At 70.4% G+C, this 223,818-nt stretch carries 228 protein-coding genes, 2 tRNA genes, 2 pseudogenes and 1 riboswitch (2 of these 233 cut by a window edge); of the genes and pseudogenes, 61 read left to right on the top strand and 171 right to left on the bottom strand.

Annotation, left to right across the window (positions count from 1 at the left end; all coding sequences use genetic code 11):
* Positions 1–245: the start of a TetR/AcrR family transcriptional regulator gene (locus tag P5G59_RS10345; RefSeq protein WP_301218611.1), read on the bottom strand. The gene continues 334 nt to the left of window position 1, outside the view; only the first 245 of its 579 coding nucleotides appear in the window; its start codon is at positions 243–245; its stop codon lies off the left edge, out of view.
* Positions 246–317: 72 nt separating this feature from the next.
* Between P5G59_RS10345 and paaA the strand changes: the two genes are divergently transcribed.
* From paaA to P5G59_RS10315, 6 genes are read left to right on the top strand one after another with little or no spacing between them, the layout of a single operon-like run.
* A complete protein-coding gene (gene paaA / locus P5G59_RS10340) occupies positions 318–1,301 on the top strand; it encodes a 1,2-phenylacetyl-CoA epoxidase subunit PaaA (protein WP_301218609.1) in 984 nt (327 codons plus the stop codon).
* Positions 1,298–1,600: a 1,2-phenylacetyl-CoA epoxidase subunit PaaB gene (gene paaB, locus P5G59_RS10335; RefSeq protein ID WP_301218607.1), complete on the top strand. Its 303-nt coding sequence runs from the start codon at positions 1,298–1,300 to the stop codon at positions 1,598–1,600. The genes paaA and paaB overlap by 4 nt, the downstream gene beginning before the upstream one ends.
* Positions 1,597–2,415 carry a 1,2-phenylacetyl-CoA epoxidase subunit PaaC gene (paaC, locus tag P5G59_RS10330; RefSeq protein ID WP_435871255.1) on the top strand — a complete coding sequence of 273 codons (819 nt, stop codon included), beginning with the start codon at positions 1,597–1,599 and terminating at the stop codon, positions 2,413–2,415. The genes paaB and paaC overlap by 4 nt, the downstream gene beginning before the upstream one ends.
* Complete coding sequence (gene paaD, locus P5G59_RS10325) at positions 2,409–2,891, top strand: 1,2-phenylacetyl-CoA epoxidase subunit PaaD (protein ID WP_301218605.1); 483 nt, start codon at positions 2,409–2,411, stop codon at positions 2,889–2,891. Before paaC ends, paaD begins: the two co-directional genes overlap by 7 nt.
* Positions 2,892–2,893: 2 nt before the next feature.
* Entirely contained in the window at positions 2,894–3,982 is a 1,089-nt protein-coding gene (paaE, locus tag P5G59_RS10320; RefSeq protein WP_301218603.1) for a 1,2-phenylacetyl-CoA epoxidase subunit PaaE, read from the top strand.
* A gap of 14 nt (positions 3,983–3,996) precedes the next feature.
* Entirely contained in the window at positions 3,997–4,767 is a 771-nt protein-coding gene (locus P5G59_RS10315) for an enoyl-CoA hydratase/isomerase family protein (RefSeq protein WP_301218601.1), read from the top strand.
* On the opposite strand, the gene P5G59_RS10310 is transcribed toward P5G59_RS10315, so the two are convergent.
* The 6 genes from P5G59_RS10310 to P5G59_RS10285 form a co-directional block, all read right to left on the bottom strand.
* On the bottom strand, positions 4,754–5,005 hold the full coding sequence (locus P5G59_RS10310; protein ID WP_301218599.1) for a hypothetical protein: 252 nt from the start codon (positions 5,003–5,005) through the stop codon (positions 4,754–4,756). The two genes, P5G59_RS10315 and P5G59_RS10310, sit on opposite strands and share 14 nt — an antisense overlap.
* A gap of 612 nt (positions 5,006–5,617) precedes the next feature.
* Positions 5,618–6,058 (bottom strand): hypothetical protein, encoded by a 441-nt coding sequence (locus P5G59_RS10305; RefSeq protein ID WP_301218597.1) that lies wholly within the window; start codon positions 6,056–6,058, stop codon positions 5,618–5,620.
* A complete protein-coding gene (locus P5G59_RS10300; protein ID WP_301218595.1) occupies positions 6,055–12,351 on the bottom strand; it encodes an RHS repeat-associated core domain-containing protein in 6,297 nt (2,098 codons plus the stop codon). The genes P5G59_RS10305 and P5G59_RS10300 overlap by 4 nt, the downstream gene beginning before the upstream one ends.
* On the bottom strand, positions 12,351–12,956 hold the full coding sequence (locus tag P5G59_RS10295) for a hypothetical protein (RefSeq protein WP_301218593.1): 606 nt from the start codon (positions 12,954–12,956) through the stop codon (positions 12,351–12,353). The genes P5G59_RS10300 and P5G59_RS10295 overlap by 1 nt, the downstream gene beginning before the upstream one ends.
* A 135-nt stretch (positions 12,957–13,091) precedes the next feature.
* Positions 13,092–14,429 (bottom strand): maltokinase N-terminal cap-like domain-containing protein, encoded by a 1,338-nt coding sequence (locus P5G59_RS10290; protein ID WP_301218591.1) that lies wholly within the window; start codon positions 14,427–14,429, stop codon positions 13,092–13,094.
* Between the two features lie 59 nt (positions 14,430–14,488).
* On the bottom strand, positions 14,489–15,841 hold the full coding sequence (locus P5G59_RS10285) for a M23 family metallopeptidase (RefSeq protein WP_301218589.1): 1,353 nt from the start codon (positions 15,839–15,841) through the stop codon (positions 14,489–14,491).
* 186 nt (positions 15,842–16,027) lie between these two features.
* On the opposite strand from P5G59_RS10285, the gene lepB reads away from it, so the two are divergent.
* On the top strand, positions 16,028–16,762 hold the full coding sequence (lepB, locus tag P5G59_RS10280) for a signal peptidase I (protein WP_301218587.1): 735 nt from the start codon (positions 16,028–16,030) through the stop codon (positions 16,760–16,762).
* 19 nt (positions 16,763–16,781) lie between these two features.
* On the opposite strand, the gene P5G59_RS10275 is transcribed toward lepB, so the two are convergent.
* A complete protein-coding gene (locus tag P5G59_RS10275) occupies positions 16,782–17,729 on the bottom strand; it encodes a siderophore-interacting protein (protein WP_301218585.1) in 948 nt (315 codons plus the stop codon).
* Positions 17,730–17,914: 185 nt separating this feature from the next.
* On the opposite strand from P5G59_RS10275, the gene P5G59_RS10270 reads away from it, so the two are divergent.
* From P5G59_RS10270 to P5G59_RS10255, 4 genes are all read left to right on the top strand, one after another.
* Positions 17,915–18,259 (top strand): YciI family protein, encoded by a 345-nt coding sequence (locus tag P5G59_RS10270; protein WP_301218583.1) that lies wholly within the window; start codon positions 17,915–17,917, stop codon positions 18,257–18,259.
* Positions 18,256–19,785 (top strand): carboxylesterase/lipase family protein, encoded by a 1,530-nt coding sequence (locus P5G59_RS10265; RefSeq protein ID WP_301218581.1) that lies wholly within the window; start codon positions 18,256–18,258, stop codon positions 19,783–19,785. The genes P5G59_RS10270 and P5G59_RS10265 overlap by 4 nt, the downstream gene beginning before the upstream one ends.
* Positions 19,786–19,804: 19 nt before the next feature.
* Positions 19,805–20,170, top strand: a complete 366-nt coding sequence (locus tag P5G59_RS10260) for a PLDc N-terminal domain-containing protein (protein WP_301218579.1) — start codon at positions 19,805–19,807, stop codon at positions 20,168–20,170.
* A gap of 108 nt (positions 20,171–20,278) precedes the next feature.
* Positions 20,279–20,719, top strand: coding sequence for a hypothetical protein (locus P5G59_RS10255; protein ID WP_301218577.1), 441 nt, complete (start codon positions 20,279–20,281; stop codon positions 20,717–20,719).
* A gap of 13 nt (positions 20,720–20,732) precedes the next feature.
* Here the strand turns inward: P5G59_RS10255 and P5G59_RS10250 are convergent, their stop codons facing one another.
* From P5G59_RS10250 to P5G59_RS10240, 3 genes are all read right to left on the bottom strand, one after another.
* A complete protein-coding gene (locus P5G59_RS10250; RefSeq protein WP_301218575.1) occupies positions 20,733–21,008 on the bottom strand; it encodes a hypothetical protein in 276 nt (91 codons plus the stop codon).
* A gap of 63 nt (positions 21,009–21,071) precedes the next feature.
* A tRNA-Thr gene (locus tag P5G59_RS10245) sits at positions 21,072–21,144 on the bottom strand.
* 66 nt (positions 21,145–21,210) lie between these two features.
* A complete protein-coding gene (locus P5G59_RS10240; protein ID WP_301218573.1) occupies positions 21,211–22,125 on the bottom strand; it encodes a DsbA family protein in 915 nt (304 codons plus the stop codon).
* A 308-nt stretch (positions 22,126–22,433) separates the two neighbouring features.
* Here P5G59_RS10240 and P5G59_RS10235 point away from each other — a divergent pair, with 308 nt between their 5' ends.
* The 4 genes from P5G59_RS10235 (at position 22,434) to P5G59_RS10220 (ending at position 25,645) form a co-directional block, all read left to right on the top strand.
* The gene (locus tag P5G59_RS10235; RefSeq protein WP_301218571.1) at positions 22,434–23,528 is read left to right on the top strand and encodes an ABC transporter ATP-binding protein; all 1,095 of its coding nucleotides are present in this window, start codon (positions 22,434–22,436) and stop codon (positions 23,526–23,528) included.
* Positions 23,529–23,632: 104 nt separating this feature from the next.
* Positions 23,633–24,934, top strand: a complete 1,302-nt coding sequence (locus tag P5G59_RS10230; RefSeq protein WP_301218569.1) for a DUF4032 domain-containing protein — start codon at positions 23,633–23,635, stop codon at positions 24,932–24,934.
* A 76-nt stretch (positions 24,935–25,010) separates the two neighbouring features.
* Complete coding sequence (locus tag P5G59_RS10225; protein ID WP_301218567.1) at positions 25,011–25,496, top strand: DUF6325 family protein; 486 nt, start codon at positions 25,011–25,013, stop codon at positions 25,494–25,496.
* Positions 25,493–25,645, top strand: a complete 153-nt coding sequence (locus P5G59_RS10220; protein WP_301218565.1) for a hypothetical protein — start codon at positions 25,493–25,495, stop codon at positions 25,643–25,645. The genes P5G59_RS10225 and P5G59_RS10220 overlap by 4 nt, the downstream gene beginning before the upstream one ends.
* A gap of 56 nt (positions 25,646–25,701) precedes the next feature.
* Here P5G59_RS10220 and rlmB read toward each other — a convergent pair whose 3' ends face one another.
* The 5 genes from rlmB to P5G59_RS10195 all read right to left on the bottom strand — a co-directional run bounded on the left by rlmB (position 25,702) and on the right by P5G59_RS10195 (position 30,452).
* On the bottom strand, positions 25,702–26,718 hold the full coding sequence (rlmB, locus tag P5G59_RS10215) for a 23S rRNA (guanosine(2251)-2'-O)-methyltransferase RlmB (protein ID WP_301218562.1): 1,017 nt from the start codon (positions 26,716–26,718) through the stop codon (positions 25,702–25,704).
* The gene (cysS, locus tag P5G59_RS10210) at positions 26,715–28,148 is read right to left on the bottom strand and encodes a cysteine--tRNA ligase (RefSeq protein WP_301218560.1); all 1,434 of its coding nucleotides are present in this window, start codon (positions 28,146–28,148) and stop codon (positions 26,715–26,717) included. Before cysS ends, rlmB begins: the two co-directional genes overlap by 4 nt.
* Positions 28,149–28,184: 36 nt before the next feature.
* Positions 28,185–28,565, bottom strand: coding sequence for a nuclear transport factor 2 family protein (locus P5G59_RS10205; RefSeq protein WP_301218558.1), 381 nt, complete (start codon positions 28,563–28,565; stop codon positions 28,185–28,187).
* An 87-nt stretch (positions 28,566–28,652) separates the two neighbouring features.
* The gene (gene ispD / locus P5G59_RS10200; protein WP_301218556.1) at positions 28,653–29,810 is read right to left on the bottom strand and encodes a 2-C-methyl-D-erythritol 4-phosphate cytidylyltransferase; all 1,158 of its coding nucleotides are present in this window, start codon (positions 29,808–29,810) and stop codon (positions 28,653–28,655) included.
* Positions 29,811–29,969: 159 nt separating this feature from the next.
* Positions 29,970–30,452, bottom strand: a complete 483-nt coding sequence (locus P5G59_RS10195; protein ID WP_055914438.1) for a CarD family transcriptional regulator — start codon at positions 30,450–30,452, stop codon at positions 29,970–29,972.
* A gap of 138 nt (positions 30,453–30,590) precedes the next feature.
* Here P5G59_RS10195 and P5G59_RS10190 point away from each other — a divergent pair, with 138 nt between their 5' ends.
* The gene (locus P5G59_RS10190) at positions 30,591–31,097 is read left to right on the top strand and encodes a hypothetical protein (protein ID WP_301218551.1); all 507 of its coding nucleotides are present in this window, start codon (positions 30,591–30,593) and stop codon (positions 31,095–31,097) included.
* A 70-nt stretch (positions 31,098–31,167) separates the two neighbouring features.
* Here P5G59_RS10190 and P5G59_RS10185 read toward each other — a convergent pair whose 3' ends face one another.
* Together P5G59_RS10185 and P5G59_RS10180 are read right to left on the bottom strand one after the other, a co-directional pair.
* The gene (locus tag P5G59_RS10185) at positions 31,168–31,851 is read right to left on the bottom strand and encodes a response regulator transcription factor (protein WP_115695305.1); all 684 of its coding nucleotides are present in this window, start codon (positions 31,849–31,851) and stop codon (positions 31,168–31,170) included.
* On the bottom strand, positions 31,848–32,999 hold the full coding sequence (locus P5G59_RS10180; protein WP_301218548.1) for a sensor histidine kinase: 1,152 nt from the start codon (positions 32,997–32,999) through the stop codon (positions 31,848–31,850). The genes P5G59_RS10185 and P5G59_RS10180 overlap by 4 nt, the downstream gene beginning before the upstream one ends.
* Before the next feature lie 193 nt (positions 33,000–33,192).
* Between P5G59_RS10180 and phoU the strand changes: the two genes are divergently transcribed.
* Positions 33,193–33,849 (top strand): phosphate signaling complex protein PhoU, encoded by a 657-nt coding sequence (gene phoU / locus P5G59_RS10175; RefSeq protein WP_175337833.1) that lies wholly within the window; start codon positions 33,193–33,195, stop codon positions 33,847–33,849.
* A gap of 97 nt (positions 33,850–33,946) precedes the next feature.
* Here phoU and P5G59_RS10170 read toward each other — a convergent pair whose 3' ends face one another.
* A complete protein-coding gene (locus tag P5G59_RS10170) occupies positions 33,947–34,366 on the bottom strand; it encodes a 2'-5' RNA ligase family protein (RefSeq protein WP_301218545.1) in 420 nt (139 codons plus the stop codon).
* A gap of 53 nt (positions 34,367–34,419) precedes the next feature.
* Positions 34,420–35,169: a phosphoglyceromutase gene (locus tag P5G59_RS10165; RefSeq protein ID WP_301218543.1), complete on the bottom strand. Its 750-nt coding sequence runs from the start codon at positions 35,167–35,169 to the stop codon at positions 34,420–34,422.
* A gap of 67 nt (positions 35,170–35,236) precedes the next feature.
* Here P5G59_RS10165 and P5G59_RS10160 point away from each other — a divergent pair, with 67 nt between their 5' ends.
* Positions 35,237–36,079, top strand: coding sequence for a class I SAM-dependent methyltransferase (locus P5G59_RS10160; protein WP_301218541.1), 843 nt, complete (start codon positions 35,237–35,239; stop codon positions 36,077–36,079).
* On the opposite strand, the gene P5G59_RS10155 is transcribed toward P5G59_RS10160, so the two are convergent.
* The 6 genes from P5G59_RS10155 to P5G59_RS10130 form a co-directional block, all read right to left on the bottom strand.
* Positions 36,055–38,112 (bottom strand): iron ABC transporter permease, encoded by a 2,058-nt coding sequence (locus P5G59_RS10155; protein ID WP_301218539.1) that lies wholly within the window; start codon positions 38,110–38,112, stop codon positions 36,055–36,057. The two genes, P5G59_RS10160 and P5G59_RS10155, sit on opposite strands and share 25 nt — an antisense overlap.
* Positions 38,109–39,089 (bottom strand): ABC transporter substrate-binding protein, encoded by a 981-nt coding sequence (locus P5G59_RS10150; protein ID WP_301218537.1) that lies wholly within the window; start codon positions 39,087–39,089, stop codon positions 38,109–38,111. The genes P5G59_RS10155 and P5G59_RS10150 overlap by 4 nt, the downstream gene beginning before the upstream one ends.
* Positions 39,086–39,928, bottom strand: coding sequence for an ABC transporter ATP-binding protein (locus P5G59_RS10145; protein ID WP_301218535.1), 843 nt, complete (start codon positions 39,926–39,928; stop codon positions 39,086–39,088). Before P5G59_RS10145 ends, P5G59_RS10150 begins: the two co-directional genes overlap by 4 nt.
* Positions 39,929–40,012: 84 nt before the next feature.
* Positions 40,013–41,134, bottom strand: a complete 1,122-nt coding sequence (ygfZ, locus tag P5G59_RS10140) for a CAF17-like 4Fe-4S cluster assembly/insertion protein YgfZ (RefSeq protein ID WP_301218534.1) — start codon at positions 41,132–41,134, stop codon at positions 40,013–40,015.
* An 8-nt stretch (positions 41,135–41,142) separates the two neighbouring features.
* Positions 41,143–41,739, bottom strand: coding sequence for a heme-binding beta-barrel domain-containing protein (locus tag P5G59_RS10135; RefSeq protein ID WP_301218532.1), 597 nt, complete (start codon positions 41,737–41,739; stop codon positions 41,143–41,145).
* 166 nt (positions 41,740–41,905) lie between these two features.
* Entirely contained in the window at positions 41,906–42,256 is a 351-nt protein-coding gene (locus P5G59_RS10130) for a hypothetical protein (RefSeq protein WP_301218530.1), read from the bottom strand.
* A 107-nt stretch (positions 42,257–42,363) separates the two neighbouring features.
* Between P5G59_RS10130 and P5G59_RS10125 the strand changes: the two genes are divergently transcribed.
* From P5G59_RS10125 to pstB, 7 genes are all read left to right on the top strand, one after another.
* Entirely contained in the window at positions 42,364–43,116 is a 753-nt protein-coding gene (locus P5G59_RS10125) for a response regulator transcription factor (protein ID WP_435871254.1), read from the top strand.
* Positions 43,117–43,212: 96 nt separating this feature from the next.
* Positions 43,213–45,423, top strand: coding sequence for an RNA degradosome polyphosphate kinase (locus tag P5G59_RS10120; RefSeq protein WP_301218529.1), 2,211 nt, complete (start codon positions 43,213–43,215; stop codon positions 45,421–45,423).
* Positions 45,420–46,355 (top strand): NUDIX hydrolase, encoded by a 936-nt coding sequence (locus tag P5G59_RS10115; RefSeq protein ID WP_301218527.1) that lies wholly within the window; start codon positions 45,420–45,422, stop codon positions 46,353–46,355. Before P5G59_RS10120 ends, P5G59_RS10115 begins: the two co-directional genes overlap by 4 nt.
* Before the next feature lie 140 nt (positions 46,356–46,495).
* On the top strand, positions 46,496–47,590 hold the full coding sequence (gene pstS / locus P5G59_RS10110) for a phosphate ABC transporter substrate-binding protein PstS (RefSeq protein WP_301218525.1): 1,095 nt from the start codon (positions 46,496–46,498) through the stop codon (positions 47,588–47,590).
* Positions 47,591–47,692: 102 nt separating this feature from the next.
* The gene (pstC, locus tag P5G59_RS10105) at positions 47,693–48,640 is read left to right on the top strand and encodes a phosphate ABC transporter permease subunit PstC (RefSeq protein ID WP_301218524.1); all 948 of its coding nucleotides are present in this window, start codon (positions 47,693–47,695) and stop codon (positions 48,638–48,640) included.
* Entirely contained in the window at positions 48,640–49,731 is a 1,092-nt protein-coding gene (pstA, locus tag P5G59_RS10100; RefSeq protein WP_301218523.1) for a phosphate ABC transporter permease PstA, read from the top strand. The genes pstC and pstA overlap by 1 nt, the downstream gene beginning before the upstream one ends.
* Positions 49,732–49,777: 46 nt before the next feature.
* A complete protein-coding gene (pstB, locus tag P5G59_RS10095; RefSeq protein WP_175337813.1) occupies positions 49,778–50,557 on the top strand; it encodes a phosphate ABC transporter ATP-binding protein PstB in 780 nt (259 codons plus the stop codon).
* A gap of 85 nt (positions 50,558–50,642) precedes the next feature.
* Here the strand turns inward: pstB and P5G59_RS10090 are convergent, their stop codons facing one another.
* From P5G59_RS10090 to P5G59_RS10080, 3 genes are all read right to left on the bottom strand, one after another.
* Complete coding sequence (locus P5G59_RS10090; protein ID WP_301218520.1) at positions 50,643–51,404, bottom strand: anti-sigma factor; 762 nt, start codon at positions 51,402–51,404, stop codon at positions 50,643–50,645.
* Complete coding sequence (gene sigK / locus P5G59_RS10085) at positions 51,401–51,961, bottom strand: ECF RNA polymerase sigma factor SigK (protein WP_301218518.1); 561 nt, start codon at positions 51,959–51,961, stop codon at positions 51,401–51,403. Before sigK ends, P5G59_RS10090 begins: the two co-directional genes overlap by 4 nt.
* Positions 51,962–52,162: 201 nt before the next feature.
* Positions 52,163–52,792 carry a DNA-directed RNA polymerase subunit beta gene (locus P5G59_RS10080; RefSeq protein WP_301218516.1) on the bottom strand — a complete coding sequence of 210 codons (630 nt, stop codon included), beginning with the start codon at positions 52,790–52,792 and terminating at the stop codon, positions 52,163–52,165.
* Positions 52,793–52,865: 73 nt separating this feature from the next.
* On the opposite strand from P5G59_RS10080, the gene P5G59_RS10075 reads away from it, so the two are divergent.
* The 3 genes and pseudogenes from P5G59_RS10075 to P5G59_RS10065 all read left to right on the top strand — a co-directional run.
* A tRNA-Lys gene (locus P5G59_RS10075) sits at positions 52,866–52,938 on the top strand.
* Positions 52,939–53,003: 65 nt separating this feature from the next.
* A complete protein-coding gene (locus P5G59_RS10070; protein WP_301218514.1) occupies positions 53,004–53,252 on the top strand; it encodes a type II toxin-antitoxin system Phd/YefM family antitoxin in 249 nt (82 codons plus the stop codon).
* A gap of 43 nt (positions 53,253–53,295) precedes the next feature.
* Positions 53,296–53,511, top strand: a pseudogene (locus tag P5G59_RS10065) (Txe/YoeB family addiction module toxin); the annotation flags it as partial.
* Positions 53,512–53,664: 153 nt separating this feature from the next.
* On the opposite strand, the gene P5G59_RS10060 reads toward P5G59_RS10065, so the two are convergent.
* From P5G59_RS10060 to P5G59_RS10050, 3 genes are all read right to left on the bottom strand, one after another.
* Positions 53,665–54,798: an acyltransferase family protein gene (locus P5G59_RS10060; protein ID WP_301218512.1), complete on the bottom strand. Its 1,134-nt coding sequence runs from the start codon at positions 54,796–54,798 to the stop codon at positions 53,665–53,667.
* Positions 54,799–54,895: 97 nt separating this feature from the next.
* Positions 54,896–55,801, bottom strand: coding sequence for a DUF6578 domain-containing protein (locus P5G59_RS10055; RefSeq protein ID WP_301218510.1), 906 nt, complete (start codon positions 55,799–55,801; stop codon positions 54,896–54,898).
* Positions 55,802–55,834: 33 nt separating this feature from the next.
* On the bottom strand, positions 55,835–57,112 hold the full coding sequence (locus P5G59_RS10050) for a chloride channel protein (protein WP_301218508.1): 1,278 nt from the start codon (positions 57,110–57,112) through the stop codon (positions 55,835–55,837).
* 88 nt (positions 57,113–57,200) lie between these two features.
* Here P5G59_RS10050 and P5G59_RS10045 point away from each other — a divergent pair, with 88 nt between their 5' ends.
* Positions 57,201–57,749, top strand: coding sequence for a transporter (locus P5G59_RS10045; protein ID WP_301218506.1), 549 nt, complete (start codon positions 57,201–57,203; stop codon positions 57,747–57,749).
* A 34-nt stretch (positions 57,750–57,783) separates the two neighbouring features.
* Here P5G59_RS10045 and P5G59_RS10040 read toward each other — a convergent pair whose 3' ends face one another.
* Complete coding sequence (locus tag P5G59_RS10040; protein ID WP_301218504.1) at positions 57,784–58,401, bottom strand: DUF4232 domain-containing protein; 618 nt, start codon at positions 58,399–58,401, stop codon at positions 57,784–57,786.
* 140 nt (positions 58,402–58,541) lie between these two features.
* Here P5G59_RS10040 and P5G59_RS10035 point away from each other — a divergent pair, with 140 nt between their 5' ends.
* Positions 58,542–59,636 (top strand): calcium:cation antiporter, encoded by a 1,095-nt coding sequence (locus P5G59_RS10035; protein WP_301218502.1) that lies wholly within the window; start codon positions 58,542–58,544, stop codon positions 59,634–59,636.
* Between the two features lie 18 nt (positions 59,637–59,654).
* On the opposite strand, the gene P5G59_RS10030 is transcribed toward P5G59_RS10035, so the two are convergent.
* On the bottom strand, positions 59,655–60,230 hold the full coding sequence (locus P5G59_RS10030) for a TetR/AcrR family transcriptional regulator (protein WP_301218500.1): 576 nt from the start codon (positions 60,228–60,230) through the stop codon (positions 59,655–59,657).
* 102 nt (positions 60,231–60,332) lie between these two features.
* Here P5G59_RS10030 and P5G59_RS10025 point away from each other — a divergent pair, with 102 nt between their 5' ends.
* Complete coding sequence (locus P5G59_RS10025) at positions 60,333–61,037, top strand: SDR family oxidoreductase (RefSeq protein ID WP_301218498.1); 705 nt, start codon at positions 60,333–60,335, stop codon at positions 61,035–61,037.
* On the opposite strand, the gene P5G59_RS10020 is transcribed toward P5G59_RS10025, so the two are convergent.
* Positions 61,016–61,951, bottom strand: coding sequence for an aldose 1-epimerase family protein (locus tag P5G59_RS10020; protein ID WP_301218496.1), 936 nt, complete (start codon positions 61,949–61,951; stop codon positions 61,016–61,018). The genes P5G59_RS10025 and P5G59_RS10020 overlap by 22 nt on opposite strands.
* A 16-nt stretch (positions 61,952–61,967) precedes the next feature.
* Entirely contained in the window at positions 61,968–62,753 is a 786-nt protein-coding gene (locus P5G59_RS10015) for a DeoR/GlpR family DNA-binding transcription regulator (protein ID WP_301218494.1), read from the bottom strand.
* Between the two features lie 81 nt (positions 62,754–62,834).
* Here P5G59_RS10015 and galT point away from each other — a divergent pair, with 81 nt between their 5' ends.
* The 3 genes from galT to P5G59_RS10000 are packed head-to-tail and all read left to right on the top strand — an operon-like array spanning position 62,835 to position 66,047.
* Complete coding sequence (gene galT / locus P5G59_RS10010) at positions 62,835–64,037, top strand: galactose-1-phosphate uridylyltransferase (RefSeq protein ID WP_301218492.1); 1,203 nt, start codon at positions 62,835–62,837, stop codon at positions 64,035–64,037.
* Positions 64,034–65,194, top strand: a complete 1,161-nt coding sequence (galK, locus tag P5G59_RS10005; RefSeq protein WP_301218490.1) for a galactokinase — start codon at positions 64,034–64,036, stop codon at positions 65,192–65,194. Before galT ends, galK begins: the two co-directional genes overlap by 4 nt.
* Positions 65,195–65,249: 55 nt before the next feature.
* On the top strand, positions 65,250–66,047 hold the full coding sequence (locus tag P5G59_RS10000; RefSeq protein WP_301218823.1) for an MBL fold metallo-hydrolase: 798 nt from the start codon (positions 65,250–65,252) through the stop codon (positions 66,045–66,047).
* Here P5G59_RS10000 and P5G59_RS09995 read toward each other — a convergent pair.
* The 4 genes from P5G59_RS09995 to glyA form a co-directional block, all read right to left on the bottom strand.
* Positions 66,044–66,385, bottom strand: coding sequence for a hypothetical protein (locus tag P5G59_RS09995; protein WP_301218488.1), 342 nt, complete (start codon positions 66,383–66,385; stop codon positions 66,044–66,046). The two genes, P5G59_RS10000 and P5G59_RS09995, sit on opposite strands and share 4 nt — an antisense overlap.
* Positions 66,386–66,449: 64 nt before the next feature.
* Positions 66,450–66,962, bottom strand: a complete 513-nt coding sequence (locus tag P5G59_RS09990) for a YbaK/EbsC family protein (RefSeq protein ID WP_301218486.1) — start codon at positions 66,960–66,962, stop codon at positions 66,450–66,452.
* Positions 66,959–67,840 carry a bifunctional methylenetetrahydrofolate dehydrogenase/methenyltetrahydrofolate cyclohydrolase gene (locus P5G59_RS09985; protein ID WP_301218484.1) on the bottom strand — a complete coding sequence of 294 codons (882 nt, stop codon included), beginning with the start codon at positions 67,838–67,840 and terminating at the stop codon, positions 66,959–66,961. Before P5G59_RS09985 ends, P5G59_RS09990 begins: the two co-directional genes overlap by 4 nt.
* An 84-nt stretch (positions 67,841–67,924) precedes the next feature.
* Positions 67,925–69,280: a serine hydroxymethyltransferase gene (gene glyA, locus P5G59_RS09980; protein WP_435871253.1), complete on the bottom strand. Its 1,356-nt coding sequence runs from the start codon at positions 69,278–69,280 to the stop codon at positions 67,925–67,927.
* Positions 69,281–69,283: 3 nt separating this feature from the next.
* Positions 69,284–69,382, bottom strand: a riboswitch (ZMP/ZTP riboswitch).
* 132 nt (positions 69,383–69,514) lie between these two features.
* Here glyA and P5G59_RS09975 point away from each other — a divergent pair.
* Positions 69,515–71,038 carry a family 20 glycosylhydrolase gene (locus P5G59_RS09975; protein WP_301218480.1) on the top strand — a complete coding sequence of 508 codons (1,524 nt, stop codon included), beginning with the start codon at positions 69,515–69,517 and terminating at the stop codon, positions 71,036–71,038.
* A gap of 16 nt (positions 71,039–71,054) precedes the next feature.
* Here the strand turns inward: P5G59_RS09975 and P5G59_RS09970 are convergent, their stop codons facing one another.
* From P5G59_RS09970 to P5G59_RS09945, 6 genes and pseudogenes are all read right to left on the bottom strand, one after another.
* Positions 71,055–72,296, bottom strand: a complete 1,242-nt coding sequence (locus P5G59_RS09970) for a glycosyltransferase family protein (RefSeq protein ID WP_301218478.1) — start codon at positions 72,294–72,296, stop codon at positions 71,055–71,057.
* 90 nt (positions 72,297–72,386) lie between these two features.
* Positions 72,387–73,598, bottom strand: a complete 1,212-nt coding sequence (locus P5G59_RS09965; protein WP_301218476.1) for an MFS transporter — start codon at positions 73,596–73,598, stop codon at positions 72,387–72,389.
* A gap of 139 nt (positions 73,599–73,737) precedes the next feature.
* On the bottom strand, positions 73,738–74,289 hold the full coding sequence (locus P5G59_RS09960; protein ID WP_301218474.1) for a cysteine hydrolase family protein: 552 nt from the start codon (positions 74,287–74,289) through the stop codon (positions 73,738–73,740).
* Complete coding sequence (locus P5G59_RS09955) at positions 74,286–75,752, bottom strand: purine-cytosine permease family protein (RefSeq protein WP_301218821.1); 1,467 nt, start codon at positions 75,750–75,752, stop codon at positions 74,286–74,288. The genes P5G59_RS09960 and P5G59_RS09955 overlap by 4 nt, the downstream gene beginning before the upstream one ends.
* Before the next feature lie 99 nt (positions 75,753–75,851).
* A pseudogene (locus tag P5G59_RS09950) lies at positions 75,852–76,217 on the bottom strand (PIN domain-containing protein); the annotation flags it as partial.
* Entirely contained in the window at positions 76,214–76,429 is a 216-nt protein-coding gene (locus P5G59_RS09945) for a hypothetical protein (RefSeq protein ID WP_301218472.1), read from the bottom strand. The pseudogene P5G59_RS09950 and the gene P5G59_RS09945, both read right to left, overlap by 4 nt.
* Positions 76,430–76,507: 78 nt before the next feature.
* On the opposite strand from P5G59_RS09945, the gene purU reads away from it, so the two are divergent.
* Genes purU through nagA form a run of 3 tightly spaced genes read left to right on the top strand, consistent with a single transcriptional unit; the run spans position 76,508 to position 78,911 of the window.
* Entirely contained in the window at positions 76,508–77,371 is an 864-nt protein-coding gene (gene purU, locus P5G59_RS09940; RefSeq protein WP_301218470.1) for a formyltetrahydrofolate deformylase, read from the top strand.
* A 23-nt stretch (positions 77,372–77,394) separates the two neighbouring features.
* A complete protein-coding gene (locus tag P5G59_RS09935) occupies positions 77,395–77,757 on the top strand; it encodes a YrdB family protein (RefSeq protein ID WP_301218468.1) in 363 nt (120 codons plus the stop codon).
* A complete protein-coding gene (gene nagA / locus P5G59_RS09930) occupies positions 77,754–78,911 on the top strand; it encodes an N-acetylglucosamine-6-phosphate deacetylase (protein ID WP_301218466.1) in 1,158 nt (385 codons plus the stop codon). The genes P5G59_RS09935 and nagA overlap by 4 nt, the downstream gene beginning before the upstream one ends.
* An 8-nt stretch (positions 78,912–78,919) precedes the next feature.
* Here nagA and nagB read toward each other — a convergent pair whose 3' ends face one another.
* The 12 genes from nagB to P5G59_RS09870 all read right to left on the bottom strand — a co-directional run bounded on the left by nagB (position 78,920) and on the right by P5G59_RS09870 (position 92,213).
* Positions 78,920–79,705 (bottom strand): glucosamine-6-phosphate deaminase, encoded by a 786-nt coding sequence (gene nagB / locus P5G59_RS09925; protein ID WP_301218464.1) that lies wholly within the window; start codon positions 79,703–79,705, stop codon positions 78,920–78,922.
* Positions 79,705–80,601 carry an ROK family protein gene (locus tag P5G59_RS09920; protein ID WP_301218462.1) on the bottom strand — a complete coding sequence of 299 codons (897 nt, stop codon included), beginning with the start codon at positions 80,599–80,601 and terminating at the stop codon, positions 79,705–79,707. The genes nagB and P5G59_RS09920 overlap by 1 nt, the downstream gene beginning before the upstream one ends.
* Positions 80,598–82,157, bottom strand: coding sequence for a beta-N-acetylhexosaminidase (gene nagZ / locus P5G59_RS09915; RefSeq protein WP_301218460.1), 1,560 nt, complete (start codon positions 82,155–82,157; stop codon positions 80,598–80,600). The genes P5G59_RS09920 and nagZ overlap by 4 nt, the downstream gene beginning before the upstream one ends.
* A complete protein-coding gene (locus tag P5G59_RS09910) occupies positions 82,154–83,047 on the bottom strand; it encodes a carbohydrate ABC transporter permease (protein WP_301218458.1) in 894 nt (297 codons plus the stop codon). The genes nagZ and P5G59_RS09910 overlap by 4 nt, the downstream gene beginning before the upstream one ends.
* Positions 83,044–84,000 (bottom strand): carbohydrate ABC transporter permease, encoded by a 957-nt coding sequence (locus tag P5G59_RS09905; protein WP_301218456.1) that lies wholly within the window; start codon positions 83,998–84,000, stop codon positions 83,044–83,046. The genes P5G59_RS09910 and P5G59_RS09905 overlap by 4 nt, the downstream gene beginning before the upstream one ends.
* A 94-nt stretch (positions 84,001–84,094) precedes the next feature.
* A complete protein-coding gene (locus tag P5G59_RS09900; protein WP_301218454.1) occupies positions 84,095–85,441 on the bottom strand; it encodes an extracellular solute-binding protein in 1,347 nt (448 codons plus the stop codon).
* Between the two features lie 83 nt (positions 85,442–85,524).
* Positions 85,525–86,709 (bottom strand): ROK family transcriptional regulator, encoded by a 1,185-nt coding sequence (locus tag P5G59_RS09895; protein WP_301218452.1) that lies wholly within the window; start codon positions 86,707–86,709, stop codon positions 85,525–85,527.
* A gap of 145 nt (positions 86,710–86,854) precedes the next feature.
* Complete coding sequence (locus tag P5G59_RS09890; RefSeq protein ID WP_301218450.1) at positions 86,855–88,048, bottom strand: ADP-dependent glucokinase/phosphofructokinase; 1,194 nt, start codon at positions 88,046–88,048, stop codon at positions 86,855–86,857.
* Positions 88,048–88,965, bottom strand: coding sequence for a ketose-bisphosphate aldolase (locus P5G59_RS09885; RefSeq protein ID WP_301218449.1), 918 nt, complete (start codon positions 88,963–88,965; stop codon positions 88,048–88,050). Before P5G59_RS09885 ends, P5G59_RS09890 begins: the two co-directional genes overlap by 1 nt.
* A 29-nt stretch (positions 88,966–88,994) precedes the next feature.
* The gene (locus P5G59_RS09880) at positions 88,995–89,873 is read right to left on the bottom strand and encodes a carbohydrate ABC transporter permease (RefSeq protein WP_301218448.1); all 879 of its coding nucleotides are present in this window, start codon (positions 89,871–89,873) and stop codon (positions 88,995–88,997) included.
* Complete coding sequence (locus P5G59_RS09875) at positions 89,870–90,832, bottom strand: carbohydrate ABC transporter permease (RefSeq protein WP_301218446.1); 963 nt, start codon at positions 90,830–90,832, stop codon at positions 89,870–89,872. Before P5G59_RS09875 ends, P5G59_RS09880 begins: the two co-directional genes overlap by 4 nt.
* A gap of 82 nt (positions 90,833–90,914) precedes the next feature.
* A complete protein-coding gene (locus P5G59_RS09870) occupies positions 90,915–92,213 on the bottom strand; it encodes an ABC transporter substrate-binding protein (RefSeq protein WP_301218444.1) in 1,299 nt (432 codons plus the stop codon).
* Between the two features lie 189 nt (positions 92,214–92,402).
* Here P5G59_RS09870 and P5G59_RS09865 point away from each other — a divergent pair, with 189 nt between their 5' ends.
* Both P5G59_RS09865 and P5G59_RS09860 read left to right on the top strand, forming a co-directional pair.
* Positions 92,403–93,236, top strand: coding sequence for a DeoR/GlpR family DNA-binding transcription regulator (locus P5G59_RS09865; RefSeq protein ID WP_301218442.1), 834 nt, complete (start codon positions 92,403–92,405; stop codon positions 93,234–93,236).
* A gap of 25 nt (positions 93,237–93,261) precedes the next feature.
* Entirely contained in the window at positions 93,262–94,050 is a 789-nt protein-coding gene (locus P5G59_RS09860) for an SDR family NAD(P)-dependent oxidoreductase (protein WP_301218440.1), read from the top strand.
* Positions 94,051–94,127: 77 nt separating this feature from the next.
* Here P5G59_RS09860 and P5G59_RS09855 read toward each other — a convergent pair whose 3' ends face one another.
* Positions 94,128–95,342, bottom strand: coding sequence for an NADP-dependent isocitrate dehydrogenase (locus tag P5G59_RS09855; protein ID WP_301218438.1), 1,215 nt, complete (start codon positions 95,340–95,342; stop codon positions 94,128–94,130).
* A gap of 146 nt (positions 95,343–95,488) precedes the next feature.
* Between P5G59_RS09855 and P5G59_RS09850 the strand changes: the two genes are divergently transcribed.
* From P5G59_RS09850 to P5G59_RS09840, 3 genes are all read left to right on the top strand, one after another.
* Positions 95,489–95,941, top strand: coding sequence for a GNAT family N-acetyltransferase (locus P5G59_RS09850; RefSeq protein WP_301218436.1), 453 nt, complete (start codon positions 95,489–95,491; stop codon positions 95,939–95,941).
* On the top strand, positions 95,925–96,311 hold the full coding sequence (locus P5G59_RS09845; protein ID WP_435871252.1) for an MGMT family protein: 387 nt from the start codon (positions 95,925–95,927) through the stop codon (positions 96,309–96,311). The genes P5G59_RS09850 and P5G59_RS09845 overlap by 17 nt, the downstream gene beginning before the upstream one ends.
* A 63-nt stretch (positions 96,312–96,374) precedes the next feature.
* Positions 96,375–96,797 (top strand): hypothetical protein, encoded by a 423-nt coding sequence (locus P5G59_RS09840; RefSeq protein ID WP_301218434.1) that lies wholly within the window; start codon positions 96,375–96,377, stop codon positions 96,795–96,797.
* Positions 96,798–96,888: 91 nt separating this feature from the next.
* Here P5G59_RS09840 and P5G59_RS09835 read toward each other — a convergent pair whose 3' ends face one another.
* From P5G59_RS09835 to P5G59_RS09825, 3 genes are read right to left on the bottom strand one after another with little or no spacing between them, the layout of a single operon-like run.
* A complete protein-coding gene (locus P5G59_RS09835) occupies positions 96,889–98,670 on the bottom strand; it encodes a sensor histidine kinase (protein WP_301218432.1) in 1,782 nt (593 codons plus the stop codon).
* 4 nt (positions 98,671–98,674) lie between these two features.
* The gene (locus P5G59_RS09830) at positions 98,675–99,358 is read right to left on the bottom strand and encodes a response regulator transcription factor (protein ID WP_301218430.1); all 684 of its coding nucleotides are present in this window, start codon (positions 99,356–99,358) and stop codon (positions 98,675–98,677) included.
* Positions 99,359–99,362: 4 nt separating this feature from the next.
* The gene (locus tag P5G59_RS09825; protein ID WP_301218428.1) at positions 99,363–99,710 is read right to left on the bottom strand and encodes a response regulator; all 348 of its coding nucleotides are present in this window, start codon (positions 99,708–99,710) and stop codon (positions 99,363–99,365) included.
* Positions 99,711–99,887: 177 nt separating this feature from the next.
* Here P5G59_RS09825 and P5G59_RS09820 point away from each other — a divergent pair, with 177 nt between their 5' ends.
* On the top strand, positions 99,888–100,841 hold the full coding sequence (locus tag P5G59_RS09820) for a type III PLP-dependent enzyme domain-containing protein (RefSeq protein ID WP_301218426.1): 954 nt from the start codon (positions 99,888–99,890) through the stop codon (positions 100,839–100,841).
* Positions 100,842–100,928: 87 nt separating this feature from the next.
* Here P5G59_RS09820 and P5G59_RS09815 read toward each other — a convergent pair whose 3' ends face one another.
* The 10 genes from P5G59_RS09815 to sucC all read right to left on the bottom strand — a co-directional run bounded on the left by P5G59_RS09815 (position 100,929) and on the right by sucC (position 114,525).
* Complete coding sequence (locus P5G59_RS09815; protein ID WP_301218424.1) at positions 100,929–102,743, bottom strand: ABC transporter ATP-binding protein; 1,815 nt, start codon at positions 102,741–102,743, stop codon at positions 100,929–100,931.
* Positions 102,740–104,572 carry an ABC transporter ATP-binding protein gene (locus tag P5G59_RS09810; RefSeq protein WP_301218422.1) on the bottom strand — a complete coding sequence of 611 codons (1,833 nt, stop codon included), beginning with the start codon at positions 104,570–104,572 and terminating at the stop codon, positions 102,740–102,742. The genes P5G59_RS09815 and P5G59_RS09810 overlap by 4 nt, the downstream gene beginning before the upstream one ends.
* 411 nt (positions 104,573–104,983) lie before the next feature.
* On the bottom strand, positions 104,984–106,183 hold the full coding sequence (gene ddaH, locus P5G59_RS09805; RefSeq protein WP_301218420.1) for a dimethylargininase: 1,200 nt from the start codon (positions 106,181–106,183) through the stop codon (positions 104,984–104,986).
* A gap of 24 nt (positions 106,184–106,207) precedes the next feature.
* Positions 106,208–107,263: a Glu/Leu/Phe/Val dehydrogenase family protein gene (locus P5G59_RS09800; RefSeq protein WP_301218418.1), complete on the bottom strand. Its 1,056-nt coding sequence runs from the start codon at positions 107,261–107,263 to the stop codon at positions 106,208–106,210.
* A gap of 101 nt (positions 107,264–107,364) precedes the next feature.
* Positions 107,365–108,945: a bifunctional phosphoribosylaminoimidazolecarboxamide formyltransferase/IMP cyclohydrolase gene (gene purH / locus P5G59_RS09795; protein WP_301218416.1), complete on the bottom strand. Its 1,581-nt coding sequence runs from the start codon at positions 108,943–108,945 to the stop codon at positions 107,365–107,367.
* A complete protein-coding gene (gene purN / locus P5G59_RS09790; RefSeq protein ID WP_301218414.1) occupies positions 108,942–109,535 on the bottom strand; it encodes a phosphoribosylglycinamide formyltransferase in 594 nt (197 codons plus the stop codon). Before purN ends, purH begins: the two co-directional genes overlap by 4 nt.
* A 32-nt stretch (positions 109,536–109,567) precedes the next feature.
* Positions 109,568–110,878 carry a cell division protein PerM gene (locus tag P5G59_RS09785; protein ID WP_301218412.1) on the bottom strand — a complete coding sequence of 437 codons (1,311 nt, stop codon included), beginning with the start codon at positions 110,876–110,878 and terminating at the stop codon, positions 109,568–109,570.
* Positions 110,879–110,933: 55 nt separating this feature from the next.
* The gene (locus tag P5G59_RS09780; RefSeq protein ID WP_301218410.1) at positions 110,934–112,319 is read right to left on the bottom strand and encodes a hypothetical protein; all 1,386 of its coding nucleotides are present in this window, start codon (positions 112,317–112,319) and stop codon (positions 110,934–110,936) included.
* A gap of 137 nt (positions 112,320–112,456) precedes the next feature.
* On the bottom strand, positions 112,457–113,344 hold the full coding sequence (gene sucD / locus P5G59_RS09775) for a succinate--CoA ligase subunit alpha (protein WP_301218409.1): 888 nt from the start codon (positions 113,342–113,344) through the stop codon (positions 112,457–112,459).
* 17 nt (positions 113,345–113,361) lie between these two features.
* Positions 113,362–114,525, bottom strand: coding sequence for an ADP-forming succinate--CoA ligase subunit beta (gene sucC / locus P5G59_RS09770; RefSeq protein WP_301218407.1), 1,164 nt, complete (start codon positions 114,523–114,525; stop codon positions 113,362–113,364).
* 232 nt (positions 114,526–114,757) lie between these two features.
* On the opposite strand from sucC, the gene P5G59_RS09765 reads away from it, so the two are divergent.
* Both P5G59_RS09765 and P5G59_RS09760 read left to right on the top strand, forming a co-directional pair.
* On the top strand, positions 114,758–116,383 hold the full coding sequence (locus P5G59_RS09765) for a hypothetical protein (protein WP_301218406.1): 1,626 nt from the start codon (positions 114,758–114,760) through the stop codon (positions 116,381–116,383).
* Between the two features lie 57 nt (positions 116,384–116,440).
* Entirely contained in the window at positions 116,441–117,280 is an 840-nt protein-coding gene (locus P5G59_RS09760; RefSeq protein WP_301218404.1) for an oxygenase MpaB family protein, read from the top strand.
* Here the strand turns inward: P5G59_RS09760 and P5G59_RS09755 are convergent.
* From P5G59_RS09755 to P5G59_RS09745, 3 genes are read right to left on the bottom strand one after another with little or no spacing between them, the layout of a single operon-like run.
* Complete coding sequence (locus P5G59_RS09755; RefSeq protein WP_301218402.1) at positions 117,277–118,323, bottom strand: FUSC family protein; 1,047 nt, start codon at positions 118,321–118,323, stop codon at positions 117,277–117,279. The two genes, P5G59_RS09760 and P5G59_RS09755, sit on opposite strands and share 4 nt — an antisense overlap.
* Entirely contained in the window at positions 118,320–120,854 is a 2,535-nt protein-coding gene (locus P5G59_RS09750) for an ATP-dependent helicase (protein ID WP_301218400.1), read from the bottom strand. The genes P5G59_RS09755 and P5G59_RS09750 overlap by 4 nt, the downstream gene beginning before the upstream one ends.
* Before the next feature lie 58 nt (positions 120,855–120,912).
* Positions 120,913–121,980 carry a glycerophosphodiester phosphodiesterase family protein gene (locus P5G59_RS09745; RefSeq protein WP_301218398.1) on the bottom strand — a complete coding sequence of 356 codons (1,068 nt, stop codon included), beginning with the start codon at positions 121,978–121,980 and terminating at the stop codon, positions 120,913–120,915.
* Positions 121,981–122,041: 61 nt separating this feature from the next.
* Between P5G59_RS09745 and P5G59_RS09740 the strand changes: the two genes are divergently transcribed.
* Together P5G59_RS09740 and P5G59_RS09735 are read left to right on the top strand one after the other, a co-directional pair.
* Complete coding sequence (locus P5G59_RS09740; protein ID WP_301218396.1) at positions 122,042–122,593, top strand: hypothetical protein; 552 nt, start codon at positions 122,042–122,044, stop codon at positions 122,591–122,593.
* Positions 122,594–122,630: 37 nt separating this feature from the next.
* A complete protein-coding gene (locus P5G59_RS09735; protein WP_301218394.1) occupies positions 122,631–123,422 on the top strand; it encodes a Bax inhibitor-1/YccA family protein in 792 nt (263 codons plus the stop codon).
* A 71-nt stretch (positions 123,423–123,493) separates the two neighbouring features.
* Here P5G59_RS09735 and guaA read toward each other — a convergent pair whose 3' ends face one another.
* From guaA to P5G59_RS09700, 7 genes are all read right to left on the bottom strand, one after another.
* Positions 123,494–125,080 (bottom strand): glutamine-hydrolyzing GMP synthase, encoded by a 1,587-nt coding sequence (gene guaA / locus P5G59_RS09730; RefSeq protein ID WP_175337861.1) that lies wholly within the window; start codon positions 125,078–125,080, stop codon positions 123,494–123,496.
* A gap of 37 nt (positions 125,081–125,117) precedes the next feature.
* Positions 125,118–125,567 carry a DUF3817 domain-containing protein gene (locus tag P5G59_RS09725; RefSeq protein WP_301218392.1) on the bottom strand — a complete coding sequence of 150 codons (450 nt, stop codon included), beginning with the start codon at positions 125,565–125,567 and terminating at the stop codon, positions 125,118–125,120.
* A gap of 4 nt (positions 125,568–125,571) precedes the next feature.
* Entirely contained in the window at positions 125,572–126,369 is a 798-nt protein-coding gene (locus P5G59_RS09720; RefSeq protein WP_301218390.1) for an SURF1 family protein, read from the bottom strand.
* Positions 126,370–126,425: 56 nt separating this feature from the next.
* The gene (locus P5G59_RS09715) at positions 126,426–127,793 is read right to left on the bottom strand and encodes a cation:proton antiporter (RefSeq protein ID WP_301218389.1); all 1,368 of its coding nucleotides are present in this window, start codon (positions 127,791–127,793) and stop codon (positions 126,426–126,428) included.
* 7 nt (positions 127,794–127,800) lie between these two features.
* Positions 127,801–128,331 carry a cation:proton antiporter regulatory subunit gene (locus tag P5G59_RS09710; RefSeq protein ID WP_301218388.1) on the bottom strand — a complete coding sequence of 177 codons (531 nt, stop codon included), beginning with the start codon at positions 128,329–128,331 and terminating at the stop codon, positions 127,801–127,803.
* Positions 128,332–128,498: 167 nt separating this feature from the next.
* Positions 128,499–130,313, bottom strand: a complete 1,815-nt coding sequence (locus P5G59_RS09705; RefSeq protein WP_435871251.1) for a glycerol-3-phosphate dehydrogenase/oxidase — start codon at positions 130,311–130,313, stop codon at positions 128,499–128,501.
* A 41-nt stretch (positions 130,314–130,354) separates the two neighbouring features.
* Positions 130,355–131,473: a GuaB3 family IMP dehydrogenase-related protein gene (locus P5G59_RS09700; protein WP_301218815.1), complete on the bottom strand. Its 1,119-nt coding sequence runs from the start codon at positions 131,471–131,473 to the stop codon at positions 130,355–130,357.
* A 46-nt stretch (positions 131,474–131,519) separates the two neighbouring features.
* On the opposite strand from P5G59_RS09700, the gene P5G59_RS09695 reads away from it, so the two are divergent.
* The gene (locus P5G59_RS09695) at positions 131,520–132,677 is read left to right on the top strand and encodes a MalY/PatB family protein (RefSeq protein ID WP_301218386.1); all 1,158 of its coding nucleotides are present in this window, start codon (positions 131,520–131,522) and stop codon (positions 132,675–132,677) included.
* Between the two features lie 75 nt (positions 132,678–132,752).
* Here the strand turns inward: P5G59_RS09695 and P5G59_RS09690 are convergent, their stop codons facing one another.
* From P5G59_RS09690 to groES, 4 genes are all read right to left on the bottom strand, one after another.
* A complete protein-coding gene (locus P5G59_RS09690) occupies positions 132,753–134,441 on the bottom strand; it encodes an ABC-F family ATP-binding cassette domain-containing protein (RefSeq protein ID WP_301218384.1) in 1,689 nt (562 codons plus the stop codon).
* Positions 134,442–134,538: 97 nt separating this feature from the next.
* Positions 134,539–136,041, bottom strand: coding sequence for an IMP dehydrogenase (guaB, locus tag P5G59_RS09685; RefSeq protein ID WP_175337743.1), 1,503 nt, complete (start codon positions 136,039–136,041; stop codon positions 134,539–134,541).
* An 83-nt stretch (positions 136,042–136,124) separates the two neighbouring features.
* Positions 136,125–137,069 carry an EamA family transporter RarD gene (gene rarD / locus P5G59_RS09680; protein WP_301218382.1) on the bottom strand — a complete coding sequence of 315 codons (945 nt, stop codon included), beginning with the start codon at positions 137,067–137,069 and terminating at the stop codon, positions 136,125–136,127.
* 105 nt (positions 137,070–137,174) lie between these two features.
* Positions 137,175–137,471: a co-chaperone GroES gene (groES, locus tag P5G59_RS09675; RefSeq protein WP_018191921.1), complete on the bottom strand. Its 297-nt coding sequence runs from the start codon at positions 137,469–137,471 to the stop codon at positions 137,175–137,177.
* Positions 137,472–137,596: 125 nt separating this feature from the next.
* Here groES and P5G59_RS09670 point away from each other — a divergent pair, with 125 nt between their 5' ends.
* Positions 137,597–138,784, top strand: coding sequence for a class I SAM-dependent methyltransferase (locus P5G59_RS09670; protein WP_301218379.1), 1,188 nt, complete (start codon positions 137,597–137,599; stop codon positions 138,782–138,784).
* Positions 138,785–138,802: 18 nt separating this feature from the next.
* On the opposite strand, the gene P5G59_RS09665 is transcribed toward P5G59_RS09670, so the two are convergent.
* From P5G59_RS09665 to glmS, 8 genes are all read right to left on the bottom strand, one after another.
* Entirely contained in the window at positions 138,803–139,420 is a 618-nt protein-coding gene (locus P5G59_RS09665; protein ID WP_301218377.1) for a DUF4190 domain-containing protein, read from the bottom strand.
* Between the two features lie 122 nt (positions 139,421–139,542).
* On the bottom strand, positions 139,543–140,628 hold the full coding sequence (gene tsaD / locus P5G59_RS09660) for a tRNA (adenosine(37)-N6)-threonylcarbamoyltransferase complex transferase subunit TsaD (RefSeq protein ID WP_301218375.1): 1,086 nt from the start codon (positions 140,626–140,628) through the stop codon (positions 139,543–139,545).
* Entirely contained in the window at positions 140,625–141,059 is a 435-nt protein-coding gene (gene rimI, locus P5G59_RS09655) for a ribosomal protein S18-alanine N-acetyltransferase (protein WP_301218813.1), read from the bottom strand. Before rimI ends, tsaD begins: the two co-directional genes overlap by 4 nt.
* A 47-nt stretch (positions 141,060–141,106) precedes the next feature.
* Complete coding sequence (tsaB, locus tag P5G59_RS09650; RefSeq protein ID WP_301218373.1) at positions 141,107–141,727, bottom strand: tRNA (adenosine(37)-N6)-threonylcarbamoyltransferase complex dimerization subunit type 1 TsaB; 621 nt, start codon at positions 141,725–141,727, stop codon at positions 141,107–141,109.
* Positions 141,728–141,736: 9 nt separating this feature from the next.
* Positions 141,737–142,231: a tRNA (adenosine(37)-N6)-threonylcarbamoyltransferase complex ATPase subunit type 1 TsaE gene (gene tsaE / locus P5G59_RS09645; protein ID WP_301218811.1), complete on the bottom strand. Its 495-nt coding sequence runs from the start codon at positions 142,229–142,231 to the stop codon at positions 141,737–141,739.
* 29 nt (positions 142,232–142,260) lie between these two features.
* Positions 142,261–143,382, bottom strand: a complete 1,122-nt coding sequence (alr, locus tag P5G59_RS09640) for an alanine racemase (protein WP_301218371.1) — start codon at positions 143,380–143,382, stop codon at positions 142,261–142,263.
* The gene (locus P5G59_RS09635; RefSeq protein WP_301218369.1) at positions 143,379–143,735 is read right to left on the bottom strand and encodes a holo-ACP synthase; all 357 of its coding nucleotides are present in this window, start codon (positions 143,733–143,735) and stop codon (positions 143,379–143,381) included. The genes alr and P5G59_RS09635 overlap by 4 nt, the downstream gene beginning before the upstream one ends.
* A gap of 4 nt (positions 143,736–143,739) precedes the next feature.
* Positions 143,740–145,590, bottom strand: coding sequence for a glutamine--fructose-6-phosphate transaminase (isomerizing) (gene glmS / locus P5G59_RS09630; protein WP_301218367.1), 1,851 nt, complete (start codon positions 145,588–145,590; stop codon positions 143,740–143,742).
* 66 nt (positions 145,591–145,656) lie between these two features.
* Here glmS and coaA point away from each other — a divergent pair, with 66 nt between their 5' ends.
* The 3 genes from coaA (at position 145,657) to P5G59_RS09615 (ending at position 147,374) form a co-directional block, all read left to right on the top strand.
* On the top strand, positions 145,657–146,595 hold the full coding sequence (coaA, locus tag P5G59_RS09625) for a type I pantothenate kinase (protein ID WP_301218365.1): 939 nt from the start codon (positions 145,657–145,659) through the stop codon (positions 146,593–146,595).
* 79 nt (positions 146,596–146,674) lie between these two features.
* Complete coding sequence (locus P5G59_RS09620; RefSeq protein ID WP_301218363.1) at positions 146,675–146,980, top strand: helix-turn-helix domain-containing protein; 306 nt, start codon at positions 146,675–146,677, stop codon at positions 146,978–146,980.
* A gap of 85 nt (positions 146,981–147,065) precedes the next feature.
* Entirely contained in the window at positions 147,066–147,374 is a 309-nt protein-coding gene (locus tag P5G59_RS09615; RefSeq protein WP_301218361.1) for a helix-turn-helix domain-containing protein, read from the top strand.
* A 97-nt stretch (positions 147,375–147,471) separates the two neighbouring features.
* On the opposite strand, the gene glmM is transcribed toward P5G59_RS09615, so the two are convergent.
* The 4 genes from glmM to P5G59_RS09595 form a co-directional block, all read right to left on the bottom strand.
* On the bottom strand, positions 147,472–148,833 hold the full coding sequence (glmM, locus tag P5G59_RS09610) for a phosphoglucosamine mutase (protein ID WP_301218359.1): 1,362 nt from the start codon (positions 148,831–148,833) through the stop codon (positions 147,472–147,474).
* Positions 148,834–148,860: 27 nt separating this feature from the next.
* The gene (gene rpsI / locus P5G59_RS09605; protein WP_301218357.1) at positions 148,861–149,358 is read right to left on the bottom strand and encodes a 30S ribosomal protein S9; all 498 of its coding nucleotides are present in this window, start codon (positions 149,356–149,358) and stop codon (positions 148,861–148,863) included.
* A gap of 47 nt (positions 149,359–149,405) precedes the next feature.
* Positions 149,406–149,852, bottom strand: coding sequence for a 50S ribosomal protein L13 (rplM, locus tag P5G59_RS09600; protein WP_301218355.1), 447 nt, complete (start codon positions 149,850–149,852; stop codon positions 149,406–149,408).
* Between the two features lie 199 nt (positions 149,853–150,051).
* Positions 150,052–150,999 carry an SDR family oxidoreductase gene (locus tag P5G59_RS09595; protein WP_301218354.1) on the bottom strand — a complete coding sequence of 316 codons (948 nt, stop codon included), beginning with the start codon at positions 150,997–150,999 and terminating at the stop codon, positions 150,052–150,054.
* A gap of 107 nt (positions 151,000–151,106) precedes the next feature.
* On the opposite strand from P5G59_RS09595, the gene P5G59_RS09590 reads away from it, so the two are divergent.
* Positions 151,107–151,946: a helix-turn-helix transcriptional regulator gene (locus P5G59_RS09590; protein WP_301218352.1), complete on the top strand. Its 840-nt coding sequence runs from the start codon at positions 151,107–151,109 to the stop codon at positions 151,944–151,946.
* A gap of 8 nt (positions 151,947–151,954) precedes the next feature.
* On the opposite strand, the gene truA is transcribed toward P5G59_RS09590, so the two are convergent.
* The 32 genes from truA to P5G59_RS09430 form a co-directional block, all read right to left on the bottom strand.
* The gene (truA, locus tag P5G59_RS09585) at positions 151,955–152,863 is read right to left on the bottom strand and encodes a tRNA pseudouridine(38-40) synthase TruA (protein WP_301218350.1); all 909 of its coding nucleotides are present in this window, start codon (positions 152,861–152,863) and stop codon (positions 151,955–151,957) included.
* Complete coding sequence (locus tag P5G59_RS09580) at positions 152,853–153,887, bottom strand: GNAT family N-acetyltransferase (protein ID WP_301218349.1); 1,035 nt, start codon at positions 153,885–153,887, stop codon at positions 152,853–152,855. The genes truA and P5G59_RS09580 overlap by 11 nt, the downstream gene beginning before the upstream one ends.
* An 85-nt stretch (positions 153,888–153,972) precedes the next feature.
* The gene (rplQ, locus tag P5G59_RS09575) at positions 153,973–154,542 is read right to left on the bottom strand and encodes a 50S ribosomal protein L17 (protein WP_301218347.1); all 570 of its coding nucleotides are present in this window, start codon (positions 154,540–154,542) and stop codon (positions 153,973–153,975) included.
* A 54-nt stretch (positions 154,543–154,596) separates the two neighbouring features.
* Positions 154,597–155,595, bottom strand: coding sequence for a DNA-directed RNA polymerase subunit alpha (locus P5G59_RS09570; RefSeq protein WP_018191943.1), 999 nt, complete (start codon positions 155,593–155,595; stop codon positions 154,597–154,599).
* A gap of 119 nt (positions 155,596–155,714) precedes the next feature.
* Entirely contained in the window at positions 155,715–156,113 is a 399-nt protein-coding gene (gene rpsK, locus P5G59_RS09565; protein ID WP_018191944.1) for a 30S ribosomal protein S11, read from the bottom strand.
* A gap of 30 nt (positions 156,114–156,143) precedes the next feature.
* The gene (rpsM, locus tag P5G59_RS09560) at positions 156,144–156,518 is read right to left on the bottom strand and encodes a 30S ribosomal protein S13 (protein WP_055914002.1); all 375 of its coding nucleotides are present in this window, start codon (positions 156,516–156,518) and stop codon (positions 156,144–156,146) included.
* A gap of 137 nt (positions 156,519–156,655) precedes the next feature.
* The gene (gene rpmJ, locus P5G59_RS09555) at positions 156,656–156,769 is read right to left on the bottom strand and encodes a 50S ribosomal protein L36 (protein WP_018191946.1); all 114 of its coding nucleotides are present in this window, start codon (positions 156,767–156,769) and stop codon (positions 156,656–156,658) included.
* An 80-nt stretch (positions 156,770–156,849) separates the two neighbouring features.
* Entirely contained in the window at positions 156,850–157,071 is a 222-nt protein-coding gene (gene infA / locus P5G59_RS09550; RefSeq protein WP_011186713.1) for a translation initiation factor IF-1, read from the bottom strand.
* A 176-nt stretch (positions 157,072–157,247) separates the two neighbouring features.
* Positions 157,248–158,078: a type I methionyl aminopeptidase gene (gene map / locus P5G59_RS09545; RefSeq protein ID WP_301218343.1), complete on the bottom strand. Its 831-nt coding sequence runs from the start codon at positions 158,076–158,078 to the stop codon at positions 157,248–157,250.
* A gap of 16 nt (positions 158,079–158,094) precedes the next feature.
* On the bottom strand, positions 158,095–158,709 hold the full coding sequence (locus P5G59_RS09540; RefSeq protein WP_301218341.1) for an adenylate kinase: 615 nt from the start codon (positions 158,707–158,709) through the stop codon (positions 158,095–158,097).
* Positions 158,706–160,028: a preprotein translocase subunit SecY gene (gene secY, locus P5G59_RS09535; protein WP_064109768.1), complete on the bottom strand. Its 1,323-nt coding sequence runs from the start codon at positions 160,026–160,028 to the stop codon at positions 158,706–158,708. The genes P5G59_RS09540 and secY overlap by 4 nt, the downstream gene beginning before the upstream one ends.
* A gap of 76 nt (positions 160,029–160,104) precedes the next feature.
* Positions 160,105–160,797 carry a 50S ribosomal protein L15 gene (gene rplO, locus P5G59_RS09530; RefSeq protein WP_301218338.1) on the bottom strand — a complete coding sequence of 231 codons (693 nt, stop codon included), beginning with the start codon at positions 160,795–160,797 and terminating at the stop codon, positions 160,105–160,107.
* Complete coding sequence (gene rpmD / locus P5G59_RS09525) at positions 160,797–160,982, bottom strand: 50S ribosomal protein L30 (protein WP_018191951.1); 186 nt, start codon at positions 160,980–160,982, stop codon at positions 160,797–160,799. Before rpmD ends, rplO begins: the two co-directional genes overlap by 1 nt.
* Entirely contained in the window at positions 160,982–161,704 is a 723-nt protein-coding gene (gene rpsE / locus P5G59_RS09520; RefSeq protein ID WP_301218336.1) for a 30S ribosomal protein S5, read from the bottom strand. Before rpsE ends, rpmD begins: the two co-directional genes overlap by 1 nt.
* Positions 161,701–162,072, bottom strand: coding sequence for a 50S ribosomal protein L18 (gene rplR, locus P5G59_RS09515; protein ID WP_175337718.1), 372 nt, complete (start codon positions 162,070–162,072; stop codon positions 161,701–161,703). Before rplR ends, rpsE begins: the two co-directional genes overlap by 4 nt.
* A gap of 2 nt (positions 162,073–162,074) precedes the next feature.
* Entirely contained in the window at positions 162,075–162,611 is a 537-nt protein-coding gene (gene rplF, locus P5G59_RS09510) for a 50S ribosomal protein L6 (RefSeq protein ID WP_301218334.1), read from the bottom strand.
* A gap of 6 nt (positions 162,612–162,617) precedes the next feature.
* Positions 162,618–163,016, bottom strand: a complete 399-nt coding sequence (rpsH, locus tag P5G59_RS09505; RefSeq protein ID WP_175337716.1) for a 30S ribosomal protein S8 — start codon at positions 163,014–163,016, stop codon at positions 162,618–162,620.
* 103 nt (positions 163,017–163,119) lie between these two features.
* Complete coding sequence (gene rplE, locus P5G59_RS09500; RefSeq protein ID WP_301218332.1) at positions 163,120–163,707, bottom strand: 50S ribosomal protein L5; 588 nt, start codon at positions 163,705–163,707, stop codon at positions 163,120–163,122.
* Positions 163,707–164,066, bottom strand: a complete 360-nt coding sequence (gene rplX / locus P5G59_RS09495; protein ID WP_115697813.1) for a 50S ribosomal protein L24 — start codon at positions 164,064–164,066, stop codon at positions 163,707–163,709. The genes rplE and rplX overlap by 1 nt, the downstream gene beginning before the upstream one ends.
* A gap of 3 nt (positions 164,067–164,069) precedes the next feature.
* A complete protein-coding gene (rplN, locus tag P5G59_RS09490) occupies positions 164,070–164,438 on the bottom strand; it encodes a 50S ribosomal protein L14 (protein WP_018191958.1) in 369 nt (122 codons plus the stop codon).
* A complete protein-coding gene (gene rpsQ / locus P5G59_RS09485; RefSeq protein ID WP_064109777.1) occupies positions 164,435–164,740 on the bottom strand; it encodes a 30S ribosomal protein S17 in 306 nt (101 codons plus the stop codon). The genes rplN and rpsQ overlap by 4 nt, the downstream gene beginning before the upstream one ends.
* The gene (gene rpmC, locus P5G59_RS09480; protein ID WP_064109778.1) at positions 164,740–165,066 is read right to left on the bottom strand and encodes a 50S ribosomal protein L29; all 327 of its coding nucleotides are present in this window, start codon (positions 165,064–165,066) and stop codon (positions 164,740–164,742) included. Before rpmC ends, rpsQ begins: the two co-directional genes overlap by 1 nt.
* A complete protein-coding gene (gene rplP / locus P5G59_RS09475; protein WP_018191961.1) occupies positions 165,066–165,485 on the bottom strand; it encodes a 50S ribosomal protein L16 in 420 nt (139 codons plus the stop codon). Before rplP ends, rpmC begins: the two co-directional genes overlap by 1 nt.
* Positions 165,486–165,487: 2 nt before the next feature.
* Positions 165,488–166,255, bottom strand: coding sequence for a 30S ribosomal protein S3 (gene rpsC / locus P5G59_RS09470; protein WP_301218328.1), 768 nt, complete (start codon positions 166,253–166,255; stop codon positions 165,488–165,490).
* Complete coding sequence (rplV, locus tag P5G59_RS09465; protein WP_175337712.1) at positions 166,255–166,647, bottom strand: 50S ribosomal protein L22; 393 nt, start codon at positions 166,645–166,647, stop codon at positions 166,255–166,257. Before rplV ends, rpsC begins: the two co-directional genes overlap by 1 nt.
* A gap of 25 nt (positions 166,648–166,672) precedes the next feature.
* Positions 166,673–166,954, bottom strand: a complete 282-nt coding sequence (gene rpsS / locus P5G59_RS09460) for a 30S ribosomal protein S19 (protein WP_018191964.1) — start codon at positions 166,952–166,954, stop codon at positions 166,673–166,675.
* A 12-nt stretch (positions 166,955–166,966) separates the two neighbouring features.
* Positions 166,967–167,806 carry a 50S ribosomal protein L2 gene (gene rplB / locus P5G59_RS09455; protein WP_175337711.1) on the bottom strand — a complete coding sequence of 280 codons (840 nt, stop codon included), beginning with the start codon at positions 167,804–167,806 and terminating at the stop codon, positions 166,967–166,969.
* A 24-nt stretch (positions 167,807–167,830) separates the two neighbouring features.
* Entirely contained in the window at positions 167,831–168,130 is a 300-nt protein-coding gene (gene rplW / locus P5G59_RS09450) for a 50S ribosomal protein L23 (protein ID WP_175337710.1), read from the bottom strand.
* Entirely contained in the window at positions 168,130–168,780 is a 651-nt protein-coding gene (gene rplD, locus P5G59_RS09445) for a 50S ribosomal protein L4 (protein ID WP_301218324.1), read from the bottom strand. Before rplD ends, rplW begins: the two co-directional genes overlap by 1 nt.
* A 4-nt stretch (positions 168,781–168,784) precedes the next feature.
* Positions 168,785–169,444: a 50S ribosomal protein L3 gene (rplC, locus tag P5G59_RS09440; RefSeq protein WP_175337708.1), complete on the bottom strand. Its 660-nt coding sequence runs from the start codon at positions 169,442–169,444 to the stop codon at positions 168,785–168,787.
* Positions 169,445–169,458: 14 nt separating this feature from the next.
* Positions 169,459–169,767 carry a 30S ribosomal protein S10 gene (gene rpsJ, locus P5G59_RS09435; RefSeq protein ID WP_018191969.1) on the bottom strand — a complete coding sequence of 103 codons (309 nt, stop codon included), beginning with the start codon at positions 169,765–169,767 and terminating at the stop codon, positions 169,459–169,461.
* A gap of 406 nt (positions 169,768–170,173) precedes the next feature.
* The gene (locus P5G59_RS09430) at positions 170,174–171,148 is read right to left on the bottom strand and encodes a hypothetical protein (protein WP_301218322.1); all 975 of its coding nucleotides are present in this window, start codon (positions 171,146–171,148) and stop codon (positions 170,174–170,176) included.
* Between the two features lie 251 nt (positions 171,149–171,399).
* On the opposite strand from P5G59_RS09430, the gene P5G59_RS09425 reads away from it, so the two are divergent.
* Complete coding sequence (locus P5G59_RS09425) at positions 171,400–171,570, top strand: hypothetical protein (RefSeq protein WP_301218320.1); 171 nt, start codon at positions 171,400–171,402, stop codon at positions 171,568–171,570.
* 295 nt (positions 171,571–171,865) lie between these two features.
* Here P5G59_RS09425 and tuf read toward each other — a convergent pair whose 3' ends face one another.
* The 11 genes from tuf to P5G59_RS09370 form a co-directional block, all read right to left on the bottom strand.
* Positions 171,866–173,059 (bottom strand): elongation factor Tu, encoded by a 1,194-nt coding sequence (gene tuf, locus P5G59_RS09420; protein ID WP_301218318.1) that lies wholly within the window; start codon positions 173,057–173,059, stop codon positions 171,866–171,868.
* Between the two features lie 114 nt (positions 173,060–173,173).
* Positions 173,174–175,288, bottom strand: a complete 2,115-nt coding sequence (gene fusA / locus P5G59_RS09415; protein ID WP_301218316.1) for an elongation factor G — start codon at positions 175,286–175,288, stop codon at positions 173,174–173,176.
* An 83-nt stretch (positions 175,289–175,371) separates the two neighbouring features.
* Positions 175,372–175,842, bottom strand: coding sequence for a 30S ribosomal protein S7 (gene rpsG, locus P5G59_RS09410; protein WP_175337703.1), 471 nt, complete (start codon positions 175,840–175,842; stop codon positions 175,372–175,374).
* Positions 175,842–176,216, bottom strand: a complete 375-nt coding sequence (gene rpsL / locus P5G59_RS09405) for a 30S ribosomal protein S12 (RefSeq protein WP_011186743.1) — start codon at positions 176,214–176,216, stop codon at positions 175,842–175,844. Before rpsL ends, rpsG begins: the two co-directional genes overlap by 1 nt.
* A gap of 335 nt (positions 176,217–176,551) precedes the next feature.
* Complete coding sequence (locus tag P5G59_RS09400; RefSeq protein ID WP_301218313.1) at positions 176,552–177,601, bottom strand: hypothetical protein; 1,050 nt, start codon at positions 177,599–177,601, stop codon at positions 176,552–176,554.
* 99 nt (positions 177,602–177,700) lie between these two features.
* Positions 177,701–177,997 carry a WXG100 family type VII secretion target gene (locus P5G59_RS09395; protein ID WP_301218311.1) on the bottom strand — a complete coding sequence of 99 codons (297 nt, stop codon included), beginning with the start codon at positions 177,995–177,997 and terminating at the stop codon, positions 177,701–177,703.
* A gap of 136 nt (positions 177,998–178,133) precedes the next feature.
* Entirely contained in the window at positions 178,134–179,033 is a 900-nt protein-coding gene (locus P5G59_RS09390) for a hypothetical protein (protein WP_301218309.1), read from the bottom strand.
* Positions 179,030–179,623, bottom strand: coding sequence for a hypothetical protein (locus P5G59_RS09385; protein ID WP_301218308.1), 594 nt, complete (start codon positions 179,621–179,623; stop codon positions 179,030–179,032). Before P5G59_RS09385 ends, P5G59_RS09390 begins: the two co-directional genes overlap by 4 nt.
* Positions 179,620–180,279 (bottom strand): hypothetical protein, encoded by a 660-nt coding sequence (locus tag P5G59_RS09380; RefSeq protein ID WP_301218306.1) that lies wholly within the window; start codon positions 180,277–180,279, stop codon positions 179,620–179,622. Before P5G59_RS09380 ends, P5G59_RS09385 begins: the two co-directional genes overlap by 4 nt.
* Before the next feature lie 39 nt (positions 180,280–180,318).
* Complete coding sequence (locus P5G59_RS09375) at positions 180,319–181,728, bottom strand: putative T7SS-secreted protein (protein ID WP_301218304.1); 1,410 nt, start codon at positions 181,726–181,728, stop codon at positions 180,319–180,321.
* Between the two features lie 14 nt (positions 181,729–181,742).
* Positions 181,743–182,072, bottom strand: coding sequence for a hypothetical protein (locus P5G59_RS09370; protein ID WP_301218302.1), 330 nt, complete (start codon positions 182,070–182,072; stop codon positions 181,743–181,745).
* A 112-nt stretch (positions 182,073–182,184) separates the two neighbouring features.
* Here P5G59_RS09370 and P5G59_RS09365 point away from each other — a divergent pair, with 112 nt between their 5' ends.
* Positions 182,185–186,699 (top strand): type VII secretion EssC family protein, encoded by a 4,515-nt coding sequence (locus P5G59_RS09365; RefSeq protein WP_301218300.1) that lies wholly within the window; start codon positions 182,185–182,187, stop codon positions 186,697–186,699.
* A 67-nt stretch (positions 186,700–186,766) separates the two neighbouring features.
* Here P5G59_RS09365 and P5G59_RS09360 read toward each other — a convergent pair whose 3' ends face one another.
* From P5G59_RS09360 to P5G59_RS09265, 20 genes are all read right to left on the bottom strand, one after another.
* Positions 186,767–187,261: a DUF6121 family protein gene (locus P5G59_RS09360; RefSeq protein WP_301218298.1), complete on the bottom strand. Its 495-nt coding sequence runs from the start codon at positions 187,259–187,261 to the stop codon at positions 186,767–186,769.
* Positions 187,262–187,276: 15 nt separating this feature from the next.
* Positions 187,277–188,443, bottom strand: coding sequence for a hypothetical protein (locus P5G59_RS09355; RefSeq protein WP_301218296.1), 1,167 nt, complete (start codon positions 188,441–188,443; stop codon positions 187,277–187,279).
* A gap of 90 nt (positions 188,444–188,533) precedes the next feature.
* On the bottom strand, positions 188,534–189,241 hold the full coding sequence (locus tag P5G59_RS09350; protein WP_301218294.1) for a hypothetical protein: 708 nt from the start codon (positions 189,239–189,241) through the stop codon (positions 188,534–188,536).
* 1 nt (position 189,242) lies between these two features.
* On the bottom strand, positions 189,243–189,974 hold the full coding sequence (locus P5G59_RS09345) for a hypothetical protein (RefSeq protein ID WP_301218292.1): 732 nt from the start codon (positions 189,972–189,974) through the stop codon (positions 189,243–189,245).
* The gene (pilM, locus tag P5G59_RS09340) at positions 189,971–191,017 is read right to left on the bottom strand and encodes a type IV pilus assembly protein PilM (protein WP_301218290.1); all 1,047 of its coding nucleotides are present in this window, start codon (positions 191,015–191,017) and stop codon (positions 189,971–189,973) included. The genes P5G59_RS09345 and pilM overlap by 4 nt, the downstream gene beginning before the upstream one ends.
* A gap of 19 nt (positions 191,018–191,036) precedes the next feature.
* Positions 191,037–191,870: a prepilin peptidase gene (locus P5G59_RS09335; RefSeq protein ID WP_301218288.1), complete on the bottom strand. Its 834-nt coding sequence runs from the start codon at positions 191,868–191,870 to the stop codon at positions 191,037–191,039.
* A complete protein-coding gene (locus P5G59_RS09330; RefSeq protein ID WP_301218287.1) occupies positions 191,867–193,567 on the bottom strand; it encodes a hypothetical protein in 1,701 nt (566 codons plus the stop codon). The genes P5G59_RS09335 and P5G59_RS09330 overlap by 4 nt, the downstream gene beginning before the upstream one ends.
* A 56-nt stretch (positions 193,568–193,623) precedes the next feature.
* Positions 193,624–194,301: a PulJ/GspJ family protein gene (locus tag P5G59_RS09325; protein WP_301218285.1), complete on the bottom strand. Its 678-nt coding sequence runs from the start codon at positions 194,299–194,301 to the stop codon at positions 193,624–193,626.
* Positions 194,298–195,659, bottom strand: coding sequence for a type IV pilus modification PilV family protein (locus P5G59_RS09320; RefSeq protein WP_301218283.1), 1,362 nt, complete (start codon positions 195,657–195,659; stop codon positions 194,298–194,300). The genes P5G59_RS09325 and P5G59_RS09320 overlap by 4 nt, the downstream gene beginning before the upstream one ends.
* A 103-nt stretch (positions 195,660–195,762) precedes the next feature.
* Positions 195,763–196,194, bottom strand: a complete 432-nt coding sequence (locus P5G59_RS09315; protein ID WP_301218281.1) for a type IV pilin protein — start codon at positions 196,192–196,194, stop codon at positions 195,763–195,765.
* Positions 196,195–196,374: 180 nt separating this feature from the next.
* The gene (locus P5G59_RS09310; protein WP_301218279.1) at positions 196,375–197,601 is read right to left on the bottom strand and encodes a type II secretion system F family protein; all 1,227 of its coding nucleotides are present in this window, start codon (positions 197,599–197,601) and stop codon (positions 196,375–196,377) included.
* On the bottom strand, positions 197,601–199,211 hold the full coding sequence (locus P5G59_RS09305) for a PilT/PilU family type 4a pilus ATPase (protein ID WP_301218277.1): 1,611 nt from the start codon (positions 199,209–199,211) through the stop codon (positions 197,601–197,603). Before P5G59_RS09305 ends, P5G59_RS09310 begins: the two co-directional genes overlap by 1 nt.
* Positions 199,212–199,219: 8 nt before the next feature.
* Positions 199,220–200,878, bottom strand: a complete 1,659-nt coding sequence (locus tag P5G59_RS09300; protein ID WP_301218275.1) for a GspE/PulE family protein — start codon at positions 200,876–200,878, stop codon at positions 199,220–199,222.
* A 250-nt stretch (positions 200,879–201,128) separates the two neighbouring features.
* Positions 201,129–201,353 carry a hypothetical protein gene (locus tag P5G59_RS09295; RefSeq protein WP_301218273.1) on the bottom strand — a complete coding sequence of 75 codons (225 nt, stop codon included), beginning with the start codon at positions 201,351–201,353 and terminating at the stop codon, positions 201,129–201,131.
* A 98-nt stretch (positions 201,354–201,451) separates the two neighbouring features.
* Complete coding sequence (locus P5G59_RS09290; RefSeq protein ID WP_301218809.1) at positions 201,452–205,327, bottom strand: DNA-directed RNA polymerase subunit beta'; 3,876 nt, start codon at positions 205,325–205,327, stop codon at positions 201,452–201,454.
* Between the two features lie 49 nt (positions 205,328–205,376).
* Positions 205,377–208,874: a DNA-directed RNA polymerase subunit beta gene (gene rpoB / locus P5G59_RS09285; RefSeq protein WP_301218270.1), complete on the bottom strand. Its 3,498-nt coding sequence runs from the start codon at positions 208,872–208,874 to the stop codon at positions 205,377–205,379.
* 299 nt (positions 208,875–209,173) lie between these two features.
* On the bottom strand, positions 209,174–210,235 hold the full coding sequence (locus tag P5G59_RS09280; protein ID WP_301218267.1) for an SDR family oxidoreductase: 1,062 nt from the start codon (positions 210,233–210,235) through the stop codon (positions 209,174–209,176).
* A gap of 136 nt (positions 210,236–210,371) precedes the next feature.
* Positions 210,372–211,031, bottom strand: coding sequence for a response regulator transcription factor (locus tag P5G59_RS09275; RefSeq protein ID WP_301218265.1), 660 nt, complete (start codon positions 211,029–211,031; stop codon positions 210,372–210,374).
* The gene (locus P5G59_RS09270; RefSeq protein WP_301218262.1) at positions 211,028–212,170 is read right to left on the bottom strand and encodes a sensor histidine kinase; all 1,143 of its coding nucleotides are present in this window, start codon (positions 212,168–212,170) and stop codon (positions 211,028–211,030) included. Before P5G59_RS09270 ends, P5G59_RS09275 begins: the two co-directional genes overlap by 4 nt.
* Positions 212,171–212,177: 7 nt before the next feature.
* Positions 212,178–212,696 carry a hypothetical protein gene (locus P5G59_RS09265; protein ID WP_301218259.1) on the bottom strand — a complete coding sequence of 173 codons (519 nt, stop codon included), beginning with the start codon at positions 212,694–212,696 and terminating at the stop codon, positions 212,178–212,180.
* 103 nt (positions 212,697–212,799) lie between these two features.
* Here P5G59_RS09265 and P5G59_RS09260 point away from each other — a divergent pair, with 103 nt between their 5' ends.
* Positions 212,800–213,696: a spermidine synthase gene (locus P5G59_RS09260; protein WP_435871250.1), complete on the top strand. Its 897-nt coding sequence runs from the start codon at positions 212,800–212,802 to the stop codon at positions 213,694–213,696.
* Positions 213,697–213,715: 19 nt separating this feature from the next.
* Here the strand turns inward: P5G59_RS09260 and P5G59_RS09255 are convergent, their stop codons facing one another.
* Genes P5G59_RS09255 through P5G59_RS09240 form a run of 4 tightly spaced genes read right to left on the bottom strand, consistent with a single transcriptional unit; the run spans position 213,716 to position 216,655 of the window.
* Positions 213,716–214,618 (bottom strand): 5-oxoprolinase subunit C family protein, encoded by a 903-nt coding sequence (locus tag P5G59_RS09255; RefSeq protein ID WP_301218257.1) that lies wholly within the window; start codon positions 214,616–214,618, stop codon positions 213,716–213,718.
* Entirely contained in the window at positions 214,615–215,235 is a 621-nt protein-coding gene (gene pxpB, locus P5G59_RS09250; RefSeq protein ID WP_301218254.1) for a 5-oxoprolinase subunit PxpB, read from the bottom strand. The genes P5G59_RS09255 and pxpB overlap by 4 nt, the downstream gene beginning before the upstream one ends.
* The gene (locus P5G59_RS09245) at positions 215,232–215,993 is read right to left on the bottom strand and encodes a LamB/YcsF family protein (RefSeq protein ID WP_301218252.1); all 762 of its coding nucleotides are present in this window, start codon (positions 215,991–215,993) and stop codon (positions 215,232–215,234) included. Before P5G59_RS09245 ends, pxpB begins: the two co-directional genes overlap by 4 nt.
* Before the next feature lie 47 nt (positions 215,994–216,040).
* On the bottom strand, positions 216,041–216,655 hold the full coding sequence (locus tag P5G59_RS09240; protein WP_301218249.1) for a CGNR zinc finger domain-containing protein: 615 nt from the start codon (positions 216,653–216,655) through the stop codon (positions 216,041–216,043).
* Positions 216,656–216,765: 110 nt separating this feature from the next.
* Between P5G59_RS09240 and P5G59_RS09235 the strand changes: the two genes are divergently transcribed.
* Complete coding sequence (locus P5G59_RS09235) at positions 216,766–217,374, top strand: GNAT family N-acetyltransferase (RefSeq protein WP_301218247.1); 609 nt, start codon at positions 216,766–216,768, stop codon at positions 217,372–217,374.
* A gap of 23 nt (positions 217,375–217,397) precedes the next feature.
* On the opposite strand, the gene P5G59_RS09230 is transcribed toward P5G59_RS09235, so the two are convergent.
* The 6 genes from P5G59_RS09230 to P5G59_RS09205 all read right to left on the bottom strand — a co-directional run bounded on the left by P5G59_RS09230 (position 217,398) and on the right by P5G59_RS09205 (position 221,183).
* Positions 217,398–217,895 (bottom strand): SprT-like domain-containing protein, encoded by a 498-nt coding sequence (locus P5G59_RS09230; RefSeq protein WP_301218244.1) that lies wholly within the window; start codon positions 217,893–217,895, stop codon positions 217,398–217,400.
* Between the two features lie 48 nt (positions 217,896–217,943).
* Positions 217,944–218,474 carry a hypothetical protein gene (locus tag P5G59_RS09225; RefSeq protein ID WP_301218242.1) on the bottom strand — a complete coding sequence of 177 codons (531 nt, stop codon included), beginning with the start codon at positions 218,472–218,474 and terminating at the stop codon, positions 217,944–217,946.
* Between the two features lie 83 nt (positions 218,475–218,557).
* Positions 218,558–219,724 carry a PQQ-dependent sugar dehydrogenase gene (locus tag P5G59_RS09220; RefSeq protein WP_301218239.1) on the bottom strand — a complete coding sequence of 389 codons (1,167 nt, stop codon included), beginning with the start codon at positions 219,722–219,724 and terminating at the stop codon, positions 218,558–218,560.
* A 16-nt stretch (positions 219,725–219,740) separates the two neighbouring features.
* A complete protein-coding gene (locus P5G59_RS09215; RefSeq protein ID WP_115698470.1) occupies positions 219,741–220,043 on the bottom strand; it encodes a DUF427 domain-containing protein in 303 nt (100 codons plus the stop codon).
* Positions 220,044–220,086: 43 nt separating this feature from the next.
* Entirely contained in the window at positions 220,087–220,689 is a 603-nt protein-coding gene (locus P5G59_RS09210) for a 2-phosphosulfolactate phosphatase (RefSeq protein ID WP_301218235.1), read from the bottom strand.
* Complete coding sequence (locus P5G59_RS09205) at positions 220,686–221,183, bottom strand: EVE domain-containing protein (RefSeq protein ID WP_301218232.1); 498 nt, start codon at positions 221,181–221,183, stop codon at positions 220,686–220,688. Before P5G59_RS09205 ends, P5G59_RS09210 begins: the two co-directional genes overlap by 4 nt.
* A 101-nt stretch (positions 221,184–221,284) precedes the next feature.
* Between P5G59_RS09205 and P5G59_RS09200 the strand changes: the two genes are divergently transcribed.
* The 3 genes in view from P5G59_RS09200 to P5G59_RS09190 are tightly spaced (at most 50 nt apart) and all read left to right on the top strand, a layout consistent with a single transcriptional unit that may run on beyond the window.
* Positions 221,285–222,562 carry an RNA polymerase sigma factor gene (locus P5G59_RS09200; RefSeq protein ID WP_301218229.1) on the top strand — a complete coding sequence of 426 codons (1,278 nt, stop codon included), beginning with the start codon at positions 221,285–221,287 and terminating at the stop codon, positions 222,560–222,562.
* Between the two features lie 50 nt (positions 222,563–222,612).
* Entirely contained in the window at positions 222,613–223,173 is a 561-nt protein-coding gene (locus P5G59_RS09195; RefSeq protein WP_301218225.1) for a hypothetical protein, read from the top strand.
* Positions 223,170–223,818: the 5' portion of a DUF1684 domain-containing protein gene (locus tag P5G59_RS09190; protein ID WP_301218222.1), read on the top strand. 35 nt of this gene lie beyond the right edge of the window; the window shows 649 of its 684 coding nt (coding positions 1–649); it begins with the start codon at positions 223,170–223,172; its stop codon lies off the right edge, out of view. Before P5G59_RS09195 ends, P5G59_RS09190 begins: the two co-directional genes overlap by 4 nt.

Raw genomic sequence — 223,818 nt, 5'->3', positions numbered from 1 at the left:
GCCTCCGTCTCCGGAGCCCGCAGCACGCCCTCCAGGCCGTCGAGCGCCTCGTCGAGCGCGAGGCCGAGCAATTCGTCCTTCGACGAGACGTGGTGGTAGATCGCCGACTTCGACAGCCCCAGCCGGTCGGCGAGCATCCCGATCGAGGTCGCGTCGTACCCGTGCTCGTTGAACGCCGCCACCGCGACCTCGAGGATGCCGCGCTGGTCGTAGCCGGGGCGGCCTCGGCGCAGGACGTCGGTCATGCGCCCAGTCTGGCACGGCGGCCCCGATCCGGCATATACTGACCGAACGATCAGTAAGTAAAGGGGAGGTCGATGGAGACCACCACCGAGGCAGGTGCCGAGGCGAACACCGAAGCGGCCCGGTTCGACGAGCTCATCGCCGCCGACGACCGCATCGAGCCGCGCGACTGGATGCCGGACGACTACCGGCGCACGCTCATCCGGCAGATGTCGCAGCACGCCCACTCCGAGATCATCGGCATGCAGCCGGAGGCCAACTGGATATCACGCGCTCCGAGCCTGAAGCGCAAGGCCATCCTGATGGCCAAGGTGCAGGACGAGGCCGGCCACGGCCTCTACCTCTACTCGGCGACCGAGACCCTGGGCGTCACGCGCGACGAGCTGACCGAGCAGCTGCTCGCCGGCAAGGCCAAGTACTCGTCGATCTTCAACTACCCGACCCTCAGCTGGGCCGACATCGGCGCCATCGGCTGGCTCGTCGACGGCGCCGCGATCTGCAACCAGGTGCCGCTGTGCCGCTGCTCGTACGCCCCGTACGGCCGGGCGATGGTGCGCATCTGCAAGGAGGAGTCGTTCCACCAGCGGCAGGGGTTCGAGATCCTGCTGACGCTCATGCGCGGGACGCCCGAGCAGCAGAGGATGGCTCAGGATGCGGTCGACCGCTGGTACTGGCCGTCGCTGATGATGTTCGGCCCGCCCGACGCCGACTCCCCCAACTCGGCGCGCTCGATGGGGTGGAAGATCAAGCGCTTCTCGAACGACGAGCTGCGGCAGCGCTTCGTCGCCATGCTGGTGCCGCAGGCGGAGGCGCTCGGCGTCACCCTCCCCGACCCCGACCTGCGCTGGAACGAGCAACGGCAGGCGTACGACCTCGGCCCGATCGACTGGAGCGAGCTGCAGGAGGTCATCGCCGGCCGCGGCCCGTGCAACGCGCAGCGGCTGCAACGCCGGCGCGAGGCCCACGAGGACGGCGCGTGGGTGCGGGAGGCCGCGGCCGCGTACGCCGCGAAGCAAGCGGCCTCACGGGCGGCGGCGACCGCGGAGGCCGTCGCATGAGCGCCGAGCCGACGGCCGCACAGCCGTGGCCGCTCTGGGAGGTCTTCGTGCGCGCCTCGCGGGGCCTCAGCCACGTCCATGTCGGCTCACTGCACGCCCCGGACGAGGAGCTGGCCGTCCGCAACGCGCGCGACCTGTACACCCGCCGCGGCGAGGGCGTCTCGATCTGGGTGGTGCGCTCCGACGCGATCACCGCGAGCGACCCCGACGCCAAGGACGCCTTCTTCACCTCCCCGGAGGGCAAGAACTTCCGCCACGCCACCTACTACACCGCCGCCGAGGGGGTCAAGCACCTGTGACCGACACCGAGCACGGCCACGTCGAGCTGAGCGCCGTGACGCTGTCCGACGAGTTCGTCAGCGCCGACGCCCCGGCCTCTTCCGCGGTCGCCGAGTACGCTCTGTGGCTCGGCGACGACTCCCTCGTCCTAGCCCAGCGCCTCGGCGGCTGGATCACGCGCGCGCCCGAACTGGAGGAGGACGTCGCCCTCGCCAACATCGCGCTTGACCTGCTCGGCCACGCCCGCAGTCTTCTCCGGTACGCGGGCTCGGCCGACGGCCGCAGCGAGGACGACCTCGCCTACTGGCGAGACGAGGGCGACTTCCGTTCCGCGCACCTGTTCGAGCAGCCGAACGGCGACTTCGCGCACACGATCGTGCGCCAGTTCGCCACCGCGCACTACCTGTACGCGCTGTACGACCGGTTGCGCGCCTCCACCGACCCCGTGCTCGCCGGGGTGGCCGCGAAGGCGGTCAAGGAGGTCGACTACCACCGCGACCACGCCGACCAGTGGATGCTGCGCCTCGCCCTCGGCACCGACGAGTCCCGTCGCCGCCTGCTGCGTGCGATGGACGACCTGTGGCCGTACGTCGACGAACTGTTCGCCGACGAGCCGGTGCTGGAGGAGCTGGACGGCGTCGCCGTCCGCCCCTCCACCCTCCGCGCCGCGTTCGACGCCGACACCGCGCCGGTGCTGGCGGAGGCCGGGCTGGAGCCGCCGCAGGCGTTCCACGCCGCGGGCGGCGGGCGGCGCGGCCGGCACTCGGAGCACCTGGCGCCGCTGCTCGCCGAGCTGCAGGTGCTGGCGCGTCAGCATCCGGGGGCGACATGGTGACGCATCACGCCGACGCCGCCCGCGCCTGGTCGGCCGCCGCTGCGGTGGTCGACCCGGAGGTGCCGGTGCTGAGCATCGACGACCTGGGGGTGCTGCGCGAGGTGACCGTCACGGACGACGGTGTGGAGGTCGTCATCACCCCCACCTACTCCGGCTGCCCGGCCATGGACGCCATCCGGGAGGATGTCGTGCGCGCGCTCGCCGCCGCCGGTTTCGGCGACGTGCGCGTGCGGCTGGAGCTCTCCCCCGCCTGGACCACGGACTGGATCAGCGCGAAGGGCCGCACCGCGCTGAAGGAGTTCGGCATCGCCCCGCCGTCCGCCACAGGTCCCGTCAGCCTCCGCCTGTCGGTGAAGTGCCCGCACTGCGGCTCGCTCGACACCCGCGAGGTCGCCCACTTCGGGTCGACCTCGTGCAAGGCGCTGTTCGTCTGCCGCGGCTGCGGCGAGCCGTTCGACCACTTCAAGGCGATCTGAGGATGGCGCGCGCCCGCTTCCACTCCCTCGCCGTCGCCGACGTGCGGCCGCTCACCGCTGCGAGCGTCGAGGTCACCTTCGCCGTGCCGGACGAGCTGCGCGGCGAGTACGACTACCTGCCCGGCCAGCATGTCGCCCTCCGCGCTCACGTCGGCGGGCGGGAGCTGCGGCGCAGCTACTCGCTGTGCCGTCCGCCGTCGGCCGGGCGTCTGAGCGTCGCGATCAAGCGCGAACTGGGCGGTGCGTTCTCCACCTGGGCGACGAGCGAGCTGCGCCCGGGCGACGAGATCGACGTGATGAGCCCGCAAGGGACCTTCACCATCGACCCGGCCCGCACCGCCGGCCGGCACATCGTCGGCATCGCCGCCGGTTCCGGGATCACCCCCTTGATGGCGCTCGCGGGCAGCGTGCTCTCCGGCTCGCCGGACTCCCGCTTCACCCTCGTCTACACCAACCGCACCGCGATCGACGTCATGTTCCTGGAGGAGCTGGCCGACCTCAAGGACCGCTACCCGGCGCGCCTCGCGCTGCACCACGTGCTCTCCCGCGAGCAGCGGTCGGCGCCGCTGCTGTCGGGCCGCATCGACGAGGACCGGCTGCGGCGGATGCTGGACGCGCTGGTGCCGCCGTCGTCGGTCGACGAGTGGTTCCTGTGCGGGCCCTTCGAGCTGGTACAGCTGTGCCGCGACGTGCTGGAGGAGTACGGCGTGCCGCGGGACCGCATCCACTTCGAACTGTTCACCACCGGCGACCCTGTGGAGCCGCGCGGCGACATCGGCAGACCTGTGGTCGTGCACGACGGCGAGCGCACCGCCGAGATCGAGTTCACGCTCGACGGGATGACGTCGAGTGTGAGCACGCCGGTCGACGCCAACGAGTCGGTGCTGAACGCGGCCCTCCGGGTGCGGCCGGACGTCCCCTTCGCCTGCACCGGCGGCGTCTGCGGCACCTGCCGCGCCCGCCTGGTCTCGGGCGACGTGCGCATGACGGAGAACTACGCGCTGGAGCCGGAGGAGCTCGAGCGCGGCTACGTGCTCACCTGCCAGTCCCATCCCCTCACCGACCGCGTCGTCGTCGACTACGACGTCTGAATTGGAGGCCACGCGTGATCGACCTGGACATCGCCGACGACATCGCCCACGTGACCCTGAACGCGCCGTCGAAGCTGAACGCGCTCGGCCCGGACGACCTCCGCGCCCTCGCCACCGCCTACGACGACGCCGCCGCCGCGAACGTGCGCGCCCTCGTCCTGCGCGGCGAGGGCCGCGCCTTCTGCGCCGGCCGTGACATCGCGGGCGTCGACCCGACCACCGACGACGTCAGCGGCTACCTCGACCGCCTGGTCGCGCCGCTGCTGCACCGGATCGCGGACTTCCCCGCCCCCACCTTCGCCGCCGCTCAGGGCGCGTGCCTCGGTGTAGGCCTCGGCCTCCTGGTCGCGACGGACGTCGTCTACGTCGCCGACGACGCCAAGGTGGGCTCCCCGTTCGCGGCGCTCGGCGCCACCCTCGACTCGGGCGGGCACTGGCTCCTGGTCTCCCGGCTCGGCCCCCACCGCGCGCTCGACCTCATCTACTCGGGCACGCTCATCTCCGGCGCCGAGGCGGTCGCCGGCGGCCTCTTCTCCCGTTCCCTCCCGGCCGACGAGCTGGACGCGGCCGTGGACGCCGCCGCCCGCGCCGCCGCGACCGGCGCCACCCAGGCGTTCCTGGCGAGCAAGCGCATCATCGACGCCCTCCGCGACGGCCCCCTCGACCTGTGGGGCTCCGTGGCCGCCGAGAACGCCGCCCAGGCGCAGCTGCGCGACACGGCGGACTATCGGGAAGGGTTTGCGGCGTTCCAGGAGAAGCGGAAGCCGCGGTTCACGGGGCGGTGAGGGTGGCGAAGGTCAGGAGCACGACCGTGACCGCCGGCACAACGACGCATGCAGCGATGACGTAGAACGGGCCATGACCGCGGCGGCCCACGACGTGTGCCCCGGACTCCTCCAGCGCCCGCCGCCATGCGGGAATGATCGCCTGTGCGCGCTGCGAAGTACCCGTCCGCAGCTGCGCTTCGCGGAGCACCAGGAGCTGTCGCGGCGTCGGCTGCGGGGTCGTCCAGTTGCTGTACACCGTGAGACGGTAGCGAGCCGGCTCGCCCGCGATCCTGATCTCCAGGTCACCCGGCGGCGTGATGCGAGCAGTGACCGCCGAAACCGGCGAACGGAACACCGTACCGCTGTCGCCACGAAGCTCGAGAACCCCGCCCTCGAGTATGAGGATGCAACTCATCCACCCAGCACCGTTGAGAGCGCTCCTGTTCCAGAGGATCGTGGAGGCGAGGTCAGCGGTCGTCATGCGGAGCCAGCAGCTGCGGCGATGAGCAGGGCGTAGGCGTCGGCGGCCGCCTTCTGGTCCCACCGGTATTCGTCAACGCAGCATGGACAATGGCCACGACGACCACAAGCGCTAGCGGCACTGTGATGGCCAAGATCACCAAAGGCATACTGTCCGCGTAAGGAGGGGTCGTTTCACTCACCATGCTCACCTAACCGCTGGCCAGTTGCCGCCAGCACTCTTCCAACCGCCGAGGCCGCCGATGACTGCACCGAACGGGTCAATTGCGTCGCGGACGATCGGTCTCAGCACCGTGCCCCGGTTTGTGGTTTGTCAGCGGACGCATTCAGACCGAGCGATCGTGGGCACTCATTGCGACTCGGAGGATAAGGCCTGAGCAATGCCCCATTACCGCTGCTTCCTGGCGCCGCGTCCTGACCGCTGCTCGTAAGCTCGAACGGCGGCCATCGCAGCTTTCCACTGCGCCTGGGTCAAGGCTGGCTGGCCTGCACGCCGCATGATCGCTCCCGTTGGCGAATGACGTCGCTCAACCTCGTAGTGTCCCTGGGCCATCGTCGTGTAGCCCGCGCTTAGTTCCTTCTTCTCCTTGGCCTTCATCATCCAGGTCGAGAACGCGAGTGCCGCGAGGCCACCAACGAAGAGACCCATGAAACTCAAGGTGGTGGGATCGAGCACTCCCGTGTCGCGAACCAGGGCAAGCGCACAAGTCAGCGACCCGACCGTTCCTACGATCCAGACGACTCCGCCGACGATGGCAACCTCCGCCCATTTGTTGGCACTCGGGCCGGGCAACAAGTCGTGCTGCTCGATTTCGTCATATGCGTTCACTTGAAACCATCCAATTGCGCAATCCCAAATCCGTCTCCTGCGATCCCCAGGGCACCAAACCCCTGAGACAGCGCGTCTGAGATCCACGCCTCGACTTTCCCTCTTAGCGCAGCGCCCAACAGCTTCCCTGCACCGGGAATGACAGTACCTACGATGCCGACGATGCAACTCCCGACCTTCTTTCCGCCTACAACGCAGTTGTAAATTGTGCTGGCTGCACCAGCCACTAGGGCGATGGGAGCGAGCCACTGAAGGCCCGGGATGAGGGAAGCCAATCCAGCGGCCGCGCCGATCCAACCCAACAAGTCGAAGAACTTGCCCACATTTGCAGCCTGTTGCTTCAGGACCTCGACCGACTCGCACTTCCCGTTCGTATAGGCGTTGCTTTGCCAAAGTGTGCCTGGCTTGCATCCGTGGCTGTCCGTGACGTCGCTCTTGCTGTTCGGCCCAGTCGCCTTCGGCCTTTCTGGCGATCCGGGACCTCTCGACGGCTGTGGGCTCGGCGGTAGGTATTGCGATGAGCACGGTGGGCGGGGGTCGCTGATGCACATGTTGGTGGGACCCGTCCCAGCAATCGGCAACGGCGAGCCTCCGCACTTCTGACGCAGCGGTTCGCACTTCGGCAGCGGCGGTGGCAGCTTCAGTCGCTGCTGCTTCGCCTTGAAGCCGAGTTCGTCGAACGACGTCGCCGGGTCGTTCTCGACGTACGCGTAGCGGTGCAGCGACTGGGGCTGGGTCAGGAGGCCGCGCCACGGGTCCGCACTCGTCCACACGGCCGCTGCCGGGTCGTAGGTGCGGGCGTAGTAGTGGTTGAGGCCCTCGGTCGGGTCGGTCGACTCGCCGGTGAAGTTCTCGGGTGCCGACCAGGCGCCCGTCTCGAAACGCTGGGCGCCCCAGTCCTCGTAGGAGGACAACTGCGTGATCGAACCGCCGGCCGCGCCGGCGACCGTCGAGCCGAGGCGGTCGAGCAGGTCCCAGGTGGCGGTGCCGTCCTGGGTGACATGCTCGGCCAGGCTGCCCAGCGCGTCCCGGATCAGCGTGGTCGTGCCGGTGGACCGCGCGGACTGCTGGGCGGGCTGGAGGCCGTCGAAGACGGTACGGGTGGTCGAAGTCCCGTACCGGGACTGGTCGGTCACGGACGTGTTCCGGCCCAGGCCGTCGTAGCCGTACGAGGTCGTCCGGCCCTCACGCGCGACCTCCGTTGTCTGACCCGCCGGGTTGTACGCGAACCGCGTCGACACACCCGCCACCGTCTGATTCACCCGGTTGCCCGCGGCGTCGTACGAATACGATGCGGTGCCAGCGCTCACGCCACGACCACGACCGCTGGTCTCCGACCCGGTCAGCTGGTTGGCGTCGTTGAACGACGCACGCTGCGAGAAGTCGCCGTCCTTCGCGCCCGACCGGGACCAGCTCGTCCGGTTCCCGGCGGCGTCATAGCCGTAAGTGTTCTTTTCCCCCGCCGTGGTCTTCGATGACGCAAGGCGGCCCAGCGGGTCGTAGGCGTAGTCCGTCGTCGATGTCGTGACGGAGGTGGCGGGAGCAGGGGTCGTCGGCAGCGCGGACGAACCCAGCTTGTCCGGCGTGGACGCGATCCTCCGGGTCGCGGAGGTGACGTTGCCGTCGGCGTCGTACGCGTAGCGGTACGAGAGCACGCCTCCATCCGGGACGGGGTTGCCCTCGGCCGGGAGGGTGCGGACTTTCACGTACTCCGCCGCCTTCTCGCACAGCGGGGCTGCGGTCGTAGATGCCGCACGAGCCCCCAGGTAGCCGGAGACTCCGGTGCATGCCGTGGCTGCGGCGGAGCCCTTCGCATACGGCGCCGGCGTCGGTGTCGCCACAGGGACGGCAGGAGCGGACGGCTGCGGGGTCGTGTGCGTGATCGCCGTGACGCGGTCCGCGGCGTCGTAGGCGTACGCCGAGCCGACGCCCGTCGAGCGGTCCAGGCGGGTGAGGTTGCCGACGGCATCCCACGCGTAGGCCAGGTCGCCCCACGGCGACGACTGCGAGGTCGCCCGGCCGGCGCGGTCGTAGGTGTACGACAGCTTCTTACCGGTCGGGAGGGTGACACTCGCCGTCTGTCCCGCCTTGTCGTACGCCGTCTTCAGCCGACCGCCCTGCTGGTCGAGCTGGACGGTGATCCGGCCGTCGGCGTCGTACTGGAACCCGGTCACCCCGCCCGGGTCGGTGACGGCGATGAGGTTCTGCTCGCTGTCGTACTCGAAGGTCGCGATCGCGCCTGCGGCATCCTGCCGGACCAGGTCGCCGCGCTTGTCGTACCGGAAGCTCGTCGTCGCACCCGTGCCCGTGACGACGGACGACTCCCGGCCGGCGGCCGTGTAGGTCCTGCGACTGGTGTTGCCGACCGGGTTCGTCTCGCTCGTGGTGCGGCCGGCAGCGTCCACGGTGTAGCGGGTGGTGTGCCCGTTCGGGTCCGAGACCGTCAGCAGGTTGCCATCGGGGTCGTACGCGTAACGGGTCGAGACGTTGACGGCGGGACCCGGCTTCGCGCCCTTCTTGTACCCTTCGACGACCTGCGTCAGCTGACCCGCAGGGTCGTACTCGTACCGGGTGATGCTCCCGCCCGGAGCGGTGAGAGAGGTCTGCCTGCCGCCTACGTCATACCCGTAGGCGGTCGTCGCTCCCGTCGGGTCGGTCAGGCCGGTCTGGCGGCCGGCCGGGTCGTAGGCGTAACGCGTGGTGTGGCCGTTCGCATCCGTCACGGAGGTGCGGCGTCCGGCGCCGTCGTAGCCGTAGGAGGTCGTGTTCCCGGCCGCGTCCGTGACCGAGGCGACCTGATCGGTCGGCGTGTACGCGATCGTGGTGGAGCGGCCGAGCGGGTCGGTCGTCGCGACGACGTTTCCGACGGAGTCGTACGAGTAGGAGGTGGTCGACCCGGTCGGGGTCGTCGACGAGCGCAGCCGGCCGGCGGCGTCGTACGCGTACACCGTGGCGTCGCCCTTACGGTCGGTGACCGTGACGACGTTCCCGTCGGCGTCGTAGGCGTAGTCGGTGTGCTTTCCCGCGCCGTCGGTCACCCGGGTGACGCGGTCCATCACGTCGTAGGCGAAGCGGGTGGTCACGCCGTCCGCGTCCGTCACCGCCACCGGGCGACCGACTCCGTCGTACGCGTACCGGGTGACGGCGCCGGTCGGGTCCGTCTGCGACAGCAGGTTGCCGGACGCGTTGTAGGCGTACCTGGTGGATGCGCCGGTCGGCGACGTGACACGTGTCACGTTGCCGACGCCGTCGTACTCGCGCTTCCAGTTGCCGCCGTTCGGGTCGGTCACCTCCGTCACACGGTCCTGGCCGTCGGTGCGGTAATTCGTCGTGTCGCCGAGCGGGTTCTTCGCGCCGATGAGTGAGTCCTCACCGTCGTACGTGTAGGCGGTGACGCCGCCGACCGGATTTGTCGTCTGCGTCAGGTGGAAGAGTGCGTCCCATACGAATGCGCTCCGCCCGCCGGCAGGGTCGGTCACCGACGAGACGTGGTCGTTCGGCTCGTAGCCGTAGACCGTGACTCCGCCCGCCGGGTCGGTCACGGCGGTGACCCGATCGCCGCTGTCCCAGGAGTATCCGGTCGTGCGGCCGTTCGCATCGGTGACGGACGTGATCCGTCCCGCGGCATCGTAGGCGTACCGGGTCACGGCACCGGTCGCGTCGGTGACGGTCGTGATGTTGCCCGCAGCATCGTGCCCGTAGGTGGTGGTCGCACCCGACGGCTGGACGGACGCGACCAGGTTCCCGGCGGCGTCGTAGCGGCGCGTAAGTGCAGTCCCGTCGGGCTGATGCACCGTGGTCAGACGGCCGGCGGCATCGTAGTCGTATGCCCAGGTGCGGGCCGCGCCCTTCGCCCCGCCCGCGTCCGTCTTCGTCGCGAGCCGCCCGGTCGGTGTGTAGGTGTACTTGATCACCTGGCCGGAGGGCGTGGTCTCGCTCAGGATGTTGCCGGAACTGTCGTAGGCGTACCGCGTGGTGTGTGCGTTCTCGTCGGTCGAGGTCGTGACGTTGTTCTGGCCGTCGAACGCGAACGACGCCGTCGTGCCGTCGGGATGCTGCACCTTCGTGACCCGGAACGCCGAGTCGTAGAAGTACACGCTCTTCCGGCCGAGTGTGTCGGTGTAAGTGGTCTGACCGGCCTTCGAATAGTCGAGGGTGCGGAGCTTGCCGGCCGCGTCCCACTGCTTCACGATGCGCCCCGCGCCGTCGTACTCGTTCCTCAGGTACAGCGTTCCGGTCGCATCCGTCGCGGTGAGCAGCTGGTGGGACCCGTCGTAGGCGAACCGATGCGTGCGCCCGTCGGGCAGCGTGATGGTGCGCAGGTCGCCCGCGGCGTCGTACTCGAGGCTCCAGCGATCGCCGCCAGGCCGGGTGAACCCGGTCACGCGCCCCTCGGCGTCCGATTGCACCTGGATGACCTGGCCACCGGGCACGGTGATGGACGTGAGCGGGACGAACTGCTGCACGTCGGGATCCGCCGGGCCGTAGCTCAGCGCGGTCGTGCTGCCGTTCTCATCCGTGTGCGAGATGAGCTCGCCGATGCCCTCGATGTCGCCTGCGTCGAAGACCCAGGACTCCCCGGAGACATCCGTCAGCAGGAGCCGGCCGCCGGGCTGCTCGGTCAGCGTCTGGTGCAGGCCGGGCTCTGTGCGGTAGCCGCCGGCGCCGTCCGGGTTGAAGACGAAGCTGGCGCCGTCGCCGCGTACGACCATGACGCCTCCGTCGTCGAAGCGTTGCGCGCGGGCGCCGAGCCCGAACGACCAGCCGGCGCCCACGCGGGAGAGCCGGCCGTCCTGCGAGTTGTAGAACAGCGTCAGGTCGGTGGTCGAGCCGCCGAGACCGGGAAGGGAGAAGAGCTTCTCCTGCTCCACCAGGTTGCCGGTGGAGAACGAGAACGGCTCCCCGCCGTAGGTCAGGTAGTTCTGCAGGCCGAGCAGACGCCAGCGGGCGATGTCGGCGGCCGACGGCGGAGCGGGCCAGCCGCCGGTCACGGGATCCGTGCAGTCGAAGCCCTGCGTCTCGAGCCAGGTGCCGAGGCCGACCAGAACGCCGTTGGCGATGTGCTGGAAGCCTGCCGGGTCGTCGATGATCGCCCGATCGAGGTTGTTGTCGAGGAAGAGCGCCTCGAGGTGGGTCAGGGCGCCGGGAACCCCGTCGAACTCGCTGCCCGGGAAGGTGCCGTTGTTGCCCAGGTTCCTGGCCGGCCGTGTCGTGTACGTGGGCAGGTTGCCGACGAGAGCGTTCGACAGCGCGTCGTCGGCGCCCCCGCCGCGCGAGTAGACCTGCGAGCCGCCGAGCGACGCATCCCCACCGCCCCACGACTCGCCGTCGAGCGTGTTGAACGCGAGCCCGACCGTCGCCACGGGGTTGAAGCTCGCCGCGATCCCAGCGCGTGTCGTGCGACTGACGAACGGGACGGCCGGGTCCTCACGGGTGAGTTGCACCGAAGCCCGGCAGTCTTGCTGCAGGATCCCGCGGACGAGCTGTGCGAGTCGGATGTTGTAGCCGAGCTCCGATACCGGCGGGGCCGGAGTCGTGACGCGACCGTCGTCGTTGTCGGGGTCGAGGACCACGACCGGTCCGGGAGGCGGGACGAACTTCGTGCCGATCACCACGAACTGCGACAGGTGCGTCGACTCGCCCTTCACCAGCCCGGTCTTCGTGTCGTAGTAGGACGGCAGCTGCACCCAGGGGTCCCCCGCCCCTTCGCGCGTGTAGATGCGGAGCGTCGCGAGCTCGACGTCGGCGGCCTTCACCGCCTTCGAGTCGGGCTTCAGCGCGAGGGCGAGCCCGGGTACGACATCCGACACGACGGGCCCCTTGCCGCCCCCGCCGCGGGTGTCGACGCGCTTCGCCGGGAACGAGGTGCGCTCCTTGCCCGCGCCGTCCACGGCGGTGATCTCGACGGGATCGGAGACCGGGACGCCGCCGCCCGGCTGCTCAGCCCGCGCGGAGACCTCGGCCGTCCTGGGCGCTTCGCCCACGGTGACGGTCAGCTGGTCGTCGACGGTGTGCCCCGAGAAGGTCGCGGTCACGCCGAGGCTCTCGGCCGCGACCTTCGACGTCGCGCCAGGGCGGACGGTGCCCTCGGTCACCGGCGGAGGGGCGGTCGTCTCCTCCTTCTCGCGCACCTCGCGGTCCGCCGCGGCGGCACGCACCTCGGCGAGGGTCGCGGCGGACGTGCGGCGCGCGATCTCCCACGGCGCCGCCTCGGCGGGTGTCACCGTGCCCGTCGCGACGAGGGCTCCCAGCGCGAGGGAGGTGACCGCCGACCGCGTCCATGACCGGCGCATCAGGCGGCGGCGCCGGCGTCGAGGGCGGCGGAGAACAGGCGCCGCTTGCGCGCGAGCGCCATGCCGGTGACGATGAGGGCCCCCGCGACGGCGGCGATCACGCCGATCGCGATGCTCGCGCCGGTCTTGGCCAGATCGCCACGACCCAGGACGCACGCCGCCAGCTGGATCGCGTCCGAGACGCCGTCGGCGTCGTAGTCCTCGTGCCCGGTGGCGCACGACACGGTGCCGCAGATGACGACGGAGGCCCACTTCGGCACGCCGTTCTCGTTGGCGTCGGCGTTGCCGGTCCAACATGTGGCCGAACCGCACACGATCTGCCGGGCGTAGTCCGGGATCGCGTCTCCGACGGAGTCGCGAGTCGGGGACGCGCACGTCACGGAGCCGCAGGCGACGACCTCCACCCAGTCCGGGATTCCGTCCCGGTCGCGGTCCTCACGGCCCGTCGCACAGGTCGCCGAACCGCAGACGACCCGCTCGACCGTGTCCGGCACGGTGTCGCCGTCGGCGTCGCAGGAGGAGACGTCGGCAGACGAACTGCACACCGGCGCCGGTGCCGCGGCCGCCGCCGACACGGGCGCGACGGCGGCGAGCAGTGCGAGCACGACGGCTGCCGCGCATACGGCCGCCCGCGCGAGGACACCGCGGGCTCGAGGGAGGAGACGAGTCACACCCTCTTAGACGGTGGGCCTCGCAGGACTATGACGCGGCCGGACGTCGCCGCCAGGCCTCCGACAGGGTCAGCGCACGCGCGTCGCGAGCAGCCGCTGCACCGCCGAGAGCGGGATCGGGATCCACGCGGGACGGTGGCGCGCCTCGTACGCGATCTCGTACACCGCCTTGTCGAGCTCGAACGCGTCGAGCAACAGGTGGAAGTCGTCCACCTCGGAACCCGCGACCGAGGCGTAGCCGTCGAGGTACGCCTTCCTGGCGTCCGCGGCCCAGCCGGTCGCGTCGATGGGCGTCTCGCGCCGGGCCAGCGACCCCGCGACATAATCGAACGAGCGCAGCATGCCCGCCACATCCCGCATCGTCGCGTCCGGCAGGGAGCGCTCGGCGAGCGGGCGCAGCGGCTCCCCCTCGAAGTCGATGAACTGCCAGCCGCGCTCGGGAGCGTAGAGCACCTGGCCGAGGTGCAGGTCGCCGTGGATGCGTTGCAGCACGGGCAGCGGCGCGGCCGCCGCCTCCTCGTACACCGCGGCAATGCCGGCGCGCAGCTGCTCCACCTCCGGAACCTCGGTCGTGGTGACGGTCAGCCGGCGGAACATGCCGTCGAGGGCGAGGGCCACGTCCTCCGCCGTCGCCGGCGTGGTCGGGAGCACGCGGGCCATCAGGCGGTGCAGCTCCGCGGTGCCCGCACCGAGGTCGAAGGCGCGCTCGGTGAAGTCCTCGCCCTGTTCGGCGGCGCTGACGGCCAGCTCCCAGCCGTCCTCCGCACCGGGCACGAAGTCCTGCATCAGGGCGAGCTCGCCCGCCGCCGAGCCGCCGTCGGGCGTCGGCCAGCGGCCGGTCAGCCAGCCGAGCAGTGAGGGCGTGCGGCGCGAGCCTCCGGAGGTGAGGGCCGCGAGGGTGGAGACGTCGGGGTTCTCGCCGTTCTGCACGACACGGAACACCTTGATGAGTGCGCGCCGGCCGTCCTCCAGCTCGCCCACGATGGAGGTGTTGGACTGCTCCCCCGTCAGTCTGCGCGACGACCGCACGGCGATCGGCCGGGAGAGCGTGTGCCCCTGCGCATGAGCGTCCCTGCCGTCTGCGCGCTGCGCGCCGGTCATCAGACGGACGAGGGAGGCGACATAGGCCTCCTCGGTCGGCCCGTCGTAGAGGAATCTCCCTCCGGCCTCCCCGATCAGCGCCGCCTCGTCGCCGTCGCGGGCCGGACGCGCGACGACCGGGACCTGGTACACGCGCGGGGTGCGCGGTGCGTCGTCGCAGAAGAAGTGGGTGACGATGCGGACGTCGGCGTCCGCCGGTTCGGCCTCGAACGAGGCGAGCAGGCGCAGGCGGGGCTCGACGTTCTTCGTCGAGTACCAGCGCTGTCGCCGCATCCACGTGCCGACCAGCTCGGTGAGTTCCGTCATGCCTGAACCGTACGCCCGCTCCCGCGTTTGCGCGCCGGGGTCGCGGGCAATGCGGAGGTTCAGCGGGTGCCGACGACGACCCCGCGCGCCGCGAGGAACGGCTGCGGGTCGATCTGCAGTCCGTTGACGCGCACCTCGAAGTGGAGGTGGCAGCCCGTCGAGAGACCGGTGGACCCGACCTGCGCGATGGGCTGGCCCGCCGCGACCTGCTGGCCCACCGTGACGCCGATGCCGCCGTCGCGGATGTGGCCGTACGCGGTCTCGACCCCGCCGCCGTGGTCGATCAGGATGAAGTTGCCGTACCCGCTGAACGGCCCGGCGCGGACGACGGTGCCCGCCGCGGCGGCGTAGATGGTCGTGCCGCAGGCTGCGCCGATGTCGTCGCCGGGATGGAACGGGTCGGTGCCGAGCGGACGGGACGGTCGCGGCCCGAACACGTCGGTCAGCGGTCCGTGCACCGGGAGCGCCCAGCCGTCGGCGACCAGTGCCGGGTTCGAGGTGAGCACCTGCCACCCCGATCCCGCCTGCATCACCGAGGGCGCCGCGGCGAGCGCCGCCGACGCCGCGTCCACCCGGGACTGGGCGGCGGTGACGGCCTGGAGACTGCTCTCGACGTCGACGGCCGAGGCCGCGTCCACGGCGGCCTGCGCCTGCCCGGCGAGCGTCTCCGCGGTCTTCTTCGCTTGCGCGGCCTCCCGGATCGCCGCGTCGCGGTCGCGCGACAGCGCCGACAGCCGGTCGGCCGCCCCGAGCTTGGTCAGCAGGTCGCCCGGGCCCTGCAGCGCCGCGGTGATCGGGTCCTGGGTGAGCAGCCGGGTGCCGGAGGTGCGGATCAGGGCGGTGACGAACGCCGCCGCCTCGGCCGACCGCTTCTGCGCGGCCTCCGCCTGCTTGGTCAGCGCGTCCGCCGAGGCCTGGGCCCTGTCGTGCTCGCGCTGGGCGTCCTCGGAGGCGGTGGTGGCGTCGGCGAGCTGCTGCTGCGCCGCCGCGAGCTCGCTCGCCAGCTGCACCGTCTGCTCCAGCTCGGCCGGGTCGAGGGTCTGGAACACCGGCAGCTCGGGCGCCGAGAGGGTGATCTGGTCGCTCGGCGACGCGGCCGCGGGGTCGGGCGCGGGCTGCGATGGAGAGGGGGCGGGAGTCGAGGTCCCGGTCGGAGTCGGCGTTGGAGTCGGTGTCGGCGTGGGAGTCGGAGTGGGCGTCGGATCCGGCGTCGGTGTCGGGGTCGGGGTCGGGGTCGGATCCGGCGTCGGCGTCGGATCCTCGGACGGCGTCGGCTCGGGCGTGGGCGTCGCCGTCCCCTCCGTCGGCGCGGGCGTCGCACACACCGCCGGGCACTCGTCGGCGGTCGCGGCCTGCGGCGCCGCCAACAGCGTCCCCGCGACCAGGAGCAGCGCGGCCCACGCAGGACCCATCCGGCGCGGTCCCGCGGATCGCGTCGCAAGCCGGTGTCGCCTGAGCCTGGTCCCCATGATGCTGCCGCGCCCGCGGAACCTGCCGCGAACCCGTAGTGAGATGTTCTCACCAGGCCGGGCGGACAACAAGACACCCGAACGAGGTTGGATGCGGCTCACAGCCTCGGCACGTTACGGTGATTGACTGTGACCGACAGCACTGCCACCACGCGCCCGCGACGATCCGCCCGGCGCGCCTCCAGCTGGAAGACCCTGCTGCGGGATGTGGTGGTCATCTTTGTCGTCGCCGTCCTGGTGTCGTTCCTGATCAAGACGTTCGTGGCGCGCTCGTTCTACATCCCTTCGGGGTCGATGGAGAACACGCTCCAGATCAACGACCGGATCATCGTGAACGAGCTCCAGCCGAAGGTGTTCGGACTGCAGCGCGGCGATGTCGTCGTGTTCAAGGATCCGGGCGGCTGGCTGCCCCCCGCGCCCCCGCCGACGGGCAACGCCGTGCAGCAGGGCGTCGGCGCGGTGCTCGACTTCGTCGGCCTCGGCGCCTCGGACTCCGACCAGCACCTGGTGAAGCGGCTCATCGGCCTTCCCGGCGACCACATCAGCTGCTGCAACGCGCTCGGTCAGATGAGCGTCAACGGCGTCCCGCTGAAGGAGCCGTACGTGCTGCTGCCCGCCGGCGTGGAGGCCGTCTCCGAGAAGTCGTTCGACGTCACCGTCCCGGCCGGCAAGGTCTGGGTGATGGGCGACAACCGCTACAACTCGGCCGACTCCCGCTACCACATGGACGACCCGGGCAAGGGGTTCGTGCCTCTCTCCGACGTGGTCGGCAAGGCGTTCGTGATCAGCTGGCCGGTCAGCCACTGGTCCTGGCTCGACGACTACCCGGACGTGTTCCGCGGCGTCGAGCGCGAGGACAAGTAGGCCAGGCCGAGCAGCCGGTTCAGTTCTCGGATCGGCCGCGGCGCCAGTAGCCCATGAAGGCGACGCGCGAGCGGTCGATCCCGTGCTCGCGCACGAGCATCCGGCGCAGCGTCTTCACCGCCGCCGACTCCCCCGCGATCCACGCGTAGAGGCCGGTGCCGGCGGTCTCCGGCGTCTCCCAGAGGACGTCGCGGTCGATGTCCACATCGTCGAGCCGCTGCGCGCCGGGCGCGGCCGCTGCGGCGACGATGCGCTCGTTCGCGGCCAGCCAGCGGCGCACGGCCGGGTCGAGGGCCGCGCCGGTCGCCGCATCCCCTCGGTGCAGCCAGGTGACCGTCGCGTGAGCGGGCGCCGCGAGCTCGATCACGTCCTCCGGATGCCGCACCTCGATGAAGGCGTGCGCCCGGCGGTCCGTGGGGAGCGACTCCAGGATGGACGCGATGGCCGGCGCGGCCGTCTCGTCGCCCGCGAGGAGGAGCTCCCGCGCGTCGCCCGGACGCCAGTCGATGCCGACGCCGCGGTGCTCGCTGCGGGCGTCCGGACCGATCACCACGAGCTCGTCGCCGGCTTCGGCCGCGAGCAGCCAGCGCGCCGCGGGGCCGCCGTCGGCGTGGACGACGAAGTCGATGTCGAGGCGGCAGCCGACCGGGTCGATCGCCCGCACGGTGTACGTGCGGAAGGGGTTGCGCCTGTGCTCGGGCAGCTCGCGCCAGCGCGTGTACCAGTCGCCGGCGAAGTGGGCCTCCTCGTCGTCGACGCCGAGGTCGGAGAAGCTGCCGTCCGGGAGTGGGAAGACGAGCTTGATGCGCTGGTCCAGGCACTCCGTGCCGAAGTGCTCGAAGTCGTCGCAGTGGAAGGTGACGCGCGTGAAGAGCGGGCTCAGCCTCCTGACCTCGGCCACGACCGCGCGATACGGCCGGTAGGCGGGCCGTGGGCGGTCGGTGAGGGCGGGGGCGAGGATGGTCACGGCGGCCTTTCGGACGGGGTGAATAAGTAAGGTAAGGCTACACTAACTCGCTCACGGCGGACCTGTCGAGGAGCGGAGCCTCGACTCGGACGCTGGGCCATCGATCCTCCTCGGGCCAGAATGTCGAACGGGGGCTGATCCGTTCGACGTCCGGATGACACGTTCACGATCGAGAGGACAGAACGATGAAGTACATGATGTTCGTCGTCACCGCCACCGAGCGGGACGCCGAGTCCGACGAGTCCGACGTCGACCTGTGGGTCGACGAGCTGGACGCCTCGGGCAAGCGCGTCATCGGCGAGGTGCTGCAGCCGCCGAGCGAGGCGCGCGTGGTGCGCGTCCGCGACGGAAAGGTCTACGTCACCGACGGGCCGTTCGCCGAGACGAAGGAGTGGATCTGCGGCTTCGACATCCTGGAGGTGGACGACCTCGACGAGGCGATCGAGATCGCCTCCCGGCACCCGATGGCGCGCAACGGCCAGCTGGAGCTGCGGCCGTTCATGCAGTGGGAGGAGACCGAGCAGGCGTGAGCGAGCGGCCGGTCGTCGTCACGGCCGCGGGCGCGGTCCGCGGCCGCGACGACGGCCGTGTCGCCGCCTGGCGCGGCATCCGCTACGCCGAGCCGCCGACCGGCCGGTTGCGGTGGCGCGCGCCCGTGCCTGCCGCGCCCTGGACGGGCACCGCCGACGCCGGCGACTTCGCGCCGGCGGCTCCGCAGCGTCCGAACCCGTCCGTCCCGCTCGCCGGCGGCGACGAGGCCCGGATGGATGAGGACTGCCTGTTCCTCAACGTCGTCCGCCCCTCCGCTCCCCCACCCGTCGGCGGGTTGCGCCCGGTGATGGTCTGGCTGCACGGCGGCGCCTACGCGGTCGGGGCGACCAGCCAACTGGTCTACCGCGGAGACGCGCTCGTGGTGCGGGGCGACGTCGTCGTCGTGACGGTCGGCTACCGGCTCGGCGCCCTCGGCTTCCTCGATCTGCGCGCCGCGGGCGTCGACGACGCGGAGACCAACGTGGCGCTGCGGGATGTACTGCTCGCGCTGCGCTGGGTGCGCGACAACATCCGGGCGTTCGGCGGCGACCCGCACGCGGTGACCGTGTTCGGCCAGAGCGCGGGCGCCGGACTCGTCACGGCTCTCCTCGCGAGCCCTGCGGCCGCCGGGCTGTTCCAGCGCGCGATCGCGCAGAGTCCCCCGGCCGGCTCGATGTACGGCCCGGAGCGCTCCGCGACGGTCGCCCGGCGGTTCACCGAGCACCTCGGCGCACTGCCGGGCGGTGGCGACCCGCGGCAGGCGCCGGTGGAGTCGATCGTGGCCGCGGGCGCGGCGGTGTACACCGAGATCCCGCGCGAGCACCCCGGCAGGCTGGCGTTCGCGCCGACGGTGGGCGACGACCTGCTGCCGGAGGCGCCGCTGCGCGTCCTCAGCGACGGCCGCGGCCTCCCCGTTCCCCTCGTCGTCGGGACCAATCGCGACGAGGCGACCCTGTTCCGCCTGATGCGGTCGCCTCTGCTCCCGATCCGGCGGCCCGCGCTGCAGCGGATGTTCGCCGCGATGCAGGAGGAGCGCGAGCGCGGGCTGCGCCTCCCGCCGCCCAGCCGGGTGCTCGCCGCGTACCCACGGACGCGGCTCTCGCTCGGCGTCCGCGTGGCGACGGACATCGCGTTCCGGATGCCGGCGCTCTGGGTCGCCGCCGGGCACGCCGCGATCGCGCCGACCTACCTGTACCGCTTCGACTTCGCACCCCCGCTGCTCCGACTGAGCGGCATCGGCGCGGCGCACGCCACCGACCTGCCCTACGTCTGGGGCGAGTTCGGCGGCCTCCCCCACGACCCGTCGTTCCTGCTGGGCGGCCGCTCCGATGCCGACGCGGTGTCGGACCGGATGCTCACGCGCTGGGCGTCGTTCGCCCGCTCCGGCACCCCCGGCGACGGCTGGCCCCCCTACGACACGGAGAGCAGGAGGAGCCTCGTCGTGGCCCGCGAGGACCGCGTCGCCTCCGACCTCGACGCCGCCCTGCGGGCCGGCTGGGGCGACGAGGTGCTCGCCTTCGGGTGAGCGCCCTAGACTCTGCGGCATGGTCACCGCGTCCGTGCTGCTGCTCGCGGTGTACGTGTACACGATCGTGGACGTGTCCCTCCGCGACCGCTCCCGCGTGCGCCGCCTGCCGAAGCCGGCCTGGCTGCTCGTCGTGATCCTGCTGCCGCTGATCGGAAGCGCCCTCTGGTTCGCCCTGGGCCGCGGGCGCGGCGCCGCACCCGCGGCGCCCGTCGCCTCGGTGCCCCCGGCGAGCGCGACCCAGGCTGCACCGGCGACGGAGACGCAGGCCCAGCTCGACGCCCTGGAGCGCGAGATCGAGGAGGCCGGCCGCGCCGAGCGCATCCGCCGCCTCGAGCAGGAGCTGGAGCGCCGTCGCGGCTCCGGCGAGACCGCGCAGCCCTGAGCGCCAGAAACCGGGGTGGATTCCCCTGTCTACCGCGTCATGCCGGGCGTCGATGGCTCGTCCCTAGAGGTAGAACCACCCAGCAGAGCCGACCGACGGGGGAGCGAGATGAACGAGGAAACAACGACCCATCACGACGCGCAGCGGGAGCAGCGCACCAGGGAGTCGTGGCTGCACCTGCGCGGGGCGATCGCAGAGGAGTACATCGGCAAACTCCCCGAACTGATGAGCATCGGCGAGTTCGCCCGGTTCAGCGGCATGACCATCGCGCAGGTGCGGCACGCGACGAACACCGGCGAGCTGGTCGTCTCGCTGCGGCAGGGCCGCCGGGGCATCGCGCCGGTCGACAACCTGCCGTTCCTGCTGCGCGAGCGTCTGCTGCGACTGCCCACCCCGCAGACACGGGGGCGGCGCAACCGGTCCCGCTCCCTGCCGGTGAGCCAGGCGGCGTACGAGCGGGTGTGGGATGAGGCCGTGCGTCACGCCACCAGCCCCCGCGAGGCGCTCGACCGGCTCCTGCTCGCGCCGGCCGTCGCGACGGCCGACTGAGGCGGCCCACCGCTCAGCCGGAGCGCCTGGCGCGATCCTGCACCCAGGCCCAGACGCCACCGGCGAGCAGGGCGCAGGCGACGATCGCCGTCGCGACGCCGGCGAGCACGACGGGTACGGCACCCAACGGCCCCAGGTAGACCCGGATCAGTCCGACGGCGCAGACGACGACGCACAGGGCGCCGACGATACTCGCGCCGATCGCTGCCGCGGTGTCGGCCTCCAGACGGCCGGGACGCTCCGGGGCGTCGAGGAGGAGGGGGTGGGAGGAGTCGCTGTGGTGGGTCACATCCACAGAGACGCCACGTGCGCATAGAACATGACGCACAGGACATGACGCGGCGAGCACGGGAGCCGGCTGCGGGACTCGAACCCGCGACCGCTCGCTTACAAGGCGAGTGCTCTACCAACTGAGCTAAGCCGGCGACGGCGGTCACCCGCCGCCACCATCCTAGAGGCTGCCGGGGCCGACCGGCCCCAGCGGCCAGCGCCTACGGCGTCGCCGAGGGGGTGGGCGTCGGCGTGGCCGTCGAGCTGTACTGGTCGCCCTGCGCCTGCAGCACGAACGCCTTGAAGTCGTCGGCGCTCGTCAGCGAGCCGGTGTACGGCTTGCCGTTCACCAGCACCAGCAGCGCGTTGGTCATCTTCTTGACGTCCGAATTCGGGATGGGGCCGCTCAGCGCCCGGTCGGACGCGGTCGTCACCCACGACTTGAAGCGTCCGTCGTCGATGCACGCGTCGATGTCGTTCGTCCGGGACGCCCCGGAGGCCTCCGCACGCTTCTTCAGCACGTCGTCGCTGAGGCCAGGGCCACCCTCGGCCGGCTGCTTCTCGAACAGCGACGCGTTGAACTTCCAGAAGGCGTTCGGGTCGTAGTTCGCGACGCAGGCCGCGGCGTTCGCGGCACGCAGGGAGTACTTTGTGCCGGCGGAGTGGCTGGTGTAGATCGCGACGGGATGCATCTCCACCGTGACCGCGCCGTTCTTCACCAGCGGCTCCAGCTGCTTGAGGTTGGTGCGCTGGAAGTCGCCGCACAGCTTGCACAGGTAGTCCGCGTAGATGCGGATGTCGACGGTGCTGCCGGAGGGGTCCGGCGTGCTGGTGACGGGCGCGGCGTCGGCTTTGAGCGCCGTGGTCGTCTTCACCTTGAGGCCCGAGCCGACGAGGACGCCGTCGCTCGCCATGTTCTTGGGGCCGGGAACGGTCGGCCGGATCGCTCCGACAAGGACGACGGCGACGATCGCGAGCACGGCGATCACGGCGACCGTGATGCCTCCGCCGATCAGGGCCCGGCGCCTGCGCTCCTTCCGCTGGTGCGAGGTGCGGAGCTGTCGCGCTTTCTCCCGCGCGGCAGCGCGGACGTCGCCCGGTCGGCTGTCGTCGGGCTGGGGGGTCTCTTGGCTCATGTCTTCCGGATACTGCTCTCGGGGGTCGGACGGCCGCGCGGGGGACGCGGCGCGTGGGGCGCGCATCCGACGCCACACAACCGGGACAGCGTAGAACGGCAGTCTGGGAATGAACCAGACGGTGGCTGGACGCACGGTACAGCAGGCGGAACAGCCCGCCCGACCGTGCGTGGGTCCCGCGGTCGAGAGCATGTCCGCCGATGCCATATTATGGCCACGTGGCATCGACGCCATCGGACGTCGACCACGTTCATCCATTCACAACGGATCGTCCGGCACGTACCTGCCGGTGAAGGAGAAAAGACAAAATGGCGACAGTCACCTACGACAAGGCGACCCGGCTCTACCCGGGCTCCACCCGCCCCGCCGTGGACGCACTGGACCTCGAGATCGCAGACGGCGAGTTCCTCGTCCTCGTCGGCCCCTCGGGTTGCGGTAAGTCCACCTCGCTCCGCATGCTCGCGGGCCTCGAAGAGGTCAACGACGGCAACATCTTCATCGGCGAGCGCAACGTCACCGACGTCCCGCCGAAGGACCGCGACATCGCGATGGTGTTCCAGAACTACGCGCTGTACCCGCACATGACCGTCGCCGAGAACATGGGCTTCGCGCTCAAGATCGCGGGCGTCGGCAAGGAGGAGCGCGCACAGCGCGTCCTCGAGGCCGCCAAGCTGCTCGACCTGGAGCCGTACCTCGGCCGCAAGCCGAAGGCGCTCTCCGGTGGTCAGCGTCAGCGCGTCGCCATGGGCCGCGCGATCGTCCGCTCCCCCCAGGTGTTCCTCATGGACGAGCCGCTGTCGAACCTCGACGCCAAGCTCCGCGTCCAGACCCGCACGCAGATCGCGTCCCTGACCCGCCGCCTCGGCGTCACCACGGTGTACGTGACCCACGACCAGACCGAGGCGCTGACCATGGGCGACCGCATCGCGGTGCTCAAGGACGGCGTGCTGCAGCAGGTCGGCACCCCGCGCGACCTGTACGCGCAGCCGAACAACGTGTTCGTCGCCGGCTTCATCGGCAGCCCGGCCATGAACCTGTTCACGGCCGACGTCACCGACGGCGGCATCAAGTTCGGTTCGGCCGTCGTGCCGGTCGAGCGCGACACCCTCGCCGGCGCCGGCCAGTCGGTCACCATCGGTGTCCGCCCGGAGGACGTCGTCGTCTCGAACACCGAGGGCAGCGGCCTGAAGGTCACGGTCGACCTCGTCGAGGAGCTCGGCGCCGACGGCTACCTGTACGGCCACTCCGAGGTCGAGGGCAAGCGCACCGACATCGTCGGCCGCGTCGACGGCCGCGTCCACCCGAACGCGGGCGACACGGTCTACATCACGCCGAAGCCGGGCCACGTGCACGTCTTCAACGCGGAGTCGGGCGAGCGCCTCGGCGGCGCCGTCGTCGACTAAGGTCCGAAGAGCGATTCCTCACTCTGCCGCAGTCCGGAACCCGGGCTGCGGCAGAGTGCTTTCACGCAGCGGCCACCGCTGCACCACCGACCGTTAGGACCATCGTGGCCGGATCCGTCAACATCACCGCAGCGACCGTCGACCCGGCGCTCCTCGACCTCCCCTGGAACATCCCGCTGGAGGAGTGGTCGAACGAGCACATCGCCCTGCTGCCCAAGGGCATCAGCCGGCACCTGGTGCGTTTCGCGAACCTCTCGGGCTACGTCATCGCCATCAAGGAGACGACGGCCGAGATGGCGCAGCGCGAGTATGACATGCTGCGCACCCTGCAGCGCCTCGACGTGCCCTGCGTCGACCCGGTCGCGGTCATCAAGAACCGCACGGACGACGACGGGACCCCGCTCAATGCGGCGCTGGTGACGCGGCACCTCAAGTTCTCCCTCCCCTACCGCGCGCTGTTCTCGCAGACGCTGCGGCCCGACACCGCGACGCGTCTGGTGGACGCGCTGGCGGTGCTGCTGGTCCGCCTCCACATCGTCGGCTTCTTCTGGGGCGACGTGTCGCTCTCGAACACGCTGTTCCGCCGTGACGCCGGCGCGTTCGCCGCCTACCTGGTGGATGCGGAGACCGGCCAGCTGTACGAGGGCGGCCTCTCGAACGGCCAGCGCGAGAACGACCTCGAGATCGCCCGCGTGAACATCGCCGGCGAGCTGATGGACCTGGAGGCCGGCGGCCGCGCGGACGAGGAGCTCGACCCCATCCGCGTCTCCGACGGCATCGTCGCCGCCTACCGCTCGCTCTGGAAGGAGCTGACCGGCAGCGAGTCGTTCTCGTCGTCGGAGCGCTGGCGCATCAGCGAACGCGTCGAGCGGCTCAACGAGCTCGGCTTCGACATCGAGGAGCTGGCGATCAAGACCTCGGAGGAGGGCACGAAGGTGCGCATCCAGCCGAAGGTCGTGGATGCCGGCCACCATCAGCGCCGCCTGCTGCGCCTCACCGGCCTCGACACCGGCGAGAACCAGGCGCGCCGCCTGCTCAACGACCTCGACTCCTACGCCGCCACGCTCGGCAAGGAGGGTCTCGACGAAGAGGCGATGGCTCACGAGTGGCTGATGCGCGTGTTCGAGCCCGTCATCCGCTCCATCCCGGCCGATCTGAAGGGCAAGCTGGAGCCGGCCGAGGTGTTCCACCAGCTGCTGGAGCACCGCTGGTTCATGTCGCAGAAGGAGGGACGGGATGTGCCCCTCGCCGAGGCGCTGACCTCCTACATCAACGACATCCTGCGCCACCGCCGCGACGAGGCCACGGTCATCGCGCCGCCCACCGAGACCATCAGCATCCCGGTGCTGGGCGGCGCGGCACCCGACGACGAGGACGAGGACGACGACTGGCGGTCGAAGGTCTGACGAGCCCTTTTTGCTGTCTGCCGCGGGCGGTGTCCACGATGCGACACTGTGCGCACCAGGAGCAGAGAGGATCGCCATGACCGACGACGAAATACAGACGCTTGGGCCGATCGACTACGTCATCATCGAGTTCCCACCCGGGGAGCAGAACTTCTCCGGTGAGGTGATCGACGAGATCCGGGCGCTGGTCGACGCGGGCACCATCCGCGTGGTCGACGCCATCGTGATCGCCAAGGACGAGAACGGCGACATCGACGCGGTGGAGCTCTCCGAGCTCGACAGCGACGACGACACGCTGGGAAGCCTCGTGGAGGACGTCGCCGACTTCCTCGCCGAGGCCGACATCGCGGCGCTGGCCGAGGCGATGGAGCCGGGCAGTGTCGCGGGCGCCCTCGTGTACGAGAACGTGTGGGCCGCACCGTTCGCGGTCGCGGCGCGCAAGGCGGGCGGTCGGCTGGTCGCCGACGGCCGCATCCACAGCCAGGACATCGCGGCCGCCCTGGAGGCGGACGCCGAGGCCGACGGCGAGGCCGAGAGCGAGAAGCAGGAGGTCTCCGAATGAGAGTCGCACGTGTGGGCCTCGCGCCCGTCGTCCGGGCCCCCGTCGCCAAGGCGGCCGTCGTCACGCGTGCCGTGACGCCCGGGCCCGCTCCGGTCGCCAAGACCGCCGTGGTCGCCGCTGCCGTCACGCCGCGGCGCCGCCGCATCTGACCCGAGGTGCACGTCGTGGTCGATATCGCGGCTCGATGGCCACCACGACGTGCACCTCAGCGGGTGCCGGCCTCGGCGCGGAGCTTGGCGATCTCGTAGAGGGTGACGCTCGCGGCGATGCCGGCGTTCAGCGACTCTGTCGCGGCCTCGATCGGGATGCTGACGATCGCGTCGCAGGTCTCCGTCACGAGGCGGGAGAGGCCCTTGCCCTCGCTCCCGACCACGATGACGACGGGACGGTCGGCGAACGACAGCCCGGGAAGGCTGACGTCCCCTCCCCCGTCGAGACCGAGCACGAACACGCCCGCCTTCTTGAAGTCCTTCAGCGTCTGGGTGAGGTTCGCCGCCATCGCGACGGGCGTGCGCGCCGCCGCACCCGCTGAGGTCTTCCACGCCGCCGCCGTCATGCCGACCGAGCGGCGCTGCGGCACGATCACACCCTGACCGCCGAACGCCGCGGTGGAGCGGATGATCGCTCCGAGGTTGCGCGGGTCGGTGATGCCGTCGAGCGCGACGAACAGCGGGGTCTGCCCGCGGCGGACGGTGCGGTCGAGCAGCTCGCCGGGGTGCGCGTACTCGTACGGCGGCACCTTGAGCGCGACGCCCTGGTGCACCGCGTCGCGGCCGGCGAGGCGGTCGAGCTCCGGGCGCATGACCTCGAGGATCGGGATGGCACGGCCGGTCGCGATCGAGAGGATCTCCTTCATCCGGTCGTCGAACTCCACCCGGGCCGCCACGTACAGCGTCGAGGCGGGGATGTCGGCCCGCAGCGCCTCCAGCACCGAGTTGCGACCGGTGACGATCTCGCTCTCGTCCCCGCTCTTGGCGCGACGCGAGGCGCCGGACGCGCCGCGCGGGGCCGCATCCCGCCCGCCCCGCTGGCCGGCCTTCTCGGCCGCGCGCTCGCGGAGCGCCTTGGCCTTGTGCGCCTTGTGGTACTCGCGGTCCTCCGCCTTCGGGGTCGGGCCCCTGCCCTCCAGCGCCTTGCGGCCGTGGCCGCCGGTGCCCACCTGGGGGCCCTTCTTGCTCTTCCGGACGGCTCCGGCGCGGGGCTTCCCACCCGAGTTCTTCATGATCCGATGCTCCAATGCGACCCCGTCGGGGTGTCTTCGATGGTGATTCCTGCCGCCGCCAGCTCGTCGCGGATGCGATCGGCCGCGGCGAAGTCGCGGTCGGCCCTCGCCTGCTGCCGGTCGGCGAGCAGGGTGCCGATCAGCTCGCCGAGGGCCGACTCGGCCGCGGTGGACCCGCTCGTGCGCCACTGCGGCGACAGCGGGTTGATGCCGAGCACCTCCGTCATGGCGAGGACGTGCCCGCGGGCGGTGGCGGCCGCCTCCAAGTCTTCCGCATCCAGCGCCGCGTTGCCTGAACGCACGGTGTCGTGCAGCACGGCGAGCGCCTGCGGGACGGCGAGGTCGTCGTCCATGGCCTCGGCGAACGCCTCCGGCACGACCTCGACGCCGTGCCCGGCGAACCGGGTGCCGGAGAGCCGGCGCTCCACGCGCTCGAAGAAGCCGGCGATGCGGTCGAGCGCCGCCTCCGCCTCGCTCAGCGAGCCGTCGTGGAAGTCGATGGTGGAGCGGTAGTGCGCCGAGCCGAGGTAGTAGCGGACCACCAGCGGACGCGCGGCGCCGAGCAGGTCGGCGGCGTAGATCGAGTTGCCGAGCGACTTGCTCATCTTCTGGCCGTTGACGTGCACCAGGCCGTTGTGCACCCAGTAGTTCGCGAACGCATCGCCCGCGGCGGTCGACTGGGCCAGCTCGTTCTCGTGGTGCGGGAACCGCAGGTCGAGGCCGCCGCCGTGGATGTCGAACTGCGGTCCGAGGTAGCGCCGCGACATCGCGGAGCACTCGATGTGCCATCCCGGTCGCCCGTCACCCCACGGAGAGGGGAACGCTGCCGACGCGGGCTCGTCGTCCTTGCGGCCCTTCCACAGGGCGAAGTCGCGCGGGTCGCGCTTGGCGCGCGGGTCGGCGTCGGCCGCGGCCTCCATGTTGTCGATGCTCTGCCGGGTGAGCTCGCCGTAGGCCGGCCAGCTCTTCACGTCGAAGTACACGTCGCCGGAGCCGTCGGTCGCGGCGTACGCGTGACCAGCGTCGATGAGGCGCTGGATGATCTCCTGCATCTGCGGGATGCTGGCGGTCGCCCGCGGCTCGTACGTCGGCGGCTGCACACCGAGGGCGCGGTAGGCGTCGGTGAACTCCAGCTCGAAGCGGTACGCGAGCGCCCACCACTCCTCGCTGCCGCCCTCCGCCTGGGCCGCCGCCGCGTTGACGAGGATCTTGTCGTCGATGTCGGTCACGTTGCGGACGAGCGTGACATCGTAGCCGCGGTACGTCATCCACCGGCGCAGCTGGTCGTACACGAGGGCGGAGCGGAGGTGCCCGATGTGCGGCGACGACTGCACGGTCGGACCGCACACGTACATGCCGACCTCGCCGTCGCGCAGCGGGACGAAGTCGCGCAGCGCCGCCGCCCGGGTGTCGTAGAGCCGAAGAGTCACGGCACAAGCCTACGGGTCGTGGGCGGCTCGCCGCGGCTACTGCTTCGCGCGCTCGGCCAGCTCGGCGTTGACGGGCGCGAACGCCGCCCGGTCGAGCAGCAGCTCGATCTGCGTGATGCGGCCGTCGACGACCGTCAGCAGCTCGACGCAGCGCACCGCGCCGGCGGAGGTGTCGGTGACGAAGTCGTAGACGACGCAGGCACGGTCGCCCGCGGTGAACACCTCGCGCAGCTCGTTGCGCACGAGCGCCGGCATGAGCCGCTTCAGGGCCGTCAGCCAGGCCTCCTTGTCGCTCGTGCTCCCGGCGAACTCGGCCCGCACCTGGTCGTCGAGCAGCTTCTCGAGCGCCTCGGGATCGTGGGCGCCGACCGCCTGGATGTACGCCTTCGCGACCGTCTCGGTGTCCGTTGCCGCCATCTCCGGAGCTCCTGTTCCGCGTCGCCGTGACGCCCGAAGCCACCCTAGGCCTGCGCGGGACGGACGGCTACGGCCTGCGGGATCCGGTCACGCGAGCAGCAGCGCCGTCGCGTTCGCGGTGACGCCCTCGCCGCGGCCGGTGAATCCGAGCCCGTCGGTCGTGGTCGCGCCGAGCGAGACCGGGGCGCCGAGGATGGTCGACAGCCGCTCCTCCGCCTCCCGCCTGCGCGGCCCGAGCTTCGGGCGGTTGCCGATCACCTGCACCGCGACGTTGCCGATCCGGAAGCCGGCCTCCTCGATGCGTCGCCGCGCCTCCGCGAGGAACACCTCGCCGTGCGCGCCGGCGAAACGCGGATCGCCCGTCCCGAACACCCCGCCGATGTCGCCGAGCCCTGCGGCCGAGAGCAGCGCGTCGACGATCGCGTGGGCGACCGCGTCGCCGTCGCTGTGTCCGGCGAGACCCGGCTCGCCCGGCCAGTGCAGACCGGCCAGCCAGAGCTCGGCGGACGGTTCGACGGCATGCGTGTCGCTGCCCACGCCGATGCGCGGCGCACCGGTGCCGGAGAGCAGCTCCTCGGCCCGGCGCAGGTCCCACGGCGTCGTCACCTTGAAGGCGTGCGCGTCGCCGGGGACCACGTCCACCCGGAAGCCGGCGGCGGCGACGAGGCCGGCGTCGTCGGTCTCGTCGCTCTGCGCGAGCGCGTAGGCGGTGAGCAGCTGCTCGCGGGGGAACGCCTGCGGGGTCTGCACGGCGGCCAGCGCGGACCGGTCGACGGTGTCGTGCACCTCGCCGTCGTCGCCGACCCGCTTCACGGTGTCGCTGACCGGGAGCCCGGGGACCACGCCGTAGCCGCGCTCCCGCACCGCGTCCACGACGGCGTCGAACAAGGCCGAGGGCGCGAGGGCGCGGGCGGCGTCGTGCACGAGGACCACATCCACGTGCGGGTCGACGACGGCGAGGCCTTCGGCGACCGAGAGCTGCCGGGTGGCGCCGCCCTCGACCACGGTGGCCGGGCGGCCCAGGGACCGCTCGGCGAGCCAGGCAGCGTCGTCGACGCGGTCGGCCGGGGCGACGACGATCGCGTCGGCGGTGTGGCGCATGCCGCGCACGGCATGCAGCGACCGCTCCAGCAGGGTCCGGCCCTGCAGGGTCACGAACGCCTTGGGCTGCCCGGCGCCGAGGCGCGTGCCGCTCCCCGCCGCGACCACGACGACGGCGATCCGGGGTGTGCTGCTGCTCTCCACCCGACCACCGTACCGGCACCCCGCGCCGCGAGTGCTGCGTTTCGGAACGTCTGCGCCCGCGCGCCGCGCCGCAGACGTTCCGAAAGGGCGCAGTCGCCGGGAACGACGACGGCCCCGCCGCTCGGAGAGCGACGGGGCCGTGAGTCGGGGTGGAGCAGCCTAGGAGGCGAGCACCTCGTCGAGGAGGCTGGACGCCTGCTCGTCGTCGGTCTTCTCGGCCAGGGCCAGCTCGGAGATGAGGATCTGCCGCGCCTTGGCGAGCATGCGCTTCTCGCCGGCGGAGAGGCCGCGGTCCTGGTCACGGCGCCACAGGTCGCGGACGACCTCGGACACCTTGATGACGTCGCCGGAGGCCAGCTTCTCCAGGTTGGCCTTGTAGCGACGCGACCAGTTGGTGGGCTCCTCGGTGAAGGGGGCTCGCAGCACCTCGAAAACGCGGTCGAGACCCTCCTTGCCGATGACGTCGCGCACACCGACCAGATCGACGTTCTCGGCGGGGACCTCGATGGTCAGGTCGCCCTGCGTCACGTTGAGCTTGAGGTACAGCTTCTCTTCACCCTTGATGATTCTCTTCTTGACTTCGGTGATCGTTGCGGCACCGTGGTGCGGATAGACGACGGTCTCGCCAACCTCGAAAAGCATAGATTTGTTGTCCCTTCAGCAATGAATAGGATACCACACGAGGCACATGCTAAGGTTCGCCCTCACGCCTCCCAGGCCCCCGGAACCGCCCCCGCGATGGGCTAGAGTTGCAGGGAGAAACCACCTGGAGGGTCATCAGTGAAAGCTCGAGTCGCGACGACCGTCGCCCTCGCCCTGGCCGTCGCGTTCAGCACCGCGGGATGCGGTCTCATCGCCCCGCAGGCGACCACCAAGCATTACGACGCGAGCGACGGCGTCAGCGGCAGCGTCGGCACGGTTGACGTCCGCAACGCGCTCATCGTCACCGACGCGAAGGACGGCACCGTCGGCAACCTCGTGGTCACCCTGGTGAACACCGGCTCCACGAGCCAGCGCGTCGCCATCACGGCAGGCGACAAGGGCTCGAGCGCCGCGGAGGTGACCGTCAAGCCAGGCCAGGTGAAGCAGCTCGGCCAGGACCCGGAGACCGGCGGCCCGAGCAACGTGCTCATCCCGGAATTCACCGCCAAGCCCGGCAGCCTCTTCCCGGTCTACTTCCAGTACGGCGACCAGACCGGGGTCAACCTCAAGGTCCCCGTGCTCGACGGTGGCCTGCCCGAGTACTCCAGCCTCGTGCCGCCGACGATCCTGCCGGCCGCCGGCTGAGCCGGCCCCACACGAGACGAAGCCGCCCGGCGCATCGCGCACCGGGCGGCTTCGTCGTGCAGGGACGTGCTCAGGCGTTGAAGCGGTAGCCGAGCCCGCGCACCGTCACGAGCATCCGCGGCTCCGACGGGCTCTCCTCGATGCGGGAGCGGATGCGCTTGATGTGCACGTCGAGCGTCTTGGTGTCGCCGAAGTAGTCGCTCCCCCACACCCGGTCGATCAGCTGGCCGCGGGTCAGCACGCGTCCGGCGTTCCGCAGCAGCAGCTCGAGCAGCTCGAATTCCTTCAGCGGCATGGAGATCTCCTCGCCGTTGACGGCGACGGTGTGACGGTCCACATCCATGCGCACGGTGCCGGCCTCCAGCACGCCGTCGTCCACGTGCTCGTCCTCCTCGACCCGGCGGCGCAGGACGGCGCGGATGCGGGCGAGCAGCTCGCGCGAGGAGTACGGCTTCGTCACGTAGTCGTCGGCGCCGAGCTCCAGCCCGACCACGATGTCCACCTCCGAGTCCTTCGCGGTCAGCATGATGATCGGGACGGTGGAGCGCGTGCGGATCTCCCGGCACACCTCGGTTCCCGGGATGCCCGGGAGCATCAGGTCGAGGAGGATCAGGTCGGCGCCGTCGCGGTCGAACGCGGCGAGGGCGGTCGGGCCGTCCTCCGCCACCTCGACCTCGTAGCCCTCGCGCTTGAGCAGGTAGGCGAGCGGCTCGCTGAGCGCGGCCTCATCCTCGACGAGCAGGATGGATGTCACGGATTGTCTCCTATCGGGGGTCGGACGGTGGAGGCCTCGGGCAGCCGGATGGTGAAGGTGGAGCCGCGGCCGGGCTGCGACCAGACGCGCACGTCACCGCCGTGGTTCTGGACGGCGTGCTTGACGATCGAGAGGCCGAGGCCGGTGCCGCCGGTGTTGCGCGAGCGGGCCTGGTCGACGCGGAAGAAGCGCTCGAACACGCGGTCGAGGTCCTCCTCCGGGATGCCCTCGCCCTGGTCGGTCACCGCGATCTCGACCACCCCGTCGGCGTTGCGCACGCCGATCCCGATGCGGGAGTCGTCCGGCGAGTACTGGATGGCGTTCGAGATGAGGTTGTGCACCGCGGTCACGAGCAGCGCTTCGTTGCCGAGCACCTGCGCCTGCTTGTCGCCGCGCATCGCGATCTCGATGTTGCGGGTCTCGGCCGCGACGCGGTTCTGGTCGACGGCCGCCTTGACCACCTTGCTGGCGGACAGCGGGACGGCGTCGCCCAGCGCATCCGTCGCCTGCAGCCGGCTCAGCTCGATGATGTCCTGCGTGATACGGGCGAGGCGCTGCGCCTCCTCCGAGAGCCGCAGGGCGAAGCGCCGCACCTGCTCCGGGTCGTCGGAGGCGCCGTCCAGCGCCTCCGCGAGCAGGCTCACTGCGCCGATCGGGGTCTTCAGCTCGTGGCTGATGTTGGCGACGAAGTCGCGCCGCACCGCCTCCAGCCGGAACGACTCGGTGCGGTCCTCCGCGAGCAGCAGGATGTAGCGCGAGCCGAGCCTCGCCACCCGCACGCTCAGGTGGATGCCGGCGTCGCCGAACGGTCCGCGCGAGAGCTCGCACTCCTCGGTGACCGACTCCCCCGTGCGGCGGACCCGGTCGACCAGGTCGACGAGGTGCGGGTGCACGAGCGCGCCGTTCCACACCAGCCCGATCGCGTGAGCGCCCGGCGAGGCCTTGATGACGTTGTTCGACGGGTCGAGCACCACGCCCGCCGACTCCAGGGCGTCGAGCACCTGGTCGACCCCGTCCGGCACCGCCGGATTCACCACCTGCGCGGCGTTGTCGCCCCGGCGTGCGGCGATGTGCAGGATCCACACGAAACCGGCGCCGACGGCGAGCCCCAGGCCCAGCGACAGCAGCACCAACCAGGTGGAGTCCATAGGGCCAAGCGTAGGTGATGCGAAAGTGAACGCAGCGACGCATCCGGCGTCCTGCCGCGTGTTTTCGCGGGTACGTTAGACAGTGTTCAGCCGGGCGGCACCGTTTGTTAACCTGCCGCGGCGAACATGCTAGACGGGACCAGAAGGCCCCGACATCCCGCGTGCCCGCGCACGCCAGGAAGGACCACACCCCATGCGCGAAGTCTTCCAGCAGGAGCTGGCGGAAGTTCAGGACCGCCTCGTCGAGATCGCCGAGCTGGTCGTCGTGTCCATCAGGAATGCGACGGCCGCGTTCAACGAGTCGGATGTGACGCTCGCGGAGGACGTCATCGCCAACGACCACCGCATCGACGAGCTGACGGTGCTGCTGGACGAGCTGTCCATCCAGATCCTCGCCCGCCAGCAGCCGGTCGCCCGCGACCTCCGCATCGTCGTCAGCGCGCTGCGCATCAGCGCCTCGCTCGAGCGCATGGGCGACATGGCCGAGCACATCGCACAGCTGGCGCGCTACCGCTTCCCGGACAAGGTGGTCCCGAAGAGCCTGCGCTCGACGTTCTCCGAGATGGGCCGCCTGGACGTGCAGATCGCCGAGAAGCTCGCCGAGCTGCTCCGGACGCAGGACATCCGCCTCGCCGACGAGATCCGCAACGACGACGACGACATCGACGAGCTGCACATCAGCGTGTTCGACAAGGTGCTCGGCGAGACGTGGAAGGGTCAGGCCGTGGACACGGTGGACGCGACCCTCGCCTCCCGCTACCACGAGCGCTTCGCGGACCACGCGGTCTCGATCGCCAAGAAGGTGCAGTACCTCGCGACCGGCGACTGGGCCCCCGAGCTCGCCTCCTGAGCCCAACTCCGAGCCCCAAGCCAAGAGCTCCTGAGTTTTTCGAGCAATCCGAGCGGATTTGCTCGAAAAACTCAGGAGCTCTTTGCTTGGGTCGGGGTCAGGGATGGAGGGGGACGCGGGCGGCGACGCGGCGGAGGCCCCCGGGGGCGCGAGCGACGACGGAGAGCTCGGTGAGGACCGCGCGCTCGCCGGGGTGCAACCGGCCCGTGCGCTGATCGGTGGCGTGCGCCCGGTAGCCCTCGCGCAGGTGATGGGCATCGCGGAGGGTCGCGCCCGCGGCCTCCAGCGCGTCGACCGCCGCAGTGTGCAACGCCAGGAGCGGCGTCGACGGCCGGAGGACCGTGACCGGGACGGTGCGGTGCGCGCCGAACCGCTCCCGCGCACCGCCCGCCACCGGGATGGGTGCGACGCGCGGCAGCAGCGCAGCCACCGCGTCCGCGTCCAGCTCCGTCTCGAAGGGCGGCACGATCGTGACGTGCAGCGGCCAGTCGGCGGCCGGGAACGTGGCCGGAAACACGTCGTCGCCGCGTCCCGTGAGGAACGCGACGACGACGAAGGTGCTGGTCGTGGCTACTTCTTGCCCTGTGCGGCGACCGCGGCGGCGCCGGCGGCGGCGGCCTCGGGGTCGAGGTAGTACGACGGCTCGAGCGGCGTGAAGTCCTCGCCGAGCTTGTACACCAGCGGGATGCCGGTCGGGATGTTGAGGCCGGCGATGTCGTCGTCGGAGATGCCGTCGAGGTGCTTCACCAGGGCGCGCAGCGAGTTGCCGTGGGCGGTGACGAGCACCGTCTTGCCTGCGGAGAGGTCGCGCGTGATGTCGGACTCCCAGTAGGGCAGCATCCGGGCGATGACGTCCTTCAGGCACTCGGTGCGCGGCAGGTCGTCGCCGAGGCCGGCGTAGCGGGGGTCGCCGACCTGCGAGAACTCGCTGTCGTCGGCGAGCGGCGGCGGCGGCACGTCGAACGAGCGGCGCCACAGCTGGAACTGCTCCGGACCGTACTTCTCCAGCGTCTCCGCCTTGTCGAGGCCCTGCAGCGCGCCGTAGTGGCGCTCGTTGAGCCGCCAGGAGCGCTGCACCGGGATCCACAGCCGGTCGGCCACGTCGAGCGCGTAGTTCGCGGTCTGGATGGCACGGGTCAGCACCGAGGTGTGCAGCACGTCGGGCGTGAGCCCGGAGTCGCGGAGCAGCTCGCCCGCACGCTTGGCCTCGGCGACGCCGGTCTCGCTGAGACGCACGTCGACCCAGCCGGTGAACAGGTTCTTCTCGTTCCACTCGCTGCTGCCGTGGCGCAGGAGGATCAGGGTGTAGGGAGCGGCCATACCCCCAATCTATCGTGTCGGCGCCCGCCGCCACGTCCGGGCCCGAGGGCGCTGGCAGGATGGACGCATGGCTTCCGGCGCCGTCGGCACGGTCACCCGTGGCACGACGAACACCAACCGGCTGCGCCGCGTCGACCGGTGGATCGCGGCCCAGCCGGTGCTGCGGCGCACCTCGGACCCCGTGGTCGTCGACCTCGGCTACGGCGCGAGCGGGGTGACGGCGCTCGAACTGCAGCAGCGCCTGGCGAAGGTGCGACCGGATGTCGAGGTCGTCGGCCTGGAGATCGAGCCGGCGCGCGTGCGGACGGCCGACGAGCAGCTCGCCGCGGTCCGGGAGGGCCGCACCGGCTTCGACCCGCGGGCCCGCATCCGATTCGCCCTCGGCGGCTTCGAGGTGCCGCTGCCCGGCGGCCGAGGCGCCGCCGTCATCCGGGCGTTCAACGTGCTGCGGCAGTACCGCGAGGCTGAGGTGCCGGACGCGTGGGCGCGGATGCGCTCGCGCCTGCAGCCCGGCGGCCTGCTCGTCGAGGGCACCTGCGACGAGATCGGCCGGATCTCCAGCTGGGTCGCGCTCGGGCCGGAGGGTCCGCGCACGCTGACGGTGTCGCTGCGGCTGCGCGACCTCGACGCGCCGTCGGTCGTCGCCGAGCGGCTGCCCAAGGCGCTCATCCACCGCAACGTCCCCGGCGAGCGCGTGCACGCCTTCCTGTCCGAGCTCGACCGGCTGTGGCGCATCCACTCTCCCCTCGCCGCCTACGGCCCGACCCAGCGCTGGATCGCCGTCGCCCAAGGCATGCGCGACGGCGGCTGGCCCGTCGTCGGCGGCCGCTCCCGCTGGCGCCTCGGCGAGCTCACCGTCGCGTGGCCCGCCGTCGCCCCGGCCGATCAGGACTCGGCGCGGGAGCGGTAGAGGAGCCAGAGGAAGTAGGGGGCGCCGATCACGGCGGTCACGAGGCCCACCGGGATCTGGGCCGGGGCGATGATCGTCCGTCCGACGGTGTCGGCGACGCTCACCAGGATGGCGCCGAGCAGCGCGGCGACGGGCAGCACGCGGGCGTTCCGCTGCCCGACGAGCGAACGAGCGGCATGCGGCGCGACAAGGCCGACGAAGCCGATCACACCGACCGCCGCGACGGCGGCCGCCGTCAGGGCCACCGCGATCGTCAGCAGCCCGAGCCGGGTGCGGCCGAGGGGGACGCCCAGCAGGCGCGGGGTGTCCGGATCGAGGCCGACGAGGTCGAGCCGGCGAGTGGATGCCGCCAGCAGCGGAACCGACACCGCGAGCGCGACCAGGACGGGCAGCACCTGCGGGAACGTGCGCCCGTAGGTCGACCCGGACAGCCAGACGAGCGCCTTCGCCGCGTTGTAGGGGTCGGTCAGCACGATCAGCAGGCTGGTGAGCGCCGTCGTGCCCGACCAGACGCCGATGCCGATCAGCAGCAGCCGGTTCTGCTCCAGCCCGCGCCGGGCGGCGAGGCCGAACACCAGCGCGGCCGCGGCGGCGGCCCCCGCGAGCGCCGCCCCGCCGATCGCCCAGAACGATGCCAGCGGCACCGCCGTGATGACCGCGATCGCGCCGACGCCCGCTCCCCCGACGACGCCGAGGATGCCCGGCTCGGCCAGCGGATTGCGGGAGACGGCCTGCACGATGGCGCCGGCGAGAGCGAGCGCCGCCCCGGCGAGGAGTGCAGCGGCGACCCGCGGCAAGCGGGTGTCGAGCACGTACGTCACCACCCGTCCGGCGCGGCCCGCGATCCCGTTGGCGACGTCGCCCAGCAGCAGGCGCGCATCCCCCAGCAGGACCGCGGCGACCACCGCTCCGACGAGCGCCGCACAGCATACGACGAGCGCGAGGACGAAGGCGCGCCGGCTCCGCAGCCGGACGAACGCGGTCGTCGCCGTGTTCGAGGAGGTGTCCCGGGACCGGTACGCCAGCCAGACCAGCACGATGGCGCCGAACACCGTGGTGACGACTCCGGTCGGAACAGACACCCCCGCCTGCGCGCCGAACACCGCGCGCAGCAGCACGTCGGCCGTCAGCACGACGAGCACCCCGGCGACGGCGGATGCAGGCAGGAACGCGCGGTGGCGGCCGAGCCCGGGTACCCGTGGGACGAGGAGCCGCACGATCGCCGGCGCGCACAGCCCGACGAACGCGATCGGGCCGGCGATCGTGACGGCGACGGCGGAGAGAAGGACCGCGAGCACGACGACGACAGCCCGCGTGGTGCGCGGGTCGACGCCGACCGCGGCCGCTCCGTCGTCGCCGAGCCCGAGGATGTCGAGCCGGCGTCCCATGACCAGCAGCCCGGCGAACGCGACGGCGGCCAGCGGCAGCAACTGCACGACCCCGCCCATCCCGGTCTGCGCGAGCGAACCGTTGCCCCAGGCGAACAGGCCGGTCGTCTCCTGCGAGTAGAACAGGAGCAGCATCCCGCTGACGCCGCTGAGCGCCAGGGTGAGGGCGGAGCCCGCCAGCACCAGCCGCACCGGGCCCGCGCCGCCGCGGGACAGACCGAGCACGACGACGGCCGCCGCGAGGCCGCCCACGAAAGCGGTCGCGCCTGCGGGAAGCACCGGGAGGGCGACGCCGAACGCGGCGACGGCGACGACGGCCAGGTACGCGCCGGCATTGACGGCGAGCGTGTCCGGCGAGGCGAGCGGATTGCGCGAGACGGACTGCAGGGCGGCGCCGGCCGCCCCCAGCGCGGCGCCCACGACGAGGCCCGCGACGAGCCGGGGCAGCCGGGAGGCCGCGAGGACGGCGTCGGCCTGGCTCGCGCCGGAGCCGGTGACCGCCCGCCACAGGGCGTCGGGGCCGAATGCCGCGGTGCCCTGACCGAGGTGCACGATGCTCAGCGCCGCCACCGCCACCAGGGCGGCGGCGGCGAGCAGCGCGAGCCGCCGGGCCCCGACGCGGTCGAGCGCGACCGCCGCCGTCACCTGGTCAGGGCGTCGACGAGCGCATCGACGTACTGGGACATGGAGGCCGGACCGCCGAACATCCAGATGCCGTCGGGCAGACGGTGCACCTGCCCCGCCGTGACGAACGGGAGAGAGGCCCACACCGCGTTGTCCTTCAGCCCGTCCCGGAACGGGTCGCCTCCTTCCGTGTCATTGGCGACGTAGACGAACCGCACGTCGCCCAAGGCGGTCAGCCCCTCCACGTCGGTCGCGGCGAGCCCGTACGCCTCGTCGCCCTTGAGGGACCACGGGTCGGTCAGCCCGAGGGCGGCGTTCACGTCGGAGATGAGAGAACCCTTCACGTAGGGCCGGATGGACACGCTGTTCCCCTGCAGCCAGCCGTCGGCGAAGGCGACCTTCGCACCGGCGAGACCGGCGTCCGCCAGCCTGCGCTTGCCGTCGGCGAGGGTGGTCTCCCAAGCGGCGAGCTCTGTCTTCGCGCGGCTCTGCGTCCCCGTCGCCTTCGCGATCAGGTTCACGTTGTCGGCGACGAGCTTCAGCTGCCCGGAGGTGTCGGCCGAGCGGACCACGACGACCGGCGCGACGCGCTCCAGCTGGTCGATGGCGGAGTCGGAGAGGTCGGTCGTGGCCACCACCAGGTCCGGCTTGAGGGCGGCGACGGTGTCGACGCTGGGCTCACCGCGTGTGCCGATGTCCTTGACGCCCTTCGGCAGCTTCTCGGCGGTGTCCCACGCGGAGTAGCCCTTCACGTCCGCGACGCCGACCGGGGTAACGCCCAGGGTGAGCAGCATCTCCACGACGTTCCACTCCGTCCCGATGACCTTCTTGGCGGGTCCGTCGAGCCGGACCGTCTCGCCGCGCGCATCCGTGACGGTGAGGGAGCCGGCTCCCGGCGTCTCGCCGCTCGCGGCCTCCGTCGTGCCGCAGCCGGTGAGAGCGAGCAGCGCGGCAGCGGCCAGGGCGGCCACGGGAAGGTGTCGTCGTCGGAGGTTCATCGGGTCCTTTCGGTTCGGAGGTGGTGGGCGCCGACGGCCCGCGTGCGCGGGACGCCGGAGGCCGGGTCGGTCTCGACATCGATGCGGATGCCGTAGACGTCGGAGAGGAGCTCGGGGTCGTACACCTCGGCGGCGGTACCGGAGGCGACGACCCGGCCGTCCTGCAGCAGCACGACGCGGTCGGAGACGGCGGCGGCCTGGTCGAGGTCGTGCAGCACGAGACCGACCGTGACGCCGTGCAGGTCGGCGAGCTCCCGCACCAGGTCGAGGATCTCGACCTGGTAGCGCAGGTCGAGGTACGTGGTCGGCTCGTCGAGCAGCAGCACGTCGGTCTGCTGCGCCAGGCAGCAGGCGAGCCAGACGCGCTGCAGCTGCCCGCCGGACAGGGCTTCGACGCCGCGGTCGGCGAACGCGGTGACCCCGGTGAGCTCCAGCGCGCGGTCCACGGCGGCCCGGCCGTCGGGGTCGGCGGAGCGGAAGCCGCGGCGATGCGGGTGCCGGCCGAACCCGACGACGTCACGGACGCGCAGGCCCGCCGGAGTCGGACGATTCTGGGCGAGCAGGGTCACGCGCCGGGCGAAGTCTCGGCGCGAGAGAGCGAGGGCGTCGACGGTGTCAGCCTCGCCCACGTCGTCGCCGGCGGGGAGCAGCACACGGCCTGTGCGGGCGTGCTTCAGCCGAGCGACGGCGCGCAGGAGCGTCGACTTGCCGCTGCCGTTCGGCCCGATGAGGGCCGTCACGCGGCCGGCAGCGAGGACGAGATCGGCGCCGTGGACCACATCCGTCCCGTCATAGGCGATGGTCACGTCGGTGGCGGAGAGGCCGGCGGTCGCAGTCACGGAAGTTAGGTTAGCTTAACCTAACTCCGAGTCACAACGGCGTGCCAAAAAACAGCGGCCCAGCGGGAAGGCGGGGCTACAGGACTACTGGCGCGGGGTGCGCGTCACGGCGCCGAGGCGCGGGAGCCGCGGCACGTGCGCCTCCGCCCCGGCCTCCGGCGGCACCACGATCTCCTGCGCGGCGGCGACGGGCGTGCCGTCGGCATCCACCGTCAGGGTCGCGCCGGCATCGGCGGAGCGCTTCACCACGGCGAGCGCAATCGGCCCGAGCTCGTAGTGGAGCGCGGAGGACGTCACCGAGCCGACCTCGGCCCCGTCGAGCGAGACGACCGCGCCAGGCGCAGGATGCACACCCTCCGACCCGTCGAGGTGCAGCATCACCAGGCGGCGCGGAGGGTGGCCGAGGTTGTGCACCTTCGCCACCGTCTCCTGGCCGCGGTAGCAGCCCTTGCTGAGGTGCACGGCCGTGCGCAGCCAGTCGAGCTCGTGCGGGATCGTGCGCTCGTCGACCTCGGTGGCGAACCGCGGACGCCAGGCCGCGATGCGCAGGGCATCGGCCGCCAGGGTGCCCGCCGCGGAGAGCTCGCCGGTGCGCACGCGCGCGACGAGCGACGGCAGGGCGTCGCGCGGGATGAGGCGCTCGCTCCACGTCCACCCGGCGCCGGGGTGCTCGCCGCGGGCGTACTGGTGGCCGCCGGGGGCCACCGCGCGCCACGGGTCGTGCCAGATGAGCGGCACGCCGTTCGGGGCCGCGATCGGCAGCGGCGGGTCGCCCAGCGTGCCGATGGTGGCGAGATCGGCGGTGCGGTCGGCCAGCTCGACGCGCAGCATGAACCGCATCGAGTCGAGCCAGGCGAGCAGTCCGGCGGCCTCGGGCCGGTCCACCAGCAGCCACAGCGTCTCGCCGTCGTCGAGGAGGCGGACGGCGTGCTCGACGCGCCCGGTCACATCCAGCAGCAGGGTCTCGGACGACTCCCCCGGCCGCAAGCCGGTCAACGCCTGGCTGGTCAGCGAGTTCAGCCAGCTGAGCCGGTCGGGGCCCTGGATGGTGAGCACGGCACGGTCGGAGAGGTCGACGATGGCGCCGCCCTCGGCGAGCGCTCGCTGCTCGGCGAGCGGGCCGCCGTAGTGGGCCGGGACGCCTGCGTCGGTCGTGTCGACCGCGCCGGGCAGGTCGAGGAACGGAGAGGGGGACGCGTCGCTCACGGCAGCCTTCAGTCGACCTTGGCGAGACGGGCGGAGGCGTGCGTGCGCAGCTCCTGCCCGAGGGCGGCGATGTCCCACGCCCAGAGCAGGTGGCCTTCCACCAGCCCGTAGAGCCGGGTCGCGGCCGTGTACTCCTTGGCCCCGGCCGTGCGCAGCACCGCGTCGGTCGCGAGATCGATGCGCGGGCCGGCGACCTGGCCGAGGTAGAGCTCGCTCACTCCGTCGGGATGGATGATCGAGACGTCGATGTCGAAGGCGCCGTTCGAGTTGCGCAGAGCCTCGACCGACTGCGCGGTGGAGAACGGCCGCGCGCCGATGCCCGGCAGCATCGCGGGGCCGGCGTCACCCTCCACGAGCTTGCGGTGCAGGCGCCAGTACCCCGTCTCCGCGGCGAGGGGCGTGTTCTCCTCGTCGAGGATCCACGAGGTGGACGAGTAGTTGAGGTACCCGAGGCCGTCGTGGCTGAAGCTGATGCGCTGGCCGAACTCCCGCTGCGTGTGCTCCTCCTCGACGGCGTAGTCGAGCACACCGGTACCCTCCCACACCCCGATCAGCCAGGAGAGGGGGACCAGCTCGGCCGGAAGGTCGGTGGGGATCTCGATCATGGGAGCGGGACGCTCAGCGCTGACCGCGGAAGAGGTTGTAGACCACGACCCCGGAGACGCCGAGGATCGCGAGCGTAGCCAGGCCGAGAAGGCCGATGAAGAAGAGTTCGAGAGCGACCAGCATGCGTCCAGTCTAACCGGCCGCCGCCGACATCGGCCGGTGGTGTCAGCGGAGTCCTGCGACGAGGGCGAGGACGGCGCCGATCGCGCCCAGGATGACGAAGCTGCCGGTGAGGGTCGCCGCCAGCCGCGTGACGAAGCCGTCCTTCTGCTGAGTGGCGAGCTGAGAGACGAAGCCGAGCAGCGCGCAGACCGCCAGGGCGAGCGAGAGCCAGGAGGCGTACGCCGCAGGACGCGAGAGCGAGCCGATCAGCACGCCGAGCACGAGCGCGACGACCCAGACCGAGCCGATGCTCAGCGCCGTCGCCCACCGCGGAAGCGGCGGCTGGACGGCGCCGGCCGCTGCGGCAGGGCCGAGCGCGTGCGGTGCGGGGGTGTCCGGGATGTCGTCGCTCACGCTCCCATTGTGCCCCGCGCGGGGCCCGCCCCTACTGCCGGAGCCCGCGGAAAGGGGTGTCGCGCATTTCCGGTAGCATTGCGGCACAGACGGATGAGGAGGAATGGGTGGCGCAACTTCTGATCCTCACGTCTGCGTCGAACGCCTCCGGGCAGGCCTCCAGCGGCACAGCAGCACCGGGATCCGCCGCCTCCGTGAGCGACGCGGAGGTGCTGCCGTCCCTCGCGCTGCTCAGCCACCGGGTGCGCCATATCCCCGCCGAGCCTGCGGCGCTCGTGAACGCACCGAGCTGCGACCTGATCTTCGTGGACGCGCGGCGCGACCTGGCGAGCGCCAAGTCGCTGTGCAAGATCCTCACCACGACGGGCGTCACCGTCCCGCTCGTGCTGGTGCTCACCGAGGGCGGCCTGACCGCCGTGAGCGCCGACTGGGGCGTCAGCGACGTCGTGCTCGACAACGCGGGTCCGGCCGAGGTGGATGCGCGCATCCGCCTGGCGATCGGCCGGCAGACCCAGGAGCACGCGCAGAGCAAGATCCAGGCCTCCGGCATCACGATCGACGAGGCCAGCTACTCGGCGAAGGCGCACGGGCGTCAGCTCGACCTCACCTTCAAGGAGTTCGAGCTGCTCCGCTTCTTCGCGACGCATCCCTCTCGCGTCTTCACCCGCGAGCAGCTGCTGAGCGAGGTGTGGGGCTACGACTACTTCGGCGGCACGCGCACGGTCGACGTGCACGTGCGGCGGCTGCGCGCCAAGCTGGGCGACCTGGAGTCACTCATCGGCACCGTGCGGAACGTCGGCTACCGCTTCAACGTCTACGAGGACGACAACGACCGGCTGCCGACATCGGTCCGCCCCTGACCCGGACGAGCACGCCGCTCTCTCCACAGCCAGGCGTTTATCCACCGTTTACGTGCGGCCGTCCCTGGCGCGCGTCTGCGGTGACATGATGGGGGGATGGACGAGCGCACGACCCTCGAGAACGGCCTTCTTGACTCCGGGCTGGGCGGGAGCCTGGGCAGTGACTTCGACGACGACTTCGCTCCCTTCATCTACGAGCCCGACCCGACGCTGCCGGAGGACCGCTACCTCGACCGCGAGCTGAGCTGGCTGGCGTTCAACCAGCGGGTGCTCGAGCTTGCGGAGGACCCGCTGCTCCCAGTGCTGGAGCGCGCCAACTTCCTCGCCATCTTCGCGAGCAACCTCGACGAGTTCTTCATGGTGCGCGTCGCAGGGCTGAAGCGCCGCATCGCCACCGGCCTCGCGGTTCCGACCAACGTCGGCCGCGCGCCGCAGGAGGTGCTGGCCGACATCTCGGAGAAGGCCCACGAGCTGCAGCTGCGCCACGCCCGCGCCTACCACGACCTGGTGCAGCCGGCCCTGGCGGAGGCCGGCATCACGGTGGCGACGTGGGACGACCTCGACGAGGCCGACAAGGCGCAGATGCGCGAGGTGTTCTCGCAGCAGATCTTCCCGGTGCTGATGCCGCTCGCGGTCGACCCGGCGCACCCGTTCCCTTACATCTCCGGGCTCTCGCTCAACCTCTCGGTGCGGGTGCGCAACTCCCGCTCGGGCAAGGAGCAGTTCGCCCGCCTCAAGGTGCCGCAGATGCTCCCCCGCTTCGTGCGCATCGACCAGCGCGAGGGCCTCGGCCAGGTGCGCTTCATCATGCTCGAAGACCTCATCGCCAACCACCTGGGCGACCTCTTCCCCGGCATGGAGATCCTCGACCACCACGTCTTCCGCGTCACCCGCAACGAAGACGTCGAGATCGACGAGGACGAGACGGAGAACCTCATCCAGGCGCTGGAGCGCGAGCTGCTGCGCCGCCGGTTCGGTCCGCCGATCCGCCTCGAGGTCACCGACGACATGGATGCGGTCACGCTCGGCCTCCTGGTCCGCGAGCTCGACGTGACCGAGCAGGAGGTCTATCGGCTGCCCGCGCCGCTCGACCTCGGCGGCCTGTTCGATCTGGCGAAGATCGACCGTCCCGACCTCCACTACCCGAACCACGTGCCGACCACGCCGGCGCAGCTCATGCCGAGCGAGCCGAACGCCAAGCCCGACATCTTCGCGGCGATCGCGCGGCAAGACGTCCTGGTGCACCACCCCTACGAGTCCTTCGCCACCAGCGTCCAGGCGTTCCTGGAGCAGGCCGCGGCCGACCCGCACGTGCTCGCCATCAAGCAGACCCTGTACCGCACCTCCGGCGACAGCCCGATCGTCGAGGCTCTGATCGACGCGGCGGAGGCCGGCAAGCAGGTGCTGGCGCTCGTCGAGATCAAGGCGCGCTTCGACGAGCAGAACAACATCTCCTGGGCACGCAAGCTCGAGAAGGCGGGCGTGCACGTGGTCTACGGCCTCGTCGGCCTCAAGACCCACTGCAAGCTGGCGCTCGTCATCCGCGAGGAGAAGGGCGTGCTGAAGAGCTACAGCCACATCGGAACGGGCAACTACAACCCGAAGACCTCGCGCATCTACGAAGACCTCGGGCTCTTCACCGACGACGACCAGGTGGGCAAGGACCTCACCCGCCTGTTCAACGAGCTCTCGGGCTACGCGATCGAGAAGAAGTTCAAGCGGCTGCTCGTCGCCCCGCTCCACCTGCGCAAGGGGCTGCTCAAGCGCATCGACACCGAGCGGGCCAACGCCGAGGCCGGGCGGCCGTCGGGCATCCGGATCAAGCTCAACTCCATCGTCGACGAGGCGATCATCGACGCCCTCTACCGCGCCAGCCAGGCCGGCGTCCCCGTCGACCTGTGGGTGCGCGGCATCTGCGGCGTGGTCCCCGGGCGCGAGGGGCTGTCCGAGAACATCCGGGTGCGCTCCGTGCTCGGCCGCTACCTCGAGCACTCGCGCGTCTTCTCGTTCGTCAACGGCGGGGAGCCGCAGGTCTACATCGGCAGCGCCGACATGATGCACCGCAACCTCGACCGTCGCGTCGAGGCGCTGGTGCGCCTCAGCGACCCGGACCACGTGCGCGAGCTGGAAGACCTGTTCGACCTCGCCTTCGACGAGCGCACCGCCACGTGGAAGCTCGACCAGGACGGCGTCTGGACGCGGCACCACCTCGACGAGAACGGCAAGCCCCTGGTCGACCTGCAGAGCAAGCTCATCCAGCAGTACAGCCACCGTCCGCGCAGCTCCCGCACGGGAACGAGGCGGTGAGCCCGGCCATCTACGCCGCGGGCGCCCTCTGCTGGCGGGTCGTGGACGACCGCATCGTCGTGCTCGTGGTGCACCGCACCAAGTACGGCGACGTGACGATCCCCAAAGGCAAGGTCGATCCGGGCGAGACGCTCCCGCAGACCGCCGTCCGCGAGATCCAGGAGGAGACCGGGCTCGCCATCGGGCTCGGCGTCCCGCTTGGCGTGTCCACGTACGCGCTCGGAAGTGGACGGGACAAGATCGTGCACTTCTGGGCGGCCGAGGTCTCCGACAAGGCGATCGAGCGCTCCACCTTCGTGCCGAATACTGAGATCGCCGCGATCGAGTGGGTCACCATCAAGAAGGCACGCGGTTACCTCACGTACGAGCGCGACGTCGAGATCCTCGACGCGTTCGACGCGCTCGTGCACCAGGGCATCACCTCCACCTTCGCCCTCATCGCCCTCCGGCACGGCAAGGCAGCGCCCCGCGACGGCTGGGACGGCTCCGATGCCGCCCGGCCGCTCACCGAGCGCGGGGTGCGGCAGGCGGCCGCCGACGTCCCGACGCTGCAGGCCTGGCGCCCCAAGCGCATCGTCACGAGCGACGCCGTCCGCTGCGTCACCACGGTCGCACCGCTCGCCGCCAGCACCGGCATCAAGCCCAGCCGCGATCACGGGATCAGCCAGGACGCCTACGAGGAGGGCGCGGGCGAGGTCCGCCGCGTCGTCGGCAAGCGCATCCGCTCCCGCAAGACCGCGGTGCTGTGCAGCCACGGCCCGGTCCTTCCGGAGATCATGCGCGAGATCGCGCTCGCCACCGGCACCATGCCGGGCGGCTACCTCAACGACGCCGCCGACCTCGACACCGGCGGCTTCTCGGTCGTGCACCTCTCCGCCACCAACCCCGCCTCCGGAATCGTGTCGATCGAGACGTACGCTCCAGCGGTTTAGCGCCCTTCGAGCACAAGAGAACACCCCGCGTTAACCTTCCGTTTACCGCTGCGGGGGACTCTGGACAGACATCGGGAATAGCGTCACGCACGGGTCGCACCGGCCCCGTCCTGTTGTTACTGATCCCCGAAGGGACAACTGTGAATCTCAAGCGCATCGGCGCTCCTGTGGCTCTGCTCGCCGCGGCCGCCATCTCTCTCACCGCCTGCGCGGCGAACGAGGGCAGCACCCCGTCGACCACGACGGCTGCTGCGACGAACTTCTCCGGCACGCTGAACGGCATCGGCTCGTCCGCCCAGGGCGCGGCGCAGACCGTCTGGGCCGCCGGCTTCCAGCAGGCCAACCCGAAGGCCACCGTCAACTACGACCCGCAGGGTTCGGGCGCCGGCCGCAAGAGCTTCATCTCGGGCGCGGCGGACTTCGCCGGCTCCGACGCCGCCCTCAAGACGGAGGAGCTCGCCAGCACGTTCGCGGGCTGCGCCGCGAACAGCAAGGGCATCGACCTCCCGGTCTACATCTCCCCGATCGCCATCGCGTACAACGTGGACGGCGTGAAGGACCTCAAGCTCGACGCCGCGACCATCGCGGGCATCTTCTCGGGCAAGATCACCACCTGGGACGACGCCAAGATCAAGGACCAGAACTCGGGCGCCTCGCTCCCGTCGGCTCCGATCACGGTCGTGCACCGCTCCGACGACTCGGGCACCACGCAGAACTTCACCGAGTACCTCGCGGCCAACGCCCCCGATGTCTGGACCGCTCCGGCCTCCCAGACCTTCCCGTTCCAGGTCGGCGACGCCGCGAAGGGCACCTCGGGTGTCGCGGACGCCACCAAGAACGCGAAGAACTCGATCACCTACATCGACGAGTCCGGCTCGGCGGGCCTCAGCATCGCCCAGCTGAAGGTCGGCACCAACTACGAGAAGATCAGCGCCGACGGTGCGGCCGCCGTGGTCGCGGCCTCCCCGATCGCCAGCGGTCGCGAGACGAACGACCTCGCCATCCAGATCGACCGCAAGGACACCACCAAGGGCGCCTGGCCGCTCGTGCTGGTCTCCTACGTGATCGCGTGCCAGGAGTACAAGGACGCCGCCAAGGCGGACCTGGTCAAGGGCTACGTGAACTACATCATCTCCAGCGACGCCCAGAAGGCCGCCGCGGAGCAGGCCGGCTCGGCCCCGCTGTCGAGCGACCTCGCCGACAAGGTCTCGAAGGCCGTCAGCAGCATCAAGTAACACCGGACCGCTCGGCCTGGGCTGCACACGCAGTCCGGGCCGAGCGGCGCTCCCGCCCTCAGCCGCCCACCGGGCGGCACACCCGATGAGAGAAAGCAAGGAATGACCGCCGGAACCGCAGGAGCCATCAGGCCGAGAGCGAAGGTCCGCCTCGGCGACCGGGTCTTCTCCACCAGCACCGTCGTCGCGGGGTCGCTCATCCTCGCCACCCTCGCCGCCGTCGCCCTCTTCCTCGTCCTGCAGAGCATCCCCGCGCTGTTCGCCAAGGCCGGCGAGCTGCCGAACAACGCCACCAACTTCTGGTCGTGGGTCTGGCCGCTCGTCTTCGGCACCATCTGGGCCGCCGTCATCGCGCTGCTCATCGCGACCCCGCTCTCCATCGGCATCGCGCTCTTCATCTCGCACTATGCGCCCCGCCGGGTCGCGCAGGTGCTGGGCTACATCATCGACCTGCTCGCGGCCGTCCCCTCCGTCGTCTTCGGCCTCTGGGGCATCGCGACGCTGTCCTCGTTCGTGCAGCCGTTCTACGTCTGGCTGGGCGACAACCTCGGCTGGATCCCGCTCTTCGCGCCGCCGGTCTCCGGCACCGGACGCACCATCCTCACCGCCGGCCTCGTGCTCGCCGTCATGGTCATCCCGATCATGACCGCCATCTGCCGCGAGATCTTCCTGCAGACCCCGCGCCTGCACGAGGAGGCGGCCCTCGCCCTCGGCGCGACGCGCTGGGAGATGGTCAAGATGGCCGTGCTCCCCTTCGCCCGCAGCGGCATCGTGTCGGCGATGATGCTCGGCCTCGGCCGCGCGCTGGGCGAGACGCTCGCCATCGCCATGGTGCTCTCCCCCGCGCTGATCGTGAAGTTCGCGCTCCTGCAGGCCCAGAGCCCGAACACCATCGCGGCGAACATCGCGCTGCAGTTCCCCGAGGCGACCGGCATCGGCGTCAACGCCCTCATCGCATCCGGCCTGGTGCTGTTCGTGGTGACGCTGCTGATCAACATGCTCGCCCGCTACATCGTCAGCCGCCGCAAGGCCTTCTCTGGAGCGAACTGATGGCCACCACGACCGCCACCGCCCCGCGTCCGCTCACCAACTCCTACACCGCGGGCAAGCTGCCCGGCTGGGCTCCCTGGACGATGCTCGTCGTCTCCTGGCTCGTCATCGGCGCCGTGTTCGCGATGCTCGCGGCGAGCGGCGCGACCAAGGGCTTCAACATCGTCGGAGCGATCTTCTTCGGCACCGTGCTGTTCGACATCGCCATCTACGTCACCTCGCTGCTGATCGAGGGCTCGCGCAAGGCGATCGACCGGCTCGTCACCTCGCTCGTCGCCACCGCGTTCATCATCGCGCTGCTCCCGCTGATCTCCCTCGGCTGGACCGTCGTCACGCAGGGCCTCGCCCGCTTCGACATCGCGTTCTTCTCCGAGTCGATGCGCAACGTCATCGGCGACGGCGGCGGCGCGCTGCACGCCATCGTCGGTACCCTCGAGATCACCCTGATGGCGGCCGTCATCTCGGTTCCGATCGGGCTGCTCACCTCGATCTACCTGGTCGAGTACGGGCGCGGGATGCTCGCGCGCGGCATCACCTTCTTCGTGGATGTCATGACCGGCATCCCCTCGATCGTCGCGGGCCTGTTCGCCTACGCGCTGTTCGCGCTGTTCTTCGGCCCCGGCATCCGCAACGGCTTCATGGGAGCCGTCGCACTGTCGGTGCTGATGATCCCGGTCGTCGTCCGCTCCAGCGAGGAGATCCTCCGCATCGTGCCGAACGAGCTGCGCGAGGCGTCGCTCGCGCTGGGAGTGCCGAAGTGGCTGACGGTGCTGAAGGTCGTGCTGCCGACCTCGATCGCGGGTCTCGTCACCGGCGTCATGCTGGCGATCGCGCGCGTGATCGGCGAGACGGCCCCGCTGCTGATCGTCGCCGGCTTCACCACCAGCATGAACTACGACCTCTTCAACGACCGGATGATGGCCCTCCCGGTGTTCGTGTACACCCAGTACACGCAGGCGGCCGGTCTGCACGCGCAGGCCTCCATCGACCGCGCCTGGACCGGCGCGCTCGCCCTCATCATCATCGTGATGCTGCTCAACCTCATCGGCCGCATCATCGCCAAGGCCTTCGCCCCCAAGTACGGCCGCTGAGCCCGCACCCGAACCCACAAGGCCAAATCTTCTAAGGAGTCATGGCGTGTCAAAGCGCATCGAAGTCAACGACCTCAACGTCTACTACGGCAGCTTCCGCGCCGTGGAGGGCGTGTCGCTCACCATCGAGCCCCGCACCGTCACCGCCTTCATCGGCCCGTCGGGATGCGGCAAGTCGACGTTCCTCCGCACGCTGAACCGCATGCACGAGGTCATCCCCGGCGCCTACGTCGAGGGCGAGGTGCTCATCGACGGCAACAACCTGTACGGCGCCGGCGTCGACCCGGTGCTCGTCCGCCGCCAGGTGGGCATGGTGTTCCAGCGGCCGAACCCGTTCCCGACCATGAGCATCCGCGACAACGTGCTCGCCGGCGTGAAGCTCAACAACCGCCGGATGTCGAAGAGCGACGCCGACGACCTCGTCGAGAAGTCGCTGCAGGGCGCCAACCTGTGGAACGAGGTCAAGGACCGCCTGAACCTCCCCGGCTCCGGCCTCTCCGGCGGCCAGCAGCAGCGTCTGTGCATCGCGCGCGCCATCGCCGTCTCCCCCGACGTGCTGCTGATGGACGAGCCGTGCTCGGCGCTCGACCCGATCTCGACCCTCGCCATCGAGGACCTGATCGAGGAGCTGAAGAACGACTACACGATCGTGATCGTGACCCACAACATGCAGCAGGCGAGCCGTGTCTCGGACCGCACCGCGTTCTTCAACATCGCGGGCACCGGCAAGCCGGGCAAGCTGATCGAGTACAACGACACGAACATGATCTTCTCGAACCCGACCGTGCAGGCCACCGAGGACTACGTCTCCGGCCGCTTCGGCTGATCCCCCGCCGTCTCTTCCGCGAAGAATCCCACGAAACGATGCGTTTCGTGGGATTCTTCGCGGAAGCGGTGGAAGGTCGGCGCCGTCAGGAGGAGATGGCGACGATCGGGTCGGTCGTGGGGCGGTCAGAGCCGCCGGACGGCTCCACCGTGACGCCGACGGTGTCGCCCGCGGCCATGTCGCCGGTGAGGACGCGCCAGGTCGACCCGGAGCCCGAGGGGTTCATCGTGCCGGCCGGGATGGCCTTGCCGTCGCGGATGTACCAGAGCTCGTAGGTCTTGTCGTTCGGCAGCGGCGGGAGCTGGTCGGCGACGAGCGCGGACCGGCCGAGCTTCCCCGACCAGACCAGGGTCGCGGTCCCGCCGCCCGTGACCTCCGCCGTCGCTCGCTGGACGTCCGGTGCCGCGTTGATCTCGGCGAGGGCCGAGGCCTGCTGCGACTGGTAAGAGTTGCTGCCGGAGAGCGTGGAGCCGACGAAGGCGCCGCCGACGAAGAGCAGCACGGCGGCTGCGGCCGCGCCGAGGATCAGGCCTGGACGCTGGAACCAGCGACGACGCGCCGTGCGCTCGGCGGGCGTGAGGGCAGGCGCCTGGGTCGGCGCCGGGACGGATTCCGGTGCCGGGGCCGGTGTCTCGTCGGCCGACTGCGCAGGCAGCTGCGGGATGTCCGCGAGGCGTGCGAACAGCGCCGCCTTCAGCTCCGGCCGTGGCTGCACCGGCTCAGCCGCGAGCGCGAGTTCGGCAGCGACATCCTCGAAGGAGCGCGCCTCCGCCTCGTTCTCCGCGCCGAGGCGGTACCCGAGGCGCTCGGGGTCGTCCCCGCGTCGGCGGTCGTTCTCGTCGGTCATGTCGTCACCCCCAGTTCTTCTCGCAGCCGTATCATCGCATCGCGCAGCCGTGTCTTCGCTGTGCCGAGCGGGATGCCCAGCTGTGCGGCGACCTCCGATTGGCTGAGTCCGCCGTAGTAGGCGAGGGTGATGGCCTGGCGCTGCGGCTCGGTCAGCGTCCGCATCGCCACCTCCACCCTCTCGTGCTCCACACGCACCTCCACCGTCTCAGCGACCTGGTCGTACGCGGTGGGCAGGTCGCGCATCCCGATCACGGCGTCCCTGTCGCGGGACGCCTGGGATGCGCGGATGCGGTCCACCGCACGACGGTGGGCCATCGTCAGGATCCACGTCTGCGCTCGACCCTTATTCGGATCGAACCGCGCAGCGGATTGCCACGCTTCCAGGAAGACCTCCTGGGCGACCTCCTCCGACTGCGCGGCGTCGACGAGCAGCCGACGGATGAGGCCGAGGACCCGGGATGCGGTCGCGTCGTAGAAGAGCGAGAACGCCTGCTGGTCGCCCTGGGCCGTGCGCACGAGCAGGGCGTCGAGTTCGGCCGCCGGGGCGTCTTCCACGTCGTCTCCGCTCTCGACAGAAAAAGTGCCGGGCCGCAGAACGCCTCTCGGCGCGAGGCCGCTCGAAGCGGCTAGTTTTGGAGCCCGGGGTTACTGCGGCCCGGCGACATCCAGTGTACAGGAGCCGTTCCGCCGGCGTGTCGGCGTGGCGTTCGCGGCCCGAGAACGGCGGGTGCCCGGCGAGGGTTGATCTCCCAGGGTTCAGTCGAGCGAGTCGGCCCGCCACAGCCGGGCGCACGCCGTCAGTTCCTCCGCCGTGCGCGTGAACCGCAGCGCACGGGTGGTGAGCTCGCTCGCCCGCTCCGGGTCGAGCACGTCCCGGTCGTCCGCGATCGATGCGGCGCCTGCCGCGGTGACCCGGCAGAACGCGGCGGCGCGGTCGAGCGCGACGGCGAAGTCCCCCTCGAACAGCCCGCGCAGGATGCGGTCGGCCAGCTCGGTGATCTCCGCCGGCCCCGCCGGCGTCGGCGCCCCGGCGACGACCGCGTCGATGGACGGCAGCACCTCGGTGCCCCGCTGGTACAGGTAGGCGGTGCCCTCGGCGTCCTGGCGGATCAGCAGCCGCAGCAGGTAGATGCGCCAGAGCGCACCGGGCAGGCTCTTCGCCGTGGACCGCGACCACAGCTCGGCGATCGCGTCGATGCCGTTGGCGTCGGTGAACGCGACGAGCCGGTCGACGACCTCGGGCTCGGGGTTGTCGCGCACCCGCGCGAGCAGGGCGCGGGCGGTCTCGTGCGCGACCCGGCTGATCTGCGCCGGGTCCTCCCCGCCCATGAACGCCTCGAACATCCCGCTCGTGAAGAAGGTGGGCTTGTGGAACCGATCCGACATCCCTCCATTCTGCCCCCGCCCGCCAGGAGCACCGGCCGCCGGGCGGAATGAATCCACGCTAGATTGGTGGGACGGGCCTCTAGCTCAGTCGGTAGAGCATCGGACTTTTAATCCGCGGGTCGTGGGTTCGAGCCCCACGGGGCCCACCGAGTGACGGACGCGCGCGGCAACGCCACGAGTGGTACGAGATCTTGCACCACTTGGAGGGATCATGGCCATCACGGCAAGCGAAGCTCGCAGCGACCTGTTCGGCCTCATCGAACGCGTGAATCTCGACCGGACCGAGGTCGAGATCACGTCCAAGCGCGGCTCGGCCGTACTGATGTCGAAGGACGAGTACGACTCGCTGGTCGAGACGACCTACCTCCTGCGCTCCCCCAAGAACGCACGACGCCTCATCGACGCGATCGAGAGCGCCCGCTCCGGAGACATCGCCGAGCACGACCTGACCAGTGACTGACCGCAAGCTCGCCTGGACCGCCGGCGGCTAGGAGGACTACCTCTACTGGCAAGGCCACGACGGGCGAACGCTCAAGCGGATCAACCTTCTGATCGAGGACATCCTGCGGGATGATCCGTTCGACGGCGTCGGGAAACCGGAACCGCTGAAACACGCTCTGGCCGGCGCCTGGTCACGTCGCATCGACGAAGCGAACCGGCTCGTGTACTTGGTGGACGACGCCTACGTGATCGTCCTTCAGGCTCGGTATCACTACTGATCCGGCAGTCGGCCCGGGCGTAACGGGGAACGGAGTCGATTCGAATCTCCGTCTGGGCCGCCTCCCGTCGGAGATTCGGGCGCTATGCGTTCGAATCCCCGACCCAGGCCGGTCGCCGAGCACGGCGGAGCACGGTCGCCGCGCGGGGCCGCCTCAGGCGGACTGGACCTCCGGCGAGGGCCGGCCGGCCGCCAGGGCGGCGCGGGCGTCGAGGCGGGCGTGCGCCCAGGCGCGGATGGGGCGCTCGACGAAGCGCCAGGACAGCAGTGCCAGGGCGGTCGTGATGAGGAAGGCCAGGCCCACGCGGACGATCTGCGGCCCGGCGAGCGCGGGGATCATCCCGAGCACGGGGTAATGCCACAGGTAGAACCCGTACGACAGGTTGCGGCCCGGCCAGCTGAGCCAGCGGACGGAGAGGCCGCGGGTGAGCGGCGAGGCGGGGTTGGTCGCCAGACCGCAGATCACAACCGCCGCCAGGAGGCCGGTCACGACGAAGCCGAAGCGGTGGTGGTAGGCGAGCCCGGCCGGGTCCAGGGTGCGGTACGGATAGAACAGGGCGATCCAGGCGAGGGCGGCCAGCGCCGGCCACATCAGGAAGCGGCTGATCCGCTGGAACCAGCGGGCGAGGGACGGCCAGCCGACGAGCACCAGGGCGAGCGCGCAGCCGAACAGCAACTGATCGGCACGCGTGTCGAGGCCGTTGGTCACGCGATTGGCGCCGAGGCCGCCGTGCCAGAGCAGGATGCGCATCCCGAGCGGGACCAGTGACAGCGCGGCCGTCACGACCGCGGCGGAGCGGAGGCTGAGCCAGCGCAGCAGGACGACGAGCAGGATCGGCCAGACGAGGTAGAACTGCTCCTCCACGCCGAGGGTCCAGGTGTGCCCGATGGGGCTGGCGGTGAGCCCGTCGATCGGGGTCGCGGCGCGCACGATGTTCTCCACGTAGGTCGCGCCCCAGAGCGCGTCCCAGGCGCCGTTCCGGTACAGCAGGTCGTGGCGGAAGATCGCGATGACAGCGACCGCCGCGCACATCGCCAGGAGCGCAGGCCAGAGTCGCGCGAGCCGGAGCAGGTAGAAGCGACCGAACCGGATGCGCCGGGTCGCCGTCCACTCGCGCAGCAGCAGGAGGGTGATCACGAAGCCGCTCAGGACGAAGAAGACGTCGACGCCGACCTCGCCGCCGAGCATCCTGTCTTGGTAGGCGTGGAAGACGAAGACCGCGATGACGGCGAAGACCCGGAGCCCGTCGAGCGCGAAGAGACGCGTGGACAGGATGGGAGAATTCACGTGGTGCAGAATATCGGACTTCGTAGACTTTTCAGTCCACCATCGGCCCGTCGTCTCGCGTGAGGCGTGTGGCATAAACGCCAGGGTATATAAACCCTTAGGAAAAGTCGACCGCCGACGTCGCGCCCATCCACGGCGGATACGGCTCCGCCGACCGAGCCCGGGTCAGGCGGTCGTGCGCCGAGACGGTCATCATCGAGAAGCCGAACTGAGGCGTCGGCGTGACGTCGGACGAGGTGGACAGGGTCCGGCCGTCGCGCAGCGTCGCACGAGCCACCAGACGGCCGCCCTCGAGGCGTTCGGCGAATCGGCCGTGCTCCGCCGCGTCGACGAGGTCGCGCACCGTCTCGACGCCCGCCGCGTCCCAGGAGAGACGCCAGACCGCTCGTTCGAGTTCGACGGAGATCGTGTCGCAGTGGGCGTTCCAGCGCACCGTCACCGCGCCAGGACGGCGCGGTGCGATGGTCGCTGAGGCGTCGCCGCGTCCGCGCAGGATTTCGACACTGTCCGCGTACCGGGCCTCGACCTCGTCGATCACCGCGGTGAGCGGCGGCGGCGCGCTGGAAGCCGGCGTCGCCTCCTCGGCGACGGGAGAGTCGACGCGGCGTTCCGGGCGCTCGGGGAGCGCCGCAGTCGCGGGGATGCGCAGCCGCACCCGGTAGTCGGCACCCGAATAGCCCTCCGGCAGGTCGTCGACGGGGACCGCATCCACCTCACGCTCGACGGTGTCGCCGGGGTCGCTCGTGCGGTGGTGCGCGCCGGGCACGGGGACCAGGCGCGAGTGCACCGCGACGATGCGCTCGACCCGTCCTCGGACGTCGACCAGAGGCAGGTCGGAGACGTTGTGGCGCTCGTCGGCGAACTGAGGTGCATCCGGTCGGGCCGGGTCCGCGGGCAGTCCGGTGAGCGAGAAGCCGATGTCGTCTCCCACGGCGAACGGCACGCCGCAGCAGGCGTAGTCCATCCCCGAGACGAGCACCTCGATCGTGCGCGTCGCGTCCATCCCGACACCGTAGCGAATGCCGGACGGCCCCGCCTACGCCACCCCCGTGACGCGGGCGCGCTCGAGCACGTAGCCGACAGCGACGGCGCCGGCGATGCACAGCATGATCGGCACGAGCAGGTCGGGCCCCTGGCCGGTGAACTCCACCGTCAGCAGGAGGGCGGTCAGCGGCGCGCGCATGGTGACCGCCAGGAACGCCGCCGCCCCGATCAGGGCGAAGGCCGGAAGCGGGGCGCCGGGCCACAGGTGACTCCACACCGCGCCGCCGGCGAGACCAAGGCCGGCACCGATCGCGAGGGAGGGCGTCAGGGTTCCGCCGGCCGCGCCCGCGCCGATGGTCCCGATCGTGGCCGCGGCCTTGACCAGCGTCGTGAGCAGGATGACGATCAGCGGGAGCGCCGCGGCGAACGCCAGCTGGCCGAGCGCCCGCCCGTTGCCGAGGATCGCCGGAAGCCACAGCGAGGCGACCCCCACGGCGACGAACGTCAGCGGCATCACGATGAGGATGCCCCACGACTTCGGGCGGTGGTCCTGGGCGAACCGCGCCCCGCGCACGAAACCCACGGCTGCGAGCCCGATCAGCGGGCCGGCGAGCAGCGACCAGACGACGACGGTCGGCGACAGGTGCAGCTCGGGGAGCTGGTAGAGCGGGTTCGCCGGCACGACCGCCCGCGCCACCAGCGCCGCGATGGCCGAGGTCGCGAACGCCGGGAGGACGGTGGCGAAGCTCACCTCCGCCAGCAGGATCTCGACCGCGAAGACCGCACCGCCGAACGGGACGTTGTAGACCGCCGCGAGTCCGGCGCCCGCACCGCAGGCGACCAGGATGCGGCGCTCGCGTGCGGTCACACCGGCGCGCTCGGCGAGCCAGCCCGCCCACAGCGCACCGACCTCGCGCGGGGCGACCTCGCGTCCGATCGACGCCCCGAGCCCGACGATGATCACCTGCAGCCCCGCGTTGAAGAGGGTCACGACGCCGGGCATCCGGCGCCCGCCGACCGCCTGCTCCACCGAGACGACCGCGTGCGACGGCGAGCGCGCGCCCCAGCGCCGGAGGGCCCACCAGCCGACGCCGCCGATGACGCCGGCGACGGCGAGCGCGACCACCCGGTTCACCGGAGGCGCGTCGAGGAGGCCCTCGTAGAAGTCGCCCTCCGAGTACCCGAAGGCGAGGTGCTGGATGGCGTGCAGCCCCAGGTACACGAGCCCTCCGCCGACGCCCGCGCCGACGCCGACGAGGGCCGTCACGACGATCAGCCGAACGAGCCAGCCCGGCGTGGATCGCCCGGGCGCGGAGGGGATCGATGGCACGGGTCCAGCGTACTGGCGCGCCGACGGCCGGTCGCCGACGACGGAATCCGGCAACGAACAGTTCACCCTCGGGCGGTAGCGTGCTGTCGTGGCGACGATTCTGGAGAAGCCGCCGGCGTCGGGGCGGGGCACGCGGCAGGCCGGGGATGCGCCTCCGGTCGTCGCGCCGGGAGGCGTGCGGCGGGCGGGGGCGCCCGCACTGCGGTCCGGTGCGCTGGCGCTCGCGGCCGGGATCGTGGCCGCAACGCTCGTGCTCTCCGTCGCCCTGCAGTCCGAGTTCCCGCTCTTCGCGGAGGCCTCCGCCGCGCGGGGGCGCGACTGCACGGTGGTCGCGAGCGCCCGGCATGCGCTGGACGCGGCGCTCGACGCGCGGCTGCCGCTCCGGCCTGCCGACCGGGACGCGGCACGAGCGGTGCTGTCGGCGATCGCCGCGTTCGATGCGCGCACCTCCGACCTCGCGACCGACTCCGTCGCCGACGGACTGGCGGACGTGCGCGGGTCGCTCTCCGAGCTGGCCGGGCGGGTCCAGGCGGCGTCGATTCCCGGCTCCCAGCAGGCCGCCGCGGACGGCGTGGAGGCCGCACTCGGCTCCGTGCGCCACGCCTGGCGTGGCACCATCGCGCGCGTCTGCTCCTGATCGCTCAGGTGCCCGCGGTCGGACGGCCGACGGGTCAGCCGGCGACCAGCGCCCCGACGGTCAGCAGGGAGACGGTGTCGGAGGTGCAGGCGGTGACGTTCGCGTCCTTCACGAACAGCGACTCAGTCGACCCGGGCGGGTAGACCCGGAACCCGTCGGCCGGCTTCGGCTTGCAGGTGGCCTCGTCGTAGTTGAGGGCCTGCGTGATCTTCAGGGGCGCAACGGCGGTGCCGCCGGGCTGCAGCACCACGGTGGGATGCGGCGTGCTGCGGTCGAAGGTCGCGGCGGCCCCGAGCTGCGTTCCGTTGCCGTCACCGACGAAGGACACGCCCGGCCAGCCCTGCAGGGAGCACTCGGTCGAACCGTTGTTGGTCAGCACCAGTGTCACCTCCACGCTGCCCGCCGCACCTCCGCCGCCCTGGCCGATGCTGCCGGTGAGCTTGCCGGTGTCGCACTGGCCCTCGATGGGCACCGCGGTGGAGGTCGAGGTGGGGCGCGGAGTCGTGGTGGCGGTGCTCGACGACGACGATGAGCCGGTCGGCGTCCCGGTGTCCTGCCCGGAGTTCGGGGTGGCGCAGGCGGTGACGACGAGCGCGACGGCGAGGGCGACGGCGGCGGCCGAGGCCGCGCGGAGGGTCTGCTTCCCGGTCATGGGGCCATCCCATCACGCCGGGCCGCGGACGCCGCGCGGACCCGCCGGGGTGCGCCGCCTTCGGGAGGTCCTGGCTGCGGGTTCTCCACAGCCCGGCGGATCCCCGCCGCTCGGCAGGGGGCGCCTGGCAGGATGGATGCATGAAAGCGCTCGGCTCCTGGCTCGCACGATGGTGGACGGTCGTGGTGCCGCTGGTCGGCGTCGTGGTCCTGGTGGCGTTCTGGGCGGTGGAGCTGAACACGGTGGCCGTCGTGGTGATCGCCGTCGTACTGGCCGGAACGGTGCTCGCCGCCGTGCAGCACGCCGAGGTGGTCGCCCACCGGGTCGGCGAGCCCTTCGGTTCGCTGGTCCTCGCGGTCGCCGTGACCGTGATCGAGGTCGCCCTGATCGTCACGCTGATGACCACGGGGAAGGATTCGCCCGAGCTCGCGCGCGACACCGTCTTCTCCGCCGTCATGATCACCATGAACGGCATCGTCGGGCTGTCGCTGCTGCTGAGCGCCTCCCGCCGCGAGTCGACCGCGTTCAACGCCCAGGGCAGCGGCGCGGCGCTCGCGACCGTCACCGCCCTGGCGACGCTCACCCTGGTGCTGCCGAGCTTCACGAGCACGCCGGGGCCCGTGTTCTCGGGCCCGCAGCTCGTGTTCGCGGCCGTCGCGTCCCTCGCCCTCTACGGGATGTTCGTCTTCACACAGACCGTCGCGCATCGCGACTTCTTCCTGCCCGTCGGCAGCAAAGGGCAGCCCCTGACGGAGGACGACCACGCGGCCGCGCCGTCGAACCGCACAGCGCTGATCAGCCTCGGGCTGCTGTTCGTCTCCCTCGTCGCCGTCGTCGGCCTGGCGAAGCTGGAGTCCACGCCGATCGAGCGGGCCGTGACCGGCATCGGTTTGCCGCAGTCCTTCGTCGGCGTGGTGATCGCCTTGCTGGTGCTCCTCCCCGAGGGCATCGCGGCGGCGAAGGCGGCGAACCGCAACCGCACTCAGACGAGCCTGAACCTCGCGCTCGGCTCCGCCATGGCCAGCATCGGCCTGACCATCCCGGCGATCGCCGTCGCCTCGATCTGGCTTCCTGGCGCACTGCACCTCGGTCTCGGCGCCAGTCAGATCGTGCTGCTCATCCTCACCGTGCTGGTCAGCATCCTGACGATCGTGCAGGGACGCGCGGTGCGGCTGCAGGGCGGCATCCATCTGGTCCTGTTCGCGGCGTTCATCTTCCTGTCGATCTCGCCGTAGGCGGATCCCCGACGAAGGTCAGCGCGGCCGCACCGCGGCGTCGAACAGCTGCGCGGCGGCGTCGAGGGCCGCGTCGGGCGTGCCGCCGCGCATGGCCGCGCTGGCGGAGGCGCCGTCGAAGAGCAGGGTCAGCTGCACGGCCAGCAGCTGCGGGTCGCCCGCGCCCGCGGCCACGGCCTGGCGCTCGAAGTACTCCGTCAGCCGGTCCTTGTAGCGCCGTGCCACGACCGCGGCGGGATGCTCCCGATCGCGCAGCTCGGTGGCCACGTTGACGAACGGGCAGCCGTAGAAGTCGCTCACCCGCGCCGCCTCGTGCAGGGCCTCGAACACGTGCAGCGTCCGCTCCCGCGGTGTGCCCTCGTCGTCGGGTGCGAAGTAGCCCGCGACCACCCCTGGGCCGTACTCCTGCAGCATCGTCGCGACGATCGCGTCCTTGCCGTCGAAGTGCTGATAGATCGACCGCTTCGAGACGCCCGCCTCCTGGGCCAGGCGGTCCACGCCGACCGCGTTGACGCCCTCGCGCACGAACAGGCGCGCGGCCGCATCCAGCACCCGCTCGCGCGGCTTCGGCTTGGCTCCCGCTGTCGTCGTCACGGATTCAGTCTACGGACAGGCTTGCGAAAAGTAAACCGATCTGTGTACATTGTCCCGGTACTCGATACACAGATCGGTTTACTTTTCCGGAAGGACTCCCCCATGACCGACATCACCGGACGCGTCGCCCTCGTCACCGGCGCCAACCGCGGCCTCGGCGCCGCCTTCGTCGCCGAGCTCCTCGAGCGCGGAGCCGCCAAGGTCTACGCCGCCGCGCGCCGCCCAGAGACGATCGCCACGGACGACCCGCGCGTGGTCCCGCTCGCGCTCGACGTGACCGACCCGAAGAGCATCGCCGCTGCCGCGGAGGCGGCCCCCGACGTCACCATCCTCGTGAACAACGCGGGGATCGCGGCGAACCAGTCGCTGGTCACCGGCGACCTGGACGAGGTCCGGCGCGAGCTCGACACCAACTACTGGGGACCTGTCCTCCTCACGCGTGCCTTCGCCCCGGCGATCGAGGCGAACGGCGGCGGCGCGATCGTCACCATGCACTCGGCCCTCAGCTGGCTGGCGACCGGCTCGTACAGCGCGTCGAAGGCCGCGATGTGGTCCGCGAGCAACTCGACCCGCGTGGAGCTGGCGCCCCGCGGCATCCAGGTCGTCGGCGTCCACGTCGGCTACGTCGACACCGACATGGCCGCGGACGTCACGGCGGACAAGGTGCCGCCGCAGCAGGTCGTCGCCGAGGCGCTCGACGCCGTGCAGGCCGGCGACGCCGAGGCGATCGTCGGCGACGTCGCGCGCCACGTGAAGTCGCGGCTGCACGAGGACGTCCGCGTGCTCTACCCCCAGCTGGCCAGGTAGGCCTCGCCGCCGAACCCCTCCGGCCGGATGCCCCAGCTCACGGTCCAGGTCTCGCCCGGCTCCAGCCAGCGCAGACCCGTTCCGGAGTTGAGGGCGTTCGCCGGAGCGGTCATCGGCTGGATCGCGAGGGCGACTCCCCCGGGTTTCGTCGCGAAGGACCGGTGCGTGAACACCTGAACGTAGCGGAAGGCGTCGTCGCCCCACAGCACGACCCGGCGCCCGTCGTCGGCAGCGAGCACGTGCTCCACCGGCCCGTCCGGCAGGTCGGCGAACCCGGTGTCGAGGTCGAGGTCGCTGACGCGACGGCCGGCCGAGAGGTCGAAGTCGGTCCCCTCGACCGGCAGCTGGGCGACGACGTTGCTGCGAGCGTCCACCTCGAAGCGCGAGCGCGCCGCGACCGTGACCGTGAGCTGCTCCGGCGTCACGTCGGCGATCCGGAGGTACGGATGCGCACCGACCGCGACCGGCGCCGGCCGGTCGCCCGCGTTGACGATCGCGTGGGTGACCTGGAGGCCGTCGGTGTGCAGCTCGTGCGTCACGGACGTCTCGAGCAGGAACGGATACCCCGGCTCCGGGAAGATCGTGGCGGACTGCGTCACGGTCGAGTCGGTGCGGTCGACCAGCTCGTACGGGCGGCGGCGGAGCAGGCCGTGGATGGCGTTCCGTTTGGCCGGCTCGGTCAGGTCGAGCTGACGCGGCTCCCCGTCGAGCTCCCAGCGGCCGTCGGCGACCCTGTTCGGCCACGGCACCAGCACGATCCCGCACGCCGACGGCGGCTGCTCGTGGACCCCGTACGGCTCGGTGAGGTCCGACTCGGCGAAGCGGAGCGACCGGATGCCGGCGCCCACCTGCGTGATCGTGGCGCTCAGGTCGCCGAAGTCGAGCTCGTACTGTTCGCCGGTCGCTGGTCGCATGCCACCAGGGTAGGCCTCAGGCGACGACGACAGGGAGACCCGCATCCCGCAACGCCTCGACGTCCTCCGGCGCAGCCGATATCCCCGTGACGAGCTCGGCGACCTCGCCGAGGGCGGCGATGCGGCCCAGGTGCGTGCGGCCGAGCTTGCTGCCGTCGGCCACCACGACCGCGCGCTCGGCGGAGCCCACCATCACGCGTTTGAGGTCCGCCTCTGGCAGGTTCACGTTGGTGATGCCGCCCGTCGGGTGGACGCCGGTGCAGCCGATGAAGGCCAGGTCGGCGTGGACGCGCTCCAGCAGCACGGCCGCGAGCGGCTCGACCAGCGAGTGCTGCAGGGGGCGGAGTGTGCCGCCGGTGACGACGACGTCGAAGCGCGGGATGGCGCGCTCCAGTTCGAGCGCGATGGTGAGCCCGTTGGTGATCACCGTCACCTGCTCCAGGTCCTCCCGCTCGACGAGCGCCCGCGCGATCGCCGTGGTCGTGGTGCCGACATCCAGGAGGACGCTGCTCCCGGAGGCGACCATGGCCGCCGCGGCCTGACCGATGCGGCGCTTCTCGTCCGCGGACGACTCCAGGGCCTCCTCGAAGCTGGCCTCGCGCATCCCGGCGGTCCTGAGCACCGCCCCGCCGTGGACACGCCGGATGCTCTGCTCGCGGTCGAGCGCGTCGAGGTCGCTGCGCACGGTGACGTCGGAGACCTGGAACGCCTCGCTGAGATCGGAGACGCGAGCGAAGCCGGCACGGCCGATCAGCTCCAGCATCCGCTCGCGGCGGAGCGCGGCGGGCAGCGGTTCGCTCATCCGCCCATGGTGGAACGCTTGCGGATTCTTGTCAATACGAAAGCATCCGCGTATCCTTCCTTTCGGAAACGAAAGGAACGCATGGCCGCGATCACGAAGCGTCCCACCCGTCTCTCCGACGGCCGGGAGCTCATCTACTACGACGACGCCGACACGGCCCTGTCGCCGGCGCGCAAGCCGGACGGCCGGGAGCCGGCCCCTCGTCCCGCGACCGCCACCATGCGGCAGGACCCGCTCACCGGCGAGTGGGTCTCGATCGCCGCAGCGCGGCAGAACCGCGTCATGCTCCCCCCGGCCGAGCTCGACCCACTCGCCCCCGCGACGCCGACCAACCCGTCGGAGATCCCCGACCTGTACGACGTCGCCGTCTTCGAGAACAAGTCGCCGTCGTTCGGTCCGCTGCTCGAGGACGGCAACGCACCCGAGGGCATCGAGGACCTCGCGCAGGTCGGCCTGGAACGCACCCGCGCCTCCGTCGGCCGCTGCGAGGTCGTCTGCTTCAGCCCGGCCACCGCCGGCGCGTTCGGGAGCCTCACACCGTCCCGCGCCCGGACGGTCATCGAGGCGTGGGCCGACCGGACCGCCGCGCTCTCCGCGCTTCCGGGCGTGCGCCAGGTCTTCCCGTTCGAGAACCGCGGCGAGGCGATCGGCGTCACGCTGCACCACCCGCACGGCCAGATCTACGCCTACCCGTACATCACCCCGCGCACCTCCGCCCTCATCCGCTCGCTCGACTCCTACGGGCCGACGCTGTTCGCCGACATCCTGGAGCGCGAGCGGGCGTCCGAGCGCGTGGTGCTCGCGGGCGAGCACTGGACCGCGTTCGTGCCGTTCGCCGCGCGCTGGCCGATCGAGATCCACGTGCTCCCCCACCGCCATGTCGCCGATCTGACCGAGACGAGCGCCGCCGAGCGCGACGAGCTCGCGACGCTGTACCTGCGCGTGCTCCGCGGGGTGGACGCGCTCTACGACTCCCCCACGCCGTACATCGCCGCGTGGCACCAGGCGCCGGTCGGCGTGCGTCGGGACGAGATCCGGCTCATGCTGCAGCTGACCTCGCCCCGCCGCGGCGCGGATAAGCTGAAGTTCCTGGCCGGCTCCGAGGCCGCCATGGGCGCCTGGGTGGGCGACATCCCGCCGGAGCGGGCCGCCGCCGCCCTGCGCGACGCCGTCGCGAAGGCGGACCGCGAGAATCCGGTCGGCGAGCTGCCCGTCTCCGTCACGGGGCTCGTGACCGAGCCCGTCGCCCCCGCATCCACGACCGACCGAGAGGCTGACCGATGACCGACCTGCGCACGGGTGTCCGCGACGACTTCGCCGAGGTGTTCGGCCGCGAGCCCGACGGTGTGTGGTCGGCTCCCGGCCGCGTCAACCTGATCGGCGAGCACACCGACTACAACCTCGGCTTCGTGCTTCCCTTCGCGATCAACCGCCGGACGGTCGCGGCCGTCGGAGCGCGAGACGACCGCATGCTGCGCGTCGGGAGCACGTTCGCCGACGAGCTGGTGGAGGTGTCCCTCGACGAGCTCCGCCCGGAGGTGCTGAGCGGCTGGTCGGCCTACCCGCTCGGCGTCGCCTGGGCTCTCGGCGAGTTCGGGGCCGACCTGCAGGCTGTGCCCGGGGTCGACATCCTGCTCGACTCCAACGTGCCGGTCGGCGCCGGGCTCTCGTCGTCCGCCGCGATCGAGAGCGCCGTGCTGGTGGCGCTCGACGAGCTCTGGCGGCTCGGCTTCGACCGCCGCACGCTCGCGCGGGTGGGGCAGCGCGCCGAGAACGTCGCCGTCGGCGCCCCGACCGGGATCATGGACCAGTCCGCCTCGCTCCTCGGCCGGCGCGACGCGGCCGTCTTCCTGGACTGCCGCTCGCTTGAGTCGCAGATCGTGCCGCTCGGCCTCGAGGAGGCCGGGCTCGAGATCCTCATCATCGACACCGGCGTCACGCACGCCCACGCGACCGGCGGGTACGCCGACCGGCGCGCCTCCTGCGAGGAGGGCGCTCGTGTGCTCGGCGTCGAGGCACTGCGGGACGTGTCGGTCGCCGACCTGGACCGCGCGCGCGAGGTGCTCGACGACGTGACGTTCCGTCGCGTCCGCCACATCGTCACCGAGGACCAGCGCGTGCTCGACACCGTGCGCACCCTGCGCGAGCAAGGCCCGCGGGCGATCGGCGAGCTGCTCGACGCCTCCCACGTCTCGATGCGGGACGACTTCGAGATCTCGGTGCCGGAACTCGACCTCGCCGTCGAGACCGCGCAGGCGAACGGTGCCATCGGCGCGCGCATGACCGGCGGCGGCTTCGGCGGCTCGGCCATCGCGCTGGTCCCGTCGGACGCGGTCAGCCGGGTGCAGGTCGCCCTGGACGGCGCCTTCGCCGAGCACGCCTTCGCCGCCCCCGACGTGTTCACCGTCGCGGCCTCCGAGGGCGCCCGCCGCGAGAGCTGACGCCGAGGTGTTGTTCACCTGGGGTTCACCGGGGGTTGGCAGAGTGGGGCCTGTGATGGGGGATGCTGCGCCGGAGGTGACCTGGCTGGACGCGGACACGGTCCAGGTGCGCCAGCCGAAGCTCTCGCACTGGGAGGCGCCCTTCCTGTTCCTGCTCTTCGGCCGCGAGCGCGCGCTGCTCATCGACACCGGTGCGACCACCGACGAGTCCGTCTTCCCGCTCCGCGCGACCGTCGAGGGGCTCATCGCCGAGTGGCTGCGCCGCAATCCCGTCGTGTTCGTCCGGCCCTATCCGCTCGTGGTCGCGCACTCGCACGCGCACCGCGACCACATCGCCGGCGACGCGCTGCTGCGGGACCGGCCGGGCACCACGGTCGTCGGGACCAGCCCCGCCGAAGTGATCGGCTTCTTCGGCTTCCGCTCGTGGCCGGACGACACGGTCGCGTTCGACCTCGGCCGCCGCGTCGTCGACGTCATCGGCGGCCCGGGCCACGAGCCCTCCGCCGTCGTGTTCTTCGACCGCCGCACCGGCATCCTGTTCACCGGCGACACGGTGCTCCCGGCGCGGCTGTACGTGCGCGACCTTCCGCAGTACCGGGCGACGATCGAGCGGCTGATCCGGTTCCGTGACGACCCGACGGCTCCCGTGCGGGAGCTACGCGGCGCGCACGTCGAGATGTCCTCCGCGCCAGGCGTCGACTACCCCGCGGGCACGGTCGAGCAGCCGGACGAGGCGCCCCTGCCGCTGCGGCCGGGCATCCTGGACCGCGTGCTCGCGGCGCTCGGCGAGCTGCGCGGCGAGCCGGGCGAGCGCGTCGTGCGCAAGCGGTTCGTGGTGGTGTTCGAGGGCTAAGGGCTGCGCGGCCGACCGCCGAGGAGGGTCAGCGTGAGTCCGCCGACGATCGCCGCGTACGTCGCGGCTGACAGGGCGAAGTCGCCGTTGTCGCTCCTCACGGTCCCCCGGCCGTCGGCTCGGCGCCAGTCGCAGACGCTGCCGAGCGGCCAGAAGCTCCGCTGTTCGCGGACCACCGCCGGGGTCTCCGAGACCACGGCGCCGGGAGGTGCAGTGCCGAAGCGGGAGCACGGGTTCTTCCATGCCGCACCCAGCTGCATCACGCCGGCGTACAGTCCGAATCCGACCAAGAGAACGCCGACGGTGACGGCGAGCGTACGGCGGGTGGACGACCTCATGCGTCGACGGTAACGGCGAGCACCGTCCTGGATCGTCCGCCTCCGGTCGGACGCGGCTCCGTCGTCAGGCCGACGCCGGCCCCGGCTCCACCGGCCCCGGCTCCACCGGCCCGGGCTCGCCGCCGGTGAGGCGGACCAGCTCGTCGAACGTGGTCGGGAACACCGTGTGCGCGTGGCCCGCCGCGGCCCAGACCTCCGGGTAGCCGGCGAGCGCCACATCCACCACGGTCCGCAGCGGCGCCGGGTGGCCGACGGGTGCGACGCCGCCGATCGTCTGGCCGGTCGCCGCCTTCACGGTGTCGGCGTCGGCGCGGCGGATGCGGCCACCGAGCCGCTCGCCGAGGAACTGCGTGTCGACGCGGTGCGCGCCGGAGGTCATCACGAGCAGCGGGTCCCCGTCGATGGTGAAGACGAGGGAGTTGGCGATCGCGCCGACCTCCACGCCCAGCTCCGCGGCGGCTGCGACGGCGGTCGGCGTCGCGGTCTCGAACCACCGCACCCGCGGCTCCACCCCGGCCGCGAGCAGCGCCGCCTCGACGCGCTCGACGGCCGGATGCGTGCGCTCGGCGTCGGTCACGCCAGCTCCCGCTCCGCGGACTCGACGACATTCTGCAGCAGGAGCGCGCGGGTCATCGGCCCGACGCCGCCCGGGTTGGGCGACACCCAGGAGGCGACCTCGGCCACATCCGGAGCCACGTCGCCCGCGACGACGCTCTTGCCGGTCACCGGGTCCTCCACGCGGCTGACGCCGACGTCGAGCACGATCGCGCCCGGCTTGACGTTCGCGGCAGTGACGAGGCCCGCGACGCCCGCCGCCGCGACGATGATGTCTGCGCGGCGAAGGTGGGCGTCGAGGTCGCGGGTGCCGGTGTGGGTGAGGGTGACGGTCGCGTTGAGCTCGCGGCGGGTGAGCAGCGAGCCGATCGGGCGGCCGACGGTGACGCCGCGGCCGACGACCACGACGTCCTTGCCGCGGATGTCGATGTCGTGGCGCAGCATCAGCTCGATGACTCCGCGCGGGGTGCACGGGAGCGGGGAGGTGATCGGGCGGTTCACGTTCAGCACCAGGCGGCCGAGGTTCGTGGGGTGGAGGCCGTCGGCGTCCTTCGCCGGGTCGACCAGCTCCAGGATCGCATCGGTGTCGAGGTGCCCGGGGAGCGGGAGCTGCACGATGAAGCCGGTGCAGTCCGGGTCGGCGTTGAGCTCCTCGACGACGGCCTCGAGCTCGGCCTGCGAGATGTCGGCGGGCAGGTCGCGGCGGATGGATGCGATGCCCACCTCTGCGCAGTCGCGGTGCTTGCCCGCGACGTACCACTGCGAGCCCGGGTCATCCCCGACGAGGATGGTGCCGAGCCCGGGGACGACGCCCTTCTCTCGCAGGGCGCTGACGCGCTCCTTCAGCTCCGCCTTGATCTCGGCGGCGGTCGCCTTCCCGTCCAGAATCCGTGCCGTCACGCTTTGCCTTTCATCCATTCCTCGCTTAATCCGCGTTTCAGGCACGAAACAGCGGAATAAGCGAGCAAGCGATTGTGGGGTGGGTCAGATCGAGGAGGGGAGCTCGACCGGGAAGCCCTCCTGGCCGGACGGGGTCAGGCCGGGGTAGAGCGGGAAGGCCGCGGTCAGAGCGTCGACGCGCGCGCGGAGGGCACGGGTGTCGGCGCCGGGGCGCAGCGCGAGGGCGATGATATCGGCCACCTCGGTGAACTCGGTGTCGCCGAAGCCGCGGGTCGCGAGCGCCGGCGTGCCGATGCGGAGGCCGGAGGTCACCATCGGCGGGCGCGGGTCGAAGGGCACCGCATTGCGGTTCACGGTGATGCCGACCTCGTGCAGCACGTCCTCCGCCTGCTGGCCGTCGAGCTCCGAGGTGCGCAGGTCGGCGAGCACCAGGTGCACGTCGGTGCCTCCGGTGAGCACGTCGACGCCTGCGGCGCGGGAGTCCTCGGCGGTCAGGCGCTCGGCCAGGAGCTGCGCGCCGCGGATGGTGCGCTGCTGGCGGTCCTTGAACTCCTCCGTCGCGGCGAGCTTGAACGCGGTCGCCTTGGCCGCGATCACGTGCATGAGCGGTCCGCCCTGCTGGCCGGGGAAGACGTTGGAGTTGAGCTTCTTGGCGAGCTCCGTGTCGCGGCTGACGATGAAGCCGGAACGCGGGCCGCCGATGGTCTTGTGCACCGTGGAGCTGACGACGTCGGCGAACGGCACGGGCGACGGGTGGAGACCGGCGGCGACGAGGCCGGCGAAGTGCGCCATGTCGACCCAGAGCTTGGCGCCCACCTCGTCCGCGATCTCGCGGAAGGCGGCGAAGTCGAGCTGGCGCGGGTAGGCGGACCAGCCGGCGATGATGACCTGCGGCTTGTGCTCCAGCGCCTTGTCGCGCACGACGTTCATGTCGACGAGGAAGGTCTCCGGGTCGACGCCGTACGACACGGCGTTGTAGAGCTTGCCGGAGAAGTTGAGCTTCATCCCGTGGGTGAGGTGGCCGCCGTGGGCGAGCTCCAGGCCCAGGATGGTGTCGCCCGGCGTCGCGATCGCCGACAGCACTGCGGCGTTGGCCGAGGCGCCGGAGTGCGGCTGGACGTTGGCGTACTCGGCGCCGAACAGGGCCTTCGCCCGGTCGATCGCCAGCTGCTCCGCGATGTCGACGTACTCGCAGCCGCCGTAGTAGCGGCGGCCCGGGTAGCCCTCGGCGTACTTGTTGGTGAGCACCGAGCCGACCGCTTCGAGCACCGCGCGCGGCACGAAGTTCTCGGAGGCGATCATCTCGAGGTAGTCGCGCTGGCGACCGAGCTCGAGCTGCAGCACCTCGGCGATCTCCGGGTCGACCTCGGAGAGCGGGGCGGTGAAGGTGGAGGGCAACGTGTCGGTCAAAACCGGCTCCTTCGGACAGGGGTGGACCATCTGCGTATCGACCCAGGCGCGCGGCCGAATCCACCCGTGTTCAAGGAGGTTGCGTGTCGCTCCCCGATGGTGACCATCTGAGCGCCAGTTGCGACCTGGCCAGCATAGCAAAGCGGGCCGGGGGCGGAACCCTTGCCCATAAGTAAAGGCTCCTGCAATACTCGCTGTGGCCGACCCTCGTGGGGCGGGCGACGTCGGCCCCCAGTCCCCGACGTGCAAGGAGCCAGCGTGGTCGTGCCCCGCCCTGTCCGCATGGACCAGCTGGATGCCGCCCCCTTCACCCTCTCCCCCGCCGCCCGCATCAGCGTGGCCGGGCCTGGCGCCCACGACGTCGCCGTTCTGCTGCGCGCAGAACTCGCGACGGATTGCGGCCGCGAGCCCGAGATCGTGGACGAGCCTCCGGCATTCGGCGACATCGCCATCGTGATCGCGCCGGGCGAGGGGCCGCACGCGGACGGCTCCGACAGCGAGGAGGGCTACACGCTCGAGGTCGCCGCAGAGGGCGTGCGCATCGGCGCGGCCACCCCGGCCGGCGCGTTCTGGGGTGTGCAGACTCTCCGGCAGCTGCTGCCCGCGGCCGGCGGCGACGCGCTCGCGATCGACGCGGTGAGCGTCCACGATCATCCCCGCTTCCGATACCGCGGGGCGATGCTGGATGTGGCCCGCCACTTCTTCACGCCCGCCGAGGTCGAACGGTTCATCGATGCGATCGTGCTGCTCAAGGTCAACCATCTCCACCTGCACCTGACCGACGACCAGGGCTGGCGCATCCAGATCGAGTCGTGGCCCGACCTGACCCGCATCGGCGGCTCCACCGGCAGCGACGGCAGCCGCGGCGGCTTCTACACGCAGCGCGAGTTCCGCGACCTCGTCGCATATGCCGCGGCCCGGCACGTGACGATCGTGCCGGAGATCGACATGCCCGGGCACACCAACGCCGCGCTCGCGTCGTATCCCGAGCTCACGGCGGACGGCGTCGCGCCGGAGCTCTACACCGGCCGGGAGGTCGGTTTCAGCAGCCTCCTGTCGCGCGACGAGACGACGCGACGGTTCGTTCGCGACGTCGTGCGCGAGGTCGCCGCGCTCACCCCCGGGCCCTTCCTGCATCTGGGCGGCGACGAGGCGCTCAGCACCGCGCCCGGTGACTTCGCCGAGTTCGTTCAGGATGCCGCCGCCGTCATCGCCGCGAACGGCAAGACCCCGGTCGGCTGGCACGAGGTGGGGAAGGTCGAGGGACTTCCCGCGGGGACCGTCGGCCAGTACTGGGACTTCACGACTCCCCGCGACCGCGCGGCCGACCTCGCTCTCGCCTTCGTCCGCAACGGCGGGTCCGTCATCCTGTCGCCCTCGGACGTCGCCTACCTCGACATCGTGTACGAGGACGGCGACCCGATCGGCCAGGACTGGGCCGGCGGTCCGACCACGCTCCGCGACTCCTACGTCTGGGACCCGGCGCGCATCGTGCCCGGGCTCGGCGACGCGCACATCCTCGGCGTCGAGGCGCCGCTGTGGACTGAGACCGTCCCGACCATCGACGACGTCGAGGAGATGGTGTTCCCGCGTCTCGCGGCCGTCGCCGAGATCGGGTGGTCGCCCGCCTCGGCCGACACCGAGCCGGTCGAGGCCGCGCGCGACCTGGAGGAGTTCGCCGAGCGGCTGGCCGCGCTGGCCGAACACTGGGACGCTGCAGGGACGGGCTACCGTCGCGTGCCGGAGGTGCCGTGGCGGCAGCTGGCCACGGAGCCCGGCGCCGGCTGAGCGGACACCGCGCAGGTCACGGGTACCCGATGAACCAGAGCAGCACGAGCGCGACCGGCTGCAGCGCGATGCAGGTCAGCAGCGCGGCCTTCCGCGCCTTCCGGTGGCGCGTCAGCCCGCGGGCGCCGGCCAGCGGCGCGAGCGGCAGCAGCAGCCGGAACGTGCTCTGCTGCGGGAGGAACACCGCGAACAGGTAGAGCCCGTAGCTCGCCGCGTACGCGATCACCTCGGTGCCGAGGGCGCGCACGGAGGGCCGGGTCAGGATCCAGGTGTAGCCGGCGACGATCCCGATCACGATCAGCGCGCCGAGGATGCTCAGGTACCGCCAACTGAGCAGGAACCACGGGGTCAGCGGGACGAACGCGACGTTGCCGATGAAGCCGGTCCACCACGACAGCTCGGTGCTGACGTACGCGTCGCCCGTACCGGTGACGACCGCGGCGATGATCGGCCACGCCATCCCGGCGACCGCCATCAGAGCCCCGGTGACGAGCATGGTGAGCTGCTCGCGGGGCCGGAACGTCTCAGCGCCGCGGCGGGCTCTCACGAAACGCACGACGAGGACGATGGCGAGAGCCAGCGGCAGCGCGAGCGCGCCGGGCCGCGTGAACGCCGCGGCCACCCCGAACGGCAGCATCACCCAGTAGCGGCGGTGGATCATGGCGAGCAGTGCGGCGAACATCAGGAAGAAGAACAGCGTCTCGGCGTACGCGATCTGCAGCACGAAGGACAGCGGGCTGAAGCAGAAGAACGCCGTCGCCCAGAACGCGCTCGACACTCCCGCGCGGGCCGCCACGAGGCGGAACAGCACGACGCTCGCCGCCGCCCCGAACACGATCGCCACGGTGAAGCCGGCCGGATAGAAGCCGAGACCGGTGACGAACATCAGCCCGCGCACGATCAGCGGGAACAGCGGGAGGAACGCCCACGGGTTCTGCTGCACCGAGCCGTCGCTGTCGAGCGGGAGCGAGGTCGGGTAGCCCTGCTCGACGATCTGGCTGTAGTAGGAGCCGTCCCACGAGCCGGAGAACGTGAAGAACGTCGGGTTCATCCGGGGACTGGCGAACTCCCAGTGCCCGACCGTGGCGGCGATGAACAGCGCGAGCATCAGCGCCGTCGTCAGCAGCCGCGAGACGGCATAGAGGACCAGGACGGCCGCCCACCACGGGACCTCGCGGCCGGCGAAGCGCAGCCGGCGCGGAACTCCCAGCGGTTCGGGGGCGACCGGTCGCCTGGTGCTCGTCGTGCCCGCTGTCATCGTCCCATCCGGTTCGGCCGTCCGCTGTACGCCTCTTGGATGGTACCCGTCGGGACGGGTCCGCGGGCACGGGTTGACGCGGCGCCGGGATCAGGGACGGCGCTCCATGCGGCCCACGATCGCGACGAGCACGACCGACACGAGCAGCAGCCCGACGTAGCACCACGGCAGCACCATGAGCCCGCCCGCGTCGAAGATGAGCGAGCCGACCAGTGCGCCGCCGCCGATCCCGATGTTGAACGAGGTCGTGTACAGCGCGCTCGCGGTGTCGCGGAACGCCGGCGACGAGGTGTGCAGGAGACGCGTCTGCAGCAGCGGCGGGAGCGCGCCGAAGGCCAGGCCCCAGAGCAGGAACGCGACCAGGGCGGCGACCGGCTGCGCGGCGACCAGGGCGAGCACCGCGACGGACAGCCCGGTGACCAGCAGCGTCACGATCAGCCCCAGCTGCGGACGCGGACCGAGCACGGACCCCGCGAGCAGCAGGCCGCCCGCTCCGGCGATGCCGTAGACGAAGAGCAGGGCTCCGACGTTCCCCGCGGGCACGCCCATCGGCCCGGTGAGGAAGGGCACGACGAACGTGTAGAAGGCATAGTGGCCGACCATCGTCACGGCCGCGATCCCGCACACCATGACGACCGCGGGGATGCTGCGGTCGCGCACCCGAGGCGCCGAGCGGTCCCGGCGGCGGGGCGACGCGCCGTCCGCATCCCGCTGCACAGCGGGGAGGAACCGCCAGATGACCAGCGCGCCCACGACCATCAGACCGGCCAGCAGCCCGAACGACAGCCGCCAGCCGAAGACGTGCCCCGCGAAGGTGCCGAGCGGCACGCCGAGCACGAAGGCGAGCGTCCCGCCGCCCAGCGTGATCGACACCGCGCGGCCGATCTGCTCCTTCGGCACCAGGTGCCCGGCGTAGGCGCCGACGATCGACCAGAACATGCCATGCGCGACTCCTCCGAGGATGCGCGAGCCGACGACGAACTCGTAGCTCGGCGCGATCGCGGTGAGCCCGTTCGAGACGGCGAGCACCACCAGGATGCCGATCAGCAGCCCGTGCCGCGGCCAGCGCCGGGTGAGCGCGGTGAGAGGCGTGCTCGTCACCACGACCGTGAACGCGAACACGGTCACCAGCAGGCCGATCTGCGCCTCGCTCACCCCGAGGGAGGCACTCATGTCGGGCAGGAGCCCGGTCGGGATCATCTCGCTGGTCACCGAGAGGAAGGTGGCGGCGGCGAGGGCGATCAGCCCCGTCCAGGGGAATTTCGGCGCGACGCGCGCCGGGGTCGTCGAAGTGGCAGTCATACCGGATCTGTCCAACGGATGGCGTTCCCCGGCCATTCCGCGCGGTGCGCGTCCCGGAGTCGCCGGGGGGAATGGCGGGTCGACTACGCGCCGATGTGCGCGCCCAGGGCCGTGCGGGAACCGCCGACCACTCCCGATTCTACCGGAGGCCGTCAAGCACGGCGGCGGTGTCCGTGATCTCGATCAAGGGGGCGTACAGGGCCATCGCATCCAGGGCACGCCGGTGGTCGTCGTCGCTCAGGCCGGCGCAGGCGTCCGCGGCCACCCGGATGTGCACGCCCGCGTCGGCGGCGCCGAGGGCCGTGCTGAGCACGCAGCAGTCGGTGGAGACACCGGCGAGCACCACCTCCGCCGAGCCGCGCAGCGCCTCCCGCAGCGACGGGCCCCACTTGCCGAAGGTCGGCTCGGTGACGACCGCGTGGCCCGTGTCGCGGAACGCGAGCACCAGGTCGTAGATCGGGTCGTCCGCGGGGACGAGCGCGAACGGCCACTGCTCGTAGTACGGCACCCAGGCGCCTTCCGGACGCTCGGGCGCGCTGAAGCGCGTGAAGACGACGCGGTCGCCGAACGCGGGCACGAGGCCCGCGATGGCCGCCTCCGCCTCGGCGAACCGCGGCGTGAACCACGCGCTCGCCGGATCGCCGAACACCTGCTGCATGTCGACGACCACGAGGGTCGCGTCGTCGGTCACCGCTGCTCCTGGCGTCGCACGGCGTTCCGCGAGAAGAGCAGGGTGCCGAGGTAGCCGATCACGAGGGCGACGAGCACGCCGAGGTTGGCGAACGCCCAGTCCCCCTGCTTGCCGCCGATCGGACCGAGAAGGTAACCCTGCCAGCTCAGCCAGTCGGCGTAGGTGTTCGTCACCAGGCCCCAGCCGATCGCCGTGCCGATGACGATGAGCGCGATCGGCAGCCAGCGCACGGACCCGTAGCGCCCGTTCCTGTCGTACAGCTCGGCCTCCGCGTAGTCGCGCTTGCGCAGCTGGATGTCGGCCACGAAGATGCCGCACCACGCCGCGATCGGCACGCCCAGGGTGATGAGGAAGCCCTGGAACGGCCCGATGAAGTCGGTGGCGAAGAGCACGACGTAGATGGCGCCGGCGGTCATGATGACGCCGTCGATGCCTGCCGCGACGTACCGCGGCACGCGAACGCCCACGCTCAGCAGCGCCAGCCCGGAGGAGTAGATGTCGAGCACCGCGCCGCCGACGAGGCCGAGCACGGCGACGATCACGAACGGCACCAGGAACCAGGTCGGGAGCAGCGTGGCGAGCGCGCCGATCGGGTCCGCCCCGATCGCCTGACTCAGCTTCGTGGACGACCCGGCGAGCAGGATGCCGAAGATCAGAAGGATGACGGGCGCGAGGGAGGAGCCGAACGTCGTCCACCCCACCACCGCTCCGCTGCGGGAGGAGCGCGGAAGGTAGCGGGAGTAGTCCGCCGCCGCGTTCACCCAGCCGAGCCCGAAACCGGTGAGCATGAAGACGAACCCGCCGATCACGTGAGGCGTGTCGCCGGCGGGGAGCGCGGCGACCGCACCGAGGTCGATGTGGTTCAGCACGAGCAGGATGTAGAGGACCGTGAGCACGCCGGTCACGATCGTGATCACCATCTGCATGCGCATGATCAGGTGGAAGCCGACCACCCCGCCGACGATGACGAGAGCCACGACGACGATGAGCGCCACCAGCTTGGTGACGATGCCGCCCTCCCAGCCGAGCTGCTGGAACACCGTCGCGGTGGCGAGCGCCGCGAGGGAGACGAGCACCGTCTCCCAGCCGACCGTCAGGAGCCAGGACAGGAACGACGGGACGCGGTTGCCCTCGACTCCGAACACGGCCCGGCTGAGCACCATCGTCGGGGCCGAGCCGCGCTTGCCCGCGAGCGCGATGACCCCGCACAGCAGGAAGGAGGCGACGATGCCGACCACGCCGATGATGGTCGCCTGCCAGAACGAGATGCCGAAGCCGAGCAGGAACGAGCCGTAGCTGAGCCCGAACACCGACACGTTCGCGCCGAACCATGGCCAGAACAGGTCGCGCGGCCGTCCCTTCCGCTCGCTCTCGTGGATGGTGTTGAGCCCGTTGAGCTCGACGTTGAAGGCGGACGCCGCGCCGGTCCGGGCGTCGGGCGTGTCCTCGCCGGTGGTGGTCATGCACCGATCGTGGTGCACGCTGCGGCGATCGTCAACATCCGACGCGCCTAAGGCCGCCCAGGGGTTCAGGACCCGGATGCCCGTTCCTGCGAAGTCCTTGTCGCGAGTGGCGACCGCATCGGCCTCTGCAGCAATCGCCGTGGCGGCGATCATCGCATCGGCCAGCGCGATCGGGCGTCCTGCCGCCGCCCGGAGCGATCGGATCGTCGCACACTCCGCGGCGGCGACGGGACCGAATGAGAGCGTGCGCGCGTGGAAGTACCCCAGAATCTCGAGGATGACCTCGGCCTTGCGCTCCGACGGGTGGCCGTCCTGCATGCGATTGGCTCCGGTAAGCATCTCCATCACGGTGACCGCCGAGATTCGCAGCTCGTTCTCGCCGACAGAGGCCATCCAGGAAAGCACTCGCGGGTTCGGTTCGGGTTTGGCGAATTCCGATAGGACGTTCGTGTCAAGAAGGATCATTCGTCCATCGCTTCCACCCGGTTTCGGATGAACTCCACGAAGCCCAGCTTCTTGTAGTTCGGCCGCGGGTCGACGGGCTCCCCGACGGCCACCCGTCCGGCGATGTATTCGAGCTCCTCGCCGACCGTCCGGCTCTCGCCACGTGCCATGGTCTCGATGGTCTCGTAGATGTCCACGTCCAGATCGACGACGACGGAAATCTGCTTCATCATGAATGCCCCCTGAATGCAGACATATTTTGGATATCAATCGATCCTAACAGCCCCTACGGATACCGCTACCCTGATCTGGTGACCGACTCGTCCCCCTCCAACCACTGGGTGCTCACCTTCAGCTGCGCCGACCGCCCGGGCATCGTGCACGCCGTCAGCGGGTCGATCGTGGCGGCCCGCGGCAACATCACCGAGAGCCAGCAGTTCGCGAGCACCGACACCGGGCGCTTCTTCATGCGCCTGCAGGTCGAGTCGGAGGCCAGCCGGGGCGAGTTCGAGGAGGCCCTCGCCCCCGTCGTCGAACGGTTCGGGATGACGCACCGCGTCGACAACGTCGGCCGCCCGCTGCGCACCCTCGTGCTGGTCTCGAAGGCGGCGCACTGCCTCAACGACCTGCTGTTCCGGCAGCGCGCCGGCCAGCTGCCGGTCGAGATCCCGCTGGTGCTCTCCAACCACGACACCCTGAGCGATCTCGCCGGGTTCTACGGCGTCCCGTTCGAGTCGCACCCGGTGAGCGACGCAGAGGAGAAGGCGGCCTTCGAGCAGCGCATCCTGGAGGCGGTCGAGGAGCACGACATCGAGCTGGTCGTGCTCGCCCGTTACATGCAGATCCTGTCGCCCGAGCTGTGCGAGAAGCTCGCGGGGCGCGCGATCAACATCCATCACTCGTTCCTGCCCGGCTTCAAGGGCGCGAACCCCTACCGCCAGGCCCACGCCCGCGGCGTGAAGCTGATCGGCGCGACGGCCCATTTCGTCACGAGCGACCTCGACGAGGGGCCCATCATCGAGCAGAACGTGGTGCGCGTGGACCACACCAACACCGTGCAGGAGCTCGTGGCGATCGGCCAGGACGAGGAGAGCCGCACCCTGACGCAGGCGGTGAAGTGGTTCGCCGAGGACCGCGTCCTGCTCGACGGCGCCAGGACGATCATCTTCCGGTAACGGCGGCCCCGTAAACTGGAGCGGTGACTTCTGCGCCCGATCAGCATCCCGCCGTCAAGGTGGGCGTCAACGACGTGCTCCGGTTCGTGCTCGAACTGTTCGCCATCGTCTCGCTCGGCCTCTGGGGCTTCCTGGCGTGGCCGCTGCCCTGGAACATCCTGGTCGGCATCGGCGCTCCCGCGATCGCGATCCTGCTCTGGGCGCTGTTCCGCTCGCCGAAGGCGGTGCTGCACGTCGACGCGTTCGTGAAGGCGATCGTCGAGATCGTCGTCATGGGGTCCGCGGCCTTCGCCTGGTGGGACCTCGGCCAGCCGGTCGTCGCGATCGCGTTCGCGGTGGTCGCCACGGTCAGCGGCGTCCTCAACGGACGGCGCGAGTTCGCATGAGCGGCCTCGTCGTCCACAGCGCCCGCAAGCTCGATGCCGACGGCCGCTCCGATGACTTCTGGCTGGTGGCCGACGGCGCGCACATCACGACCACCGGGACGGGCACGGGATGGCGCACGCACGCAGGCGCGGCCGACGTCACCGTGATCGACGGCCAGGGCCGCTGGCTCACCCCCGGCTTCATCGACCTGCACTGCCACGGCGGCGGCGGTCACCCCTACGACGACGGCGTGGAAGAGATGCGCGCCGCCCTCGCCACCCACCGCGCTCACGGCACCACCCGGTCGCTCGTCTCGCACGTCGCGAATCCGCTGGCCTCCCTGCGGGAGAGCCTCGGGATCGTCGCCGAGCTGACCGCGACCGACCCCCTGGTGCTGGGTTCCCACCTCGAGGGTCCCTTCCTGGCGCCGGAACGCCGGGGCGCGCACGACGCGCGCTTCCTGCGCGACCCGGAGCCGGAGGCGGTCGAAGAGCTGCTCGGTGCCGCGCGCGGCACGCTCCGCACCGCCACCATCGCCCCGGAACTGCCGAACGCGCTGGAGGCGATCGGCGTACTGATCGAGGCCGGCGTCGTCGTCGGCGTCGGGCACACCACCGCCGACTACGCGCAGACCGCTCGCGCGTTCGAGGTGGGCGCACGGCTGCTGACGCACGCTTTCAACGCCATGCCGGGCATCCACCACCGCGCCCCCGGGCCGGTGATGGCGGCCATCGAGAACCCCGAGGTGACCCTGGAGCTCATCCTCGACGGACTGCACGTGCACCCGTCGGTCGCCGCTCTCCTGTTCCGCGAGGCGCCGGGCCGCGTCGCGCTGGTGACCGACGCGATGGCCGCGGCGGGAGCGACCGACGGCGACTACCGGCTGGGCGGCCTCAACGTGACCGTGCACGACGGACTGGCCGTGCTCTCCGGAACCGACACGATCGCCGGCTCCACCCTGACCCAGGATGCGGCCCTCCGCAACGCCGTCACCCTCGCCGGCGTCGACCCGGTCGCCGCGGTGACCGCCCTGACCCGAACCCCGGCGCGGGTGCTCGGCGAGGACCACCGCCTCGGCCGGCTGCACGCCGGCTACCTGGCCGACGCCGTGCTGCTCGACCACGACTGGCGCGTCCGCACGGTCGTCGCCGACGGCGCCGTCCTCGCCGGCTGACCCGGCCGTCAGAGGGTCTGCCAGGCGGGCTTGTTGGCGTAGGCGTAGCGGTAGTAGTCGAGGTTGCGCAGCCGTGAGGCGGCGGCCTCGTCCACCAGCACGGTCACGTGCGGGTGGAGCTGGACAGCCGAACCGGGGTTGGAGGCCGACACCGGCCCCTCCACCGCACCGGCCAGCGCCTCCGCCTTGCCCTCGCCGAAGGCCAGCAGCAGCAGATGCCGCGCCTTCAGGATCGTCGAGAGCCCCTGAGTGATGCAGTGCATCGGCACGTCGTCCTCCGAGGCGAAGAACCGGGCGTTGTCCTTGCGGGTCTGCTCGGTCAGCGTCTTCACCCGCGTGACCGAAGCGAACGACGACCCGGGCTCATTGAACCCGATGTGCCCGTCCGTCCCGATGCCCAGCAGCTGCACGTCCACCCCGCCGGACTGGGCGATGGCCTTCTCGTAGTCGGCTCCGGCGTGCTCGATGCCCTCCAACGACCCGTTCGGCACGTGGATGAGCGACGGCGTGAGCCCCAGCGGCTCCACCACCTCCCGCGTGATCACCGCCCGGTACGACTCGGGATGATCGGCCGGAAGCCCCACGTACTCGTCCAGCGCGTAGCCGCGCACGTGCGACACGTCGATGCCGCGCTCGCGGATGCCGCGCTCCAGAGCCCGGTACACCACGAGCGGCGTCGAGCCTGTCGCCAGCCCCAGCACGGCATCCGGCTTGGCGGCGATCAGATCCAGAATGCTGCCCGCGGCGAGCTCGCCCGCAGCATCCTGGTCGCGGACGACGACGATTTCGGCCATCAGTTCTCTCCTACGAGGGCCGCTCCGAGCGCGGCGACGGGGGTTCCTTCCGGGACGAGGCGCACCCGCGCGGGAAGGTCGAGCGACGCCAGGAACGGCGACGTGCGCTCCCAGTCGTGCAGCACCTCGTGGACGTCACCGAGCAGGCGCTCCCCCAGGTGGCTCAGTCCGCCGCCGATCACGACGGTGCCGACGTCGACGGTGAGCACGAGGATGCGCACCGCGGAGGCGATGCCCGCAGCCAGCCTAGCCTTGATCGCCTGGGCCTCGCGGTCGCCGTCGGAGGCCGCGGCGAACACGGCGCGCACCGGCAGCGGATCGTCGGTCGGCCACTGGCGGGCGATGCCGGAGCCGCTCGCGACGGTCTCGAGGCAGCCGCGCTGGCCGCAGCCGCACAGGGCGCCCGCCGGGTCGACAGGGATGTGGCCGATCTCGCCCGCGATCCCGGTGCTCCCCCGCCACAACCGGCCGTCGACCACGATGCCCGCCGCCATCCCGGTGCCGAGGTTGAGGAACGCCATCGTGCCGCTGAGCCGCAGCAGGTGGTAGGTGCCGAGGGCCGCCGCCTTGACGTCGTTCTCGACGCGGACGCCCACACCGAGCCGGCCGGCCAGCATGCCGCCGAGTTCGAGCCGCTCGAGCCCCAGGTTGACGGCGTGGGCGACGTGACCGGAGACGGTGTCGACCATCCCGGGCACGCCGACGCCGATGGACTGGAAGCCGGCCGGGGTCAGCCCGGTGAGCTCGCCGATGCGCGACACGGCCGTGACGGCCGTCTCGACGACCGCCGCGTGCCCGAACCCCGTGGCCAGACGCACGCGCTGCGCGAGCGCGCCGCTCTCGTCGACGGCGACCGCGTCCGTCTTGGTCCCGCCGATGTCGATCCCGAGCCTCACGAGCCGCGACCGAGCAGTTCGAGCAGCGCCTGGCCGACCAGCCGGGAGGCGCCGAAGGTGGCGATGTCCGCGTACGCGCGGTCGGGTGCAGGCCAGCCCATGTCCACGACGACCACATTCTCACGTTCCGCGCGCAGGCGGTCGATCGCCGCACGGGCGAAAGCGTGACGGTGGAGGTCCTTCCCGACGACGAGCACGGGCAGCGACGCGTCGAGCGCGAGCGCGGAGTCGGCCCCTTCGGTGAGCACCACGACCGGCTGCGCCGCGAACGCCGCGGCAGCCGGATCCCGAGGTGCGCCCTCCGCCGCCGCGAACGGCCCCCACGGGGCGACCCCGACCGCGATGTTCGCCACGGTCTCCACCCGCACCACCGAGTACGCCGCACCTCCGTGCGCCCTCACCCACTCCCGTCCTGTTTCGCTCACGTCGAACGCCCCCACCACCGAGTCCGCAGAGACTGCACGGTCCTCCGGCGTGTCGCGTGCAGTCTGTGCGGACTGGACGGGGGCGGACTGGACGGGGGCGGACTGGACGGGGGCGGACTCGACGGAGGCGGAGAGGGCGTGGACGCGCTGAGCGGCATCGGCGAGGCGAGCGGGGGTGAGGCGGGAGGCGGCGACCGCGTCTGCGATGGCGTCCTCGATCGCCTGCAGCTGGGCGTCGGTGTTCTCGGTGCCGATGCAGAGCAGGTCGCAGCCCGCGGCGAGCGCGAGGACGGCGGCCTCCGGGATGCCGCGCTCCCCGCTCGCGCCGTGCATATCCAGCGCGTCGGTGACGATCACGCCCTCGAAGCCGAGCTCGTCGCGCAGCATCCCGAGGATGGCCGGGCTCATGGTGGCGGGTAGCTCCGGGTCGAGCTGCGGCAGCAGGATGTGCGAGGTCATCACGGCCCGGGCACCGGCCTCGACCGCGGCGCGGAAGGGCACCAGCTCCCGCTCGCGCAGCACCTCGACCGGCACGTCGACGACGGGCAGTTCCAGGTGCGAGTCCGCGGCGGTGTCGCCGTGACCCGGGAAGTGCTTGGCGGCAGCCGCGATGCCGGTGGACTGCAGTCCGCGCGTCCACGCGGCGGCATGCCGCGCGACGAGCTCGGGCGAGGCGCCGAAGCTGCGCACCCCGATCACCGGGTTGTCCGGGTTGGAGTTGATGTCGACGTCGGGGGCGAAGTCGAGGGTCACGCCCGCGCTGCGCAGCTCCTCCCCCACCCGGCGGCCGGCGCGCTCGGTGAGAACGGTGTCGTCGAGGCGGCCGAGCACGGCGTTGCCCGGGAACGGCGACCCGGTGGCGTAGTGGAGCCGCGTGACGTCGCCGCCCTCCTCGTCGATCGCGATGACCGCGTCGGGGTTGGCGGCGCGGATGGCGCCGGTGAGGGCGCGCAGCTGCTGGATCGATGCGATGTTCTGCCCGAACAGGCAGACCCCGCCGAGCCCGGCGCGCAGCCGGGCCTCGAGCCAGGCGGGCAGGGTGGTGCCGACGAAGCCGGGCAGCAGGGTCGCGGCGATGCTCCTGCGCAGCTCCGCGTCCGCCGGGGCGGTCGTGACGGAGGTCCCGCTCACCCCTTCACCGCCCCGCTCACCAGGCCGCTGGTCATCCGGCCCTGCACGATCAGGAAGAAGATGATCACCGGGACGGCGACCAGCGTCGACGCCGCCATGACCTGCCCCCAGTCGGTGGCGCGGGACGCGGACTGCTGCACGAAGCCGCGGAGCCACAGCGGCAGGGTCGCGCTGCTCGACTGCGGAAGGATGACGAGCGCCACGGTGAACTCGTTCCACGCCTGGAGGAACGCGTACACCCCGGAGGCGACGAGGCCCGGCGCGAGCAGCGGGAAGGTGATCCGCAGGAACGCCTGCGTGCGGCTCAGGCCGTCCACCATCGCCGCCTCCTCCAGATCGGCGGGGATGCCGGCGACGAAGCCGCGCAGCATCCAGATCGTGAACGGCACGACGGCGGCGATGTAGAGGATGCTGACGCCGACGACGGTGTTGAGGAGACCGAGCGTGCCCATCAGCTTGTACTGCGCGATGAAGAGACCCTCGGCGGGCAGCATCTGGATGAGCAGCACTGCGAGCACGAAGGAGCGCCGCCCGCGGAACTTGAACCGGCTGATCGCCAGCGCGGCGAGGAACGCGAACGCCAGGCAGCACACGACGGTGATGAGCGCGACGGCCAGGCTCATGCCCAGCGCCGGGAAGAACGTCCCGCCGGCGACGACGGCGGTGAAGTTGTCGAACGAGCCCCCGAACGGCAGCCAGGTGGGCGTGGTGTTCTGCAGGATGACGTTCGGCAGCAGCGCCGAGTTCACCATCCAGTACACCGGGAAGACCCAGATCAGCGCGAGCACGACCCCGAGCGCGCCGAGCAGCACGCGCGAGGGGCGGATGCGGCGGCGCGGGCGCGGGCGCGCCGTGGCGGCGGACGTTCTGGTCGAAGTCGCGGCGGTCACGATTCGTCCTCCTTGAGCAGCGAGCGGACGTAGAACCAGCTGAGGGCGACGGTCAGCACGAGCACGAAGACGCTGACGGCGCTCGCCATCGCGAAGTCGCTCGAGCCGACGCCGAGCTGGTAGATGTAGGTGCCGAGCAGGTTGGTCTCGCTGGCGATCGAGCCCTTGTCCTGCAGCAGCTTGATCTGGGCGAACACGCGCAGGTCCCAGATGATCTGCAGCAGCAGCACGATCCCGAGCACCGGCCGGATGATCGGCAGGATGATGTAGCGCAGCCTCTGCCAGCCCCGAGCGCCGTCCATCTGCGCGGCCTCGACGACCTCCGTGGAGACCTGGGTCAGGCCGGCGTAGACCGAGAAGGCGACGAAGGGGACGCTCATCCACACGATGATGACCATCGCGACGAAGAAGAACGAGAGCGGGTTCTGCAGCCAGTTGTGGTCCTGGAAGTCGAGGCCCCACGAGGTCAGCGTGTAGTTGATGACGCCGCGACGCCAGTCGAAGAGCCAGTTCCAGACGGTCATCGCGGCGACGACCGGCATGGCCCAGGCGAGCAGCAGGGCGACCTGCAGGATGATGCGGACGGTCCGTCCGACGGCGTTCATCAGCAGCGCCATCCCGACCCCGATCACGACCGTCACGAAGGCGGTCACCAGGCAGAAGGCGATAGACCGGGCGACGACGACCCAGGTGTACGAGTCGGAGAACAGCGTGATGTAGTTCTCGAACCACACGAACTCGGCCGGCTTACCGAACTGCTGCGCGAGGCCGAAGTGCTGCATCGCGGTGACGAACTGCCAGACGATCGGGTAGCCGAGCGCGACGAGCAGGATGACGATGGCCGGGAGCAGCAGCGCGTACGGCGTGATCCTGCCCCGGCGGCGGCGCGGCTGCGTCGCCGCGGGCCGCGGTGCCTGCGGCAGGACGAGGCGGGTGTCCTCTGTGGCGGTCACGGGCGTCCTCCCTCCTTGGGTGAAGTCTTGTTGACGCGACACGCCGTGCCGGCGCTTTCCGGCACGGCGCGTCGCGTCAATCGGGTGGAGATGGTCAGCTCTTGGCGTTCAGCATGCCGTCGAGCTTCTTGTCGTACTCCTGCGCCAGCGCCTTGAGGTCGGCGGCGTCGCGGATCTTGGAGAAGAACTCCTCCATCACGTTGCCCGCCTCCACGCTCGCCCAGCCGGGGGCGGCGGGGGTCAGCTTGGAGTTGGACGCGGACTCGATCAGCGCCTTCGCGAACTGGTCGTCGCCCAGCGAGGAGGTGTACTTCGAGTTCGCCGGGCCGAGGCCGTTCTTGCCGAGCATCTCCTGGTACTCCTTCGAGAAGATGATCTTCAGGAGCGTCTTCGACAGGCCGGGCTCCGAGGTCTTCGCCGAGATGCCGATGTTGGAGCCGCCGGCGAACACCGGGGCGGGCTTGCCGTCGTTGCCCGGGAGCACGTAGGTGCCGAAGGTGGCGTCGTTCCAGGTGCGGACCGGCTTGCCGTCCTTCTGCGACAGGTCGCCGATCGACCAGTGCGCCCATCCCGGTGCCATGATGGTGGCCGCCGCGAGGGAGGTGTCACCGGTCTTGTTGCCGCTGGCGTCGAGCGTCTGGTCGGTGTCGTTCAGGTAGATGTACTGGTTCGAGTCCTTGGCGTCGTTCGGCGCCTTGGATGCGTTCTTGTACAGGTCCTGTAGCTGCTGGAGGCCCTTCAGCGAGTCGGCCGACTCGAGGGTGCCGACCCACTTGCCGTCCTTCTTCTGGGCGATGTCCCCGCCGTTGGCGAAGATCCAGGAGATGCCGTCGCGCCAGTCCTGGCCGCCGAGGAAGAAGCCGGAGAAGTTGTTGATGTTCTTCGGGTTCTTGGCCGTGATGTCCGCCACGGTGGTGTTGAACTGGTCGAGCGTGGTCGGGACCGTCGCACCGGCCGCCTGGTAGACGTCCTTGCGGTAGAACATGTAGCGCGAGCCGAAGTAGTAGGGCAGCGTGTAGTTCTTGCCGTCGACCTTGCCCGCGTCGACGAACGACTGGAGCAGGTCGCTTCCGCCCAGGTCCTTGTACATGTCGGAGACGTCGAGGAAGGCGCCGACGTTGGTGAAGGTCGGCGACTGCGTGTTGCCGATCTCGGTCACGTCGGGGGTGTTCTTCGCGTCGGGCAGGGCGGTGGTGAGCTTGGTGACGATGTCGCTCCAGTCCTGCTGCTCGATCTTGAGCGTCGCCCCGGTCTCCTTGGCGAACTCCGTCTTGAGGTAGTTGCGGAGTGCGTCCGGGGTGTCGGAGCCGACCAGCCACAGGGTGACCGTCTTGCCCTTGCCGTCGGTGCTCGCTGCGGTCGAGCCTCCCGAGGCGCATCCGGCGAGCACGAGAGCGGAAGCTGTTGCCACAGCGGCGAGGCCGACGAGCTTTCTCTTCATTGCTGGTTCCTTTCTTGAGTGTCAGTGGCTGCGGCTGCAGCGCACCGTCGGTGCAGGGGTCGGGTGTATCGGGTCGTGCTGTGTCAAGAGACCCCGAGTTGTCCGGAGAGGACGAGTACGGCCGCGCCGCGCAGGACGATGTCCTGCCCTTGCGTGGTCATCCGGAGGGACAGATCGGCGTGGTTCTCGGCCATCGTCCGGTTCCGGAGCGTGTGGACGGTCGCCTCCGCGAGGGGGCCGTCGAGCAGTTCGGTCGGGCCGCTGAGCACGATCTCCGACAGGTTGAGGGCGCCGACGACCGGCGCGAGGGCGATGCCGAGGCGCTGTCCGGCCTCCCGCAGCACGGGGGTCGCGTCGTTCCCTGAGGCATGGGCCGCCTGGATGCCGCGCTGCAGCTGCGGGACGCTGAGCCAGTGCTCGAGCACCTGGTCCCGGCTGTAGGTGGCGTCGAGGCCGAGGTCGGTCCCGACCATGACCTGGCCGATCTCGCCCGCCGCGTAGTGGCTGCCGTAGACGAGGGCGCCGGCGACGAGGAGCCCCGCGCCGATGCCGTGCCCGATCCGGATCAGCATCATGTCGCCCGCCGCGTCGCCGTAGGTGTGCTCGGCGAGCGCCGCGACGTTGGCGTCGTTCGCGACCACGACGGGGAGGCCGGTGCGGGAGGCGAGCCGCCGCTGGAGCGGCAGGTCCTTCCAGCCGAGGTTCGGGGCGGTGAGGATGGTGCCGCTCAGATCGACGACACCCGGCGAGCCGACGCCGAGCCCGAGGATCGGGGCCGTGGCCGCGGCGACGAGCCGGTCCACGAGCGCGTCGACCTTGGCGGCGGCGGTCTCGCCCGTGGCGGCGGAACCCCCCTCGTCGTCCGCGAGCATGACCTCGGCCCTGGCGAGGATCGCACCGTCGAGGTCCATGACCGCGCCGCGGAAGCGGTCGTGGTCGCTGAGGTCGACGCCGACGATCTGGTGGGCGCCGCGGTCGATGTCGAGCAGCACGGCCGGCTTGCCCGGCCGGGCGGACTCGCGCTGGCCGAGCTCGACGACGAGTCCCTCGGCGAGGAGCTCCGCGACGAGGTCGGACACGGTGACCCGCGTGAGGCCGGTCTCGCGGGCGAGGTCCGCCCGGCTCAGCCGCCCGGAGCGGTAGAGCGTCTGCAGCACCAGGGAACGGTTGTGGCTGCGGGCGTGCTCGGGCAGCACTTTCGCGCGGGGCCGGAGCACCCGTCCCGGACCCAGCCCATTGGTGCCACCCTGCACCTCGGTCGTTGTCATGTTTGTTAGTAAAGCTTACGAACAAATGAATTGCAAGAGACGAAACGAAGTCGTTACACGACGACGGGCCTCCGGTCCGCGCTCCCTGCCGACGTCCGCACGGGATACAGGGAGCGCGGGCCGCAGGCCCGGGTCACAGGCGGTGTCAGACGGGAACGCCGACGAGCGCGGCGACCGCGCCCCCGACGAACGAGTCGCCGAGCCCGATGGTGGTGGGATGCGCGACGTCCGAGAGATCGAGCGCGGGCACCGCCACGAACGGCCCGAGCTGTGGCAGCCGCTCCGCGACGGCGGCCCCGACCGCACTGCGGGGACCGACGGACCACAGCTGCTCGACCTCCGACCGCGTCGCGCCGTCGCCCACCGCGTAGCGCGCCGCGGAGACGGCGACGCCGCCCTCCAGGAACGGGCGCAGCCGCTCCGCCCCCTCGCCGTACGCCGTGGCGAAGAAGCGGGTGTGCAGCACGACCGCCGGGACGCCGAGGCGCTGCGCCAGCTGCTCGACCGCCGCCGCGACCTCGGCCGCGTCGCGCAGGTCGACCGGCCGGCCGACCGCGGTCATCAGCTCGTCCTCGTTGAGGCTGAACACATCCAGCACCGGCGCCAGCCCCGCGTGCACTTCCGCGGCGAACGCAGGGACGTGGTAGGCCGCGTCCTCGTAGAGCACGGTCGCACCCGGCGGCAGCACCCGCACCGCGTCGCGCAGCTGCGCAAGCCTCGCCTGCAGGATCGCCGGGTCCTGGATGGAGTTCAACCCCGAGATGAGGAACACCCTCGCCCCGGCCAGCACCTCCGGCAGCCGCTCGCTCAGCACAAGCCGGGCGTTCGGCAGGTCGCACGGGTAGATCAGCCGGTTCGCCGCCGGGGCGACGACCTCCTCCCCCGCCAGCCGGATGCACGCCCCGGCGGGGAACTGCACGATCAGGTGCGGGTCGGTGGAGTCCTCGACCGCGCTGCACACGTACTCGACGTCGGGCGGGAGCAGCCGGCGCACGTCGTCGTCAATCGACACCAGGTGCACCGTGCTCCCGACGCCCAGCGCGCTCATCGCGAGGGCGGCGCGCACCGGGGTGCCGCCGAGCGTCGTGCGGTAGCCGAAGCGGCCGGCGAAGGCCTCGATCACCTCGGCCGACTCCACGAAGTGCTCGCCGCCGGTCCCGCTCCGCAGGTGGTGCAGCACCGAGAGCACCAGCGCGCGCTCGGAGTCGATCACCGCAGGCGGCCCGTCGGTCAGGGACGCGATGCCCGCCGCGGCGGCCGCCGCCTCGAGCGCGCCGGCATCCCAGTGCAGCTCGAAGTCGATCGTTCCGCCGAGTCCGAGCACCGCATCCCCGGCCATCAGTGGACCAGCACCCCCTGCTCGCGCTCGGCGAGCGTCGCGTCGGCCAGGCCGTCGGCGTACAGGTGCGCCTTGCCGGCCGCGCCGAACAGGTCGATCTTCTGCGCCGCAACCTTCTGCATCGCCACCACCGCCGGCGGCTCGATCAGGTTCGGCTCGCGGAGGCCGGGATCGGCGAGCACGGAACGCATCGCGTCGAAGTAGGCCACCTTGATGTCGCTGGAGATGTTGATCTTGTTGACGCCGAGTGTGACCGCCTGCGCGATCTCCGAATCGGGGTTGTTCGACCCGCCGTGCAGCACCAGCGGGATGCCGACCGCGCGCTTGATCTCGGTGAGCAGGTCGAGCTTCAGCTCGGGCGCCAGCGTCGCCGGGTAGATGCCGTGCCGCGTGCCGATCGCGACCGCCAGGCTGTCCACACCGGTGCGCTCGACGAACTCGAGCGCCTGTGCGGGGTCGGTGTAGATGATGTCGTCGGTGCCGGCCTCGGCCTGGTCGTCGGTCTTGCCGATCGTGCCCAGCTCGCCCTCGACCGAGAGGCCAACGGCGTGCGCGGCCTCCACGACCCGGCGGGTCAGCGCGACGTTCTCCTCGAACGGCAGCATCGAGCCGTCGATCATCACCGACGTGAAGCCGATGCGGATCGCCGTGAGGATCTCGTCGTAGCCGCCGCCGTGGTCCCAGTGGATGGCGACGGGCACCGACGAGCGGTGCGCGCGTTCGCGGAGGGCCACGATCACATCCTGGCCGATGTGCGACACCTCGTCGGGGTGGATCGCGAGGATCCAGGGCGCACCCTTCTGCTCGCACACCTCGAAGAGGCCGTTGCTCATCGCGTAGTCGCTCACGTTGAAAGCGGGGACCGCGAAGTCATGGGCGTCCGCTACGGCGAGCAGGTCTTTGCCATCGATCAACACGTTGGGTTCTCCTTGTTTCTGTTGGTGGATCAGGACTTCACTGCGCCCGCGGCGAGGCCGCCGATGAAGTAGCGCTGGAAGATCAGGAAGAGGACGAGCACGGGGATCGAGCCGAGGATGCTCATGGCCATGACCTCGTTCCAGAGGTAGTTGTTCTGGCCCATCAGCAACTGGATGCCGACCGGCACCGTGCGGCGGTCGTCCGTCTGGGTGAGGGTGAGGGCGAACAGGTACTCGTTCCACGAGATCATGAAGGTGTAGAGCCCGACCGAGACCATCCCGGGCACCGAGACCGGCACGAGGATGCGCCACAGGATCGAGCGCGAGCTCGCGCCGTCCACCTTCGCCGCCTCGTCCAGCTCACGCGGGAGGCTGTTGAAGTACGCGGTCATCATGATCACCGCGTACGGCAGCGTGAACACGACGTAGGTGATGATCAGGCCCTGGTAGGTGTTGTAGAGCCCGAGGCCGACCATGATGCCGAAGAACGGGATCAGCAGCGTGATCGGCGGCACCGCCTGGACGCCGATGATCACCACGTTCAGGATGCGCTTCAGCGGGAACTCGTAGCGGCTGAACACGTACCCGGTCAGCACCGCGACCAGCAGGGTCACGACGGTCACCGACAGCGCCACGATGTAGCTGTTGACGAAGTACCCGATCTCGGTCGGGTTGCTCAGCACGGCGAGGTACGGCGCGAACGAGAACGAGCCGTCGAACAGCTTCGGCGGGTACGCGAAGATGTTGGCGTTCGACTTGAACGAGCTGGACAGCATCCAGAGCACGGGGAAGCCGGCGAAGACGGCGCCGACGGTGAGGGCGGCGTACAGCCCGATGCGGGCGGAGACGCGGCGGCGGGTGGCCCGGGCCGAGCCGACGCGGGTGGGGCGGGCGGCAGCGACGGTCATCGGCGCTCCTCCTTCCTCTGGCGGCGGACGTAGAAGACAGCGACGACGAGCGAGGCGGCGAGCACGAGCACGGCGCTCGTGGAGGCCAGCGAGAACTGGTAGCTGTTGAACGCGAGCTTGTACGTGTAGGTGCTGAGCATCTCGGTCGAGCCGAGCGGGCCGCCTCCGGTGGTCGCCCAGATCAGGGTGAACTGCTGCGTCGTCCAGAGCAGGTCGAGCAGCGCCATGCTGTAGAGGATGGGCTTGAGGCCCGGCAGCGTCACGCTGACGAACTGGCGGATGGGGCCGGCGCCGTCCACCCTCGCCGCCTCGTAGAGGTCGGAGGGGATGCCCTGCAGTCCGGCGAGCAGGCTGATCATGAAGAACGGGTAGCCGGACCAGATGTTGATCACCGTGACGGCGATGAGGGCGGTCTGCGGCAGACCGAGCCACGGCACGGCCTCATGGATGAGCCCGAGGCTCTCCAGCAGGTAGTTGATGACGCCGCTCGGGTCGAGCAGCAGCCTCCACAGCACGGCGACCACCGACGCGGTGAAGATCCACGGGAGGATGTAGATGGCCCGGAAGATCGCCCGCGGCACCTTCGCCATGGTCTTGGAGTTGAGCATGAGGGCGAACAGGACGCCGATGACCATGTGGGCGACGACGCTCACGACGGTGAAGAGCAGGGTGTTGGCGGCCGCGCCCCAGAAGGCGGGCGAGCCGAGCACGGTGAGGTAGTTGGCGATGCCGACGAACTTCGGCGTCGGGTTGGTGATGGTGTTGTCCATCAGCGAGTAGCCGATGACGATGACGATCGGGACCACCATCAGTCCCAGGATGAGCAGCACCGTCGGGCTGATCATCAGGTAGGGCTCGATGCGCGAGCCGAGCGAGCGGCGGCGTCTGTGCGGCCGCACGGGCGGGACGGGCGCCGCATCGTCGCGGGGGTGCGTCCTGGTCAGAAGGTTGGTGGTCATGTCCTCGTCCTCCCATCCCGCCGGCCGCGCGCGGGGGACACGCGACCGGCGGGGGGTCTTGGCTGATGGCCGGGTCAGGCCGCTAGAACTGCTGCTTCCACGCGCTCTGCACGTTCGAGAGCATCTGGCTGGTCGACTCCTGGCCGTCGGCCGACTTCTGGAACTCGGTGAGGAAGTCGGTCATCAGCTGGTTGGCGGAGGGCAGGCCGGTGAACTCGTTCACGGGCTTGCTCTTCTTGTAGATGTCGAACGCCTGCTGGAAGTGGGCGTCGGCGCCGGAGAGGTCCGGCGAGGCGGTCTTGTTGCCGGGGAACCCGTTGGCGAGGGTCGACAGCTTCGCGTTCGCCTTCTCGCTCATCAGGTACTGCACGAGCTTCCACGCCTCCGCGGGGTGGGCGGACTTGGCCGAGACGCCGATGCCCCACGAGGCGGTGAGGATGCCGCGCTCGCCCGAGTAGCCGTCCTTCGCCGGCTGCGCCGAGACCGTGAACTTCAGGTTGGGGTTGCCCTTGGTGATGGTGGTGATGTGGGCGAGGGAGTCGACCATCATCCCGACGCGGCCGTTGATGAAGTTCTCGACCTTGTCGGTCTCCTGCAGCGCGTTCGCGCCGGGGAGCACCGCGTTGGCCTGGATGAGGCTCTTGACCATGTCGACCGCGCCCGAGACGTCGGAGTTGTTCGTCAGGTCGGGCTTGCCGTCCTTCAGCATCGATCCGCCGGAGGCCCACGCCCAGGAGAGGATGTCGTTCTGCACGCCGTTGGGGTTGGTCGTGCCGAGCGGGACGACCCAGCCCTTCGCGTCGCCCGCGGCCGAGATCTTCTTGGCGTCGTCCTCGAACTCCGACCAGTTCGACGGCGGCGTCGAGATCCCGGCCTTCTGCAGGATGGCGTCGTTGGTGAAGAGCGGGTACACGAAGTTGACGACCGGGATCATGTACGTCGAGCCCGAGTAGCCGACCTGGCTGGCGAGCTCCGACGGGTCGTACTTCGCCTTCTTCATCGCGTCGCTGAGGTTCAGCAGAGCTCCCTGCTTGTAGAGCGGGTTCACCCAAGCCCCGTCGAGGCCGACGACGTCCGGGAGCGTGCCGGAGGCGGCCTGCGAGATGGTCTGGGTCTGCAGCGACTGGAACGGCGCGCTGATCAGCTTCACCGAGATCTTGGGGTTCTCCTTCTCGAAGTCGTCGATCAGGCCCTGCAGCGCACCGGAGGGCATCTCCGGAGCCCACCACTGCGAGAAGGTCAGCTGGACCTTCCCGTTCGAGTCGCCGCCACCGGACGTGCCTGCGCAGCCCGCCATGGCGAGCAGCGCGGCGGTCGCCACTGCGGCGACGGTCGTGGTGCGGGTGAGCCGGCGGGACCGGCCCCGAGCGTCGTTGCTCATCGTTCTCCTATCCGAGGGCATTCAAGATTCTGCTTGAATATGCTTGAAATTACCGATTTGTGCGGACTGATGCGATTTTACGCACGGCTCTGCGGATACTGCAAGAGCAAATCCGCCAAATCGGCGAAAACCGACGAAAAGCTGGCACAAACCCGCAAATCCTGTTAAGAATGATGCGTGGTCAAACGAATGTCATCCGCATCAGGGCGCCTCCCGGCCGGCCGGAAGGCCGAACTGGTGGCGTACGTCTCGCAGGCGGAGCAGGTCACCGTCTCGGAGCTCGCCGAACGATTCGACGTCTCCCCCGACACCGTGCGCCGCGACCTGCAGCAGCTCCACCAGGAGGGCCTGGTCGTGCGCACGCACGGCGGCGCGGTGAGCGTCGACGCGGTCGCCGGCGTGGAGAAGAAGCTCGACGTCCGGCTGCAGATGCACACCGACGAGAAGGACAGGATCGGCGCCCTGGCGGCCACCCTGGTGAGCAGCAACTCCGTGCTCATGATCAACGCCGGCACCACGACGCTCGCGGCGGTCCGCCACCTCGGCGAGCTCCGCGACCTCACCATCGCGACGAACAACCTCCGGATCCCCAGCGAGATCTCGCCGAAGATCGTGCGCGACCTCTACTTCTTCGGCGGCACGGTCCGCCTCACCGGCCAGGCCACCGTCGGGCCGGTCAGCCTCCAGCTGCAGGGCGGCCGCGACCTCCAGCTGCGCTGCGACCTCGCGCTCATCTCGGTCGGCGCCGTCTCCGCTCCCGGCGGCTACACGACGAGCAACCTGTCGGAGGCCGTGATGATGGGCGAGATGATGGAGCGCTCGGGACGCGTCGCCATCCTCGCCGACTCCTCGAAGTTCACCGAGCCGCTGTTCGCGCAGATCGCGGAGCTCGACCGGGCCGACTACCTCGTCACGGATGCGGAGCCGCCAGCCGAGCTCGCCGAGGCACTCGAGCGCGCCGGCGTCGAGGTGCTCGTCGCCGGCGAGGAGACCGCCTCCGAGCGTCGGCTGATCGGGCTATGACCCGGCGCGGGGCTACGCTCCTGGCATGACCGACTCCACACCCGCCGCCACCCGCACGCTCTTCTCGCTCACCGGCTCCCGCGCCCTCGTCACCGCCGCCAGCCGAGGCCTCGGGCGGGAGATCGCGCTCGAACTCGCCGGCCAGGGCGCCGACGTCGTCCTCGGCGTCCGCGACCCCGATGGGGCCGCCGGGCTCGTCGGGGAGCTGCGCGCGTTCGGCGTCCAGGCCTCGGCGATCCGCATGGACGTGCTCGACCTCGCCGCCTGCCGCTCCGCGATCGACGGCGCGATCGCCGAGCATGGACCGATCGACATCCTGATCAACAACGCGGGCGGCGGCATCGACGCCCCGGCGCTCGAGGTCACCGAGGAGGACTTCGAGCGCGTCTGGCAGCTCAACACGCGGTCGACGTTCTTCCTCTCGCAGCATCTGGCGAAGCACATGCGCGGACACGGCGGCGGCGCGATCGTGAACATCGCCTCGCAGGCCGGGCTCGTCGCCCTCCCCGGCGAGTCGTCGTACTGCAGCGCGAAGGCCGCGGTCGTGCACCTCACCCGCTGCCTCGCCGTGGAGTGGGGGCAGTACGGCATCCGGGTGAACGCGGTGGCACCGACCTTCGTCGAGACCGACGGCACCGCCGCCGCGCTTTCGGACGACGCGTTCCGGGCCGACACGGTCGACCGCATCGCCGCGCTGCACCGCATCGGTCAGCCGCGCGAGGTGTCAGGCGCCGTCGCGTTCCTGGCCTCCCCCTCCGCGTCGCTCATCACCGGGGTGACCGTCCCCATCGACGGCGGCTGGACCGCCCGCTGACCCGTTAACGATTCGTGCCGAATGTGCGCTATCCGTGAGGGATTGCGCACATTCGGCACGAATGTGGCGGGCGAGGGTCAGGAGAGGCGGGCCTTCAGGTTCTCGGCGATCGCGTCCAGGAACTCCTCCGTCGTGAGGTACTTCTGGTCCGGGCCGACCAGGAGCGCGAGGTCCTTGGTCATCTTGCCCTCCTCGACCGTCTTCACCACGACGTCCTCGAGGGTGTGGGTGAAGTCGATCAGCTCCTGGTTGCCGTCGAGCTTCCCGCGGTGCGCGAGGCCGCGCGTCCAGGCGAAGATCGAGGCGATCGGGTTGGTGGAGGTGGGCTTGCCCTGCTGGTACTGGCGGTAGTGGCGGGTCACCGTGCCGTGCGCGGCCTCCGCCTCGACGACGGAGCCGTCCGGGGTGGTCAGCACCGAGGTCATCAGGCCGAGCGAGCCGAAGCCCTGCGCGACCGTGTCGGACTGGACGTCGCCGTCGTAGTTCTTGCAGGCCCAGACGTAGCCGCCCTCCCACTTGAGGCTGGAGGCGACCATGTCGTCGATCAGGCGGTGCTCGTAGGTGAGGCCGGCGGCGTCGAACTTCTCCTTGTACTCGGTGTCGAAGACCTCCTGGAACAGGTCCTTGAAGCGGCCGTCGTAGGCCTTCAGGATCGTGTTCTTGGTGGAGAGGTACACCGGGTACTGACGGTCGAGGCCGTAGTTGAAGGAGGCGCGGGCGAAGTCGCGGATGGACGCGTCCTGGTTGTACATGCCCATCGCGACGCCGGCGCCGGGCGCCTGGTAGATCTCGAACGACTGCGCCTCGCCGCCGTCGGCCGGCTGGAAGCTCATGGTCAGCGTCCCGGGGCCGTCGAAGACGAAGTCCGTCGCACGGTACTGGTCGCCGAAGGCGTGACGGCCGATGACGATCGGCTTGTTCCAGCCCGGGACCAGCCGCGGGATGTTCGAGATGATGATCGGCTCGCGGAACACGACGCCGCCGAGGATGTTGCGGATCGTGCCGTTCGGGCTCCGCCACATCTTCTTCAGGCCGAACTCCTCGACGCGCGCCTCGTCGGGCGTGATCGTCGCGCACTTCACGCCGACGCCGTGCTTCTGGATGGCGTGCGCCGCGTCGATGGTGATCTGGTCGTCGGTCTCGTCGCGCTTCTGGATGCCGAGGTCGTAGTACTCGAGGTTCACGTCGAGGTACGGGTGGATGAGGGAGTCTTTGATGGCCTTCCAGATGATGCGAGTCATCTCGTCGCCGTCGAGTTCGACGACCGTTCCGTCAACCTTGATCTTGTCCATGGTTCTCCTGGGGTGTCTGCCGTTTCAGCCGACGACAGCTTACCCGCTCGCGGCAACTATCTTGACATCGAGACACTTTCTCCCGGCGAACCGTCGGGTTGCGGCCGAGCTATGCCGCGGTCGCCCGCGCACGTTACCCTTTCGTCATGGCTGAGTTGAGACTGGAAGAGTTGAGCGCACGGAACGTGGTGGCGGCGAACGCGCTCACACTGAAGCCCGGCCAGGAGCAGTTCGTGGCTCCGGTCTCCTACTCGGCCGCTGCGGCCATCCCCGACCCGACCACCTCGTGGCAGCGCGTCGTGCTCGACGGCGACGAGGTCGTCGCGTTCGTCATGGGCAGCTTCGACCCCAACGCCGAGCACGAGGAGTTCAAGGCCATCCTCTGGCGCATCAACGTGGACGCGGACGACCAGGGCCGCGGCATCGGCACCTTCGCCGTGCGCGCCCTGGCCGACGAGGCCCGCGCCCGCGGCCACGAGCGCCTCTACGTCATCTGGGAGTCCGGCGAGCTCGGCCCCGAGCAGTTCTTCCTCCGCAGCGGCTTCCAGCCGATCGGCGAGACGCAGTACGGCGAGACGATCGGTGCCCTCGATCTCTGACGACCGGGCGGGCACGGACGACGGGCCCGGTTCCTTCGTCGAGCGCGTCCTGGAGGTGGTCGACGCCATCCCGCCGGGCCGCGTGATGACCTACGGCGACGTCGCCGCGACGCTCGGCTCCCGGGCGGCCCGCATGGTCGGCCAGGTCATGGCGTACTACGGCGGCGACGTGCCGTGGTGGCGCGTGGTGCGGGCGAGCGGCCACCCTCCCGCGAACCACGAGCACCTCGCCCTGCAGCACTACCGGGCGGAGGGCACACCGCTGCTCGGCGGCGGGGACGCGCCGTACCGCGTCGACCTGCGCGCCGCGCGGCTCGACGGGGCTGTACCGTGGGATGAGGGTGGGGGGAATCATCCCTCCGGCCGATGATTCGCTCAGCCACGTAGTGTTCACTGCGTTAACAGACCCTGTCCGCTTTCCCTGGAGCTGCCCGTGCCCCGCATCCGAACCGCCGGAGTCATCGCGACGATCTCCCTGCTCGCTCTGACCCTCTCCGGATGCTCGGTGGTGAGCGCGTTCGAGCCGCACGTCGAGGCGGAGATCTTCGACACGGCGAAGGACATGAAGGCGGCGGGCACCTCCGCGTTCGGCTCGCCCGGTTTCGTGCCGGACGACGCCACGATCATCCGGGTCGACTACGACCGCCAGAACGGCTCGGCCATCATGACGTACACGTCGCCGACGCTGCTCAAGCCCGGGGTGTGCAAGGACAAGGTCCCGGTGCCGAAGCCGGCGATCCAGGACAGTTGGTGGCCGGTCGACGGGCTGCCGGCCGAGGCCTTCGGCTGCCCCGGCGGATGGTCCGCCTTCGCCATCGGCGCGCAGGTCTGGGCCGCGAAGGCCGCCACGAAGTAGGGTCCCGCGCGACTGCGGCCCTGCGGAACGTCTGCGCACGCTCGAGCGGCCGCACTCGTTCCGAACCACAGCACTCGCCGCGGGCGCCGGGTCAGGCGCCGATCGGGATGGTCAGCTCCACGATCGTGCCGAGCCCCTCGACCGAGCGCACGTCGGCACGACCGGACACCGCCTCGACGCGGTCGCGCAGCCCCTCGAGGCCGCCGCCGGGCTCGATGCGGGCTCCGCCCTGACCGTCGTCCTTCACGACCACGCTGACGGTGGAGTCGACGGCCGAGACCACGACCGAGCAGGTGCGGGCGCGCGCGTGCTTCGCGGCGTTCGCGAGGCACTCGGAGACGCAGTAGTAGATGGTCTCCTCGACGACCTCCGGCAGCCGCCCCGGCATGTCGACGTGCACCTCGACGGGCAGGTGGCTGCGCATCCCGAGCTCCTCGATGGCCGAGCGCAGGTCGCCGTCGGTGAGCACGGTCGGGTGGATGCCGCGGGCGAGCTCGCGCAGTTCGCGCAGCGCGTCGGCGAGCTGCCCGGAGGCGCGCTGGAGGTCGCCTGCCAGATCCTCGTCGCCGTGCGCCTCGGCCTTCGCGGTGGCGATCCGCAGGCTGATCGCGAGCGAGACCAGCTGCTGCTGGCTGCCGTCGTGCAGGTCGCGTTCGAGCCTGCGGCGGGCGAGGTAGCCCTCCTCGACGATGCGCAGGCGCGACTCCCGCAGCTCCTGGATGGTGCGCTGCAGGCGCTCCCGCAGCCGGTCGTTGTCGACGGAGAGCAACAGGGCGGACGAGACGGCGTCGAGCAGCCGGTCGTCCTGGGCGAGGGCCACGTCGTGCTCGATGAGGGCGATCGGACCCTGATCGGAGTCGATGGCGAGCGTCGACCGGCCCGGCCGGTCGGTGGGGCCGGCGTCGGGGACAGGCTTCCCGTCGCTGGTCTGGTACGTCTGCAGCGGTTCGTCCCACCAGAACACCCGCAGCGACGGGTCGTGCAGCGTGCGGGCGAGGCTCGACTCCCACAGCTCCCGGTCGACCTTGTCTCGCGCCACGATCACCAGGTCGGCGACGCGGGAGCGGAGACCGCGGGCGTACATGACTCCCCCGACGAACGCGGGAGGGATGAGTGCGATCGCGACAGGCGGGATGAATTGCAGCCATCCGCCGTCCCACCCCAGGGCGAAGCTCAGCGATTCCTGGACCGTGCCGTAGCACCAGAGCAGGATGGCCAGCGGCATCACGAACGCCACGCGCCGGGCCGGGAGGGAGCTCGTGAACCAGCGGGCGATCAGGCGTGCGGCGACCGTCAGCATCAGGGCGAGGCCGACCGCGCGCCAGCCGATGCCCATCCAGAAGTCGGCGGTGTCGCTCGGCAGCACCGCGTACGGGTTGGTCGCGCATCCGCACTCGGTCGGTGTCGGGGAGGAGAACAGCAGGATGCCGCCGAGCCGGACGGCGAACACGACGGTCACCGCCAGCACCACCACACGATCGAAGCGTGCGGTCAGCCGCCCGGTCGGATAGCAGAGCACCAGGATGCCGACCAGCACGGCCCACAGGTCGGTGACGCCCTCCAGCCACGGCCAGACCCAGCCCCACTGGCGCACCAGCGGGTACCAGGCGCCGGCCGACCAGAACAGCGCCGCGCCGACCATCAGCCAGCCCGGGACGGGGCTGCGCACGATGCGCCAGGCGATCACCGCGCACACGATGTAGACCATGGCGACGGAGATGAAGACGAGGGCCCAGCCGAGGCCCGCCGGGCGCGGGCCGTAGTCGCCGGTCATCGCGCTGATCACCTGCGCGATCACGTTGGAGGCGGTGGCCACCGCCACGGCGAGCGCGCGGAGGGCGATGCGCGCGAAGGCCGGTCGTCCGGCGTCCATCGGCTCAGGCGTCCCGGCCGAGGAACCGCAGCACGGCGAGCACCCTGCGATGGCCCTCGGCGGAGTCCTCCACGCCGAGCTTGGCCATGATGTGGCCGATGTGCGACTCCACCGTGCGGAGGCTGAGGTGCAGGTCGCCGGCGATGCCGACGTTCGACTTGCCCTCGGCCATGAGCCGCAGCACGTCGCGTTCGCGGGCGGACAGCGACTCGACCGCGGCCTCCGAGGAGCGGGCGCTCACGAGCAGCTGCACCACCTCCGGGTCGACGACGGAACCGCCGCGGGCGACCGTGCGCACGGCGCTGACCAGCGTGTCGGCGTCGGCCACCCGGTCCTTCAGGAGGTAGCCGGTGCCGCTGCCCGCGCTCATCGCGCGGATCGCGTACGACGCGGTCGTGTACATGGAGAGCAGCAGCACTCCGGAGCGGTTGCCGCCGGCCCGCAGCCGCTCCAGCGCCCGGAGGCCCTCGTCGGTGTGCGTCGGCGGCATCTTGATGTCGAGCACGATGGCGTCGATGCCGTCGTCGTCCGCCACCGTCCCGAGGAGTTCCTCGGCGGTGTCGACGGACGCGACGACCTCCATGCCGCCCGCACGCAGGATCTGACCGATCCCTTCACGCAGCAGCACTGCATCGTCGGCGACGGCCACCCGGAGCGCGCGGGAACCATCTGTCTGTCCCCCGCTCACGCGCTTACCTTAGCAGGCTGCGGATCGCCTCACCGGTCAGTTCTTCTTTGCTGATGAAGCCCTCTGCCCCGCTGTCGGCGACGCGTCTGCCGTAGTCCGTCGCGGATCGGCTCGAGGTGAGCACCACGGCCGCCCCGAAGGCCCGCATCGCGGGCACCACGTCGAAGCCGCTGGCGTCCGGCAGACCGATGTCGAGCAGGACGACGTCAGGGGTCAGCCGTCTGCTCAATTCGACGCCCCTGGCTGCCGTGTCGGTGTCGCCCACGACCGTGAACCGCTCCAGGCGGAGCAGTTCCGCGGCCTGTTCGCGGAACCGTTCGTGGTCGTCGACGATCACAACACGGAGGGACATGTGCCCATCATCTCCGCACGGAACCCGCCGTTCATCCGTGCCTCCACGCATTCGGAATGTCGTGACCCCCCGGATGTGGGTCAGATCGGGCCCACGCCACGATATGAGGCAACCTCACCGACCCGAACGGCGGGGTTCCCGCCCTCCGCGGCGGGACGCACGACCGAGGAGAGGGCGATGTCCACCGCCACGCGAGCCGCCGACCCGACCGGCGCCGCCGACCCCGACGGCACGGCCGTCCGGACCGGCCCGGTGCCGAGGGCGGCCGCGGGCGGAGCGCCCTCTCCCGTGGTCGTGATCGACCTCGACCGCGCCGCCCGCCGGTTCCGCGAGCTGCGCGAGGCGCTGCCGTGGGTGGACGCGCGGTACGAGGTGACGGCCCTCGCGCACCCCCGTCTGCTGGCCGGCTTCGCAGCGGACGGTTCCGGCTTCAGCGTGGCGAGCGACGCCGGGCTGGAGGCGCTCCGCCGCGTCGACGCCGACCCGCGCCGCGTGCTGCACGCCGCGACCGGTGCGCCGTGGCAGGAGCGCCGCCGCGCCTGGGACGCCGGCGTTCGCCTCTTCGTCGTGGACGACGTCCACGCGCTCGATGTCTTCGTCGGCGCGCCGGCCGGGACCGCCGTGCTGCTCCGGCTCCCCCCGGAGCACGCGGTCGCGGCCGCGCGTCACGCCCAGATCCTCGGCATCCGCGTGGCAGGCCTCTCCCTCCGCCTGCCCGCGGGTGCCCCGGCCGCGCGGATCGCCGCCGACCTGCGCGAGGCCGGCGCCGCGTACACCGCGATCGCCGCGGCGACGGGGTCCCGGCCCGGGATGCTCGACCTCGGTGAGATCCTGGCGACGCGCGCGTCCGTGCGCCCGGCCGAGGTCGCCGAGCTCGCCCGCAGTGTCCGCTCGCTCGTCGCCCCCGCGACCTTCGGCACGGTCGTCACCGCGTCGCTCGGCCGCGCGGTCGTCGCTGACTGCATCACCATCGTCAGCGGAGCGGACGAACGGTACGCCGACCCCGCCACCGCGAGCGGCTACATCGATGCGGGAGCCGAGGTCGTCATCGTCCGCGCCCGCACCCGCACACCCTCCCGCGCCCAGCGCCGCCCGGCGCGTGCGCGGACCACCTGGTCGCCGGCCGGCTGACTCGACCCCTCGCCGCCCGGTGACAGGCGGCGGGGGCCACGGGACGCTCGTCCCGCGGCCCCCGCCGGAGCCCTGCCTCGCCGCGCTCTATACGAGCGAGTCGCGCCAGGCCGCGTGCAGCTGGGCGAAGCGGCCGGTGCCGGCGATCAGGTCGTCCGGCGTGCCGTCCTCCACCACGCGGCCGTGCTCCATCACCAGCACGCGGTCCGCGATGGCGACGGTCGACAGGCGGTGCGCGATGATGACGGCGGTGCGGTCGGCGAGCAGCGTCTGCAGCGCCTCCTGCACCAGGCGCTCGCTCGGGATGTCGAGCGAGCTGGTGGCCTCGTCCAGGATGAGCACCGACGGGTCGGCGAGGAACGCCCGGGCGAACGAGATCAGCTGCCGCTGACCCGCCGAGACCCGGCCGCCGCGCTTGTTGACGTCGGTGTCGTAGCCGTTGGGGAGGCCCTCGATGAACTCGTGGGCGCCCACCGCCTCGGCCGCCCGCACGATCTCCTCGCGCGTCGCGTCCGGCTTGCCGAGCGCGATGTTGTCGGCGACCGAGCCGCTGAACAGGTACGCCTCCTGCGTCACCATGACGATCGCTCGGCGCAGGTCCTTCGGGTGCAGATCGCGCAGATCCACGCCGTCCAGCGTCACCGAGCCCTCGCTGGGGTCGTAGAACCGCGAGATCAGCTTGGCCAGGGTCGACTTGCCCGCACCCGTGGAGCCCACCAGCGCGACGGTCTGTCCCGCCGGGATGTCGAGCGTGAACTCCGGCAGGATCACGCGATCCTGCTTGTACGCGAAGGTGACCCCGTCGAAGTGGACGTGGCCCTGCGCCTCCCACAGGTCGACCGGCTTCACCGGGTCGGGGACGCTCGGCTCCTCCTCCAGCACTCCGGAGATCTTCTCCAGGGCGGCCGCGGCCGACTGGTAGGAGTTGTAGAACATCGCCATCTCCTCGATCGGGTCGAAGAAGCGGCGGGTGTACAGCAGCACCGCCAGCAGCACGCCGATCGCGAGCTGGCCGTCGGCGACCCGGAAGCCGCCGACGAGCAGCACGACGCCGACCGCGACGTTGCCGATCATCACCAGGCCGGGGTCGAAGATCCCGAACAGCTGGATGACGCGGGCGTTCACATCCCGGTAGTCCTCGACCAGTCCGCCGAACTCCTTCTCGTTGCGCTTCTCCTTGCGGAACGCCTTGACCGCGCGGATGCCGGTCATGGTCTCCACGAAGTGCACGATCAGCTTCGCCGACGCCACCCGCGAGATGCGGAACAGCCTCTGCGAGCGCTTCTGGAACCAGCGGGTCAACAGGTACAGCGGCACCAGCGAGCACACCAGCACCACACCGCTCGCCCAGTCGATCGAGAACAGCGCGATCGCGATGAACAGCATGTACAGCACGCCCTGCACCAGCTGGTTGATGCCCGAGTCGAGCAGCTCGCGGATGGAGTCGAGGTCGCTGGTCTGGCGCGAGATGATGCGGCCGGACGTGTACGACTCGTGGAACTCCAGCGAGAGCTTCTGCGTGTGCAGGAACACGCGCTTGCGCAGGTCGATCAGGATGGCCTGGCTGATCCGTGCGCTCAGCACGGTGTACCAGGCGATCAGGCCGGCGCCGATGACGCCGGTGACCAGGTACGCGACGCCCGCGGCGGCCAGCGGGAACCAGTTCTGCTTCAGCAGGGCCGGCAGCCCGTTGTCGATGCCGAAGGCGATGATCGCGGGTCCGGCCACCTGGGCGGCCGTGCTCACCACGACCACCACCGCGGTCAGCAGCAGCCGCGACCGCAGCGGGTGCAGCAGCGAACCGAGCAGCCGCAGCGAACGCGTGCGGATCTGCCTGCTCTCCTCCTTGCTGAGGTCGTTGCGCTCCTCGCCTTCGACGCCCAGCACTGTCGTCGTGCTCACAGGTTCACCTCCTCCAGGATCTCCTCGTTCTGTTCGTCCTCCAGGCTGGAGATGACGAAGCGGTAGTGCTCGCTGGTGGCGAGCAGCTCGCTGTGGGTGCCGACCGCGGTGATGCGGCCGTCCTCCAGCAGCGCGACCCGGTCGGCGAGCATGACCGTGGACGGCCGGTGCGCGACGATCAGCGCGGTGGTGGAGGCGAGCACCCGACGGAGGGCGGCCTCGACCAGCGCCTCCGTGTCCACGTCGAGCGCCGACAGCGGGTCGTCGAGCACCAGGATGCTCGGGTTCGCCGCCACCGCCCGCGCCAGCGCGAGGCGCTGCCGCTGGCCGCCGGAGAGGCTGAGCCCCTCCTCGCCGACCTTCGTCTCGACGCCCTCGGGCAGGTCGTAGACGAAGCCCGCCTGGGCGATTTCGAGCGCCTCGGTGAGCACTCGCTCCGCCTCCGCCGACACCGGGTCGAGACCGTCGCGGCCGAGCAGGACGTTGTCGCGCACGGACGCCGAGAACAGGGTCGCGTCCTCGAACGCCATGGCGATCGCCTTGCGCAGGTCGTAGCGCGTGAGGTCGCGCACGTCGACGCCGTCGACCTTCACCGCGCCTCCGGTCACGTCGTACAGACGCGTGGTGAGGGCGGTCAGGGTCGACTTGCCGGAGCCGGTCAGGCCCACCAGGGCCATCGTCTCCCCCGGCTTCACCGTCAGGCGCACGCCGTCGAGCAGGTCGGGGAAGCGCTCCGGCGAGTCCTGGTAGCGGAAGTGCACGTCGTCGAAGACGAGCTCGCCGCGAGGCTCCTCGATCGTCTTCGGGTCGGCGGGATCGGTGATCGCGTTGGTCTCGTCCATCACCTCGAAGAAGCGGTCGGCCGCGGTGCGGGTGTCGAACGTCATCGAGAGCAGGAAGCCGATCGACTCGATCGGGAACCGCAGAACGGTGGCCGTCGCGAAGAACGCGACCAGCTCGCCCACCGACAGCTGACCCTGCGACGAGAGCCAGACGCCGACGACGAGGGAGATCGCGAACGCGATGTCCGGCACCAGCAGCAGCCACAGCCAGATGCCCGCGATCGCCTTGGCCTTCTCGATCTCGGTGCCGCGGAGCTGCTCCGCCTGCGACTCGAAGCTCTTCAGGGCGTGCTTGCCGCGGCCGAACGCCTTGAGCACGCGGATGCCGTGCACCGACTCCTCCACGGCCGTGGCGAGGTCGCCCGCCTGGTCCTGGCTGCGACGGGCGACGACCGAGTATTTGTTCTCGAAGACGAAGCCGTAGATCCACAGCGGCACCGAGCACACCAGGAAGATGAGCCCGAGGATCCAGTTCCAGCCGATCAGGATGGCGAAGCCGACCACGATCGTGACCACATTGACCACCAGCAGCACGATGCCGAAGGACAGCCAGCGGCGGATCAGGCTGAGGTCGCTGACGGCGCGCGACAGCAGCTGGCCGCTCGGCCAGCGGTCGTGGAAGGCGACGGGCAGGTCCTGCAGTTGCGCGTAGAGCGCGTTGCGCATCCGCGCCTCGACGTGGGTGCCCGGGGTGAGCACGAACCAGCGCCGAAGCGAGATGAACACGGCCTCCGCCGCGCCCAGCCCGACGACGAGCAGGGCGGCCGGCCAGACGGCGCTGGGGTCACCGGTCGAGAGCGGGCCGTCGACCAGCCAGCGCAGCACCTGCGGGATGCTCAGGGCGACCAGGCTGGCGAGCAGCGCGGCGACCATCCCGAGCACGATACGGGGCGCGGCGGACTTGGCGAACGGCAGGATGCGCAGCAGGGTGCGGACGGTGCTCGACCGCTTCTTCGTGGTGTTCTTCTGTGCCGTGGCGACAGACATGGAGATTCCGTTTTCTGTGAGTGGTCCGACGTCGTGGGTCGGCGGCGACCGCGCGGAGGAGTCGCCGAAGGCCTGCCGGCGGTGGCAGACCCTGTGAGAGAGGGTGCGGGTGCGCGCGGGAACGGCGCGCGGGGCGGGTGACCTACCGCCCGTACGGTCGGGCGCCGGCCACAAGGGCGGCGACGGACCCGGGCACGGTGGTCTTTCGTGCGGTCTCGATCGTCGTCATGGCGTCCTCCCAGCCTCGATGTATGCGTCCTCAGTGCCGCGACAAGGCAGCCCTACAGCATATTGCCAGGCTGAGGGAGTTAGCAAGAGTTTTCTTGAATGCGGTCGTCTGGAACGACTGCGGCGGGTCGACCCGTCGCAGTGGTTCCGCACGCACGCAGTCGCGGCGGCGGCCCGCCCGCGTCAGCGGATGCGGATGGAGAGGCAGGTCACGCAGCCCTCGAGCTTCTCGAACTCCGAGATGTCGACCTGGACGACCGTGTAGCCGAGGTCCTCGACCAGGGCGACCGACTGCGGCGCGGAGGACGACATCAGCACGGTGTCCTCGGAGAGCACCACGACTGCGGTGCCGTGCGCCTCGGGCACCGGGAGGAAGCGCTCGAAGATGCGCGGGTCGTCCACGATGGGCTCGTACCCGATGACGGTGCCGTCGGGCAGGGCGGTCACGGCGGTCTTCAGGTGCAGCGCCTTGGTCACCGGCACGGCGACGACCGAGTAGCCGAGCGGGCCGGCGATGGCGCGCAGCTGGCGGATCCCCTCGGCGTTCGTCCGGCCTCCGCGGCCGACGTACACGGTCGAGCCGACCTTGAGGACGTCGCCGCCCTCGAGCGTGCCCGGCGCGACGATCCGCTCCAGGTGCAGGCCCTGCGCGCGCAGCGCGGCCTCGGTTCCCTCCGGCTCGTTCTGCCGCGACTCGGCGCCCGGACGGGTGACGACGGCGACGTCGCCGAGGACCACGGCCGTGTCCTCGACGAACACGGAGTCGGCCATGCGGTCGGCGCTCGCCACCTCGACGGTCTGCCAGCCGGCCTCGGACAGCGCGGCGACGTAGGCGTCCCACTGCTTGTCGGCGAGCTCCGCATCCACCGGCTCGCGGTCGATGTGGGTGACGAGGCCCTCGGCGAGGTTGGCGGCGGGGATGCGCACGAGCGCGATGCGGCGCTCGGTGCGCTCCCCGCCCTCGATCGCGCGGAACACCGCGTAGCCGGCGGTCGGGAACGCGATCGCGACCGCCAGCCAGAACGGCAGGTTGATGCCGACGAACGACTGGAACAGCTGGCCCCACGCCTCGCCGGAGAGGTTGACCTTGAGCACCGTGAACAGGATCAGCGTGCCGAGCAGCGTGCTCACCAGGGCGAGCACGATGCCGGTGACCACGGCGATCCAGCGCCGCTCGAAGCCACCGAGGAGACCCGCGCCGAAGCCGAGCACCAGCGCGACGAGTGTGTTCCATCCCACGTACGGCGTCGTGGTGGCGAGCGCCGCCGAGTTCAGCTGGCTCGCCACCAGGATCACGAACGTCGAGGCGACGAACGCGATCGCGGCGACGGCGACAGCGGCGGAGATGGATGCGGCGAGCCTACGGCCCCAGGAAGACGTCATGGCATCCAACCTAGCGGAGCGCTGCTATGCGTTCGCTGGCTCCCGCAGCCGGCCGAGCGCCAGCTCCTCCGCTGCCTCCAGCGTCGTGACGCCGCGCTCGGCCGCGACCCGGAAGATCTCTGACACCGTGTCGCCGATGCGCTCGACCCGCTCCTGCGTCGCCTCGGCGGTCACCCCGGGCTCCCCGGCCATCGAGAGGAAGATGACCCCGCCTGCGTTGACCACGAAGTCCGGAGCCCACAGGATGCCACGGGCGGCCAGCCGCTCCGCCCCCGGGCGCTCCGCCAGCTGGTTGTTGGCCGGCCCGACGACCGCGCGCACGCGCAGCTCGTCGATGACGCGCTCGGTGAGCACGCCCCCGACGCCGGCCGGGACGAACACGTCGCCCTCGACCCGGTGCGCCACCTCGGGCTCGACCCAGGTGGCGCCGATCGCCTCGGCGAGCGCGCGCTTCGCGGGGTTCACGTCGGTGACCGTCAGCACGGCGCCCTCGCTCGCCAGCCGCATCGCGATCAGCGAGCCGACGTGCCCGAGCCCCAGCACGATCACGTGCCGGCCGGCCACGGAGCGGCTGCCGAAGACCCGCTCGAGGGTCGACTGCAGCCCCGCGTAGACGCCGGCCGCGGTCGCGTCGCTCGGCTCGCCCACGCCGCCCTCCGACGGCGGGAGCCCGCACACGTGCGCGGTCCGCGTGGCGACGACCGACATGTCCTCGGCGCTCGTGCCCACGTCTTCGGCGGTCATGTAGCTGCCCCCGAGCGTCTCGACGGCGTCGCCGAGGTCGAGCATGGCCTCGTAGCGTTCGGTCGGGGTCAGGGTCGTGCCGCGCGGCACGTAGACGACCGCCTTGCCGCCGCCGCGGTTGAGCCCCGCGGCCGCGTTCTTCATCGTCATGCCCTCGGCCAGGCGCAGCGAGTCGGCCACGGCCTCCTGCCAGGAGTCGTACGTCCAGACCCGGCAGCCGCCGAGGGCGGGACCGAGGACGGTGGAGTGGACCGCGATGCTGATGGTGAGGCCGCTCCGCCTCCCCTTCACCACGTGCAGTGTTTCGTGCGGCAGGTCGGCAGGCAGGACGGACATCGGTGTCTCCTCGTGGGATCGCGGTGAAAAGGTGTGGCGGTCTTGTGGACCGCCGTCCATTCTCCCGCGCCCGCGACACCGAAGCAACGTGCGACGCGGCCTCAGTGGAAGAAGTGCCGCTCCCCCGTGAAGTACATCGTCACACCGGCCGCCTTGGCCGCCTCGACGACCTCCTCGTCGCGGATGCTGCCGCCCGGCTGCACGATCGCCCGCACGCCGGCGTCGATCAGGATCTGCGGGCCGTCCGCGAAGGGGAAGAACGCGTCGGAGGCCGCCACCGACCCGCGGGCACGGTCGCCCGCCCGGCTGACCGCCAGGTTGCAGGAGTCGACGCGGTTGACCTGGCCCATGCCGACGCCGACGGAGGCGCCGTCGTGGGCGAGCAGGATGGCGTTCGACTTGACCGCGCGGCACGCCTTCCAGGCGAACTCGAGGTCGGCGCGGGTCGCCGCGTCGGCCTCCTCGCCGGCGACGAGCGTCCATCCGGCGGAGGTGAAGCCGTCGAACCGGTCGCTGTCCTGCACGAGCACGCCACCGGAGATCTGCCGGAACTCGGTGAGCGCACGCGCGTAGTCCTCCGGCAGCTGCAGGATGCGCAGGTTCTTCTTGGTCTGCAGAAGCTCCAGCGCCTCGGGCTCGTACGCCGGAGCGATGAGCACCTCGGTGAAGATGCCCTTGACCGTCTCGGCCATGGCGAGGGTCACCGTGCGGTTGGCCGCGATGACGCCGCCGTACGCCGAGACCGGGTCGCACTCGTGCGCCTTGCGGTGAGCCTCGGCGATGTCGTTTGCGACCGCGATGCCGCACGGGTTGGCGTGCTTGATGATGGCGACGGCCGGCTGGTCGAAGTCGTACGCGCTGCGCAGCGCCGCGTCGGCGTCGACGTAGTTGTTGTACGACATCTCCTTGCCGCCGAGCTGGGTCGCCTGGGCGATGCCGCGTCCGGCCGGGTCGGCGTAGAGGGCCGCGGCCTGGTGCGAGTTCTCGCCGTAGCGCAGCGTCTGCTTGAGCTCGGCGCGGGCCTCCCAGCGCTCAGGGAAATCGTCGGTCGAGGGCGCCTGCCCCGCGAACCAGGCCGCCACAGCGCCGTCGTAGGCGGCGGTGTGCGCGAAGGCCTTGGAGGCGAGCTCGCGCCGCTGGTCGAAGGTCGTGCCGCCCGCGGCGACGGCCTCGATCACGGCGGAGTAGTCGTCGGGCGAGACCACGATCGCGACGTTCGCGTGGTTCTTCGCCGACGCGCGGACCATCGCCGGGCCGCCGATGTCGATCTGCTCGACGACGTCGTTGCCGACCGCACCGGAGGCGACGGTCTCGACGAACGGGTACAGGTTCACGACCACGAGCTCGAACGGATCGATGCCCAGATCCTTCAGCTGCTCCTCGTGCGAGGCGAGCCGCAGGTCGGCGAGGAGACCGGAGTGGATGGCCGGGTGCAGCGTCTTGACGCGGCCGTCGAGCGACTCCGGGAACCCGGTCACGCTGGCGACGTCGGTCACCTCGTGGCCCGCATCCCGGATCGTCTGCGCGGTCGAGCCGGTCGAGACCATCTCGACGCCGGCGGCTGCGAGAGCAGCGGCCAGGTCGAGCAGCCCGGTCTTGTCGCTGACCGAGATCAGGGCGCGGCGGACGGGAACGAGGTCCCGTTCGCGGTACAGGCTGGCGTCGTGGCGGGGTCCGCTCATGCTCTGGCAAGCTCCTCGAGGTCGATGTGTCCGTTGGCGATGTCGAGCACGGCGTCGATGAGCAGCCGTCGCTCCACGGGTTTAATGCGCTCGTGCAGGGCGGCCTCGGTGTCGCCGGGCAGCACCTCCACGCGCTCCTGGCTGATGATCGGGCCCGCGTCCACTCCGTTGTCGACGACGATGAGGCTCGCGCCGGTCTGGGTCACGCCCGCCGCGATCGCATCCCGCACCGCGTGGGCCCCGGGGAACTCCGGCAGGTAGGCGGGGTGCGTGTTGATGAGGTTCGGGGAGAGCGCCTCGACGACACGCGGGGGCACCAGTCGCATGAACCCGGACAGAATGGTGAGGTCGGGCTCCCACTGCCGGATCTGCTCCAGCAGGGCGTCGCCCCACTCCTCCCGGCTCGCGTACGACGTGAACGGCACGGTGAATGTCGGGATGCCGAACCGCTCGGCATGCTCGAACCCGTCCGCCTCGCGGTCAGCACCGACGGCGACGACGCGCGCCGGGAACTCGGCGTCCTCCGACGCCTCCAGCAGAGCGCGCAGGTTGGAGCCACCGCCGGAGATCAGCACCACAATCGAGAGCACCCCACCAGCCTAGCGGCGAGCGACGGCCCCGATCACCGCCGGCCGCGGCCCGAGGCGACCCGGCCGAAGGCTCCCCGGCCGGAGACCGCGAGGCCGATGGCCGCGGCGACCGCGACCTCGGCGGCCGCGAGCGCGCCGACCAGCCACGGGTTCGGACCGACGTCGTGCAGCCGGCCCGGGCCGAGCGCCCCGGAGGACCACCAGGCGAGCAGGCCGAGCTCGATGCCGGCGACGGCGCCCATCCCGAGGGCCGTCAGGGCGATCGAGCGCACGCCGTCGATCCGGTGGGCGCCTGGGCGCGCGCGCAGCAGCACTCCGCAGACGAAGCCGGCGAGGATCGGGACCACGACGCCGACGAGCCCGAAGGCGTAACCGCCCGGCGGGATGACCCCGAACAGCGGCAGCCCGGGCAGCGGCCCGAGCGCCGTCCCGAGCGGGCTGACGGCGGAGCCCGTGCCGATCGCGAAGCCGGGGCCGATCAGCCAGGACGCCATCCACACCACCAGATTCGGGAGGATCGCGAGCTGGCCGACGGTCAGGGCGACGCCACCCGCGACGCCGGTCTGCAGCTGCTCGTAGAGGCCGATGATGGCGCCGTAGTTGCCGAAGATGAGGAGCGCGAGCACGAGTGCCGCGAGGCCGATCACGATGGCGGTCGCGGCCGAGCCGGCGCGCAGGGCGGCGACGGCGCCGTCGGCGAGTGCCTCCGGGATCACGCGGGTCCGGGTGCGGAGAAGGGAGAGCACGGCTCCCCCGCCGTCTTCCGCGCGACCGACGCCCGCCTCGCCGCCGCGACCCTCGACCGAGCGCAGCGCCGCCTCCTCGTCGGTCGTGCCGCGCAGAGCCGCGAACCCGAGGCCGGCGGCGATGCCGATCCCGTAGACGAACGGGGGCAGCACGATCCCCTGCCAGATCGACGGCTGCACCATCGGCGCCCCGGCGGTCAGCACGACGAGCGTCGCGATCACGGCGAACGTCAGCAGAGCACTCGCCGCGCCGACGAGACGCTGACCGGTCTCGGCGGCGCGCATCCCGGTCCGGACGCCGAGACCTGCGGTGAGGACCGCCAAGCCCAGCAGGGCGATGGTCAGCTGGAACGGCGTCCCTGCGGCGGGAAGCCCCAGCTGCGCGACGGTCTGCGGGTCGAGCGAGACGGTCAGGTTGACGCCGTGACCGACCAGCCAGATGTCCGCGGCCGACCGCCACACCACGGTGAAGTCGGCGCCCAGCTGGTACTGCGCCGCCCACAGGATCGCGATGGGGACAAGGCAGATGCCGAGGCCGATGGCGGCGACGATGAGCGCCTCCAGCGCGGCGAGCAGGGCGACGGTTGTGCGACTCATGACCGAACGGAGCCTACCGGCGGCGCCGCGGCCCGAGCCGCCGACACTTCGACGCTCAGGAGACCGTCATCACGGGGGTGTCGTCGTCCACCTCCTCCGGGACCGTGATCACGGGACGCTGCAGCAGCTCCAGGAGGGCGACGGCGAGCGCGGAGAGCACCAGCGTCCAGATGACGAGGGCCGGTGTGATGGGCCGCACGAACAGCACGACGGCGGCCGCGATCACGGCGACGGCGGCGCGGAGGAGGGCGCGCTGCGCGTACAGCCACTCGCCGACCCTGCCCGTCGTGATGCCGTGGCGTTCCGCCGCGGCCCGCGCCGACGCGACGCCGGACTGGAAGAACCCGCGCAGGCGGCGGGGCACCGCGAAGGGGCCGGCGTACCAGCCGACGAGCGCGACGGCCAGCGCGAGGACCAGCACCGCGACCGCGGTGGCGATCATCGCATCCGTCACGGTCGAATACAGCGTCTGCGCCAGCTTCGACGGGACCAGCGACGGCGAGGCGGACGCGACGAAGACGATCCGACCGACGGCGAGCGCCGCGAGGGTCAGGCCCATCGCCAGAGCGAGCGCGACCGACGCCCAGACGAGGGCGAGCGCGCGCCGCCGCGCCACGATCACGCCGAGCGCGAGCAGGCCGATGGCCACCCACGGCAGCCACGCGCCCGCGGCGATCGCCAGTCCGTAGAACAGCTGCAGTGTCGGGATGGAGGAGTTCTGCGCCACCGTCACCGTGCGGTCCACGGACGGGATCTGCGAGGCGAAGGTGAGCCCCTGATCCACCAGCAGCTGTTTCACCCGGTCGATGATGGGGCCGAGCTGGATGCCGATCGAGCCGTCCGCCCCGACCGTGACCGCCGCCTTCGGATCGTTCTGCATCGTCGCGACGAGCTGGTCGTGGCTGGTGCGCAGAGCCTGCTCCCAGACCTGGGCGAACGCATCCGAGGCGACGAACCTCTGCACGGTGGAGGTCATCAGCGACACGATGCCCTGCGCCAGCGGCCCCTTGAGGGCGTTCAGGGCCTTCGTCGCCACCGGACCCGTCCCGAGCTCGGTGATGCCGTCGATCACCTGCGAGGTGACCTGCGGGATGTCGACGTGGTCCTGCACGGCCTTCACCGCCTGATCGGTGATGAACGCCTGCACGCCCGGGTCCTTCGCGAGCGGCGCATAGGTCGCGACGAACGAGTCGGTGTCGGTCAGCTGGATCTTCGCCCACGACGCCACGACAGCGACCGGCGCCAGGATCGCGCCGAGCACGATCAGCACGACCGCGAGCAGCGTCCAGGCCCAGCTGCGGCGGTGCTTCACCGGTTCGGCCGGCGGCGGGAGCGGCCGCGTCGCGTCCGGGTCGGCTTCGGCCTGCTGCCGGAGGGCGGTGTTCTCCTCCTCCAGCGCTGCGATGCGCTGCAGGAGCTCGGCGTTCGTGAGACGCGCCATCGGCCTCCCCTTCCGGCGTCCAGGTGGCGACACTGTAACGCGCGGGGTCGAGGCTCGGGCAGAGAGCAGTTTCGGCGCAGACGACACGAGGCCGGGACCCTGACGGATCCCGGCCTCGCGCTTAGTGCGTGCTGCCGTTACAGCGCGGCGTACACCTCGCGCAGCAGGGCGGCGGTCTCGGACGGCGTCTTGCCGACCTTCACGCCGGCGGCCTCGAGGGCCTCCTTCTTCGCCTGCGCGGTGCCCGCAGAGCCGGAGACGATGGCGCCGGCGTGGCCCATGGTCTTGCCCTCGGGGGCCGTGAAGCCGGCGACGTAGCCGACGACCGGCTTGGTGACGTTGGCCTTGATGAATTCGGCCGCGCGCTCCTCGGCGTCGCCGCCGATCTCGCCGATCATCACGATCGCCTTGGTCTCCGGGTCGGCCTCGAACGCGGCGAGCGCGTCGATGTGGGTGGTGCCGATGACCGGGTCGCCGCCGATGCCGATCGCGGTGGAGAAGCCCAGGTCGCGCAGTTCGTACATCATCTGGTAGGTCAGCGTGCCGGACTTCGACACGAGCCCGATCGGGCCCTTGCCGGTGATCGTGGCCGGGGTGATGCCGACGAGCGACTCACCGGGGGTGATGATGCCGGGGCAGTTCGGGCCAATGATCCGGGTCTTGTTGCCCTTCTCCTTGGCGTAGGCCCAGGCCTCGGCCGAGTCCTGCACCGGGATGCCCTCGGTGATGACGACGAGCAGCGGGATCTCGGCGTCGATCGCCTCCACCATCGCGTCCTTCGCGAACGCCGGGGGCACGAAGATGATCGACACGTCGGCGCCGGTCTTCTCGATCGCCTCGACGACGGTGCCGAACACGGGCAGCTCGACGTCGCCGTGCGTGACCGTGGTGCCGGCCTTGCGGGCGTTCACGCCGCCGACGACCTGGGTGCCGGCCTTCAGCATCAGCGCCGTGTGCTTGGTGCCCTCGCCGCCGGTGATGCCCTGGACGATGACCTTGGAGTCCTTGTTGAGGAAGATAGACATGTTCGTTCGTCCTTCGCTTACTTCGCGGCCAGCTCGGCGGCCTTGTCGGCGCCCTCGTCCATGGTGAGCGCGAGGGTCACCAGCGGGTGGTTCGCCTCGGTGAGGATGCGGCGGCCCTCGTCGACCTTGTTGCCGTCCAGGCGCACCACGAGCGGCTTGTTGGCCTCGCCGCCGAGGATCTCCAGGGCCTTCACGATGCCGTTCGCGACCGCGTCGCACGCCGTGATGCCGCCGAACACGTTGACGAAGACGCTCTTGACCTGCGGGTCGTTGAGGATGACGTCCAGACCATTCGCCATCACCTCGGCGGACGCGCCGCCGCCGATGTCGAGGAAGTTCGCGGGCTTGACGCCGCCGTGCTTCTCGCCGGCGTAGGAGACGACATCCAGGGTCGACATGACGAGGCCCGCGCCGTTGCCGATGATGCCGACCTGGCCGTCGAGCTTGACGTAGTTGAGGTTCGCGGCCTTGGCCTTGGCCTCCAGCGGGTCGGCCGCGGCCTTGTCCTCGAGCTCCTCGTGGTCGGGGTGGCGGAAGTCGGCGTTCTCGTCGAGCGAGACCTTGCCGTCGAGGGCGATGATGTCGCCCTCCTCGGTGAGGACGAGCGGGTTGACCTCGACGAGGGTCGCGTCCTCGCCGGTGTAGACCTCGTACAGCTTCACGAAGACGTCGGCGACCTTCTCGACGAGGTCCTCCGGGAAGCCGGCGGCTTTCGCGATCTCGACGGCCTTCGCGTGGTCGATGCCGCCGCGGGGGTCGACCTCGACGCGGGCGAGCGCCTCCGGCTTCTCCACGGCGAGCTGCTCGATCTCCATGCCGCCCTCGACGCTGGTCAGCGAGAGGTAGGAGCGGTTGGCCCGGTCCAGGAGCACCGAGAAGTAGAACTCGCGGGCGATCCGGGCGCCGCCGGCGACCATCACGCGGCGGACGACGTGGCCCTTGATGTCGAGCCCGAGGATCGCCTTCGCGGCCTCCTCCGCCTCGTCCGGGTTCTTGGCCACCTTGACGCCGCCGGCCTTGCCGCGGCCGCCGGTCTTGACCTGCGCCTTGACGACGGTGACACCGCCCAGCTTCTCGGCCGCGGCGCGCACCTCCTCAGGGGTGTCGGCGACGATGCCCGGAAGGACCGGGACCCCGTACTTCTCGAACAGGTCTCTGGCCTGGTACTCGTATAGATCCACGGTTATCCAATCCGCTGATTGCCCGGTGCGCTCGTGGCTGCCGGCTGATTCCTCGAGGCGGCCCGACGCGAGAATAGCTCGACGCCGAGATAAATTCGCCAGGAAGAACTTTAGCGCGTCCGCCTGAACGCCCCGAATCCGCCAAGGTGCACACAGGCGAAGGATCGGGGCTCCTCTCCACAGATCCGCCGGATCCGGACCACGCGCCCGCCGCCCCCGCGACGGTGGATGCATGACCCAACGACCTTTGACCTTGATCACGGCGGTGAGCCTCGCGGGGCTCGCCGTCTTCCTCGGAATCCTGCACAGCCTCCTGGTGTCAGCACCCGCACGTGCGCTGACCGGCGACGGCCACGGCCCCGGTTACCTGTCGGCAGACGGCTGGTGGCTCGGCTCGTACCACCTCGACGACGGCACTCTCGGCTTCTGCCTCCATCCCGGCAAGACGGCGCCCACGGGCCTGCCGTACAGCTATGCCGACGCCGCTTCGACCGGTTGGTGGACGCCGGAGCAGTCGGCCGTGTTCGCCTACATCGCCCGCACCTGGGCGGGAACGGGCGACCGCGTCACCGCCGCGGCGGGCCAGCTCGCCACCTGGATGTACGCCGGTCTCCCCGCGGATCAGGCACGCGCCAGGGCGGACCGGGCGGGCGGCGACGCCGACGCGGTGTTCGCCCGCGCGAACAGCATGCTGGAGGAGGCCGCGGCCCGGGCGTCCACCGGGGTGCGTGCGGCCGTCGTAGTGGAGCTCGCCGAGACCGGGCCGGGCCGGGTCCGCGTCGAGCTGACGGTCGACCGCCTCTCCGGACCCGAGGTGCTGCCACCCGGGGCGCACCGCGTGCAGACCACGCTCTCCGGAGCGACCTTCGCCGACGCATCGACGGCATCCTCCCTGCCGACAGGGACAGACGTCGAGTTCGTTCCGACGGGCACCGAGTCGAGCGTCGCCGTCAGTGCCACCGCGACCACGGGAGACCTCCCCTACGGCAATCGGATCACGGTCGCGCTTCCCGCGGTCGACGCTCAGGCGGTCCTGATCGCCCAGCCGTCCTCCGCGACGGCGAGCGCGTCTGCCGATGTCACCGGTCCATCCCCGCTGCCGTTCCAGCCGCGCGTCGAGACGCAGACCTCGACGCCCGAGGCGCGGCCCGGTGCGGAGATCTCGGACACGCTCGTCGTCTCGGTCGACACGGGAGACGGGCTTCTCCCCAGCTGGGGCGTCCGCCAGACCGATGACGGCTTCTCCCCGGTCACGGCCGTCGTGCAGAGCACACTCCACGGCCCCTTCGACCAACCGATCGCCCCGGCCCAGGAGCCACCGGCCGGTGCCCCGGTGGTCTGCACGGTCGAGACGGTCGTGGAGGGGACGGGCCGGTACACGACGCCCACCTGCACGCTGCCTGCGGACGGCTACTACGTCTGGACGGAGCGGATCGACCCGGAACGCACCGATCCGGGTGAGGGAGGCGAGCGGATCAAGCCCTGGCAGTCGTCCTTCGGCATCGCGAGCGAGACGACCCGGGTGACCACTCCGGCAGCGGCGGTCGTCGGCCAGGCGGAGCTCGCCGCGACCGGCGCCGCGGACTCGGTCGTGCCGGCGCTCTGCGGGACCGGCGCCGGCCTCGCCGGGGCGACCATGCTGACGGTGGCACGCCTCCGCGGGCGCCGGGCGTCCCGGTCGCCCGGCGGCGGGTCCCCGGCTGGCAGGCAGGTCCGCGTGGAGCAGGAAGGCCCGCCTGCGGGACCCCGCCGCGCCCGCCACGTGCGCGAGGTGACGCGCCCCACCCGCTCCCCTCGGCTCGTCGCCGGCCGGCTCGTCGGGCCGCGGCGCCCGCGCTCGACCTGGTTCGGACGATGAACCGCGCGATGGCGACCCTCTCCGCGCCTTCGCAGGCACGGGCGGCACGATGGAGCGATGGGGAACGGCAGAGGCTTCCGGCCGGTCGCGGTGGAGGACATCGCGGCGGAGGCCTTGACGCTCGCCGGCGGCCCGCGTGCGCTGCTGCTTCAGATCGCGCATCCGGGGGTGGGCCGTGGAGTGGTCGACCACAGCGACTTCGCCTCGCGGTTGATGGACCGGTTCGAGGGCACGGTGCTCTACCTCACAGCGACCATGTACGGAACACCGGAGGAGCAGGCGGCGATGCGCCGACTGGTGAACCGGGCGCACGCTCCGGTGAGGGGCGTCGACCCCGCGAGTGGAACGACCTACAACGCTTTCGATCCGGAACTGCAGTTGTGGGTGGCGGCCACCCTCTACCAGACGATGATGGACCTGCACGGGCGGGTCTTCGGGCCGCTCTCGCCGCCCCAGGCCGGGCTTGCCTACCGGGAGCTCTCGCGGGCGCTGTCCAACCTCCAGCTCTCGCACGAACAGTGGCCTGCCGACCGCGCTGCGTTCGACCGCTATTGGGAGGGGATGGTCGGGTCCCTCCGGGTCGATGCCGACGTCCTCGCGGTATCGCGCCAGATCCTGTACCCGTCCGGGGTGTCGTGGTGGATGCGGCCGGGTCTTCCGCTGCTGCGTCTTGTCACCGCCGGACTGCTGCCTCCGGCCGTGCGCGCGCAGTTCCGGCTGGAGTGGGACGCGGCCAGGCAGCGGCGCTTCGACCGAGCGATGCGCTGGACTGCCCGCATCTACACGCGACTGCCGGTGCGGCTCCGGCGCCTCCTCCGGGATCGCTACCTCGCGAAGCTCCGCAGGCTGGTGAGCTCGGCTCCTGCGACGACGAAGGCCCGGCTCGCCGACGGTTAGGCCGGGAGGCCGCGCCTACGCTCGACCAGCCGGGCGAGCAGCACCAGCAGGATGCCGACCGCCGCGCCCAGCACCGTCTCGAGCACACGGTCGACCACGAGCACGGGAAGCGGTGTGGGACTCGCGAGGTGCGAGACGGAGAGCGCGAGCGGGGTGATGAACACCAGCGCCGCCCCGTAGTGCCGGGCGACCAGGATCTCCGCGAAGAACTGGCAGATCACGATGATGCAGATCACGGCGAATGCCGGCGGCGACCAGACGAGAAGCACGGCCGTCACCGCGACGCCGACGATGGTCCCGACGATGCGGTGCAGCGAGCGCGAGATCGAGTGCGCGGCGCGGGCCGGAGGGATCACCGCGACGACGCTGACGACGGCCCAGTAGGCATGGCCGAAGCCGAACAGCAGGGCGATTCCGCCCGCGATGACGACGCCGAGGACGTTCTGCCCGACCGTGAGCCAGACGCGCGGATCGCGCAGCGCCGCGATGTCGAGCGCCGGGCGGCGGCGGAGCTCGGTGACCAGCCGCCAGCGGGCCAGCACGCCGCGCTCGATCCCGGGGATCCGCCGGATCGCCCACCCCGACATCGTGAGCAGCCACGCGAATGCGGCGGCGGCCGCGGCGATCCCGAGCCGGGGAAGCGCCTCCGCGGCCGGGGTGGGCACCGCCGCGCACACCAGCAGCGCGAAGACGAAGAACAGCGCCTGCGGCGGCATCATCTGGAAGACCGTCACGAAGAGCGTCCCGCCGCCGACGACGATCACGAGCGCGAGCGCGACCAGGGGCAGAGGCTCGCCCAGCACCGCGAGCCCCGTTCCTGCGGCGATGCTGAGCAGCAGGGCGATCGCCGCGACGGTCAGCGTGCGGATGCGCAGCCGGTACGGCTCGTTCCGGCCGTACAGCGCGGTGAACGCGCCGAAGGTGGCATACGCGGTCAGGTCGAGCCGGCCCAGCGCGAACAGGGTGAACAGCGGAACCGCGACGGCGAGGGCGGCACGGAGCCCGACCTCGAGGTTGCGCGGCGCGGAGGCGTCCGCCCTCACAGCTTGTCGATCGGGGCGATCTTGATGAGGAGCTTCTTCGCGCCCACCTTCTCGAACTGCACGTGCGCGACGCGCTTGGCGCCCTGTCCCGTGACCTGTGTGACGCGGCCGTCGCCGAAGTCGGCGTGCCGGATGCGGTCTCCCGGCGCCAGCTCGAGGTCGCCGTTGTCACGCACCTTGCCCGTGACACGGTTGGGCCACTCCGCCTTCGGCCGCTCCTGGCGGAACGGCGCGGCGGCGAGGCTGTCGTTCCAGCCGGAGCCTCCCGAGCCGCCGGAGCCGGCACCCAGACCGGGGCGGCGGGCGTTCAGAGCACGCGACTGGGTGCCACCGCGGCCGTTCGCAGACCCCGGAGACTGCCGCCACTCGATCAGATCGGCGGGGATCTCTTGAAGGTACCGACTGGGCATCGCGACCGCGGTCTCGCCGAACTGCGCCCGCGTCATCGCCAGCGACAGGAACAGGCGCTTCTTCGCCCGCGTGATGCCGACATAGAACAGCCGACGCTCCTCGGCCGGCCCTCCCGGCTCGTTCGCCGACATGCGGTGCGGGAGCAGGTCCTCCTCGATCCCGGTGAGGAACACGGCGTCGTACTCGAGGCCCTTCGCGGTGTGCAGGGTCATCAGCGAGACCGCGCCGCTGGAGTCATCGATCTCGTCCGCGGCGGCGACGAGCGACACCTCGGTGAGGAAGTCGACCAGAGTGCCGTCAGGGTTGTTGCGCGCGAACTCGCGCGTCACCGCCACGAGTTCGTCCACGTTCTCCGCACGCGCCTCGTCCTGCGGGTCGCGGCTGTTGCGCAGCGTCTCGATGTAGCCGCTTCCGTCGAGCAGGAAGGTCAGCACATCCGCGACCGGGGAGACCCCGGCCGGGTTCGACGGGTCGATCTTGGCCGCCGCCTCGTCGAGCAGGCCCGACAGCTGAAGGATCGCGTTCGTCACCTTCGGGCCGAGACCCAGGGAGGCGGCGTCGCGCATGGCGGCGCGGAACGTGAGCCCGTTGTCCTCCGCGTAGCTCGCCAGCTGCGTCTCCGTCGCCGGGCCGATCCCGCGCTTCGGCGTGTTCAGGATGCGGCGGAGCGCGAGCATGTCGTCCGGGTTGGCGACCGTGATCAGGTACGCCATGGAGTCCTTGATCTCGGCGCGTTCGTAGAACTTGGTGCCGCCCATGACCTTGTAGGGCAGCGCCGAGCGGATGAAGATCTCCTCCAGTGCACGGGTCTGGGCGTTGGTGCGGTAGAACACCGCGATGTCCTTGTAGGCCATGCCCGCGCCGTGCAGCTTCTCGATCTCGTCCGCAACGAACTGCGCCTCGTCGTGGCCCGAGTACCCGGTATAGCCGATGATCTTCTCGCCATCGCCGACGGCGGTCCACAGCTTCTTGTCCTTGCGGTCGAAGTTGTTGGCGATGACGGCGTTGGCGGCGCTCAGGATGTTCTGCGTCGACCGGTAGTTCTGCTCGAGCAGCACGACCTTCGCACCCGGGAAGTCGCGCTCGAACTCCACGATGTTGCGGATGTCGGCGCCTCGGAAGGCGTAGATCGACTGGTCGGAGTCGCCGACGACGGTCAGCGACGCGCTCGGGATGACGCCCGCCGCGTCGCGGAGCGGACGGACGTTGCGGCCGTGCGACTCCAGGTCGTCGACGATGTCGGGGGCGACCGGCATCGTCAGCTCGCGGATGAGCGAGTACTGGGCGTGGTTGGTGTCCTGGTACTCGTCGACCAGGATGTGACGGAACCGGCTCTGATAGAGCGCCGCCACCCGCGGGAAGGCACGGAACAGGAACACCGTCTCGGCGATGAGGTCGTCGAAGTCGAAGGCGTTGGCCCGCCGGAGCTCCCGCGTGTACTGCCGGAAGATCTCGAGGAACATCACCTCCTGCGGATCGCTCAGGTTGGCGGACCGCGCGAACGTCTCCAGGTCGGTCAGCTCGTTCTTGAGTTTGGAGATGCGGTTCGCCGCACCGCCCACCGTGAAGCCCAGCGTGTCGGCGTCGAGCTCCTTGATGATCCGCTTGAGGAGGGCGCGGGTATCACCGGAGTCGTAGATCGTGAAGCTGGCGGTCTTGCCGATGGTCTCCGCCTCGCGGCGGAGGATGCGGACGCAGGCGGAGTGGAACGTCGAGATCCACATGCCCTGCGCCTTGCCGCCGAGCAGCTGCTCGACGCGCTCGCGCATCTCGTTCGCGGCCTTGTTCGTGAAGGTGATGGCAAGGATCTCGCTCGGCCACGCCTCACGGCTCTCGATGAGACCCGCGATGCGCCGGGTGAGCACGCTGGTCTTACCGGAACCGGCGCCGGCCACGATGAGCAGGGCCTGCCCGCGATACTCGGCCGCCTCCCGCTGCTGCGGGTTGAGCCCCTCGAAGAGGCGCTCGCTCGGGCCGCGCCAGCGTCCCCCCGAGCCGCCGTCACCGCCCGCCGCCGAGCCGGCGCGCGCGGAGCCGTCGCCACCGTCGCCCTGCCATCCGTCCAGGATGATCGGTACGGAGGAAGGGGTGGTCTGCGGGGCGTCGGGGAGGCTCGTCATGCTGAAGACGATTTTAGTCGCTGCCACCGTCATTCGGCCGGGAGCGGGGCGATCGGCCTCAGCGGCCGTCGCGGACGGCGACCGCGAGGTCGGGATGATCGGCGAACACGCCGTCCACCCCGGAGTGGAGGAGGATCGAGAAGAAGCGTCGCCAGTCGCCCCAGTCGGAGTCCGCGCCGGGAGTCCGGAACTCCTCCGGAAGCATGCCGTTCTCCGGGCGAAGCGTCCAGCAGAAGACCGCGAGGCCCGCCGAGTGCGCGAGGTCGACGAGGTCGGAGGTGACCGCGCCGACATCGGCGGCGTCCTCCTCGCCGAACAGGGCGACGGACACCGAGCCCGAGGACAGCACCTGCGCGGTCTCCACGCTGATGCCGTCCACGCGTTCCGCCGCCGACCGCGCGGCGGAACCGAGGGCGTACAGCCCGCGGAGACTGAGGTCGGTCTCGTAGCCGGGAGCCGCAGAGCCGAGCGCGGCGACGCGGTCTGCGGGAGCGCCGGAGTCCTCCAGCAGGTAGACCCGGCGACCGCGGAAGCCACGCTCGTGCAGGCGGGTGAGCACCGTGTGCTCGAAGCTCTCCACCACGACACCGGCGCGGTCCGTCCAGCCGGCGTCGGCGAGCTCGGCGAGGAACAGCTCGTCCAGCGGGTAGCCCGCCGCGTCGAAGTAGGTGGCGTGCTTCAGCTCGGCCACGAGCCCTGGCGCCTGCGGACCGGCGTCGCCCGTCCGGTCGATCAGGTCGAGGAGGTCGCGCAGCCGCAGCAGCGGGTAGTGGTCGTCGAACGTCGAGCTCGGCTGGCGCAGGCCCGGGATGCGCTCCCGCGCCCTCAGCGTCGACAACTCGTCCCAGGTGAAGTCCTCGGTGAACCACCCGGTGAGCGGCGACCCGTCGACCTCCTTGGTCGTGCGGCGATCGGCGAACTCGGGGTGACCTGCGACATCCGTGGTGCCTGATATCTCGTTCTCGTGCCGCAGCACGAGGACGCCGTCCTTCGTAGCCACGACGTCCGGCTCGACGGCGTCGGCCCCGAGCCGGAACGCCAGCTCGTACGACGCCCTGGTGTGCTCCGGCCGGTAGCCCGGCGCCCCACGGTGGCCGATCACCACGGGAGCCGTTCGAGCGCGCATGGCCCGATCCTAGCGGCGGCGCGTCCCCGCACCGGGAGCCGCGGGGTGCCAGAATCGACGCGTGTCCGCCGACCCGAACCCGTCGCCGTCACGGTGGAGGGAGCCCGCCTCCCGGCTCCCGCTGCGCTGGGGCGCCTACCGTCCACGACTGGTCGCCGGCCTGGCGATGCTGTTCGTCGGAACCGCCTGCGTGCTCGGCACGACCGCGTACAGCCTCCCGCTGCTCCTCGTCGGGTCGCTGATGCAGCCCGCGGGGTGGGCCGTCCTCCCGTCCACCATCGGCCGGAGGGTCGCCGTGCCCGTCCCGGTGCTCGGTTTCACCTGGCTCATGCTCGGCGGATCCGGTTTCGCGTGGTGCTACGCCGTCGCCCTGGCGGCCTGGCTTTTGGTGCGGCTGCGCCCGCTCCCCTCCTTCGCGGTCCTGCTGCTGCCGATCCTGTGGAGCGTCGCCCTCCCACGGTTCGTGCACGACTACCAGCAGGGGTGGATCACCATCCTGACCAGCACCGCGGTCATCGTCGCGGCCGCCTGGCTGGCCCGATGGATCGCCGTCCGATTCGATTCATGGCAATCTGTCAGAACTCTCAGAAAAGAAAACAGTAGATTGGACTGAAGAAGACCACACCCGGTCCCTTTAGAACGAGGAGCTCATGGCACTCACCAACCCGGCCTTCTCCACCAACCCGGCGTTCTCCAACAACGGTCAGGCCGCGACCGCGACCGCCGAGAACCTGGAGCAGATGTACCAGGCGCCGTCCGCGACGGCGGTGGACACCGACCGGATGACGGTCGAGGACACGATCACCAAGACGGCGATCTGCTTCGTCCTCCTGCTCGCGGGCGCCGGCGTCGGCTGGTTCGTCCCCGTCCTCGCCATCCCGGCCGCGATCATCGGTTTCGTCCTCGCGCTCGTCAACATCTTCAAGAAGCGACCTGTCCCCGGTCTCGTGCTCGGCTACTCGGCCGCACAGGGCATCTTCCTCGGCGCGATCTCGATGTTCTTCGAGTCGCAGTGGTCGGGCATCGTCATCCAGGCGGTCATCGCGACCTTCGCCGTCGTGGGAGTGACGCTGGCGCTGTTCGCCTCCGGCAAGATCCGCGCGTCCGCGAAGGCCACCAAGATCTTCCTGATCGCGATGTTCGGCTACCTCGCCTACTCGCTGGTCAACGTCGTCCTGATGTGGACCGGCGCCACCAACGGCGCGTTCGGCCTCAACAGCGTCGAGCTCGGTAACACCGGCATCAAGCTGGGCCTGATCATCGGCGTCCTGGTCGTCCTGCTCGGCGCCTACTCGCTGGTCCTCGACTTCGACGCGATCAAGCAGGGCGTTGCCAACCGCGCCCCGCGCATCTACGGTTGGTCCGGCGCCTTCGGCATCATGGTCACGGTCATCTGGCTGTACCTCGAGATCCTGCGGATGCTCGCCATCTCGCGCGACTGACGACGCCGCGCAGTAACGCAGAAGGCCCGGGATGCTCGCAGCATCCCGGGCCTTCTCGCGTCAGGGGAGGGTCACTCCCACTCGATGGTCCCCGGCGGCTTCGACGTGACGTCGAGCACGACGCGGTTGACGCCGTCCACCTCGTTGGTGATGCGGTTCGAGATCTTCGCCAGAAGGTCGTACGGCAGGCGGGTCCAGTCGGCCGTCATGGCGTCCTCGCTGGACACCGGGCGCAGCACGATCGGGTGACCGTAGGTGCGGCCGTCGCCCTGCACGCCCACCGAGCGCACGTCGGCCAGCAGCACGACCGGGCACTGCCAGATCTCCTGGTCGAGGCCGGCGGCCGTCAGCTCGGCCCGGACGATGGCGTCGGCGTCGCGGAGCAGGTCGAGGCGCTCCTGCGTGACCTCGCCGACGATGCGGATGCCGAGGCCAGGACCCGGGAACGGCTGGCGCGAGACGATCGCCTCGGGGAGCCCGAGCTCGCGGCCGATGGCGCGCACCTCGTCCTTGAACAGGGTGCGCAGCGGCTCGACGAGCTCGAACTGCAGATCCTCCGGCAGGCCGCCCACGTTGTGGTGGCTCTTGATGTTCGCGGTGCCCGTGCCGCCGCCCGACTCCACCACGTCGGGATAGAGCGTGCCCTGCACGAGGAAGCGGATCGGGTCGCCCTCGCTCGCGGCCTCCGCGATCAGGTCGGCCTGCGCCTTCTCGAACACGCGGATGAACTCGCGGCCGATGATCTTGCGCTTCGTCTCCGGGTCGCTGACGCCGGCGAGCGCGTTCAGGAACTGCTCCTGCGCGTTCACGGTCACCAGGCGCACGCCCGTGGCGGCGACGTAGTCCTCCTCGACCTGGCGCGCCTCGTCCTTCCGGAGCAGGCCGTGGTCGACGAACACGCACACCAGCTGGTCGCCGACGGCCTTGTGCACGAGCGCGGCGGCGACCGCGGAGTCCACGCCTCCCGAGAGCGCGCAGATGACGCGGCCCGAGCCGACCTGCGCCTGGATGGCGGCGACCTGGTCGGCGATCACGTTGCCGCTGTTCCAGTCGGCCGGGATGCCGGCGGCGCGGTGCAGGAAGTTCTCCAGCACGGCCTGGCCGTAGGTGGAGTGCTTCACCTCGGGATGCCACTGCACGCCGTACAGGCGACGCTCGTCGTTCGCGAACGCGGCGACCGGGGTGCCGTCGGTCGAGGCCAGCACCTCGAAGCCCTCGGGAGCGCGGGAGACCGAGTCGCCGTGGCTCATCCATGCGGTCTGCTCGGCCGGCTGACCGTCGAGGAGGACGCCGGAGTCGGAGATCCGGACGGCGGTGGAGCCGTACTCGCGCTGGCCGGTCTTCGCGACCTCGCCGCCGAGCGCCGTCGCCATCACCTGGAAGCCGTAGCAGATGCCGAGCACCGGGACGCCGAGGTCGAAGATCGCCTCGTCGAGCCGCGGCGCGCCTTCCTCGTACACCGACGACGGGCCGCCGGACAGCACGATGCCGGACGGGTGCTTCGCCGCGATCTCGGACGCCGTCACGGTGTGCGGCACGATCTCCGAGTACACGTTCGCCTCGCGGACGCGGCGGGCGATCAGCTGCGCGTACTGCGCACCGAAGTCGACCACGAGCACGGGCCCGGACGGGTTGGCGGAGTCTGCCCCGCCCAGCATGTCGGTGAACGCAGCGTCTGCACTCATGGAATCTCCGCTAATTTGTCGCCTCCACGGGTATCACGGATTCGGCCTCGCGGCCGGCCAGGTAGGTCTTCACCTGCTTGCTGATGCGCGCCTCCACGAAGAACGACAGGAACGGCACGACGCCGCCGAGGGCGATCGTGACGAACTTCGTGAACGGCCAGCGCATGAGCGACCACAGGCGGAAGTCGGAGATCAGGTACACGACGTACAGCCAGCCGTGCGCGATCAGGATGCCCGTGCTCAGGTCGACGCCGGTCGGCGCCACCGCGGTCTGCACGGGGACGAAGGTGAGGACGCCGTAGTTGCTGAACGCGAACAGCTGATAGCCGAGCCCGTACTTGACGATCATCTCGGCGCACAGCAGGAGAAGCATGATCCCCGTGACGTACGCGAACACCTGGTAGAACCGGAGCGCCCCGCGGATCTTCGGGAAGTCTTCGAGCTTGGGAGCGAGGGGCATGCGGCTATTCTAGGCGCTCGGCCTGCACGTTCCCCGCGGTCTGAGCCTCCTGCGCTTCGAGCTCCCGCAGCTCGTCCTCGCGCTCTTTCGCGTCCCGTACCAGCCGGTACCAGAGGAAGACCGCGAAGCCGGCGAAGATGATCCACTCGACGGCGTAGAACACGTTCAGCCAGTTCAGCTCGGTCTGCGCGATCGGGGGCGGGGAGTCGATCTGCACGAGCCCGGCCGGGGCTCCGCGCTCGACGACGTACGCGGCGTAGACGTCCACGCCGTCGACGCCCGTCCAGAGGTTGTAGAGCTGGCCGACGCCGAGGCTCTTCATCGCCGTCGGGTCCGACTTGTCGGGCACCTGCGGCTGCTCGTCCGGCAGGATGCGGCCGACGACCCGCTGCGGATCGGCCGACTCGTTCGCCAGCCGGGCCATCGCGGCCTTCGCACTCGCCTCATCCGGTGCCCAGCCACGGGCCACGGCGAGCGCGACAGGCTGCCCGTCGCGCTGCAGGGTCAGATGACCGACGACCCACCAGCCCGAGCGGCCGTCGTTGAGGCGGCCCTCCAGCAGCTGGTAGTCGCCGGGCACGAACGCCCCGGTGAACTCGACCAGCTGCCCGACCGTGGCGTCCCGCAGAGGGGACGACGGCGCGGCCACCTTCGCGAGCGGCAGGACGGTCTCCGTCGGCGCCTCCACGGCCTTGCCCGACTCCACGGCGCGCTCCAGCTGCCACTGGCCGAGCCAGGCGAACCCGGCGGCGAGGAGCAGCGCGAAGATCAGCGCGCCGATCCATCGCGGGCGCAGCATCATCTGGAAGAGGGTGGTCTCGCCGGTCGCCGGTGTGCCTCCCGTGGTCGTGTCGATGGTCAGTCCCGTTCCCGTTCGCCGCTCAAGTCGTCCTGCATGGCCCGCTCGACGATACGGTCCACGGCCTGCCGTGTCTCGTCCGCGCTCGTCCCCTCGCGGCGCGCGTCGGAGTCGAGGTCGGCGGTCGCGGCCTCGACGAGCGCGATCTCCTCGTCGAGCATGGGATCGCGCGTCTTCTTCTTCCGTTCGCGCCGGCGTTTCGGGCCGGTCCGTAGGATCATCGCACCGATCCTCTCGGAGTTCGCTGCGAGGATCGGGCCCAGCACCGCCATGATCAGCACGTACAGTCCGGCGAACGGCTGGATGCGTTCGTCGAGCCCGGCCGCGAGCGACAGGGTCGCGAGGATCAGCGCGAACTCGCCGCGGTTCTGCAGGATCACCGTGGTGTTGATGCCGGCCTGCACACCGAAGCCGTTGATCCACGCGACGAACTGGCCGGCGGCGATGTTGAGCACGATGGTCAGCAGCACGGCGACCAGCACCGGCACGAGCACCGACGGGAATTTCGCCGGGTCGAGGGCGAGGCCGAAGTTCAGGAAGAAGAACGCGGCGAAGACATCCCGCAGCGGGATGGCGATGTGCTCGATCTTGTTGCGGTACTTCGTCGCGCCGAGCACGAGGCCGATGAGGAACGCCCCGATCGCGTCGGTGACGCCGATGATCTCGCCGAGACCGGCGAACAGCACCGCGAAGCCGAAGAACAGGATCGTGAACAGCTCGTCGTCCTTGGTGCGGAACAGCCGCGAGACGAACCGGCCGCCCCAGCGGGCGATCGTGAACATGACCACGAGGAACGCGAACGCCACCGCCAGCTTGCCCACGACCGGCCAGAAGTCGGTCTCGCCGCTCAGCACCACCGAGACGATCGCCAGGTAGATCGCGATGAAGATGTCCTCGACCACGGTGACGCCGAGGATCATGGGCGTCTCGGTGTTGGCCAGCCGGCGGAGCTCGATGAGCAGCTTCGTCACGATCGCGGAGGACGAGGTCGCCGTCATACCGGCGATGATGAGCGCCTCGCGCGTCCCCCAGCCGACCATGAAGCCGAACACCAGCCCGACCCCCATGTTGATGAGGATGTACGAGCCGCCCGAGACGATGAGCTTGCCGAAGTTGCCGAAGAACTCGTCCTGGTCGAACTCCAGGCCCAGGTTGAACAGCAGCAGGATGAGCCCGAAGATCGCGATGAGCTCGATGTAGTGGCTCTCGAAGTTGAGCGGGAACCAGCCGGTGTGCGGGCTGGCCAGCAGTCCCACGAGCATGTAGACGGGGATCGCGGGGAGACCCACCAGCTTGCCGAGGCGCCCGAGCACGTACGCGACGAGCAGGAGGATGCCGAGAACGATGAGGTCTTCGCCGAGATGCATCGGAGGATCAGCCCCCCGGCGGCGCGTCGGCGGCGACCCGTGCAGCGACCTCGCCGGTGCGGAAGAAGGAGAACGCCTTCGCGACCTTCTCCGGCGTGCCTGCGACGACGAGCGTGTCGCCGGGGAACACCTTGAAGTCGGGGGCGGGCGCCGGGTTGGCGGAGTCCCCGCGGACGACCGCGACGACCGTGAGGCCGACGAAGCCGCGGTCGCCGGGGGCGCCGAGCTGCTGGCCGGCGATGTAGTCGTCGTAGTCGACGGTGAACCAGTCGATGCTCAGCCCCGGGATCTGGTCGAGGGCGGTGAGCGTCTCGGTGATCTGCGTGCCGCCGAGGAGTTCTGCGAGCGTGTGCGCCTCATCCTCGTTCAGCCGGAGCGACACCTTGGTCACGTCCGTGCCGTCCTCGTGGTCCGAGAAGGTGATCAGGTCGCTGTGCCCCGAGCGATGCGCGATGACGCCGACTTTGCCGCCATCGTCGGTCACGAAGGTGTGCAGCACCCCGACCCCGGGCAGCTTGACCCGTCGAACGTCAACCATCAGCCGTCTCCATCCGCCGGGTTCTCCGGCATAAGGGGGGTGAGGTTCCAGTCTACCGGAGGCGCGGCGGCCCCTATTTGGCCGGGCACGACTGCGGCGTCCTGGAACGTCCGCGGCGGTTCGCCCGCGCGCGGTCGTTCCGGGACGCCGCAGTCGGTGTCGGGAGGTCAGCCCTTGGCGGACGTCTTGGCGCGCTTCGCGGCGGCGGCGTCCTCCTCGACGATGTCGGGCGCCTCCAGGCGGATGCGCTCGGCGGACTCGTCGTCGGGCTGAAGCTGGCTGCCGCGCTCGGCCTCCACCCGCTTCAGGTAGGTGCGCACCTCGCGCTCCTCCCGCTCCTTGTCCCAGCCGTGCACCCGCGCCATCAGCGCCGCGGCGACGGGGGCGGCCGACACGCCGCGGTCCCACGCCTCGATCGAGATGCGGGTGCGGCGGGCGAGCACGTCCTCCAGGTGCAGGGCTCCCTCATGCGTGGCAGCGTAGACGACCTCCGCACCGACGTAGTCGTCGGCGCCGGGCAGCGGGTCGGCCAGCGACGGATCCTCGCGGATGAGCGCCAGGATGTCCTCCGCCATCGTGCCGTACCGGTTGAGCAGGTGCTCGATCCTGGCGACGTGGAGGCCGGTCTCCTTCGCGATGCGACCGCGGCGGTTCCAAGCGGCCCGGTACCCCTCCGCTCCGACCAGGGCGATGTCCATCGTCGCCGACTCGGGGATCTTGCCGTCGATCGCGCTGACGGCCGCATCCACCGCGTCCTTCGCCATCACGCGGTAGGTGGTCCACTTGCCGCCCGCGATGACGACGAGACCCGGCACCGAGTGCGCGACCAGGTGCTCGCGCGACAGCTTCGACGTCTGCTCGGACTCCCCCGCCAGCAGCGGCCGCAGCCCGGCGTAGACGCCCTCCACGTCCTCTCGGGTCAGCGGCACGTTGAGCACCTCGTTGACGTGCGCCAGCAGGTAGTCGATGTCGGCGGCGGTCGCCGCAGGGTGCGCTTTGTCGAGGTGCCAGTCCGTGTCGGTCGTGCCGATCAGCCAGTGCCTGCCCCACGGGATGACGAAGAGCACGCTCTTCTCGGTGCGCAGCAGCAGACCCATCTTCGACTGGAAGCGGTCCCGCGGAACGACGAGGTGGATGCCCTTGGACGCACGCACCTTGAACTGTCCGCGCTCGCCTACCATCGACTGGGTGTCGTCGGTCCACACGCCGGTCGCGTTGACCACCTGCTTCGCACGGATCTCGAACCGCTCGTCGGTCTCGAGGTCGTGCGCACGGACGCCGACGACGCGCTCGCCCACCTTGATGAAGCCCTCGACGCGGACCCGGGACGCGACGTGCGCGCCGTAGTGCGCCGCCGTGCGGACCAGGTTGGCCACGTACCGCGCATCGTCCACCTGCGCGTCGTAGTAGGTGATGCCGCCGACCAGGGCGTCCTTGTTCATCGACGGGATCGCGTTCAGCACCTGCCGCTTGCTGAGGTGGCGGTGGTGCGGGACCCCCGGAGGACGGCCTCCGGTGTACGAGAAGATGTCGTACAGCAGCATGCCGGCGCCGATGTAGAACCGCTCCCAGACCCTCTTGTGCAGCGGGTAGAGGAAGCGCACCGGCTTCACCAGGTGCGGCGCAATGCGCTGCAGCAGCAGCCCGCGCTCGATGAGTGCTTCGCGCACGAGCCGGAAGTCGAGCTGCTCCAGGTAGCGGATGCCGCCGTGCACGAGCTTCGACGAACGGCTGGAGGTGCCGGAGGCGAAGTCGCGCGCCTCCACCAGGCCCGTCGTCAGGCCGCGCGTCGCCGCGTCGACCGCGGACCCCGCGCCGACGATTCCGCCGCCGACCACCAGGATGTCGAGCTCGGTGTCCTTGAGCGCCGCGATCGCGGCGGCCCGCTCGGCCGGACCGAGTCGCGACGGGTACGTCACGGCCGGGTTCGACGCGGGGGTGGCGTGCCTGTCCCCACCCGGAGCCGATTGGGATACGGTCATCGTTCTCTCCCTCCCCGGCCGCCGTCGGCCGGCACCTGGTCCTACTGCGTTCGGTAGGGCGCGACGACCACCTCGACGCGCTGGAACTCCTTCAGGTCCGAGTATCCCGTCGTCGCCATGCTCCGACGCAATGCTCCCACCAGATTCGCAGAGCCTTCGGCCACCGGGGCAGGCCCGTAGAGGATCTCCTCCAGCGGCGCCACCTGGCCGACCGCCACCCGGTTGCCGCGCGGCAGCTGCGAATGGTGGGCCTCGGCGCCCCAGTGCCAGCCGCCGCCGGGGGCGTCCGTCGCACGGGCGAGGGTCGTGCCGAGCATGACCGCGTCGGCGCCGCACGCGATGGCCTTGACGATGTCGCCGGAGCTGCCGAGGCCGCCGTCTGCGATGACGTGCACGTAGCGGCCGCCCGACTCGTCCATGTAGTCGCGGCGGGCGCCGGCGACGTCGGCGACCGCGGTCGCCATGGGCGCGTGGATGCCGAGGGTGGACCGGGTGGTGGACGCGGCCCCTCCGCCGAAGCCGACGAGCACGCCGGCCGCTCCGGTGCGCATCAGGTGCAGCGCCGCGGTGTAGGTGGCGGCGCCGCCGACGATGACCGGCACATCCAGCTCGTAGATGAACTTCTTGAGGTTCAGCGGCTCGACGTTCTTCGAGACGTGCTCGGCGGACACGGTGGTGCCGCGGATGACGAACAGGTCGACGCCCGCCTCGACGACGGTCTGGTACAGCTCCTGCGTGCGCTGCGGCGAGAGGGCGCCGGCGACCGTCACGCCTCCCTCGCGGATCTCGGCGAGGCGGCGGGTGACGAGCTCGGGCTTGATCGGCTCGGCGTAGATCTCCTGCATGCGGCTGGTGGCGCGCTCGGCCGGCAGCTCGCGGATCTCGGCGAGCAGCGGCTCCGGGTCCTCGTAGCGCGTCCATAGGCCCTCGAGGTCGAGCACGCCGAGGCCACCCAGCTGGCCCATCATGATCGCGGTCGTCGGCGAGACCACCGAGTCCATCGGGGCGGCGAGGAACGGGATGGAGAACTGGTAGGCGTCGATCGACCACGACACCGAGACGTCTTCGGGGTCGCGGGTGCGACGGCTGGGAACCACCGCGATGTCGTCGAAGGCGTACACGCGGCGTGCGCGCTTGGCGCGCCCGATCTCGATCTCCATACTCACGTGATCCAGTCTAGGCCGCGGCCTGTGGGAGGGTGGTCGTGTGATCGTCGAAGCCGAATCCCTCCCCCGCCTTCGCCAGCGCACGAGCGAGAAGTGGCGCGCCTACCCGGACGACGTGCTCCCGCTGTTCGTCGCCGAGATGGACTACCCGCTCGCGCCTCCCATCGCGCAGGCGCTGCACGCCGCCGTCGACCGCAGCGACACCGGCTACATCGGCCCCGACGACCGCACGCAGCGGGCGTTCACCGACTACGTCGGCGCCCGCTGGGGCTGGAGCGTCGACCCGGCGCACACCCGCACCACCACGGACGTCAGCGTCGTGATCGTCGAGGCGCTGCGCATGCTGATCGAGCCGGGCGACCGCGTCGTCATCACCCCTCCCGTGTACCCGCCGTTCTTCGAACTGATCCCGGAGGCCGGCGGAGTCGTCGAGGAGGTCCCCCTGCTGGAGGGCGGGACGGACGGGCGCGGCTGGGCGCTCGACCTGGCCGGGCTCGAACGCGCCTTCGCCGGCGGCGCCAGGGCGTTCCTGCTGTGCAACCCGCACAATCCGCTCGGCCTCGTGCACCCGCGGGAGGAGCTGGAGGCGGTGGCCGCCCTGGCCGCGCGCCACGGCGTCCACGTGGTCAGCGACGAAGTGCACGCCCCGCTGACGCACTCCGACGCCACGTTCACGCCGTTCCTGTCGGTGTCCGACGACGCCCGGCGCGTCGGCGTCGCGGCGCATGCGGCCAGCAAGGCCTGGAACCTCGCCGGCCTCAAGTGCGCGCTCTTCGTCGCGGGCTCCCCGGAGCTGGCGGAGCGCATCCACGCCCTTCCGATCGAGGTCGAGGTCCGCACCAGCCAGTTCGGACGCATCTCCACGGAGGCGGCCTACCGTCACGGCCAGGAGTGGCTCGACGGCGCGCTGCGCGCGATCGAGACGAACCGCGCCCTGCTGTCCGTGCTGCTCACCGACCGGCTGCCGCGCGTCGGCTATCGCGAGCCGCATGCCGGCTACCTCGCCTGGCTCGACTTCCGGGAGCTCGGCTGGGGCGACGACCCCGCGGCGCGCATCCTGGAGGAGGCGCGCGTGGCCCTCAACCCGGGCGCGGACTTCGGCACGCAGGGCGCGGGGTTCGTTCGCCTCAACCTGGCCTGCTCCCCCGAGGTGCTGACCGAGGCGATCGACCGCATCGCGGAGCTCACCCGCCGCTGACCGGAGTGCCGCCGAGTTGCGCGTCGTGGCGGCTAATCGGCGGGAATAGCCGCCACGACGTGCAACTGGGTCCGGTCAGCGGGAGCGCGCCACCCGGCGCTCGTCCCAGACCGGCTCGTCCGTCTCGTAGACGGCGCCGTCCGAGCCGAACACCAGGAAGCGGTCGAAGCCGCGCGCGAACCAGCGGTCGTGGGTGACCGCGACCACGGTGCCCTCGAAGCCGGCGAGACCCTCCTCCAGCGCCTCCGCGGAGACGAGGTCGAGGTTGTCAGTCGGCTCGTCGAGCAGCAGCAGCGTCGCGCCGGACAGCTCGAGCAGCAGGATCTGGAGGCGCGCCTGCTGTCCGCCCGAGAGCGACTCGAACGCCTGCTCGGCCGCACCCGCGAGCCCATAGCGGTCGAGCACGCGGCTCGCCGCCTCCCGCGGGAGCCCGTCGCGCCGGTCGTCGCCGCGGTGCAGGATCTCGAGCAGCGTGCGCCCGACGAGCTCGGGATGCTCGTGCGCCTGGGCGAACAGCCCCGGTGCCACGCGGGCGCCGAGCTTCGCGGTCCCGGTGTGCGGCACGGGCGCACCCGCCACGTCCGCCGACGCCAGGTGGCCCGCGGACGGGTCTGGGTCGGTGCCGCCTGCGGCGAGCAGCCGCAGGAAGTGCGACTTGCCGGAGCCGTTGGAGCCGAGGACGGCGACCCGCTCGCCGAACCACACCTCGGCGTCGAACGGACGCATCAGCCCGGTCAGCTCCAGATCGGTGCACTCGAGCACGCGCCGGCCGGTGCGGGCGCCGGTCAGCCGCATCCGGACGTTCTGCTCCCGCGGCACCGCCTGCGGCGGCCCGGCGGTCTCGAACCGGGCGAGCCGGGTCTGCGCCGCTTGGTAGGCGCTCGCGAGGTCGCTGTTGTACTTCGCCTTCTCCTTGAAGCGCAGCACGAGGGCCTTCAGCTTCGCGTGCTCCTCGTCCCAGCGCCGGCGCAGCTCCTCCAGCCGCTCCATCCGCTCGCGGCGCGCGTCGTGGTAACCGGCGAAGCCGCCGCCGTGCGTCCAGGTGGTGTTCCCGGCCGCGCCGAGCTCCAGCGTGACGATGCGGTCGGCGGCGTTGGCGAGCAGCTCGCGGTCGTGCGAGACGACGAGCACCGTCTTCGGGGTCGCGCGCAGCTGCTCCTCGAGCCAGCGCTTGGCGGGCACGTCGAGGTAGTTGTCGGGCTCGTCGAGGAGGAGCACCTGCTCCGGCCCGCGCAGCAGCGCCTCGAGCACCAGTCGCTTCTGCTCACCGCCCGACAGCGTCCGCACCGCGCGGTAGCGTGCACGCTCGAACGGGATGCCGAGGGCGGCGACCGTGCACTGGTCCCAGACGACCTCCTGGTCGTACCCGCCGGCGTCGGCGTACTCGGAGAGCGCGGTGGCGTAGCGCAGCTGCGTGTCCGTCTCGTCGCGCTCGATGATCGCGTTTTCGGCGGCCTCCAGCGCCTCGGCTGCGGCGCGCACGGCCGCAGGCGCCACGCTCACGAGCAGGTCGTGCACCCTGCGCTCGTCACGGACGTGGCCGACGAACTGGTCCATCACCCCGAGTCCGCCGTCGATGGCCACGTTGCCGGAGTCGGGCCGCACCTCGCCGCGGATGATCCGCAGCAGCGTTGACTTGCCCGCGCCGTTCGCGCCGATCAGCGCGGCCACCCGCCCGTCCCCGACGCGGAAGGAGACCTCGTCGAGCAGTGGACGGCCGTCGGCGAGCGTGTACGAGACGCCGGAGACGTCGATGTGAGACATGCGGGGATCCTGATCTGGTGGCGGGCAAAGCCTTCCAGATTAGACGAAACCGCCGCCCGCGGAAAGGCGGGCGGCGGTTTCGAGTGAGGTTCGCGGCTCAGCGGCGGTAGTTTGGCGCCTCCACGACCATCTGCACGTCGTGCGGGTGCGACTCCTTCAGCCCTGCGGCCGTGATGCGGACGAACTTGCCGTTCGCCTTCAGCTCGGGGATGGTGCGGGCGCCGACGTAGAACATCGACTGACGGAGGCCGCCGACCAGCTGGTACGACACGGCCGAGAGCGGGCCACGGAACGGCACCTGACCCTCGATGCCCTCGGCGATCAGCTGCTCGTCGCTCGGCACATCCGCCTGGAAGTACCGGTCGCGCGAGTACGAGGTCTTCTTGCCGCGGGTCTGGAGCGCGCCGAGCGAGCCCATGCCGCGGTAGTTCTTGAACTGCTTGCCGTTGACGAACACGAGCTCGCCGGGAGACTCCGACGTTCCCGCGAGCAGCGAGCCCAGCATGACGCTGTCCGCGCCGGCGACGAGCGCCTTGGCGATGTCGCCGGAGTACTGCAGGCCGCCGTCGGCGATCAGCGGGACGTTCGCCTCGCGCGCGGCGAGCGACGCCTCGTAGACCGCGGTCACCTGCGGGACGCCGACGCCGGCGACCACGCGCGTGGTGCAGATGGAGCCGGGGCCGACACCGACCTTGATCGCGTCCGCGCCCGCGTCGATGAGCGCCTGCGCGCCGGACCGGGTCGCGACGTTGCCGCCGATGACGTCCACGTGGGAGGCGCGCGGCTCGGCCTTGAGGCGGCGGATGATGTCGAGCACGCCGGCGCTGTCGCCGTTGGCGGTGTCGACGACGATCACGTCGACCCCCGCGTCGACGAGCGTCATCGCGCGCTGCCAGGCGTCGCCGAAGAAGCCGATCGCGGCGCCGACGCGCAGGCGGCCCTCGTCGTCCTTCGTGGCGTCCGGGTACTTCTCGCTCTTGTCGAAGTCCTTGACCGTGATGAGGCCGCGGAGCTTGCCGTCGGCGTCGACCAGGGGCAGCTTCTCGATCTTGTGCTCGGCGAAGATGGCGACCGCGGAGTCCGGGTCGATGCCCACCGGGGCGGTGATGAGCGGCTGACGGGTCATCACGTCGCGCACCTTCGTGGTCGACCGCTCGAACGGCGAGACGAAGCGCATGTCGCGGTTGGTGATGATGCCGACCAGGGTGCCGTCGGGCTCGACCACCGGCAGGCCGCTGACGCGGAACTGGCCGCACAGCGCGTCGACCTCTTCGACGGTGGCGTCGGGCGTGGTGGTCACCGGGTTGGTGATCATGCCCGACTCGGAGCGCTTCACCTTGTCGACGTGCGCAGCCTGGTCCTCGATGGAGAGGTTGCGGTGGATGATGCCGATGCCGCCGTGACGAGCCATGGCGACGGCCATCCGGGACTCGGTGACCGTGTCCATCGCGCTCGAGAGCAGAGGCGTGGCCATCGTGATGCGCCGGGTCAGGCGAGTCGAGGTGTCCGCCTCGCTCGGGATGACGTCGGTGTGCCCGGGGAGCAGCATGACGTCGTCGTAGGTCAAACCGATGAAACCGAACGGATCGGGCTGATCCATTTCACCCCTATCAAGAAGATGCGCGACTGTGGATGCTCAATGGTAACGGCAGAACCTGGACGGGTATTCCGCGCATCCTGTGGCTAGTCGACGGTCGCCAGGTCGAGCTCCGCCGCGCGCTTCCCCTGCCGGGCGGCGACGATCATGTCGACGCTCAGGATGACGAGCGCCAGCCACACGATGGCGAAGCCGAGCCAGCGCTCGGGCGGCATCGCCTCGTGCAGCACGGCCACGCCCACGATGAACTGGATGAAGGGCGCGAAGTACTGGATGAAGCCCATGTAGACCAGCGGGAGCCGGCGCGACGCCGCCGCGAAGAACAGCAGCGGGACGGCGGTGATGACTCCGGCCCCGACCAGCAGCACGGTGTGCCAGACGCCGGCGGTGCCGATGGTGAGCCCGGCCGTCACGCCGACGACGATGAGCTGGATGACCGCCACCGGGGTCAGCCACATCGTCTCGAGCGTGAGGCCGGAGAGCGCATCCACCCGGTTGCCGACGCGCTTCTTGATCAGGCCGTAGAGGCCGAACGAGAACGCGAGGATGAGGGCGATCCACGGCATCGAGCCGTAGCCGACCGCCAGGACGATCACCGCGACGATGCTCACGCCGACCGCCACCCACTGCGCCACGCGCAGGCGCTCCCGCTGCACGAGGACGCCGAGGAAGACGGTGACGATCGGGTTGATGAAGTAGCCGAGCGCGGCCTCCACGACGTGCCCGCTCACGGTCGCGAGCACGTAGGTCTGCCAGTTGACGTAGATGAGGACGCCGGCGAGACCCATCGTGAAGAGCACGCGCCGGTCGGTGAGCAGGCGGCCGAACGTCTTCCAGGTGCGCGTGACGGTCAGGGCGATGGCGCAGAACCCGAGCGAGAAGACGATCCGCCAGGCGACGATCTCCCAGGCGCTGGAGGGCGCAAGAGCCAGGAAGTAGATGGGGAGGATGCCCCAGAGCACGTACGCGGAGACCGCGTACACGAGGCCGGAGGTGCGGTGCGAGGTGAGGTCGTCGGAGGGTGCTGCCACTCACCCGACTCTACCTCCGCGCACCGACACGCACAGTCGTGCCGGGGCAAACGACGACGGCCCGGCTGCACAGGGCAGCCGGGCCGTCGGAAGAGGGTTGTCGCGTCAGCGCACGACGACCGCGAGCACGTCGCGAGCCGACAGGACGAGGTAGTCCTCGCCGCCGAACTTGACCTCGGTGCCGCCGTACTTGGAGTAGATCACCTTGTCGCCGACGGCGACGTCGAGCGGGATGCGATTGCCGTTGTCGTCGATGCGGCCCGGGCCCACGGCGACGACCTCGCCCTCCTGCGGCTTCTCCTTGGCGGTGTCGGGGATGACCAGACCGGAAGCAGTGGTCTGCTCAGCCTCGACCTGCTTGATGACGATGCGATCCTCGAGCGGCTTGATGGAGACCGACACGTTGACCCCTTTCCTGTGGAGCTAGACGAAGACTGATTAGCAAACTCGTGGTGAGAGTGCTAACACGAGTCTAGGGGGTGCGTTAGCAGTCACGCAACGTGAGTGCCAAGGGTAGCGTTGACACCATGGAACGGTCCGAGCTGGTCGCGCTGCTGAGCCCCGAGGGGCTTCGGCTGCTCGACTCCCTCCCCCCGTATCGGAGCGAGCGGGACGTGCTGCAGCTGGTGAGCGAGCTGCGCAAGCAGGGCCACTCCCCCGCGCTGGTCGCCGCCGTGCTGACCCAGTCGAAGCTGCGCAGGAAGGCGCAGGCGAAGTTCGGCGACTTCGCCTCCCAGATGCTCTTCACGGAGGCCGGCCTGGAGCAGGCCACGCGCCTCCCGGTCGCCGCGCGGCACGCGGGCCGGTTCCGCGCAGCGGGCCTGCGCTCGGTCGCCGACCTGGGCTGCGGGATCGGCGGCGATGCGCTCGCTCTCGCCGCCCTGGAGCTGGATGTGACCGCCGTCGACGCCGACGAGGTGACCGCGGCCATCGCGTCCTTCAACCTGGCGCCGTTCCCCAGCGCCGTCGTGGAGCAGAAGCGCGCGGAGGACGTGGACCTGCGCGGGATCGACGGAGTCTTCCTCGACCCTGCCCGCCGCACCGCCGGGCACACCCAGACCGAGCGCCTGACCGATCCCGACGACTACACGCCGTCGCTCGGTTTCGCGTACGAGCTCGCCACCGGGCGATCGGTCGGGCTCAAGCTCGGCCCGGGTTTCGACCGCGACCTCATCCCGTCCACCGCCGAGGCGCAGTGGATCTCGGTCGACGGCCAGGTCGTGGAGCTGGGGCTGTGGTTCGGCGCGCTGGCCCGGCCCGGCATCCACCGGGCCGCACTCGTGCTGCGCGGCGACGCGGCCGACGAGCTGACGGCCGACGCCGACAGCGAGGACGTCGAGGCGGGCCCGCTCGGAGAGTACCTCTACGAGCCGGACGGCGCCGTGATCCGCGCCCGCCTCATCGGCGACCTCGCGCGCAGCATCGACGGGCGGATGCTGTCCGAGCAGATCGCCTACATCACGGCCGACGCGCCCGCCGCGACGCCCTTCGCCGCCGGGTTCCGCATCCTGGAGACGCTGCCCTACGCCGAGAAGGACCTCAAGAAGGCGCTGCGCCAGCGCGGCATCGGCACGCTCGAGATCAAGAAGCGCGGTGTGGATGTGGACCCCGCGGCCCTGCGTCGCCGCCTGTCCCTCAACGGCGACCGCCCGGCGACCCTGGTCCTGACCAGGGTCGCCGGGCGGCACACGGCACTGCTCGCCGAGCGGCTGTGAGCCGCCCGGCGGGGCACCTCAGTAGGTGCTCGGGTAGCTGTTCGCGATGCTCGCGAAGATGATCGCGAGGAAGATCCAGTAGATGATCGCGATCGCCAGGCTGACGAAGCCGAGGATGATTCCGGTCAGCCAGAATCCGCGGGCCTGCGGCTCCTTATTGCGGCCGATGAAGCCGAGCACGATCGCCGCGATGCCGAACAGGAAGCCGATGCCCCAGGCGATGTTGAGCACGATGCCGAGGATGCCGCCGACGAGCGAGAGGATGCTCAGGATCGGCGACTTGGCGGCCGGCTGCGCGTACGGCTGGGTGTAACCCGGCGCCGGCTGCCCGTAGGCGGGCTGGCCGTAGGGCTGCTGACCCGGCTGGCCGTACGGCTGGCCCGGCTGCGCGTAACCCGGCGAGGGAGGCTGCTGGCCGTAGGGCTGAGCAGGAGGCTGCTGGCCGTACGGCTGGGCCGGCGGCTGCTGGCCGTAGCCCGGGGCGGGAGGCGGTGGCACCGCGCCGGTGTCACCGGCGGGCGGCGCGGGCGGAACCGGTGCCGCGGGAGGCGTCGGCGGGGTCGGGGCGGCCGGCGGGACGGAGCCGTTCTGGGCGTTCGGGTCCGCCGGGTCGGCGGGAGCGTTCGGATCGGTCATGGGACCCATCTCCTTCAGTGCTGGAAGCGTGCGGTCGGCGCCTCACGGGAAGGGAAGATCCTGAGAGAACGCTGTATCGCTTCCATGGTGGCAGGGCCCGCGCGGGGGTGTCAACGCACCTCTCAGCGGGTGACCTGAATGTCCGTCACCGGCAGGGTCGAGTCGGCCGAGAACGTCAACTCGCTCGGCCCGTGCCCCGCCATGATCAGCTGTGCGCCGAGCGCGGCGATCATCGCCCCGTTGTCGGTGCACAGCGAGAGCGCCGGGATGCGCAGGGCGACGCCCGCCTCCGCCGCCCGCGCGATCGCCAGCTGGCGCACCCGCGCATTCGCGACGACGCCGCCGCCGAGCAGCAGGCGCGGGACGTCGAAGTCGCGGCAGGCCGCCAGCGCCTTGGTGATGAGCACGTCGGCGACCGCCTCGCGGAAGGAGGCGGCGACGTCGGCCACCGGCACCTCCTCGCCGGCGTCCTGGCGCTGCTCGACCCAGCGGGCGACCGCGGTCTTGAGACCCGAGAACGAGAAGTCGTAGCGGTGCTGCTCCAGATCCTTGGGCTTGGTGAGCCCGCGCGGGAAGCGGATCGCCTTCGGGTCGCCGTCGGCGGCGACCCGGTCGATCTGGGGCCCGCCGGGGTACGGCAGCCCGAGCACGCGCGCGACCTTGTCGAACGCCTCCCCCGCCGCGTCGTCGATCGTCTCGCCGAGCAGCCGCACGTCGGAGACGAGGTCGCGCACCAGCAGCAGCGACGTGTGGCCTCCGGAGACCAGCAGCGCGATCGTGGGAAGCTCGACCGGGTGACCCGGTCCGCCCGCGGCGTCGAGAAGGTCCGCCCCGACGTGCCCGACGAGGTGGTTGACGGCGTAGAGCGGCTTGCCGAGGGATACGGCGAGCGCCTTGGCCGCGCCGACCCCGACCATGAGGGCCCCGGAGAGGCCCGGTCCACTGGTGACGGCGATCGCATCCACGTCGGCCAGCCGGATGCCCGCGTCCTCGACGGCGGTCCGGAGCGTCGGCTCCAGCGCCTCCAGGTGGGCGCGCGCCGCCACCTCCGGCACGACACCGCCGTAGCGGGCGTGCTCCTCCATCGACGAGGCGATCGTGTTGGAGAGCAGGGTAGTGCCGCGGACGATGCCGACGCCGGTCTCGTCGCAGGAGGTCTCGATGCCGAGCACCAGAGGGGCGGCCGCAGAGGCGTCGGGGTGGGTCATGCCAGGGTGGTCTCCGGGTTCGGGACGGCGAGACGCATCACGATCGCGTCCACACCGTCCGGCTGGTAGTAGCGCGGGCGCACGCCGATCTCCTCGAAGCCGAGCTCGCGGTACAGCGCCTGGGCGCCGGGGTTGTCCGCCCGCACCTCCAGGAACAGCTCGCGCGCTCCCCGGCGACGGGTCTCGGCGATGAGGGCGAGCATGAGCGTACGCCCGAGGCCGCGGCGGCGGGCGTGCGGCGCCACGGCGATGGTCTGGATGTCGCCCTCCGCCCCGCCCCGCGGCGCCAGCAGCCCGGCATACCCGTCGATGCGGTCGGGCGTCTCCAGATCGAACGCGACCAGGTAGTAGCCGTGCTCGCCCGTCACCTCGGAGAGCATCGACCGCTCCGACCAGGCGTCGTTCACGAAGATCGATCGTTCCAGCTCCATGATCGCCGTCACGTCCTCCGCCTGCGCCCGGCGCAGCTGGTAGGCGGTCACGCCGTCACCCGCTTCGGTCCGGCGGAGAGCGTCACGTCGGGCGACCGGAGGTACAGCGCCTCGTCGGCGTCCATCGGCAGGCCGTTCGCGTAGCGCAGCTCGGCGAGCATGCCGAGCCGGCCGGCCGGCACGATCTGCGCGTCGAGCCGGGGCAGGTCGGGATGCGGCAGCTCGTCCGGCTTCGCCAGCCCGGGCCCGTCGAGGCGCACCGGCAGGCCGAAGCCGTCGGCGCCCGAATACGCGGTCCAGTACCGCTCGCGGCGCCGGGCGTCGGTCACGACGACCACGGGACCGCTGTTGCCCTCGGCGTACCAGTCGTAGGCCACGGCGTCGTGGCTGACCACCGGGACGAGCGGCTTGCCCGCACCGATCGCGAAGGCCTTGGCGGCGGCGATGCCGACGCGCAACCCGGTGAACGGACCCGGCCCCATTCCGGCGACGACGCCCGAGAGCGCGCGCACCTCGACACCCGAGGCGGTCAGGGCCTCGTCGATGAGCGTTCCGATGACCTCGGCGTGGCGCATGGTGTCGGTCTCGATGACCTCCGACAGCACGCCGCCGTCGCGGTCCACCACTGCCACGCTGGTGCCGGCGGACGTGTCGATGGCGAGGAGCATGCCTCCAGCTTAAGCGGGATCGCCGACAGCCGGCGTGCCCGCCCAGCGCGGGCCGTAGCCCGTGACCGTCACCGTGCGCGGCTCGTCGGCCTCGCCGATCTCTCCCGGCTCCTCCGCCTCGGACGGGTCTCCCGCATCCTGCCGCTCGTCGGCGCCGGTCGGTCGCTCGATCGCGACCTCCAGCCACGACTCAGCGACGCCGTCCAGCATCCCGGCGCCCCACTCCACCACGACGACGGAGCGGGCGAAGTCGATGTCGAGGTCGTCGAGCTCGAGGGCGCTGGAGAGCCGATACGCGTCGACGTGCACGAGCGGCGTGCCGCCGGCGAGGCTCGGGTGCGTGCGGGCGAGCACGAACGTGGGGCTGGTCACCGGGCCCCGCACCCCCAGGCCCTCCCCGATGCCGCGGGTGAGGGTGGTCTTGCCCGCGCCGAGCGGCCCGGACAGCACGACCAGGTCGCCGGCGCGCAGCGCGCACGCGAGCTCCCGGCCGAAGGCGTGCATCTCCTCGGCCGTGGCGATCCGGCGCGTCGTCACTCCGCGCCTCCGACGAAGGTGCGCGACAGGCGGCCGCCCAGCCGCGTGACGATCTCCCAGTTGATCGTGTCCGCCGCCTCGGCCCAGTCGTCCGCGCTCGGCACGCCGGTCGTCGGGTCACCGAACAGCACGACCTCGTCGCCGACCTGCACCTCCAGGTCGCCCACGTCGACGATGAACTGGTCCATCGCGACCCGGCCGCTGATCCGGAAGGTGCGGCCGCCGATGGATACCGGCGCGCGGTTCGACGCGTGCCGCGGGACGCCCTCGGCGTACCCGAGCGGCACCAGCACCAGCGTGGTCTCCTCGGTGGTGCGGTACGTGTAGTCGTACGAGACGCCCTTGCCGGCCGGCACCCGCCGGACGGCGGCCACGCGGCCGCGCACGGTCATCGCCGGGCGCAGGCCGAGTTCGGCGCCGCGCCGGCCGCCGAACGGCGACAGACCGTAGGCGGCGATGCCGAACCGGACCAGGTCGTACCGGGCCTCCGGCAGGGTGAGCGCCGCGGCGCTGGCGGCGAGGTGCCGCAGCTCCGGCCGCAGGCCCGCGGCCCCGGCGCGCGCGAGCGCCCGCTCGTACACAGCGACCGCGGCGAGGTCGTCCTCCGGCGAGGCGTTGGAGAGATGCGAGAAGATGCCGCGCACCACGATCCGCCCCGCGTCCTCGAGCTCGAGCGCCCGGGCGAAGACGGCGTCCCAGTCCTGCTCGGCGACGCCGTTGCGGCTGAGGCCGGTCTCCACCTTCAGCTGCACCGCGACCGGGGACTCGCCGTCACCGGCGGCCGCGGCCGTCTCCAGCTGGGCGAGCGACGACAGACCGAGGTCGATGTCGGCGCGGACCGCCAGCACGAAGTCCTCGTCCGGATCGTGCAGCCAGGCCAGCACGGGGGCGGCGATGCCGGCCTCGCGCAGGGCGAGACCCTCGGCGATCTCGGCGACCCCGAGCCAGTCCGCGCCGCCGGCGAGCGCCGCCCGCGCGCACTCGACCGCGCCGTGCCCGTAGGCGTCGGCCTTCACGACCACCATCGCGTGCGGGGTCGGCACCAGCTCGCGCAGGCGCCGCACATTGGCGGCCACCGCGTCCAGGTCGACGACGCGCTCCCGGAACGCGGGCGTCACGGCGCCGACTCCGTCACGACGAACGCGGTCGCGATCCCGGCGTCGTGCGACATCGAGACATGGATCCGCACGATGCCGCGCTCGCGCACCTGCGCCTCGACCACGTTGTGCAGCACGAAACCGGGGTTCCTCTCCTCGTCCGGGACGATCTCCATGTCGTGCCAGCGCACGCCCTCCGAGCCGCCGAGCGCCTTGATCAGCGCCTCCTTCGCGGCGAACCGAGCGGCGAGCGAGTGCACCGGCAGCGGACGCTCGGCCTCCGTGAACAGCCGCTCGCGCAGCTTCGGGGTGCGCTCGATCGACCGCTCGAAGCGGGCGAGGTCGACCACGTCGACCCCGATGCCGGCGATCACGGGGTCACTCCACGGTGACGGACTTGGCCAGGTTGCGCGGCTGGTCGACGTCGAGGCCCTTCGCGGCGGAGAGCTCCATCGCGAAGACCTGCAGCGGGATGACCGCGAGCAGCGGCTCGAACAGCGGAGCGGCCAGCGGGATGCGGATGACCTCGTCGGCGAACGGCAGCACGGCCGCGTCACCGGCCTCGGCGATCGCGATGACGCGGGCGCCGCGGGCGCGGATCTCCTGGATGTTCGAGACGACCTTCTTGTGCAGCTCGTCCGACCAGCGCGGGCTCGGAACGACCACGAACACGGGCTGACCCGGCTCGATCAGCGCGATCGGGCCGTGCTTCAGCTCGCCAGCGGCGAAGCCCTCGGCGTGGATGTAGGCCAGTTCCTTGAGCTTGAGCGCACCCTCCAGCGCGATCGGGTAGCCGACGTGACGGCCGAGGAAGAGCACGGAGCGCGTGTCCGACATCCACTTGGCGAGCTGGGCGATCTCGGCGTGCGACTCGAGCACGGTCGCGATCTTCTCCGGGATCTGCTGCAGTTCGTCGATGGCGTCGCGCTGCTGCGCGGCCGTCAGGGTCCCGCGGATGCGGGCGAGGTGCAGACCGAAGAGGTAGAGCGCGGTGATCTGGGCGACGAACGCCTTCGTCGAGGCGACCGCGACCTCCGGGCCCGCGTGCGTGTAGAGCGCGGCGTCCGACTCGCGCGGGATGGTCGCGCCCTGCGTGTTGCACACCGAGATGGCCTTGGCGCCGGCCTCGCGGGCGTACTTGACGGCCATCAGCGTGTCCATCGTCTCGCCCGACTGGCTGATGGAGACGACCAGCGTTCCGTCGGTGAGCACCGGCTCGCGGTAGCGGAACTCGTGGCTGAGCTCGACCGTCACGGGGACGCGCGCCCACTTCTCGATCGCGTAGCTGCCGACGACACCGGCGTAGGCGGCGGTGCCGCAGGCGATGATCGTGATGCGGTCGATCCCGGCGAAGTAGTCGTCGCCGAGCGCGTCGAGCTCCGGGATGTGCACGGCCTCGCCCGCGATCCGGCCGCGCAGCGTGTTCGCGACCGCGTCGGGCTCCTCGGCGATCTCCTTCGCCATGAAGGAGGACCAGCCGCCCTTCTCGGCGGCCGACGCGTCCCAGGCGACCTCGAACGGCTCCACCTCGACGGGAGCGCCCGCGAAGTCGGTGACCGTCACGCTGTCGGGCGTGATCGTCACGATCTGGTCCTGGCCGATCGCCATCGCCCGGCGGGTGTGCTCGACGAAGGCGGCGACATCGGAGCCGAGGAAGTTCTCGCCCTCCCCGAGCCCGATCACGAGCGGCGAGTTGCGGCGGGCGCCGACGACGACGTGCGGCTGGTCCTGGTGCATCGCCAGCAGCGTGAAGGCGCCCTCCAGCCGCGAGACGACGCTCTGGAACGCCTGCGGCAGGTCGCCGGTGCGGCGGTACTCGCGGCCGAGCAGCACGGCGGCGACCTCGGTGTCGGTCTCCGACTCGAAGGCGAAGCCGTCGGCGAGCAGCTCGTCCTTCAGCGTCGCGAAGTTCTCGATGATGCCGTTGTGGATGACGGCGAGGCGGCCGTCGTCGCCCAGGTGCGGGTGGGCGTTCACGTCGGTCGGTCCGCCGTGGGTGGCCCAACGGGTGTGCCCGATGCCGGTCTGGCCGTTCGGGATGGGGTGCTCCTGCAGGTCCTCGGTCAGCACCGAGAGCTTCCCGGCCTTCTTCGCGGTGCCGAGGGCCCCGTCCGGCCCGATCACGGCGATGCCGGCCGAGTCGTATCCGCGGTACTCCAGGCGCTTCAGGCCGCCAAGGAGCACCTCGAGGCTCTTGTCGGTACCGACGTACCCCACGATTCCACACATAGGTCCGAGTCTACCGTGGGTGAAGGTCCGGACCTGCTGGGAGCGCACCCCTAGACTGGGTGCCCTATGCTCCCCCACGGCGACTCCTCCACCCCGTTCGTCGAGCTCGGCAGGGCCGACTGGGCGGAACTGGCGCAGAACACCCGCCTCCCGCTGCAGGAGACGGAGATCGTGCAGTTGCGCGGTCTCGGCGACCCCCTCGACATGCGCGAGGTCGAGGAGGTCTACCTCCCGCTGAGTCGCCTGCTCAACCTCTACGTCGCCGGCACGAAGCAGCTGCACCGGGCGACCAGCGACTTCCTGGGAGAGCGCGCGGCGAGCACGCCGTTCGTCATCGGCGTCGCCGGGTCGGTCGCGGTCGGCAAGTCGACCATCGCGCGCCTGCTGCGCGAACTGCTCTCGCGCTGGGACGACACTCCCCGGGTCGAACTGGTCACCACCGACGGGTTCCTGCTCCCGAACGCCGAGCTGCAGCGCCGCGGCCTGATGGAGCGCAAGGGCTTCCCCGAGTCGTACGACCGCAAGGCGCTGCTCCGCTTCGTCACCGCGGTGAAGAGCGGGGCGCCGGAGGTGCGCGCGCCGTTCTACTCGCACCTCAGTTACGACATCGTCCCGGACGCGGAGATCGTCGTGCGCCGTCCGGACGTGCTGATCGTCGAGGGCCTCAACGTGCTGCAGCCCGCCGGCGGCGGCAACCGGCTCGCCGTGAGTGACCTGTTCGACTTCTCCCTGTACGTCGACGCCCGGCAGCGGGACATCGCGCACTGGTACGAGGAGCGCTTCCTGAAGCTGCAGCGCGGGGCGTTCGCGAACCCCAAGTCGTACTTCCACCGCTACGCGGAACTGACCGAGGACGAGGCGCGCGCCCGTGCCGCGAGCATCTGGACGAGCATCAACGAGCCGAACCTGGTGCAGAACATCCGGCCGACGCGGTCGCGCGCGAAGCTCGTCCTCCGCAAGGATTCGGAGCACGCCGTGAGCTCTGTCCTGCTCCGGAAGCTCTGACTCCCCTGCCACCTGGGGCACGGACGCGGGAGGTCGTGGCGCTCTGGCCGTCCAGGTGACGATGCCATAGACATGAGGTATGCCAGCACCGCGATCCCGGGCCGCCGACGTCTTCGGCCGACGCGTGCGCGAGGCGCGCATCGCGCTCGCCATGAGCCAGGAGGACATCGCGAACCTGGCCGACATGCACGTCACCAACTACGGCCGGATCGAGCGCGGCGAAGCCAACTCCGAGCTGCACACCATCGTCCGCATCGCGACGGCTCTGGATGTCGACCCGGCGATCCTGATGGCCGGGCTGCACGGCACCGCGATGCTGCCGGACCGCTCGCGCGCGTACTCCGTCGCCGACTTTATCGCTGCGAAGCGTGCGCACGAGCAGTGAAAAGCAGGGCTCTTACACCTCAGCACTGTGAGCCACGGACCTAGACGCTCTGGTCTGCAATGCAGGCATTCGGTAGGCATGAAGCATGCCGACCCCTCGCTCCCGCGCCGCCGAACTCTTCGGCCAGCGCGTCCGGTCCACCCGCGTCGCTCTCGGGATGAGCCAGGAGGAGATCGCCAACCTCGCCGACATGCACGTCACCAACTACGGCCGGGTCGAGCGCGGCGAGGCCAACTCCGAACTCCACACGATCGTCCGCATCGCCACGGCGCTCGACACCGACCCCGCGGAGCTGATGGCCGGTCTCTACGGCGACGGGATGCTGCCGCGGAACGCCCGCGCCTACTCGGTCGCCGACTTCATCGCGGCCCGCCGGGCCGAAGAGGGCCGCTGACCGCACGCCGCGACTGCGCCCGTCCGGAACGTCTGCGGCTGCCCGCGCAGGCGCACTCGTTCCGGACGGGCGCAGACGCGCGGGCGACCGGACGCGGCTAGAGCGCCAGGCGCTCCCGCACCACGTCGGCGAGCTCGTTCGCGAGCCGCTCCGCGGTGACCTGGTCGGAGGCCTCCACCATCACGCGGACCAGCGGCTCCGTGCCGGAGGGGCGCAGCAGCACGCGGCCGGTGTCACCGAGCGCGCTCTCCGCCGTCTGCACGGCCGCGCGCAGGCCCTCGTCGGTGTGCACGGCGTGGTGATCCACGCCCTTCACGTTGACCATGACCTGCGGGTAGACGGTCATGACCTTGGCGAGCTCCGCGAGCGTCTTGCCCTTCCTGGCCATCTCCGAGAGGAGGTGCAGCCCGGTGAGGATGCCGTCGCCGGTGGTCGCGAACTCGCGCATGATGACGTGTCCCGACTGCTCGCCGCCGAGCGAGTAGTCGTTCTCGTTCATCTCCTCGAGCACGTAGCGGTCGCCGACCGCGGTCTCGACCACCCGGATCCCGTTGTCGCGCATGGCGAGCTTCAGGCCGAGGTTGCTCATCACGGTCGCGACGAGGGTGTCGTCGCGGAGCTTGCCGCGCTCCTTCATCCCGACCGCGAGGATCGCCATGATCTGGTCGCCGTCGACGATGTTGCCCTCGGCGTCGATCGCGAGGCAGCGGTCCGCGTCGCCGTCGTGGGCGATGCCGACGTCTGCGCCGGCAGCCAGGACGGCCTTCGCCAGGTTGTCGAGGTGGGTCGAGCCGACCCCGTCGTTGATGTTGATGCCGTCGGGGGCGTCGCCGATGACAGTGACGCGTGCGCCGGCGTCGGTGAAGACCTCGGGCGAGATGCCGGCGGCGGCCCCGTGGGCGCAGTCGAGCACCACGTGGATGCCGTCGAGCCGATGGGGCAGGCTCGCCAGCAGGTGGAGCACGTACCGGTCCTCCGCGTCCGCGAAACGGCGGATGCGGCCGACGTCGGCGCCGGTCGGGGTCAGCTTGTCGAGGTCGAGGTGCTGCTCGATCCGGTCCTCGACGATGTCGGGCAGCTTGGTGCCGCCGCGGGCGAAGATCTTGATCCCGTTGTCGGGCGCCGGGTTGTGCGAGGCCGACACCATCACCCCGAAGTCGGCGTCGAAGTCGGAGATGAGGAAGGCCGTGGCCGGCGTGGGGATGACTCCCGCGTCGTACACGTCGATGCCGGAGCTGGCGAGCCCGGCGGCGACGGCCGCGGAGAGGAACTCGCCCGAGACGCGGGGGTCGCGGGCGACGATCGCCGTCGGGCGCTTGCCGGCTGCGCGGCGCGCCTCGGCGCTTCGGCCTTGCGTCAGTACAGCTGCTGCTGACTGCGCAAGGCCGAGCGCCAGGTCGGCGGTGAGACTGCCGTTCGCGAGGCCGCGAACGCCGTCGGTTCCGAAAAGGCGGGGCATGGACCGAAGCCTAGACGCTCGCGAGCGTCAACGCTTGGAGAACTGCGACGCCTTACGGGCCTTCTTGAGACCGGCCTTCTTGCGCTCGGTGACTCGGGCGTCACGGGTGAGGAAGCCGGCCTTCTTCAGCGTCGGGCGGTTGTTCTCGCGGTCGATCTCGTTGAGCGCACGCGCGATGGCGAGGCGCAGCGCGCCCGCCTGGCCCGAGGGGCCGCCGCCGGTGATGCGGGCGACCACGTCGTAGGAGCCGATGAGGTCGAGCACCTTGAACGGGTCGTTGATGAGCTGCTGGTGGAGCTTGTTCGGGAAGTAGTCCGCGAACTCACGGCCGTTGACCGTGATGGTGCCGGAACCCGGGACCAGGCGCACGCGCGCGATGGCCTCCTTGCGGCGGCCGACGGCCGCGCCGGGGACGGAGAGGACGGCGCGCGGGGCGGCCGGGGCCTCGGAGGCCGGGGTCTCGGTCGAGTAGGACTCGACGTTCTCGACCTGGGCAGTGTCGATGCTGTCTGCGATCTTCGCCACGGTGGTGATAATCCTTTGTCTCTAAGTCTGAAAGTCGTCTACGCGCGTTACTGCGCGACCTGGCCGAGCGTGTACTGCTTCGGCTGCTGGGCGGCGTGCGGGTGCTCGCTTCCGGTGTAGACCTTCAGCTTGCGGAGCTGGGCGCGGCCGATGGAGTTCTTCGGCAGCATTCCGCGGACGGCCTTCTCGACGGCGCGCACGGGGTTCTTCTCGAGCAGCTCCGAGTACGTGGTGGCCTTGAGGCCGCCCGGGTAGCCGGAGTGGCGGTACGCCTTCTTCTGCGCAGCCTTCTGGCCGGTCAGCGCGACCTTGTCGGCGTTGACGATGATGACGAAGTCGCCGGAGTCCATGTGCGGAGCGAAGGTCGGCTTGTGCTTGCCGCGGAGGAGGGCGGCGGTGTGGCTGGCGAGACGGCCGAGCACGACATCGGTCGCGTCGATGACGACCCAGTCGCGCTGGATCTCGTCTGCCTTCGGGGAATAGGTGCGCGTCACAGTAGTGGCTGCTTTCTGTCTCGAACGGAGGTGTTCGTGAATCCCGCTCCGATGGGGGTTCGTCTCTTGGGAAGAGGGAACCGATGCCGGTGGAGGGCTCACGTTCGTGTGTCACGCCGCAGGAGGCGCGGACACCAAAGATCAATAGTACGGGAGGGCAGTGTACGCGGTCAAACCGGGTGGAACCTCTGCTCCTCGGTCAGCGCTGCGCCGCGGGGAGGGCGATCCCGGTCTGCTGCTCCGACACCTCCCAGACCCGAGCAGCCTCCGCGGCGTCGCGCAGCGGCGCGTAGAGGGCCTGCTCCGCGGGCGCGCCGCCCAGGTGGCCGGGCCCGCTCGGTCCGTACATGCGGCCTCCGGCCGAGTCCGGCGCGGTGGCCGCGAGCAGCGCGGGAAGGGCGGCGGTTTCCGGAGTCCCGAGGAGCACTCCCCGCGCCGAGAGCCAGCGGATGACGCGCACCGCCCCCGTGTCCGACGAGCGACCGTAGCCGGGCTGCGCGGCGAGCAGGTTGGTGGGGGCGACACCGGGATGCGAGAGGTTGCTGACGATGCCCCACGCGTTCGCCGTGCTGCGGCGGTCGAGCTCGAGCCCGAACAGGCCGAGCGCGATCTTCGAGGCGCTGTAGGCGCGCTGCGCACGGTAGCTGCGCTCGCTCCCGAGGTCGTCCCAGTCGATGGAGCCGCTCCTCGCCGCGACGCTCACCTGCGAGGTCACCCGCGCCCTCCCCTCCTGCAGCAGCGGGAACAGGGCGCCGACGAGCGCGACGTGGCCCAGATGGTTGGTGCCCCACTGCAGCTCGAAGCCGTCCGCGGTGGTGCGGCGCTCGGGAGGGGTCATCAGCCCCGCGTTGTTGACGAGCACGTGGACGGGGTCGCCGTCGGCGCGCATCCGGTCGCCGAAGGCCGCGACGGACTCGAGCGAGGCCAGGTCGAGGTCGCGCAGCACGAGCGCCGCGTCGGGCACCCTCGAACGGATGCGCTGCACGGCCGCCTCGCCCTTCGCCCGGTCACGGACGGGCAGGACGACCTCCGCGCCCGCGCCGGCCAGTCGTTCCGCGATTACGACCCCCATGCCGTCGCTCGCCCCGGTGACGACCGCACGGCGTCCCCTCAGCGGCGGGATGTCGATGTCGATGCTCCGTGCCATCCTGGTTCTCCTTCTCTCGGTGGTTCCACCCTGAACCGTGCGGCCGTGCCGTAGCCACGGCCCGACGATCCGTGGCTACGGGACACGCGGGGCGGTAGACATGAGGGGTGATCGATCGCATCGGGCTCGCCGAGTTCCTCCGCACGCGACGCGAGCTGCTGCAGCCGGAGGATGTCGGGCTCCCCCGCGGCAGCCGTCGCCGCACCTCCGGGCTGCGCCGCGAGGAGGTGGCCGCGCTGTCCCACATGTCGGTCGACTACTACGCGCGGCTGGAGCGCGAGCGCGGCCCGCAGCCGTCGGAGCAGATGCTCGCGTCGATCGCGCAAGGACTGCACCTCTCCCACGCCGAACGCGATCACCTGTTCCGGCTCGCCGGGCACACCCCTCCCGCCCACGGCTCGGAGAGCGAGCATGTGAGCCCCGGCCTGCTCCGGGTGCTCGACCGGCTCGACGACACCCCGGCGGAGATCGTCACCGAGCTCGGCGAGACGCTGCGGCAGAGCAGGATGGGCGTCGCCCTCACCGGCGACACCGCGTCCCTGCGCGGACCGGAGCGCAGCCTGGGCGTGCGCTGGTTCACCGATCCGGACGCGCGCCGCCTGTACGCCGCACGCGACCACGAGTTCCTCAGCCGGATGTTCGCATCGGGTCTGCGCGAGATCGCCACGACGCGCGGACCGGGTTCCCGGGCGGCCGCCCTGGCGGAGTACCTGAGCGCGCGCAGCGACGAGTTCCGCCGGCTCTGGGCCGCGCATGAGGTCGGGCTCCGACCGACGGAGGTGAAGCACTTCGTGCATCCGGAGGTGGGAGAGCCCGAGTTGCACTGCCAGCAGCTCGTCGATCCGGGACACGCCCACTCGCTGCTCGTCTACACGGCGGTTCCGGGCAGCGAGTCCGCCGACAAGCTGCGGCTGCTGTCGGTCATCGGCGCGCAGACCCTGAGCTGAGCGGCGGGTTACAGCTCGCGCATCGCCCGCGTGCGCTCGGCCCGCAGGGCCAGCTCCGCCCCCTCCGGGTACCCGACCTCCATGAGCGTGAGTCCGCGGGCGGGCATCACCTTGAAGGCGCTCGTGCGGCGCCTCTCGTCGCGCAGGCTTACGAGGTCGCCGGGTGCCAGCTTGCCCTCCCCCACCTCGACGCACGCGCCGACCAGCGCACGCACCATGCTGTGGCAGAACGCGTCGGCCGTGAGGTCTGCCACGAGCACGCCGTCCGGGTCGCGGCGCCAGGCGAAGGCCTGCAGGGTGCGGATGGTCGTCGCGCCCTCCCGCGCCTTGCAGTAGCTGGCGAAGTCGTGCAGCCCCAGGAGTCCGTGGGAGGCGATGTCCATCGCGTCGGCGTCGAGGTCGGACGACACCCACGCGGTGCGGTGCCGCTGCAGCGGGTCGCGCAGGGCCAGGCGGTCGGCGACGCGGTACTCGTACCTCCGCCACAGTGCCGAGAAGCGGGCGTCGAACCCGGCAGGCGCGACGGTCGCCGCGAGGACGACCACGTCGGACACCGGGCCGAGCACGCCGTTGAGCCGCCGGCCGAGCGCCTCCTCCGCCGACAGGGGCGGCCGCTTGCCGTGCGGCTTGCGCAGCACGGCCTCCTGCGCCGCCGTCAGGTCGACGTGGGCGACCTGCCCGACCGCGTGGACGCCCGCATCGGTACGGCCCGCCACCGTCAGCAACGGCGGTCGGCCCGCACGACGGAAGATCGTCGCGAGTGAGTCCTCCAGCGTCCCCTGCACGGTCCGCAGGCCGGGCTGGCGACCCCAGCCGTTGAAGTCGGTGCCCTGGTAGGCGACGTCGAGCCGGTAGCGCCTGGTCTCCGCCCCGCCAGGCCCGTCGGTCTCAACGGACCCCTCGCTCTCAGTAAGCACGGACGAGCCCCAGCTCCTGCTGCGTCGTCGCGAAGCCCATCCCGGTGTAGAGCCCGAGGGCGCCGGTCGGGTTCTCCGCGTCGACGTCGAGCACCACCTTGTCGAGGCCGCGCGCCGCTGACGCGAGCAGCACGTGGCGCAACAGGGTCGGCGCGATGCGGCGCCCGCGGAAGGGCCGGATCACCGCGACCGTCGACACGTACGAGCTGGAGAACCCTTGCCCCGGCCAGTCGCCCTCCGCGACATCGGTGAGCAGCACGCCGGCCGGCTCGTCCCCGACGAATGCCACGAACGACAGGTCGGCGACGAAGGAGCCCGAGACCAGCCCGGCGAACTGCTCGTCCGTCAGCGGCTGGCTGCCCCAGTGGTCGCGGAACGCGTCGTTCCGCACCCGGTGCGCGACGGCCGACAGCTCCGGGCGGTACGGCTCGATCCGCACGTCACCGACCGGCGTCACCTCCGGGATGGGGTCGGAGAGGTCGCGCTCCATCGTCTGGAAGTACCGCACCACCTCGAACCCGCTCGCCTCCAGCAGCCGCCTGCGGTCGGACGCGCGCGCGTCGGCGTACCCGACCAGCCAGCCGGGCAGGGTCTTGTCCGAGGCGGCCAGCTTCTGCTCCCCGCGCGCCCGCTGCCAGGCGAGCAGCTCCCGGCCGATCCCGCGGCCGCGGAACTCGGGATGGACGCCGCCGTTCATGAACTCGCGCACGAGCGTCTCCTGCCGGGGCGGCTCCATGACGATGCCGACGGCGGCCACCCGGCCCTCCGCGGTGAGGGCGAGCAGAGAGTCCGCCTCCAGGTCGATGAAGCTGTAGCCGAGCTCCTCCTCGAGCTCTTCCCTGGTGGTCAGGTAGTTCGGGTGGTCGGCGGCGTCGATCGCGCGGACCACCTCCAGCACCGCATCCAGATCGGCGAGGGTCACCGGGCGCCACTCCACGATCTCGGGATGCGACGGTCGGTGCGTCGGCGGAGCCGCCACCCGCTCGCGGAGCGGGACGAGGACGGTGTCGTCGGTCGAGGTCATGCCTCCCACCATAGAAGAACCGCGGGAACGACGAAGGCCCCGCATCGCTCGGATGCGGGGCCTTCGTACGTGCAGGCGAAGGAGGTTACGCCTTCTCGGCCTCGGCCTCTGCGTCGGTCTCGCCGGCGGCGTCGGCGTCGGCGGTCGCGTCCTCCACGACCTCCGCCTCGGCGGCGGCGGTCTCGGTCGAGGTCTCCTCGGCCGGAGCCTCGGTGGTCTCCTCGGCGGCCGGCTCCTCGACCGGGGCGGCGGCCTTCGGCGCGGCGGACGACTTCGAGGACTTCACCTTCGGGGCGACCGGCTCGAGCACGAGCTCGATCTGCGCCATCGGCGCGTTGTCACCCTTGCGGTAGCCGAGCTTGGTGATGCGGGTGTAGCCGCCCTCACGCTCGGCGACCAGCGGCGCGATCTGCGTGAACAGCTCGTGCACGACGGTCTTGTCCTGGATCACGGCCAGGACGCGACGGCGGGCGTGCAGGTCGCCGCGCTTCGCGAACGTGATCAGGCGCTCGGCCACGGGACGGAGGCGCTTGGCCTTGGTCTCGGTGGTCTTGATGCTCTTGTGCGTGAAGAGCGCAGCGGCCAGGTTGGCGAGCAGCAGGCGCTCGTGCGCCGGGCCGCCCCCGAGGCGGGGGCCCTTGGTGGGCTTAGGCATGATCGGTTATCTCCAGTGTTGAAAAGGTCTGATGGCTTAGTCGGGGGACGTGCCTCAGATGGTGGTGGACTCGTCCTCGTCGTAGCCGCTGTAGAAGTGGGCGCCGTCGAACCCGGGGACCGAGTCCTTCAGCGACAGGCCCATCTCCGTCAGCTTGTCCTTGACCTCATCCACCGACTTCTGACCGAAGTTGCGGATGTTCATGAGCTGCGTCTCCGACAGCGAGACGAGCTCGCTCACGGTGTTGATGCCCTCGCGCTTGAGGCAGTTGTAGGAGCGGACCGACAGGTCCAGGTCCTCGATCGGCATCGACAGCTCGGAGCTGAGGACGGCGTCGACCGGCGCCGGGCCGATCTCGATGCCCTCGGCCGCGCTGTTGAGCTCGCGGGCCAGACCGAACAGCTCGACCAGGGTGCGGCCGGCCGAAGCGATCGCGTCGCGCGGGCTGATGGCGGGCTTGGTCTCGACGTCGACCACGAGACGGTCGAAGTCGGTGCGCTCGCCGGCACGGGTGGCCTCGACGCGGTAGGTGACCTTGAGGACCGGCGAGTAGATCGAGTCGATCGGGATCTGGCCCGCCTCGCTGTACTCGTTGCGGTTCTGCTGGGCCGAGACGTAGCCGCGGCCGCGCTCGATGGTCAGCTCGACCTCGAACTTCGCCTTGTCGTTGAGGGTCGCGATGACCAGCTCGGGGTTGTGGATCTCCACACCGGCCGGGGCCGAGATGTCGGCGGCGGTGACCTGACCGGCGCCGGTCTTGCGGAGGTACGCGGTGATCGGCTCGTCGTGCTCGCTCGAGACCACGAGACCCTTGATGTTCAGGATGATCTCGGTGACATCCTCCTTCACACCCGGAACGGTGCTGAACTCGTGCAGCACGCCGTCGATGCGGATGCTGGTGACCGCAGCGCCCGGGATGGAGGAGAGGAGGGTGCGACGCAGGGAGTTGCCGAGGGTGTAACCGAAGCCCGGCTCCAGCGGCTCGATGACGAACCGCGAGCGGAACTCGGAGATGTTCTCTTCGGTGAGCGTAGGACGCTGTGCAATGAGCACTGTTGATTCCTTCCGGCTAAGTGTCCGCTATATGACACTTGCTTCTACTGAGGTGGGGGTGTCACGCCGTCAGGCGGCGGCCCGTGGGGACCGCCGCCTGCGGCGGACGTGAAGAGAACTTAGACGCGGCGACGCTTCGGCGGGCGGCAGCCGTTGTGCGCCTGCGGGGTGACGTCGTTGATCGAGCCCACCTCGAGGCCGGCGGCCTGGAGCGAACGGATCGCGGTCTCGCGACCCGAGCCCGGGCCCTTGACGAAGACGTCGACCTTCTTCATGCCGTGCTCCTGCGCCTGACGCGCAGCCGACTCGGCCGCGAGCTGCGCCGCGAACGGGGTCGACTTGCGGGAGCCCTTGAACCCGACGCCGCCGGACGAGGCCCAGCTGATGACCGCACCGGTGGTGTCGGTGATCGAGACGATCGTGTTGTTGAACGTGCTCTTGATGTGGGCCTGGCCCACAGCGATGTTCTTCTTTTCCTTCTTGCGCGGCTTACGAGCGGCCGACTTGGGTGCTGCCATTTATCTACTCCTGCAATCCTGGTTGTCGGCCTAGCGAGCCTTCTTCTTACCGGCGACCGTGCGCTTCGGTCCCTTACGGGTGCGCGCGTTCGTCTTGGTGCGCTGGCCGCGGACCGGGAGGCCCTTGCGGTGGCGGATACCCTCGTAGCTGCCGATCTCGACCTTGCGGCGGATGTCGGCGGCGACCTCGCGACGGAGGTCACCCTCCACCTTGAAGTTGCCCTCGATGTAGTCGCGGAGAGCGACGAGCTGGTCGTCGGTAAGGTCCTTGACGCGGATGTCGCCCGAGATCTCGGTCTCGCGCAGAGTCTGGAGGGCGCGGGTGCGACCGACTCCGTAGATGTAGGTGAGTGCGACCTCCACGCGCTTCTCGCGCGGGATGTCGACGCCTGCTAGACGTGCCATGTGTTGGCTTCTCCTATGATGAGTGGAGGTCTGCAGCGGTCCCGGTGCCCCGGCCTCCTCCGAGGGTGTCCCCCGCGCAGGCCTGGCCGGCGCGGGATCTGGGATCGCCTGTTCTCTATTCGGTTATGACGCTGCGTTCAGCCCTGGCGCTGCTTGTGGCGCGGGTTCTCGCAGATGACCATGACGCGGCCGTTGCGACGGATGACCTTGCACTTGTCGCAGATCCTCTTGACCGAGGGGTTGACCTTCATTGTGATTCTTACCTTCGTTCGCTGTCCTCGTACCTCGCCAGGGGCTACCCGGTGGCGTGGCCGTTACTTACAGCAGACCTTTACTTGTAGCGGTAGACGATCCGGCCGCGGGTCAGATCGTAGGGGCTCAGCTCGACGATCACGCGGTCCTCCGGGAGGATGCGGATGTAGTGCTGACGCATCTTGCCTGAGATGTGGGCAAGAACCTTGTGACCGTTGGTCAGCTCGACGCGGAACATCGCGTTGGGGAGAGCCTCGATCACGGATCCTTCGATCTCGATGACACCGTCTTTTTTGGCCATAGCCTCACTGTCGCTAAAAGTCGTGGTTTGCTGGTCGTGCGTTGATCGGCGGAAGGCACGTGGAAAACGTGCCTAAGACACCAAGGATCTATCTTATGCGAAAGGGCGCGTTTGCGCCAATCCGCGTGTATCATCTGCGCCCGCTCTGAGCGAACGGTCTCCCGCGACGAGGCCGGTCACGCGATCGGCACAGGCGTCACGCCGAACGCGGCGAGGCCGGCGGCCCCTCCGTCGGCGGCGGTGAGCACCCAGATCCCGCCCTCGTGCACGGCGACGCTGTGCTCCCAGTGCGCCGCGGCCGAGCCGTCCTCCGTGGCGACGGTCCAGCCGTCGTCCTTCACGTAGGTCTCCTGGTCGCCGAGCACCACCATCGGCTCGATGGCCACGACCAGACCCGGACGCACCTCCGGGCCCTTCGCGCGCACGCGGTAGTTGAACACCGGCGGCTCCTCGTGCATCCTCCGGCCGATGCCGTGACCGATGTAGTCGGTGAGGATGCCGTAGTCGCCCTGGGCGAGGATGTGGTCCTCGATCGCCTCCCCCACCTCGTTGAGGTGGCGGGCCGACGCCAGCGTCGCGATCCCGCGCCACAGCGACTGCTCGGTCACGTCGGAGAGGCGACGGCGCTCCTCGACCCGCTCGGGGTTCGCCGGGTCCGGCAGCACGAACGTGCGCGCAGCATCCCCGTTCCAGCCGCCGAGGATGGCGCCGCTGTCGACCGAGAGGATGTCGCCCGGCTGCAGGATGCGCGAGCCGGGGATCCCGTGCACGACCTCGTCGTTCACTGAGGCGCAGATGGTGTGGTGGTAGCCGGGCTCCAGCTGGAAGTTCGACGCGCCGCCCGCGGCGACGATCGCCTGCTCGGCGAGGGAGTCGAGTTCCAGCGTCGAGATGCCCGGCGCGACGGCAGCGGCCACGGCGTCGAGGGAGGCGGCGGTCGCCAGCCCCGGCGCGACCATGTCGCGCAGCTGGGCAGGCGTCTTGTAGATCGAGCGGCGGAGGATCATCGAGAGGCGCTGGCCGTCAGGCCACGGTCTCGCCGGCGGAGGCGCCGGCGACCGGGTGGATGCCGCGCTCGGCCAGGGCCGCCGCGATGCGCTCGGCGACCTCGTCGATGCCGCCGAGCCCGTCGACCGGGACGAGCAGCCCGCGCTCGCGGTACACGTCGACGAGCGGCGACGTCTCGCGGAGGTAGACCTCCTGGCGGTGACGGATCGCGTCCTCGGAGTCGTCCGCGCGGCCCTGCTCCTGGGCGCGCTTGGTGAGGCGCTGGACGATCTCCTCCTGGTCGGCGGTCAGCTGGATCACCGCGTCGAGCTTCTGGCCCTTGCCCGCCAGCAGCTCGTCGAGGTAGTCGACCTGCGCCAGGGTGCGCGGGTAGCCGTCGAGGAGGAACCCGCCCGCAGCGTCCTCCTCGCCCAGGCGGTCCGCCACGAGCTGGTTGGTGAGGCTGTCGGGGACGTAGTCGCCCGCGTCCACGATCGCCTTGACCTGCTTGCCGAGCTCGGTCTCGTTCTTGATGTTGGCCCGGAAGATGTCGCCCGTGGAGATGTCGGGGATCCCGTAGGTGGTGGTGATGCGGGAGGCCTGGGTGCCCTTTCCCGCTCCGGGGGGACCGACGATCAGCATTCGGGTCAACGCAGAAGCCCTTCGTAGTGCCGCTGCTGGAGCTGGGAGTCGATCTGCTTGACCGTCTCCAGTCCGACACCGACGATGATCAGGATGGACGTGCCGCCGAACATGAAGTTCTGGCTTGCGCCGATCAACGCGAAGGCGACCAACGGGATCAGCGCGATGATGCCGAGATAGAACGAGCCGGGCAGCGTCACGCGGGTGAGCACGTAGTCGAGGTACTCGGCCGTCGGGCGGCCCGCGCGGATACCGGGGATGAAGCCGCCGTACTTCTTCATGTTGTCCGCGACCTCCTCCGGGTTGAAGGTGATCGCGACGTAGAAGTACGTGAACCCGACGATCAGGAGGAAGTAGAGCAGCATGTACAGCGGGTGGTCGCCCTTGGTCAGGTAGTTCGTGATCCAGGTGACCCACGGCGCCGGGGCCTTGCCCGCGGCCGGCTGGTTGAACTGCGCGATCAGGGCGGGCAGGTACAGCAGCGACGAGGCGAAGATGACGGGCACGACGCCGGCCATGTTCACCTTGATCGGGATGTACGTGTTGTTGCCGCCGTACGTGCGTCGCCCGACCATGCGCTTCGCATACTGCACCGGGATGCGCCGCTGCGACTGCTCGACGAAGACGACGCCCATCACGATGAGCAGGCCGATGGCGATCACGACCAGCAGGATCTCGATGCCCTGCGACTGGCCGACCGCCCACAGCGACGACGGGAACTGCGCCGCGATGGAGGTGAAGATGAGGAGCGACATGCCGTTGCCGATGCCGCGCTCGGTGACGAGCTCGCCCATCCACATGATGAGGCCGGTGCCGGCGGTCATGGTGATGACCATGAGCATGATCGCGTACCAGGAGTCGTCCGTGATCAGCTGCGTGCACTGCGAGACGGCGGTGGTGCCGAACAGCGCGCCGCTGCGGGCGACGGTGATGAGGGTCGTCGACTGGAGCACGCCCAGCGCGATGGTGAGGTAACGCGTGTACTGCGTCAGCTTGGCCTGGCCGGCCTGACCCTCCTTGTAGAGGGTCTCGAAGCGCGGGATGACCACGCGCAGCAGCTGCACGATGATCGACGCGGTGATGTACGGCATGATGCCGAGCGCGAAGATCGAGAGTTTGAGCAGGGCGCCGCCGGAGAACAGGTTCACCAGCGAGTAGAGGCCCGAGGTGTCCTGGTTGGCGTTCAGACAGGTCTGGACGTTGCCGAAGTCGACGAACGGCGCAGGGATGAAGGAACCCAGCCGGAAGAGGGCGATGATCGCCAGGGTGAAGAGGATCTTCTTGCGAAGATCCGGGGTGCGGAAGATCCGCGCGACGGCGCTAAACAATCCTGCGTCCTGCTTTCCTAAGAGTCAGTCGGGTGGCCGGTCTCCCGGCCACCCGACTCGACTGCTGTACGGATGGCTACTTGACGGAACCACCAGCGGCGACGATCTTCTGCTCGGCAGAGCCGGAGACCTTGTCGACCGCAACGTTCAGCTTAACCGCAATGTCCCCGTTGCCGAGAACCTTGACCTTTTCGTTCTTGCGAACGGCACCCTTGGCGACCAGGTCGGCGACGGTGACGTCACCGCCGGCCGGGTACAGCTCGGCGAGCTTCTCCAGGTTCACGACCTGGTACTCGACGCGGAACGGGTTCTTGAAGCCGCGCAGCTTCGGCGCACGCATGTGCAGCGGAAGCTGGCCGCCCTGGAAGCCGGGACGCACCTGGTAGCGCGCCTTGGTTCCCTTGGTACCGCGGCCGGCCGTCTTACCCTTGGAGCCCTCACCGCGTCCGACGCGGGTCCGGTCCTTCTTGGCGCCGGCGGCCGGACGGAGGTGGTGCACCTTCAGGACCTGCTCGCGGGGCTCCGCGACGTCCTTCTTGGCGGCCGGCTTCTTGGCCGGCTTCTCCGCTACGGTGTCGTCCGCCTTGTCGGCGGCGGCCTTGTCAGCAGCAGCCTTGGCCGGAGCCTTCTTCGCGGGCGCCTTCTTCTCGGCGGCCGGCTTCTCGGCAGCGGCCGCAGCCGGCGCCTTCTTGGCCGGAGCCTTCTTCGCCGGAGCCTTCTTCTCGACCGCCGAGTCGGCGGCCTCAGTGGTGGCCTTCTCGTCAGCCATTAGTCGATCTCCTCAACCTTCACCAGGTGAGCGACGGTGTTGACGTACCCGCGGTTCTGCGGGTTGTCCTCGCGGACGACGACGTCACCGATGCGCTTCAGTCCCAGACTGCGCAGCGTGTCGCGCTGGTACTGCTTCTCGCTCACTTTCGACTTGATCTGCGTGATCTTCAGACGCGCAGCCATCAGGCACCTGCCTTCGCGGTCGCGGCGGCCTCGGCCGCCTCAGCCTCGGCACGCAGCAGGCGAGCCGGGGCCACCTGGTCGTAGTCGAGACCACGGCGGGCAGCGACGGCACGGGGCTCCTCGAGCTGCTGCAGCGCCTCGACGGTCGCGTGCACGATGTTGATCGTGTTGGACGAGCCGAGCGACTTGCTCAGGACGTCGTGGATGCCGGCGCACTCGAGCACGGCGCGCACCGGGCCACCGGCGATAACACCGGTACCGGCGGCGGCCGGACGCAGGAGGACGACGCCGGCGGCGGCCTCACCCTGCACCGGGTGCGGGATGGTGTTGCCGACGCGCGGGACGCGGAAGAAGTTCTTCTTCGCCTCCTCGACGCCCTTCGAGATCGCCAGCGGCACCTCACGGGCCTTGCCGTAGCCGACGCCCACCAGACCGTTGCCGTCGCCGACGACCACGAGAGCGGTGAAGCTGAAGCGACGACCACCCTTCACGACCTTGGAGACGCGGTTGATGGTGACGACGCGCTCCAGGAACTGGCTCTTGTCGGCGTCACGGCCACCGCGGTCGCCGCGGCCCTGGTTGCGGTCGCGACCGCCACGGCGGGGCTCGCGCTCACCGCGGCCCGTCGTGTTGTTGTCGGTGGACGCAGCGGTCTCGACCGGCTGCGCGCTGTCCGTTACCTGATCGGTCACGGTCTGCTCCTTGTTGTTCTCGTCGCTCACAGGTTCAGTCCGCCCTCACGAGCGCCCTCGGCGACAGCGGCGACGCGGCCGGCATACTTGCTGCCTCCACGGTCGAACACGACGGCCTCGACACCGGCGCTCTTCGCGCGCTCGGCCACGAGTTCGCCGACCTTGCGGGCCTTGGCGGTCTTGTCACCGTCGAAGCCGCGGAGGTCCGCCTCCATGGTGGACGCGGAGGCCAGCGTGTGGCCCTTCGCGTCGTCGACGACCTGCACGAAGACGTGGCGGGCCGAACGGGTGACGACCAGGCGCGGACGGACCGCGGTGCCCTCGATCTTCTTGCGAAGGCGGGTGTGACGGCGGTCGCGGGCGGCCGCCTTGCTCTTTCCTCTGGTACCCAGAGCCATGATTACTTACCAGCCTTTCCGGCCTTGCGACGAACGACCTCGCCGGCGTAGCGCACACCCTTGCCCTTGTACGGCTCGGGCTTGCGGATCTTGCGGATGTTCGCGGCGACCTCACCGACGGCCTGCTTGTCGATTCCGGCCACGGTCAGGCGGTTGTTGCCCTCGACCGTGAAGGTGATCCCGGCCGGCGGCTCGACGGTCACCGGGTGCGAGAAGCCGAGCGCGAACTCGACGGCCGCGCCCTTCTGGACCACGCGGTAACCGGTGCCGACGATCTCCAGGCCCTTGGAGTAGCCCTGGGTGACGCCGATGATCTGGTTGTTGATGAGGGTGCGGGTCAGGCCGTGCAGCGAACGCGACTCGCGCTCGTCGTCCGGACGGGTCACCAGGACCTGGTTCTCCTCCAGCTTGACCTCGATCGGGCTGGCGACGGTGAGGCTGAGCTCACCCTTCGGGCCCTTGACGGTGACGGCCTGGCCGTCGATCTTCACATCGACCCCTGCCGGGACGTCGATGGGCAGTCTTCCAATACGCGACATGGCGGATTACCACACGTAGGCGAGGACTTCCCCACCCACGCCCTTCTTCTCAGCCTGACGGTCCGTGAGCAGACCGGAGGAGGTGGACAGGATGGCGACGCCGAGCCCGCCGAGCACCTTGGGGAGCTCCGTGGACTTCGCGTAGACGCGAAGGCCGGGCTTCGACACGCGCTTGATACCGGCGATGGAACGCTCGCGGTTCGGACCGAACTTGAGCTGCAGCGTCAGGGTCTTGCCGACGCGGGCGTCGGTGACCTCCCAGCCGGAGATGTAGCCCTCGGTGGTGAGGATCTCGGCGATGTGCGCCTTGAGCTTCGAGTGCGGCATCGACACGGTGTCGTGGTGAGCCGAGTTCGCGTTGCGCAGTCTGGTCAGCATGTCTGCGACCGGATCTGTCATGGTCATTTCGGTTTTTCCTTACGGATCACCAGGTTTCGTTCAGCCGTTACACGACTGACGACCTGTGGTGGAAGCGGGCCGGCCGGGTCGGCCGGCCCGCGGGTGGGCCTTAGTTGGCCGCGTCGGAGGAACGGAACGGGAAGCCGAGCTGCTTGAGCAGCGCGCGGCCCTCGTCGTCGTTCTTCGCGGTGGTCACCACAGTGATGTCCATGCCGCGGACGCGGTCGATGCGGTCCTGGTTGATCTCGTGGAACATCGACTGCTCCGTGAGACCGAACGTGTAGTTGCCGTTGCCGTCGAACTGCTTGTCCGAGAGACCGCGGAAGTCGCGGATACGGGGCAGAGCGAGCGTGAGCAGACGGTCGAGGAACTCCCACATCCGGTCGCCGCGCAGCGTGACGTGCGCACCGATCGGCTGGCCCTCGCGCAGCTTGAACTGCGCGATGGACTTGCGGGCCTTCGTGACCTGCGGCTTCTGGCCGGTGATCAGGGTGAGGTCGTTGACCGCACCGTCGATCACCTTGCCGTCACGAGCCGCCTCGCCGACACCCATGTTGACGACGATCTTCACGAGACCGGGCACCTGGTGCACGTTCGTGAAACCGAAGTCGCCCTGGAGCTGCTTGGAGATCTCGTTCTTGTACTTCTGCTTGAGGCGGGGCTGGATTTTGCCAGTCTCCACTGCAGTGTCGGTCATTACAGGTCCTTACCAGACTTCTTGGCGTAACGAACGCGGACCGTCTTGGTGACGCCGTCCTTCGTGACGCTCTCTTCGCGGAAGCCGACGCGGGTCGGCTTCTTGGTCTCGGGGTCGACCAGGGCCACGTTGGAGACGTGGATCGGGGCCTCGTGGGTCTCGATGCCGCCGGTCTTCGTGCCGCGCTGCGTCTGTCCGACGCGAACGTGCTTGGTCACGAAGTTGACGCCCTCGACGATCACGCGGTTCTGCTCGACGAGAACCTCGATGACCTTGCCCTGCTTGCCACGGTCACCACCGCGGGCCTGCGAGCGGCCCGAGATGACCTGGACCAGGTCGCCCTTCTTGATGTTCGCCATGGGTTACAGCACCTCCGGTGCGAGCGAGATGATCTTCATGAACTTCTTGTCGCGGAGCTCGCGGCCGACCGGTCCGAAGATGCGGGTGCCGCGGGGGTCACCGTCGTTCTTCAGGATGACCGCGGCGTTCTCGTCGAACTTGATGTAGGAGCCGTCCGGGCGGCGGGTGTTCTTGCGAACACGCACGACGACCGCCTTGACGACGTCGCCCTTCTTGACGTTCCCACCCGGGATCGCGTCCTTGACCGTGGCGACGATGACGTCGCCCAGGCCCGCGTAGCGACGGCTGGAGCCGCCGAGCACGCGGATCGCGAGGAGCTCCTTGGCGCCGGTGTTGTCGGCGACCTTGAGTCGGGATTCCTGCTGGATCACTTCGCCTTCTCCAGAATCTCCACGAGCCTCCAGCGCTTGCTGGCGCTCAGCGGGCGGGTCTCGTTGATGAGAACGAGGTCGCCGATGCCGGCGGTGTTGTTCTCGTCGTGCGCCTTCACCTTGGAGGTGCGGCGGATGACCTTGCCGTACAGGGGGTGCTTCACGCGGTCCTCGACCTCGACGACGATGGTCTTGTCCATCTTGTCGCTGACGACGTAGCCGCGGCGGGCCTTGCGGTACCCGCGGACGATGGCCTCGTCGGCCGTCGACTCCGCGGCCGCGGCCTTGGTGGTCTCAGCCATTACTTGGCCTCCTCATTCGTGGTGTCCTCGGCCTCGGCGGCGGGGGCCGCCTTCTTGGCGCGGGACTTCTTCTCAGCCTTGGGCGCGGCCTCGGCCGGAGCCGGGGTCGCCCGGATCCCGAGCTCGCGCTCACGGATCACGGTGTAGATACGAGCGATGTCGCGCTTCACGGCGCGCAGGCGGCCGTGGCTCTCGAGCTGACCGGTGGCCGACTGGAAGCGCAGGTTGAACAGCTCCTCCTTGGCCTTCTTCAGCTCGTCGACGAGACGCTCGTCTTCAAAGGTGTCGAGCTCGCTCGAGGCAAGCTCCTTGGAACCGATCGCCATTACGCGTCGCCCTCCTCGCGCTTGATGATGCGTGCCTTGAGGGGCAGCTTGTGGATTGCACGGGTCATGGCCTCACGAGCGAGCTGCTCGGAGACACCCGAGACCTCGAAGAGGACGCGACCCGGCTTGACGTTCGCGACCCACCACTCCGGCGAACCCTTACCGGAACCCATGCGGGTCTCGGCCGGCTTCTTCGTGAGCGGACGGTCGGGGTAGATGTTGATCCACACCTTGCCGCCACGCTTGATGTGACGCGTCATGGCGATACGAGCGGACTCGATCTGACGGTTGGTCACGTAAGCGGGCGTCAGGGCCTGGATGCCGAACTCGCCGAAGGAGACCTTCGTGCCACCGGTCGCCTGGCCGCTACGGCCGGGGTGGTGCTGCTTGCGGTGCTTGACTCTGCGTGGGATCAACATGGTTATGCCTCAACTCCTGCTGCGGCCGGCGCGGCCTGGGTCTCGGGGGCGTTGCCCCGGCCACCGCGGCGCGGACGGTCGTTGCGCTCGCGCGACGGCTTCTGGTTGGCCTGCTCGCGAGCGAGTTCCTTGTTCGTGATGTCGCCCTTGTAGATCCACACCTTGACACCGATGCGACCGAAGGTGGTCTTGGCCTCGTAGAAGCCGTAGTCGATGTTGGCGCGGAGCGTGTGCAGCGGCACACGACCCTCGCGGTAGAACTCGGAGCGGCTCATCTCGGCGCCGCCGAGACGGCCGGACACCTGGATGCGGACACCCTTGGCGCCGGCGCGCTGCGCGCCCTGCAGGCCCTTGCGCATCGCGCGGCGGAAGGCCACACGGGCGGCGAGCTGCTCGGCGATGCCCTGGGCGACGAGCTGGGCGTCGGCCTCGGGGTTCTTGACCTCGAGGATGTTCAGCTGGATCTGCTTGCCCGAGAGCTTCTCGAGGTCGGCGCGGATGCGCTCGGCCTCGGCGCCACGACGACCGATCACGATGCCCGGACGGGCGGTGTGGATGTCGACGCGGACGCGGTCGCGGGTGCGCTCGATCTCGATGCGGGACACGCCCGCGCGGTCGAGCGAGGTCTTCAGCAGGGTACGGATCTTGACGTCCTCGGCGAGGTAGTCGCTGTACTTCTGCCCCGGCTTCGTGCTGTCCGAGAACCAGCGCGACACGTGGTCGGTGGTGATCCCGAGACGGAAGCCGTACGGGTTGACTTTCTGGCCCATTACTTGCTCGCCTTCTTCGTAGCCTTGGCGTCCTCGACCTCATCCGGCGTCGCGAGGACGATCGTGATGTGGCTGGTGCGCTTGTTGATGCGGAAGGCCCGACCCTGTGCTCGCGGCTGGAACCGCTTGAGGGTGGTGCCCTCGTCCACGAAGGCGCGGCTCACGTAGAGGTCCTGCTCGTCCAGGTAGGTGTTGCTCTGGTCGGCCTTGACCCGCGCGTTGGCGATGGCCGAGGCGACGAGCTTGTACACCGGCTCGCTCGCGCTCTGCGGCGCGAACTTCAGGATGGCCAGGGCCTCCTGGGCCTGCTTGCCGCGGATCAGGTCGACGACGCGGCGGGCCTTCATGGGGGTGACGCGGATGTGTCGCACGCGTGCGATCGACTCCACCATTTCTCTCCTCCTACTCGTCACCGCGTTAGCGGCGACGACCCTTCTTGTCGTCCTTCACGTGTCCACGGAAGGTGCGGGTCGGCGCGAACTCGCCGAGCTTGTGGCCGACCATGGTCTCGGTGACGAACACCGGGATGTGCTTGCGACCGTCGTGCACCGCGATGGTGTGACCCAGCATGGCCGGGACGATCATCGAGCGGCGCGACCAGGTCTTGATCACGTTCTTGCTGTTGGCCTCGTTCGCGGCGACCACCTTGCGAAACAGGTGCTCGTCGACGAAGGGGCCCTTCTTGAGACTGCGTGGCATCTTCTCGAACTCCTACTTGCGCTTCTTGCCGGCGTTACGGCGGCGGACGATGAGCTTGTCGCTTTCCTTGTTGGGGTGGCGCGTACGGCCTTCCTTCTGACCCCACGGGCTGACCGGGTGGCGACCACCGGAGGTCTTGCCCTCACCACCACCGTGCGGGTGGTCGATCGGGTTCATCGCGACACCGCGGACGGTCGGGCGGACGCCCTTCCAGCGCATGCGGCCGGCCTTGCCCCAGTTGATGTTCGACTGCTCGGCGTTGCCGACCTCGCCGATGGTGGCGCGGCAGCGGGCGTCCACGTTGCGGACCTCGCCCGAGGGGAGGCGCAGCTGGGCGTACGGGCCGTCCTTCGCGACGAGACGCACCGAGGCACCGGCGGAGCGGGCCATCTTGGCACCGCCGCCCGGCTTCAGCTCGATCGCGTGCACGACGGTACCGGTCGGGATGTTGCGCAGCGGCAGGTTGTTGCCCGGCTTGATGTCCGAGCCCGCGCCCGACTCGACGATGTCGCCCTGCTTCAGGCCGGCCGGCGCCAGGATGTAGCGCTTGGTACCGTCCACGAAGTGCAGCAGCGCGATGCGCGCGGTGCGGTTGGGGTCGTACTCGATGTGGGCGACCTTGGCGTTGACGCCGTCCTTGTCGTTGCGACGGAAGTCGATCACGCGATACTGGCGCTTGTGGCCACCACCGATGTGACGGGTCGTGATGCGGCCCTGGTTGTTGCGGCCACCGGTCTTCGACAGCGGGCGGAGAAGGGACTTCTCCGGCGTCGAGCGGGTGATCTCGGCGAAGTCGGCGACCGAGGAGCCGCGACGACCGGGGGTCGTGGGCTTGTAGTTACGAATAGCCATGTCTGTCTTCCTCTAGTCCTTCGCTCAGCCGACGGCCGTGAAGATGTCGATGGAACCGGACTTCAGCGTGACGATGGCACGCTTCGTGTCCTTGCGCTTGCCGATGCCGAACTTGGTGCGGCGGGTCTTGCCCTGGCGGTTCAGGGTGTTGATCGACGCGACCTCGACCTTGAAGATCGACTCGATGGCGAGCTTGATCTCGGTCTTGTTCGAGCGCGGGTCGACGATGAACGTGTACTTGCCCTCGTCGATCAGGCCGTAGCTCTTCTCAGAGACGACCGGGGCGATGATGATGTCGCGCGGGTCCTTGTTGACGGCGGCCATTACGCGTTCACCTCTTCCTTGTTGGACTTGGCAGCGATGAAGCCCTCGAGGGCGGCCTGCGAGAAGACGATGTCGTCGCTCACCAGGACGTCGTAGGCGTTCAGCTGGTCGTAGGTCAGAACGTGCACGGTCGGGATGTTGCGGACGCTCTTGAAGGCCAGCTCGTCGTCGCGCTCGAGCACGATCAGGACGTGCTTCGAGGTCGCGATGCCGCTGAGCAGCTCGACGACGGCCTTGGTCGAGGGCGCGTCACCGGCGGTGAAGGCCTGGACGGCGTGGACGCGGGCGCCGCGGGCGCGGTCCGAGAGGGCGCCGAGCAGAGCAGCGGCGATCATCTTCTTCGGGGTGCGCTGCGCGTAGCTGCGCGGCGTCGGGCCGTGGACGATGCCACCACCGGTCATCTGAGGAGCGCGGATCGAGCCCTGACGAGCGCGGCCGGTGCCCTTCTGCTTGAACGGCTTGCGGCCGGCGCCGGAGACCTCGCCGCGACCCTTGGTCTTGTGCGTGCCCTGGCGGGCGGCGGCGAGCTGCGCCGTCACGACCTGGTGGATCAGCGGGATGTTGGTCTGAACGTCGAACAGGGCCTCGGGAAGCTCGATGGAGCCGGCCTTCTTGCCCTTGAGGTCGACGACGTCAATCGAGGTAGCCATCTGATTAGGCCCCCTTCACTGCGTTGCGGACGAAAACGATGCGGCCACGGGCGCCGGGGACGGCTCCCTTGACCAGCAGCAGGCCCTTCTCGGCGTCGACGGCCTGGACCTTGAGGTTCAGGACGGTGACGCGCTCGCCACCCATGCGACCGGCCATGCGCATGCCCTTGAAGACACGGCTCGGGGTCGAGGAGGCGCCGATGGAGCCCGGCTTGCGGTGGTTGCGGTGCGCACCGTGCGAAGCGGAGACGCCCTGGAAGTTGTGACGCTTCATCACACCGGCGAAGCCCTTGCCCTTCGAGGTGCCGACGACGTCGACCAGCTGGCCGGCCTCGAAGGTGCCGTCGACGGTGAGCTCCTGACCGGCCGAGTACTCGGCGGCGTCCGCGGTGCGGACCTCGGTGAGGTGACGGCGCGGCGTGACGCCCGCCTTGTCGAAGTGACCGGCGGACGGCTTGTTGACCTTGCGCGGGTCGATCTGGCCGTAGGCGATCTGGACGGCGTTGTAGCCGTCGGCCTCGGGGGTGCGGACCTGGGTCACGACGTTCGGCGTGATCTCGATGACGGTCACGGGGATGAGCTTGTTGTTCTCGTCCCAGACCTGGGTCATGCCGAGCTTCTTGCCGAGGAGGCCCTTGGAAGTCTTGGTGTCTTTGTTGGACATAGCGGCACTCCCCCTTAGAGCTTGATCTCGATGTTGACGTCCGCCGGCAGGTCGAGACGCATGAGCGAGTCGACGGCCTTCGGGGTCGGGTCGATGATGTCGATCAGCCGCTTGTGCGTGCGCATCTCGAAGTGCTCGCGGCTGTCCTTGTACTTGTGGGGCGAACGGATCACGACGACCACGTTCTTCTCGGTGGGAAGGGGCACCGGGCCGACGACGGTCGCGCCTGCACGGGTCACCGTGTCGACGATCTTGCGCGCCGAGGTGTCGATGACCTCGTGGTCATACGACTTAAGCCGAATGCGGATCTTCTGTCCCGCCATGTCTGACTCTCTCTCTTGTTATGGCGTCGTACGAGACGGCTCTCTCGAGCTGTTCTTCGCATTGGACGCGGTGCGACGTACGCGTGGGGAACGCCACTATTCTTCTGTCAACTCTCACGACCGGCTCTTGGCACAGAGATAGCCCCTGGCCTCGGCGTTTGTCGATGTGAGCGTGTCCTGCTGCCTGCGGCCTAACCTCGTCCCGCGGATCGTGAGACCCGTGCGGTGGGCTATGCACTGCCTGGCAGTGATCCGGTCGGTACGCGCACCTGCACACACGTTCCGGAATGTTGAACTAGACAAGTTTGCCAGATCGGAGCCGATGCTGCAACCCGGGCGTGTCGCGCCCGTGCGCCGCGACTGCGCCCCTGCGGAACGAATGCGCCCGCTCGCGCACCCGCCGTCGTTACGGGAGGGCGCAGTCGATCCAGCGATGGGTCGGATCGGCCGGCACGCCCGCGGCGGTGAGGGCCGCGACGAGGGGCGCTTCCCGGTGCGCGTCGGACCACGTCCAGCGTACGACGCGCCAGCCCAAGGCACGCAGCCGGTCCTCGCGCACCTTCTCGTCGACCACGACCTGCTCGGCGGAGCGTCCCCCGCGCATCGCTGTGTCGAGATACTTGACCGCACCGTCCGCCTCGCCGATCACGCGCTGGTCCGGCCACGCGAAGTCGGCGAACCCGATGCTGCCCCTCCCATCCGAGAAGGCACGCTGCAGCTCGGGCTTGGGCATCCCCGACCTGTACATGACCACGCGGCTGAGGGATTCGAGGGGCGACTCGGCACGGCCGTCGGCCAGCGCCACGACCTCGAGCGCACGCCGGTGACCCCGCTGCGGCTGAGCCCGCAGCCAGGCTCCGAGAAGCGCCTCGCGGTCGGCCTCATCACGCGGGCCGGGCTCGCGGAGCACGGCGTCGGTGATCGCGACCGCATCAGGAAGCCGACCCGACGCCGCGATGTCCATCACGGTCCTCTCCCGGCTCGTGCAGCGCAGGCCGGCGACCTCCACGATGTCCTCGGCTGGAACCCGGATCGAGTGCGCCCGGATGCGCCCGGCGGAGCGGCCACCGGCGCTCTGCCCGACGGCGATGTGGATCTCCTCGCCCTTCTCCCCCGCGAAGGGCAAGCCGTGGAGTGCGACCGCCGACCAGTGCGAGAACACGGGCGGGACGGTTCGGGCCCGGGCGTAGGCGCGTAGCCTCAGCACGTCCCGCTCGCCAGGCGGGAGTGCATCCCACGTGTCCCGGTCCACGTAGGCGCCGCGCCCGATCCGCACCTCCGTCCCTCGCCTGGCGGCGCGTGCGTGCTGCTGCCGCGTCTCGGCATGATCGATCAGCTCGCGGGCAAGCACCATGCGGACAGGGGTGGAGGGAGAACTCATCTCCTGTGTCTACCCCGCCATGCCCATCCCGCCCGGCCGTCTCCTGCTCTCGGTGGACAACCCGCCGCCGCCCGCCCCTGTGGACACTTCGCAACTGCGGCGGTTGGAAACGTCTGCGGGTGCTCGCGCACCCGCACTCGTTACGGGAGGGCGCAGTCGCGGCGGGCGGGGCGAAATTGGGGAGTACCAGGATCGGGGTGCAGTGGTGCACGATTGCGTCCAAGGTCGTCCGACGGGAGGGAGCCGGAGGAATGCGCGAGGATGACGACGGCGTGTGCTCCCCTGACGCCAAGCCGGCGGCCGGGCACGGCGGCCCCGTCGACTCCTACACGCTCGTGGTTCGGCTGAGCTCCGGGGTCGAGCTGGAGTACGACCTCGACCCCGGCTGGTTCGTCCAGCACATGCGCAGGCCCACGCCGTGAACGAGGGAGCGGGGCCGGCATCGCCGACCCCGCTCTTCAGTGGCGCCTCGCGCCGCCACTAGCTGAATGTCACGACCGCTACGCGGCCCCGGAACTTCCGTTACGAGAACTCGTCAGCGGTGTGGGCTGGTTTGCGAGGCCGTGCGTATCCATAGGCGCTCCTCTCGTCGTCGGAACCGTCCGGTTGAAACGGTGCGTCAATTCTGCGACGGCGGAGCCGAGAGGTAAACCCCTGGGGAACGAAAAAGGGCCGGACCCGAAGGTCCGACCCTTTCCCGAGTGAAGTCGAAGAGACTTACTTGTTGATCTTGGTCACCGTGCCGGCGCCGACGGTGCGGCCACCCTCACGGATCGCGAAGCCGAGGCCCTCCTCCATGGCGATCGGCTGGATCAGCTCGACCGACATGTCGGTGGTGTCGCCGGGCATGACCATCTCGGTGCCCTCGGGCAGCGAGATGACGCCGGTGACGTCGGTGGTGCGGAAGTAGAACTGCGGACGGTAGTTCGTGTAGAAGGGGTTGTGACGGCCACCCTCGTCCTTCGAGAGGATGTAGGCAGTGCCCTCGAAGTTGGTGTGCGGGGTAACCGAACCCGGCTTCGCCACGACCTGACCGCGCTCCACGTCCTCGCGCTTGGTGCCGCGGAGGAGCAGACCACAGTTCTCGCCGGCCCAGGCCTCGTCGAGCTGCTTGTGGAACATCTCGATACCGGTGACCGTGGTCTTCTGCGTCGGGCGGATGCCGACGATCTCGACCTCGGAGTTGATGGCGAGGGTGCCGCGCTCGGCGCGACCGGTGACGACGGTGCCACGACCGGTGATCGTGAAGACGTCCTCGATCGGCATCAGGAACGGCTTGTCCTTGTCGCGCACCGGGTCCGGGATGGACTCGTCGACGGCGTCCATGAGGTCCAGAACCGACTGGACCCACTTCTCGTCGCCCTCGAGAGCCTTCAGGCCCGAGACGCGGACGACCGGCGCGTTGTCGCCGTCGAAGTCCTGGCTGGAGAGCAGCTCACGGACCTCGAGCTCGACGAGCTCCAGGATCTCCTCGTCGTCGACCATGTCGGACTTGTTCAGCGCGACGAGCAGGTACGGAACGCCGACCTGCTTGGCGAGCAGAACGTGCTCACGGGTCTGAGCCATCGGGCCGTCGGTGGCGGCGACCACGAGGATCGCGCCGTCCATCTGAGCCGCACCGGTGATCATGTTCTTGATGTAGTCGGCGTGACCCGGGGCGTCGACGTGCGCGTAGTGGCGCTTCGGCGTCTCGTACTCGACGTGCGAGATGTTGATCGTGATACCACGCTGACGCTCTTCCGGAGCCGAGTCGATCGACGCGAAGTCGCGCTGCACGTTGGTCGCCGACGGGTACTTGTCAGCAAGCACCTTGGAGATCGCCGCGGTGAGCGTCGTCTTGCCGTGGTCGACGTGACCGATGGTTCCGATGTTCACGTGCGGCTTAGTCCGCTCGAACTTGGCCTTAGCCACTGTGGTCCTCCTCAGGACTCTCGTGCAGGTCCTCCGGTCGACGGATTTCGACCGGTGGATCTGCGGGATTGGTTTCTTATGTTACGGGATGTTGCCTGGGAGCAGCGACCGAGGTCACTCGCCCTTGCTCTTCTGGACGATCTCGTCGGCCACAGCCTTCGGGACCTCCGCGTAGCTGTCGAACTGCATCGAGTACACCGCACGGCCCGAGGTCTTGGACCGCAGGTCGCCGATGTAGCCGAACATCTCGGACAGCGGGACGTTGGCACGCACCACCTTGACACCGCTGGCGTCCTCCATGGACTGGATCTGCCCGCGACGGGAGTTCAGGTCGCCGATGACGTCGCCCATGTACTCCTCCGGCGTACGCACCTCGACCGCCATGAGCGGCTCGAGGAGCACCGGGTTCGCCTTCCGAGCGGCCTCCTTGTAGGCCATCGAGCCGGCGATCTTGAACGCCATCTCCGAGGAGTCGACGTCGTGCGCTGCACCATCGAGGAGCGTCGCCTTGACGCCCACCGTCGGGAAGCCGGCGAGCACGCCGACCTGCATCGCGTCCTGGATGCCCGCGTCCACCGAGGGGATGTACTCGCGCGGCACGCGACCGCCGGTGACGGCGTTCACGAACTCGTACGACGTCTCCGGGGTGACATCCATGGGCTCCAGGCTGATCTGCACCTTCGCGAACTGACCGGAACCACCGGTCTGCTTCTTGTGGGTGTAGTCGTACTTCTCCACCGTGCGGCGGATGGTCTCGCGGTAGGCCACCTGCGGCTTGCCCACGTTGGCCTCGACGTTGAACTCGCGCTTCATGCGGTCCACGAGGATGTCGAGGTGGAGCTCGCCCATGCCCTTGATGACCGTCTGACCGGTCTCCTGGTTCTGCTCGGTGCGGAACGTCGGGTCCTCTTCGGCGAGCTTCTGGATCGCGGTGCCCAGCTTCTCCTGGTCGGCCTTGGTCTTCGGCTCGATGGCGACCTCGATGACCGGCTCCGGGAACGTCATGGACTCCAGGACGACCTGGTTGTCCGGGTCGCTCAGGGTGTCACCGGTGGTGGTGTCCTTGAGGCCGATCACCGCGTAGATGTTGCCGGCGGTGACGAAGTCGACCGGGTTCTCCTTGTTGGCGTGCATCTGGAAGATCTTGCCGATGCGCTCCTTCTTGCCCTTGGTCGAGTTGACGACCTGGGCGCCGGAGTCGATGCGGCCCGAGTAGACGCGCACGTAGGTGAGACGACCGAAGAACGGGTGCACGGCGACCTTGAAGGCCAGCGCCGAGAACGGCTCGGTCGCGTCGGCGTGACGCATGATGACCTCCTCCTCGTCACGCGGGTTGTGCGCCTCGATGGCGGGCACGTCCAGCGGCGACGGGAGGTAGTCGATCACGGCGTCGAGCATCGGCTGCACGCCACGGTTCTTAAACGCGGAACCGCAGAGAACGGGGTAGATCTCGTTGTTCACGGTGAGCTTGCGGATGGCCGCCTTGATCTCCGGAACGGTGATCTCCTCGCCGCCGAAGAACTTCTCGAGCAGCACGTCGTCGGTCTCGGCGACGGTCTCGATCAGCTTCGCGCGGTACTCCTCCGCCTTGTCCTTGAGGTCGGCGGGGATCTCCTGGACCTCGTACTTGGCGCCCATGGTCACATCGCCCTTGGCGTCGCCCGGCCAGACCAGCGCGCGCATCTCGATGAGGTCGACGACGCCGATGAAGTCGGACTCGGACCCGATCGGGAGCTGCATCACCAGCGGCTTGGCGCCGAGGCGGGAGACGATGGTGTCGACCGTGAAGTAGAAGTCGGCGCCCAGCTTGTCCATCTTGTTGACGAAGCAGATGCGCGGGACGTTGTACTTGTCGGCCTGGCGCCACACGGTCTCCGACTGGGGCTCGACGCCCTCCTTCGCGTCGAACACCGCGACCGCGCCGTCGAGGACGCGGAGCGAGCGCTCCACCTCGACGGTGAAGTCGACGTGTCCGGGCGTGTCGATGATGTTGATCTGGTTCTTGTTCCAGAAACAGGTGACCGCCGCGGACGTGATGGTGATGCCGCGCTCCTTCTCCTGCTCCATCCAGTCGGTGGTCGAGGCGCCGTCGTGCGTCTCGCCGATCTTGTGGTTGACGCCCGTGTAGAACAGGATGCGCTCGGTCGTGGTGGTCTTGCCGGCATCGATGTGGGCCATGATGCCGATGTTGCGGACCTTCTTCAGGTCGGTGAGCACGTCCTGTGCCACAGGGTTCCTCCGAAAAGTAGAGAGTGGAAGTGTGCCGCCCGGGCGCGGCACTGTTACGTATAACGCCCGGGCGGCGAGATTTGTTACCAGCGGTAGTGCGCGAAGGCCTTGTTCGACTCGGCCATCTTGTGCGTGTCCTCGCGGCGCTTGACCGCGGCGCCGAGACCGTTGGACGCGTCCAGGATCTCGTTCTGGAGACGCTCGGTCATCGTCTTCTCACGACGGCCCTTGGCGTAGCTGGTGAGCCAGCGCAGCGCCAGCGTGTTGGCGCGGTGCGGCTTGACCTCGACCGGCACCTGGTAGGTCGAGCCACCGACGCGGCGGCTGCGGACCTCGAGGGTCGGGCGGATGTTGTCGAGCGCCTTCTTCAGCGTGACGACCGCGTCCTGGCCGGACTTGGTGGCGACGCCCTCGAGCGCGTCGTAGACGATGCGCTCGGCGAGGCCCTTCTTGCCGTCGAGGAGGATCTTGTTGACGAGCTGGCTGACGACCGGGGCGCCGTACACGGGGTCGGCGACGACGGGGCGCTTGGGAGCGGGACCCTTGCGAGGCATTACTTCTTCTCCATCTTCGCGCCGTAACGGCTGCGAGCCTGCTTGCGGTTCTTGACGGCCTGGGTGTCGAGCGCGCCACGGACGATCTTGTAGCGGACGCCGGGCAGGTCCTTCACGCGGCCGCCGCGGACGAGCACCATCGAGTGCTCCTGCAGGTTGTGGCCCTCACCGGGGATGTAAGCGGTGACCTCGGTCCCGTTCGAGAGCTTCACACGGGCGACCTTGCGGAGCGCCGAGTTCGGCTTCTTGGGGGTGGTGGTGTAGACACGGGTGCACACGCCGCGCTGCTGGGGGTTGGCCTTCAGGGCGGGGGCCTTGGTCTTGGTGACCTTCGGCGTCCGTCCCTTGCGGACCAACTGCTGAATGGTTGGCACTGAACTTCTCCTTATATGGACTGCACGGTGACAGTTGTTGCTGGTTCCCATGAGCCACCGACCCGTCGGACGGGCATGGGGGTTCGTGGGGGATCGGCCCACTGGCGTTACCGCCGGCCGATATGCCGTGGGGGCTGGGGTCCCGTGCGGTCTCCCTGCCCATCGGATGAGTACGTGCCGGCTCGCTCGGCTCCCGCCCGGAAGAGGGCATGAGACGAGCGCGCGACAGAGCGCACACCCGATAAATACTATCCGGCGGCACCCGTGCGGTCAAATGAGCGGGGGCCGTGCGGGGCTCTGTCCGCGCAGGGCGAAAAGGGATGCGGCCGGGACCGTCAGCCCTGCGCCGAACCGTCGTCGAACAGCGGGGTGAACACCGCGCCGTCGCCGGTGAAGGTGACGGTTCCCGAGTACTGGAAAGGGATCTCCTCCGTCGTCACCTGAGCGCTCGCGCCGTCCGAGGTCCGGGTCAGCGTGGCGGTCGCCGTGACGCTGCCGTTCCTGCCCTGCACGTCCCAGCCGCCGTCGTACCAGGCGCCGTAGAGCACGTCGACCTCCGGGCGCGTGACGAGCGACCAGTGGATGTCGCTCATCTGCACGCCGGGCGTGACCGGCGCCTGGACGTAGAAGGGGCAGTTCGCGGGAGCGGACTCCTGGGTCGCGAGGCAGGTGTCGAGCCAGGATTCGACCGCGGCCTTCGCCGCGGCAGCGCCGGAGTCGGAGATCTCGGCGGCGAACACCGTCGGCGTGATCACGCTGCCGACGCCGTGCGACACGGCGACGCCGCTCTTCACCGAGTAGTCTCCGCTCGCCCGGGCGAACTCGACCGGGTAGCTCCCCGGCAGTGCGCGCAGCTTCGCGATGCGGTCCTCGACCTTCGGCGTCTTCCCGCCGACCGTGAAGACGAGCCCGGACGGGCCGTCCGCCTCGACCTCGACCGTGTCCGGCGTCACCGGGGCGAGCTTCCAGAGCGGCAGGAACGGGAGCCCGCCCGCGCGCACGACACGGAACGATCGCTGGTAGGGCCTGTCGCCCTGCTGCACCGTGGCCACGACCGTCGTCACGCCCTTCCGGGTGACCGGGGAGGAGAGGGTGTAGGACGCGATGCGGTCGGTCGCGGTCGCGTACGCCTTCTGGTCGAGCAGGACGTCGCCCTTGCCCGCGTGGATGCCGCCGAGCGCCATCGCCTCCCGGGCGTTGCCGTGCACCAGCGCGTCGAGGTAGCGGGCGACCACGGTCCTCGGCATGTTCTGCGCCGCAGCCACCGTGCTCGCGGAGAAGAAGGCCCCGGCTGCCGTGCTGAGGACCGCCGCGAACCCCAGAACCCACCAGTACCACCGCACGCGCATCCGGCGCACCGGCGCCCCCTCGGAACCGATGCTCATCGATCCCCCCCTTCGACGGCTCTCAGCCTAGGGGCGGAACGCGGAAGAGCGCGGGCACCCTTTCGGGGTACCCGCGCTCTTCGACGGTACTGCGGCGACTCAGCCGCCGATGCCCTTGGCGAGCTCGCTGTCGACGTTCTGCAGAGCGTCGGCCGCCTTGGTGAGGAACTGCGACATCCCGTCGAGGCCGTTCACCGCGTCGGTGGTGCCCTTGGTGAACTGCTCGTAGGAGGTGTGGAAGGCGCCGGACGCCTGGTCGGTGACGAAGCCGCCGTTGACGAGTCCGTTCACCAGGTTCTGGAGCTCGTGGAGCTTCGCGGTGATGTCGTCCTTGCCCGCGATGAGGCGGTTGGCGGCATCGGTCATCTCGCCGTACGTGACGTTCATGTTGGCCATGTCGGTCCATTTCCCTTCGTTTGTTCGAGAGAGGCCGTACCCCCGGGGCCGACCAGCTACGTCCACCTAACCAGGCCGCGGCGGTGGACGGAATGGGGAGCACTCCCCATCCGGCTCCCCGCCGCGGTAGCCCGGCTCACGCGGCGGACTCGCCTGAGCCGAGCTCTTCGCCCGCGCGCCAGAAGTTCAGCGTGCAGACCACGCCCGCGACCACGAGCACCAGGCCCAGGGCGAGGAAGGACAGCGTGGCGGGCAGTGCGGAGGCGAGCTCCCCCGGCGACGCGTCCGGTCCGACGGCCTCCGACAGCGGGGTGAGCGCCAGCACGGCCAGCATCGCTCCGAGTCCGGCCAGCCAGAGGTCGAAGCGCCAGCGGTAGTCGAACCAGCGCCAGAACTTCTGGCCCGCTGCGGGCCGACCGCTCACGATCCGGCCGGAGCGCAGCGAGTGTAGGTACGCCGTCTTCTTGAGCAGCGACACGGCCGAGGCGACCGTCACCCCGAAGGCGATCGAGCCGTAGATCAGCCAGTACTGGGCGAACTGCTCGGAGCCGTCCACACTGCCCGGCCAGCCTCCTGTGAACCACGAGATGAGGGGAAGACCCACGAGGACGAACGAGACGAGGAGACCGACGACCACCCAGAGCACGTGCCAGCCGGTCGGGAGCACCCGAAAGCGTGAGACGAAGGTCGCGTTCGGCAGAACCGTGTCGGGCGGGGCGGGGTTGCGCCCCATCCCGCCGCGACGGATCTGCTCGCCGGCGACCAGCCCGCACATGGCGAAGAGCGCCAGCACGCCAGGAACGGCGCTCATTCCGACGGCGGCCAGCCCGCGCAGGTCGTCGGCGCTCGACCCCTGCAGCCCGGGCGGGTCGGACGCGATCCAGGTGAGAAGGATGCCGCCGAGGACGAGCAGCAGGAAGGCGACGGCCGCGAGCACGGCGCCGATGATCGAGAGCACCTTCCCGAACTTGCGGTTGGCCTCGGCGACGTGCGCGCGCCGGGCCGCGAGCGCCTCTCCGGTCAATTCCTCGGTCACGAGGCCGTCTCCGCCCAGGTCAGCGAATCGACGATGGAATCGAAGAACGCGGTGTAGAGGTCGGCGTCGCGCGCGGTCGGCGCCGAGACGCTGATGGACAGCAGGCCGCCGCCATGCGGGTACGGGACCGAGTACTCCAGGTACACGCTGGGCTCGCGCAGCTCGCCGATCGCGTCCTCCCCCAGCTCGCGGGTGCGAGCGACCGGTCCGCTGCGCTGCTCGAGCACCTCGGCGCCCGGGCGCGCGGCGAGCAGGCGGGCGCGCACGTCGTCCGCCAGGCCTTCGGTCTCCTCCGGCCACGGCCGGTCCGTCGCGATGAGGGACGCCGGGAGCGGGATGCCGGGCAGGACCTCCAGCGACATCCAGAACGCGGTGGCCCCGGCGGTGCGGGCGCGCACGGCCGTCTCGATCAGCTCGTCGCGAGCCTCCTTGCGCACACGCGCGAGGCGGTCGTTGCGGCCGACGCGCTCCAGCACCAGCGACCGGACGCGCTCGCGGAGCCGGTCCTCGTCCTCCAGCGGAATCGCCGCCCAGGTGCCGGGCAGCACGATCGAATAGGAGCCCTGCGGGGATCGGGCGGTGTGGGTCACGGGACCTCTTCCGTGTCGGTCGGGGCGGCTTCGGGGGTCGGTCCGACCGCCAGGCTGACGGTCAGGGTGGACACCAGGTCCTGCACATCCTGCACCATGTCGGTAAACACGCCGAGGTTCTCCGCCGAGACGACGAACTGCACGGCCTGTGCGGCGCCGGGTGGATAGACCACCGCGACCACGCGCTCCTCCAGCTCGGCACCGCCTCCCGCGCCGAGGTGCGCGATGAGATTGTGCGATCCGACGACCTCTCCCGCGTCGATCTGCGAGCGCCAGGTCTGGACGGCGTAGTAGCTCTCCGCACCGTCCGGATCGACCTCGGGTGAGGCGAGTGCCGCCTCGTACGTGTCCGGATCGCCCAGCAGGTCGACGGGTGCGAGGGAGAAGACGGCGGCGGCGCCGGCGCGGCCGATCTGCGGGAACGGGATCCAGACGGCAGCCGTGAGCGTGGGGTTGCCGATCGAGCGGAACCGGCTGCGCGCCAGCTCCAGCTCCTCCGACAACCGGCGCTGCGCGTCGATGTCCGCGGTCAGCGCCTCCGCCAGCTCGCGGCTCCACTCCGGGCCGGAGGCGGCGGCCAGCGGCATCGGGTACCACGATTCGAGCAGGCCGATGCCGAAGTCGACGATGTCGCGCCGTGTGTCCCTAGCCGTCACAGTGCTCCCCTCGCACGCTCAGTACGTTACCCGCTGGCCTCACTTCGTGCCGGTGCGGGAGATGTTGTAGATGTCCTTGACCACGCCGATGGTGCCCCCGGCGGCGCCCCCCACCTTGTCGTAGTCGCCGGTGAGGAACGACGAGCCGGTGTCGACCGCCTGGCCAACCGGGTTGTCTCCGAAACCGCCGATCGCGCCGGAGACGATCTTCACGGACGACTGCAACTGGTACACCGTCGCGGCGCCGGCCGTGATCTTCATACCGGTGGTGGCGAGGCCGGGATTCTCGATCGCGAGCTTGGCGAAGTTGGCCAGGTCGGCGTTGACGCCGAGTCCGCCCTTGAGGCTCAGGTTCATCGAGGGGAACGCCTCCTTCGCCGCGGCTTTGATGAGCTCGCCGGGCGTCTTGGTGCCGGACTTGAACGCCTGCATCGCCGCCTGCTGGGCCTCCGAGCGCACGAACGGGGACTTGAAGACATCGGACAGCGGCTTGGCGAGGGCCTCGTTGGCCTTCGCCGCCGACATGAAGTCCTTGCTGTGCATGCCGACGCCCTGCAGGCGAGCGAGCGCACGGGAGTCGGTCACGCCGGTGCGGACGATCGCGACGGCGCGCAGGTTCTTGGCGGCCATCGCGAAGATCTTGCCGCCGAAGATGGTGAGCACGGCCCCGACGGCCGCGAAGATGACGTCGCCCCAGGTCCCGTCGCCGTTGATCACGTTGACGATCGACTGCACCAGATCGATCAGAGCGCCGATCGCCCCGAGGACGATCAGGATCTGACCGAGGATGGGCACCCAGGCGAAGAAGATCGCCAGCACGCCCGCCCACTTGCACACCACCTTGAGGATGTCGAACAGCGTCGCTCCCCAGTTGTCCCACCAGGAGTCCTCGAGGCCGTGGTTGTTCTTGTCCACCACGTTCACGATCGCGGTGATGGCCTTCTCCGCAGCGGTGTTCTTCGCGTCGAGCGCAGCGTGCCACTCGGCGTGGGCGGCGCGCAGAGCGCTGTCGGCGTCGTCCGCCGCATCCTTCGACTTCTTCGCGGCGGTGTCCGCGGTCGACTTGTCGGCGTCGGCCGCCGTGTCGGCCGCGTGCTGGGCGGTGGCCGCGGTGTGATGCGCCGACTCGGCCGCCTGCTGCTTCTCCTCGATGTGAGCGATCGCCGTCCTGGCGCTGTCCTGCGCCGTCCGCAACGAGGACGAGTACTGGAGCAGCGCGTCCGCGGTCTCGCGGTAGCGGTCCTTCGCCTTGGCGATGTCGGCCGCCACATCCTTCGCCGAGTCACGGAACGCGTCGACGGCTTTGGAGACCATCGCATCGACATCGCCGATCTTCTTGAGGGTCGTGACCGAGCGCTGGATCGCGTCCGCGATCTCGGCGTAGTGCTGCGCCTTGGACTGGACGAGGTCCGGGTCGCCCTTCAGCGGCTGGTATTCGACGTCGCTCATCGACAGGTCCTCTCTCAGTTCGCCGCGGGCGGGGTCGGGTACTTCTCGGGCGACTCGCTCGCTGCGTCCTCGAGCGCCTTCGCGAGTCCCTGATCCACTTCGGTGAAGCCGTCGGTGACGGCGGAGACGGACTTCTCGAGGCCCTCCACCGACTCGGTCATGCTCTTCCGCTTGTCGTTCCACTTGTGTGCGAAGTCGCGCACGTGACCGCCCAGACCGTCGTGCCCCGTGGCCTCCGCCACGTCGTCGCTGAAGTCGTCGGCGCCCTTGAACTCCTTGACGATCGCGTCGAGGTCGGACTTGAGCTGACCCAGCAGCTGCAGATCCAGCTTCAGGTCGGTCATGGCGGTCCCCCTTCTCTCGTTGTCCGAAGCCAACATACCGACGAGGTGGAGAACGGACGATGGGGAGCGGTCCCCATGCTTTCCGCGCGCGGGGAATGAGTATCGTCGTGTCGTGCGCTTGAAACTCACTCTCGCCCGATCGTCCGGCGCGAGCGACGACATCGTCGTCACCGCCGACGCCGCCGCCAGCATCGCCGAGGTCGCCGCCACCGTGCAGCGCATCGACCCGCGCCCGGGGAACGCACCCGCGACCGACCTGCGCGGCCTGACGCTGAGCGCCACGCTCCCTGGGCAGGCCGAGCCGCTCGTGCTGCCGCCCGATGCTCCGATCGGCGAGGCGTGGATCGGCAGCGGTGCCACGGTGCGCCTGGCCGACGCGGGCGTCTACTTCGCACCGACCGATCTGGGCGATGCACCGGTGGTCGCGACACTGCGAGTGGTGAGCGGACCGGACACGGGCGCGGAGTACCCGTTGCGCCGCGGGACGACCGTCCTCGGACGCGACGCCTCGTGCGACATCGTGCTGAACGATCCGCTGGTGTCCAAGAAGCATGTCCGGCTGGAGACCGGAGACGGCGTGGAGGTCGTCGACCTGGGCTCCGCCAACGGGGTCGTGGTCGACGGCGGCCTGATCGCGCGATTCACGGTGAACAGGTCCGAGACGCTGCTCATCGGCGACACGGAGGTGCGGATCACGGTCGCCGGCCTCTCCGGCATCCCGGCCGCAGCGCCCAAGGCGGGTCCGATCTTCTTCAACCGCTCGCCACGGGTGGAGCGACGCTACTCCGGCACGGTCTTCCAGGCGCCCGAGGTGCCGCAGGAGAAAGAGGATCCGCCCTTCCCGCTGCTGGCGATGATCACGCCTCTGCTGCTCGGCGGCGCGATGTTCTTCCTCACCAAGAACCCCACGTCCCTGCTGTTCGTGCTGCTCTCGCCGGTCATGATGATCGGCAACTACGTGACCGGCCGCTCCCGCGGCAAGCGCCGGCTGAAGAAGGCGATCGCCGTGTTCGACAAGCGCCTGGAGGCGCTGACGGAGAAGCTGGACGTCGAGCGCGAGCGGGAGATCGAGTTGCGGCGGGCGGAGTCTCCCACGACGCACGCCGCCCTCGCCGAGGCGCTGCAGCGGGGCCCTCTGCTGTGGACCAGGCGCCCCGAGCACTGGTCGTTCCTCAACGTGCAGCTCGGCGTCGGTTCGATGCTCTCGCGCAACACCATCCAGAACAACGACCGCGGCGAGATGATCGTCGAGTTCCAGGAGCGGCTCGACGCGGTGATCCAGGCGCACGAACGGGTCGAGCCCGTGCCGGTGCTCGACAACCTGTACGAGTCCGGCGCGCTCGGGATCGCCGGTCCGGTCGAGCACACCGTGGGCAGCGTGAACGCCACCCTCGTGCAGCTGACCGCCCTGCACTCCCCCGCCGAGCTCGTCGTCGCGGCACTCGTGTCGCCCCGCTGGTCGCGCGAGCTGGAGTGGCTCAAGTGGATGCCGCACACGTCGTCCCCGCACAGCCCGCTCGCCGGCGGCCACCTGGCCGACAGCGCGTCGAGTGCTGCGAGCGTGCTCGGCGCGATCGAGGACCTTGTCGCCGACCGGCTCGCCGCGATCCGCGAGGCGAAGCGGCGCGGCGCGATGGAGCAGGAGCGGGCTGCCCTGCAGCGCGGCGCCGAGGTGGGCTCCCAGGCGACCGACGACGGCACGCCCTCCCCCATCCCCGCCGTCGTGGTGGTCATCTCCGACGACGTCTCCATCGACCGCGCGCGCCTGGTGCAGCTGGCGGAGTCCGCCGCCGACGCGGGCGTGTTCCCGATCTGGGTGAGCACCGACACGGCGGCCCTGCCCGCCGTGTGCCGCACCTACGTGGAGCACGCCGACGCACCGGACCGCGCCACCGTCGGGTTCGTGCGCCTCGGAGAGACGATCCCGGATGTCGTGACCGAGCCCATCACATCCGATGTCGCCCTCGACTACGCCAAGCGGATGGCGCCCGTGATCGATGCGGGAGCGCTTGTCGCAGACGCCTCGGACCTTCCGCGGAACGTCTCGCTGGTCAGCCTGCTCGGCTACGACCTCGCCGAGTCATCGAGTGCGGTGATCGACCGCTGGCGGCAGAACGCGTCCATCCACGACCGCACCGCCGGCACCCGGCCTGCCAAGCGCCGGCCGGGCACGTTGCGCGCGATCATCGGCTCGGCCGGCGTGGACGCGATGCACCTCGACCTGCGCACGCAGGGACCGCACGCGCTCGTCGGCGGCACCACGGGCGCGGGGAAGAGCGAGTTCCTGCAGGCCTGGGTGCTCGGGATGGCCGCCGAGTACAGCCCTGACCGCGTCACGTTCCTCTTCGTCGACTACAAGGGCGGCTCGGCCTTCGCCGACTGCGTGAACCTGCCGCACTGCGTCGGACTCGTGACCGACCTCTCACCGCACCTCGTCCGCCGCGCGCTCACCAGTCTGCGGGCGGAGCTGCACTACCGCGAGCACCTGTTGAACCGCAAGAAGGCCAAGGATCTGCTCGAGCTGGAGAAGCGCGGCGACCCCGACAGTCCGCCCGCGCTCGTGCTGGTCATCGACGAGTTCGCCGCGCTCGTCGGCGACGTGCCGGAGTTCGTGGACGGCGTCGTCGACATCGCCCAGCGCGGGCGCTCGCTCGGCATCCACCTGATCATGGCCACGCAGCGACCCGCCGGCGTCATCAAGGACAATCTGCGGGCCAACACCAACCTGCGCATCGCCCTCCGGATGGCGGACGAGTCGGATAGCCAGGACGTCGTCGGGGTGGCCGACGCGGCGCACTTCGACCAGGGGCTCCCCGGCCGCGGCCTCGCCAAGACCGGACCGGGCCGGCTGACGCGCTTCCAGTCCGCCTATGCGGGAGGTTGGACCTCTCGCGAGCCCGAGCGGGCGGGCGTGGAGGTGGCGGAGCTGCGTTTCGGCGGCGAGGTGCGCTGGGAAGAGCCGCGCGCTGCCGAGGAGCCGGAACGCGAACTCGGGCCGACCGACCAGCAGCGGCTCGTCGCCACCATGATCGGCGCACACACGGCCGCGCATCTTCCCGCTCCCCGGCGACCGTGGCTCGACGAGCTGGCGGGCGTCTACGACCTCGGACTGCTGCGGCAGCGCACCGACTCCGAGCTCCTGCTGGGGGTCGCCGACATCCCCGACCGCCAGGAGCAGCGCCCGGTCTACTTCAACCCGGACGTGGACGGCAACCTCGCCGTCTTCGGCACCGGCGGTTCGGGCAAGTCGACCGTGCTGCGCACCCTCGCGTCGGCCGCAGCGATCACCCCGCGCGGCGGGCCGGTGCACGTCTACGGGCTCGACTTCGGCGCGGGCAGCCTCCGGATGCTGGAGAAGCTGCCGCACGTCGGCTCGATCATCCCGGGCGACGACCCGGAGCGCATCATCCGCCTCTTCCGGATGCTCAAGGAGACGCTGGAGGATCGCGGCCCGCGCTTCGCCGAGGCGAACGCGTCGAACATCACCGAGTACCGGTCGCTGACCGGGCGGCTCGACGAGCCGCGCATCCTGCTGCTCGTCGACGGGTTCCCCAGCTTCCGCGAGGACTTCGAGATCCCGGCCGGCCGGTCGCAGTGGTACGACGTGTTCCGCGACCTGCTCGCCGACGGCCGACGTCTCGGGATGCACGTCGCCCTCACCGGCGACCGCGCGGGTGCCGTGCCGACCGCGATCGGCTCGCTCGTGCAGCGCCGCGTCGTGCTGCGGCTCGCCGACGACGGGTACGGGATGCTCGACGTGCCGAGCGACATCCTGTCGCCCGCCTCCCCTCCCGGCCGCGCCATCGTCGACGGCTACGAGACGCAGGTCGCCGTGCTGGGCGGCTCGCGCGCCGTCGCGGACCAGTCGGAGGCGGTCCGACGGCTCGCCGAGGCGATGGAGCGCGCGGGAATCCCACACGCGCCGGTCGTCGGCTCCATGCCGAAGGAGCTGGATCCGGCGTCGCTGCCCGACAGCGTCGGCGGGAAGCCGGTGCTCGGCATCGGGGACGCCGACCTGGGGCCGCTCGGCTTCGATCCTTCCGGCACGCTGCTGCTCGCCGGTCCCCCGGCGAGCGGCCGGACCACCGCGCTCGCGGCGATCGCGGACGCCGTCGCCCGGTTCGACGCCGAGACGCGCCTCTACTACGTCGGCTCGGCCCGGTCGCCGCTCGCCGGCTCCGCGCTGTGGACCGACCGCGCGCTGACGCCCGCCGACGCGGCCGAGCTCGCCAAGGACCTGACCACCGCCATCGCCGACCCGGACACCGAGGGCCGGATCGCGGTGTTCGTGGAGAGCATCGGGGACTTCCTGCAGACGCCCGCCGACTCCCCCATCGTGGAGCTCGTGCGCGCCGTGCGCCGAAGCGACCACCTGTTGGTCGCCGAGGCGGAGACCAGCGCCTGGGGCACGTCGTGGCCGCTCCTCGGCGAGGTGAAGAACGGCCGCCGCGGCCTGCTGCTGCAGCCGGACTCGATCGAGGGCGACCTGCTGCTGAAGACCCCGCTGCCCCGGCTGAACCGGTCGGAGTTCCCTCCCGGCCGCGGCGTCCTCATCCAGAAGGGCGGGTTCACGCGCGTGCAGGTGCCGCTGGTGGACGCGTCCCTCCCCGCCCGAGTGCGGGTCTGACTGCTCCCTGACGGAACGTCTGCGGCTGCGCGCGCACCCGCGGACGTTCCGTCAGGGCGCAGACGCGCTAGTCGTCGTCGTCGCGCTCCCAGGGCCAGCGCGGGCGTCCGCGCTGGCGGAAGCGGCCGACCAGCACCAGCTGGTACAGCAGGGTGACGACGAATGCGGCGATCCCCGCCGTGATCGCCGGCCACCCGCCGAGTTGCGCGAACGCGAACAGCACGTAGCGGAGCGGCCCGCCCGGGTCCGCCAGGGAGCCCGCGATCGCTCCCGACGCCGCGTACACGAGGTAGCAGGCGAAGCCGACGCCGAGGGCGACGCCCGGGGAGACGCGCTGCCTGTCCGCCGGCACGCGCGTCCCGAGCACGATGAGGAAGACGAGCAGCATCAGCGTGGCCGCGCCGACCATGACCGGCCCCACCAGCGGGCCCATGGCAGGGTCGGCCACCACCTCGGTGTCGGTCGCGAGCGAGACCAGCCCGAAGGCGGCGACGATCAGCGCAAGGTACAGCCCCGCTGCGAAGAACGCGATGACGGTGGCGTACGTCCGGTCGTCAGGCATGCGGCGGACCGCCGCTCAGTAGCCCTGCTGAGCGTAGGCTGCGACGGCCTGGTTCTGCGCGTCGGCGAGCTGCTGCTCGTAGTCCGCCTGCGCCTCCGCGTTGCGCGCCTTGAGCTTGCGGCCGCGGGCGGCGAGCCAGGCGCCGGTCCAGATCGAGATCTCGCGGGCGATGACGCCGGCGAGCACCGCGAACGGGTTCACCCAGGTGGCCCGCAGCAGGATCGCGAACTCGCCCGGGGTGCGCAGCCAGTACTGCCCCTCCACCAGGCTCGCGCCGACGTAGACGAAGTACACGAACACGGCCACGAACAGCCCGCCGAGGATGTAGGCCCACCAGCGGGCGCGGTTCAGGATCTGGACGAGGACGACCATCCCGATGAAGAACGCCAGCACCGGCGCCCAGCCGCGCAGGCCGACGGCGTTGCCGCCGGTGAAGAACTCGCGCAGCGCCGGACCGAACTCGTTGCTCGGCGTCAGCAGCGAGCCCACGACGAGCACCGCCGCGACCCACAGCACCGCGAACGCGGCCGTGCCGACCAGGGCGATCAGGATGCCGACGCCGCGGTTGCTCTTCTTCTTGGGCGGCTCGGGACGCTGCAGGTAGATGGGGGCGACCGGCTGGGGCGCCGGGGCCGCGGCCGGGGCTGCGGCGGTGGCGGTCGCGGCGGTGGCGGCGGTGGCCGGGACGGTGCCGTAGGCGGCGGTGGCGTCCGCGGCGCCTGCGGCGGCGGTGGCCGCCTGGCGGACGTTCGCGGCCTCGGCGGCGACGATCACCGGCGCGGCCGACTCGGCCGGAGAAGCGGTGTCGACCGTGGCGTCGCCGGCGGCGGTGGCCCCCGGCTGCGTGCTGTTACGAGCGATCGCGGCTGCCACCTCGTCGTCGCTGGCCGTGACCGGCTCCGGCTCGGCGATGGCGGCGGGACGCGGCGGCTCGGCGGGCGCGGCGGGCGCAGCGGGCGCCTGCGGCTCGCCGCCTTCCGCGGGACGGTTCACGTGACCGCGTGCGGAGACGGGGTCCGACGGCGGCTCCACGTTCTGCGCGCCCGTATCCGTGGCCGGCTCGGCGGCCGCCGACTCGGCGGGGGCCGTCGCCGGCGCGACCTGCTCCGCGGCAGGCTGCTCCGAATCCGGTCCGGGCTCGTACGTCGACCGCTTCGGCGCGGAATCCGGCGTGTCGCTCATCAGTGGCACCTCCATGGACCCGGCGGGTCCCGTCGTCGCCCACTGTAGCAACGGGGGTCGCGGTGTCCAGGGAGGCGGGGCGGGGCGGGGTCACTTGGATGCGTCGGAAGCTTCCGCCTTCGCCTGCAGTGTGTAGATGTAGCCGCCGATCTTGCCCTCCCAGGCCGCCCCGTCGTCTGCCGGCAGCTGGCTCGCGCTGGTGACGAGGAACAGGCGGCTTCCCGACTGCATCGACGCGAGGAACGCCTTGCACTGATCCCACGAGCCCTTCACCGTCACGGAGACAGCCGTCCCGATGAGCGATCCTGCCATGGGCGCCGCCGCTCCGTTCGCCGAGCCGGCGGTGGGAGCAGGCGTCGGCGTTGCCGTCGGCGACGGCGACGCGGTCGACGAGCCGTTGGCAGCCCCGTCGCCGCTCCCTCCTGCTTTAGCGGCGCCTTGCTCGGCGCCCTGATCGGCGACCGCGTCCGAGAACGTGATCGACGTGACCACGACCGAATCGCTGGCCGCAGCAGCAGCAAGGTCCTTCATGAAACTCGGATAGTCGGGCGTCTCCGTTGGGATCGAGCGGCGAAGAGCCGCCAGCTCCTTGTCGGTCTCCGAAAGCTTGCCGTAGTCCTTCTTGAGTTGTGCGAGCTTGGCGAGGTTGGCGGCGTTGGTCGCATCGACGGACGCGCGCTCGGCCACGGCATCGGAGGCCGAAGAGAGCTGTGGTTGGATGGCGAGGAACCAGCCTCCGACGAGGATCACTGCCGCGAGGACGATCGCGCCGATCGTCCAGAGCCGTGTGGTGTTCACGTCACTTGCCTTTCTCTGAGAAGCGACCGTCGAAAGCCGCGTCGTTGAGATGGAGCGTCACGTTCGAGAGGTACGCCCCCGTGGTATCGTCGCGCGTTGTCGTTCCCGGGATTGCGTCGCTGTATCCGGGCAGAGCCGACAGTGCGGTGACCCAGTCCGCGAGATTCGGGACCGAGCTGCTCGCGGCCTGGAGGTCGACCGTGGCTACGCGAGGTCCCTGCAACGGTGACGAGGGCTGCTCGAACGGCGCGATCGGCGAAGCCGACTTGATGTTGATGCCGACCACGACGACACCGGCGGGAAGAGCGGCTTGGATCTTGTCGATGTAGCCACTCCAGAAGATCTCAGTCGACGCGCCCCTGACCTGCGCGGCTTTGAGAAGCGCCACCTGGCGCTGAGCGTCCTGCGCCTTGATGTAGTTCTTCTGCTGCGCGAGGATCGTCGTGGTCTGCTGCTGCGCATCGACGACGCTCGCTCTCATCGACTCCGACAGTGCGGTGGCGCCGAGCGCACCGAGAACGACCAGGACGAGGGTTCCGGCGACGACGTACACCAGCAGGTGACGAACACCTCTGGCCTTGCGCAGCGCCCGGATCTCCGGTGGGAGAAGATCCGCGCGGGGCGCTGTCACGGCGAGCATCGGGGGCGGAGCGGCCTTCTTCGGCGGAGCCGGGCTCTTGCGTTTGGCGCGGCCGGCGACCGCGTCCGATTCGGAACCCGCTGCGATACTCATGCGGCACTCCCAAGAACGAGCCCGAGGGCGATGGTCAGCTCCGACCGCTCCGCGGCGAGGCGCGAGGCGGAGAGCTTACGGGTGAGGGTGAACTTGCCCAGTGGGTCGCCGGGGACGACCTCGAGCCGCGTCATCTCGCCGAGCGCTTCAGGGAAGCCGGGCAGCTGCGTCCCGCCGCCGGTCAACACGACGCGGCCGATCGGCTGGTCCGGGCGGGTGTTGGCGAAGAAGGTGATCGTGTTGCGGATACTGGTCAACAATTCGCCCGTCACCCGGTAGATGATTTCGACTGCCCGCTGCTGATCGGGCGAATCCACGCTTCGCGCGAGTCCCAGACCGCGCTTGAGCTCCTCGGCCTGCGGTTCCTCGAGGTTGAGCTCGCTTCCCAGGGCGCGGGTGAGGTCGTCCCCGCCGGCGGGGATGATGCGCACGAACTGCGGGATCCCGGACCGTTCGACGACCACGGTCGTCGCGGTCGCCCCGACCTCGATGAGGACGTTCGCCGAGGTACCCGACTGTGCGGGCGCCAGCGCCCGGCTCAGAGCGAAGGGGATGAGGTCCACCTCGGTCGTGTTGAGCCCGGCGCTCTCGACCGCGCGGACGGTGCCCAGCACGGCTTCCTTCACCGCTGCCACGAGCAACCCCTGCACCTCGCCCGGGTTGGCGGGGTTCGGCCCGATGGGATAGAAGTCGAGCAGGGCCTCGGACACCGGGACGGGCAGCATGTCCTGAACGTTGAACGGCAGAGCTTCTCTGATCTGCTGGCGAGGAGCGGCGGCCACGCTGAGGTCCCGGACCAGCACCCTTTGGTTGCCGACGCCCAGCACCACCTTCTTCGAGGAGAAGCGATGGGTCGTCCACAGTTGGCGCAGACAGGCGGCGACGGTGTTGGGCTCGACAACCTCGCCGCGCGCCACGGCACCCCGCGGGATGGGGATCGAGGCGTGGCGGATGAGGCTCGGGTTGGGGCGCCCGGGATTCTCCACCTCCACTGCGCGTATGGTCGTCGATCCGATGTCGACTCCGGTGATTCTGTTGGCCATGATGCGTCTCCTGTTTCCGTCAGCGCAGACCGATGAGTGCGAGGTAGGCGTTCCCGATCGGTTCGCCGAAGAAGAGTCCGAGCCACGCCCCGAGGAGCATCCACGGGCCGAAGGGGATGCCGTCGCGCCGGCCGAGGCGGCGCAGCGCGAGCAACGCGATCGCGACGACGCCCCCGACCACGAAGGCGGCGAAGGCGCCGACGACGAGCGACGACCATCCCTGGTACGCCAGGTAGAGGCCGATCAGCGCAGCGAGCTTCACGTCGCCGAAGCCCATCCCGCCGGGCTTGACGAGCGCCGTGACGAGGTAGAACGCGAAGAGCAGGCCGGCGCCGACGAGGGCGCGCAAGATGGCGCCGGGGTCGCCCGCGAGGAGGGATCCCACGCCGAGCAGTAGCGTCCCGACCACCAGGCCCGGCAGCACCAGCGCGTCGGGAAGACGATGCACGTCGAGGTCGATGAGGGTGAGAGCGACCGACAGGCCTGCGAAGCACAGGTAGGCGACGAGGACGACGACCGCGCCGGCGAGAGACCCGGCAGCCTGGTTGGCCGACCAGCTCCACCAGCCGACCAGCGCGAAGAAGATGCCCGTGGCCGCCTCGACCACCGGATAACGCCAGGAGATCGGCGAGCGGCAGTCGCGGCAGCGCCCGCGGAGCAGCATCCACGACAGCACGGGCACGTTGTCACGAGCCCGGACCTGATGACCGCAGTTCGGGCACGCGCTCGGCGGGTGCACGACCGACTTGCCGATCGGGACGCGATAGGCGACGACATTCAAGAACGAGCCGATGATGGCGCCGAACGCGCCCATCCCCGCAGTAACAAGGACCAGGAAGAGAGGGAGGGTCATGGGATCACGGCTCCGCTCGGAGCGAAGGCGGTCTTCACTTCCACGACCGCACTCGTCCCATAGGTGGTGGACACCGGCGAGAGGAACTTCGGCGGGGCCGTGTACTGCAGCCGGGCGTCGTAGACATAGTTCTTGATGTAGCCGGTCGTGATGGTCCCGCCGCTCGACTGGGCCACAGGACCGCGGAACTTCTGGGCTATCGCACCCTTGACAGTCAGGGTCCCCTTCTTTCCCGCGGTGTAGTTCTGCACCTGGAAGGTGTGCGCGACCGACAGGATGGCGGCGTCGACCTCACGCCCGCCGGTAGAGGAGTCGAGCAGATTTCCGGAGGAATCGACCGGGTTGTAGACCCACACGGCATTCTGGCCGACGAGCCCCAGCATGTCGGCTTGCGAGTCGACGTAGGTGACGTCGCCGACGATGTAGACGTAGTTGTCCGCAGCTACAGTGGTCGCCGCGTGGACGGCGCCTTGGACGAACACATCGCCGTTACGGCAGCCGTAGGAAGGCGCCGAGGTCGACGACGATGGCGCCTTCTCGTTCACGGTGGGGTAGCCGAGTCCGTTGCTCGTGCCGGTGCTCCCCGACGAGTTCGAGCAGGTGAAGTTGGAGGGGAACGAGCCGGGAGCGGTGTAGTTCGGGTCGCCGACGATGCTCGGTACCGTCTGCACGAACAGGAGATTGTTGGCGGGCACGGGAATCGTCTGGCCGGCCGGACTTCCGAGCTTGCCGGAGGTCGCGTAACCCGGGGTACCGCACTGCGAGCTGATGCTGCCGCTCGTCGGCGGATCGCCCTGCACGTTGGTCGCTTTCGTCCAGGGGCTGCGCACCGTCATCGTTCCGTTGTTGTTGAAGGTGATAGTGGTCGGTCCGGTGTAGAGGCAGCCCGGGCGCGGAACCGTCGTGAGATCGGTGCGGGTCTCCTGCTTCATCTGAGTGTTGGTGGACGGCATGGCCACCACCGGGCTGTACCGCGGGTAGCCGCTGATGGCGAAGGTTCCCGCCGAGCATCCCGAGGGGATGATGTACGCAGGACCCGAAGTCGGCTTGTAACCGGTGGTCACGATGTTGTTGAAGGTGGTCCCGCAGATCTGCAGGGTGTCGTTGGAGTGCACCGGTCCGTTGATCGTGTCTGCCGCGGCGAACTGGATGGTCGTGCAGTTCGGGCGGCTGGAAACGGCCCACGCGTAGGCCGGCGTGCAGGACGTCGACGACGTCGCGGGGTCCTGGATCTCGTAGTCGGTGAAGTAGAGGAAGTCGATGAACCCGGACTGTTTCAGGTCGGCGACGATGGACCGTGTCATGGAGCCGACCCATCCGGTCGAGCGCAACCGCAGGGTTCCGGAGGTCGAGTATTTCGAGTTGTCGACCTCGTAGCGATAGAACGCACGATTGCCGCTTCCAGGAACGGTCGCCCACGACCCGCCCGATCCGACACCGAACGCGGGGTTGCCATTAGTGCTGGTGAACGAGCTGGTGGAGCTGAAGGGCGCGTTCGAATTCCCATACTGCTGGTAGGTGTTGTCGTTGGCCAGCTTCGCCTGATAGTCCTCGACACCGGCATAGGCGGCGGACATCGCTGCATTCCAGTCCTGGTCCCCGCTCGACTTACGCAGGCCCCCTACGGACGCAGCAAGAGTCACCCCGACGAGGATGAACAGCGCGGCGCCGATGCCGATGACGGAGGCAAGCGCCATGCCAGTGTCGCGCGGTCCGGTCTCTCCGGCGCGGGTCAAAAGCCTGCTGAGGCGCGTCACAGGGTCCTCGCAAGGGGCAGGTTGGGAAGGCCGACAGTGTTCTGAAGCGTGACGTTATAGGCGTTGCCTGTGGTGTTGCCACTGATGGTGAGGGTCACACGCACGGCCGCGATGCTCCGCAGATTACTGGTCGTGTAGCCACCGGAGGGGATGGCGATCGCGGTTCCGTCGACGCCGAGGTAGGTGAACAACGATGGGTTGGACCCTGTCTGAGTCACCACGGTTCCGCCGAGGGTCCGCACCGAACTCGGCGAGCTCTGAAAGCCCCAGTACCCAGGGCTGATGGCGTACGCCGCGTATTTGGTCTCGACGACGTTGCGTTTGGCATCCAGAGAGAACATCACCTTGACTGGCTGCTCGAGTGAGGACGCGAGGTTCACGTATGCGTAGACAGTGACGGACTCCGGTGTGGCCGCGACGAACGCCGGGTCGTTGAGCGACTGCCCGCTGACGGGGTTCTCTGTGGCGGCGCGCAGGATGCGCGAGATCTCGTTCATCACGTTCGAAGCCGACTTGGCATTTCCGCCGATCTGCTCGTTCTGCGCAAAGGCTTTCGTCGTCAGCGAGAAGAAACCGGCAACCATGGCGAGGAGTAGCCCGAGTATCGCCATTGCCACCAGCATCTCGGCGATGGTGAAACCGTCCTCAGCCTTCAGCGCCCGTTGCGCGCTCATGGACCGCCCACCTGCCTCGGGTCGAGAGTGATGGCGTTCTGAGCCGGCGTCGCGATGCCACGGGTGACGAACGCGACCGAGGTCGTGGGGACGACTGTGGTGGTGGCGCCGGACGCGGTGCCCGTGTACAACGTCCAGGTGCCGAACGGGAGGGCGATCGTGGCGGAGCCTGCGACTGCGATCTTCGGGAACCTGTAGATATTGCCTGTGGAGCATCCTGGGTCGCCGGTGCCGGCGATTGGAGCCCGCGAGACTGCGGTGATGAAAGTGTTCGCTGCGAGGCCGGAGACGGTCACGACTCCCAGGTTGATGGGCTGCGTCGGCACGATCTGGCCGGGCAGGGCCGCCGCGGTCTTCGCGGGTTGGCCCACCGCCCCATCCGCTGCAGGTGTCGTCCACTGCGCGGGATCGACATCGACGCAGCTGGGGGCGGAGCCGACCGGTGGAACGTAGGCGCCCGCGAGGGTGGCGTATCCGTCGGTGAAGGGGAAGAGCCGCTGCGAGGCGTTCGTTCCGACGGCCTGCACGTACGGGCCGCCGATCACGCTCACGAAGGTGAGCTGGAGGTTGGCGGGACGGAGGGCCGACGCCGAGCCGTAATTGAGGGTGAAGACGCCGCTGTTGTCGTACGTGAACGGCGCCGGGGCCGCCGCGCCCGCGGTGACCTGCACGTTCTTCAGGACAGGAGTGGGGTTCTGCGCGATGTCGAGGTAGTTCGTGTTCGACAAGGTCACGTCGTAGTTGCCGGGCGTCACCTTGAGGGCGTACGTGCAGCCGTCCGAGTCTGTGACCGGAGGCTGGGCGGCGAGGGAGACGGCCCCGTTCGCCGGGCTCGAGGGGGAGACGGAGACCGAGATGCCCGGTGTACCCGCGCCGGAGGCGGATTTGACCGAGACGATGATGGTGCCGAGCGCGGGGTCGTTGATGCGGTTGTTGGGGGCGATCAGCGTGTCGGAGCGGACCGGCGCGGTCGCCGCGGACATGCCGAGCCACGTGACACTGATGTTCACCTTCTTGTACTGCAGGGTGCCGCCGCCCGCGCCGCACGCGACGCTGTTGTTGTTGGTCGAGACCCAGTCGGTGTTCCGCGTGACCGTGAACGTCGTGTTGTTCACGACGGTCGTCCAGGAGGTGTCGGTGACCGAGAAGACGTCCTTGACCGACCGGTCCAGGTCGATCTCCTGCGCCGCGAGGTTGGTCGCGATCTCGCGGGCGCGGGTGTCGCGGGTGAGTTGAAGCGCGTTCGTCAACGACGCGGCGATCCCCACCGAGATGAGGCCGAAGACGAACATCGCGACCATCACCTCGATCAGGGTGAGGCCCGACTCGTCGTCGAGACGGCGTAGCCAGCGGAACATCTTCACCTCCTTCGGGTGGAGTGTGTGTCTGATGCGGCATCGGGGCGAGGGAATCGCTGCTCCCCCGCCCCGACGTCGCCTGTGCTGCGTTATGCGACCGAGGTCAGCATCCCGTCGGCTTGGTGTTGGCGGCCGAGACGCCCGAGTTGTCGGTCGTGTAGAACTTGTCGCCCGACGCGCTGGTGGCCACGAGGCAGTAGGTGGTGGCGGTCGTGGCCGGCGCCGACGGGCTCCAGGCGACGCTGCCGCCGCTGTAACCGTAGGTGCCCAGAGTGGTGGCGTCGATCGTGGCCGGCAGGGCGCTGTTCTGCGTCTGGTAGGCGACGACGGCGGTCTTCGCGTTGGTGAGGTCGGACTTGGCGGCGCTGTTCTTGGCGTTGTTCTGGATGCCCAGGTACACCGGGATGGCGATCGCGGCGAGAATGCCGATGATGATGACCACCACGAGGAGCTCGATCAGGGTGAAGCCCTTCTCGCCCTCCTCCAGGAGGCCCTTGCGACGGGCGCTCAGCTTGCCCATGAGTCGGAAGTACATTGCAGTGTCCAATCGGTCGGGATGAGTCGTTCAGCCGATCGGTGCGAGTTTCCCGTCCGGCGAGTTGATGGTAATTCGCGGAAAATTCCCTGCAGAATCCCACAAAAGGGGGCAATTTGCTCTACAATCCGCCCCACTTCGGGTGATTCCCCGTTCAGGTGACAGGGACGATGTGAACGGTCACTTGACCAGCGTCGCGATCTGGAAGATGGGCATGTACAGAGCGATGACCATGCCGCCGATCACGACGCCGAGGAAGGCGATCATGAGCGGTTCGATCATCGCGGTGAGCTGCTCCGTCGCCGCCTCCACCTCCTGCTCGTAGAAGTCGGCGATCTTGGTGAGCATCGTCTCCAGAGCCCCGGAATCCTCGCCGACAGCGACCATCTGCGTCACCATAGTGGGGAACACGGGGTGAGCGGCCAGCGGACGGGCGATCGACTCACCCTGCCGCACCGAATCCGCGACGTCGGCCAGCGCGTTCTCTATCACCCAGTTACCACTCGTCTCTCCGACGATCTTGAGCGCCTGGAGGATCGGGACGCCCGCAGAGATCATGTTGGCGAAGTTGCGACTGAACCGTGCCACGGCGATCTTCTTGAGCAGCTTTCCGAAGACGGGGATCTTGAGTTTCACCGGGTCGACCCGCCGTCGCACCTCCGGCTTGTGCTTGTTCCGCCCCCACCAGACGGCGAAGACGATCGCACCGACGAGCAGCACGGGAGCGATCCACACCATCGCATGCGAAGCGACCACGAGGATCTGGGTCGGAAGCGGCAGCGTGCCGCCCAGTCCCTTGAACATGTTCTCGAAGACCGGGACGATAAACAGCAGCATCGCCACGACCGCGACGATCGACATGATGAGGACTATGACGGGGTAGGTGAGCGCCGACTTGATCGTTCCGCGGAGTTTGACCTCCTTCTCGAAGTTGGCCGCCACAGATTCCAGGGCACTGTCGAGGAAGCCTCCCGTCTCCCCCGCGCGCACCATGTTGATCATGAGCGGCGGGAAGACTTCGGCGTGCTTCTTCATCGAATCCGAGACCGACAGTCCCGTCTCGACATCAGTGCAGACCTCGCGCATCGTCGCAGCAAGCTTCTTGTTCTCGGTCTGCTCGGCCAGGATGTTCAGGGTCTTCAGGAGCGAGAGACCGGAACCGGTCATCGTGGCCATCTGCCGACTGAGGACGGCGAGGTCCTTCAACTTGACACCGCTGCCGAAGGAGAGGTTGACCTCGCGGTTGAGTCCCGTCGCGGCCGGTGCCTCGGCGATCTCGATCGGCGAGACGCCCATGGTCCGTAGCCTCGTGAGCACGGCTGCTTCGCCCGGCGCGTCGAGCTTGCCCTTGACCAACCGACCGGTGCCGTTGCGCCCACGGTAGGTGTAGGTGCTGGTCGTCGCCATCAGCGCACCCCTGCCGAGTAGCTGTCGCCGAAGTCGGGCCCGCTCACGGCCATCGCACGCGACGCGGCATCACTGGGCGACTCGGCGCGCTGGATGAGGCGGGTGATGCTCTCGAGGTCATGCGCCTTCTCCAGCGCCGCCTGACGTGTGATGGTTCCGCTGTCGACCAAGTCGGCGAGATGTTGGTCCATGGTATGCATGCCGTCGCCTGCTCCCGCCTGCATAGCCGACGCGATCTGGTAGGTCTTGCCCTCGCGGATGAGGTTCGCGATGGCCGGCGTCATCATGAGCACCTCGGTGGCGACGGCACGACCGCGCCCCGAGGCGCGCTTTACGAGCGTCTGGCAGACGACCCCCTGCAAGGTCGCGGCCAGCTGGGCGCGCACCTGGCCTTGCTGGTGGGGCGGGAAGACGTCGATGACGCGGTCGATCGTCTGCGGGGCGTCCTGCGTGTGCAGCGTCGCGAAGACCAGGTGGCCGGTCTCGGCGGCGGTCAGCGCGACCGAGATCGTCTCCAGGTCGCGGAGCTCGCCGATGAGGATGACGTCGGGGTCCTGGCGCAGCACGTGCTTCAGCGCGTTGTTAAAGCTGTGGGTGTCGTGGCCGACTTCGCGCTGGTTGACGATCGACTTCTTGTGGGTGTGCATGAACTCGATCGGGTCCTCGACCGTCACGATGTGGTCGGCTCGGGTCGAGTTCACGAGGTCGACGAGGGCCGCGAGGGTCGTCGACTTGCCGGAACCCGTCGGTCCGGTCACGAGCACGAGTCCGCGCGGGAGGGACGAGAAGCGACCGATCTGCTCGGGGACGCCGAGCTCACGCAGCTGCTTGATCTCCGTCGGGATGAGACGGAAGGCTGCGCCGACCGAACCGCGCTGCTGATACAGGTTGACGCGGAAGCGCGAGTTGGCGGAGATCGTGAAGGCGAAGTCCAGCTCCAGTTCGCGCCGGAACGCGTCCCGCTGCTTCTCGGTCAGGAGGCTCATGAGCGCGGCCATCGTGCGCTCCGTGCCCCAGGGAGCGCTCGCCACAGCCGGCGTGAGCGAGCCATCGATACGAACCATCGGCGGTGCACCCACGGTCACGTGGAGGTCGGAAGCCCGCTGGAGCACGACCTCGCGCAGCGCGTTCACCAGCTCCGGGTCGGCCCGGTCGAGCGCCTCCCTCTCCGCCGGAGTGAGGGTCGACGTGTCCTCGTCGAACGTGCGGCCCTCCGCAGCACCGTCGGCCCGTGGAGCGTTCTCCAACTGCTGGGCGGCACGCCGGCCTCCGGGCACCAGACGCGGGGCCGGCGCACTGTCGGCGAGATCCCAGACGGGGAGCTGGGACGTCTGCGCAGCAACAGCGGGCGCCGGTGAGGGCGCCTCCTGACCGAGGGGCTCCGCGCGGACGACGTCGGGGAACGTCGGCGGAGCGCTCGCCTGCTCCGGCACAGCAGGTACCACAGGCCCCGCCGCCGCAGGCGGCGACCACACCGGCGGCGCCCCGAGCGGCACGCCCGACCCCGGCGCCCAGCCTGCGGCGGTCGCGCCGGGCGGCGTCACCGGGATCTCGTAGACCGGCTTGTCGGTCGGCGGCGGGAAGCCTCCCCAGCTCTCGTCGTTCGTCATGTGCCCTCCTAGGCGACCACTCTCAGGATCTCTTCGACGGATGTCAGGCCGAGCTTGGCCTTCTCCCAGCCGTCCTCGCGCAGCGTCAGCATGCCCTGCTCGCGGGCGGTGCGGCCGATCTCGGCGCTGGAGGCCCGCTCGACGGCGAGGCGCTCGATGTCCTCGGTCACGGCCATGACCTCGTGCACGGCGATGCGGCCGCGGTAGCCGGTGTTGGAGCAGGCGGGGCAGCCGACCGGTACGAAGAGGGTCGGCACGTCGTCTGCGACGGGGAAGCGGAGGCGGCGCAGGTCGTCGGCCACGAACGAGCCCGGCTGCTTGCACCGGTCGCAGAGGCGGCGGGCGAGGCGCTGGGCGACCACGCAGTCCAGTGCCGACCCGACGAGGAACGGTTCGATGTCCATCTCGGTGAGGCGGGTGACGGCGCTGGGAGCGTCGTTGGTGTGCAGGGTCGAGAGCACCAGGTGGCCGGTCAGCGACGCCTCGATGGCGATCTGCGCCGTCTCGTGGTCGCGGATCTCGCCCAGCAGCACGACGTCGGGATCGGAGCGCAGGATGCTGCGGAGCGCGCTCGCGAACGTGAGGCCGGCCTTCGGGTTGACCTGCACCTGGTTGATGCCGGGCATCCGGTACTCGACCGGGTCCTCCACCGTGATGACGTTGATCTCGGGCCGCGCCACGGCGTTGAGCGTGGTGTAGAGCGTGGTCGACTTGCCGGAGCCGGTCGGGCCGGTGACCAGGATCATTCCGTACGGCTTCGAGTAGGAGGCGCGGTAGGTCTCGAAGTTGCGCTCCAGCAGGTTGAGGTCGCCCAGCGTCATGCCGGTGTTGGTGTTGTCCAGGATGCGCATGACGACCTTCTCGCCCCACACCGTCGGCAGCGTGGCGACGCGGAGGTCGATCTGGCGGCCGCCGTGCACGACCGACATGCGGCCGTCCTGCGGTTTGCGGCGCTCGGCGATGTCGATGTCCGACATGATCTTCAGGCGGGAGATGACGCCGTTCTGGATGCTCTTCGGCGCCGACTGCATGGCGTGCAGCACGCCGTCGATGCGGTAGCGCACACGCACGTCGTGCTCGGCCGGCTCGATGTGGATGTCGGAGGCGTGGTCCTGGATGGCCTGGCTGACCAGCAGGTTCACGAACCGGACGATGGGGGCGTCGTCGTCGGACGACTCGGCGACGGCCGTGTCCTCGACGCGCGCCGTCTCCTCCTCCAGGGTCGAGGTGAGGTCGCTGAGCTCGTCGTCGGCGCGGATGTAGCGGTCGATCGCGGCGCGCAGGTCCGCCTCGTCCGCGACCGCGGCCGCGACGTTCAGGCGCGACGCCGCGCGCACGTCGTCGATCGCGAAGACGTTGCCGGGGTCGGCCATGGCGAGCACGATCATCCCCTCGGCGATGCCGATCGGGAGCACCGTGTGGCGGCGGCAGAGTGCGCCGGGAACCGCGGCGACGGCGGAGCGGTCCACCGGGTAGTCGGCCAGCTCGACGAACGGGAGGCCGGCCTGCGCCGCACGGGCGCGCGCCAGCTGCGACGACGTGATGGCGCCACGGGATATCAGTTCGCGCACGACGGCCTCATCCGCCGTCGGCTCGGTCGCCACGCGGTCGAGGTACTCGATCGGCAGGTGGCCGTGGAGGATCAGGATCTCGGTCATGGACGCCACGGGGACCTCCTACGGAAAGCGGCTGCCGGCAAAGTCGGGTGAACGGCAGACCCGACCGGTCGGGGGCGAGACTCCCCGGTCGGCAGGGCGTGCTCACCCTATTCAGCCGCCTCGGACCACCGACAGACCCGCGAGAGGGTGCCACACCGGTGGGGGGCACTCGCTCGTGGGACATGCATCCATGCTCCGGGAGGCCTCCCGGAGCCGCCAGAGCGCCGACGCGCGATAATACCTGCCCGTGCGGGGATTCTCAGCGCAGCTTGCCGCGGCGGCTCGCCAGGTACACCAGCAGGCCGGCGACGACCGCCGAACCCATGGTCGTCAGCCAGTACGGCAGGGTGACGGCGCCGTGCCCGGATGCCGCCTGGGCGATGCCGACGACGAAGCTGACGACGGCCACGACCAGCAGCACGGCCGCGAAACCGACCATCGCCCGGCCGAGCGTGTCCGTGTACTCCAGAAGCTGCCGCCACATGCTCCCATCCTCCCAGATCGCGGCCGCACCGAATCGCAGGCCCCGGGAACGACGAAGGCCCCCGGCGCGATGCGCCGGGGGCCCGTCGTACGGGGACCTTAGTTGTAGGTGCCCGGGGTGTAGTCGTCGGAGCTGAAGCTGTCGAAGTCGACGAAGCTCAGGTCGCTCTCGTTGAACGCGGAGTCGTCGGCGAAGATGCGGTTGGGGTACCGCTCCGCCTTGGCCTCCTCCGTCGCCTCGACCGAGACGTTCCGGTAGCGGGACAGGCCCGTGCCGGCCGGGATGAGCTTACCGATGATGACGTTCTCCTTGAGACCGATCAGCGGGTCGGACTTGCCCTCCATGGCCGCCTGCGTCAGGACGCGGGTGGTCTCCTGGAAGGACGCGGCCGACAGCCACGACTCGGTCGCCAGCGAGGCCTTGGTGATACCCATGACCTCCTGACGGGCGGACGCCGTCTTCTTGCCCTCCTGCAGCGCAGCACGGTTGATCTCGTTGTACCGCGAACGGTCGACGAGCTCACCCGGCAGCAGGTCGGTGTCGCCGTGGTCGACGACGGTGACCTTGCGGAGCATCTGGCGGACGATGACCTCGATGTGCTTGTCGTGGATCGGCACACCCTGCGAGCGGTAGACGCCCTGCACGCCGCCCACCAGGTGCTTCTGCACCTCGCGGACACCCTTGACGCGCAGAACCTCCTTCGGGTCGACCGTGCCGACGATCAGCTGCTGGCCGAGCTCGACGTGCTGCCCGTCCTCCACCAGGAGGGTCGAACGCTTCAGCACCGGGTAGACGTGCGGCTCGTCGCCGTTGTCCGGGGTCAGGATGACCTTGCGGGACTTGTCCGTCTCCTCGATGACGATGCGGCCTGCGGCCTCGGCGATCGGGGACGCACCCTTCGGGGTACGGGCCTCGAACAGCTCCTGGACGCGCGGCAGACCCTGGGTGATGTCGTCCGCGGAGGCCGAACCACCGGTGTGGAACGTACGCATGGTGAGCTGCGTTCCGGGCTCGCCGATCGACTGGGCGGCGATGATGCCGACCGCCTCGCCGATGTCCACCAGCTTGCCGGTCGCGAGCGAACGGCCGTAGCAGGCGGCGCAGACGCCGACCGCCGACTCGCAGGTCAGCACGGAGCGGACCTTGATGTCGGTGACGCCGGCGGCGACCAGCTTGTCGATGAGCACGTCGCCCACGTCCTCGCCCGCCTTGGCGACCACGGAGCCGTCCGTCCCGACCGCGTCGGCGGCCAGGGTACGGGCGAACACCGAGTTCTCGACGTTCGGGTCGCGGGTGAGGGTGCCGTCCGCACCGACCGTGGCGATCGGCAGGTCGAGACCCTTGGTCGTGCCGCAGTCGTCCTCGCGGATGATGACATCCTGCGAGACGTCCACCAGACGACGGGTCAGGTAGCCCGAGTCCGCCGTACGGAGGGCCGTGTCGGCCAGACCCTTACGGGCACCGTGCGTCGCGATGAAGTACTCCGCCACCGACAGCCCCTCGCGGTACGAGGAGATGATCGGACGGGGGATGATCTCACCCTTCGGGTTGTTCACCAGACCGCGCATACCGGCGATGTTGCGGACCTGCAGCCAGTTACCACGGGCACCGGACGTCACCATGCGGTTGATGGTGTTGTCCGCCGGGAAGTTGGCGCGCATGGCCTCGGCGACCTCGTTGGTGGCCTCGGTCCAGATCTTCACCAGCTCCTGGCGACGCTCGAGGTCGGTCGTCAGACCCTTCTCGAACTCGGACGTGATCTTGGCGGCCTTCTTCTCGTAGCCGGCCACGATCTGCGCCTTGTTCGGCGGGGTCAGGATGTCGCTCAGCGACACCGTGACGCCCGAGCGGGTGCCCCAGTAGAAGCCGGCGTCCTTGATCCGGTCGAGTGCAGCGGCGACCTCCACCTTCGGGTACCGCTCCGCCAGCGCGTTCACGATCGACGAGATCGTGCCCTTGTCGGCGACGGCCTCCACGTAGGGGTAGTCCGCGGGGAGCGCCTCGTTGAAGAGGGCACGGCCCAGCGTCGTCTCCACGATCGCGGTGGTCGGCTCGGTCCCGGTGTCGGCGGCGTCCGACGGCACGTAGTTGTCGAGACGGATCTTGACCTTGGCGTTCAGGTGCAGCGAGCCCTGGTCCTTCGCGAGGATCGCCTCGGAGACCGAGGAGAACGCGCGACCCTCACCCTCAGCGCCCTCGCGGACGGTGGTGAGGTGGTGCAGACCGATGATCATGTCCTGCGAGGGCAGGGTGACCGGGCGGCCGTCCGACGGCTTCAGGATGTTGTTCGAGGCGAGCATCAGGATGCGGGCCTCGGCCTGGGCCTCCACCGACAGCGGCAGGTGCACCGCCATCTGGTCGCCGTCGAAGTCCGCGTTGAACGCGGCGCAGACGAGCGGGTGGAGCTGGATGGCCTTGCCCTCGACCAGCTGCGGCTCGAACGCCTGGATGCCCAGACGGTGCAGCGTGGGCGCGCGGTTCAGGAGCACGGGGCGCTCGCGGATGATCTCCTCGAGCACGTCCCACACCTGCGGGCGCGAACGCTCCACCATCCGCTTCGCGGCCTTGATGTTCTGAGCGTGGCTCAGGTCGATCAGGCGCTTGATGACGAACGGCTTGAACAGCTCCAGCGCCATCTGCTTGGGCAGACCGCACTGGTGCAGCTTGAGCTGCGGACCCACGATGATGACCGAACGGCCCGAGTAGTCCACGCGCTTTCCGAGCAGGTTCTGGCGGAAGCGACCCTGCTTTCCCTTCAGCATGTCGCTGAGGGACTTGAGGGCGCGGTTGCCGGTACCCGTCACGGGGCGGCCGCGGCGGCCGTTGTCGAACAGCGCGTCGACGGCCTCCTGCAGCATGCGCTTCTCGTTGTTCACGATGATCTCGGGCGCGCCGAGGTCGAGCAGACGACGCAGGCGGTTGTTGCGGTTGATCACGCGGCGGTACAGGTCGTTCAGGTCGGAGGTGGCGAAACGGCCACCGTCGAGCTGGACCATCGGGCGCAGCTCCGGCGGGATCACCGGGACCACGTCGAGGACCATCGCGGCCGGCGAGTTGCCGGTCGCCAGGAACGACGACACCACGCGCAGTCGCTTGATCGCGCGGATCTTCTTCTGGCCCTTGCCGGTGGCGATCTGCTCGCGGAGCAGCTCGGCCTCGGCGTTCAGGTCGAAGGCCTGCAGGCGACGCTTGATCGCCTCGGCGCCCATGTAGGCCTCGAAGTACAGGCCGTAGCGGTCGAGCAGCTCGTTGAAGTCCGCGTCCTCCGGCTTGAGGTCGCCGACCTTGAGCGTGCGGAACGACTCCCACACGCGCTCGAGTCGCGCGATGTCCTCGTCGAAGGACTTGCGCAGCTGGCCCATCTCCTTCTCCGCCGTGTCCTTGACACGACGCTTCTGGTCGGCCTTCGCGCCCTCCTCCTCCAGTGCGGCGAGGTCGGTCTCCAGGCGCTGCAGACGCTCGGCGACGCGGGCGTCGCGCTGGTCGGACAGCGTCTTGATCTCCAGGCGCAGCTCGTTCTCGAGGCCGGGGAGGTCGGCGTGGCGACCCTCCTCGTCCACCTCGATCACCATGTAGGCGGCGAAGTAGATGACCTTCTCGAGGTCCTTCGGCGCCATGTCGAGCAGGTAGCCGAGGCGGCTCGGGACACCCTTGAAGTACCAGATGTGCGTCACCGGGGCGGCGAGCTCGATGTGGCCCATGCGCTCACGACGGACGGAGGACTTGGTGACCTCCACGCCGCAGCGCTCGCAGACGATGCCCTTGAACCGGACGCGCTTGTACTTGCCGCACGAGCACTCCCAGTCCCGGGACGGTCCGAAGATCTGCTCGCCGAAGAGGCCGTCCTTCTCCGGCTTCAGGGTCCGGTAGTTGATGGTCTCCGGCTTCTTGACCTCGCCGTAGCTCCAACGACGGATGTCGTCAGCGGTGGCCAGGCCGATACGCAGCTCGTCAAAAGTTGTTGCGTCGAGCAATGTGTTCACTCTCTCCTATTGAAGATTCGTCAGTTGGTCTGGCTGCCGCTTAGATCTCGTCGATCGACGAGGACTCGAAGCGGGAGGAGATGTTGATGCCCAGCTCCTCCGCGGCGCGGAAGGCCTCGTCGTCCGAGTCGCGCAGGCTGACCGCCTGGCCGTCGGCCGAGAGCACCTCCACGTTCAGGCAGAGGGACTGCATCTCCTTGATGAGCACCTTGAAGGACTCCGGGATGCCCGGCTCCTGGATGTTCTCACCCTTGACGATGGCCTCGTAGACCTTGACGCGGCCGAGGATGTCATCCGACTTGATGGTCAGGAGCTCCTGCAGCGCGTACGCCGCACCGTAGGCCTCGAGGGCCCACACCTCCATCTCACCGAAGCGCTGGCCACCGAACTGCGCCTTACCACCGAGCGGCTGCTGGGTGATCATCGAGTACGGGCCGGTCGAGCGCGCGTGGATCTTGTCGTCGACCAGGTGGTGCAGCTTCAGGATGTACATGTAGCCGACAGACACCGGGTCCGGGTACGGCTCGCCGGAGCGGCCGTCGAACAGCTGCGTCTTGCCGGAGGAGCCGATCAGGCGGTCGCCGTCGCGGGTCGGGAGCGTCGAGTCGAGCAGACCGGCGATCTCCTCCTCCTTCGCACCGTCGAACACCGGGGTCGCGACCTTCGTGTTCGGCTCGGCCGAGAAGGCGGCCTCGGGGAGCTCAGCGGCCCACTTCGGCTTGCCCTTGATCTCCCAGCCGTTCTTGGCGATCCAGCCGAGGTGGATCTCCAGGACCTGACCGAAGTTCATGCGGCCCGGAACACCCAGCGGGTTCAGGATGACGTCGACCGGCGTCCCGTCGGCGAGGAACGGCATGTCCTCGACCGGCAGGATCTTGGAGATGACGCCCTTGTTGCCGTGACGGCCGGCGAGCTTGTCGCCCGCGGTGATCTTGCGCTTCTGGGCGATGTAGACCACCACGCGCTGGTTCACGCCGGAGCCGAGCTCGTCGTCGCCGTCCTGCGCGTCGAAGACCTTGACACCGATGATGGTGCCCTCCTCGCCGTGCGGGACCTTGAGGGAGGTGTCGCGCACCTCGCGGCTCTTCTCGTTGAAGATCGCGCGGAGCAGGCGCTCCTCGGCCGACAGCTCGGTCTCGCCCTTCGGCGTGACCTTGCCGACGAGGATGTCGCCGGGGCGCACCTCGGCGCCGATGCGGATGATGCCGCGCTCGTCGAGGTCGGCGAGCAGGTCGGGGCTCACGTTCGGGAGGTCGCGGGTGATCTCCTCCTTGCCGAGCTTGGTGTCGCGGGCGTCGACCTCGTACTCCTCGATGTGGATCGAGGAGAGGGTGTCGTCCTTCACCAGGTTCTGGCTGAGGATGATCGCGTCCTCGAAGTTGTGACCCTCCCACGGCATGAACGCGACCAGCAGGTTCTTGCCGAGCGCGAGCTCGCCGTTCTCGGTGGCCGGGCCGTCTGCGACGACCTCGCCCGCCTCGATCCGGTCGCCCTCGTCGACGATCACGCGGTGGTTGTACGACGTGCCCTGGTTGGAGCGGTCGAATTTGCGCAGGTAGTAGGTCTGGTACGTGCCGTCGTCCGCCATCACGGTGACCGCGTCGGCCGAGACCTCGGTGACCACACCGGACTTCTCGGCGGTGACCACGTCACCGGCGTCGATGGCCGCGTAGCCCTCCATACCGGTTCCGACGACCGGGCTCTCCGAGCGGAGCAGCGGCACCGCCTGGCGCTGCATGTTCGCACCCATGAGGGCTCGGTTGGCGTCGTCGTGCTCGAGGAACGGGATCAGCGACGTACCCACCGACACCATCTGGCGCGGGGAGACGTCCATGTAGCCGATCTCCTCGGCGGGGATCAGGTCGACCTCGCCGCCCTTCTGACGGGCGAGCACGCGCTCCTCGACGAAGTGGCCGTTCGCGTCGAGCGGGGCGTTGGCCTGCGCGACGACGAAGTCGTCCTCCTCCGAAGCGGTCAGGTAGTCGATCTGGTCGGTGACCCGGCCGTCGACGACCTTGCGGTACGGCGTCTCGATGAAGCCGAAGGAGTTGATGCGCGCGAAGGACGCGAGCGAGCCGATCAGACCGATGTTCGGGCCTTCAGGGGTCTCGATCGGGCACATGCGGCCGTAGTGCGACGGGTGCACGTCACGGACCTCGACGCCGGCGCGCTCACGGCTCAGACCACCGGGGCCGAGCGCGGAGAGGCGGCGCTTGTGGGTCAGACCCGCGAGCGGGTTGTTCTGGTCCATGAACTGCGACAGCTGCGACGTTCCGAAGAACTCCTTGATCGCGGCGACGACCGGTCGCACGTTGATCAGGGTCTGCGGGGTGATCGCCTCGATGTCCTGCGTGGTCATGCGCTCGCGGACGACGCGCTCCATGCGGGACAGGCCGGTGCGGACCTGGTTCTGGATGAGCTCGCCGACGGCGCGGATACGACGGTTGCCGAAGTGGTCGATGTCGTCGATGTCGAGACGGATGTCGGTCTCGACGCCGTTGCGGAGCCCCTTGAACGTGGTCTGGCCGTCGTGCAGGGCGACCAGGTACTTGATCGTGGCGATGATGTCCTGGACGGTCAGCACCGAGTCCGTCAGCGGGGCCTCGAGGCCCAGCTTGCGGTTGATCTTGTAACGGCCGACCTTGGCGAGGTCGTAGCGCTTCGGGTTGAAGTAGAAGTTGTCGAGCAGCGCACGCGCGGCCTCGGCGGCGACCTGCTCGCCCGGACGGAGCTTGCGGTAGATGTCCTTGAGGGCCTCCTCCTTGGTGAGGATGGCGTCCTTCTCGAGGGTCAGCTCGATGGACTGGTACCCGGCGAACTCGGAGAGGATCTCCTCGCTCGTGAGGCCGAGGGCCTTCAGGAACACCGTGACCGACTGCTTGCGCTTGCGGTCGATGCGGACGCCGACCTGGTCGCGCTTGTCGATCTCGAACTCGAGCCACGCGCCGCGGCTCGGGATCACGCGCGCCGAGTAGATGTCCTTGTCGGACGTCTTGTCGGCGGTCGCCTCGAAGTACACGCCCGGCGAACGGACGAGCTGCGACACGACGACACGCTCGGTGCCGTTGATGATGAAGGTGCCTCGCTCGGTCATGAGCGGGAAGTCGCCCATGAAGACCGTCTGGGTCTTGATCTCACCGGTGAGGTGGTTCATGAACTCGGCCTCGACGTAGAGCGGGGCCGCGTAGGTCTTGCCCTTCTCCTTGCACTCGTCGATCGAGTACTTCTTCTCTTCGAGGAAGGGGTTCGTGAAGGAGAGCTGCATGGTCTCGCCGAGGTCCTCGATGGGAGAGATCTCCTCGAAGATCTCCTCGAGGCCCGTGCTGGCGGGCAGATCCTGACGACCCTCGGCCTGGGCTTCGGCGACGCGAGCCTTCCACGCGTCGTTTCCGACCAGCCAGTCGAAGCTCTCGGTCTGCAGAGCGAGCAGATCGGGAACGGTGAGGGTGTCCGTGATCTTGGCGAACGAGAGACGAGATGCGGCTCGTCCGTTCTTGGGTGTCTTGTCGGTGTTGGTTGCGTTGCGCGCAGCAGCCAAGGAAATAACCTCCGGGGCCCCGTCGGGCCAGTTACTGTCGGTCGTGTAGTTGTCTGGACGAGTACTCCCAGCCGGGTCGCGCCGCCGTATCTGACCCGAGAGAACGGGCCCAGGCGCGCGAGGAGAAGTCAGAGCCGACCGCAATATGAAGGCAGAAGTTTGACTGGGAGCGCAAAGAACAACTATATGTCAAATAGACGCGCCGTGTCCAGTCTTTTTCTTGACCGAAGACGCGTCCTCGTGTATAACGCGCGTCTGGCCCGGGTATTCCCGCCGTTCTCCCTTGGAATTCCGGGGTTTCAGGAGCGGTGCGAGCGGTAGGTCGGGAGCGTGTCGACGGTCGCGATGACGGCCTCTTCGCGCGGTCGCGGCGACCAGCCGAGCATCGTGCGGGCCTTCTCGGCGGAGGCGCGCCGCACGGTCCCGATGTCGGGCAGCGAGTCGCGGACGCGGCGGCTGAACGGGGCGACGGCCTTGAGCATCCAGGCCGGCATCAGCTTCGTGCTCACCCGGCGCCCGGCGGCCTCGCCCAGGTGACCGCGGATGAGGAGGGCGACCTCCTGCGCGCTCATCACGTCCCCCGCGATGGCGAGGAAGCGCTGACCCACCGCCTCGGGCCTGGTCATGGCGAGCAGGTGCAGGCCGGCGACATCGCGCACGTCCACGACGCCGAAGTGCACGTCGGGCAGGCGCGGGAGACGGCCCTCCTTCACCATCCGGATCAGCTCGACCGAGCTCGAGACGTCCGGCCCGAGCACCGGGCCGAGGATGCCGACCGGGTTCACCGTCGCGAGCTGCAGCTCGCCGCCCTCGTCGTGGACGAAAGCCCACGCCTCGCGCTCGGCGATGGTCTTCGACTGGACGTAGGCGCTCACCGCGCGGCCGCTGTCGAGCTCGGTCCAGTCCTCCTCGGTGAACGCGCGGTCGGTCGGCGCGTGACCGTAGCCGATCGCCGCGAACGACGAGGTGAGCACGACGCGCTCCACCCCCGCGTCCCGCGCCGCGCGCAGCACGCGCAGGGCGCCGTCGCGCGCGGGGACGATCAGCTCGTCCGGGTCCTTGGGCTGCGACGTGGGGAACGGCGAGGCGACGTGGAGCACGAACCGGACGCCGTCGACCGCCTCCGCCCAGCCGTCGTCGCGGGTCAGGTCGGCGACGGCGAACTCCAGCCGGTCTCCGGGGTCGTCGAGGCCGCCCGCGGTCAGCTGCGCGCGGACGTCGGCCGCCCGCGCGGGCGTGCGGATCGTCGTGCGCACACGGTAGCCGGCCTGCAGCAGTGCGAGGACGCAGTGCGCCCCGACGAAGCCGGAGCCGCCGGTCACCAGGACGAGGTCGGCGGGAGGGGTGCTCGGGTCGCTCACGCCGTCCATCCTTCCCCGACCGGGACGCCTGCGCTACCGCCCCGCGCGAAGCGACTGCGCCCGTACGGAACGTGTGCGGGCGCGCGACGGGGCGCAATCGTTCCGGAGGGGCGCAGTCGCGGCGTCGCGCGCGGCGTCAGGCGCGCACGAGGGTGATCGCCTGGGCGCGGTCGCGCACGGCGAGCTTGGCGAAGATCGCGTTGATGTGCGTCTTCACGGTGGCGACGCTGACGAACAGCGCGCCCGCGATCTCCGCGTTGCTGAGGCCGTCGGCGACGAGGGCGAGCACCTCGGCCTCGCGGCGGGTCAGCGACGGGAAACGGGTCAGGAGCGCGCCCGCGGCGTCCGGTCCGGCGGGGGCCGCCGCGGTCAGCGATCCGACGATGCGGGCGCCGACCTCGGGCGCGAAGGTGGACTGGCCGCTCGCGACCGCGCGCACGGCAGCGGCGAGCTCCGTCCGTCCGGCGTCCTTGGTCAGGTACCCGCGGGCTCCGGCGCGCAGGGCTCCGACGATGGAGGCGTCGTCGGCGTAGGTGGTGAGCACGAGCACGGCCGTCCCCGGCGCCTCGGCGGCGACCCGGGCGGTGGCGGCGGCTCCGTCGAGTACGGGCATGCGCAGGTCCATCAGCAGCACGTCCGGCTTCTCGGTGACGGCGAGCGCCACCGCCTCCTCGCCGTCGGACGCCTCCCCGACGACCTCCATGTCGGGCAGCAGCCCGAGCAGCGTGACCAGGCCGTCGCGGACGATCGCCTGGTCGTCGGCGACGGCGACGCGGATGGGGCGCTCGCCGGTCATCGCAGCACGGCCTCCGCCGTGACGGTGAAGCGACTGTCGGCCGCCGACGCGGTCGCCGACCCTCCCGCGGCGAGCGCGGCGAAGCGCTCGCGCATCCCGTCGAGCCCGTGCCCGCCGCCGGAGGACGACAACGCGGAATCACCGGAGACGATCGGGTTGGAGACGGTCAGCCGCACCCGGTCAGTCTGCCAGTCGAGGCGCGCGGCGACCGCAGCGCCCGGCGCGTGTTTGCGGGCGTTGCTCAGTGCCTCCTGCAGCGCGCGCCGCACAGCGGTCGCCTGCGCGGAGTCGAGCACCGAGGGCGACCCGTGGACGGACAGCTCGGCCTCGCCGCCGAGCGCCCGGTGGGCGTCCACCAGCTCCCGCAGCTCCGCCTCGAGGTCGGACGGCGCCACCGGCGTGCGCGACCCCTCGGCCGGCTCACGCAGCGCCGCCACCGCGCGGCGGGCGTCGGCGAGCCCCTCCGCGGCGAGCGCCCGCGCATCCAGCACCCGGGTGCGGGCGGCGGCCGCGTCACCCGACTCGAGCAGGGCATCCACCGCGTCCAGCTGGATCACGAGGCCACCGAGGCTGTGGGCGAGCACGTCGTGCAGGTCGCGGGCGATCGCCACCCGCGACTCCTCCTCGCGGAGGGCGAGGTCCCGCTCGCGCAGGAGCGCCACCTGTTCCTCGGCCCGGCGGAACTGGCGGCGGCTGAGTCCGGCGAAGACCGCGAGGACCAGGCCGCCCATCTCGGCCAGCACGGCCGGGACGCTCGCCCCGGCCGGCACCGCGCCGACGGGGATCAGGGCGAGGCCGACCGCGGAGAGCCCGAAGCCCAGCCACAGCGAGTACGTCACGTCGCCCAGCAGCGCGACGATGCCGACCGCTGCCGGGACGAGGGCGACGCCGTTGGTGGGGGCGGCGACGAATGAGCCGGCCACCACCATGACGACGGCGCAGACCAGGGCCGCGACGCGCTGCCCGGCCCGGGCGAGCACGCTGCGCACGACCCACAGCGCCGTGACCGCCAGCGCGACCGTCAGCGCCCACACCGGACGCTGCGCGGTGTGGGAGGTGACGAGCCCGTAGCCGACGGCCACGGCGCCGACCGCGGTCAGCGCGAGGGAGAGCGGGGTCGGCCGGACGGAGAGGTTCACCCCACCATCATGCGGCGAGCGCCGCGTGCCGATCGAGTCGGGCCGCGAAGACCGCCGTGCGGGAGAGCCGGTTGGCGGCGAGGACCAGCAGGATGATGCCGGTCGCGGAGGCCAGGTGCGAGCCGGCCTGCGCGGCCAGGACGTCGAGGCCGACGCGGACCGCGACGACGACAACCCAGAGCACGAGCCCGAGGGCGCCGGTGCGCGACTCGTACACCGCGATGTCACGTCCGTCCTTGCCGGTCGCGATCGGCTGCGGGAGCCGACGGAAGTGGGCGATCGCGCCCATCCACGCGCCGACGCCGAGGGAGAGGACGAGCTCACCGGCGACGATGGCGAGGTCGAGCGGGGTGATCGCGGCCGGCTTCACCTGCTGCGCGAGAAGGATGACGCCGACGACCGCGAAGATCAGCGGCGAGCGCCACATCTTGGCGAGCGCGACCGGACGCCAGGTCATCTGGCGCACGCCGATCCAGCCGATGACGAGGAGGATGAGGAGCGCGTTGGCGATGGTCTGAATGGTCATGTCCTCAGCCTCGCCGCGCGCGCCCCGCGGCGGCACCACCGCAGGGTGGAGGCCGGGTGGAGATCCACGGCGGACGAGGTGGAGGCGCGACTAGGCTGCCGGTGTGCCGCAGAACCCGCTCCCGCCTGACCGCCATGGGCAGAACCCGTCTGTCGTCCTGTCCGAGAGCGGCTTCCAGGCGACCATCGAGCCGGACCGGTTCGTGCCGGGCGCGTACCAGCTGGTGGTGGACGGCACCCCGCAGTCGCACGTGAACCTCGACGACCCGTCGCAGCTGTTCTTCGAGTACGTGCAGCGGATGGGCAATGTCATCGACGTGATCGGCGACCCGGGCGAGCCGATCACCGCGGTCCACCTGGGCGCCGGGGCGCTGACCCTCCCGCGCTACATCGCGTACACCCGGCCCGGGTCGCGGCAGCAGGTGGTGGAGCTGGAGAGCCGGCTCGTCGACCTGGTGCGCGAGAACCTGCCGCTCCCCCGCTACGCGCAGATCCGCATCCGGCACGGCGACGCCCGCGAGGTGGTCGGCAAGCTGCCCGCCGGGCTCGGCGGCTCGGTCGACCTGCTCGTGGTGGACATCTTCAGCGGCTCGCGTACGCCCGCGCACGTGACGAGCGTCGAGTTCTACCGCTCGGCCGTCTCGCTGCTGAAGCCGGACGGGATCGTGCTCGTGAACGTCGCGGACGGTCCCCCGCTGTCGTTCGCCCGCAGCCAGGTGTCGACGCTGGGCGCGGTGGTCGAGAACGTGGCGGCGCTGGCCGAGACGCAGGTGCTGAAGGGCCGCCGCTTCGGGAACGTCGTGCTGGTCGGGTCGAACTCGCCGCTCCCGCTGGAGTGGCTGCCGCGGCTGCTGGCGAGCGGTCCGCACCCCGCGAAGGCCGTCGCCGGCGAGGAGCTGCGCACGTTCGCCTCTGGCGCGCCGATCGTGACGGATGCGACGAGCGTCCCGTCGCCCACCCCGGCGCGGAGCATCTTCCAGTCCGGCACGCGGCGGGACTGACCGACCGCCGGCGGCCGGGTCAGGCGTGCCGGAACGTCACCGGCTGACCCGGCCGCAGCTGCGCGAAGGCGTCGAGCGAGGCGTCGGCGACGACGGCGATCACCGGGTAGCCTCCGGTCACCGGGTGGTCGGCGAGCAGGACCGTCGGGCGCCCGTCGGGCGACACCTGCACCGCGCCCGCGACCATGGGCTCACTCGGCAGCTCGGCCGTGACGGCGCGCTCGAGCAGCGGACCGTGCCGCGGCTCGACCCCGACGGCGTGGGCGGGCGTCCGCTCGGCGTCGAGACGGATGCCGACGCGGTCGCTCTCCGCCCCCGCGCGCCAGCCGACCGTGAAGAAGGCGTCGAGCGCCGCGGGCGTGAACCAGTCGGCGCGCGGGCCGCGATGCGCCCGGATCTCCACCGCGCCCGTCCCCGGCTCCGCGACCGGCACGAAGTCGAGCAGCGGGAGGTCGGTTCCGGGATGCTCGCCGACCGGCAGCAGGTCGCCCTCCGCCAGCGGAGCGGGCCCCAGGCCGGCGAGCGTGTCGCGGGAGCGCGAGCCGAGCACCGGCGGGACGGCGACCCCGCCGCGCACGGCGAGGTACCAGCGGGTGCCGGAGGCCGCGCTCCCGAGGCGGAGCCGCTGGCCGGCGCGCGCGGGCACGGCGAGGTGGGCATCCACCGGACGGCCGTCGAGCAGGAGCGGACCGGTCGCGCCCGTCACCGCGAACCAGGCGTCGCGCTCGAACCGCACCTCCAGGCCGCCGAGGAGCACCTCGATGCCGGCGTCGCCCTCGTCGTTGCCGAGAAGACGGTTCGCCAGCCGGAGGGCGCCGCGGTCGAGCGCACCGGAGCGGCCGACGCCGACCGCCGCGAGGCCGGGGCGCCCGAGGTCCTGCACCAGGGCGAGCGGACCCGTGGCCAGCACGCGGAGGCTCATCCGGCCTCCCGGAAGCGCACGACCGTCCCCGGCCGCAGCAGCGCGGGCGGGTCGGCGGTCTCATCCCACAGCACGGCGTCCGTGCGTCCGATCAGCTGCCAGCCGCCGGGGCTGGAGCGCGGGTAGACGCCGCTGAAGGCTCCGGCGAGCCCGACGGAGCCGGCGGGCACGGCGGTGCGCGGCGTCGCGCGGCGCGGCACCGCGAGGGCGTCGCCGTCGGTCACCAGATACGCGAAGCCGGGGGCAAAGCCGCCGAAGGCGACCCGCCAGGTCGCGCCGGTGTGCGCGGCGACGACCTCCGCCGGCGACAGGCCCGTAAGCCGGGCGACGTCGTCCAGGTCCGCCCCGTCGTAGACGACGTCGAGCTCGACCAGCCGCTCCTCGACGTCGGCCGCGGCCAGAGGCGCCGTGCGCTCCAGCCAGCCGGCGGCGGCGCTCAGCGGCAGGACGCGCGGCTCGACGACGACCGCGATGGTGCGCGCGGCGGGCACGAGCTCGACGACGCCATCGGGACGGGAGGCGTCGAGGCCGCGGAACAGGGCGAGCACCGCGTCCAGGTCGTCCAGCTCCACGAGCAGGGCGTGGTCGCCGTACGGCAGGATGCGGCGGCCGGTCATGCGAACGGCCCGACCTCGACGCCGGCCGCGGCCAGGGCCTCCCGCACGGCCGCGGCCATGGCGACGGCGCCGGGGGTGTCGCCGTGGACGCAGAGCGAATCGACGGTCACGGCGATGTCGCTGCCGTCGGCGGCGGTCACCACTCCGTCGGCGACCATGCGGACCGCGCGCTCGGCGATCGCGGCGTCGTCCGTGAGCAGAGCACCGGGCTCGCCGCGCGGCACGAGCGTGCCGTCTGCGCGGTAGCTGCGGTCGACGAACGCCTCCCGCACGAAGCGGAGCCCGGCCTCCTCCGCCGCACGCTCCACCGCGGAGCCGGCGAGGCCCAGCATCGCGAGGCGCGGGTCGAACGCGACCACTGCGTCCACCACGGCCCGGGCCTGGCGTTCGTCGGCGACGATCCGGTTGTAGAGGGCGCCGTGCGGCTTGACGTAGCGGACGGCGGTACCGGCCACGCGGGCCAGCCCGGCGAGGGCGGAGAGCTGGTACAGCACCTCGTCGCGCAGCTCGCCGGCGGGCACCTCCATCGCGCGCCGCCCGAAGCCGGCCAGGTCGCGGTAGGAGACGTGCGCGCCGACGGTCACGCCGTTCGCCGCGGCCTCCCGGCACGTGGAGAGCATCGTGGACGCGTCGCCCGCGTGGAAGCCGCAGGCGACGTTCGCGCTCGACACGATCCGCAGCAGCGCGGTGTCGTCGCCCATCGTCCAGGCGCCGAACGACTCGCCCAGGTCGCTGTTGAGGTCGACGGAACGCGGCATACCCCTATTCTGGCGTGCCTGATCACTGGCCAGCTACGGACGCGGAGTCAGCGCGTGGCCGCCGCCCTCGCCCGGTGAGCGCGCACCTTCGCGCGGTTGCCGCAGCGCTGCATGGAGCACCAGCGGCGCGTGCCGCTGCGCGAGGTGTCGAGGTAGACGAGGTCGCAGTCGTCCGCCGAGCACTCGCGGATGCGGCCGTCGACGTCGGGGCCGAACAGACGGACGGCGTCGCGCGCGATCGAGCCGAGAGCCTGGTGCGGGCGGGCGTTGGTCCGGCCCGCCTGACGGCCGCCGCCGACGAGCACCGGCGGGATGTCGGGCGTCGCCGCGAACAGGTTGATCACATCCACGTCGTCCGGCTCCAACTGCTGGCCGAGGCTCGCCTGGCGCGCCAGCCGGCCGATCGCGGAGCGGAGGGTGCGGGCGTCGCGCAGCTCGCGCTCACCCGCCGTCGGCGCCACCTCCGGGAAACGCTCGGTCAGCCAGGCGTTGAGGGTGGCGGGGTCGCGGACCGTCTGCCACTCCTCCACCTCGGGGTGGTCGAGGCCGCCGGTGTAGGCGAAGTCGAGCGCGAGCGAGCCGGAGTCGAACCACCAACGTTGGCCGTCGGCCGGTTCCATCCACTGGCCGGTTCCCCTGGTCACGATCGCTTCGGTCGCCATGTAACCAATATATTCGGTTACCGCAGCGTCCTCCGACACGACGCCAGGCGCCCGGAAAACCCTACCGGAGACGGACGGCGCGCGGCCCCGGCGCACGGCATACTGGGCGGATGACCGCGACACGCCCGGACCCGCACGCGACGCTGGAGGGCTCGACGGTCCTGCTGCGCGCGCTCACGCTCGACGACCTCCCCGACCTGTTCGACGCGATCGGGCACCCCGAGGTGTTCGCGGGCGGATGGGGCGGCGGCCCTGCCGCGTACCGGGACACCTACGAGGAGTGGCGCGAGTTCATCCTCCGCTACCTCGACTGGGACCGCAGCAACGTCACCGCCGTCGTGCTGCGCGACGGCGACCGGCTCGTCGGCACGACCACGCTCGGCGACTTCGACCTGGCGAACGAGTCGGCGCACATCGGCTGGACGGCCTACGCCCCGGAGGCCTGGGGCGGCCGGGTCAACGCCGAGACCAAGCGGCTGCTGCTCGGCACCGCGTTCGACCACGGCTTCGAGCGCGTCAAGCTGCAGGCCGACGTGCTCAACGAGCGCTCGCGCTCCGCCATCCTGCGCCTCGGTGCGAGCTTCGAGGGCGTCCTCCGGCACACCCAGCGCCGTGCGGACGGCACGTGGCGCGACACCGCCGTGTACTCGATCCTGCGTGAGGAGTGGCCGGCCGTCCGGGATTCGCTGGACGAACGCCTCGGCGCGGCGCGGCTCTGAGAACGGGCTCCGCGGAGAACGGGCTATTCCGCAGCAGCCGCCGCCGCGACCTTCCGCTGGGAGGCCGACACCTCTCGGTGCTGCCACGAGATCAGGTTGGCCGCGTCGAACCGGCGACTGCATGCGCCGCACGCGAGCGCCCGAGCCGGCTTCCGATAGCGGTAGTGGGTGTGCCCGTTGGGGCAGGTGCCGACCCACGGCGCCAGGTCGTCGGCGATCGCACCGCCGTGCAGCCGCTTGCCCTCGTAGCCGAGGTCGAGGGCGATCGCCCGCCACTTCGGGCCGTGGCCTGCCCGCGGACCGGCGAGCGCATGCGCGACCTCGTGCAGCAGGATCTGGTGGATCTCGTCGTCCTCGTACCGCGACGCCAGGTAGCGGGAGACCGTGATGCGCTTGTCGGTGAAGTTGCACTGACCGGCGCGCGTCTTCGCGTTGTCGAAGCCGAAGCTCCAGTGCGCCGGGTCGAGGTGGAGGGCGATCAGGGCCTCCGCCCAGCGGCGCACGCGGTCGAGCTCGGCCATCAGGCACGACCTCCCGCGGGAGAGCTCACAACCTCCATGGCCTGCATCCTACGCGTGATCGGGGTCGCCCTCAGCGTCGGATGCGGGCGCGGCGCCGCGGTGCGCGTCGAGCGCCGTCTGCACGACGGCGACCGCCGTGAGGGCCGCCTGGATCTCGGCGGGCGACGCGCCTAGCTTCTCGCGCAGGAAGACGGCGGCGGTCATGTCGGCCAGCGCGTTCTCGAAGTCGCCGGTGTCGAACCACACCTTGCCGCGGTTCTGGATGGCGAACGCCTCCAGCGCCGTCCACTCCCGGCCGCGCGCCTCGTCGACGCAGCCGGTGAGCTCCACGATCGCCTCGTCGGTCTTGCCCTGGTACTGCAGCACCTGGGCGCGGCGGACGCGGGCGCCGAGCAGCTGCTCGCGGTCGCCGGTGAACCGGGCCTGACGCACCGCCTCGTTGGCGACCTCGATCGCGTCGTCCAGCCGGCCGAGCAGGCGGAGCAGCACGGTCTTCTCGTTGAGCGCGGAAAGGCTCCGCAGGCTGCCGAGCTCCTCGAGACGCTCGTCGGCAGCGCGGAGATCGACGCGCTCGCGCAAGGTGGCCGGATCGTATCCGAGGATGATGCTCAGGGTTCTGCTCCCGATCGGTGGTTCCCCACCAGACTACCGGGTGGAGCGCGTCAGCCCGGGTGCTTCAGGCCCACCGCCGGCACGAGCGGCACCTCGATCAACCGGTCGTCCCCGCTCTGGGGCGATCCACGGCCGTCGGTGTTGTTCGTCAGCAGCCAGAGCCGGTCGCCGCGGGCGACGACGTCGCGCAGGCGTCCGAACGCGCCGTCGAAGAACGGCGCGACGGTCACCGGGGCCGCGCCGGCTGTCGACCACGCCGTCCACAGCCGCTGCCCGCGCAGCGCCGCGAGGAAGACGGTGTCGCCGACCACGGCCAGTCCGCTCGGGCTGGCCTCGTCGGTCGGCCACTGCGCGACCGGGTCGGTGTACTTCGGGTCACCGCCGATGCCCTCCACCACGGGCCAGCCGTAGTTCGACCCCGAGTGGATGATGTTGAGCTCGTCCCAGGTGTTCTGGCCGAACTCGCTCGCCCACATGGTGCCGCGCGAATCCCAGCCGATGCCCTGCGGGTTGCGGTGGCCGTACGACCACACCGGCGAACCCGGGAACGGGTTGTCGCCCGGCACCTGCCCCTCCGGGGTGACGCGGAGGATCTTGCCGCCGAGGGAGGCGACGTCCTGCGCGTTCGAGGGATTCGAGGCGTCGCCGGCGGTGATGTAGAGCATCCCGTCCGGGCCGAACGCGATGCGCCCGCCGTCGTGGTTGGACGCCTTCGGGATGCCGGTGACGACGGGCTCGGGCGCGCCGATCGCGTAGCTGCCGGGCACGCCGGTCAGGGGCATCCGGACCACCCGGTTGTCGTCCGCGGTCGTCAGGTAGGCGTACAGGTGGGAGGGCGCCGCCTTGTCCTGCACCGCCAGGCCGAGCAGGCCGCCCTCCCCCTGGTGCACGACGCCCGGGACGGTGCCCACGTCGCGCAGGCCGCCCTGCGGCAGCCGCTCGCGGACGAGGCCGGAGTCGCGCTCGCTGATCAGCGCGGAGCCGCTCGGCAGCGGGACCACCGACCACGGCGCGTCCAGGCCGGTCTCCAGGACGGTCGTGTCGGTGCCCGGCTGCCACGGGATGGCGGCGACCGGCGCAGAGGACCCGCTCGGCCGCGGCGTCGCCGTGGGCGTGCGCGTCACGGTCGGATCGGGGGCCGGGGACGAGCAGCCCGCGAGGACGAGCGCGGCCGCCGCCAGGGCCATGAGCCCCGGGCGACGGCCGAGTCGGAACATCGTGCCTCCGGCGTCGTCAGTCGACGACGCGGACGTCCTTCCAGAAGGCGACGTAATTGCTGTAGTCCTTGCCCACCCGGTCGAACGAGCTCGGGTATGGCGTCGGGTAGCTCCACGCGCGGTCCTGCAGTAGACCGGAGTCGGACTTCACGGAGAAGTACTGGCACTCGCCCTTCCACGGACACGTGTAGGGCGTGTCGCTCTCGACGAGGTACTCGGACTTCACGCTCGCCGGCGGGAAGTACCAGTTGCCCTCGATGCGGATGAGGTCCTCCTGCGGGGCCTCGGCGATCACGGTGTCGTTCAGCACGGCTTTCATCGAATAAACCTCCTGTGAACCGCCAACGTACGCGGCCGGGCGATCATTCCGCCGCGGGCGCACCGCTCTGCCGGGAGGCTCGCAGCACGGTCACAGCATCGGAGGTGCCGAGCCGGCCGAGGACGGCGATGTCGGCCGCGGCCTCGCCCGCGGCGATCCGCTCCTGCCCGGAGACGGAGGCGGTGAGCAGGTGTGCGACCGCGCCGCGGAGGCCCGTGAAGGAGGCGCAGGCGGCGGCGGCCTCCGGCGAGGAGTAGTCGATTCCAAGTGCGGCGAGCGCGTCGACGACGGCGCCCGCGGCGAGCAGGTCCTCGACCGCGAACCGCGGTGAGCCGGCCGGGGTGGTCGCGCCCGCGGCGACGAGCGAGATCATCGCCCGGCGGCCGAGGCGGACCTGCTCGTCCAGGATCCACTGCGCGACGGCGGCGGCGTCGGTCAGGCCCGCGACCAGCACCGCGCCGTCGCCGGGCAGATCGGCCGGGGCGGCGGGAGCGCCGGCATCGGCGGGGAGCGCATCCACCCACACCACCACGTCGGCGTCGGCGGCCACAGCGACCGCACCCTCCACACCCCAGTCGAAGCGCACCTGGTACTTGGCCTGGCGGTGAGCGGCGGGGACGGTGGAGAGGAGGGCCTGCTGGGTCACCGGGCCATCGTAATGCGGGCGGGCGGGCGGCCCTTCCGTGTTTCGCCCGGTGACGGTCGCATCTGCCGGCGGATCAGCTCGAAGTCGTGCCGGGTGAGCTCGATCACGCCGCGGCGCAGCTGATAGCCCCAGCCCGCGCGGTCGCGGGTGAAGTCCAGCGCGTCGAGGAGCGGGCGGATGGGCGTGGCGACGGCGTCGTGGTCCCAGTCGACCCGGCGCCGCCAGGGCAGGAAGTCTCCGGCCGGGCCGCGCATCGCCGGACCCTGCGTGACCTGGAACACCTCGTCGTCGGCGATACGGCCGACCGCGGTGAACTGCTTCAGCGGCTCGCCGTCGGGGTACGAGACGCGGGGCGAGTAGTAGACGAAGCCGTCGGCCGGGCCCATCTGCGCGAGCGGCGCCCTGGCGCCGTGGTTCACCTGGGCGAACCCGCCCGCGACCCCGCGCAGCACGTGGTCCTGCTGCACCACCCCGAGCCAGTACCGGATCGCCATGCTCCCGTTGTAGCGCACACCACCGTCACGGGATGTCGAAATCACGGAACTCAACACGACGTATACGTGACGGCGGGGACCGGCGACGACAGGATGGGACCATGCGGACGGACGACGACGAGGTACGGCGGACCGTCGAATCGGTCTGGCGCATCGAGTCGGGCCGCCTGATCGCCGGCCTCGCCCGCTCCACCGGCGACGTCGGCCTCGCGGAGGAGCTTGCGCAGGACGCCCTGGTCGCGGCCCTCGAGCAGTGGCCGGAGACCGGCGTCCCGCGCAACCCCGGCGCCTGGTTGACCACGGTCGCCAAGCGGCGCGCCGTCGACGGCTGGCGCCGCCGCGAGCGCCTCGACGACCGCTACGCCGCGATCGCCCACCACCTGGAGCAGGAGCTCGGCGACGACGACCCCGCCCGGGCCGTCCAGGAGCCGATCGGCGACGACCTGCTGCGGCTCGTCTTCGTGGCGTGCCACCCCGTCCTCCCTCAGCCCGCTCGCGTCGCGCTGACGCTCAAGCTCCTCGGCGGACTGTCGACCGAGGAGATCGCACGCGCCTTCCTGGTGCCGCCCGCCACGATGGCGCAGCGGATCGTCCGGGCCAAGCGCACGCTCAGCGCGGCCGGCGTGCCGTTCGAGGTGCCGGAGCGGGCCGAGTTCCCCGAGCGCCTCACGTCGGTGCTCGAGGTGGTCTACCTGATCTTCAACGAGGGCTACGCGGCGACCGCGGGAGAGGACTGGATCCGGCCCGACCTCTGCCGCGAAGCTCTGCGCCTCGGCCGCGTGCTCGCCGAGCTGACGCCGCGCGAGCCCGAAGTGCACGGGCTGGTGGCGCTGATGGAGTTCCAGGCGTCGCGGCTCCGGGCGCGCACGGCCCCGGACGGCTCGCCCATCCTGCTGCAGGACCAGGATCGCGCCCGCTGGGACCGCATCCTGATCCGCCGCGGGGTCGCGGCGCTCGCCCGCAGCGACGAGCTGCGCACGAGCAGGCGGCCCCCGGTGAGCCGCGGGCCGTACGCGCTGCAGGCCGCGATCGCCGCCTGCCACGCGACCGCGCCGACCGCCGCGGCGACCGACTGGGAGGAGATCGTCGCGCTCTACGGCGCGCTCGCCGAGCTTCGGCCCTCGGCGGTCGTCGAACTGAACCGCGCCGTCGCGCTGTCGATGGCGTACGGCCCGGAGGCGGGGCTGGAAGTGGTCGACCGGCTGGCGATCGACGGCGCGCTGTCGTCGTACCACCTCCTGCCGTCGGTGCGCGCCGACCTGCTGCAACGGCTCGGGCGCACGGCGGAGGCGCGGCAGGAGTTCGAGCGGGCCGCGGCGATGACGGGCAACGAGAGGGAACGGGAGCTGCTGCTGGCGCGAGCCGGGGAATGCCTCTGAGAACGGCATCCTGAGGCCGCCGCAGCCCGCGCAGGGGCGACACTGAGAGCATGCGCGTGCTGCTGAAGCTGATGCTCGACTGCGACCCGGACGCCGCCTGGCGGGCCCTGCAGAGCCCGACCGCGTTCCGCGAGGTCGCGCTGCCGTGGCTGGACTTCCGCTCGGACGAGCCCGGCGGCTTCCCGACCACCTGGGGCGCGGAGCACCGTGTGACAGTGAAGGCGCTCGGCGCGTTCACCGTCGGCACGCAGGCGATCCGGCTCGACACGCTGCGGCCGCTCGACCCGCGGGAGGCGGGGACGCGCATCCTGCGGGACAGCGGAGGCGGCACCGGCGGGATGCTCGCCGCGGTGCCCCGGCTCGACCACCGCATGGCGATCGCGCCCGACCCGGCCGGACCGGACGAGCGGGGGCGGCTGCGGACCCTGTACCGCGACCAGCTGATCGTGCGCGCCGGCGCGCTGACCCCGTTCGCCTGGTACGCCTTCTGGCTGTTCTGGCAGTGGCGCGGTGCGCGCCTGCGGCGGCTCGCCCCCACCTGGGCCTACGATCCCGAACGGCGGGACGACGACGGACGCGTCCCGGAGACGACGAGCGCGGAGGAACGATGACGAGCGCGGAGCAGACCACGGAACTCCCGGCGGAGGGCGGACCGGCGCGGGCGGTGACCGCCGCGCAGACCGCGGACTGGCGCCGTCGCGTATTCGCGATGTACGCGTCCGTGCGCAGGCTGGCCGCGCACGACCCGGTCGAGGCGCACGCGCACTGGATCTCGTGCCGCAACGACCTGTTCTCGTCGCATCCCGCCTCCCCGCTGCTGCCGGAGGACCGCGAGCGGTTCACGGGACTGCCGGTCACGCCGTACGACCCGGACTGGCGGTTCGAGCTGCCCGTGCACCCGGCGGCCGAGCCGAAGCGGATGGACGTCGAGACCGGCACCGACGGCGTCGTACCGTTCGAGCTGCTCGGCACGGTGCGCGTGCCCCTCGCCGGCACGCTCGACGTGTGGAAACTGGCGTCGTACGGCGGCGGCCTGTTCGTGCCGGTGAAGGACGCCCTCGCCGGTCGGCCGGGCGGGACCTACGGCGGCGGACGCTACCTGATCGACACGATCAAGGGCGCCGACCTGGGCCTCGACTGGGACGACGAGGGCGCGAGCATCGTGCTCGACTTTAACTTCGCGTACAACCCGTCGTGCGCATACGACCCCGCCTGGGCGTGCCCCCTCGCGCAGGCCGGCAACACCCTCCCCGTCG

The organism is Leifsonia virtsii (assembly GCF_030433675.1).
Classification (GTDB): domain Bacteria; phylum Actinomycetota; class Actinomycetes; order Actinomycetales; family Microbacteriaceae; genus Leifsonia; species Leifsonia virtsii.
Note: the sequence above shows the minus strand (reverse complement) of the source record. Positions and strands in the feature narration are given on the sequence as shown.

What these genes read in the sequence shown, in the direction of transcription:
- paaA (WP_301218609.1), top strand. Translation starts at nt 318, where the DNA reads ATGGAGACCACCACCGAGGCAGGTGCCGAGGCGAACACCGAAGCGGCC.
- paaB (WP_301218607.1), top strand. Translation starts at nt 1,298, where the DNA reads ATGAGCGCCGAGCCGACGGCCGCACAGCCGTGGCCGCTCTGGGAGGTC.
- paaD (WP_301218605.1), top strand. Translation starts at nt 2,409, where the DNA reads ATGGTGACGCATCACGCCGACGCCGCCCGCGCCTGGTCGGCCGCCGCT.
- paaE (WP_301218603.1), top strand. Translation starts at nt 2,894, where the DNA reads ATGGCGCGCGCCCGCTTCCACTCCCTCGCCGTCGCCGACGTGCGGCCG.
- P5G59_RS10300 (WP_301218595.1), bottom strand. Translation starts at nt 12,351, where the DNA reads ATGCGCCGGTCATGGACGCGGTCGGCGGTCACCTCCCTCGCGCTGGGA.
- P5G59_RS10290 (WP_301218591.1), bottom strand. Translation starts at nt 14,429, where the DNA reads ATGACGGAACTCACCGAGCTGGTCGGCACGTGGATGCGGCGACAGCGC.
- P5G59_RS10285 (WP_301218589.1), bottom strand. Translation starts at nt 15,841, where the DNA reads ATGGGTCCTGCGTGGGCCGCGCTGCTCCTGGTCGCGGGGACGCTGTTG.
- P5G59_RS10270 (WP_301218583.1), top strand. Translation starts at nt 17,915, where the DNA reads ATGAAGTACATGATGTTCGTCGTCACCGCCACCGAGCGGGACGCCGAG.
- P5G59_RS10260 (WP_301218579.1), top strand. Translation starts at nt 19,805, where the DNA reads ATGGTCACCGCGTCCGTGCTGCTGCTCGCGGTGTACGTGTACACGATC.
- P5G59_RS10255 (WP_301218577.1), top strand. Translation starts at nt 20,279, where the DNA reads ATGAACGAGGAAACAACGACCCATCACGACGCGCAGCGGGAGCAGCGC.
- P5G59_RS10240 (WP_301218573.1), bottom strand. Translation starts at nt 22,125, where the DNA reads ATGAGCCAAGAGACCCCCCAGCCCGACGACAGCCGACCGGGCGACGTC.
- P5G59_RS10235 (WP_301218571.1), top strand. Translation starts at nt 22,434, where the DNA reads ATGGCGACAGTCACCTACGACAAGGCGACCCGGCTCTACCCGGGCTCC.
- P5G59_RS10225 (WP_301218567.1), top strand. Translation starts at nt 25,011, where the DNA reads ATGACCGACGACGAAATACAGACGCTTGGGCCGATCGACTACGTCATC.
- P5G59_RS10220 (WP_301218565.1), top strand. Translation starts at nt 25,493, where the DNA reads ATGAGAGTCGCACGTGTGGGCCTCGCGCCCGTCGTCCGGGCCCCCGTC.
- rlmB (WP_301218562.1), bottom strand. Translation starts at nt 26,718, where the DNA reads ATGAAGAACTCGGGTGGGAAGCCCCGCGCCGGAGCCGTCCGGAAGAGC.
- P5G59_RS10205 (WP_301218558.1), bottom strand. Translation starts at nt 28,565, where the DNA reads ATGGCGGCAACGGACACCGAGACGGTCGCGAAGGCGTACATCCAGGCG.
- P5G59_RS10195 (WP_055914438.1), bottom strand. Translation starts at nt 30,452, where the DNA reads ATGCTTTTCGAGGTTGGCGAGACCGTCGTCTATCCGCACCACGGTGCC.
- P5G59_RS10180 (WP_301218548.1), bottom strand. Translation starts at nt 32,999, where the DNA reads ATGGACTCCACCTGGTTGGTGCTGCTGTCGCTGGGCCTGGGGCTCGCC.
- phoU (WP_175337833.1), top strand. Translation starts at nt 33,193, where the DNA reads ATGCGCGAAGTCTTCCAGCAGGAGCTGGCGGAAGTTCAGGACCGCCTC.
- P5G59_RS10165 (WP_301218543.1), bottom strand. Translation starts at nt 35,169, where the DNA reads ATGGCCGCTCCCTACACCCTGATCCTCCTGCGCCACGGCAGCAGCGAG.
- P5G59_RS10160 (WP_301218541.1), top strand. Translation starts at nt 35,237, where the DNA reads ATGGCTTCCGGCGCCGTCGGCACGGTCACCCGTGGCACGACGAACACC.
- P5G59_RS10150 (WP_301218537.1), bottom strand. Translation starts at nt 39,089, where the DNA reads ATGAACCTCCGACGACGACACCTTCCCGTGGCCGCCCTGGCCGCTGCC.
- P5G59_RS10135 (WP_301218532.1), bottom strand. Translation starts at nt 41,739, where the DNA reads ATGATCGAGATCCCCACCGACCTTCCGGCCGAGCTGGTCCCCCTCTCC.
- P5G59_RS10120 (WP_301218529.1), top strand. Translation starts at nt 43,213, where the DNA reads ATGGACGAGCGCACGACCCTCGAGAACGGCCTTCTTGACTCCGGGCTG.
- pstC (WP_301218524.1), top strand. Translation starts at nt 47,693, where the DNA reads ATGACCGCCGGAACCGCAGGAGCCATCAGGCCGAGAGCGAAGGTCCGC.
- pstA (WP_301218523.1), top strand. Translation starts at nt 48,640, where the DNA reads ATGGCCACCACGACCGCCACCGCCCCGCGTCCGCTCACCAACTCCTAC.
- P5G59_RS10090 (WP_301218520.1), bottom strand. Translation starts at nt 51,404, where the DNA reads ATGACCGACGAGAACGACCGCCGACGCGGGGACGACCCCGAGCGCCTC.
- P5G59_RS10080 (WP_301218516.1), bottom strand. Translation starts at nt 52,792, where the DNA reads ATGTCGGATCGGTTCCACAAGCCCACCTTCTTCACGAGCGGGATGTTC.
- P5G59_RS10070 (WP_301218514.1), top strand. Translation starts at nt 53,004, where the DNA reads ATGGCCATCACGGCAAGCGAAGCTCGCAGCGACCTGTTCGGCCTCATC.
- P5G59_RS10055 (WP_301218510.1), bottom strand. Translation starts at nt 55,801, where the DNA reads ATGGACGCGACGCGCACGATCGAGGTGCTCGTCTCGGGGATGGACTAC.
- P5G59_RS10040 (WP_301218504.1), bottom strand. Translation starts at nt 58,401, where the DNA reads ATGACCGGGAAGCAGACCCTCCGCGCGGCCTCGGCCGCCGCCGTCGCC.
- P5G59_RS10035 (WP_301218502.1), top strand. Translation starts at nt 58,542, where the DNA reads ATGAAAGCGCTCGGCTCCTGGCTCGCACGATGGTGGACGGTCGTGGTG.
- P5G59_RS10025 (WP_301218498.1), top strand. Translation starts at nt 60,333, where the DNA reads ATGACCGACATCACCGGACGCGTCGCCCTCGTCACCGGCGCCAACCGC.
- P5G59_RS10020 (WP_301218496.1), bottom strand. Translation starts at nt 61,951, where the DNA reads ATGCGACCAGCGACCGGCGAACAGTACGAGCTCGACTTCGGCGACCTG.
- P5G59_RS10015 (WP_301218494.1), bottom strand. Translation starts at nt 62,753, where the DNA reads ATGAGCGAACCGCTGCCCGCCGCGCTCCGCCGCGAGCGGATGCTGGAG.
- galT (WP_301218492.1), top strand. Translation starts at nt 62,835, where the DNA reads ATGGCCGCGATCACGAAGCGTCCCACCCGTCTCTCCGACGGCCGGGAG.
- galK (WP_301218490.1), top strand. Translation starts at nt 64,034, where the DNA reads ATGACCGACCTGCGCACGGGTGTCCGCGACGACTTCGCCGAGGTGTTC.
- P5G59_RS10000 (WP_301218823.1), top strand. Translation starts at nt 65,250, where the DNA reads ATGGGGGATGCTGCGCCGGAGGTGACCTGGCTGGACGCGGACACGGTC.
- P5G59_RS09995 (WP_301218488.1), bottom strand. Translation starts at nt 66,385, where the DNA reads ATGAGGTCGTCCACCCGCCGTACGCTCGCCGTCACCGTCGGCGTTCTC.
- glyA (WP_435871253.1), bottom strand. Translation starts at nt 69,280, where the DNA reads ATGGTCCACCCCTGTCCGAAGGAGCCGGTTTTGACCGACACGTTGCCC.
- P5G59_RS09970 (WP_301218478.1), bottom strand. Translation starts at nt 72,296, where the DNA reads ATGACAGCGGGCACGACGAGCACCAGGCGACCGGTCGCCCCCGAACCG.
- P5G59_RS09965 (WP_301218476.1), bottom strand. Translation starts at nt 73,598, where the DNA reads ATGACTGCCACTTCGACGACCCCGGCGCGCGTCGCGCCGAAATTCCCC.
- P5G59_RS09955 (WP_301218821.1), bottom strand. Translation starts at nt 75,752, where the DNA reads ATGACCACCACCGGCGAGGACACGCCCGACGCCCGGACCGGCGCGGCG.
- P5G59_RS09945 (WP_301218472.1), bottom strand. Translation starts at nt 76,429, where the DNA reads ATGATGAAGCAGATTTCCGTCGTCGTCGATCTGGACGTGGACATCTAC.
- nagA (WP_301218466.1), top strand. Translation starts at nt 77,754, where the DNA reads ATGAGCGGCCTCGTCGTCCACAGCGCCCGCAAGCTCGATGCCGACGGC.
- nagB (WP_301218464.1), bottom strand. Translation starts at nt 79,705, where the DNA reads ATGGCCGAAATCGTCGTCGTCCGCGACCAGGATGCTGCGGGCGAGCTC.
- P5G59_RS09900 (WP_301218454.1), bottom strand. Translation starts at nt 85,441, where the DNA reads ATGAAGAGAAAGCTCGTCGGCCTCGCCGCTGTGGCAACAGCTTCCGCT.
- P5G59_RS09895 (WP_301218452.1), bottom strand. Translation starts at nt 86,709, where the DNA reads ATGACAACGACCGAGGTGCAGGGTGGCACCAATGGGCTGGGTCCGGGA.
- P5G59_RS09890 (WP_301218450.1), bottom strand. Translation starts at nt 88,048, where the DNA reads ATGGCCGGGGATGCGGTGCTCGGACTCGGCGGAACGATCGACTTCGAG.
- P5G59_RS09880 (WP_301218448.1), bottom strand. Translation starts at nt 89,873, where the DNA reads ATGACCGTCGCTGCCGCCCGCCCCACCCGCGTCGGCTCGGCCCGGGCC.
- P5G59_RS09875 (WP_301218446.1), bottom strand. Translation starts at nt 90,832, where the DNA reads ATGACCACCAACCTTCTGACCAGGACGCACCCCCGCGACGATGCGGCG.
- P5G59_RS09870 (WP_301218444.1), bottom strand. Translation starts at nt 92,213, where the DNA reads ATGAGCAACGACGCTCGGGGCCGGTCCCGCCGGCTCACCCGCACCACG.
- P5G59_RS09865 (WP_301218442.1), top strand. Translation starts at nt 92,403, where the DNA reads ATGTCATCCGCATCAGGGCGCCTCCCGGCCGGCCGGAAGGCCGAACTG.
- P5G59_RS09860 (WP_301218440.1), top strand. Translation starts at nt 93,262, where the DNA reads ATGACCGACTCCACACCCGCCGCCACCCGCACGCTCTTCTCGCTCACC.
- P5G59_RS09855 (WP_301218438.1), bottom strand. Translation starts at nt 95,342, where the DNA reads ATGGACAAGATCAAGGTTGACGGAACGGTCGTCGAACTCGACGGCGAC.
- P5G59_RS09850 (WP_301218436.1), top strand. Translation starts at nt 95,489, where the DNA reads ATGGCTGAGTTGAGACTGGAAGAGTTGAGCGCACGGAACGTGGTGGCG.
- P5G59_RS09835 (WP_301218432.1), bottom strand. Translation starts at nt 98,670, where the DNA reads ATGGACGCCGGACGACCGGCCTTCGCGCGCATCGCCCTCCGCGCGCTC.
- P5G59_RS09825 (WP_301218428.1), bottom strand. Translation starts at nt 99,710, where the DNA reads ATGTCCCTCCGTGTTGTGATCGTCGACGACCACGAACGGTTCCGCGAA.
- P5G59_RS09820 (WP_301218426.1), top strand. Translation starts at nt 99,888, where the DNA reads ATGTCCACCGCCACGCGAGCCGCCGACCCGACCGGCGCCGCCGACCCC.
- P5G59_RS09810 (WP_301218422.1), bottom strand. Translation starts at nt 104,572, where the DNA reads ATGTCTGTCGCCACGGCACAGAAGAACACCACGAAGAAGCGGTCGAGC.
- ddaH (WP_301218420.1), bottom strand. Translation starts at nt 106,183, where the DNA reads ATGACGTCTTCCTGGGGCCGTAGGCTCGCCGCATCCATCTCCGCCGCT.
- P5G59_RS09800 (WP_301218418.1), bottom strand. Translation starts at nt 107,263, where the DNA reads ATGTCCGTCCTGCCTGCCGACCTGCCGCACGAAACACTGCACGTGGTG.
- purH (WP_301218416.1), bottom strand. Translation starts at nt 108,945, where the DNA reads ATGAGCGGACCCCGCCACGACGCCAGCCTGTACCGCGAACGGGACCTC.
- P5G59_RS09785 (WP_301218412.1), bottom strand. Translation starts at nt 110,878, where the DNA reads ATGAGTCGCACAACCGTCGCCCTGCTCGCCGCGCTGGAGGCGCTCATC.
- P5G59_RS09780 (WP_301218410.1), bottom strand. Translation starts at nt 112,319, where the DNA reads ATGGCGCGTCTCACGAACGCCGAGCTCCTGCAGCGCATCGCAGCGCTG.
- sucD (WP_301218409.1), bottom strand. Translation starts at nt 113,344, where the DNA reads ATGTCTATCTTCCTCAACAAGGACTCCAAGGTCATCGTCCAGGGCATC.
- P5G59_RS09765 (WP_301218406.1), top strand. Translation starts at nt 114,758, where the DNA reads ATGACCCAACGACCTTTGACCTTGATCACGGCGGTGAGCCTCGCGGGG.
- P5G59_RS09760 (WP_301218404.1), top strand. Translation starts at nt 116,441, where the DNA reads ATGGGGAACGGCAGAGGCTTCCGGCCGGTCGCGGTGGAGGACATCGCG.
- P5G59_RS09750 (WP_301218400.1), bottom strand. Translation starts at nt 120,854, where the DNA reads ATGACGAGCCTCCCCGACGCCCCGCAGACCACCCCTTCCTCCGTACCG.
- P5G59_RS09745 (WP_301218398.1), bottom strand. Translation starts at nt 121,980, where the DNA reads ATGCGCGCTCGAACGGCTCCCGTGGTGATCGGCCACCGTGGGGCGCCG.
- P5G59_RS09735 (WP_301218394.1), top strand. Translation starts at nt 122,631, where the DNA reads ATGGCACTCACCAACCCGGCCTTCTCCACCAACCCGGCGTTCTCCAAC.
- guaA (WP_175337861.1), bottom strand. Translation starts at nt 125,080, where the DNA reads ATGCTGGGCGGGGCAGACTCCGCCAACCCGTCCGGGCCCGTGCTCGTG.
- P5G59_RS09725 (WP_301218392.1), bottom strand. Translation starts at nt 125,567, where the DNA reads ATGCCCCTCGCTCCCAAGCTCGAAGACTTCCCGAAGATCCGCGGGGCG.
- P5G59_RS09720 (WP_301218390.1), bottom strand. Translation starts at nt 126,369, where the DNA reads ATGATGCTGCGCCCGCGATGGATCGGCGCGCTGATCTTCGCGCTGCTC.
- P5G59_RS09715 (WP_301218389.1), bottom strand. Translation starts at nt 127,793, where the DNA reads ATGCATCTCGGCGAAGACCTCATCGTTCTCGGCATCCTCCTGCTCGTC.
- P5G59_RS09710 (WP_301218388.1), bottom strand. Translation starts at nt 128,331, where the DNA reads ATGGTTGACGTTCGACGGGTCAAGCTGCCCGGGGTCGGGGTGCTGCAC.
- P5G59_RS09705 (WP_435871251.1), bottom strand. Translation starts at nt 130,313, where the DNA reads ATGACCGTATCCCAATCGGCTCCGGGTGGGGACAGGCACGCCACCCCC.
- P5G59_RS09700 (WP_301218815.1), bottom strand. Translation starts at nt 131,473, where the DNA reads ATGGAGATCGAGATCGGGCGCGCCAAGCGCGCACGCCGCGTGTACGCC.
- P5G59_RS09690 (WP_301218384.1), bottom strand. Translation starts at nt 134,441, where the DNA reads ATGTCTCACATCGACGTCTCCGGCGTCTCGTACACGCTCGCCGACGGC.
- guaB (WP_175337743.1), bottom strand. Translation starts at nt 136,041, where the DNA reads ATGGATCAGCCCGATCCGTTCGGTTTCATCGGTTTGACCTACGACGAC.
- P5G59_RS09670 (WP_301218379.1), top strand. Translation starts at nt 137,597, where the DNA reads ATGGAACGGTCCGAGCTGGTCGCGCTGCTGAGCCCCGAGGGGCTTCGG.
- P5G59_RS09665 (WP_301218377.1), bottom strand. Translation starts at nt 139,420, where the DNA reads ATGACCGATCCGAACGCTCCCGCCGACCCGGCGGACCCGAACGCCCAG.
- tsaD (WP_301218375.1), bottom strand. Translation starts at nt 140,628, where the DNA reads ATGACCCACCCCGACGCCTCTGCGGCCGCCCCTCTGGTGCTCGGCATC.
- rimI (WP_301218813.1), bottom strand. Translation starts at nt 141,059, where the DNA reads ATGGAGCTGGAACGATCGATCTTCGTGAACGACGCCTGGTCGGAGCGG.
- tsaB (WP_301218373.1), bottom strand. Translation starts at nt 141,727, where the DNA reads ATGCTCCTCGCCATCGACACGTCCGCCGGCACCAGCGTGGCAGTGGTG.
- tsaE (WP_301218811.1), bottom strand. Translation starts at nt 142,231, where the DNA reads ATGCACGCCTTCGGCCGGGAGCTCGCGTGCGCGCTGCGCGCCGGCGAC.
- glmS (WP_301218367.1), bottom strand. Translation starts at nt 145,590, where the DNA reads ATGTGTGGAATCGTGGGGTACGTCGGTACCGACAAGAGCCTCGAGGTG.
- coaA (WP_301218365.1), top strand. Translation starts at nt 145,657, where the DNA reads ATGCTCCCCCACGGCGACTCCTCCACCCCGTTCGTCGAGCTCGGCAGG.
- P5G59_RS09620 (WP_301218363.1), top strand. Translation starts at nt 146,675, where the DNA reads ATGCCAGCACCGCGATCCCGGGCCGCCGACGTCTTCGGCCGACGCGTG.
- P5G59_RS09615 (WP_301218361.1), top strand. Translation starts at nt 147,066, where the DNA reads ATGCCGACCCCTCGCTCCCGCGCCGCCGAACTCTTCGGCCAGCGCGTC.
- glmM (WP_301218359.1), bottom strand. Translation starts at nt 148,833, where the DNA reads ATGCCCCGCCTTTTCGGAACCGACGGCGTTCGCGGCCTCGCGAACGGC.
- P5G59_RS09595 (WP_301218354.1), bottom strand. Translation starts at nt 150,999, where the DNA reads ATGGCACGGAGCATCGACATCGACATCCCGCCGCTGAGGGGACGCCGT.
- P5G59_RS09580 (WP_301218349.1), bottom strand. Translation starts at nt 153,887, where the DNA reads ATGACCTCGACCGACGACACCGTCCTCGTCCCGCTCCGCGAGCGGGTG.
- rplQ (WP_301218347.1), bottom strand. Translation starts at nt 154,542, where the DNA reads ATGCCTAAGCCCACCAAGGGCCCCCGCCTCGGGGGCGGCCCGGCGCAC.
- rpsK (WP_018191944.1), bottom strand. Translation starts at nt 156,113, where the DNA reads ATGGCAGCACCCAAGTCGGCCGCTCGTAAGCCGCGCAAGAAGGAAAAG.
- rpsM (WP_055914002.1), bottom strand. Translation starts at nt 156,518, where the DNA reads ATGGCACGTCTAGCAGGCGTCGACATCCCGCGCGAGAAGCGCGTGGAG.
- rpmJ (WP_018191946.1), bottom strand. Translation starts at nt 156,769, where the DNA reads ATGAAGGTCAACCCCTCGGTCAAGAGGATCTGCGACAAGTGCAAGGTC.
- infA (WP_011186713.1), bottom strand. Translation starts at nt 157,071, where the DNA reads ATGGCCAAAAAAGACGGTGTCATCGAGATCGAAGGATCCGTGATCGAG.
- map (WP_301218343.1), bottom strand. Translation starts at nt 158,078, where the DNA reads ATGATCCTCCGCCGCTCGATCTACAAGACGCCTGCCCAGCTGCGCGAC.
- rplO (WP_301218338.1), bottom strand. Translation starts at nt 160,797, where the DNA reads ATGGCTGACGAGAAGGCCACCACTGAGGCCGCCGACTCGGCGGTCGAG.
- rpmD (WP_018191951.1), bottom strand. Translation starts at nt 160,982, where the DNA reads ATGGCTGCGCGTCTGAAGATCACGCAGATCAAGTCGAAAGTGAGCGAG.
- rplR (WP_175337718.1), bottom strand. Translation starts at nt 162,072, where the DNA reads ATGGCTCTGGGTACCAGAGGAAAGAGCAAGGCGGCCGCCCGCGACCGC.
- rplF (WP_301218334.1), bottom strand. Translation starts at nt 162,611, where the DNA reads ATGTCGCGTATTGGAAGACTGCCCATCGACGTCCCGGCAGGGGTCGAT.
- rpsH (WP_175337716.1), bottom strand. Translation starts at nt 163,016, where the DNA reads ATGACCATGACAGATCCGGTCGCAGACATGCTGACCAGACTGCGCAAC.
- rplE (WP_301218332.1), bottom strand. Translation starts at nt 163,707, where the DNA reads ATGACCGACACTGCAGTGGAGACTGGCAAAATCCAGCCCCGCCTCAAG.
- rplX (WP_115697813.1), bottom strand. Translation starts at nt 164,066, where the DNA reads ATGGCGAACATCAAGAAGGGCGACCTGGTCCAGGTCATCTCGGGCCGC.
- rpsQ (WP_064109777.1), bottom strand. Translation starts at nt 164,740, where the DNA reads ATGGCTGAGACCACCAAGGCCGCGGCCGCGGAGTCGACGGCCGACGAG.
- rpmC (WP_064109778.1), bottom strand. Translation starts at nt 165,066, where the DNA reads ATGGCGATCGGTTCCAAGGAGCTTGCCTCGAGCGAGCTCGACACCTTT.
- rplP (WP_018191961.1), bottom strand. Translation starts at nt 165,485, where the DNA reads ATGTTGATCCCACGCAGAGTCAAGCACCGCAAGCAGCACCACCCCGGC.
- rpsC (WP_301218328.1), bottom strand. Translation starts at nt 166,255, where the DNA reads ATGGGCCAGAAAGTCAACCCGTACGGCTTCCGTCTCGGGATCACCACC.
- rplV (WP_175337712.1), bottom strand. Translation starts at nt 166,647, where the DNA reads ATGGTGGAGTCGATCGCACGCGTGCGACACATCCGCGTCACCCCCATG.
- rpsS (WP_018191964.1), bottom strand. Translation starts at nt 166,954, where the DNA reads ATGCCACGCAGTCTCAAGAAGGGCCCCTTCGTCGACGAGCACCTGTTT.
- rplB (WP_175337711.1), bottom strand. Translation starts at nt 167,806, where the DNA reads ATGGCTATTCGTAACTACAAGCCCACGACCCCCGGTCGTCGCGGCTCC.
- rplW (WP_175337710.1), bottom strand. Translation starts at nt 168,130, where the DNA reads ATGGCCGCCGTCAACAAGGACCCGCGCGACATCATCATCGCCCCGGTC.
- rplD (WP_301218324.1), bottom strand. Translation starts at nt 168,780, where the DNA reads ATGGCTACCTCGATTGACGTCGTCGACCTCAAGGGCAAGAAGGCCGGC.
- rplC (WP_175337708.1), bottom strand. Translation starts at nt 169,444, where the DNA reads ATGTCCAACAAAGACACCAAGACTTCCAAGGGCCTCCTCGGCAAGAAG.
- rpsJ (WP_018191969.1), bottom strand. Translation starts at nt 169,767, where the DNA reads ATGGCGGGACAGAAGATCCGCATTCGGCTTAAGTCGTATGACCACGAG.
- P5G59_RS09430 (WP_301218322.1), bottom strand. Translation starts at nt 171,148, where the DNA reads ATGAGTTCTCCCTCCACCCCTGTCCGCATGGTGCTTGCCCGCGAGCTG.
- P5G59_RS09425 (WP_301218320.1), top strand. Translation starts at nt 171,400, where the DNA reads ATGCGCGAGGATGACGACGGCGTGTGCTCCCCTGACGCCAAGCCGGCG.
- rpsG (WP_175337703.1), bottom strand. Translation starts at nt 175,842, where the DNA reads ATGCCTCGCAAGGGTCCCGCTCCCAAGCGCCCCGTCGTCGCCGACCCC.
- P5G59_RS09400 (WP_301218313.1), bottom strand. Translation starts at nt 177,601, where the DNA reads ATGAGCATCGGTTCCGAGGGGGCGCCGGTGCGCCGGATGCGCGTGCGG.
- P5G59_RS09395 (WP_301218311.1), bottom strand. Translation starts at nt 177,997, where the DNA reads ATGGCCAACATGAACGTCACGTACGGCGAGATGACCGATGCCGCCAAC.
- P5G59_RS09375 (WP_301218304.1), bottom strand. Translation starts at nt 181,728, where the DNA reads ATGAGCGACGTCGAATACCAGCCGCTGAAGGGCGACCCGGACCTCGTC.
- P5G59_RS09370 (WP_301218302.1), bottom strand. Translation starts at nt 182,072, where the DNA reads ATGACCGACCTGAAGCTGGATCTGCAGCTGCTGGGTCAGCTCAAGTCC.
- P5G59_RS09360 (WP_301218298.1), bottom strand. Translation starts at nt 187,261, where the DNA reads ATGCCTGACGACCGGACGTACGCCACCGTCATCGCGTTCTTCGCAGCG.
- P5G59_RS09355 (WP_301218296.1), bottom strand. Translation starts at nt 188,443, where the DNA reads ATGAGCGACACGCCGGATTCCGCGCCGAAGCGGTCGACGTACGAGCCC.
- P5G59_RS09345 (WP_301218292.1), bottom strand. Translation starts at nt 189,974, where the DNA reads ATGAGTATCGCAGCGGGTTCCGAATCGGACGCGGTCGCCGGCCGCGCC.
- pilM (WP_301218290.1), bottom strand. Translation starts at nt 191,017, where the DNA reads ATGGCCAACAGAATCACCGGAGTCGACATCGGATCGACGACCATACGC.
- P5G59_RS09335 (WP_301218288.1), bottom strand. Translation starts at nt 191,870, where the DNA reads ATGACCCTCCCTCTCTTCCTGGTCCTTGTTACTGCGGGGATGGGCGCG.
- P5G59_RS09330 (WP_301218287.1), bottom strand. Translation starts at nt 193,567, where the DNA reads ATGGCGCTTGCCTCCGTCATCGGCATCGGCGCCGCGCTGTTCATCCTC.
- P5G59_RS09325 (WP_301218285.1), bottom strand. Translation starts at nt 194,301, where the DNA reads ATGAGCGCGCAACGGGCGCTGAAGGCTGAGGACGGTTTCACCATCGCC.
- P5G59_RS09320 (WP_301218283.1), bottom strand. Translation starts at nt 195,659, where the DNA reads ATGTTCCGCTGGCTACGCCGTCTCGACGACGAGTCGGGCCTCACCCTG.
- P5G59_RS09315 (WP_301218281.1), bottom strand. Translation starts at nt 196,194, where the DNA reads ATGTACTTCCGACTCATGGGCAAGCTGAGCGCCCGTCGCAAGGGCCTC.
- P5G59_RS09310 (WP_301218279.1), bottom strand. Translation starts at nt 197,601, where the DNA reads ATGGCGACGACCAGCACCTACACCTACCGTGGGCGCAACGGCACCGGT.
- P5G59_RS09305 (WP_301218277.1), bottom strand. Translation starts at nt 199,211, where the DNA reads ATGACGAACGACGAGAGCTGGGGAGGCTTCCCGCCGCCGACCGACAAG.
- P5G59_RS09295 (WP_301218273.1), bottom strand. Translation starts at nt 201,353, where the DNA reads ATGTGGCGGCAGCTTCTGGAGTACACGGACACGCTCGGCCGGGCGATG.
- P5G59_RS09275 (WP_301218265.1), bottom strand. Translation starts at nt 211,031, where the DNA reads ATGACCGGCGAGCGCCCCATCCGCGTCGCCGTCGCCGACGACCAGGCG.
- P5G59_RS09265 (WP_301218259.1), bottom strand. Translation starts at nt 212,696, where the DNA reads ATGACCATTCAGACCATCGCCAACGCGCTCCTCATCCTCCTCGTCATC.
- P5G59_RS09255 (WP_301218257.1), bottom strand. Translation starts at nt 214,618, where the DNA reads ATGAGCCTCCGCGTGCTGGCCACGGGTCCGCTCGCCCTGGTGCAGGAC.
- pxpB (WP_301218254.1), bottom strand. Translation starts at nt 215,235, where the DNA reads ATGACCGGCCGCCGCATCCTGCCGTACGGCGACCACGCCCTGCTCGTG.
- P5G59_RS09245 (WP_301218252.1), bottom strand. Translation starts at nt 215,993, where the DNA reads ATGCCGCGTTCCGTCGACCTCAACAGCGACCTGGGCGAGTCGTTCGGC.
- P5G59_RS09240 (WP_301218249.1), bottom strand. Translation starts at nt 216,655, where the DNA reads ATGGCGACCGAAGCGATCGTGACCAGGGGAACCGGCCAGTGGATGGAA.
- P5G59_RS09235 (WP_301218247.1), top strand. Translation starts at nt 216,766, where the DNA reads ATGACCGCGACACGCCCGGACCCGCACGCGACGCTGGAGGGCTCGACG.
- P5G59_RS09230 (WP_301218244.1), bottom strand. Translation starts at nt 217,895, where the DNA reads ATGGCCGAGCTCGACCGCGTGCGCCGCTGGGCGGAGGCCCTGATCGCC.
- P5G59_RS09220 (WP_301218239.1), bottom strand. Translation starts at nt 219,724, where the DNA reads ATGTTCCGACTCGGCCGTCGCCCGGGGCTCATGGCCCTGGCGGCGGCC.
- P5G59_RS09215 (WP_115698470.1), bottom strand. Translation starts at nt 220,043, where the DNA reads ATGAAAGCCGTGCTGAACGACACCGTGATCGCCGAGGCCCCGCAGGAG.
- P5G59_RS09205 (WP_301218232.1), bottom strand. Translation starts at nt 221,183, where the DNA reads ATGGCGATCCGGTACTGGCTCGGGGTGGTGCAGCAGGACCACGTGCTG.
- P5G59_RS09200 (WP_301218229.1), top strand. Translation starts at nt 221,285, where the DNA reads ATGCGGACGGACGACGACGAGGTACGGCGGACCGTCGAATCGGTCTGG.
- P5G59_RS09195 (WP_301218225.1), top strand. Translation starts at nt 222,613, where the DNA reads ATGCGCGTGCTGCTGAAGCTGATGCTCGACTGCGACCCGGACGCCGCC.